A 185,535-nucleotide genomic window follows, 5' to 3' on the forward strand; every position below is an offset into this window, starting at 1 on the left:
CGGTTTCCCGCCCCCTCTCGGAGGGCAGTACACCCGGGATCGCTGGCGGGCTTAACTTCCGGGGTCGAAACGAGACCGGGTGTGGCCCCGCCGCTATGGCCGCCGTACCGATACATACTCACCGCTGGTTGATTTATAAAGTTTGCGGTGTTGAAAAAGATTAATAATGCTTAACTCCAAAAGTTCAGGGGTGGTGATCATGGGATTAATTGAAGATAAGGCTTTAGTTGAGGCGGCTCTTTTTGTCGCGGGAAGGCCGTTGAGCATAAAAGAACTCTCAAAAGCCCTCGGGATAAAATCTCTTGATTACCTCGAAAAGCTGATTGAGTTGATTGCTGCAGAGTATGCTGAGAGAAAAAGTGCAATAGAGGTTGTCAGGGTTCTGGGAGATAAGTATGTCATGCAGGTTAAGCAGGAGTACTCTCAGAGAGTAATTCACCTGATGCCAAAGCCTGACTTAAGAACTGGTGAGCTGAAAACCCTTGCATTAATTGCATATCTCCAGCCAATAGAGCAAAGCAAGATAATAAAACTCAGGGGAAGTCAGGCATATGAACACATTAAGCGTCTCCTTCAAATGGGGTTAATTTATGCTGAACCTTATGAAAGGACTAAGCTTTTAGGAACAACTCAAAAGTTCGCTGAGCTTTACGGATTCCCAGAAAATGACCCATTGCTAATTAAAGAGGCATTCAAAAAGGTTGTTCACGCTGAATATGCTGATTTAATCGAAAAACTTGAGAAAACTGAAAAAGGTGAAAAAGAGACTGAGTAATTTCTTGAAGCTTTAGTTTTCCTATTTCTAAGCAAAAAAGAAAATTCATCGTTATTTTACAAAATTCGGAGCTTCAAAAAGTTTAAATACTCAAGTTGAGAATTACTATCTAGGTGAGTGTATATGGCTGTGCTGACCAAAGAACAGATTGTTGAGCTTATTCGGAAACAGAAAGGACTCAGCTTAGATGAAATCGAGGAAAAGATTGCTGAGATTGCTCAAAGAAATCAGATTTCAGAGCATGCTGCTGCTCTATTATTAGCAGAGCAGCTTGGAGTTAACCTAGAAGAAACAGCGCCTTTAATGTACATCACAGACTTAGTACCAGGCATGAGGGATGTGAACATAGTCGGCAGGATCATGCGCAAGTATGGGATTAGAGAATACACAAAGAGAGATGGAACTAGAGGACAAGTTGCAATCCTCTTAATCTACGACAGCACTGGAAAAGCAAGGGTAGTTCTCTGGGACGGAAAAGTCAGCGAATACTACAACAAGCTCCAGGTTGGGGACATAATCAAGATAATTGACGCAAATGTTAGAGAAAGCTTAGCTGGTCTCCCAGAGCTTCATGTGAACTTCAGGAGCAGAATAATTGTTAATCCAGAAGATCCGAGAGTTGAAGAGATACCCCCGCTTGAGGAAGTTAGAACATACTCCTATTCAAGAAGGAAAATTGCAGAGTTGATGGATGGAGAGAAATTCATCGAACTCAGAGGGACAATTGCAAAGCTTTACAGGGTTATAGTTTACGATGCATGTCCCGAGTGCAGGAGGAAAGTTGACTATGATCCAGGTATGGAAGTGTGGATTTGTCCAGAGCATGGGGAGGTAACACCGCTAAAAATGACAGTAGTTGACTTTGGAATTGATGATTCAACAGGTTATATCAGGGTTACACTGTTCGGCGAAGACGCTGCTGAGCTTTTAGGAGTTGATCCCGAGGAAATAAGCGAAAAGCTGAAAGAGCTGACAGAGATGGGAATGACAATCAAGGAAGCTGGAAGAAAATTAGCAGAGGAAGAGTTCTATCCATTACTTGGAAGGGAAATAGTTGTTAGAGGAAACGTCGTCGAAGACAGATTCTTAGGACTCCTTCTCAAAGCGTCTTCATGGGAGGATGTGGATTATAGAGGGGAGATTGAGAGAGTTAGGAGAGAGCTCAAAGGCATTCTTAAGGGGGTGTTCTGATGGAAGATCTTCAACCACAAATTAGACGTAGAAAACCAGCTGTGGAGAGAAAAATCGGTGAGATAACTGAAGAAGATACAAGGGTTGCATTAATTGGAAAGGTAGTCAAAGTGGATAAGCTTGACTACTTATTCTGGCTTGATGACGGTACTGGTGTTGCTGTAATCGAGACAGAAGAGAACGTCCTTCCAAAAGTTGGACAGACTGTTAGAATAATAGGCAGAATAATCAGGAACGAGGGGATGCACATCTATGCCGAGGTTGTTCAAGACTTCAGTGATGCAGATTTGGAAGCTTTAGAAGAAATCCAAGAGCTTGAGAAAAAAGTTTTGCCAAAAATTGAAAATGTCTTGGTGTGGTGGTCAGAATGAAGAAGCGCTTACCCGCTACTAGGGTTTATATTAAGGACATCCTTGAGGGATTCTATGTCAAAAGCGAGGGTGACTTTGAGCCTAATTACCTGATCACAAAAGATGCGAGAAAAGTTTACAGAGCTAAAATAGTCGCAACTGTTGTGAGAGACCCAGTAATAGCTGAAGATGAGACGTACGGAAAGTTTCAAGTTGACGACGGCACTGGTGTAATTTGGGTTCTTGGATTCAGAGATGACACAAAGTTTGCTAAGCTCGTTAAGAAAGGCGATTTGGTACAGATTATTGGAAAGATTGCAGAGTGGAGAGGGGATAAGCAGATTTTGGTTGAAGGAGTTTCAAAAGTTCATCCAAACATGTGGATTCTCCACCGTTATGAAGCATTGAGAGATAAGGTGGAGCACATAAAGAAGGCCAAAATTGCGTTTGAAATCTACAACACATATGGCATAACGGCAAAGGCAAAGGTAATTGCAAAGAATAAAGGAGTGAGTGAAGAACTTCTTGAGACGATCGATGAGCTCTATGCAATAATGATGGAGCAGAGAGCTGAAGAGGCTTTGGAGGAAGAAATGTTTGAAGAGGAAGAAAAGACAGTTGATGAAACCCTTGAAGAAGCTAAAAAGGCTATACTTGAGATACTGAGATCTAAAGGAGACAAGCCAGTTTCAATAAGATACATCCAGAGAAAGCTTCAAGACAAGTTTGAACCAGAAGTTATTGAAGATGCATTGAGGGAGCTGATGGCTGAGGGAGAAATTTACGAGCCAGAAGTGGGTTACTACAAGATTCTAGCCTGACATTCTATTCTTATTCTTACTTTTCGTTTTTATCTTGCAAGGATAAAGAGATAAAGAAAAGAATAAGAGTCTAATACTGCTCCCTCATTGTTCTTATTACAGGATCATGAATTAATGTCGAGGTTATGCTGTCAACCATTCTGAAGAACTCCTCTTTGCCCTCTTCAAGCTCCATGTTGTCAACCCTGAGTATTTGACACTCGCTTCCAAGTATCCACTTCCCTAGGATTATCTTTTCTTTATCTCCATAGGAGGCATCAATCCTAATCAGCCCGTAGGGGATATCAGCTGTCCACCAGTTTGCCTTGAAGTTTACTTTCCAGCCTAGCTCCTCAATAACTTTGGTGATTATGTCCATTGTTTCTCCTGGGCCATAAGGCGTTTTAAACGTGATTATGAGCCACAGCTCTTCTCTCTCGAGGTTCTCCTTCAGTACTTTCTCAATATTCACATTCTCACCCCCATCGTGATTGAACCTAGGAGGAAGCTAAATACGGCCAAATATATTGCGGCTTTCAATTTTTTCTGGGCTTTTCCAGCCATTTCAGGTGTTGGATTCTTTAAAAGCTCAAAAACCGCCACTAGTATAAGGCCGTCAACAACCACCATCGGTAGATAGCCTATTCCAATCCCAGCTTTCACGGGCAAAAACGATGTTATCACTGTGGCTATTCCAAATAGAGATGCCAAATAAGCGGATTTTTCAACTCCCCACACAATCGGCAGGGTTTTTGCTCCCTTTGCTCTGTCTCCTTCAATGTCTTCAATATCTTTCATGATCTCCCTAGCAAGGTTCACCATGAATGCGCACAGTGCTAAATACCCGGCCAGTCCAATTTTGCCCACTGCAATCGCGCCGTAGAGAGGAGTAGCTCCAGTCAAGCTCGCAACCATTATGTTCCCAATAATAGGCAATGGCTTGAGCTTCCATGCATATATGAAAAGTACAAAATACGCGAGAATTGCTAAAAGAAATGCATAAATGTTGAGATTATATGCCAAGATTAACCCTACAGCGAACAATAGCATAGCATACCAAAAAGCAGTTTTCCTTGACATTGCTCCCCTCGGCAAAGGCCTTGTTGGGCGGTTGATTTTGTCAATCTCATAGTCAAAATAGTCGTTTATTGTGTTCCCAGCACTGCATCCTAAAAATATAACTGCAAAGATTAGCAATGCCGTCTTTAAGTCTGGAAAATGTCCCATTGCTACAACTGAGCCTAATATGCCAACTAATCCAGCGACAAAACAGTTGTGGGGGCGTAATATCTCAATAAAAGCTTTGGGCTCCACTATGCGCACCTAATATAAAGAAAATTGTGGGGTATTAAAACCTTTTCCTAGAGGGCATTTCTGTCCAACAAGCCAAGTTCTTCTCCATCTTCTCTAACCCTAATCCTTCCGAATCTGATTTCTCTAACATTTTTCATTGTCTCTTCATCTAAAGGGGTTAGAATCTCAGCTCTCATGTCTCTGAAGTTTATGAACTTGAGAATACCTAATCCGAGACAGAAGCCGTCTCTGTCAATCAATCCAAGAACGAGGTTGCTGAGCTTTTCAAAATCGAAGTATTGCAGAACATTTTTATCGACCTGTCTTGGGATATTTGCAACGTCAGCCTTTATGACAAAGTACTTCTCCCCGATTTTTCTTCCATGGATAATCAGCCATTTAAATAGAGCCTCTAAAAGGGATTTTTCATTTTCATTGATTTCTTCCCCTTGAAAGAGCTGAGTTCCGCTTATTATAAGCTGAGACAGGTCTATGGTGTATGTTTTTGAATCTTTAAAATATTCTCTCCACTTTTCTTTTCTTATCTCTCTTCTTTCTTCTCGGTTGAATTTCCTTGCCCTATCGCTGACTTTCAATCGGAAAATTTGAATTTTCCCTTCAAACAGCTTCAATATTGGCTCAAGCTCATTCGCTCTCTGAAGCGCAATCAGTATGTCGGGCTTAACTGTTTCAATTTTCATTCTCTTGAGCTCAACTCCAGAACCGCTGATTAATCCCGTAGTGTCTATAATTGTTACATCAGCTTTTTTCTCCGCTTCTTCTGTAAGTATCTTAACCCCCGCGATCATTTCTCCAAAAAACTGATTTGGAGTTATGCTGCCCACAAAGTAGTGTTTGTATGCTCTTATCTCTCCAAAAGACTCAAATAGCACATCTGGAAAGCCCAAACTTATCGTGGCTGGTGGGAGAATGCCCTTTTGTCCAATGTCGCTGTCAATTACCGCAACTTTAAATCCTAACGAGAGGAGCTCATTTGCTAAAAAAGTCGCTAAAGTGGTTTTTCCACTGTCTACTCCTCCTAGAATCATTACTTTAACTGGCTTTTTGTGGTTCTCAAGAATCCTTAAGATGTCTCTTCTATCCTCTGGAACCTCTTGTGTGTATCTTGCTTTGTTCATGGTTTAAATTTCTCCCGCTGGAATAAAAAGTTAACTTTATATTTGCGGCCTAGTAAATGAGGTGAATGTACGAATGTTCAGTTTACAAAAACCAAAAACTTTATTAAACTTTGAAAGTCTATCTTTATAATTGACAAGGAAAAAATTTAGGAGGCTGAGGAATGGAGGAAAAAGTTTCACTCACTACTAGACAGATCGAGCTGTTGAGAAAGCTCTACAAAGAGGGAAAGACAATTGAAGTACATACAGTAGAAAAAACCCAAGACGAGCTTGCAGAGGAGCTTGGGATTACAAGACAAGCACTAAGCAACCATCTTAAAGTTTTGAAGGAGCTCGGCTATATACGAACTGGTAGGGGGTTCATAGACCTTACAGAAAAGGCGCTAGAGCTTTTAGGAGAAAGAAAAGGCGATGTATTTGTCTTCATAAAGATTGAGCCAACGAAAAGGAAGCAGGTTTACGATGCAATAAAGAAGCTTAAAGTTAAGAGGGTTTACAGAGTCACAGGAGACATTGACTTAATTGTTGAGGCGGATAAGACCAGACTCGATGAAATCCTTGAGCAGATTGCTTCACTAGATGGTGTGAAAGAGACAATCACTCACGTCGTTCTTGAAACTCTCTGAGCTTTTTATCTATAATTCTTTTTAATTCCTCTATGTTAGTCCCAAATTTAGCTGACACTGGAACGAAAAGCTCCTTGTAATCTTCCCAGGTTCCGGTTAATCCAAACTTTTCTATTAGCTTGTTAATTGTCAAACTTATATTTCTAATCTTATCAAGCTTGTTGACTGCAACTATTGTGGGAATCTTAAGCTCTTGCAGGAACTGAAAGAACTCTACATCTATTGGAATCTCTCCTCTCTTTTCCCATCTCTCGATGATTTCTAAAGCGCTCTTGCCGTCAATTACCAGTATTGCTAGCTCAATTTCGTCTGCATGTTCTTCAATGAAGTGGACAATTTCTGTTTTTATCTTCTCTTGAACGTGCTTTGGAAGTCCGCTCATAAAGCCGAAGCCAGGCATATCAATTACTCTTTTGTTTCTCCACACGATCTCAACGGGCTTCCTTGTAACCCCAGGTCTCTTTCCTCTTCTCACTTTTTTTCCAGTGAGCTTATAAATCAGCGTGCTTTTGCCAACATTTGAGCGTCCCACAAATATTATCATTTCATCTCACCACGTGAGCTCTGTTTAAGCTTTTTTAAAGTTTGAGACCAAAAATACTTAAGTATAAAGACCTCAAAAATATTTAGGTGGTTGGCATGGCTGAGCAGAATCAAGCAAACCAGCTTGTTAATAAGTTCGTTGTCTCTTTAGTTGATGGAAAAATACTTGGATACGTTACAGACATCAACGTTGAAGTTGAAGGAGATCAGTTTTACTTCATACTCCGAATGAAAGTTCTGGAAAATCTCGGCAAGACTGGGGAATTTCATTCAGGAATGTTTTCAACAGAGAAGAAAATACGAATAAAGCCAAGTGACATAGTCAACGTCGGTACGGATGTTATAATTCTCGGAGATGGTAAGGTTCCTCCTCTCAGGGAAATTGAACGCCTTCACCAGATAGCCACGGAATACAACGCTCTTGTTAGGGAGCTTGAGCAGAAAGAGGCAATAATAAAGCAGCTCAAAGAGGAGAACAAGCAGCTGAGCAAGCAGATTGATGAGCTCATGAGAGAGCTTAGGAGGCTTCAAGTGATAAAGGAGGACTTTGAACACCTAAAGGAGCAGTTAATAAAGCAGGAAGGGCAATTAGAGATGGCAAAAGAGTATATCAGGCTTCTTGAGGGACTTAGGCATGATATTGATCAGATAAAAGCTGACGTGGAGAGATTGGTTAAGGGCTATCTTGAAGATGCAGTTAGGAGAATAGTTAATGAAGAGCTAAATGCAAGAGGACTGAAAAAAACACTGCTTTAGCCAAAAATCTGAGTTCCAAAGACGTGCAAGAGTATTTCAATTGCAATAAAAATCAGTACAAGTGCTATTGCTCCTCTTGGGCTTATCTTTATTGCTTTCGTGTCTTCATCGAAGAATCTCATCAAACCAGCACCAGTTGGTGGTAGAGTTGTTTTCTCCTTTGCCATGTTCTCACCTCTTGTGTGTTGCTAAGTTTTGAGATATAAAAAAGTTTTGATTAAAATTTGGCAAAAAAGAAGTAAAGTTCAAGCGTGGTGTTGATAGACAACATAAGTGTCCCCATCGTCGTAAATTTCTTGTGGCGCAACTCCCCAGAAGTATGTCCATGTGAATCCTGGGTTTGCATCAACATCTGGACCTCCTGCAGCAATGTAGGATGCCCAGACTAATTCTGAACAGTAGTAGCTGTCACCGTAAACTTCCTTGAAGAACCAGAGCCAGTCATATGGCTTTCCTAACTGCTGCATTGCAAAAGCTATTGCTTTCTGTCTGACATCGTCGGTAGTTTTAACTCTTAATATTGCCACTTCATCATACCTCTTAAGGAAATCTGACATTGTAACAATCCTAACAGCACTTGGATCATCCCATGCCTCAATAATCATCCATTCTCCAAGAGATTCATCATAGTAAGCAACTAAACCTGTGTGTGTCCAGTATCCCGGAATATAGAGGTCACTTACTGGATTGTGCCCAATTATGATATCCCCAGGAATAACATCGGTTGGATATGGGTGGCTGTATTCCGTTGTGTCTCCTATGATGCTACCGATCAAGTCTAAAGCCGCCACGCTTGGCATAATCATTCCTAAAACCAAACCAGCCAGAAATAGTGTTGTAATTAATCTACCATTCATTTTAGCCATCACCAAAGGATATGGTTGTTTTACAATATATTAAAATTTTTTGGTAATTTTGGTATTACTGCAACTAATTCAATAGAAGAAACCTTTTTAAATGCACTAACTCAATGGCATTCGGATAAGGGGTTAACCCAATGAATCCCGCTAATGAAGATTTGAGAGGTGGGAGGAAAATGGCTACGTTTAAGCTTGTAATCTCAGACCCAAAGAGCGGAATTGCAAAGCAGGTTGAGATTAGTGGGCCAGAGGCAGAGAAGCTGATCGGCAAAAGGATAGGTGATGAGATTCCAGCAAAGGAGCTTGGGCTTGATTTAAGCGCAATCTTTGGTAAAGAAATTCCAGCAGATGCAAAGCTCCTCATTAGAGGTGGAACTGATAAAGACGGCTTCCCAATGAGACCAGATGTTCATGGGCCAAGAAGAGTTAAGATCCTTCTCTCAAAGGGTCCAGGCTTCAGACCTAGGGAGAAGGGTGAGAGAAGGAAAAAGACCGTTAGGGGCAACACAATCAGCCCAGATATTGTTCAAATTAATGTCAAGCTTATCTATTGATTTTCTCTGCTTTTGCTTTTAATTTCCCTTGGCACTCTTTGTGGTAAGGTTAATAAAGAGAGAGTACCCTTTATTTTTGGAGGCGAGAGCCATGACAAAGAAGAAGTTTAAACAATCTGAGGTTAATATAGGAATGGTTGGTCACGTTGATCACGGTAAAACGACACTAACTAAGGCTTTAACTGGAATTTGGACAGATACGCACAGTGAGGAGTTGAGAAGGGGTATTACAATTAAGATAGGCTTTGCTGATGCTGAAATTAGGAAATGTTCAAGCTGTGGAAAATATTCAACTTCTCCAGTCTGTCCCTACTGTGGAGCCGAGACAGAATTTGAGAGAAGGGTTTCATTCATTGACTCCCCAGGTCACGAGGCATTGATGACCACAATGCTTGCTGGAGCTTCACTAATGGATGGAGCAATTCTCGTAATTGCGGCAAATGAGCCTTGCCCAAGACCACAGACAAGGGAGCATTTGATGGCCCTTCAAATCATTGGCAACAGAAACATAATAATCGCCCAGAACAAGATTGAGCTTGTAACGAAGGAGCAAGCTTTGGAAAACTACAGACAAATCAAGGAGTTCATCAAGGGGACAGTTGCTGAAAATGCTCCAATAATCCCGATCTCAGCTCTGCATGGAGCAAATATTGACGTTCTCATAAAGGCAATCGAAGACTTCATACCAACTCCAGAGAGGGATCCAAACAAGCCGCCAAAGATGCTTATTTTGAGGAGCTTTGATGTCAACAAGCCAGGAACTCCCCCAGAAAAGCTTGTCGGCGGTGTTATTGGAGGCTCAATAGTTCAAGGAAAGCTCAAAGTTGGAGATGAAATCGAGATAAGACCCGGCGTGCCTTATGAAGAGCACGGAAGGATAAAATATGAGCCAATAACAACTGAAATTGTCTCTCTCCAAGCTGGAGGAAGGTTTGTAGAGGAAGCTTATCCTGGTGGGTTGGTGGGAGTAGGAACAAAGCTCGACCCGTTCTTAACTAAGGGCGATCTGATGGCAGGAAACGTCGTTGGAAAGCCTGGGAAGTTGCCACCAGTATGGGAGGAGCTTCGCTTAGAAGTTCACCTCTTAGAGAGAGTCGTTGGTACAGAAGAGGAGCTCAAGGTTGAGCCGATAAAGAAGAGGGAAGTTCTCCTCTTAAACGTTGGAACAGCTAGAACTATGGGTCTCGTTACTGGGCTTGGAAAAGACGAGGTAGAACTTAAACTCCAGATTCCAGTGTGTGCAGAGGTTGGAGAGAGAGTAGCAATAAGCAGACAAGTCGGCTCAAGATGGCGTTTGATAGGTTATGGATTCATTAAGAGCTGACTTTTTCTATTTTAATTTGTGGTGGTCTTGATGAAAAGAGTGTGGCTTGTTCTTCCAGACACAAACTTTCTTCTAATTCCTGGCCAGTTTGGCGTTGATATAATTAGTGAGCTTAATCGAATTCTCGATGTTAAGTTTGAGATTGCCGTTCCGAATATTGTTCTCGATGAGCTCAACGTTATAGAGCGCAAAGCTAAAGGGAGAGACCTTATGGCTGTTAGAATGGCTAAAAAGCTAGTTGAGAGGTTTAAGGTTATTGAAATTGGGAAATTTGGGGAAAAGCCGACTGATATGCAGATTTATGAGTTTGCTGTGAATACACCTAATGTTGTTGTCTGTACAAATGATAAGCTCCTTAAAAAGAAGCTCAGGGAGAAAGGAATCCCCGTTGTCTATCTCAGACAAAAGAAGATTCTTGAGCTTGAAGGTATGTTAGAATAGCGACAACTTTAAAAGCTAACTCTTAAAGCTAAATGCAGAAAAACTTTTAGGTTAGTTGATAAAAGGTTTGAGAGGTGGTAAAGATGAATCCGTTCCATGACCTTGAGCCAGGACCAGAGGTTCCAGAAGTTGTTTACGCATTGATTGAGATTCCAAAGGGAAGCAGAAACAAGTATGAGCTTGACAAGAAAACAGGTTTAATAAAGCTTGACAGAGTTCTTTACAGCCCATTCTACTACCCAGTTGACTACGGAATCATTCCACAGACATGGTATGATGACGATGACCCATTTGATATCATGGTTATTATGAGAGAGCCCACTTATCCTGGAGTTCTCATAGAGGCAAGACCAATCGGATTGTTCAAGATGATTGATAGCGGAGACAAGGATTACAAAGTCCTAGCAGTTCCAGTTGAGGATCCATACTTCAACGACTGGAAGGACATTGATGATGTTCCAAAAGCATTCCTTGATGAGATTGCCCACTTCTTCAGAAGATACAAGGAGCTGCAAGGAAAGGAGATCATCGTTGAAGGATGGGAAAACGCTGAAAGAGCAAAGCAAGAAATCTTAAGAGCTATTGAGCTCTACAAAGAGAAATTCGGAAAGAAGGAGTGATTTCTTTCTTTTTTCAATCTAATTAAAAACTAGGAGGTAGCGGGATGTACAAGCTTTTGACGGTTAAAGATGTTGTGAGGATTCCACCAAGAATGTTTACAATGGATCCAAAAGAAGCTGCAAAAATAGTTCTGAGAGAGACTTATGAGGGAATTTATGATAAGGATGAGGGAGTTATCCTGGCTGTTCTTGATGTTCATGAGATTAGTGAGGGAGTTATCGTCCCTGGTGACGGTGCAACGTATCATGAAGTCGTTTTTGATGTTCTCGTGTGGAAGCCTGAGATGCATGAGGTTGTTGAGGGAGAAGTTGTCGATGTTGCTCCTTACGGTGCTTTCATAAGAATTGGACCAATGGACGGTCTCGTTCACATTTCACAGCTTATGGACGATTATGTAGTCTTTGATGAAAAGAACAAGCAGTTCCTTGGAAAGGAGAAGAAATACCTCCTTAAGCTTGGCGACGAAGTTAGGGCGAGGATAATTGCTATCAGCGTTAAGAGCAGGATAATCAGAGAGAACAAGATTGGTCTAACGATGAGGCAGCCTGGCCTTGGAAAATTTGAGTGGATTGAAAAAGAGAAGAGGAAGAGCAAAGAAGGTGAGGCTGGATGAAGGAAAGAGCGTGCAGACACTGTCACTACATAACAACTGAGGACAGATGTCCAGTTTGTGGAAGCAGGGATTTAAGCGATGAGTGGTTTGACTTAGTTATAATCATGGATGTTGAAAATTCAAAGATAGCACAAAAATTGGGTGTAAAAGTTCCAGGGAAGTACGCAATAAGGGTCAGATAAAGATGAGCAAGGAATTTTACTTCAAACTCCCCCTTTCCCTTAGAAATGAGCTTAAGAAACCACTGGGCGAGTTAGTTAGGGGTGAACTCCCCCATCCCTATATTTTAGTAAAAGAGAAGCTTGAAAAGGCTCCTTATTTAATCACGGTTGGAGACGTCGTTACGGAAAATGTTTTAAAGCTCGGCATAAAGCCCAGTGTGGCAATATATGACCATAAAACGGAGCGGATCGAATACAGCCCTGAAATTGAGCCCAATGCTGTAATACTAACAGCCAGCAATCCACCAGCAACCATAACGAAAGCTTTATTAAATGCAATCCGAAAATCCATCGAGCTTGCCAAGAGAGGGCTGGAAGTTCACATTAAAGTTTATGGTGAGGAAGATTTAGCCGCGATTCCCGCGGTGCTTTATGCTCCCCTCAATGCGTTGGTTGTTTATGGTCAGCCCAAAGAGGGCATAGTGCTTATAAAGGTAACATCGGAATGTAAGCGTAGATGTGCTGAGATATTGCGTAAGATGGAGGTGGTTTACGATGGAGATTAGAGTTACTGAAATTAAGGAGAACAAGCTCCTCGGGAGAAAGGAAATTTACTTCGAGATTATCCATGAAGGGGAACCAACTCCCTCAAGAAAGGACGTAAAGGGTAAGCTCGTTGCAATGCTTGACTTAAACCCAGAGACAACAGTTATTCAATACATTAGGTCTTACTTTGGTAGCAGGGTTTCAAAGGGCTATGCAAAGGCCTATGAAAGCAAGGAGAGAATGCTCTACATTGAGCCCGAATACATTCTGATTAGAGACGGTTTGATTGAGAAGAAGGAGGGAGAATGATGGGGCAGAAGTGGAAGCTTTATGAAGTTAAAGATGGCAAAGTTGTGAGGAAGAACAAGTACTGCCCAAGATGCGGTCCTGGAGTTTTCATGGCAAACCACAAGGATCGCTGGAGTTGCGGAAGATGCGGCTACACTGAGTGGAAGAAGTGATTTCTTTTCTCTAATTCCTTCAATCCCTTGAATCTTTTCTGCAGACATTAAAATTTGGGAGAAAGAAAAAGTCAGCTAAGAGCAGCTTGGACTGCTAAATCTGCTCTAACTATTCCATAACCGTAGTAAATGTCCCATCCTGGGTCCCCAAGGTCATCAGCGGTAACGTGAAGTATTCCTCTAACTGTATCTGTTGTCATATCATCAAACGTTCCAACTGGTAGTACTGTGCCATATTTGTTGTAATATGCGGCTTGAATAAGTGCAACGACACCACTGACATGTGGAGTTGCCATTGAAGTTCCGCTAAGGGTCTCATAGTCATCATTCGGATATGTGCTGAGTATGTCAACGCCTGGAGCGCTGACTTCTGGCTGGAGGTTGCTAAACCAAGCTATTCCGTCAGTGGAGTTTGTGGCACCGACGGCAATAACTTCTGGATAAATTGCTGGATAGCTCGGCTGATCCGCTGCCTCATTACCTGCCGCAGCAACAATAACGACACCATAGTTGTATGCTGTGATAATCATGTCATGAAGTGCTGTATCGTCAACAGAACCGCCGAGGCTCATTGAAATAACCTCAGCAGCATCGTCGTCTGGGTCTCCAACAATTACTCCGTCTCCGTCTGAATCAAGAACACCATCTGGACCGAGTAGTGCTTGTTCAATACCGAGCATTATATCGCTGTAAGTTCCAGAACCTCTATCGTCGAGAACCTTAATTGCATAAATTTCAACATTTGGAGCAACACCAACAACACCAATGTCATTGTTAAGAGCCGCAATTGTTCCAATAACGTGAGTTCCGTGACCATTTCCATCGTACCAGTCTGCTGGGTCTGTTGAGACAACTCCACCGATTGTGCTAACTCCCCATGCAATGTTTGCTGCAAGGTCTGGATGATCCCAATCAACACCCGTATCAAGAACTGCAACTTCAATGACACCATTTGAAGCTCCAGTTGTGATATTCCACACCTCGGGTGCATTGATTCTGTCAATTCCCCATGGGATTACTTGCGGCGGCTGGGTTGGAGTTAGCCAAGGTGGCCTTCCTCTACCTCTACCATTCCCTGGATAGGCATATGCTATCTTATCAAGCTCAACCTTCTTAACGCCCTTTACTGATTTCAGCTTTTCAAGGGCATTTTCTGGGATCTCAATTACAACAGCTGGAATAAGCTTATACCTGATTTTAATTTGCCCGCCAAGTCCCTGCACTGCTTTTTCATCAAAGGAGTTCCTGTCAATCATCACAATCACTCTAACCTTCTCTGGCTGTTGTGCAGTTACTGGTTTAAAGGCTAGTGACGCTACTATCAAAATTGCCAACAAGGCACTAAACAAGGCTTTACAGCGCATTTAATTTCCCTCCTGTATATATTTGGTCTTTGTCAGCTATTCAATATGATTAATAAATTTTTCGGCAAATTTAGTGTATCTATTTACGTTTGTATAGAAAAAGATTGGAAAATTTTTATATGACATATGTAACGAAAAGGCTAAATATCTTTTGATTTCTCTTCACTATGCAATGTATCTCGTATACAAAGATCTTAAACTAAAGCTTCACCCGCAAGTTTATGAGCCCGCTGAAGATACCTTTCTGCTAGCTGAGAATTTGAAGGTTAAAGAGGGTGATATTGCTTTAGACATTGGTACTGGAACTGGGATAATTGCTCTTTTGATGGCAAAGAAGGCAGAATTTGTTCTTGGGGTTGATGTTAATCCAATAGCTGTCGAATTGGCAAAGGAGAATGCGAGAATTAACGGAATAAAAAACGTTGAATTCCGCATAAGCAACTTGTTTGAAAATGTTGAGGGAAAATTTGACATCATAACTTTCAACCCGCCCTATCTCCCGGGAGGAGCTGAAGAGTTGCAAGAACCAATTGATTTGGCCTTAATTGGTGGGACACAAGGGAGGGAAGTACTTGATAAGTTCATCAGTCAAGTTAAGGATTACCTAAAGCCAAATGGAATAGTTCAAATTGTCCAGTCGTCAATAACGGGTATTGATGAGACAATAGAAAAGCTCACAAAATTGGGATTTAGTGTAGAGATTACCGCAAAGGAGAAGTACTTTTTTGAGGAGATTGTTGTTATCACGGCTAAGCTAGGTGGATCCTCTTAACTTCTTGAATAAATTTGACCTTTGGCCCATTCTCAGAATCATAATCTTCTTCGAAAAGCTCAATCTCAAACTCCTTTTCGCGTGTTTTGATGATTAGAGTGGGTTTTATATTGCCAAGCATCATGATTGCCACTAACACTCAGAGCTTTTAAACTTTTTGCTGATTGCCGAAATATTTTTCGACGGTGAAATACTCTGATGGAAAAGTTAAATGACCAAATTTGTGTTGCAAAAATTTTTAAATACATTCCTTTACTCCATCTTAGGTGAGCCTAAAATGGAGAATGTAAAACCCAATATGCCTGAAGAAATTGCGAGACTCTTTAAAAAGCAGCATTACGCTCTTGTTGGCAGACACAGTGGAGTTAAGCTCTGTCATTGGTTAAAGGAGAGTATAAAACATAATAGAGTCTGCTACAAGCAGAAGTTCTACGGCATTCACTCTCACCGCTGCCTTCAGATGACACCAGTTTTAGCATGGTGCACCCACAACTGCATATTCTGTTGGCGCCCAATGGAAGGCTTTTTAGGAACAGAGCTGCCGCAGCCTTGGGATGATCCAGCGTTCATTGTTGAAGAGAGTATAAAAGCGCAGAAGAAATTACTCAGCGGTTATTGGGGAGTAAAGGATCAGATAAACGTCAAAAAGCTTGAAGAAGCCATGGAGCCTAAGCATGCAGCAATAAGCCTCTCAGGTGAGCCGATGCTGTATCCTTACATGGGAGATTTAGTTGAAGAGTTCCACAAGAGAGGCTTTACTACCTTCATAGTTACCAATGGAACAGTTCCTGAAAGGCTCGAGGAACTAATCAAAGATGACAAGCTGCCAACGCAACTCTACGTCTCTTTGACAGCTCCAGATATCGAAACATACAACAGAGTTAACATTCCAATGATTCCAGATGGATGGGAAAGGATAATCAAAACTCTTGAGCTAATGAGAGACTTGCCAACGAGAACTGTAATAAGGCTGACCCTTGTCAAGGACGAAAACATGCACAATCCAAAGGGCTATGCAGAGCTAATAATGAAAGCTAAGCCGATGTTCGTTGAAGCTAAGGCCTATATGTTCGTTGGCTTTTCAAGGAACCGCTTAACGATAAACAACATGCCCAAGCACGAAGAAATTAAGGCATTTGCTGAAGAGCTCGTAAAGTACTTGCCTGGTTATCACATTGAAGATGAGTATCAGCCAAGCAGAGTAGTGCTGATAATGAGGGACGATATAAGCAAAGAAGAACGCTTCATAAAACATTAGCCTTTTGAGTAAACTTTATTTGTTCTTAACCTTATTTTTGGAAAAAGCTTATTTATTTTGGAGGAGCATTACTATGTTAGAGGTGCTAAAAAATGAGACGTGTGATATCATTGGTTCTAATTGTTCTCATGATAATCCCTTATGGAGCAGTCAGTGCAAAACCAATCCTAGATGGTTCTGTAGAATTTCTAGCAAAATCAGAAAATCTGCTGAATACGACTAAAGATGTGAGTCTAGTGTTGATGGCGTTGGTTTCTGCACAGGGAAAGGTTGATTACGATTTGACTGAAAACATCACGCAACTCGTTGATCTTCTGATTTTGCGTCAGAATTCTGATGGCGGCTGGGGCTATTTTGCTGGAAGCACTAGCGATGTTGTCGATGCATCCTATGCGGTTATTGCTTTGAATAAAGCTCTTATCTTTTACACAAAAGGAACTCCCGAATACTCAAAGATTTCCCATTCTTTAGATGAAGGTGTCAAGTTTATCCTAAATTCTTATTCTGGAGATGGTTGGGGTTATGTTAAAGATACAGCGTCAGAATTTTACCCAACTGTTATGGCGATATGGGCGCTGGGTGAGATGGGCTTTGGAGCTAATCACCCTTACATAAGAAGAGCCTTAGAGTACTTGAACTCAGCTGAGGATTATGGAGGATTGAGCAAGTATGAGGCAATGGCTCTGAAAGTTTTGGCATTCAAGAGCACTGGACAAAAAGTTAGTGATGAACTGATAGTCAAAATAAAAGAGACATTGGACTCTGAGAATTTGAGTACAAGGGATAGAGCTTTGTTGACGTATGCACTCGTCACGTATGAAGATGTAAACTTTGATGTCGCAAAGGCTCTTTTAACTTTAGAATCCCTGAAGCAGGGGGAAGAGGCGTTTTATTGGACTGATGAGCCAGGATTGTTCACTCAGAGCCATATTTTTGAGGTATCAGCCTATGCTTCGTTAAGCTTTGCTCTAGTTAGTGATAAGCTGAGCGAAGGGCTTGAAAATCCATTTAAGACCTCATGTGAAGCTCTGAAGAATGCTCAAAATCCTGATGGAGGCTGGAGCTACTTCTATGGGTTCTCTTCAAATGAGAAATCAACGTATTATGCATTAAAGGCACTTAGACTGTGCTACTTTAGAGACCCGAGCATTGAAAAAGGGCTAGAATGGGTAAAGGAAAAATACGAGAGAGACAAGCTTGTAGTAAGGGAAAATCATGAGATGTATCCACCCTACGTTTATGCCCTCTTAACGCTCCTCGAATTCAACATGCTGAATGAGACTGAAAAAGCCGAGAATATCGAGCTTATAAAGAGCGTTAGAATTGGAATTGGGAAATGGGGCAACTTCTTAGGACCACAGCCTTATGATACAGCTCTGGCGATTAAATCCCTTCTTGCTTTGGGAGTTCCATCAAATGATACCGATATTCAGAGAGCTAAGAGCTGGTTGCTTTCAATATCAAAGACTGGATGGGGAACTTACGTCAGCACAGGCTTCTACTCCTATATGCTCCCACCAGAAGTCTCAGTTACCCTCGAAGTCCTTGAGGCTTTAGCTCCAATTTCAACGAAGGAAGAACTTGAGCCGCATCTTAAGTGGCTTATCGAGCAGAGAACTGATGATGGAGGGTGGGCTAACATAAAGGAACACTACCTACTTGGAGTATTTCAGTATAAAGAAGAATCAACTGTTGAGCTTACGATAAGAGCTACAGAGTTGTTGGCGAAGTTTGGATATGACTACAGGGAAGATGTTTTGAACTGGCTCATGGATAAAGAGCATAATGATCTGTGGGGAGATACGATTGTTGATTCTGCTTTAGCTACACTGTTCCTCTCACAGTTCAAGTTCATACCCAAGATCAACCTTTATGATGTAATAAGACTAATTCCGGAGCAGAAGTTCTACGTTGTATACACAGATGACAGAAATTCGACAGCTCAGCAAGTAAAAGCTTCTATTGATAAGCTCTTTGAAACCAACATGACCATTGAAAAGTTCCAAGGATTTGGGGATGCAAACTACATAGTGTTAGCTGACTTTGGGGACTTTGAAATTAAGGACTACAACCCCTACGTTAAGCTTGAGGTAAAGAACGACACGATATACGTTAACGGCAAGGAATATAGCATTAAAAATACAGTCGTTCTGATACCAGGGAAGACTGAGACTGGTTATATACTCTTTGTCTTCTATAGAAAAGGTCTCGACAACGTTGTAATCAAGCTCTTTGACTCTGGCTTGGTGAAGTATCTTAAGGGCGATGCCTTAGTTGTGAGTTATGAAGATAAGAACCGCGATGGAATTGTTGATTTAGATGATTTAACTGCAGAATTTTTGGGGTGATTAAATCGTGAGAGCTTTAATAATAGGGATTGGCCAGTGCGGAACTAAGATTGCAGACTTATTTGCGTTAGTGGACTTTGAAGCATTAGCAATAAACACATCAAAAGGCGACTTGGATTACCTGAAACATATTCCCCAAGAGCGCAGAATTCTTATTGGGGAAAGCCTAACGGGAGGAAAAGGGGTAAACGCAAATCCCGTGTTAGGCAGAGAAGCGATGAGGAGGGATTTACCGTTAGTAATGAGAAAGATAAACTCGATCGTTGGTTATGAAGATGTTGATATCTTTTTCTTAACTTTCGGTTTTGGGGGAGGCACAGGAGCTGGAGGAACACCAGTTTTAGCTGAAGCATTAAAGGAGGAATACCCAGACTCTCTGGTTGTCGCTATAGGTGCTTTACCGTTGAAGGAGGAGGGTATAAGGCCTACTATAAACGCTGCCATCACAATAGATAAGCTCTCAAAATTCGCTGATTCAATAATTGCAATAGACAACAACAAGCTAAAGGAGACTGGAGTTGATATAAGCAAAGCTTATGAGAAGATTAATTACACAATAGTCGAGCGCATTGCTTCGCTTTTAGCCTTGATTGACGTTCCTGGGGAGCAGACGTTAGATGCCAGCGATTTGAAATTTGTTCTAAAAGCTTTTGGCAGCTTTGCCACAGTTGGTTATGCAAAAGCAGAAGCGAGCAGAGTAAAGAACCTTTCCCGGTTAATACTCAAGTCATTTGAAAACGAGGGACTTTACCTAGATGCAAATATAGAGTCTGCCCTGTATGGCTTAGTTGCCATTCACGGTCCTCCAGAGCTATTAAAGGCGAATGAGATATTTGAGGCCCTGGATTATCTCACTCAGAAAATTAAAGGAAAGCAGATATTCAGAGGCTTTTATCCTGATCCGAGGGAGAGGGAAGTTGAAGTTGTCACCCTATTAAGTGGAATTTATGAAAGCAAGAGCATAGAAGACATAATCTTAACAGCCAAACGTTATGCACAGTCGTTTATGAAAGCAAAGGAAGAGGCGGAAATAAAGAAGAGAAAGCTTTTATCTGGTTTGCCCGACTTTGATGACCTTTATCCTGGTGAGACAAATGAGTGATATGATAAAAGATTCCGTTGAGGTTGCACTTGAGCTTGATGAGAAGGAGATCTATTCACACATAGCTCATGAAAGTGCGGAGGATATAATCAGAATAATTTCATCTCTCGATGCGGAGAGAGCTAAGAATAGGGGGGAAGTCATTTATTATCAGGATGACTGGGACGATTTAATTAGGCAGAGGATAGCGAAGGGAAAGAGACATACAGCTTTTGACTTCTACAATCCGGCTCTGCTGAATATTTGGGAGGATAAGGTAAAATACCTGAAAAAAGTCAAAAAGTCTGTAAAAGCAGCAATGCTTGGTGTTGTAGGGTTTTTAGTCGTGACTATTGTTTTGTCTATTCTTTCTGGTGATCCATGGTTTTTAGTTGGGGTCAGCGTGCTTCCAATGTTGATATTTCTCAATTCATACAAGAGGGAAAGACTGGACTTTACATATTATCAGCTCACGCAGTTTTTCATAGATGAACTTAGAGAACTTATTCTTAAGCATGGGTTGGACAGCCCAAGATACAAGTTTAAGATATTCAGCTATGATTATTTTGGAATTCTGACGAAGAAAATAGGTTCGAACATCTTTGCAATCGTCAAAATCGGGGAAAATATGTCCAATGCCGAATGAAAATGGTTAAATATTGGTGTATTATATGTTATAAGTGAGAGTAGGGGAGTGAGATACATGAAAAAGGCGCAGATATCATTAGAGTTTATGCTGATATTTGGCATAATGCTCATACTGTTGGCTTATTCTGTAGAAAATGTTACTTTTAATCAAGGTTCACAATCCTCGGAACTCCTTCGCGTTCAAGTTAGTTTAGAAGCCAAGAGCTTTGCCAATTCTATTTCAAATACAATTTCACAAGTCTATGCTCAAGGTCCAGGTTCTAAGGCGACAACTTATGTTACTTTAAGATATCTCAGTGATGAAAATTACTTGAAAAAATCCTTTAACTTAAGTGGGGATCCTGAGATATTCATAACTTATCTCAATGGAACCTATGTTGGGATTATTGATACAACCGATAACACTCTTGTGACATCAGGTACTGCAAAAAACACTTTTTGGAGCCGATCTTTATATGAAACTAATCTCATGGGGAGTACGAATTTCACACCAATTGGAATCGCTATTTATAATGGGAGTACAGTTAACGGCATTTTGATTGCAAATCCAGATCAGCTCCCTACAAATCTCGTAATTATTGTTGAATGGATTCCTGGAAATGGTAATACTTGGGCACTTAATGTAACGACTGGTGAGCTTAGAATAAACATAGATCCCGGTGGATGAGGATGAAAAGAGGCCAATTAAGTCTTGACCTTTTATTTGCAGTCTTGTTAATAACGGTAACTCTTACAAATATCACTTACCTAGCCACCAGTGAGATTAGTCATGCTGAGAGCTTTGATACCATTACAAAAGTTAAGCTGTTCTCTTCTACATTGGTGGATCATACTGCTAAGGTTTATGCAATTGGAGAAGGGTATAAGATAAGAGAGGTTGCTCCAGATTTAAATGGTGGAACAATTAGGATTATTTTCGATGGCACAACAAATAGGATAATAGTAAATGCGACAGTTAATGGTAGGAGCTTTTGGATTACAAAAAATTCAACTGTGCCATTGTATGACTCTGCTGTAACCTTAAATAGTGGTGAAAAATTTTGGCTTGTAGCTTACTACAATGAAACTGAAGGGATGCTCTATGTTAAGGTCGAAAAATAAAGCCCAAACTGCTCTTGAAATGATGTTCATTGCAGGTATAATCCTCTTAGGCATTGCATTAGTTGTACCTTCCTATTTTGAAGAAAATAAGGTAACTTCTGTAGTTACTTATGTTAGAGCCTCAGCTTCTCGTGCTTGTGATTATCTAAATATGGGTGTGTTTACAGATGATCCAAGGTATTCTGTCTTAAATCCTGCTCTTGAAAGATTAAACGGAGTTAACCCAAATCTAAGAGTGCTCAGACTTGAAACTTCACAACTTAACAACACTATAACAATTACAGTTGTCTTGACAACTCCCTATTCTGCTATAGACAATGAAACTTTAGCTTCTGCAATTGAGAGTTTTATTGTGCATGACTTGAGTACAACGACAAACCTAGCTCTTTCAAATGGAACTCTAGTCTATGGAGACACTATAGTAAATATTGCTGTGAGGGTAGAAAGATGAAGAGAGGTCAAATTTTATCTTTAGATGCTTTACTTTCGCTTGTAATTGTTATCATGGTTATTGGTGTAGTTATAAATGCAAACGATATGATAAAAGCTGAGATTACGAATTTAGTTGAGTGGTATGATAGAGCTAACATAGCTAATAATATGCTTGATATCCTGACGAAAAGTCCGGGATACCCAAAAGATTGGGAAGAAAGTGTGACGACAGTTAAAGTTGTTGGGCTAAGAAGCACCGAATATTCTCATGCCTTGGATTATGATAAGCTTATGAAGTTAAATTCATCAATAAATAATGTTGTCAATATTAAGAATAGTCTTGTAAACTTGAGCGAGTGGAAGGACTTTCAGCTAGAGTTTTACCTAACGACAAAGAATGTTAGTGTGAGTGGAAGTTTTCCGGAAATAATTAATGTAGTTCTGGAGAGTTCTTCTGGCTCTGGAGGCGTCAACTTAAAAATAGAAGGGGAGAATGGTAGAGCCTTTAATGTTAGATGGGTCATCCTTAATAAGGAAGGAGGAGTTTATGAAAATGAGGATATATGTACCCTTGTACAAGGTGCAAAAGTGGATTTAGCAGTTGGAGATATTTTGAGCTTCGAAACAAATGAAACAATCTATGTATCTGCAATAAGACAGGGAGTTCAAGCAAGCTATAATTTACCCCCGGGCACTATAGTGACGATTGAGATATTGAATGTTAATATCGGTCAAGGAAGTAACATTGAAATGAATTATGGCGGGGGGTCATGTCCTTACGAGTTTAAGGTTGTTGGTCAAGGTAATGTCAGAGTTAAATTCCAAGCTGAAAGTTCGGGAGATTTATCAATCTCATCGAAGTTTATATACCCTACCAATTCGTCAGAACCAACTTTTAGCTTTGCTATCATTAATGGAACTGTTATTAACGATACTGACACTATTATTGAATCTAAGAAAGCTTCACCTTGGATTGAATACCAAGAGAGAAGCTTTGTAGTTGCAAAGTTGATTTATAATAAAACCCTAGAAATAATGCAAAACCAAAAGAAGGAGCTAATAGTTGGAAAACTTAAGCAAAGTGTTCCTAGCTATGCTTATCTTGAGATTGAAGTTCCTCAAGAGGCAGGCAATGTGACATTCGTTGTATTAGATGGTGAAATTCCAAAGGGATTATTGATTAAAAAGGATTCCTCTAACTCGAATGTTACAGCGGTTTTGGCTTGGAAAGAGGGAACACAAAACATTGTAAAGTCCTATGAAGGAAACACAACTACTATTATGATACCTTGGGAGGACATATTTGGTGAGTTTAATCCAGAAAATGGTGCAAAACCTGTGGAATTCTGGCTCTATGAAAATAACTTTAGTGGAAATGTGATTTTGAGAGATCTAGGCAATATCGGTTTGCTCTTGGAGCCGAAGTTTGAGCCAGTTCTAATAAAGCTCTGGGTGTGGGATGACAGATGAGGAGGAGAGGATTTGTATTCACTCTAGATGCATTGCTCTCATTGCTTCTGGTTATGATATTTGTGATGAGCATAGTTGCGATAGAGGATAATACTCAAGTATATACCACCTATATGAGAGAACAGAGCAAGTACATAGCTGAAGATACATTAACAACTCTTAGAACTGTCAGTTTAAAGGAACTAGTGCCGCCTCAGAAAATTGAAGAGTGGCTTGCTGATGGAACTTTAAATACCACTCTCGTTTCTCCAGATATGAGTCCTTTGGAAATAGTTGCCACATATTGGGCTACTGAGCCGTTATACCCATCTGCAGATTTACGGCATAAAGCTGAGGTAATCCTTGGGTATATTCTGAACAACACACTGAAGGGCTACAACTATGAACTGCTGATAAACAACTATACAAGTCCCTATTTGAGGAAAATCGAGGCAAATTATTTAAGCACTTCCGATGTCTCTACTGCTACATTAACTTTGAGTGGTTATGCGTATAATCAAACTCCTAGAGGATATATGGCAAGAGCATTTCTAACTAAATTAGGGAGCAAGGAAACGGAATATACCTATGTTGGCATGTACTATGAAGCACCTGGGTGGACAACAACTGATTATTTAACAATTAAACAACCTGTTCCTCATGACAGTATCTTGCCGTCGGATGTTAACATAACTGAGGTGCGTTGGTTGCCTCTTCCCAAATGGGCTGAAGTAACATATCATTACACTACATATTACACTAAAATGCAATTGTATATTGATGGAGAAGGTGTTACCTGTGGTCAGTTCAAAGCAAATCAATGGATTGATGTGAAAAAATGGGAGATACTTGTAGATAATGATCCCAACAATCCAGAGACATGCAATATGCTTGAGATACTTTTGAAACATTCAAACCTAAAACAGCATGTTTTCGAAATTAGGGTATACAATCCGGCTGGTGAATATAATCCTATGTACACTGCAGGTATAGTGAATAACTTTATATCAATCTCATACACAACTTCATCCTTCACGACATTTAGGTATCAGAAGAGATTTTATTTCGACAATGTTACATCATATCACTTACCCCTATATCTCGGTAGGGCAATATTTATACCTGGGAATTTGACTTACATGAAAGTTCAATTGACTTTTAAAAATTTCCCAAGTGGTGTAAAGCCCGTGCTATATGTCGATGGATACTACATCGGAACTGGAAGAGAAATTTCACCGGGAGTATTTGTGTGGGACAATGCCACAATTTCGGCAAATGCAAATTACTCTGCACTTTCACAGACTTATCCCTACATAATAGTTACGGCTGGTAGCTCTCTTAGAAATCTAGATCCTCCATTACAGCTTGATGGTGAGAATTCATATATTGAAATTGATTATATATTTAATCCTGTAATATTGACTCCCTATTCCATTGATCTAACAAAGCAGGTAACCTCTAGTGATATAATGGACTCATCAAATTGTAAATACAATTCAACATATGAGGTCACTCTATGTAGGGATTTAACGTGGGGTTATGTTATCCCTCAGAGGGTATCCCCGGTATGGACGAAGTTTCATTTTATAATCCTCTACAATGTTGATGATCTGAATACTCACATGACAGTAGAGATAAGCAATCCCAATATTACAGTGACTAAAATCTGGGATAGCTCGAATAGTATTTCCTTTATAGGAATAAGTCCTCTGACTAAAGATGTTAATGGGAATCCAATTGATCCCGTTTTTGCCTCAGGAATTAACTATATACATGCCTATACTGATACAGCGTACGAAATTGCGAAGGAGTTGTCCTCCGGTGAGTTTACGTACATAATCCAAGCCTACGCTGGCTATGGAGACGTATTTCCAAAACTCATTAGAAGTGGATGCAATGGGTACAATATAACATACTATTGGGGAGATTCTAAAAATCCAAATGTGGGACATGTTCTTGCAGGAAATGATCCATATTGCAGTGTAACTGTGGCAGACTTAATGACTGGAAGAGATACATATGCTGTCGATGATGCAATAATAAGGTTGTTTAATAACCTTGGAGGAGATGGTACAAGTACAAACCCCCTACTGATTGAACTTCCATCGGATGTTAATATTGAATTTGCCTCAATGGGGGATATTCCTGGGTTGCTTAAACCAATAACAATTACATTGAGAGTATGGAGGGAACAATAATGAAGAGGAGAGGTTTTTTCTTAAATTCTGTAGTTTTATTGCTTTTAATTCCACTCCTTCTGCTTCTGGCTACTTATGAGGATGTTTCTTCCCAGGTGATTCAAGCCCAGACCATAAGAACTCAAGCTGAAAGAACGTATAGAGTCGCCTCTTATTTAGAATTGGATTTTCAAAAAGCTTTAGAGATTTCAGGAAAAAGAGCAATTGTTGCTGTTATTGATTATGTCTCTGGTACTGGTAATTTCATATCTCCTACATATATGGTAAATAATACAATCCGGGATTTAATTCTTGAAGGGACTTCTCCAAGTTTAGCAGGATATGATCCAAACAGAGTCATGAGAGACCAGTCATTAAGAAAATGGCTTATGAACATAACTGAAGAACTTAATAAACAGGGTTTTGAGGTATTCCCTTCTATCAATGATATCCTAAGTAGCATGGAGCTTACAGTAGCTCCTTTGGACTCTTTCAGAATAGTCATAAAAGCGAGAATACCGAATATAACTATTCAAGATGTTTCTGGGAGAATAGTGTATACAGGTTCAATACCGAGCAATGGGGGTTATATATACTCTATAGTCAATTTGCAAAATCTTGAAGATCCTCTGTTTTCAGCAATGACGGGGGGAAGGTATTATAGATCTATCAGAGCCTGTCCGTATTCATTTCCAGAGATTTTAGAAAAGCCAATTAAAGTTTTGGAAGGTAATGGCAGCAGTACAGTTTCCCACGTAATTGGACTTCTCTCGCGAACAGTAGATGCAGAAAAAATATTCTTTGGGGATTACTATCCTGGAGAAGGTGCTAAGGCTTATGTTTTATTGAATGAACCTGACCAAAATGTTACGGTGCCAATTGTTGTTAATACTACGTTAAATGGAGTAAGAACCTCCCCACTAAGTGTTTTCAATGAAAATGATATGGGAGTTTTAGTGTTTGAAAATGTGGGTGATGGAGGGAACACTAATTGGTGTTATCCCTCCTTGGAATATAGAGTTAACCTCACACTCAGTGGAGGAAGTCTCTCTAATTATAACGGCTATCAGATACCAATTGTAATAACTGATACAAGTATTCTTGGCAAGATATATAGCATTGGGAATAACGCCTCGATTAGGATTGTTGAAAAAGGAACATGCAATGAAGTTCCATTCTGGATTGAGTACTGGAGTAGTACAAAAGCCATAGTGTGGATAAAGGCGACGGCTTCAATGGAGTATACAATGTACTTCGGAAGTGATCCAGCTTATGCAACGAGAGGTAATGGGAACAAAGTATTTGAGTGGTTCCACGATACTGAAGAGATTATTCCGGATGGCAACGAGAAGCAATTTGATCTAAGTTCATTAAACATAAATGGCAATATTGCAATAAGATTTAGAGCGAAACCAAGCAAGAGAAGTACCAACCAACAGTGGGACAGCGGGATCTATGTTGAAACGACAGATTCAAATGGCAATCCTCAATGGGTTTATTTCATTGATGATACTGTGGATATTTCAAATTCATTGGAGGTCTGGGATGAGTATTATATTTTGTGGTGGTGGTTCTGGATACGGGTACAGGGAACTTCAACAAATGACGGGGCAAGAGGTGATACGGGGCTCCATACATATGAAGCGGTTATAGAGCCTGATCTTAATGGTGCGTATGTGGATTTTCTGGATTACGGCACTGACTACAGCAACTATCCGAATCCCGCGAGGGAGAATCCAGATGGACTTTTACGGCATTATACTGCCCCGCTAGAGTATCTTTATATGGTAAATTTCAATAACAACAATAACAATGATGCTGTGTTTGAATGGATATTTATTAGGAAATATGTTCAAAATCTCCCAGTGGAGACTTTCCAAAATATAGAAACAAGACCCTCTTCCACAGTGACAACTACACGAGCATGGTCAGGTGCAAGAGCTTATGATATACAATCATTTATAAACTGCATCATGGATCAACGCTACTTTGGTATTTACAATGCTCCCTCTTTCTTTGAGCGCTTAGAGGGTAGTACTATAAACCATGATGAGTATGAGACATTAGCTCATCAAATTCAGGATGAATTGGGAATTAAATATGGAGACCAGTATTATCCAATTGGATTAGTAAGCTTTATGATACCTCATGCGACTTACGATGAAAAGCTATTTAATTTGTTTAATACGCTGGGAATAACTCCAGAAGAAGGTCAAACGAGCTTTGACTATTATTTCCTTCAATATTACTTTGGAGGGGGTTCCAAGGTTTCGGGCTATAGAGTTTATGGGATCTCAGACAGCCCAGACAGGAGTAGTGTTTATTTCTTCCTAGATAATCAGACAGCTGTAGCTATATTTGGAGCACAAGGAGCTCAGGATTTACTCCAGAGGTGAAATCAAATGAATATTGAAGAGGTATTTTATAAAGTGGGTGAGTTTGTAGAATCAGCATGGGAAAAGATAAGAGAATTCATAAATCCAAGACCTCAAGAGAAGCCTCCGGCCTTTAAACTTCTGAGGAAAGTTGTAAAAAGAAAAGTTACAGTTCATGAATTATTAGTTCTAAAGCTTCAGTTAGCTTTTATCTTCTATTTGCTTCTATCCTTACTCCTCGTAGTTTTCTTGCCAAACGAGTTATATTTGGTTGCCTTAACGGTTGTGTATTTCCTCTATTTGAGAACAATATTCCGCAAGTATAGAGAATTCTTCATCGAGTATAAGCCGTATCAAATGTTCTATTACTCAATCAGCGTCATAGGCTTCCTAGCGTTTTTTGGATACTCACTTCTGAAAAGATTTGCTTTAGGTATTCATTATTCATTGGGCTACCTTGTTTTTGTTTTCATTGTAGTTATGATGTTCCGCTTTTACTTTAAGTCAAAATACGGCAGAAACTGGACTTATGGTGTCATAGAGGAGATTAAAGAAAATGTTGTAAAAATAAGTGTTCATGATGACATTAGAGCAAATGTTAAGCCCGGTGAATACTGGGTTGATAAGGTTCCAGATGTGAAAATCGGAAGAGTAGTGAAAGTTTTAGTTGAGGAAAGACCCCTTAGAGGAGCTGTGCCGACGAAAATAATCGAGGTTTATCTAAGCGACCAGCCTTCATCATCAAAGGCCTCAACGGAAGCAAAAGAAGATAGCGAAACTAACAGTAGCTTATAGATCCCAGTCCAAGGCTGTCTTTTGTAGGTCTTTACGGAGAGCCATTCTTTTTCTTTAATTATCATTGGCTCCACAGAGTTAGTTGGAGGTTTTATCAATATCTCTGCATCCTTTTCATATACTGTAAAGCCAAGTTCTTCTAAAATTGGCTTTATCACTTTTATAGCTCTTTTCCTCTCTCCAAATTCCATTCTATAGTAAATTGTGTAGCCCATCTTAGATCCCCATTAGTACTCCTAAAAATAGTAAGAATAACAACTTTAAAAAGTTTTCTATCTTACTGCCAGATTAAATAATTCAAAAAAGTAAAATCTAAAGTCTAATCTATGGCACTATTCATTGGGTTTCCCAAATTGATCCGCTTTATTCCAAGATGGCCTAGACAGAGTCATTTTCTGCCAAAAGAAGTGGGGAACTATAAAAATCTCTATCCTATAACTCACCACAAAGCTTAGCAAAATTCCTGTAGATTTCACTCCCTTTTTCTGTGTGTGCAACCTCTGGATGGAACTGGACTCCATAGATTGGCAGTTTTTTGTGCTTCATTGCCTCAACTTCACAAAACTCACTCCTTGCTAAAAGCTCAAAATCCTTTGGCAGTTCTTTTATCTCGTCCATGTGGCTTTCCCAGACCCTCAAGCGCTTGGGCAAACCTTTGAAGATGTCGTTTTCCTTTAAGATCTCGACCTCAACTAAGCTGTATTCTGCTTTTTCTCCTCTCCCGACTTTTCCGCCAAAATACTTTGCTATTAGCTGGTGGCCCAAACAGATTCCTAGGATTGGGATGTTTAACTCATCATAGTGCTCAAGTATTGCCTCACAGTTGCCTGTCCTGTTAATGTCTGGCCCTCCGCTGAAGATAATCCCTTTTGGATTCATTGCCTTGATTTCCTCAAGAGGAGTCGTATTTGGTATTATCTTTGTCTCAACGCCTAAATACCGTAAAGTTCTCCAAATTCTGTGAACGTATTGCCCGTGATTGTCCATTATGATTATCATCTTTACTCCCTCACTCAAACTCAATTGTCGCTGGAGGCTTATTTGTAATATCATACAGCACTCTTCCGACCTCTGGAATTTCGCTTGTAATCCTAAAAGCTATCCTCTGCAGAACTTCCCAGGGAACGTTCATTGCGTTTGCAGTCATCCCATCTAAGCTCTCAACGATTCTAACAGCTATTGTCTCTTTGTAAGCCCTTATATCACCTTGAACTCCAACAGTCTTCACATTTAAGAGCACGGCAAAAGCCTGCCAAGGTTTTAAGCCAGCCTTTTCAACTTCTTCCTCTACTATGGCATTTGCCTCTCTAACGATTGCAACTTTTTCGGGAGTTACTTCACCTAAAACCCTAACGGCTAATCCTGGCCCTGGGAAAGGCATCCTGTTATAGATTTTCTCTGGCAATCCGAGTTCCTTCGCTAATTCTCTTACCTCATCTTTGTAGAGATCTCTTAAAGGTTCAATCAGCTTTAGATTTAATCTTTCGGGCAAACCACCAACGTTGTGGTGGCTCTTAATTTTCCCTTGACTCTCAATCCAGTCCGGAGCAATTGTTCCTTGAATTAAAAACTCTGCATATATCTCTTTAGCAACTTCTTCAAAGACGTCAATGAAAGTCTTTCCGATTATCTTTCTTTTCTCTTCAGGATCAGTTACACCCTTCAAAGCGTTGAAAAAGCGCTCTTGAGCATCAACGTAGATTAGGTTTAATCCAAACTCATCCCTAAATGTTTTTATCACGAACTCTGGTTCTCCTTTTCTTAAAAATCCAGTATTCACAAAAACAGCATAGAGTCTGTTGCCAATTGCTTTATGCGCTAAAACTGCAGCCGTTGAGCTGTCAACTCCTCCAGATAGAGCTATAATCGCCTTTCCATCTCCAACTTTCTCTCTAATCTCCCCAATCTTTTCTTCAATGAAGCTTTCCCACATTTCTCTCACCTTTTTCTTTTGCGTGGATTTCATAAATTTATAAATTTATGCCCAGATTGGGAAAGATATGAATATCAGTCAACATTTTTATGTTAAAATTTCATCGAGCTTATCCTCCTCAATGGCTTGCTTTATCTCCATTGCAATTCTCCTTCCAGTGCTCATTGGCTTTTTGTACTTTAACCAGGTGTAAGGGGAGCCGCTAATGAAAGGATTCGTTCCGGCGACAATTCTTGCGGAGATTTCAAACACTATAAATTCAAGCTCATCTGTGAGGATTGTCTCTAAGCAAAATGGTCCCCATAGACCACCCAAAAGCTTTTCTGCGGCTTTAACAACTCTTTCACCCATCTCTATAACTTCCATAAGGAGGGACTCCCTCAAAACAATTGGGAAATTCCCCACAACCACATAGGAATTCTCTAAACTGAGTTCAAGCTGATCTTTTGCTGAAATTCTCCCAATTCCGTCAACGTTCGTCTCATACCTTCTATCAATGCTCATGAGTTCAAGTTCATCGTTGAGCTTTGAGTAGAAGTAGTGGGGATAAACTGGGACTCCTATTATATATTCTTGGATTTGTATTCCATTTAGACTTTCTTTGTCATTAATTCCAATCTTTTCTGCCTTTTTCCAAAAGTCTTTGCTATCTTTTGCTAAGAAGTAGCCTTTACCTCCCTTTGCGCCATGGAATTTAACTATCACTGGTTTATCTATGTCGTCTGGATCATAATAAACTCTCGGCAGCTTTAATTTCGCTTTTTCGAGCCATTTCCTCTCTAATTCTCTGTCACTTTCCCACCTAAGGGCTACTTTGTTCCCGTAGTAGGGGACTTTCATGCTCTCAACTTTCTCGATTCCGAGGTGGGCAACAAAAGAGCCGTGTGGAATTACTATTGCATTTCTTTCCAAGAGTTCTTCTTCAGGATACTCACCAACTAAGAACTCATCTGCAACTGGAAAATATTTGGTGTATAGAGGTTTGACTTTTTCCCTTCCAAAGGCTATGGTTTTGAATCCCTCATCCTTTGCGCCCTTTAAAATCTGAAGTGCCGAATGAGAGGCATAAGTGGCTATCTTCCACTCCATTTACTCACCAAGAAAATGTTAAAATTTTATATTTTTAAGCTTTGTTTTAACAAAAATATGTAAAAAATTAGAGAGCTTTCCTCAAGAAGTATTCGTGAATCCTTGTATCATCAGTCAGCTCTGGATGAAATGCTAGCCCAATAAGATTTTCTTGCTCAACACCAACTACCTCGTCTTTGTAAAATGCCAATGGCTTTGCTTTCCCAAAGACTTCGAGAATTCTTGGCGCTCGAATAAAAACCCCTAGGAAAGGTTTTTCATCAAAAGTTAGCTTTAGTGGTGCCTCAAAGGAATCAACTTGTCTTCCATAGGCATTTCTTGAAACTTTCACATCCAAAAGCTCGAGAAATCTTTGACCCTCAACTGCCCCTTCAACTTGCTTTGCTAAGAGTATTAGCCCTGCACAGGTGCCCATAATTGGCAATCCTTCTTCTCCAAGCTCTTTAACTTTATCAAAGAGGTTGTTTTTAATCATTAGCCTTGAAATCGTTGTGCTTTCGCCGCCGGGGATTATTAGGGCGTCAACATCTTTCAGTTGCTCAGCTTTTTTAAGCCAGAAAACTTCTCCGCTAACTTTGAGATTTTCCATGGCTTTCCTAGCAGTTTCAATGTGCTCGCTTACAGCCCCTTGAACTCCTACAACGCCAACTTTCATACACCTCTCTCCTCCAGGCGAACTTCGAGCTGGGCTATATCGAGACCTCTCATAGGTTCTCCTAAGTCCTTGCTTATCTCTGCTATCACATCTGGCTCGTCATAGTGGTTAACCGCCTCAACTATTGCCCTTGCCATCTTCTTTGGATTTGAGCTCTTGAAAATTCCGCTTCCAACGAAAACGCCATCCATGCCCATTTGCATCATTAACGCGGCATCAGCTGGTGTCGCCACACCACCAGCAGCGAAGTTAACTACAGGTAATCTTTGCAATTTCTTAATTTCGAGAAGAATCTTGTAAATGCCATCAACAATCTCTTGATAGGTGTATTCCTCATAAACTGGTTCGTTCTCTAAAATTCTAGGTTCTAAACCGCTTATTTGTTTAACTTCCAAAGCTAACCTCAAGTAAGGCTCTGCGAACTTTTTAGCAACTTGATAAATCTGTTCATCTGTCAGCCTTTTCAAAAGCCTAATGTTCTCATTAACTAAGCGAACGTGTCTTACAGCCTCAACTATGTTTCCTGTTCCAGCTTCACCTTTTGTTCTTATCATTGCGGCACCTTCCCAAATTCTTCTAACTGCTTCTCCTAAGTTCCTTGCACCGCAAACAAAGGGCACTTTGAACTTTCTTTTGTCCACGTGGAAGTAAGCGTCAGCTGGCGTTAAAACTTCACTTTCGTCAATCATGTCAACACCCAAAGCCTCTAAAGCGTAAGCTTCTGCATAATGTCCAATTCTAATTTTTGCCATAACTGGAATTGTCACTGCATCCATTATTTCCTCGATCTTCTTTGGATCGGCCATTCTTGCCACTCCACCGGCCTTTCTTATATCTGCTGGCACTTTTTCCAAAGCCATAACTGCAACAGCCCCAGCTTCTTCGGCAATTTGGGCTTGCTCAGCATTTGTGACATCCATAATAACTCCGCCTTTAACCATCTTCGCAAATCCTCTTTTCAAGCGTTCAGTCCCCTTCTGATCAATTATCTCAAACATGTTCATCACCTAATTCAAGTTAAGCTTTTCAATATATTTCAAGTTAAAACTTGAATATAAAATTTGCGATTAGAAATAGCAGAAAAAGATGTCAATGGAAGACAAAAACTGAAGGACCTCATTTCTTAAGCTTCTCAAGTATCTCTAAGGCCGCCTTCCTTCCGCTCAGGAACATGCCTCCGAATATTGGCCCCATTCTTGGCGCTCCAGCAACAGCATTGGCAGCCATCCCGGTGACGTATAAGCCTGGGTAAACCTCTTTGGTGTGCTCTACCGTGAGCTTCTCTCCCATCTCCGCCCACATCGCACCCTCGCCAGGAACCCTCTCTATTAAACCTCTCTTCTCGAGGAACTGGGCTATCTGCGCTCCGTGACCTGTCGAATCAATCACAAACTTAGCTTCAACCGTAAGCGGGTCAACGTGAAGGCTTGTCATTTTAACGGGCGTCCAGTTTATGACGATTCCAGCTACGCGGTTTTTCTTGACAACTAAATCCTCGACCTCTATCATGTTGAATATCTTTACTCCAGCCTTTACTGTCTTGCTCGCTATCGTTGTTGCCGCTTCAATAGCATCGGCAACATAATAACCTCTCTCAAATTCTTCATACCTTACATCGAACTCGTCAAGGATTTCTTTAGCTTCCTCTTCCACAACTATCTTATTGAAGCCCATTGCTCCGCCCCATATCCCCCCGCCTATGCTCAGCTTCTTCTCGAAGATCGCCACCTTTGCACCGCCCTTGGCAAGATAATAGGCAGCAACCATTCCTGATGGGCCGGCTCCAACTATAGCAACGTCGAGGTTTAAGTGTTCCAAAAGCTCTCTGAAATAGGTTTCGATTATCGCCCTGCTTATCACGATATCCTTCAGCATCACCATCACCCGAAAATTTCATAAAGGTCAGCTAAAACTTAGTATTGAAATTTAAAAACCTTGTTATATGTGGTGACAAAAATGGCCCAGATGGATGAAGCTAAACGTGGGATAATAACAGAGGAAATGAAGTTCATCGCCGAGCGGGAGGGCATAAGTGCCGAAAAGCTCAGGAGAAACGTAGCTAAAGGTTACACTGTTATCTTTAGAAACGTCAATCACGACTGGGTTAAACCTGTTGCCGTTGGCAGAGGTGTGAGAGTCAAAGTCAACGCTAATATTGGAACTTCAAGAGATATAATAGACGTTGAGGGTGAGATAGAGAAAGCCAAGATAGCTGTCCAGTATGGTGCTGATACTATCATGGATCTATCAACTGGCGGAGATCTAGATGAAATTAGAAAGAAAATCATGAGAGCTGTAGATGTGCCAATCGGAACAGTCCCAATTTATCAAGCTGCCGAAGAAATGTTGGCAAAAGGCAAGGCAATCATTGAGATGACCGAGGACGATATGTGGAAGGCAGTAGAAAAGCACTTCAAAGATGGTGTTGATTACGCAACAATCCACGTTGGAGTTACTAAAGAAGTTGTAGAAAAGATGAAAAGAGTTAAGAGAGTTGTTGGAATGGTCTCGAGAGGTGGCACTTTCTTAGCAGCTTGGATTCTCCATTGGGAAAAAGAGAATCCCTTCTATAAGGACTATGATTATCTCTTAGAGCTTGCTAAGGAATATGACGTAGTTTTGAGCTTAGGGGATGGTTTAAGGCCCGGTGGTTTGCCAGATGCTGGTGATGAGCTTCAAATGAGCGAGCTTTTTACCTTAGGGCGCTTGGTAAAAAGAGCTAGAGAATTTGGAGTTCAAACGATGGTTGAAGGACCAGGGCATGTGCCAATAGACCAAATTCCCATGCAGATAAAGATAGCGAAGGTCGCGACGGACAACGCTCCCTTCTACGTCCTTGGGCCTTTAGTTACGGACATATTCCCTGGCTACGATCACATAGCTGGAGCAATTGGGGGAGCGATAGCTGCTCTAAATGGTGCCGATTTCCTCTGTTATGTTACGCCAGCGGAGCACTTAGGATTACCAGATAAGGAGCACGTGCGCTTGGGAGTGATAGCTTCAAAGATAGCGGCTCATGCTGTGAACTTAACTCGCTTTGAAGAAGACTATATGAAAGATTACATTATGAGCTTAGCCAGAGGCTCCCTAAACTGGGCAAAGCAGTTTGAAATGGCGATGGATAAAGAGCGCTTTGTGGAAATTAGGAAGGAGAGGCCAACCTCAACTGAAGCTTGTAGTATGTGCGGTGATTTGTGTGCAATAAAAATTATCAACGATATGCTTAGAGGAAAAGGTGAGGTTTAATGCGTTTAATTTACAGAGGGAAGACTAAGGATGTCTATGAAGACGACGACTTTCTAATCTTTTACTTTAAGGACAGCATCTTGGGCTTTGGGAATAAAGAAGACACAGGAGGAAACGAGGTAATTGGCGAAAGGCAAGGAAAAGGTAGTGCCGTCTTAGAGCAAACTACCTTTTTCTTCCAGCTTTTGAATGAAAAAGGTGTAAAAACGCACTTCGTCGAGAGAATTGATGAGAGAAGAGCGAAGTTTTTAAAAGCTGAAAAAATACCTCTTGAGGTGATCTACCGCTACAAAGCTTATGGAAGCTTCTTGAGGCGCTATGGTGAATTCGTTAAGCCTCTCCAAGAGCTGAACATCGTTGAGTTTACGCTAAAAAGCGACGCTTTAGGCGATCCTCTCATTTGTGAAGAAGCCATAGAAACGCTCGGCATTGCAACTAAGGAAGAGATTGAGATGATGAAAAAAACAACAAGAAAAGTTGCTCAAATTTTGAAAGAATTTTTCAAAAGCAGAGGCCTCGAGATAATTGACTTCAAGCTCGAGTTTGGGCGGAAAAATGGTGAACTTTTGATTATTGACGAAATAAGCGGTGATACTATGAGAGTTATGAGAGATGGGAGAGTTTTGAAGCAGGAAGAGATTTTGGATGTGTTGAAGAGCTAAATGATAAAGTAAAAAAATAGAAAGCTAAATGTTAATCGCTGTCCAGAATCCTTCTCTTACTGCATCTATTATTTTGCGCGGCTCTTTAGCATCACCAATTATAAATATGTCTTCGGCAACCTCCTTAGCTACTTCTAGAAGCTTCTCATCTACATGAGCTTTCCTACCAACTGCTAAGACAATAGTGTCTCCCTTCAAAGTATTTCTTCTGCCGAGAGAATCAACGACATCAACCTCTCCCTTGCGAATCTCGATTACTGGGCTCTTGGTTCTAACTTCCACTTGATACTTGGTGAGGAACTTTATAAGTGCTATCCTATTTATTGCTGGCTCATTTGGAGCAATATCGCATAATGCTTCTACTATTGTGACTTTCTTGCCTTTCTTAGCGAGTTCTATTGCTAACTCACATCCGACCATTCCGCCACCAATGATAATTACGCTCTCCCCGACATCTGCCCTTCCGAGTAGGACATCATCAGCCAATACAGCATTCTCTACTCCTGGGATTTTTGGTATTATGGGTTCTGACCCTGTAGCTAGGACTACGACATCTGGGGAGTATTCTTTAATAACTTCTGGCGTGACTTCTGTGTTTAGTTTAACCTCTATTCCTAATTTCTCGACTTGTTTCTCATACCACTTGATAAGACGTTGTAATCTCTCCCTCTTAAATTCTGGTACACTAGCGAGCCATAATAGTCCACCTAATTTGTCGGATTTTTCGAATATCACAACCTCGTGCCCTCTGAGTTTTGCTGCCCTAGCGAACTCTAATCCTCCAATACCCCCACCAACAATAAGAACTTTCTTCTTCTCTTTTGCCTTTGGAATTTCACTTTCTAGGAGATATCTATATTCAAACCCTTTTAGAGGATTCACTGCACAAACAACGGGTAGGTCATTGAAGATTCTATGAATACATCCCTCATTACATGCAATACATGGTCTTATGTCTTCGATCTTACCACGTTTTACCTTATTTGGCCACTCTGGGTCTGCTAATAATTGTCTACCTACAAATACTAAATCTACTTTACCCTCTCTTATTGCTTTATCAGCAATTTCTGGGTCTGTTATCATTCCACCGCTAATGACAGGGACACTAACAACTTTCTTTATTTCGGCGGCATATTCAAAGAAGTATCCTTGCTTGTCATAATGGACTGGAGGAATTATATGGTCACATGTGTCATAGTTTCCTCCAGTTATATCAAAGGCATCTACTCCAGCTTTTTCAAGCCTCTTAGCAATCTCTTTTGCATACTCTACAGTTATGCCTCCCTCAAGGAACTCGTCAGCACAAAGCCTGAATATTACTGGGAAGTCTTTACCACACTTCTCCTTAATACGCTTAACTATCTCCTCAGCAAAGAGAACTTTATCCTCTCCATACTTGTCGGTTCTCTTATTTGTTAATGGGGATAAAAATTCGTTTATCAGGTATCCATGAGTCCCGTGAACCTCTACCATATCAAAGCCTGCTTTCTTAGCTCTAAGGGCTGCATTGGCAAACTCTTCTACAAGTTGCTCAACTTCCTCAGTGGTGAGCTCTCTCGGAGTTTTTACTGGTGGGACGATCTTTCTGCCTATTGCACTTGGGCCTACGGGTTGGTCTACATGTGCTTGAATTCCACCGTGGTACAATTGTATGGCAATAGCGGCACCGTATTTCTTTACAGCGTCAGTAAGCCTACTAAGCCCGGGAATAAGGTAATCCTTATCTATGGCAATTTGGCCTTCAAACCCTTTGCCGGAGGTGTGGATGTATGATGCTTCAACTATTATAAGTCCTACTCCTCCTCTGGCCCTAGCTTCAAAATGTGAAATTACTTCCTCAGTAACTTCTCCATTTGGACCAGCGTAGCACATTACCATTGGTGGCATAACTATTCTGTTTCTGACTGTTACTCCTCCAATCTTAATAGGTTCAAACAACTTCTCAAAATTCATAGAAATATCACCACTTTATGTTTGTAAAAGTGGCAAATTAAATATTTCCGCAACTTAAAGTTCAAAAATAAAGGTTAAACTCTTCCAGTTATCATACTATCACTCTAAAAGTCGAGCACTCTGTTAATATTAAAGCTAGGATCGCACTTTTGTGAAAGGGCCATGCAAATGATCATTATTTACTAGGATAAAGATACTAAAAACTAGCTCGAGTTTCAGAAGATTTTCAAGCTTAATGAACTTAAAGAGTAAGAAGAGAAGGGCAAACCTCAATGTCTTAAATAGGGAAACTGTTTCTTTTGGCATATTTTTGTTTATTTATGGATAGTTTTTATCTTATTTTTGCTATTAATTTTCAAAATAAAACTTTTAACTCTACTTTTAAAACTTGTTTTTGAAAATTTAAAACCAAGTTTTAGAGGTGTTGGGTTTATGATAATTTCAACAATAGCTTCTCACTCCTCACTCCAAATAATTCAAGGCGCAAAGAAAGAAGGCTTCAAAACCCGTTTATATGCTTCTCCAAAGAGAAAGAACTTCTACTCTTCGCTTCCAATAGTTGATGAGCTTAAAGTCACTGCTGACATGAAAGAGATACTGTCCGATGATGGAATAATAGTCCCTCACGGCTCTTTTGTGGCTTATCTCGGCATTGATGCGATTGAAAAGAGTAAAGCGAAGTTCTTTGGGAATAAGAGGTTTTTAAAATGGGAGACGAAGTTTGAATTAGTTGATAAAGCATTAAAGAAAGCTGGCATCCCACAAGTTGAAAGCTTTGATTTGAGCGAGGTTAAGGAGGACGAGCTTTACTTCGTTAGGATTGAGGGTCCAAAAGGAGGAAGCGGGCACTTCATAGCCTACGGAAGAGAACTCGAAGAAAAGCTTAATGAGATTAAAGAACCCTACCAGATTGAGCGTTTCGTTAATGGGGTTTTTATCTATGTGCACTTCTTCTACTCACCGATTTTAGAGAGGCTTGAGCTCTTCGGCGTTGATGAGCGATTGGTTATAGCGGATGCAAACAAGAGGGGGCCTTTCAAAGCTCTGCCGTATACAATAGTTGGAAACAAACCCATAGCTTTGAGAGAATCCCTCCTCCCCCAGCTCTATGACTACGGCTTAGCTTTCGTTGAAGCGATGAAAAAGCTCGAACCTCCGGGGGTTATAGGGCCTTTTGCCCTGCATTTCGCTTACGACGGTGAGTTTAGATGCATAGGCTTCGCTTCTCGTATAGACGGCGGGAGTAATGTCAAACACTGGTATTCCTCACTTTACTGGAGTGAGGAAATCATGATGGGTCAGAGAATTGCCAAAGAGATTCGCTTAGCGTTAGATGAGAACCGCTTAGATGAGGTGATAACATGAGGTACGTTGGGAGAATGCTGGGCGTTGGGCTAAAGGAGGGTAAGCCTTTCGCTTTCTATCGTGTTAGCTCTCGCTCTTTTCCTAATAGAACGGCAAAACTTAGAGGAGACGAAGTTGTCGTGCTAAATCTAACGGAGACAACTAATCCATATGTGAGCTACACAGCTGTGAAAATTTTCAAGGACTATGCAGTGGTTAGTAATGGCTCTCACACGACATTTATTGCTCATGCTTTGGAGTGGGAAAAGCCAAAGAAAGCTTTAATTCACGTTTTGGACGCTATGGATTATGAGAGAGACGCCCTAAACACGCCAAGAATTGCTGGGATAATCCAAAGAGACAAAGATGAGGCGTTTTTGGGTTTCGTGGGAAAAGATGAGCTTTGGGTCAAAAGAGTTAAGCTCGAGGAAGGAAAAGCATTTTTCACAGCAACTTACAACGTTGAAGGCATTGAAACTCTGAGCTTAGACTTTAAAGATGAAAATGCCTTAGCTGAAAAGGTTTTGGAACTAAAATTTGCTCACCCCGTTTTGGCAATTGGAGTTGTTGATTTTGGGGATAAATTTAAAATAGGAATAAGAGGAGTGAAAAACCTCTAGGGCATCTTCTTTAGTTTTTTCTTTAAATTTGCCATCTCTAAAGTCGCTAAAGCATATTCAAAGCCTTTATTTGATTTTATTCCAGCCCTGTCTAGTCCTTGAATTTCGTCATCAACGGTTATAACACCAAATATTACCGGAGTTTCGTATGTTAAGTTTATATGGGCTACTCCTTTTGCAACTTCATTGGCAACAAGTTCAAAGTGGTATGTTTCGCCCTTAACAACGGCTCCTAACGCTAAAATCGCATCGTAGCTTCCCTTCTTCGCCAATTCTTTTGCGATAAATGGAATTTCAAAAGCTCCGGGAACTTTGAAGATGTCTATGTTCTCAACGCCATGTCGCTTAAAACAGTCTAATGCACCATCTAAAAGTTCCTTAGTGAGCAAATCGTTAAATCTACTTACAAGTATCCCTATTTTCAAGCCTTCACCTTTATATTCCCCTTCGTAAATCATTCTTCCCCCTCCAAAAGAGGTTTTAAATTGTGTCCAAGCTTGAGCATCTTAGCCTCTAAATAAGGTCTGTTAACCTCGTTAACTTCTCCAAAAATCGGAATAACTTCAACAACCTCTATCCCAAACTCCTCCAAAGCTTTAACCTTCCCTGGATTGTTTGTCAAAAGCTTAACTTTTGAGACTCCTAAAGCTTTGAGCAGTTGGTAGGCAACACTGAAATCCCTCTCATCTTCATTAAAGCCTAGCATTTTATTCGCTTCAACAGTGTCAAGGCCTCTATCTTGAAGTTCATAGGCTTTGATCTTGTTTTTTAATCCGATTCCTCTCCCTTCCTGCCTTAAATAAAGTAAAATTCCTCCATCCTGGGCAATCATCTTTAATGCATTAGCTAATTGACTTCCACAGTCGCACTTTAGAGAAGCTAAAGTATCCCCTGTTAAGCACTCGGAGTGTATTCTAACCAAAGGCACATCATAGGGCTCTTTTATTATGGCTATATGCTCTTTAAAGTCAAGCTGGTTCTCAAAGGCGACTATCTTAAAGGCCCCGTATTTACTGGGCAGCTTTGCTTCAGCAAAAACTCTAACGAAGCTCTTCCTCTTCACGACTTCTTTAAGCACTTCTTTAATTGTGATCACTGGTAACTCATGCTTCTCTGCAAAGTTTCTTATAAACTCAAAGTTGTGAGAATTCCCTTCTTCATCTAAGAGCTCAATTATTAGTGCATATCTCTTAAACCCAAGCATTTCCATAAGTTCAAGGGAAGCTTCTGTGTGTCCCTTTCTTTTATTTATGCCAACTCCCCCTAAAAGATGCAGATGACCTGGATAGCGAAAGTACTCAATGCTTAGCCCTTCGGCAATCTTTTTAGCAGTTAAAGCCCTATCTTCCGCGCTAATTCCTGTAAACGTTTCTTTATAATCAACGCTTATTAAAAAGTTCGTCTCGTTGTCTTTTGAGGGAAGCTTAAAGAAGCCTCTCCTTAAAGCTTCTTCTTCATCCATAGCCAGACAGAGCATTCCTTTAGCTTGGAGCATGAAGTTTAATGTTTGGGGAGTTATTATTTCGGCAGGATAAACCAAATCCGCTTCAACTTCTCTATCTTCGTCAATTAGAACTATTGGTTTACCTTCAAGAAGGCTTTTCCTAAGCTTTTCCAAGTCCATATCTATCACCCAAAATACCCTTCAAATATCTCGCAACAACGTCTATCTCGTAGTTTACTTCCTCTCCAACCTTTAGGAACTTCAAGTTGGTGTTTTCCCAAGTGTAGGGGATTACCTGAACCCAGAATTGGCTCTTCTCAACTTTGGCAATCGTTAAGCTTATCCCATTCAGGGCTATGCTTCCCTTTTCCACTATGCCAAACCTTTCCTTGGGCATTTCAAAGGCCAGCCAGTAAGTATTTCCCCTCTTTAGAGTTCTCCTCAGCTTTAGAGTCCCATCGACATGTCCAGTAACCAAATGTCCGTCAATCCTATCGCCAAACTTTAGGGCTCTTTCAAGGTTAACAAGCTTAGCTTTCGCTAAGTTAGTCCTCTCTAGCGTTTCCTCACCAACGTCAAAGATTATTTGATCTCTAATTTCACTCACCGTTAGGCATGCTCCATTAACGGCAACGCTGTCTCCTAAATTCACATCTAGAACCTTCTCCACGTAGAGCTTTCCCCTTGAGTAGCGTGCCTTTGCAACCTTCTCTACTATCCCTGAGAACATGGCCTTGCCTCCACGTAAAAGCTGTCCTCAAAGCTTTCAAACTTAAGAAACTCGACTTTAAAGGCATCACTAACCTTATCAACGTTTAAGCACTCAAATGGAGAAATCCCTTTTCCAAAGAGCTTGTTCCCATAAAATAAATGTAGCTTATCTGCAAAGGGCAAGAACTGGCATGCTATTCTTCCTCCCTCAATTAAAACGCTGTCTATTTCTTTTTCGCCAAGGATTTTTAGTATTTTCTCAGGATTTGCTTCCCTAATGACTTCCGCATTATCCCACTCTTTTTCGCTCTCAGTGAAGACTATAACCCTTCCATCCTTAAAAGCCCTAAAATTTCCATTAGCAGTTAATCCATGCCTATCGAGAATTACTTTCACCTTTTCACTGCACCCTTCTATTCTGCAAGTCAACCTTGGGTTGTCTTTGAGGATTGTATTAGCTCCAACCATTATTGCCATATATTTTCTTCTAAGCTCTTGCACTTTCTTCCTTGCTTTTTCGCCAGTAATCCATTTTGAAGAGAAGTTTCTTGTTGCTATGAAACCATCCAAGGTCAAAGCAAGCTTTATTGCTACAAAAGGCATTTTCGTGGTTATGTACTTAAGAAACACTTCGTTCAGCTTTCTTGCATCATCTTCAAGAACACCAACTTTAACCTCAATGCCTGCTTTTTCGAGCTTTTCAATGCCTTTTCCATTAACTAAGGGGTTAGGATCTTTCATTGCTATTACAACTCTTGAGAAGCCCTCTTCTATTATTCTATCAACACAAGGCGGCTGCTTTCCCCAGTGAGAACAGGGCTCTAAAGTGACATACATTGTTGCTCCTTTGAGAGAATAACCTTTGCTCTTTGCATCTTCTATGGCGTTAATCTCTGCATGTTTCCCTCCAAAGTATTGATGGTAGCCCTTACCGATTATTTTGCCATCTTTGACTATAACAGCGCCAACCATTGGGTTTGGGTTCACTCTTCCCTCGCCTTTTTTGGCTAACTCCAAAGCTAAGCTCATGAAGTATTCATCATTCATAGCTATCGGTAATTCAATAGATGTTCCAAATTTAAAAAATTTTGTTCCAAAAATGGAACACATCTAAAATAAAAATAAGGGCAAAATTTAATCTCTCACAATCTCCAAGCTCACGTCAAAGTTTTTCACACTGTGTGTAAGGGCTCCAAGACTTATAACGTCGATATCGAGCTTTGCGTAATCTTGAATATTCTCCTCTGTTATCCCACCGCTTACTTCGATTTTCACTTTCTCTCTTAAACCTTCACGCTTTAGAGCCTTGAGTGTTTCTTCAACTTGCTCTGGCGTCATGTTGTCGAGCATTATAACATCAGCACCAAGTTTTGCTGCTCTTAAAGCGTCTTCTAAGCTTTCAACTTCGACTTCAACAACCTTATAAATGCTGAAGCTCTTCGCTCTTTTGATAGCTTCGTCGAGAGAGACCAAAGCAAGATGGTTGTCCTTTATGAGAATCGCATCACTTAGGGAAAATCTATGAGGCTCACCGCCTCCTATGAGTATTGCCTTCTTGTCTAGAGGTTTTAGGAGGGTTTTTCTCGTGCCCGCTACTCTAACTCTTGGATTAACGGCTCTAACTTTTTCAGCGAGCTTTCTCGTTTGGGTCGCTATCCCGCTCATTCTTCCTATGATGTTTAAGGCAGTTCTCTCAACGAGCAAGATCTTTCTCGCGTTGCCCTCGAGCTCCATTAAAATTTGCCCTTTCTCCACTTTTTGGCCATCTTTAACTTTCTGCTCAACTTTAACATCAAAGTACTCGAATAAAAGCCTTGCCTCCTCAAGACCAGCTATAACGCCGCTCTGCTTTGCTATAATAACTGCCTTAGCGTTTAAAGTCTCCGGAATTACAGCTTCACTCGTAACGTCTCCAAAAGGCGCATCCTCTTCCAAAAAGCGGAGAAGGTATGAGAGGGAAATCATGAGATCACCTCAGCTGAGCTCAAGCATTCTCTCTATTGCTTTTCTTGCTCTCTCTGCTATGTCCTTAGGAACTTCAATTTCGTATTTTTCATCTCTCAGGGATTCATAGATGTGCTTGAGTGTTATTGCTTTCATTCCAATACAAAAGGCATCTTCATTAGCGGGATAGAACTTCTTGTTTGGATAGAGCTTTTGCAGTCTATACACCATTTCTTTTTCTGTAAACACAACCCATTCATTATGTAGGCAAGCGTTCTTGATCATTCCACCGGTTGACGCGATTAGATCGGCTTTTTCTTGGATCTCTGGGTTACACTCGGGATGAACAATCAGCTTAGCATTTGGATAAAGCTTTCTAGCTCTTTCAACGTCCTCCAGTGTGAACTTCTTGTGAACGTAGCAGTGGCCCCCTTCCGGAATTGGGATTATCTTCTTGTTCGTGCGCTTTGCGACATAATAAGCGAGGTTGTTATCGGGACCGAATATTATCGTATCTGCATCGAGCTTGCTCACTATCTTTGTGGCATTAGCTGAGGTTACCGTTACATCAGCGTAGGCTTTGCACTCTGCAGTTGTGTTCACATAGAGAACAACAGGAGCATCTGGGTACTTCTTTTTGGCCTCAAGAATGTGCTCGACCTTAAGCATGTTTGCCATTGCACATGTGGCCCTTTTAGTAGGGAGAAGAACTTTTTTGTCAGGATTTAATATTTTAGCAGTTTCAGCCATGAAATCAACCCCTGCAAAGAGAATAATGTCTGCATCAACATTTACAGCTTTTCTTGCCAATTCGAGGCTGTCCCCAATGAAGTCGGCTATATCCTGAATCTCAGGTAGCTGATAGTTATGAGCTAGGATTATCGCGTTCTTTTCTTCCTTAAGCTTAATAATTTCTTTCACTAAATCCATATTAACACCTCCAAAAACTTGGTCTTTCAAATTCCTTTCTCATGAACGGAAAATCTATCCTATAATGCGCGCCTCTGCTCTCCTCTCTCCAGAGAGCACTCTCTAAAACGCCCTTTGCGAGGCATTTGATTCTCTTATCTGCTTCAATATTTTCAAGCTTTCTAATTCCCTCTTTGAGTCCTTCTCTACTTCTCACAATTCCCGCATGCTTCCAAAGTATCTCTTTAATCTGCTCTATATCTCCCGCTTCTTGACTAGTATTTGCTGGCTCTATATTTTCTCTAAGCTTTGGTCTCTCCCTAAAAATGGTTCTTGAAACTTCAAGACCACTCACAATGCACTCTAAGAGCGAATTGCTTGCCAATCTGTTTGCACCATGAAAACCATTGTCAGCTGCTTCTCCGATAGCATACAAGCTTTTTATGTTTGTTCTGTAGTAGGCGTCAACACTTAAGCCGCCAATTGAATAGTGAGCTATCGGAGAGACTGGTATCAAGTCTTTTTCGGGATTTATGCCCTCTTGCTTGAGAAATGCATATATCTGAGGAAATCTTAATTTGAAGTCTTCTATATGGGTAGCATCTAAATAAACCTCTTTTCTTTCCTGCATTTGCATATAAATTGCTCTTGCAACGATGTCTCTCGGTTCAAGCTCATTGACAAACCTTTCTCCGTCTGAATTGACCAACTTAGCTCCAGCTCCTCTTACTGCTTCGCTTATGAGCTTTACTCCATTTTTTCCAATGAATCCAGTAGGATGAAACTGAACAAATTCTAAATCCCTTGCTAAAGCCCCCTTCATAACTGCGTCTCCAATTAACGTACCGAGATTAAGCGGGGAACCAGCTGTGTATTTGAACAAGGCAGTGTAGCCACCAGTTGCTAAAACTGTTGCATCGAATCTTAAGAGCTCACCGTCAAGAAACACCCCATAACACTTTCTATTTTCAATGGCTAATGATTCTGCAAGTCCTTTGATAAAGTGAACGCCTAACTCTTTAGCTCTTGTGTAAAGGATCTTTGTCATATGTTTTCCAGTCTCATTTTTAATAGTGAAAACTCTTGGGAAGCTATGTCCTCCTTCAACTTCATTCCTTTCAAATTTCAATCCAAGTGAGAGCAAAAAATCGTAAGCTTCGCTTGACTTTGAAATAACACTCCAAACAATTTCCTCGTCGTTTAAATATCTACCTGCTCTTATTGTATCGAAAACGTGAGCTTTTATAGAATCCCCTTTTAAGACTGGAAATGCCACTCCAGCTTGAGCTAAATAAGAGTTTGTCTTTGTTATGCTTTTTCCAATCATGTAAACATCAAATCCCTTTTTCGCAAGTGATATAGCTGCTGTTAATCCTGCTATTCCATTCCCGACTATTCCTATTTTCACAATTCTCCCCGAACAAATGTTCGGAGTTCCTTCTTAAAGCTTTATTGGTTAAGAATTATAGCTTAAAATTCAAAAGCCCATTCTGGATAAATCCCATTTAAGCAAGCCAAGCATAAATCATCCAGTCCAACTGCTTTTATTAATCCTTCAATGCTCAAATACCTTAAAGAATCTGCTCCAATCTCTTTTCCTATCTCCTCAATGCTCTTCCAAGAGGCAATAAGCTCGTGTCGTGTTGGGATGTCAATCCCCATGTAGCAGGGATACCGTATCGGCGGCGATGCTATTCTAACGTGAACTTCTTTTGCTCCAGCTCTCTTCAGCATCGCAATTATTCTCTTCATTGTGGTACCCCTTACAATTGAGTCATCAATTAAAACTATGCTCTTATCTTTGATGACTTCCTTAACTGGGGAGAGCTTAAGCCTAACTTTAAAATCCCTCTCAAATTGAGTTGGCATTATAAATGTCCTACCGATGTATCTGTTCTTTATTAAGCCTTCTTCATATGGGATTCCACTTTCCATGGAATAGCCTATTGCTGCGGCTCTCCCTGAATCTGGAACTGCTATGACAACATCTGCATTGATATCATCTTCTCTTGCTAATTGCTTTCCCATTTCGACCCTTGCTTTGTAAACAGTTCTCCCCTCAATAACGCTGTCTGGACGAGCAAAATAAATAAACTCAAAAACACAGTGAGCATGTTTCTCTTTAGCTAGGACTTTGCTTTCAGCATCATCTGAGACAACAAAAACCTCTCCTGGTTTTACATCTCTCGTTTTGACATCAAACATCCTTAATGCTGAATCTTCAGAGGCAAAATAATATCCATCGCCAATTCCAAAGGTTAGGGGCCTAAAGCCTAGGGGATCTCTAGCAACTAAAATTTTGCCGTCAAATAGGAAAGCTAATGAGTATGCTCCTTTAACTTCATTAAAAAGCATCTTCATGGCTTCGAATTCATCCTTTGTCTCGGAATAGTTTTTGAGAAAAATCAATCCCAAAAGCTCGCTATCAACACTTGTTTTGAATTTGAATTTTCCTTCATACTTCCTCCTTAATGGCAGATAATTAGTTAAAGTTCCATTATGAACTAAGGCAAGCCTTTTTCCACAGCATTCAACTTCAAGAGGATGAGCTTCGTTCAGACCTCCAAAAGTTGAATATCTCACATGTCCTATTGCAACCTTTGATTTCAGCTTGTTTAAAATATGTCCTTTGAAAACTTCGGTTACCAGCCCTAATCCTTTGTATGTCCTTATTCTACCCCTCCAAACGCTGATTCCTGCACTTTCTTGACCTCTATGCTGCAAAGCGAGAAGGGCATAGTATGCTTTTTGATTTGCATTCTCTGCTTTTGCCGCAAATACTCCGCACTTCTCCTTCATATAACCACCAGCTTAACACATAGTAGTCAAAGAGAGTCCTATTTCCACTGGAACTTTACATTCTCATGCTTAAAAAACTTTGCTCCTTGTTTTACATAAATTTGTTTAAAAAAGGCTTTTAAATTTTAAATTTTAACAAATTTTTGGTGAAGATTATGGAGGTCTATGAAGGAAAAGCTAAGAAAATGATCCCCTTAGATGAGGGGAAATTCTTGATGGAATTTAAAGATGATGCAACAGCTTTTGATGGCAAGAAAAAAGCACAATTCAAAGGGAAAGGCTTTTACAATGCTCAGATTTCAGCAAAATTATTCAAGCTTTTGGAGGAGCACGGTATTAAGACACACTTTATTGGCATTGCTGGGGAGAATAAGTTGATTGTGGAAAGGTTGGAAATGTATCCAATTGAAGTTGTTGTTAGAAACATTGTCGCTGGTAGTTTGAAGAAGAGGCTTCCATTGGGAGAGGGAACAGAGCTAAATGAGCCAATTGTTGAGATTTACTATAAAAGCGATGAGCTTGGTGATCCGATGATAAACTACTATCACGCAAAAATTCTTGGGATAAGTGAGGAGGAAATTAAAGAAATGGAAAAAATTGCATTGAAAGTAAACGAAATCCTAAAAGAGTACTTCAAAGAGAGGGGAATTTTACTTGTTGACTTTAAGCTTGAGTTTGGCAAAAATGTCAGAGGTGAAATAGTTTTAGCCGATGAGATAAGCCCAGACACATGCAGATTTTGGGATGCGGAGACAAAGAAAAGCTTGGATAAGGACGTCTTTAGGTTCGACAAGGGTGACTTGATTTCAGCTTATGAGGAGATTTATAAAAGGATAATGGGTTAATGAAACTTTTAGAGCACGATTTTGTAGTTTTCAACTTTTATCTTAGATTCTTCAATGACTTTTCCAATCTCGTAACTCGGATAGTGCTTGTTGAGAATGTGCAGTGCCTCTTCTTTGTCTTCTTGTGGAACTATCACAACAAAACCTATTCCCATGTTGAAAACCCTAAACATTTCTTCTAGGGGAACACCATCTTCATATATTAATTTAAAAATTCCACTAATTGGCGGCATTTCAAGGGAGAATCCATATTTTGTAAGTCTCTTTAGGTTTAAAAGCCCGCCACCAGTTATGTGAGCTAATCCTCTAACTTCAACGCTCTTCAAAAGCTCTAAAATCGGCTTCACATAAATCCTTGTTGGCTCGAGCAAATGCTCCCAAAGCTTCTTACCTTCAAACTCATATTCGAGCCCATACTTTGGAATTAAAAGCTTTCTCGCTAAGGTTAAGCCATTGGAGTGAATCCCTGAGCTCTCAATGCCAATGACAATATCTCCGGGCTTTATTTCTTTCCCAGTAATAACTTTTCCCTTTTCAACAATCCCAATAGCAGTGCCAGCTAGGTCGAGGCCATTTATTAAATCGGGCATTACTGCAGTCTCTCCACCCACAATTGCAATCCCACTTTGCTTAGCTCCCTCGTAGAGTCCTTTAGCTATTTCTTCGAAAATTTTATCATTGGGCTCTCTCACAGCTAAATAATCCACCAAAGCTACAGGTTCAGCTCCAACACAGATTAAGTCGTTTACATTCATTGCAATCATATCAATTCCAATGGTGTCGTATTTTCCCACTGCATCAGCAACTAAAACTTTAGTTCCAACTCCGTCTGTTGTTATAGCCAAGTAGAAATCTCCAAAATCAATTAGACCTGCATAGTGACCTATATCTGCCGCAACTTGACCCAATTTATTTTTTCTAAACTCAAATGTTGCCTTTGCGAGTGAGATTAAACCTTTTAGAGCTTTTTCTGTTTTCTCAACATCCACGCCAGCTTGAGCATAGGTCATCATAAGCCTCACCAAGGGAGAATAGTGGCATAGGTTTAAAAGTTTTGTCATATCTATGTTTAAAAATGCTTAAATATATGGTTAATTTTAACATTCTAATGTCAATTAATTTGGTGATTGAGAATGATTGAGATAAGAAACGAGTTGGGAACTCCTCTAACAGATTCTGCTGTTAAGATTCTCCTCCTTGGAAGTGGCGAGCTTGGGAAGGAAATAGCTATAGAAGCCCAAAGGCTTGGAGTTGAGGTTATTGCCGTTGACCGCTACGCTAATGCTCCCGCGATGCAAGTTGCCCACAAAAGCTACGTTGGAAATATGAAGGATAAAGACTTCCTGTGGAGTGTTGTTGAGAGGGAAAAGCCTGACGCAATAATTCCAGAGATTGAGGCAATAAATCTTGATGCGCTTTTTGAATTTGAAAAAGAAGGTTATTTTGTTGTTCCAAATGCAAAAGCAACTTGGATCGCTATGCATCGGGAAAGAACGAGGGAAACCTTGGCAAAGGAGGCAAAAGTTCCTACATCACGATACATGTATGCTACAACCTTAGACGAGCTTTATGAAGCTTGTGAAAAGATTGGTTATCCCTGCCACACAAAGCCAATAATGAGCTCAAGCGGAAAGGGTTCCTACTTTGTTAAGGGTCCAGAAGATATTCCAAAGGCTTGGGAAGAAGCAAAGAAGAAAGCTCGCGGCAGTGCTGACAAGATAATAGTTGAGGAACACATAGATTTTGAGGTTGAGATTACTGAATTAGCGGTTAGGCACTTCGACGAGCACGGCAAAATCGTTACAACATTTCCAAAACCTGTAGGTCATTACCAAATCAAAGGTGATTATCATGCAAGCTGGCAGCCTGCTGAGATAAGTGAGAAAGCTGAGAAAGAAGTTTACAGAATAGCAAAAAGAATAACTGACGTTCTCGGAGGTTTGGGCTTATTTGGGGTTGAGATGTTCGTTAAAGGAGATAAAGTTTGGGCTAACGAAGTCTCTCCAAGGCCTCACGACACTGGAATGGTAACTTTAGCCTCTCATCCTACTGGATTCTCAGAGTTTGGTCTTCACGTTAGAGCTGTTCTCGGCTTGCCAATTCCTGCTGTTGAAGAGAACGGCGTTAGAAAGTTTCCAATTTTAACTCCAGCGGCAACTCATGTAATTTTAGCAAACCAAGAGGGCTATGCACCAAAGTTTAGAGGAATATTTAAGGCTTTGAGCATTCCGAACACAACGGTTAGGCTCTTTGGAAAGCCAGAAGCTTACAAAGGGAGGAGATTAGGAGTTGCGTTAGCTTGGGACAAAGATGTCCAAGTTGCTAAGAGAAAAGCGGAACAAGTTGCTCACTTAATAGAGCTTAAAGTGAGAAGTGGAGAATGGCAAAGTCAAGAATTCATAAAAGACAAGCACCTGCTTTAGCTTCTCATTCTTTCTCTGTACTCCTCAAGCTTTCTCTTTAAGCTTTCATCTTTCAAAGCTAAAATCTCAATCGCTAGCAAAGCGGCGTTCTTTCCATTATCTATTCCCACAGTAGCTACTGGAACTCCGGGGGGCATCTGAGCTATGCTTAAGAGAGAGTCCAATCCTCCAAGCTTAGCAGAGACTGGAACGCCTATAACGGGCTTTGTTGTGTGAGAGGCTATAGCTCCGGGTAAAGCGGCGCTTAAGCCAGCTATTGCTATGAAAACGTCGTAGTCTTTTTTTGCTAGCTCTTCAACTTTCTTTGGATTTCTGTGAGCAGAGGCAACTTCAACGTCGTAGCTAATACCAAACTCATCCAGAACTTGGGTTACTTTTTCAGCAATGTGAGAATCGCTTTTGCTTCCCATAACAACGAGCACCTTCATACTATCACCTAAGGCTTTTTAACCTCAGCTATCTTATAAAGTTTTCGACATTTTTATGTTAAAATAAAGCTTAAAAATCAAAAATTTTAACAAATTTTTGGTGAAGAGAATGAAAGTTCTTTTAGTTGGTGCTGGTGGAAGGGAGAATGCCATTGCTGAAGCCCTCGTAAAAAGCGGTGCTAAGCTTTACGTAGTTGCAAAGCACGTTAATCCTGGAATTAAAAGATTAGCTGAAGATTATGGAGTGGCAAAAGAGACAGATGTTGAAAAAGTCTTGGAGTTTGCCAAAAAGTGGGACGTTGATTTGGCTTTCATTGGCCCGGAAGCTCCTTTAGAGGAGGGGATTGTGAATCTTTTAGAAGAGAACGGCATTCCAACAGTTGGACCGTCAAGAGAAGCGGCTCAACTTGAGACGAACAAAGCCTTTGCAAGGCAAATAATGGAGAAGTACAAAATTCCTGGAAGAAAGCTCTTCAAAGTCTTTGATGACGTGAAGGAGATGGAAAGCTGGATTGACGAGTTTGGAAAGCCTGTTGTAGTAAAACCCCTTGGCTTAACTGGAGGTAAAGGAGTTAAAGTAGTCGGCTATCAGCTGAAAGACAACGATGAAGCAAAAGAATATGCAAAAAAGCTAATTGAGAAGGATGGAAAGGTTTTGATTGAAGAGAGAACGGATGGCATTGAATTTACTTTCCAAGTCTTCACAGATGGGAAGAGAGTTATTCCCATGCCATTAGCTCAGGACTATCCGCACGCTTACGATGGCGATGTTGGACCGATAACTGGTGGTATGGGCTCTTATTCGTGTAAAGATCATTTATTGCCGTTTATTACAGAAGAAGACTATGAGAGAGCCTTGAAGACTTTAGAAAAAACTATAGAAGCTATGAGAAAAGAGGGAACTCCCTACAAAGGAATTCTCTATGGGCAGTTCATGCTCGCAAAGGATGAGCCGAAAATAATTGAATTCAACGCTCGCTTTGGAGATCCGGAGGCTATCAACGTTCTACCGATTTTGGAGACACCTCTGCTTGAAATAGCTGAGGGAATAGTTGATGGAACACTCAGTAAAGCCAAATTCCAAGAGAAAGCTACTGTTGTGAAGTACATAGCTCCAAAAGGCTATCCAGAGAATCCAGTAAGAGGGGTTCAAATCCAAGTCGATGAAGCTAAAATTTTGGAAAGCGGAGCGAAAATTTACTACGCTTCAATTGATGAGAACCTAACTCTTCTCGGCTCGAGGGCTTTGGCTATTGTTGGAATTGCTGAAAGCATTGAGGAGGCTGAAAGAATAGCTTCTCAAGGAATAAAGCACATTAAGGGCGAAATCTTCTACCGCAGAGATGTTGGCACCAAAGAGAGCATTGAGAAGAGGATTAAGATGATGAGAGAGCTTAGGGGTGAGTGAGTTGATTACGAGAGAACAGATTTTAGAAGTTTTAGAAAGATACGATAAGGAGAACATCAGAATTGGTGCCATTGGAAGCCATTCCGCTTTAGATATTGCAGATGGTGCTAAGGAAGAAGGATTTAAAACACTCATAGTTTCGCAGAGGGGAAGGGAAAAAACTTATGCAAAGTACTTTAAGCAAAAGACAACTAAGGATGGCTTAACCAAGGGTTTCATTGATGAAGTAATTATTTTGGAGAAGTTTGCCCAGATAATTGAGATTCAGGAAGAGCTCAGAAAAAGGAATGTAATTTTTATTCCGAACCGTTCGTTTGTGGTTTATACGGGCATTGACAAAGTTGAAAACGACTTTTTAGTTCCACTATTTGGAAGCAGAAATTTGTTAAGGAGCGAAGAAAGAAGTGAAGAGAAGAGCTATTATTGGCTTTTGGAAAAAGCTGGCTTGCCTTATCCAGAGAAAATTGAAGACCCAAAAGATATAAACGAGCTCGTTATTGTTAAGCTCCCGCACGCCAAGAAACGCTTGGAGAGAGGATTCTTTACAGCAGCATCTTATAAAGAGTTTAGGGAGAAAGCAGAGCGCTTAATAAAGCTTGGCGTAATAACGGAAGAAGACTTAGCTAAAGCGAGGATAGAACGCTATATTATCGGACCAGTCTTTAACTTTGACTTCTTCTATTCGCCCATAGATGAAGAGATTGAGCTGTTGGGCATTGACTGGCGCTTTGAGACGAGCTTAGATGGTCATGTTAGGTTGCCAGCTCATCAACAATTGACTTTGCCTGAGCATCAATTCGAGCCTGAATATACTGTCTGCGGTCATGCAAGCTCGACTTTGAGGGAGTCTTTGCTTGAGAAGGTCTTTGATATGGCAGAAAAGTACGTTGAGGTGACACAAAAATACTATCCGCCTGGAATAATTGGGCCCTTCACTTTGCAAACAGCTCTTGACAAGGATTTGAACTTCTACATCTACGATGTAGCCCCAAGAACTGGCGGCGGGACAAATATTCACATGGCTATGGGTCATCCGTATGGAAATGCACTGTGGAGAAAGCCGATGAGCACTGGAAGGAGAATTGCGCTTGAGATTAAGAGGGCTATTGAGCTGGATGAGCTTGAGAAAGTTGTTACTTGAAGCCGTGAGGTGATGCTCATGAAATATAAGGCAAAAATTATCGTTCGCTTAAAGGAAGGGCTTAACGACCCGGAGGGGAGGGTAATTGGAAAGGCACTCAAAAACCTCGGTTATAAAGTTGAAGACTTAAAGGTCCCAAAGTACTTTGAGGTGGTTTTTGAGAGTGAAAATCCAGAGAAAGATGTCGAGGAGATGTGCAAACGCTTGCTTGCAAATCCAGTTATCCACACTTACGAGTATCAAATAGAACCCTTGGGTGAGTGAGATGCCAAAGTTCGCTGTCATAGTGTTTCCAGGGACAAACTGTGATTTTGAGACTGTTGAAGCAATTAGAAAAGCTGGGGGAAAAGTGGAGAGAGTTTGGTATAAGGAAAGCTTGAAAGACTTTGATGGTGTTGTTTTGCCTGGCGGTTTTAGCTATGCTGATTATCTAAGGGCTGGAGCGATAAGCGCAAGAGCTGAGATAATGGAGGAAGTCAAAGAGCTTGCTAAAGATGGAAAACCAGTGCTTGGAATATGCAACGGTTTTCAAATTTTAACTGAGAGCGGACTTTTAGCTGGAACCTTGAGACCAAACAAAGTTCCAAGATTCCTATGTAAGTGGGTCTATCTTAGAGTTGTATACACTGAAACGGCTTTTACAGGCTTTTACAAAGAAGGAGAAGTCATTAGAATGCCAATAGCTCATGCGGAGGGTAATTATTACGCCAATGATCTGAGCAAAGTTAGGATAGCCTTTCAATACAGTGATGAGAATGGCGACATTACAGAAGAGGCTAATCCAAACGGTTCTCTGTTAAATATAGCGGGAATAAGCAACGAGAAGGGCAACGTTCTCGGCATGATGCCTCATCCAGAGAGAGCGAGCGACAGATGGCTGGGAAGTGAGGATGGGTTGAGGGTCTTCAAATCTATGGTGGAGTATGCTAAAAGGTGATTATGATGTTTCCTCGCGAGGAAAAATTTATCCGCGAAAAGCTTGGAAGAGAGCCTAATGAATTGGAATGGGCAATGATTGAAGTAATGTGGAGCGAGCATGCCTCATATAAGTCAAGCCGCCAATGGCTTAAGCTTTTACCTACTAAGAACGAGCACGTGATTTTGGGTCCGGGAGAAGACGCTGGTGTTGTAAAGTTTGATGAGAACACCGCTATAGTCGTTGGAATTGAAAGTCACAATCACCCTTCTGCCGTTGAGCCCTATGGTGGAGCAGCAACAGGCGTTGGGGGAATTGTAAGAGATATCCTCTGCATGGGCGCTCGTCCTATAGCTTTACTCGACCCAATTCGCTTTGGACCTTTGGAGAAGGAACGCAATAGATATCTTTTTGAGTATGTTGTCAAGGGAATAGCTGATTATGGAAACAGGATAGGAGTTCCTACTGTTGGCGGCGAAACGGAGTTTGATGAGAGCTTGGACGGCTATACATTAGTGAATGTTGCGTGCATTGGTATAATGCATCCCAATGAGTTAGTCCACAGCTATGTAACTGAGAGAGGTCTGCTTTTAGTTTTAGTTGGGAACAAAACTGGAAGAGATGGCATTCATGGAGTGACTTTTGCAAGTGAAGAGCTCAGCGAAAATGCCGAAGAAGAGGATCGCTCAGCAGTCCAAATTCCAGATCCTTTCACTGAAAAACTTTTAATTGAAGCAACTCTCGAGGCAGTAAAGACTGGTAAAGTTAAGGCCCTCAAAGATTTAGGCGGCGGAGGCTTAACTTGTGCATCCTCAGAAATGGCTGGAAAGAAAGGCTTTGGTGCAGTCATTTATGCAGATAGAGTGCCACAGAGAGAGCCGAACATGAATGCAATGGAAGTAATGATTTCAGAGAGCCAAGAAAGAATGCTCTTCGCTATTAGAGAGGAGGATTTGGAAGAGATAACAAAGATTTTTGAAAAATATGAACTTGAGTGGACAGTTGTTGGAGAGATAATAGACGAGCCTAGGTTTATTGTCTATTGGGGCAAAGAAAAAGTTGCTGATTTGCCGATTGATATACTAACGGAAGTTCCGACTATTACATGGGAAACTAAGCCCTACAACCTTGAAAAAGATGTTAAAACACCTGAAATAAGCGTTGAGGAGGCATTTCTTAGAGTTCTTTCAAGCCCAAACATCATAAGCAAAGAGTGGGTTTATAGACAGTATGACCATGGAGTTCAAGGTAGAACAGTTTTAAAACCGGGCTTAGATGCGGCTGTATTAAAAATAAACGATGAATACGGCTTAGCTTTTGTGAGCGATGGAAATCCAAGCTACTGCTACCTGAACCCTTATCACGGTGCAATGACTTGTGTGGTTGAAGCTATAAGAAACTTGGCTTCCGTTGGTGCTAAACCTTTAGCTTTAGTTGACAACTTAAACTTTGCCTCCCCAGAGAGACCTGAGGTGTATTGGGGCTTCATCGAGACGATTAAAGGTCTCAGAGATGCGGCAAATGCTTTTGGATTAGCTTATGTTAGCGGAAATGTGAGCTTTTACAACGAGGTCAACGGAAAGCCTATAAAGCCCACCCCTGTCGTGGCGGCTTTAGGAAAGGTCAAGCTTGAGCACGTGACGACAATGAACTTTAAAGATGAAGGTAATTTGATTGCCGTGGTTGGAGTAACAAAGAAGGAATTGGGAGGAAGTGAGCTCTACAGGGTTTTAGGCATTGAAGGTGGAATCGCCCCAAAAGTCGACCTTGATAGGGAAAAGAAAAACATTGAGGGAATTCTAAAGGCAATCGAGCTGAAGCTGGTTAACGCTGTCCATGACGTAAGTAGAGGAGGTTTGGCAGTAGCTTTAGCTGAGATGGCAATAGCGAGCGGATTGGGCTTTGAGGTTGATATAAGTAGAGTGCCAGTGGAAATGGCGCTCTCGCCATTAGAAGTGCTGTTTTCAGAAAGTCAAGCTCGCTTTATAATCAGCTTTGAAAAAGAGAATCTTCAAAAGCTCAGGGAAATTTTCAAAGACTTTGCGGTCATTGGAGAAGTGAAGGGAAAAGAACTGATTTTCACAGACAATGAAACAGAAATCATAAGAATAAGTTTAAAAGAGGCAGACAAAATTTACAACTCACTTCCAAAGCTTTTAGGCGAGTGATTTTCTTTTTCACTTTCCAATCGGATAGTTTGGAGCTTCGTTTGTTATGAAGATGTCATGTGGGTGGCTTTCCTTGAGTCCAGCTTGCGTGATGATTACAAATTCTCCTTTTTCTTTCAGCTCCTGAATGTTTTTCGCTCCAACGTAGCCCATTCCAGCTCTTAAGCCACCGATGAGCTGATACAAAACCTCACTAACACTTCCCTTGTAAGGAACAACGCCTTCAACTCCCTCTGGGACGAACTTCCTTGTCTTCATGTGACCTTTCTGGTAGTATCTTTCTGCCCCTCCTTTCATCATTGCTCCCAGAGAACCCATTCCTCTGTACTGCTTGTATTTCCTTCCATTTATGATGACCTCTTTACCCGGCGCTTCTTTTGTCCCTGCTAAGAGGTTACCAAGCATTACAGCATCAGCTCCAGCTGCAATTGCTTTCACTATATCGCCGCTGTACTTTATTCCTCCATCTGCAATGACCCTAATTCCGTATTCTTCTGCTCTGTCTGCAACCATCGCTATTGCCGTTATCTGCGGAACACCAACTCCGGCGACTACTCTTGTTGTGCATATGCTTCCGGGTCCTATTCCAACTTTAACGGCATCTGCAAAGGTTAAATCATCAACTGCCTTTGGATTTGCAATGTTTCCAACTATTAAGTCAGCATCAACTTTGGCTCTTATTTCCTTCATGGATTCAATTGCCTTGAGATTATGGGCATGAGCAGTGTCAATAACTATGACATCGACACCTGCTTTGTCTAGTGCTAAAGCTCTCTTCAAATCAAAAGGTCCAACTGCAGCTGCCACTAATAGATCGCCGTTTTCATCTCTCACAGCATTCTTGAACTTCTTTCTCAGAACAAGGTCGCTCATCGTTATTAAACCAATAAGCCTGCCTTCTTTGTTTATAACTGGTAACCTGTCAATTCTGTTTTCTACCATTATCTTCATAGCTTCTTCAACGCTTATGTCCTCTTCAACTGTTATCACGTCCTCAGTCATTATGTCCCTGACTTTCTGCCCTTCCTTCGTCGCGATATCTTTCTTGGATATTATTCCAACAACCTTTCCGTCTTGAACAACTGGAAGTCCATCAATGTCGTGCTTCTCCATTAAGAACAGTGCATAGTCCAAAGTCTCATCTGGGCTTATGGTTATGACATCTTCAATTATAAAGCGCTCCGCTCTCTTGACCTTTTTTACCATCTCAACTTGCTCTTCTATGCTCATGTTTCTGTGAATTACACCTAAGCCTCCTTCCCTTGCCATTGCTATTGCCATCTCCCATTCTGTAACCGTATCCATCGCTGCGCTCAGAATTGGGATGTTGAGTCTGATGTTTGGCGTAATTTGAGTAGAAACGTCAACGTCTTTGGGCTCAACCTCAGTTGCTTGGGGAATCAACAGAACATCATCAAAGGTGTAGCCCTTAATTGCATTGACAAGTTTTTGTTCAAATTTCCCCATAATTCCTCTTCCTCCATCCCCTTTTTAACATGAACTTGATAAGGGATTTTTAAGGTTTTTGTCTACAAATTAGAGACTTATGAAATTTCTCAGAAAATAAGGAATTCGTGAAAAATGAATCAACTGTTTGAGTTTCAATGCAAAGCAATTTTTAGTGGCAGTTTTTTAACATAATTGATATTTCTCGAAGGTTTTTGCACAGTTTGTCAACTTTACAAAGGTAAAGCTTATAAACCCGAGGCGATGCTTAGGAATGAACATTCCTTCGAGGTGGAGACAATGAACAAGACAAAAATAATACTTGCCCATATAGCACCAATCGCAATCGTCTTAGTCTTGCTGGCACTTGCATGAAGATCTGACAATCACGCTCATTATTCATTCCAAATTTTTGTCTTTTCTCTTTTCTATTCCATCATACATTAAATATCTGACAATGAATTTGCCAAAAGATATAATAAACAACCAGCTTATCCTTTAGCGGTGGTTTCCATGGTAAGGGGGGAGTACGAAACCAATTAGAAAGGAGATTAGAAAAGCCTATTCTGAAGTGGAGATTTTGGAAGAGATTTTAAGAGAAGGAATTTATTGGGCTTTTATGGGCCGTCCGTTTGAGGTGCTGCCGTTTTTGAGGGGCAAACTTTTGAGTGAAGCAGCAAAACTCAATGGTGCAAGTGAAGATGCAAGACTTGAAATTGAGAGACTTTTGAAAGAGCTAGAAGGGCTTTACAAGGAAATCAGCATGTCAGAAAAAGTCAGCGAAGAACAGATAAAGGAAATTCTGGCATACAGAGAGAAACTTGTCAAAGTTGTATATGGTTGAGGTAGGTTTATAACCTTCTCTCTTCTATTATTCTTGGGATGATGATGGAGATTTCGCCCGATGGATGAGGACACTCGCATGGGCTGACCTCTCACTTGAATTCTTATTTTGGCATCCCTTGGATGCTCTTACTTTAAAATCAGCGTTGTTTAGACAGTAATTTAATTGGGAAAGAGAGAATCAAAAAGGACATACAAACCTTGATCAAACTTCGCCTTCGCGAAGTTTGTTAGAGAAAGGTTTATAAACACTCTCCATGAACAGCCTAAGGAACTTCACGATAATGGGATTAAAAACCCCGCTTCTTGGAGGTGTTAGAAATGGAGGCTGTCAAGATACCCATCTGTACATCATGTGGAAAGGAAATAACCCCAAGAGAGCACGCGACACACTTCATCTGCCCCAACTGTGGGGAAGAGATAATCTGGAGATGTGAAAGCTGCCGCGTGTTGGGGGCAACATACAAGTGCCCCAAGTGCGGATGGGTAGGACCATAAAGAGGTGATTTAAAATGAGTGATTTCAACATTGTTGGTGTTATTAAGGTTATGCCCACAAGTCCAGAAGTTGATTTAGACAAGCTTGAGGAAAACATAAAGAAGGCAATTCCAGAGAAGTACGGCTTCGTTAAGATTGAGAGGGAGCCAATAGCTTTCGGTTTGGTTGCCCTCAAGGTTTACGTCCTTGCCAAGGACGAGGAAGGCTACTCCCTTGACGAAGTTGCTGAGGCATTTAGAAAGGTTGAAGACGTTGAGAGCGCTGAGGTAGAAAGCGTTTCAAGAATTTGATTCTCTGTTCTTTATCTTTTATTGTACTGTCGTGTGGTAACCGTAAACTGTTTTAAGTTCGTTTGTTAATTAATTACATTTTCTCTTGAAAACCTCACCCTTTGGGGCGGGGAGGAGGTCAGAGGATAAAGCTAAGGTAAATTTTGAACTGAACGATAAACCAACTGAGATACTCCTAGATCCAAACGAATGGATGATAAATATAAACAAGAAGGAAAAAATTGAGGGAATTGAAGTTGTTGTGAATTAATTAAGTTTGAAACTCTAAAGGGACAAATTCAGCCCTAATTTAGGCTTTTTCAGATTATCAATGAACTCTCTGAGTTCTTCTGGAACCCTATTGTAAACTTCTTCAAATTTGTTCTCCTCGCTGAGCTTGAACTTTGCAAGCTCTCTCAAAGCTTCAAAGAAAGTTTTATACTCCTCATCCTCTTCAAAGGCATTCACGAACACATCCAATGTGTCTTTAAGCTCTTTGTAAAGGCCTTCATCAAAGAGGCTCTTTATAAAATCAGTGACTGTCTCAAAAGTGTATCCGAAAAGCTCCTCATCTTCTTGGGCTTTTAGGAGGGCTTTGCTCAAAGATTTAAATGTACTCTTGTAATCGTCCCTGCTTGAGTAAATCTCTGCTTCAACGAGCCTTGCGTTCACTTCAATCTCTTTATCCCTCGGACTCTTGAGGACCTCTCTTATGAACTCTTCAGCTTTCTCATCTTCTCCCTTCTCATAGTAGAAGTGAGCCAAATCGATTAGGCTTATTAGGTAGTTCTTCTCATCTCCTAGTTCTTCAAACAGTTCTCTCGCTCTATCCATGAGCTCAATTGCCTTATCTAAATCGCCGAGCTCTTCGTAGTTTATTGCTATGTGTGCCAAGGTTAATGCTTCCTCTTTTTTGTCCCTTCTTCCCCTTTCCAGCTCTAATAATTGTTCATAGACTTCTATCGCTTTATCGGGCATGCCGAAGTGCTCATAAGCATCTGCCAGATAATACAGCGCTTCACTGTACTTCTCTTCATCTCCCCTATATTTTTCTGCAATCTTCCTGTAGACTTCAATACCTTTTTCAACCTCATCAAGGTGTGCGTAGATGTGTGCAATCTCATGGGCGAGCTCGTAGGCTGATTCGCCTTCGCATTCTAAAGCTAGTTCTTCAAGTTTTTTGAGCAGTTCTCTAAGCTCGTCTTCTTTTTCAATCCTTTCGAGGTAATCGTCAAGGTACTCGAGGACTGCTTCACAATCCTTCCTTTCTAAAGCTTTTTCAAACTCCTTCACCTTTCTCACCAAAGAAAAGTTTAATTTTCATAGGGTTAAAAACCTATGGTAAAGTAAGGTAAATTTGTTGCTCTCTTTCTTCTCATCTAGGAGAATTAGTATGTTCGATGATGGCTTTTTAAGAAATCGGGAGATAAAGTTGAGCTGAAGTTTATCGAAATGTTAGAGGTAGTAAAGCTTAAAAGAAGGATAATTTCTGAATTATTTGAACTTTATGGGTCAAACTCCTTGAGAGATTACTAAAAGGAAGAGTTTCGAGGTCAATCAATTTGAAATAATCTCTCTTATCACCAAATAATAAATATAGAAAGAAATTGTCGTAATGACAAGATTCTTGAAATCTGAAAATTACAATAAAAATTCATGTAAAATATGTCCTGTCATTTTCCCAATATCTACTGATTTTTATGTTATTTTCTACTGATTAATCTAAAAAGGTATTGTCAACTAATCATTGTAGTAATAAGCAACTGTTTTAACCTTCAAAAGCCTCCGTAGATGTTGGATATTTTATCCAAATAATTGGATGGTGAGGAACATGACTGAGAGCGTTGGGTTTGGCAGCATTGAAGAATATGCAAGATGGAACAGTTTAGATGTCCTTGAGAATGCGAACCGCTATCCAGGTCCTACTGGCTTCTTTGCCTACATAATGGAGGAAGCCCTGAAGGAGCATCTCGCGCTCATACCTAAGGAAGGTCGAGAAGCCCATTTTCACGGAGATATCTACATCCACAAGCTTCCCTACAGCCTCTACATACCGTACTGCACTGGACACAGCACAGCGAGGCTCCTTGAGAAGGGATTGAGAACACCTACAGTAATCTCAAGACCAGCCAAGCACTTTGACACCTACGTTGACCATATAGCCAACTACCTCATAACGATGCAACACTACTTTAGCGGTGCTCAAGCATTATCGAGCGTTGAGTGGTATGCTGGACCATTCATCAGAAAAGATGGACTGGATGACAAAAAGATTCAGCAGCACATTCAAAGACTTGTCTTCAACTTGAACTATCCAAGCAGGATTGGAATGCAGTGCCTCTCAGAGGACACTCTAATACTAACCCCGGAAGGATGGAAAAGATACGACGAGATTAAGGTGGGGGATGTTATATACACCTTTAATTTAGAAACAAGAACGATTGAACCAAAAGTTGTTCGTCACATTTTTGTTTCTCACTATGAGGGAAAGATGTATAGGTTGAAGAACAGAACCCAAGACCAGATCATATCACCCCGCCATAGGGTTGTTAGAAAGGTCTTCAACAGCGATGGCAAATATGTACTGGAGCCAATAGAGGATGTCCTTAAATTAAAGTCTCCTGTACCGATACCAACACCAGCCGCCACAGAATTTGAAGGATATGGCGTGGATATTGAAGATGAATGGATAAAATTATTGGCATGGATACTCTCCGAGGGAAGTATAGAGAGGGGAAAAGAATCACACGTGAGGATAACCATAGTACAATCCGACAAAGCACATCCCATGTATTTTGAGGAAATAATTGAGTTGCTCAATTCGCTTGGCTTAACATACTCCATTCAAGAAAATCCTGGGTGGGGATACGCTAAGTCAATACGTCTCAATGCGGAATCATCAAGGAAAGTCCTTGAAAAACTCAAACTAAGAGACAAGAAGCCCCCTAAGTGGATGTATATGATGAACCGGGAACAGGCAAGGATATTCATTGATACTTACATCAAAGGGGATGGTTTTAGAGAAAAGGGCAAGTCTAGGCTTCGGATAACCACCACGGATGAGGACATTAGGGATGTCATTGTTGGTGTAGGGGTCATTGCTGGGTACAATGTCTCAGTTAGTGAAAGAGAACCGCATCCTCCCTCCAAGAGGAAGCAGTACATTATAACTCTAACCGAAACTAAACATGAGTATATTCAGACTATTGAAGAGATAGAGTATTCAGGAGTTATTTGGTCAGTTAACACAGAAAACGAAACAGTAATAGCTATGAGGAACGGGAGTGTTTTCATAACTGGAAATACCCCGTTTACCAACTTCACTGTAACGCTTGACGCTCCCAGGAGGATGCTCGAAGGCGACTGTGCCATCTACGCCGGGAAAAAAGTTGAGCCCTTGGGGGAGTACGAGAATGAAGCAAAGAGGTTCATAATTGCTCTTACAAATGTCCTTAAAGAGGGAGATGCAATAGGACAGCCATTTACGTTTCCGATTCCAACACTCATGGTTACAGCGGACATGCTCTGGAATGATCCAGAAGTGTTTGAGGCAGTGTTCACAACAGCAGCCAAGAGGGGAAGCTTTTACTGGCTTAATACTAACGTTGTTGATCCCGATGCAAGCTATGCTATGTGCTGTAGAATAGCTATAGACAAGACAGAAATGCAGTTTGCTTTTGGTGTTTCTGAGAAAAGCGTTGAGGAAGAAGCCATAGAGAGACTTGAGCGCCAGCGCTTTGGAGGATTATGGGCTATGCCTGATGTGACTGGTTCTGTGAACGTCACCACCATCAATCTCCCAAGGCTTGCGCTTAAGGCAAAAGGCGATGATGACAGGTTCTGGGAAGAGTACGAGCGTGTTTTAGCTGTCGTCAGGACAACGACGGACTGGTTCAGGAACAGATATATGATGCTGATTAAGAACTACCCCGCTATGTTTGAGATGATACATCGCTATCTTGAGGAGTTCCCATCAAGTCACTTCAATACTATCGGAATCCTCGGCTTGCCAGAGGCAGTTGCTATTTACCTGAATGAGCCTGACCTCTGGATTGAAGGAAGTAGAAAAGACTGGAAGGAGGCAGCAGAGCTTATGAAGAAGATGGTCGAATTTGCAACAGCTAAAGCGAGAGAGTGGATGCGTGAGAGTGGAGTTCCATGGAACGTTGAGGAAATTCCAGGAGAAAGCGCTGCAGCAAAGCTTGCAATAAAAGACTTGAGAGAGTTTCCAGAGCTTAAAGATTATCTCTACGATGCCAGCAATCCAATTTACTCAACGAGCATAGCTCCCTACTATGGTGCACTTGAGCTTGCTGATAGAATCATGGTGGAGGAGAGGGTTCAGAGGAGCTTTACTGGTGGAGTCATGATGCACATCTTCCTTGGAGAAGAGCCGGATCCAGAAGCTTTAGCGAAGCTGACGAAGAGGCTTATGAAAACAAACCTCGTCTATTGGAGCTATACTCCAGCCATTACAGTCTGCAACACCTGCGGTCACTCGACAACGGGCTTGCATAGTCATTGTTTAAAGTGTGGAAGCGAGGACGTCGAGATATGGAGCAGGATTATCGGCTATTACAGGCCTTTAAAGAACTGGAACCCCTTCAGGAAAAAGGAGTTCTGGACGAGGAGACACTATAGAGAATAGTCCTTTTTCTATTTTTTAGTTATCTCAGGGAGGTGATACAATGCTCATAAGTGGCTGGAAATCAATTAGCATGGTTGATGTTCACGGAAAAGTAACCTTTACTCTCTGGCTCTGCGGTTGCAACCTCAAATGTCCTTTTTGCCACAACTGGAAAATTGCCGATAGGTTAGACTGTCAAAAGCTTGACAAGGAAAAACTACTCGAAGATTTGGAAGCATCAAAGTTTTTAATTGACTACTTTCATGTGACTGGAGGAGAACCTCTGCTCCAGTGGCGCTCTCTGCGCGAGCTGTTTTCGGAAGTTAAAGAGCTGAGGATTGATATTAGCTTGAACACGAACTGCACTCTGAAGAAGCCTCTGGAGAGATTAATTTCTGATGACATCATTGATCATATAGCAACTGACTTGAAAGCCCCGCCTCAAGAGCTCTATGGTCTTCCACCTTACGCTTCTGAGAGGCTCTGGAATCTCTTTTTAGAAAACTTGGAGATGATTTCAGATTATGGAATTCCGCTCGAGCTGAGGATTCCGGTTCCGAGAAACATCACTGGGATAGAGAGGTACATCGAACAGGCAATTAAGAGGCTGAGGTACGATGATTTCTATGTCGTCGTGAATCCCCTTTTGGGCTTTCCGATCACAAGTCCGAGAAGCGCTGAATGGAGCAGAGAACACTGCAATCCAAGTAAAGAAGAGATTAAGAGAATTTTAGATTTTATTAAATCCTTTGAAATTACGGTTTTTGTTAAATCTTGCTATAGGTATAAACCGAAAAATTTATAAATAGTCCAAAGGAACCTATAGATGGAAACAACAAATTGTGAATAAAAGTTCTTGTGGGGTAATTTATAAAATTAAAGGAGGTGGGCGGAGATGGCCCAGCTCGCAGGACAACCAATCTTAATTCTCCCCGAAGGAACCCAGAGATACGTTGGTAGAGATGCCCAAAGGTTGAACATTCTTGCTGCAAGAATTGTTGCTGAGACTGTTAGAACAACCTTAGGACCAAAGGGTATGGACAAAATGCTTGTTGACAGCCTTGGTGACATCGTCATTACCAACGATGGTGCCACTATTCTCGATGAGATGGACATCCAGCACCCAGCTGCAAAGATGATGGTCGAGGTCGCAAAGACCCAGGACAAAGAGGCTGGTGACGGTACAACCACAGCCGTCGTTATTGCCGGTGAGCTCCTCAGAAAGGCTGAAGAGTTACTCGACCAGAACATTCACCCAAGCATTATAGTCAAGGGTTACACAATGGCTGCCGAGAAGGCACAAGAAATCCTCGACAGTATTGCAAAAGACGTTGATGTCAATGATGAGGAGACACTCCTCAAGGCAGCTATCACCTCAATCACCGGAAAGGCAGCTGAAGAGGAGAGGGAGTACTTAGCTAAGCTTGCTGTTGATGCAGTCAAGCAGGTTGCAGAGAAGGTTGGTGACAAGTACCACGTTGACATTGACAACATCAAGCTCGAGAAGAAGGAGGGTGGAAGTGTTAAGGACACCAAGCTCGTCAAGGGTGTTGTAATCGACAAAGAGAGAGTCCACCCAGGAATGCCAAAGAGAGTCGAGAATGCAAAGATTGCACTCATTAACGACGCAATCGAGGTCAAAGAGACAGAGACAGATGCTGAGATCAGGATCACAAGCCCAGAGCAGCTCCAGGCATTCCTCGAGCAAGAGGAGAGAATGCTCAAGGAGATGGTTGACAAGATCGTTGCAACAGGAGCAAACGTTGTCTTCTGCCAGAAGGGAATTGACGACTTGGCACAGCACTACTTGGCCAAGGCTGGAATCTTGGCAGTAAGAAGAGTCAAGAAGAGCGACATGGAGAAGCTCGCAAAGGCCACAGGAGCAAAGATCGTCACAAACATCAGAGACCTCACACCAGATGACCTCGGTTATGCAGAAGTTGTTGAGGAGAGAAAAGTCGCTGGCGAGAACATGATCTTCGTTGAGGGCTGCAGGAATCCAAAGGCAGTAACAATCCTCATCAGAGGTGGAACAGAGCACGTCGTTGATGAAGTCGAGAGAGCAATGGAGGATGCAATCAAGGTCGTCAAGGACATCATTGAGGACGGAAAGATCGTCGCTGGTGGTGGAGCAAGCGAGATCGAGCTCGCAGTGAAGCTCGACGAGTACGCTAAGGAAGTCGGTGGAAAGGAGCAGCTCGCTATCGAGGCATTCGCTGAGGCACTCAAGGTCATTCCAAGGACACTCGCAGAGAACGCTGGACTTGACCCAATCGAGACACTCGTTAAGGTCATTGCAGCACACAAGGAGAAGGGACCAACAATCGGTATTGACGTCTTTGCAGGAGAGCCAGCTGACATGTTCGAGAGAGGTGTCATTGAGCCAGTGAGAGTCAAGAAGCAAGCAATCAAGAGCGCAAGCGAAGCAGCAATCATGATCCTCAGAATCGACGACGTCATTGCAGCAAGCAAGCTCGAGAAGGAGAAGGAAGGCAAGGGCGGAGACACTGGAGGAGAAGACACTGAGTTCTGATCTTTCTAATTCTTTTTGAGTTTTTCAATCTTTTCCTCAAGTCTCTTCAGCTTCTCCTTGGCTCTTCTCAGCTGGGCATTGGCTAAGTCAACTATTTTTGCGATATATTCTTCACTCACCCAAAGTACACCATTTTCTCCAAGAGGGACGTCCATTCTCTCTGTTGAGCGTATTTCAACTACAAGCTTCTTGTGGCTGATGCTTTTAATGTTTGAATGCTTGAAGCCGCAGTTTATTGCCAGATTTAAAAGCTCAACAGCATCTTCTAATGTTTTGGCAGAAACGTGAATTATCGGGCTGTGAAGCATGAACCAGAGCATTCCTGAATTGTGCTTTTTGATTGCTGTCAAAACCTCTTTAAGAGAAACTTCTCTGTGCCACTTGCCAAGCCATTCAGCGTTAACCTTATCTCCAAACTCCGGCATCTGCATTACGGTTATCCTTCCGGAGCATGAAGAGGTTGTGAAATAATTTGAAATGGAGTTTATTTTCTCCAAAAGAGGTATTATGTCTTCATCAACTAATCTTTTTTCTAAAGCCTCTTTCAAGCTTTCCATTGCTTTTTTCTTCTGCAACTCAAAGTTTTTTTCATAAAGGAACATGGAGGTAAGTTTGTAAACACCTTTAAAAAGATTGACCTTGATATATGAGCTTTAAAAATTAAAAGAAAAGTGGAGATCACCCTGAAGCGGTTTGGACTGCTAGGTCTGCTCTTACTATGCCATAACCGTAAAGTACTGAGTCTCCCATGTCGTCTGCTGTAGTGTGTAAGATTCCTCTAACTGTATCTGTTGTTGAATCATCCTCTGTTCCAACTGGAAGGACGATTCCGTTGTTATTGTAGTATACTGCTTGGATTAATGCGACTACTCCGCTAACGTGTGGAGCTGCCATTGAGGTACCGCTGAGCGTTGCGTATGTGTCATCTGGGTATGTGCTTAAGACGTCAACTCCTGGGGCTGCTATTTCTGGATTCCTGTTGCTCCAGTCGGGGACTTGATCCTCTATGTCAGTTGCTCCAACTGCTATGACTTCTGGGTAAGCGGCAGGATAGCTTGGGTTGTCTGCTCCTTCATTTCCAGCTGCTGCAACTAAAACCACACCATAGGTGTATGCTGCCTCTATAACGTCCCAAAGGGCATCTGGAGGTGCATCTCCACCAAGGCTCATTGATATTACTTCTGCTGCATCGTCGTCTGGGTCTCCAACAATTATGCCATCATCATCTGAGTCAAGGACACCATCTGGACCAAGTAAGGCCTGCTCAATTCCGAGAATTAAATCACTCCACGAACTTATGATGCCATTTCCTAAAACCTTGATTGCATAGATCTCAACTTCAGGTGCCGCTCCAACGACGCCAATGTCGTTGTTTAAAGCAGCAACTGTCCCTGCAACGTGAGTTCCGTGGCCATTCCTATCCTTGTAGAGCGCAGGATTTGTAGAAACTTTTCCTCTAACAACACTAACTGCCCATGCAATGTTGTCTGCTAAGTCTGGGTGGTCATAGTCAATTCCAGTATCTAGAATTGCGACTTCTATTGTGCCATTTGATTCTCCAGTGGTTATGTTCCAAGCCTCAGAAGCGTTAATTCTGTCGATACCCCATGGGATTGTCTGTGGTGGTTGTGGTGGCTTTGGTTTTCCTACTCCGGATGGCTTGCCTAGGAGGTAAACTTCACTGTCATACTCAACCTTCTTAACTCCTCTAACTGCTCTGAGCTTTTTTACAGCATGTTTTGGAATTTCGACAACAACAGCCGAAATAATTTTGTAGCGTATTTTTACTTGTCCTCCAACATCATCTATGGCTCTCTCATCAAAGCTTGATTTGTCTATTGTTACTATAACTCTCACCTTTTCTACAGGCTCTGCCATTGTTACTCCAACGTACGAAAAAACTACTAAAACAATCAATAATGTGGATATAATCTCTCTCCTATTCATTTAGATCCCTCCATATACTAAAGTTAATATTTAAGTTGATATATATGTAGTTCATCCTCAAACTATATAAAGTTTTACTGCTTTATTATTTTTATTTAGAGCAAAGTAATATTTGATATTATTCAAAGCACAAAGAAAAGTATTGGGAAACGTTCTTTCATTGGTTGAGTTGCATAAAGAGACCTTCCTTCTTAACAAACTCCACAAACCTCTTGTAGGTTGGATGTACACTTAAAGTCTCGCTATCCCCAATAGCTATTAATTTGCGCTTTGCCCTTGTTAGAGAAACATTGAGCCTCCTTAAATCAGTTAAAAACCCGAGCTCACCTTTTTTGTTAGAGCGAACAAACGAAAGAATAATAACTTCTTTCTCTCTTCCTTGATATCCATCAACAGTTTTTACTTCAATTTCATCGTTTTCTAGGAGTGAGCTTATCAAATCTCTTTGGTCATCGTAGGGTGTTATGATGCCAATCCATTCAGGCTTAACTCCCATTCTTAACAGTCTCCTTACTATCTCCCTAACGAGCTTTGCTTCCAGCGGATTCTCCCTTGAAAGCGAGCCTTTTCTTTGTCTTTCCAATTTCTCTGGATGTTTAGATGTGTCAACAAAGACTAAGGGTTCTTTTGGGTTTAGGATTGAATCCCAAGGCTCTCCAAAATGGAAAACTCTAATGCCCAAATCGAGCAAAGTTATGTTTTTAACGTCATCATAAGCTTTAATTTTCCCATTGTAGAACTCCTTGCTTGGGAACTCCATGAGCCTTTCATTCATTCTGTACTGGATTTCAAGCATCTTTGCTTTTGATGGATAGAGTTCAATGAGCTTTTCAAAGAGAGTTTCGCTTAGCTCCTTTGCATCCTCGCTCAAAATCGTTGGGGGTAATTGTTTGTGGTCGCCAGCTAAGATGAACTTATCAGCTTTTGCTATGGGAATTAGAACGCTTGGAATTGTTGCCTGAGAAGCTTCATCCACAACAGCGACGTCAAACTTAACATCTTTTATAAAGTCAAGGGCTGCCGAAGAGTTTGTGCTCAAAACAACATCAGCTTGTTCTATTATCTCTCTTATTATTTCCTCCTCAATCTTTTTAGCCTCATCATACAGCTTCTGGACTTTTTCATTGAAAATCAGCCATTGAGCCATTGACTTTACAACCTTTGCTGGGACTCCTCTTGCTCCGATTCCTCTCTCTGCGAGCCTTAGAATTTGCCTATCTGTAAGACCTCTCCGCCATTGGGGCGTTGGTTTTGTATATTGGTCTCTAAGCATTGCTAATCTTTCAGCCTTGTTTCTAAGCTCTCTTACTCTTCTATACTTTTCGTGGGCTTCAACTTGATAAGCTAATGTTGACTCCTTTAGGTGCTTTGATACCCTAGAAGGATGTCCTAAGCGAACGAGCTTAACCTTCCCCCATAAGCGCTCGACTAGATTATCAACAGCTACGTTGCTCTCCGCAGTTGCCAAAACTTTCTTTCCTTTCTTCACTTCTTGGAGGATAACTTCAGCGATTGTCCTCGTCTTTCCAGTGCCGAAGGGACCATGTATCAGGAAGAAGTCCTCACTTCCTAGAGCTAAGCTTACAGCCTTCTTTTGGCTCTCATTCAGCTGCTTATCAAATGGCTTAAATTCAGACTCAGTACTTTCTTTAGGTTTTTCTAATCCGAGGACAAATCTCAATGCTCGTTTTCCGCTTTCGCTGAGCTTTTCAAGGTTTTCTATCTGCCTCTTAAAGGTTATATCGTTAGCATATAAATCAACTCTAACGTTTCTCAAGGCCCAAGAAGGAACTGTTTCAAGAGCAACAACGAGAAAGCGCTTTCCCTTTTCAGTTACAGTTCCAATTAAATCACTCGCTAAGGGATTTCCCTTGCTTATCACAACCAAATCTCCAACGCTGATTTCAGTCTTTAGTTCCTGCTTTCTGCCGTATTTAACGAGTTTGTATCCGAACTCTTCACCGATGATTTTCCCATTTAAGCCTAGAACAGCTCTTCCTACTTTTTCTCTCTCATAGCCAGTTAGCTTTCTCATCTCTTCTCGCATAGCTTCTATCTCTGCCTCTCGCTCAAGCTCGACGAGCTCTTTGAGATGATTAATATATCGAATTAGGTTCATTCTGCTCACCAATTTTTGAGGTCTTTATCATGTTAATCTGAGGTTATTTAAGTTTAAATAATTCAGTGGTGCATAGAACTCAAAATTCCCTATCCAAAGATAAGCCAAACTTAACTCCGCAGAAAAGTTGTTTTTGGTGGGCCCGCGGGGCTTCGAACCCCGGACCTCCCGCTTATCAGGCGGGCGCTCTAACCAGGCTGAGCCACGGGCCCTCTTCGCTGGTGCCCCGGCCGGGATTTGAACCCGGGTCGCGGGATCGAGAGTCCCGCATGATTGACCGGGCTACACCACCGGGGCGTCGATCAATCCTAAGCTTTACCAAATTTATAAATTTTTCGGTAATACCATTTCGCAGTACCTTTTAAATGCTTTGAAAAAATAAATTAAATTTCAAAGTCTTATCTCAAGGTTATTCAGTTCATCATTCGCGGATTTTGTTATTATTGCTCTTATTTCGTTTCCAATTTTCTCAATTTTAATGATAGTGCTTGCCAGCTCCTCAAGAAGTGGGAGCACGCCAAATTCGATGGCATTTATCAGACTGAGGTTCACGAAATAAAATGCTATCCTCTTTTTATTTCCTATCCATGATAAGAGATTGTTAATGTTTGTGATTAGTTCTCTTTTGCTATCAGCTAACATGAACAGCTTTTCTATACCTAAAACAACATTAATAATCAATTTTTCAGAGTTTTCAAAGATAGGTCTCGCTACCCTTTCATATTCCATCCACTGTATAGCAGATTCCTTGAGGGTTATATGGCCAACAACGTTTCCGACTTCCAGTCTGCCCCCCTCTTTTATCACCAATGCTTCATTAAGCGAACTTGAATCAAGATCTGCTAGCTCTATGTTCACCTTGTATATATACAAGGTGTCTAGGATATCATCAATAACAACTGGATAATCCTTACTTCTGGCCCATTGAACTAAACTATAAAGTCCTTTACATGACATAGAGTCTGATGGATGTTCTATAAGTACAGTCTCCCCGCGTTTTAGTGCGTTCCACAAATCTTCAAAACCTGCCTTATACATACCTAGCCACCTCATATATTTTAGCAACAGTTATACATATTAATTAGAACATTTTTCAACTTTAATACTTTTTGGTATATATTTAGCATATCGTAAAAAACTTACGATATATTCCAAATTTTTTTTAATACTTTTAGTCATCAGTAGTAGGGAAAACACGCATAATAGGGGTGGAGTTAATGCCATATGTTCCAAATGCTAAAATCATTATTCCTAAAAAGAAGCCGAGAAATTTAGACGAGCTTTTGGAATTACTATTTCCTAATCACCCTGAGAGGCAGAGGTTGGCTAGATTTTTATTAGAGAGGATTCACAATGCTGAGATGAAAAGGGATGGACTCCGAGCAGAAGAGTGGCTGGAGCTAATCCTAGAATACCTTGGTAGTGAAGAGCTGATTTGCTATTATCGAACGCTTGTCAAGAAAAAAACATCTAGGACCGAGATCCATAGGAGGGTTGAGGAGAAGGCAAAGGAGTTGGGTGTTCCCTTTGGAACTACAAAGACCAACTATAATATCGTTGTAAAGACACTCCAAAATGCCCGAATGATATACAAATCAAAGAACTATTACAAAACCACAAAAGAATTTAGCGAACTGCTTTGTGAGATAGCTGAAGTTTGGAATGACTGGCTAGCTACTGGCTAGCTCAATGACATTCTCTTTTTTCAAGCCTCGTCTTTTAGGGTGGGGGAGGTCAGTTTGAGGAAAAAGCCAGTTAATAAGAAGCTCCACGATATGGCGTTCGATTATTAATGAGAAATGCGAAATCAGGGATTTGAAATTTGAGAAAGGCTTAGTTGGTGGATATGCAAAAATACATAGACAGAAGGATAGTGAGGGACACCCTATAGAAAGTGACCTACAGCGGAGTTTCACCTTGAAGCAAAGCTCACATCTCTATCACAAACCCTTACAACTCTGGGTAAGTTGCAGGATTTGTTCAGATATGGGCTTTGAATCGAGATGAAGCTTTCGCCTTGATCTCTCCCTATACGGTGCCCCTCACTATATACTCACACTTAACATATATAAACCTTTCTAGTTTTTAATTCTTGTTTTAATTAAAGTTTTAAATTTAAAATAATAAAAGGCAACTTTGGAAAATAATAAATTCTTGGAGATATTAAAGGGGCCAAGTAGAGGAAGGAATATTTATAAAAAAAACATTAAAGTACTCTTTAATAGTCACATCAATTATATACGGTGATATGGATGTTGGACATGATCCTTGATGGTATTGAACTTATAACAATAATAGGTCTTTTTGTTATTCTAGTCTTGGCAGTGAACTTTAGAGGACGATTTATTGAGAAGTATCCTCAATTGAAAAAGTTTTATGACATTATCTTAGCCAGCATAACTCTCGATTTTGTGTCAGAGTTCTTTTATCTTCCGGATTATGTTGCCCTTCCTCTTAGTGAACAGCAGCTTGAAGAAATCCAGCTGATTGGGGATTTAATTTATGCATTGTCTGTTTTACTGTTTATAATTGGATTTGGCTGCCTTTTCTCAACACTCTTGAAGAAATATGAGCTAATTCCCGTTGTCATGGAATTTAAAGAAGAAAAAATGAAGAGTAAAGCTTTGAAGCAAATCTCACCCGGGGTTTATTTGTGCAATAATGAAGGGGAGTGTTATCTCCTGTTTTTAGAGCTTCTTAAAGAAAGGCCCGGATTGATAGTTTCCAGAAAACCTGCAGCTATTATTAAAAAGAAATTTGGACTAAAAGAAACCCCAATATTGTGGCTTAGCAAAATTGAGGGCAACAACACGATTTATCCCACTCGGTTAAATTATTTAATGCATGTTCTAATTGATTTCATGAAAAAGGAAAATATTCCAAAGGTTATCTTGTTAGATGGGATAGAGTATTTGATTTTAGAGAACGGCTTTGATGCAGTGTTTAAGTTTCTAACCAAGCTTAAAGATTATGCGATTATAAATAATGCAGTAATTTTAGTTCCAATCATCAAAGATGTACATGATGAGAGAGAAGTTGCCTTAATTACGAGGGAGTTCTCAAATATTCGTGATATCGGTAGTTAGCAGCATGTGTGGGTCTTGTCTTTGAACAAATTAAAGAAAAAATCTAAAGCGGGATCTCCAGCCCGTCTAATGTACTGCTCATTGATTTTATTACTAAGAGTCGTTTTTCCTTCCCTGTTTTTTTAATTTTAATAATCGTGCTTGTTAACTCTTCGAGAAGAGGGAGTACTCCAGACTCCAGAGACTCTATCACACTGAGATTAATGAAATAAAAGGTAAGCTTGTTTCTATTTCCCATTTGGGATAGAATATTGTTTATGGCATTGAGAATTTCCCTTTTGGTATCGGTTAGTATGAATATTTTCTCTAGTCCAAGGACAATATTGATAATAAATTTATCGGATTTCTCAAAAATCTGTCTTGCTATTTTTTCATAGTTGCTCTGTTGTATAGCAGATTCTTTGATTCCTGTACGACCAACAGCATTTTCAATATCTAACCTGCCCCCCTCTTTTATGACCAATACATCGTTGAGTAAATTCAAATCAAAACCCGCTAATGTTAGGTGGGTCTTGTATACATATAAAGTGTCCAATATGTCATCTACAACAACTTGATAATTCTTATTTTTAGCCCATTGCACTAGATTGTAGAGCTCGAGGTATGGCGTAGCATTTGAGGGATATTTTATCAACACAATTTCTCCATGTTTCAGCGAACTCCATACATCCTCAATATTCATACCATACATATTTATACACCTCAAAACAAGTTATTTTATAGCACGTAGTTATCGATTGTTGGTTTTTAATAATTTTTGGTTATGTATTTGGTATATAGTATAAAACCTACGATATAATGCAATCGTTTTGTTAGTAATCATCGGTTACATGTTGTAAATCAAGTAAACCAATATGTATCAAGAGGTGAAAGCAATGCCATATATTCCACCAGCTAAAATTATTATTCCTAAGAAAAAACCAAAAGATTTGAAAGAGCTTCTGAAGTTGTTGTTTCCCAACAACTTAGAAAGGCAGAAGCTGGCTCTACTTCTGCTGATGCGTATTCATGAGGATGAGAAGAAAAAGGGATTTCGAGCAGAAGAGTGGTTAGGATTTATTTTGGAATATCTCGGCAATAAGGAACTTATCGCTTATTACATTATACTAGTCAGAAAGCGTTTGCCCAGAACGGAGATTCATAAGAGGATTGGAAAGAAAGCGAAAGAATTGGGTGTTCCTTTTGGGACTGCGAAGACTAACTATAATATTGTTATAAAAACGCTCCAAAATGCCCGAATGATATACAAATCAGGAAATTACTATAGAACCACAAAGAAATTTAGTGAGCTGTTGCGTGAAATGGCTGATGTTTGGGATGAGTGGAGGGAAGGATAAGTTGATTATCACAATCGAGTTTTAGGTCAGTTAGCTTTTACGCTATTTTGATGTCTTGATTGTTACTTCTTAAATGAGCAAAAAGTTTATATATTCTCCGCAGTGCTTAATTAAATGTAATTAAATATCATTAAAGCTGGAGGTGGTTTGAATGACGGAGGATGAAAGGAAATACACAACAGTTTCAATTCCAAAGCCCCTCTATGAGAAGATAAAGAAGAGGATTGAGGGAACAGGCTTTACATCAGTCTCTGACTACGTTACTTATGTTCTGAGGGAGGTATTGGCAAGCTTAGAGGAGGAAGAGAAAGAGGAAGTCTTCAGCGAAGAGGAAGAGGAGAAAGTTAAGGAAAGACTTAGGGCTCTTGGATACCTTGACTGACTTCTGTTAATTTTTATTTGGGTGATTAGAATGGTTTCTAAGCCACATGGTGGAAAATTAGTTAGGAGAATAGCTGCTCCAAAGACAAGAGAGAGAATTCTAAGCGAGCAGAAAGAGTACCCAAGGGCTGAAATTGATCATGGAAGGGCAATTGATCTTGAGAACATAGCTCACGGTGTTTACTCGCCCCTCAAGGGATTTTTAACAAGTGATGATTTTCAATCTGTTTTAGACCATATGAGACTGAGTGATGATACCCCATGGACAATTCCAATTGTTCTTGACGTAGAAAAGCCCGAATTTGAAGAGGGAGATGCGATTCTGCTTTACTATGATGATTTGCCTATAGCGAGGATGCATGTTGAGGAAATCTACACTTATGATAAGAAAGAATTCGCTCAGAAGGTTTTCAAGACGACTGATCCTAATCATCCTGGCGTCGCTAAAGTCTATGCAATGGGTGAATATTTGGTCGGTGGTGAGATTGAGCTTTTGAACGAGTTACCTAATCCTTTTGCCAAATACACTCTCAGACCAGTTGAGACGAGAGTTTTATTCAAGGAGAGGGGATGGAAGACGATAGTTGCCTTCCAGACGAGAAACGTTCCTCATATGGGACATGAATACGTTCAAAAAGCTGCATTGACTTTCGTTGATGGTCTCTTCATAAATCCCGTCTTAGGAAAGAAGAAGAGAGGGGATTACAAGGATGAGGTAATCATCAAAGCCTATGAAGTTCTATTCAAGCACTACTATCCAAAGGATGCTGCTACACTCGCAACTGTCAGATATGAAATGCGCTATGCTGGGCCAAGAGAAGCAATACACCATGCAATCATGAGGAAGAACTTTGGTGCAACTCACTTCATAGTTGGAAGAGACCATGCAGGTGTTGGTGACTACTACGGACCTTATGAGGCATGGGACCTGTTCGATGAGTTTCCGGATTTAGGCATAACTCCAATGTTCATCAGAGAAGCTTTTTACTGCAAAAGATGTGGCGGAATGGTCAACGCTAAGATATGCCCCCACAGCGAAGAGTTCCACGTGAGGATAAGTGGAACAAAGCTTAGGAAGATGATAATGAGTGGTGAAAAGCCTCCTGAATATATGATGAGACCAGAAGTTTATGAAGTGATAAGGGGCTTTGAAAATCCATTCGTGGAGTGATCTAAATGTTAATAATCCACCACTGGGACACCGACGGCATAACATCAGCAGCTTTAGTTGCTAAAGCTCTTAGCTTAGAGGAATTTGAAAATTTAACTCTCCCCATTGGAGAATTCAGATTTGATGAAAGAATCAGAAATGCAATTGAGAAAGCTGACAAGATTTACGTGCTCGATCTAAATCTGCCTAGTGAAGTTGAAGGAATCAGCAAGGAGACAATCTTCATCGATCACCACATACAGCCAAGAATTCAAAATCCAAAAGTTAAGCAGATAAACCCAGCTTTGAATGGGGAATATGTTCCCTCAGCCTCTTTCGTTGTTTCCCAATATTTTGGTATCTGGAATGAATGGACTGCTTTGGGAGCTTTGGGCGACATAGGCAAGAAAGCACTTGAAATTCCCAAGGTTAGAGAGCTCTTAACGATAAACACGGAGGAGGCCCTTAGACTGGTTCAGCTCATTGATTCAAACTATGTGGTTATGGATAGGGAGGGTGTGGAAAAAGCCGTGAAGGTTCTCCTAACACATAACCTAAGAGAGCTTTTGGAATATGAGCCTTGGGTTAAGAAAGCTGAGGCGATTGAAAAGACAATAAATGATGCAATTGGTAGTTTAGAGCTTAGAGATGGATTTGCCTTCATAACTTTTGAGAGTCCTTTCAATGTGATCTCCAAAGTCGCAAGGAAAGCGGTCTGGGAGCTTGGATATAAAGGAGCAGTGGTTGTGAACAGAGACTTTCATGGAAAAGCTCAGATATACTTTAGAATTTCACCTGAGCTTGCTGATAAAGTAGACATGGGGAAAATAATTTCACTCCTCAAGGAAAAAGGCTTCAATGCTGGTGGAAAGAGGGAAGTTTTAGGCTGTATATGTGAAAAATCCAAAGCTGATGAAGTTTTAGAGATAATTAACGCTCATCTGAGGTGATCAGAATGAATGAGGAAATTAGAGAATATTTAGAGAACGTTAAGAAGGTCTTTGTGATTGGTCTTGACTCCGCTCCTCCTGAGCTTTTGTTTGATAGGTTTTTGGATGATTTGCCTAACATAAAGTGGCTGGTGGAGAGGTCAATTTACGGTCCGATGCAGAGCACAATTCCAGCCATTACAATCCCAGCTTGGATGGTAATGGCAACTGGGAAAACTCCTGGTGAGCTCGGTTTGTATGGTTTTAGGCATAGGAAAAAGGGAACTTACAATGACATCTGGATTGCCCACAGCTTAATGGTGAAAGAACCAGCTGTCTGGCATTACATAGCTGAAAAAGGTAAAAAATCGGTTTTGGTTGGAGTTCCGCCGAGCTATCCTCCAAAGCCAATCAACGGCTGGCTTGTCTCATGTTTCATTACACCAGATGCTTCCGTTGATTATACGTATCCAAAGGAGCTTAAGGGAGAGATTGAACGCTTAGTTGGGGAATATATATTTGATGTTGTCTTTAGGAAAGAGAACAGGGATGAGGTTAAAGAGCAGCTCTGGGAGATGACAGAAAAGCGGTTTGAAGTGATTAGATACCTCATTCAAGAGAAGGACTGGGACTACTTTGAGTTCGTTGAAATTGGCCTTGATAGAGTCCACCACGCATTCTGGAAGTACTTCGATGAGAACCATCACCTCTATCCTGGCGACGACAACCCCTACAAGAACGTTATTCCCGATTATTATAAGCTCCTTGACAAAGAAATTGGAAAGACTTTGAAGCTTTTGGACTTGGATGAGACGGCTGTAATAATCGTTTCAGACCACGGAATAAAGGCAATGAAGGGAGCTTTTGCAATCAACCAGTGGCTCATTGAAGAGGGACTGCTGAAGATTAAGAATCCAGAGATTTTGAAGGAAGGAAGGCAGGTCAGATTTAACGAGCTCAAAGTTGACTGGAGCAGAACAATAGCTTGGGCCTGGGGCGGCTATTACTCCAGAGTTTTCCTCAACGTGAAGGGAAGAGAGCCTCAAGGAATCATTGAGCCCGAAAAGTATCACCAGGTTAGGGATGAAGTTGCTGAGCTGATAAAGAGCATAAGAGGACCAAACGGAGAAAAGTGGGACACGAAGGTGTTCTATCCTGAAGAAATTTATCCAGTTGCCAAAGGTGATAAGCCAGACATGATGGTTTACTTGGATGATTTGAACTGGCGTGCTGCTGGAACTCTCGGCTATGAGAGTCCCTATCTGTTGGAGAATGATTTAGGGCCGGATGATGCAGTTCATGCCGAGTATGGAGTTTTCTCTCTCTATCTGCCTGGAATGGAAAGCGAAAAGAGAACACAGCTCACAATCTACGACTTTGCCCCAACTGTGCTCAAGCTCTTTGGAATGAAAAAGCCTCTCAGGGGGAGGAGTGTTGTATGAACAAAGAAAACATAGTCTTTATCCCTCATGCACTGGAAAGAATGAAGGAGAGAGGAATTTCAAAAGAGCTTGTGGTTGAGGCTTTGGCCAACCCGGACAAAGTTGGAGAGGGGTATTTTGGGAGGAAGGTCGCTCAGAAGGTTATAGATGGAAAATTGATCAGAGTCATTTACGAAGAGCACGAAGATAGCATCATTGTGATAACAGTCTATATAACTTCGAAAGTTGATAAATACTTGAGGTGATGCAAATGAAAATTTCATATGATCCAAAGTATGATGTTATGTACATCAAGTTTTCAGATACAAAGATAGCGGATACAGTGGAAGTCGATGAGGGGATTATCATAGACTACGGAGAGCATGGAGAAATCGTAGGTATAGAGATAATTAACGCATCGGTGAGAATTAAATCGAAACCCCTGAGCGAGATCACCATAAAAATAGAAGAACAAGCCGCTCCTTAGGTGAAATGTTATGGAGGGCTTTACAATCTGGCTCACCGGTCCGAGCGGTGCTGGAAAAACAGTGTTAGCTCATGCTTTAAAGAAGAAGCTCAAAGAGCTTGGATATAAAGTTGAAATTCTTGATGGAGATGTCATAAGGAAAACTCTCTACCCCGAGCTTGGCTTTTCCAAAGAAGCGAGGGAGATGCACAATAGAATAGTGATCTACATGGCCAAACTCTTGTCAAGGAATGGGGTCATAGCAATAGTTTCTCTAATCTCTCCTTATAGGGCTGTTAGAGAATATGCAAGAAAGGAAATTGGCCGCTTTATTGAGGTTTATGTATATGCACCTTTAGAGGTTAGGATTCAGAGGGATCCAAAGGGGCTGTACAAGAAAGCCATGCGCGGTGAAATAAAGGGATTGACTGGTTACGATGGAGTTTATGAGGAACCGGAGAATCCAGAGGTTAAGGTTGACAGCTCAAAGATGACCCCCGAGGAAGAGGCTGAAGCAGTGCTGAGGAAGGCTAGGGAATTAGGCTATCTGCCTTAAGGTGAGCTCCATGCTCTCTTTTATTTTTCTCGGCTTTCTAGTTGGATTTTTGGTTGGACTAACTGGTATTGGTGGAGGAGCTTTGATGACTCCTTCGCTTATTTTCTTGGGAGTTGAGCCTCTGACAGCTGTTGGGACTGACCTTTTATATGCAACTGTTACGAGAATTTTTGGTGTGTTCTTCCATCATAAGAAGGGAAGCATTAGGTTCGATTTGTCTTTGAGGCTTTTTGCGGGAAGTTTACCCGCAATTTTACTCGGATCTGTTCTGCTTAGGGTTATTGATAAAAGCACGCTTAATAATTATCTTACCTTATTACTAGGTGCAATTCTTGTCCTTAGTTCTTTCCTCAGCTTAATTAAGGGAGAAATTCACGTTCCCATAAGACCTAGGAGAGAGTATTTGTATCTTTTAGGATTCATTGTCGGCTTAACTGTTCAGTTCACTTCAGTTGGTGCTGGAGTCATAGTGAGCTTTGCATTAATGAATTTAGCTAAGCTCAGCCCGAGAGAAGTTGTTGGTGTTACGATATTTTATGGCTTAGGTTTGTCAGCTTTCAGTGCTTTGAACTATGCATTTCTAGGGAGCATAGATTATCGTTTGGCTTTGGTTTTGATTGCTGGCACTTTACCGGGTGTGTATTTGGGGACTCATGTAAATACGAAAGCAGATAGGGATAGGTTGAAGAGGGTTATTAACGTGATAATTTTGGTTATTGGACTCTTGATACTCATTCAGAGGGTGGCTTGAGTTGTTCTCAATTATGAGTTAAGGGGCTTCGCCCCTTAGACCCCGTTTTTATTCTTTTATCTCGGCGCTTCGCGCCGCAACATATATTCCAAAAAATATAAAAAGTGTGATGATTTATATTATTGGGGATATAAAATGCTGAGGGATGAAGAGATATTGGAGGCATTAGTCCCTTATAATTTTTGGGGGAAACCTCAGGAAACTGGTATTGAAAGAGAAGAATATCTGGAAAAGATTGAAACTTTTTGTAGGGCTGGGAATTTTATAATAGCAATTATAGGTCCAAGGAGAGCTGGAAAGACATTTTTGGCGAGACAGTTTTTAAAAAGGAAAATATCACAAGGGTTGAATCCTAAACAAACCCTGTATGTGAACCTCGAAGATCCTAAGTTCCACGCATACCTTAGCTTGGAGCTCCTTGATGAAATTTATAGGGCGTATAAGATCCACATCAATGACGAAGATTTTTCCCTTATAGTTTTAGATGAGGTGCAAAACCTTCCAAATTGGGAACGATGGGTCAGGAGCATAGCTGAAAAGGAGAATGTTAAAGTAATTGTAACTGGCTCAACGTCTTCTTTGCTTAAAACTGAAGTTTCTAGAGTGTTGACAGGGAGGAGCTTAACTTTGGAAGTTTTTCCTTTAACCTTCAGGGAGTTTTTAAGTTTTAGGGGGTTAAATTTGAGAAGCTTTGCAGAAATCGTTGCAAATAAAATAAAAATTGAGCGTCTTTTGGCTGAGTATATGGAATTTGGTGGTTTTCCACAAGTTGTGCTGGTCGAGGATGAATATTTGAAAAGGGAAATTTTGAAAGAACTTTTTGAGGGAATAGTTATCCGGGATGTCGCTTTTCGTTATGGATTTAAAGAGTTAAATACTGTGAAGCTGATTGCGGAATTAGCAGTGAACAGGTTCGCTTCGCTTGTAAGTGGAAGTTCTCTTAGGAATGAAGTTGCTGGGATTGTAAAGAGAAAAGTTTCTCCAAATTTTGTGATAGAAGTTTTAGAAGCACTGGAGGGGAGCTATTTGATCTTTAGAATTCCACCGCTTTCATATAAGGTTAGTGATATTAAACGGCACCCGAGGAAACTCTATGTGGTTGATACTGGTATCATAAATGCTGTAACACTCAGGTTTTCTAAGAATATTGGACGGTTAGCTGAGAATATTGTGGCACTGCATTTAATAAAAAGATTCGGAAAAGAGAATGTGTTTTATTATAAAGGAGATAGAGAAGTCGATTTTTTAATTAAAAAAGGCTTGGAGGTAACAAAAGCAATTCAAGTGAGCTGGGATTTAAGTGAAAGTAGGGATAGGGAAGTTAAAGGTTTGCTAGAGGCTATGGAAGAGTTTTCACTGGAGGAGGGAGTGATAATAACATCAGCCTATGAAGGATTAGAGGAAATTAAAGGAAAACGTATAAGATACATCCCATTGTGGAAGTTCTTGCTGTTGGAATAAAAGGGGCGAAGCCCCTTAGACCTCTTTTTTATTTCTTTATCTCAGCGCTTCGCGCCGCTAAATAGTGCAATTATTCAACATAGTAGCATAAAGAGAAAAATGCTTAAATATCTCATTCTTTACTCCATATCTTGGTGGTAATATGAAGGTTTTGATTATGGCAGGTGGTTACGCTACTCGCCTATGGCCTATCACAAAAGATAACCCAAAAGCTTTACTTCCCGTTGGGGACAAAGTGATTCTTGACTATATCATTGAAAAAACGAAAGAGCTTGATTTGAAGGTCTATGTTTCAACGAACCGATTTTTTGCGAAGTACTTTGAGGAGTGGAGCAAAGATAAAGATGTTGAGCTTTTAATTGAGGACACTCTCCATGAGGAGGAGAAGCTCGGCACGATTGGGGCTTTAAATGAGGCTCTTGAAAGGCTTGGCTTGGATGATTACCTAGTCATCGCTGGGGATAATTTGTTCTCTTTCAGCTTGAGGGATTTTTTGGATAGATTCGATGGAAATACGCTCATCGCTGTTTATGATGTCGGTGATTTTGAGCTCGCAAAGAGGTATGGGGTTGTTCTCCTTGAAGGTAATAAGGTAATTGATTTTGAAGAGAAGCCTGCAAAGCCGAAGTCAACTTGGATAAGTACTGGAGTCTATGTGTTTCCAAGGGAAGTTATGGAGATGATTCCTCAATACTTGGAGGAGGGTAATAGAGACTCGCCGGGATATTTTATTCAGTGGCTTCTCAAGAAAGGAATTGAGATTCATGCGTATAAATTTGATGACTACTGGTACGATATAGGTTCTGCGGACAGCTATTTAGAAGCTTTGAAGACTCTTTTAAAGGAGAGCCAGATTGAGGAGATTCAGATTAGTCCTTATGCGAAGATCATTCCTCCTGTTGTAATAAAAAGGGGTGCGAAGATTCTTGGAAGATCAATTATTGGGCCTTATGCATACATTGGTGAGAACTGTATGATAGAGAACTCTGATATAAGTGATTCGATAATCTTTAAGGACACAATAATAAGGAATTCAACGATTTGGCGTTCGATTATTGATGAGAAGTGTGAGATTAGGAATTTGGAGCTTAAGAAGAGCTTAGTTGGTGGGCATGCGAAGATACAGAGAGGAGATTAAGAATAGTGAGGGATGTCATATAGGAGTTGGTCTCTAGCGGAGTTCCACCTTGAGGCAAAGCTTACATCCATTAATACGAACCTCACAACTCTGGGCAAGTTGTGGGGTTTATATTTCAGATACAAACTTTGAGTCGAGGTGAAGCTTTCGCTTCAGTCCTCTTCCTATATAGCACCCCTCACTATATACTCATACTTAACTTATATAAACCTTTCTATTTTATAGTTTTTTATCTAGAGCAAATTTTAATTTGAAATTAATAAAAGATTAAACCAAAAAATTTTAGTTTTATCAAGGTTAAAGTACCCTGCTCAACAACTTTGGGATTGTTAGAGCACTAATTATTTGGAACGCAATCTTCAGCCTTTGACTTCCTATTTTTACCACTTGAAAGCCTCGTCCTTTAGGGCGGGGAGGAGGTCAGAGGAAGAGAGTTTATCCATAGATGTTTTTCAAATTTTCTACTAGGTGAGGACTTATATCTGCAGAATAGGCGTCTTTTGCATTTCTTTCTAAAACCTTGCCCCCTAGAGTGGAAAAAGATCAAATAGAACTACAACGGTTCTGATTTTCATAAGTTAGCACTCTCCGTTAGTTCTTTCAAGAATTTCAGAACTCCATTCCAAACTTTTTCAAATTCTGGGAGTGGATTTATTTGATGGGCTAAGCTTCTCTCCCAAGCTCTCTCATAATAGATTCTGCGTTCTTTAAAGATTTCCAACTCAAACTGGACATTCTTAAGTCTGAACTTTTCGGGAAGAATGCTAAGAGCAGTCTCTAATTCGATGGTATCCTTTAATTTCCACACATCATACAGATCCCTTGGTCTTGTCCTTTGGAAGAGCGAGCGAACTTTTTCGACAAAGATTTCCTCCAAACTGTAGGATTTCAGCCTCACGAGCGAAAACCTGTCCGCATCGGAATATTCATGAAGCAACTTCTTCTCATGCAACGGGAGTACAATCTTCTCGTACTTTTCTAATGTTATATCCAATCTTTATCTTTGAAGGAGTTCCTGTTTTTCTGACAAGTCTGAACGGAATCTTGATTTCAAATCCCAGCAGTTTTCCCTCAAAGCTTCTGACTTCATACCGGGGCTCAAATTCTAATTCTAAAAACTCCACTGGACCAGTGTTTGCGAACTCCAACATTCTCTCCAGTCTCTCCCTAAGCTTATACGCGTTAACTTCTTCAATTAAAGTGTAGTCCAAATCCTCAGAAAAGCGATAATCTCTAAAATAAGCTTTCTTCAGACACGTTCCGCCTTTGAACGCCAGGTTCTTCCAGAGTCCGCTCCTCCAAATTGTTGAGATTGGTAAACCTAATTCAAAGCTTTTCCTTTTGATTTCATCAATCACCATTCCAACTCCTCCCAGTAGTCTTCAGGAACGTTTACCAGAAGCCCCCATTTGTAGTCAAACTTTCCCCTGGCGGGCATCGTTGGATCAAGGAGTGAAAAACTCTTCCTATCTTTATCTGAAAGTTGAATTTTTTCCTCCAGCCCTAAACCCAGTCGTTCACTAATATAACCCAGCCTCTTTAGGATTGTCTTGTTTTCCATTTTTTGAGCATACTCTAAGAGCTTTTTCTGATTAAAGCTCGCGTTCTTTAATGCCTTCACGACCTCAATTATTCCGCCGCAATATCTGGGCTTGTCTAAGCAATCCACTATGGTTTTCTCTGGGTCTGTGATATTAACTTTCCTTCTTCCAATCTTTACTGTATTCAAGCCAAAGAACTTGCTGGGCTTCACTGTCACTATTTTGAACTTCCTGTTGTTGAATTTAACGATTTTCTCATAACCCCTCTTTCTTGGTGTTTGGACAAAGGTGATGTTGGGGATTTGTTCCGTTAAGCCGTAATAATTTAGAGCACTCCAGTAGGCTATGGCACTTGGCTTTACGAAGAGGGAAGCGAGCACAAATTCGTGAACTGAAGGTGGTTCGTTGGGATCTAGTGTTATGGCGTAAATACCCTTGCCAATCCTTTTTATGAAGCCTGCTTCAGAGAGAACTTTGAGATAATACTTCATTAAGTTCCGGTTAATTTTTAGATGATCAATTGCTTCTTGAATTGTGAATGCTTCTCCGAGCTCTAAGAGCCTTGTCAGGACTTCCATTTTATTCATATTTTCTCACCATCAGGTAAATACTCTTACCTAATTATGAGACTTTTTGAATATAAACATTTCGCAAGGAATAGAAGTTTATGTCCAGGAATTTTATTGTGAATTTTATTGTAGGATGCTCATTGAACTTAGATCCTTATTAATCATCCACAGTTAACGATTTTGATAACTTTGGTGTATATTTTTGAGATTCAATTTTAGTTAAATCCTATGGCATGGTGTTTTTGCTTTAGTTTTCTTTGCTAAATTCAATAAAACGAATTAGGCCTTACATTTTTCTTCCGAAAGCCTCCCCTTTGGTACAGAGAAAAGGTCAGTTTTACTGGAGGAGTTATTCCTTGGATTGTGGATGAAATCATCTCAAGATCTCTTTTAGGGTTGCAACCAACAATTGTTCCTTCGTTGTTGACTCCTATTAATATATTCTAAAGTCTATCCTTTAGGACGAAGAGGAAGCTAGAAATCAAAGCTCTCAAAGCCATCATAATTAAGTCCGATGAGCGAGGCAAGCAAGATTGATATTTAGGCAAAGGGGCTTCATCCCTTAAACCATGTTTTATTCTTTTTATCTCGGCGCTTCGCGCCGCAATATATGTTTTATCCGGACATCATTTCTTTCTTTTGTTTATGCTTGCTAAAACCAAAATATTTAAATATTCGAGTCATATTTATTATAATCATGATTCGAAAATTTGTAAACCGGAGGAGAGAGCTCGAAGTCCTAGAGAGAGCGTGGAGGGGAGGCTTTCGACTTTTTGTGGTTTACGGGAGAAGAAGGGTGGGAAAGACTGCCCTTTTGAGGAAATTCTTGGAGAACAAAAGGGGCATATATTTTCTCTGCTCCCAGAGGGGATATGAGAAAGACCTCGAGAGATTTTCTCACGAGATAAGTTCTTTTATTGGTGCTCCGGTAAGATTCGAAAGCTTTAGGGATGCATTTAAGTTCCTAAGGGGACAGGGGAGGCTTTTGGTGATTCTTGATGAGTTCCCTTACTTAATAGAGGCAGACAAGGGTGTTACATCCGAGTTTCAGGAGGTGGTGGATATAGTGCTTGAGGGTTCAGAGATCACAATTATCCTCTGCGGTTCGAGCGTTGGAATGATGGAGCGTGAGGTTCTCAGCTACAAGAGCCCTCTCTATGGGCGAGCAAGTGGGGTTCTGAAGGTCAAACCATTCCGCTTCTTCGATATGGTCGAATGGTTTGGAAAGGACTTTGAGAGGCTTTTAAGACTCTATGGGGTCACGTGGGGGATTCCTAAATACATGGAATTCTTCAAAACGGGGAGCGATGATGAGATTATCAACAACTTCTTTGACCCGAGTGCATTTCTTTTCAACGAGGCGAGGCTTCTCCTCATGGAGGAACTGAGGAATCCAACCAGATATATGCAGATTATCGAGGCCATAGCCATGGGAAAAACCCGGCTTAACGAGATCGCTCAGTACGTTGGGATGGAGGCCAAAGACCTATCTGCATATCTTAGGGTGCTCTCAAATCTTGGAATTGTGAGGCGGGAGGTTCCAATAACAGAGAGGAAAGCCAAGAGAGGGATTTATGTTATAGAAGATGAGTACTTCCGTTTTTACCACCGCTTCGTCAGTCCGCATTATGAGGAGATAGACTCCCTCAACCCTGAGCCAGCAATTCAGGATTTCCTGAGGAACTTTAACACTTACCTTGGAAAGACCTTCGAAAAAGCAGCCAAAGAGTTTTTAATAGAACTTAATAAGCATGGGAGGTTGCCGTTTAAATTTACGAAGATCGGAAAGTGGTGGCATAAAAATGAGGAAATTGATCTCGTTGCACTGGACAAAAGGGAAAATAAGGCTCTGCTGGTGGAGGTAAAGTGGAAGGAGTTGAGCGAGAAAGAGGCGAGGGGAGTTTTAAAAGATTTAGAGCGTAAAAGTGGGCTTGTTGGGTTAGAAAACTGGCAGAAGTATTACGGGTTGATAGCGAAGGGCATTAAAGGTAAGGAAGCCATCACAGGTGAGGGCTGGCTCCTGTGGGATTTGGAGGACTTCGAGAATTTGAATTTCAAGATAAGAAAACTCTGAACGGGTCCACTTCGAACATGAGGAGAAAGGGGTATAAGCTAATTTAGACAATCTCCAGAAATTTGTTGTCTTTTGGATCTCTGCAAAAAGAGTAATACGCTTCCTTGGATTTACATTTCTCTTTTGAAAGCCTCACCCTTCAGGGAAGGAGGTCAGATATGTCGTACAATACGTTAAGAACTATTTAGGATAACATTTTTAGGAGCAAGTTGCTTATTTAAAACAGCAATTGGTATTACAGCGATAATCCCAAGGTGGTACTTTATGAAAAAACTCGATAAGATATTTGAGCCAAAGATTGCACTGCCCTTGATAACATTAATTGCTGTAGTGTTTAGAGTGATTCCATTGAGATACAAGTATCTTTTTGGTTATGATCCCTACTTTCATTTGGCTTACATTGAGGAGAGCTTGAAAGCCGGAGAGTGGATCAATTTTTTGACGATTGCAGGCGGGCCTTGGGGCTTTTTAATTAAAAACTTTCATCCATTGGGATTATGGATGGTTCCTGCTGATGTTTATAAAATTTTGAAGATTTTCGGAGTCTCCCTCTATGATGCGTTCAGAATAACTCCAGTAATTTTTGGAGTTCTAACGATAGTTTTCTTTTATCTGGCTATGCTCAATTTCTATGGGAAAAGAGAGGCTTTCTTTTCAGCATTGTTTTTGTCTATAATGTTTGGACACGTTTTCAGGTCAATGGCAAACTACTATAGGGGAGATAACTACATGCTCTTCTGGTATTCAGTTGCTTTATTTGGAGTTTCTTTGGCAATAAAGTATGCGAACATAGAAGGGTGGAGATATAAGAGATTTGCTTTTTACTTGATTCCCACTTTTGCTAGTGGCTTGGCTGCAATATTCTGGCAGGCGTATTATCCAATTTTTGTGTTTCTTCTTGGAAACGCTGTTCTTTTGGCTTTTGGGGCTTTTATTCTGGGAAAGGATAAATATTTGCTTGACTCTGCAGTTTTGACCCTTTCAACGGCTTTTGGAGCTCTTCTAGCCAATTATTTGGGTGGATATTTTGGATATGGAATGCTTGGGGGAAATAGATGGCTGGCTAAAAAAACTGCAGAAAACCTTGGAATAGAATTGGGTGCAATTAAAGATGTTTATCTTGCAGTTCATCTTAAATACCTTGTTCCTTTAGCTCTTGCTGGAATTTTTGCATTGTTTTCGCTTTCAAGAATTGTAAAGGAGAAAAAGCAGAGGGCTCTGATAGTGATCATACTTTCGATCATTGGAGTCTTTGTGCTCTTCATGAGGTTTGAGGCGCTTAAAGAGCTCTCCTCCGGATTTGGAATTCTTAGAGAAGCACCTATTCTTGAGACTCAGCATTCAACATTTAGCGACCTTTGGGCAGCTTATAATATTTTGGTGTTTTTGTGTCCGTTGTTTGTCCTCCGCTTTATTCCAAAGAGAGTTAAGCTTTCTGATTTTGTTCTCTTGGGTGTCATTGCTCCAAGCCTCTATATGTTGTATACTTGGACAAGGTTTTTGTTCATAGGCTCCCTTGCTATAGCAGCTATGGCCGGGCTTGGGTTGATTTCTCTTCATGATAATCTTTATCCCATATTAAAGTCAAAATTAGATGATAGGAAGGTATTAGCCCTTTCATTATCTCTGCTTGTTGTGGTACCTATAATAAGTGCTGGTTTGGGATTTGAGAGAGTTTACGCGGAAAAGCCGCTGATAAATGACCACTGGGTTCAGGCTTTAACTTGGCTGAAGGACAACTCTAATGAAAATGATGTTGTTTTAGCCTGGTGGGATTATGGACACTGGGTAACTTATTATGCAAGAAGGTCTCCCATTGCTCAAGGAGGGCCAAGCAAATGGGTTGCTTTGTATTATCTTGGGAAAGTTAATGCAAATCAATTGATGGCTCGTGGAGTTGACTATGTTATTGTATCCTACGACACTGCCATTAAGTTCGGGGCAATTTTGGATACGGCTAATGTTTTAAAAGAAGGTCATTTCCTTATGATTTTACCGTTGGTTTCAAAAGTTGGAGCGTTGATATTCCAGCAAGGGCAGTATACCATAACAGCAAGGCCTGGAAAAGAGTGGAGCATATTAATTAACACTGGAACTGCAGTGTTTTCTCCTAAAGAGGCTTTCTTGGAGTATAGGGGTAGTATTACAAAGCTCAATACCACAGCAAAAAACACTGCTGATGCCTATGTTTATTTGAATTTGAACTATGGCTATGCCGTCTTAATGAGCGAAAAAACATTCAACACTACTTTAGCCAAGCTTATGTTCACAAATGAATATTCAGGAGATTACCAGCTGGTATATTCTGATGGCGGCTATATCAAGGTATTCAAGTTCAAGCATCCTAATGTTGCAGTTGAGCAGACGGAGAATGAGATAATATTCAAGTTTGAAAACGCCATTGGAACTGGTTTAGGTGTTTTTGGATATTTAGAGAATGGAACAAAAGTCTTTGAAAAATGGTATCCAGTAAAAGGTAAGACAGAGTTCATACTGCCGAAGGATCAAGTTAATGGAACTGTGATAAGGTATGCCTACGCTGAAGGAAAGAAAATTGTTGATAGAGGAGTGTTTAGAAAAGAGTGAAGCTTTTAATGTTTTGTTAAAAATATAATACGGTGGGTTAGAGATGAAGGCGTTAATCCTTTCGGGTGGTCATGGGACCAGACTTAGACCTTTAACATATTCCCAGCAGAAACAATTAATTCCAGTTGCAAACAAACCGGTTTTGTTTTATGCAATTGAAGACGTTATTGAGGCAGGAATCCACGACATTGGGATTATTGTTGGGCCAAACGCTGAGCAGGTTAAGAAGACTGTTATGAGTGTTGACTGGGACGCTAACATTGAATTCATTTATCAAGGAGATCCCCTTGGATTAGCTCATGCAATAAAAGTTGCAAGGGATTATCTGGGTGACGATGATTTTGTGATGTATCTTGGCGACAACATTCTCAGGGAAGGTATTGTAAGGCATTTAGAGCACTTTAAGAAAGGAAACTTTGATGCAAGCATTTTGCTCTGTGAGGTTGATAATCCCCAGAGATTTGGAGTGGCTGAGCTGAGTGAAGATGGAAAGACAATAAAACGCTTGATTGAAAAGCCAAAAGTTCCACCAAGTAATTTGGCTTTGGTGGGGATATATTTCTTCAAACCAATTATTCATGAAGCAGTGAAGCATTTAAAGCCATCTTGGCGTGGAGAGCTTGAAATCACTGATGCAATTCAGTGGCTTATTGATCACGGCTATAAAGTTGGCTGGACAAAGGTCACCGGCTGGTGGAAAGATACAGGAAAGCCAGAGGACATCTTAGATGCAAACAGATTGATTTTGGACGACATTGAGAGGGACATAAGAGTAGAAACCAAAGCAAAAATTATTGGAAGAGTAGTCATTGAGGAAGGAACTGAAATTGATGAAAATACTGTCATCAAAGGCCCAGCAATAATTGGAAAGAACTGTAAGATTAGAAATGCCTACATTGGGCCCTACACGAGCATTGGAAATAACTGTGTTATTGAAAATACTGAGATTGAAGATTCAGTAATCTTAGAAGGAAGTGAAATTAGATGTGGTGGTAGAATAGTTGAAAGCTTAATCGGGAGAAATGTGAAGATTTTAGAGCAGAACAATCACCCAATTGGAAGAAGATTAATAATTGGAGACAATTCACAATTGACGCTTTGAGGTGAAAGCATGAAAATATTAGTAACTGGTGGTGCAGGATTCATTGGGAGCAATTTCATACATTACATTTTAGAAAAGCACAAAGACTGGGAAGTGATAAATCTAGATAAGCTTGGCTACGGTTCAAACTTGGCAAATTTGAAAGATATCGAAGACGATGAAAGGTATACATTCATTAAAGGAGATATAAACGATTTTGAGCTTGTTAAAGGGCTTATAAAGAAGGTTGACGCTGTTGTGAACTTCGCAGCCGAATCACATGTCGACAGGAGCATTTCAAACCCATATGCATTTATTGAGAGCAACGTTCTTGGTGTGTACACCATTCTGGAAGCCATAAGGAAAGAAAATCCAGAGATAAAAGCCGTTTTTGTCTCGACAGACGAAGTCTACGGAGATATAGAGGAAGGTTCCTTCACTGAAGAGGATAGATTAATGCCTTCTTCACCATATTCGGCAAGCAAAGCTGCAGGTGATATGTTAGTTTTGGGCTACGCAAGGACTTACAATCTGAATGCTTCAATAACGAGATGCACCAACAACTACGGCCCTTATCAGTTCCCTGAAAAACTCATTCCAAAGACTATAATAAGGGCGAGTATGAATCTCAAGGTTCCCATCTATGGCACAGGCCAAAACGTTAGGGACTGGCTCTACGTTCTGGATCACTGCGAGGCAGTTGAGCTCGTCTTGGAGAAAGGTGAAAAGAGAGAAGTTTACAACATTTCAGCTGGAGAAGAGAAGACCAACCTTGAGGTCGTGAAAACCATCTTAAGGCTTATGGGCAAGGATGAGGATTTAATTGAGTTCGTTGAAGACAGACCCGGCCACGATATACGCTATAGCCTTGATTCAACTAAGATTAGGGAACAGCTTGGCTGGAAACCAAAGCACAAGTTCAGGGAAGGAATCAAAAAGACTGTTGAGTGGTATCTCAGCAATGAGTGGTGGTGGAAGCCTTTAGTTAATGAAAAAGTTCTCCATCCAACGCCGTGGAAGCTGAGGTGGTAATTGAGAAATTTAAATGTAAGATCTTAACTAAGATATGTACGGTGAGAGAAGTGCTCATCATTGTTGAGGCTGTTTATGAAAATGGCGTCTTTAAGCCTCTAAAAAAAGTAAAGCTAAAAGATGGCCAAAAAGTCAAAATTAGAATTGAGTTAGATGTATCTAAGTATTATGGAGCATTCGGAAAAGCTTCTGTAAAAGAATTAAAAGAACTAGAAGATGAGGCCCAAATACAATCTAAGCCTTAAATCTAAGCTCCATGAAATGGTAGACATTGAAAAAGGGGAGGAAAACGAACAGAAAGAAAATAAAAGAGTGCATTGAAGCCGTTAAAGCAGTGGAGAAGTTAAATAAGCTCCTTAATGCGGTAGATTTAGATGAAGTCAAAAAGGAAGCCGAAGGATTTAGGAAAAAGTTCAAGCTCAGAGATTTTTGCTTGTTGACACTTTAGTCTTGATTATCCATTGAAGTTAAGAAGTTGGTGATAAAAATGCCATTCGAGTTCAAAAGGTTGGAAATTCCAGATGTGATTTTAATTAAGCCTAGGGTCTTTGAGGATGAGAGAGGCTTCTTTATGGAGACTTACAAAAAGCCTGACTTTGAAAAAGCTGGAATAAAGGGAGAATTTGTTCAGGATAACCACTCAAAGTCTAAGTATGGTGTTCTTAGAGGTTTGCACTTTCAGAAGGAGCCTTATGCTCAGGCAAAGATTGTTCGCTGTATAAGGGGAGTTATCTATGATGTTGCCGTCGATTTAAGGAAAAATTCACCAACCTTTGGGAAATATGTTGGCGTTATTCTTTCAGAGTTCAATAAATACCAGCTTTACATTCCTAGGGGCTTTGCTCACGGGTTTGTTGTGCTAAGTGATGTTGCCGAAGTGGTTTATAAGGTGGATAACGTTTATGCTCCAGATTATGAAGGGGGCTTAATCTGGAATGATCCCGATGTGAATATTCACTGGCCAGTTGAAAATCCAATAGTTTCCCCGAAAGACCAGAGATGGCCAACTTTGAGGGAGTTAATTGAGAGGGATGAGCTGTTTTAGGTGACTCAAAATATTTATATATTTGTAATACGATAGTGTATTCGGGTGTCGTATATGGAAGTTGTCAGCTTTAGGATTCCTCATGAGCTTAAGAAGAAGATGAAAGATGTTGACATTAATTGGAGTGAGGAAATTAGGAAATTTATTGAAGCCAAAGTTAGGGAATACAGGAAAAAGAAGGCCTTGGAGGAAATTGACATGATGCTTGCAAACTTACCAAAAACCGAAAAGGGAACTGCGAGAAAGTACGTGAGGGAGGACCGTGATAGTAATTGATGCATCCTCTCTCGCTAAATATATCCTAAGAGAAGAGAACTGGAAAAGGGTTAGAGAATACCTACTGGATGATTCATATTCTCTAACATTGGCTTTAGCTGAAGTCTCAAACGCCATCTGGAAGCATCATGTGCTGTACAAGGTAATATCGAACAAAGAAGTTGGAATAATGTTTGAAGCCTTGAAAAAGCTCAAAGAGGATGTTGTAATTTTTGAGCCATTTGAAGATTACCTTGGAGATGCCGTGAAGATAGCAATTGGTGGGAAGATTCCAATTTATGATGCGCTCTATTTAGCTCAGGCAAAGAAATATGGCAGTCTTTTAACAAGTGATGAAAAACAGTGGAAAATTGCAAAAAAGCTTGGAATCAAAGCAGAATATGTAGAATAGCAGTATCTTGTGGTTAAGGGATAATTGGGAAATGGTGGAGAAACTCTCTCATAAACTCATAAAACTTTTTATCTCCTCAGATGTTAATACTTGTGGAGGTGAGAGTATGGGTAAGGTCGTAATTACTCTCAACGTTCCGGATGGTATGGAGGATGTTGTTAAGTCCTTCCTTGAGAGAGAGGCAAGGTTAATTATGAAAAGGCTTTCAAGGGCTGATTTTAGGAGTACATTTGGGATTTTAAAGGGAAAAAGGAAAAGCGTTGATGAAATTGAGGCTGATATTTATGACGAGTGGGAAGTTTAGGTTCTTCATTGACAGCAATGTTATACTGAATTATTTTTATGGAGATGAGAACGCGAGAGAAATAATAGAGATTGCAGAAAATGCTGGTGAGATTTTCATAAATGGAATTGTTTTAACTGAAGTTTCAATAAGATATTTGAAGGATGAAACTGGTGAGAAAAGCTACACTTTGAAGCACAAACCGGAACTCGTTAAAAACGTTGATAAAAGCCCGCTTTATGCAGTTCTCGGCAAGTTTTTGTATCTTCCAGATAATGTGCTTATTGGAGAAGATGCAGTGACATTAATGGATATTTACGGTATTCTGCCCAACGATGCTATAATTTTAGCTACCTGCAAGTTTTATGGGATTAAGTATTTGATATCATTTGACAGTGACTTTAGAGATGCGTGTAGAAGGGAAGGAATTATACTAATTGAAAGCAAAGAAAAGCTGGATGAAATTATCAAATCTGGTGACTCAAAATGAAAGTTGCAGTAATTGGGGCAAACGGCCAGTTGGGAACGGATTTAGTTGAAGTCTTTGGGGAAGAAGCAATTCCTTTGACTCATAAAGATTTAGATGTTACAGACTTTGAGAGCTTAAGGATTTTGAAAGAGCTTAAGCCCGATGTTATAATTAATACCGCTGCGTATGTTAGGGTTGACGATGCCGAACTTTATCCAGAGAAAGCGTTTCAAGTTAATGCAATTGGAGCTTTAAACGTTGCAAAAATTGCTAATGAAATTGATGCTGTTAATGTTTACATCAGCACAGATTACGTTTTTGACGGAACTAAGGGAGAGCCTTATACTGAGGAAGATGTTCCAAATCCGCTGAATGTTTATGGGCTCAGCAAATATGTCGGGGAAATCTTTACGAGGAATTATTCTAAAAAGTACTATATCATCAGGGTTGCCAGTCTTTATGGAAAAGCCGGAGCGAGCGGGAAAGGAGGAAACTTTGTCGAGTGGGTCATCGAGAAGGCGAAGCGCGGAGAAGAGCTTAAAATTGTGGATGATCAATTTATGAGCCCAACTTATACTAAGGATGTTGCCAGAACATTGAAGAAGTTCTTGGAGCTTAAGCCAGAGTTTGGAGTCTATCACATGGCCAATGAAGGCTACTGCTCTTGGTATGAATTTACAAGAGCAATATTTGAGATTTTAGGATGGGAGGTTGAAGTGAAGCCAATAAAATCAAGTGAGCTGAAGAGACTGGCAAAGAGGCCGAGGTTTTCAGCATTGAAGAATGAAAAGCTGGAAAAAATTGGGCTCAAAATGAAACGTTGGGAGGGGGCTTTAGAAGAGTATTTAGAGGAGAAAGGATATCTCTAGATGTCTTTGGACGAAATGATCTGCCCCTTAAACCCCGTTTTTATTTCTTTATCTCGGTGCTTCGCGCTGCACGTATTATATGGATGCTGTGAGATGCGTGAGGTCTTTAACTTTGGAGGAAGAAAGTTTGACATTTTTATTTTGAAAGCCTCACTCTTCAGGAGCAGACCAGAGCGACATCTCCTCAATTGATATTGATTTTCTTGCAAGAGCTGAAAGCTTTGAGGAGAAACTCTTTGAGAGACGGCTGAAGGAGCTTGAGGAAATTATTAACGGCTGAATAAGTTAAATGTGAAGCCTATGAATGGAGCAAGTTAGCTCCCACAATGCTTATTAATATGGTTGCATTATCCTAACATGGTGATATTATTATGAGCATGGAAGTCAAGCGGATTGATAGTCAGGGTAGAATTGTTTTACCAAAAGAGTGGCGGAAAAGGTGGGGTAATGAGGTAATTCTAATTGAATTCGAGGATAGGATAGAGATTTTACCAAGGAGGAGGCCAAAACTTTCAGAGTTCTTCGATATAATCGAAGTGGAAAATATTGGGAAAGATGTTGAAAAAGAACTTTTGAAAGAACTTGCGGGGGGCTATGAATGAGATTCATTGACAGCAATGTTTTTCTTTATGCAATGATAAAGCCAAAAGGGAACACAAGTAAGGACATTCTTAACAAGAAAGAAAAAGCCAAAAAGATCCTTCTAAGGGTCGAAGATGGAGAGGATGTTGTGACAACATTGATACACTTAGGTGAGATTGCAAACATCCTGGAGGCAAAGGTAAATCTCACAACTGCGGTAAGATTTCTAGAAAACCTACTCCTCGCTGAAAATGTTAAAATTCTCCCTGTATCTGTGGAGGAATATTTGAAAGCAGTTCTGTTTTCTAAAGAAAAAGGAATAAGTGTAAATGACGCCCTAGCTTATCTCAAAATGAAAGAACTCAACATTAAAGAAATATACACGTTTGACAGACATTTTCAGAACTTAAACGTTGAGGTGATCCAAGAGTAGAAGAGATTTAAGCGAGCTTGTTGAGAAGGGTATTTTGATGAGAGTTGGAAAAGGCAAAAGAGGAGTAAAATGTGTGATTCAAATGATGCAAAAATGAAGCAAGAATGATGCAAAAGATGCAAAAAAGGTGAACCTTATGAGTGAAGCAAGTCAAGCTCCGCAAAATCTGTCCAGAAAACCAAAAGTGTTATATATAATACTTTCTAATTTTTAGACATGAAAGCCCTATCGAAAATGGAGGTTAGAGTACTTTTGAAACTTAGGGGGGAAAGGAGCGTAAGTGAGCTGGCTGATGAACTGGGATTGTCACTCTCTCGAACCTCGGCACTTGTAGCATCCCTTGAAAGAAAGGGTTTGATAAAGACTGAAAAAAGAGGCAGGCATAGAATAGTATCGTTAAGTGATGCAAAAGCCGCAGAGCTTTTTAAAAGATTAGTTTCCAAGTTCGGTCATATGCATCTTGAGGAAATCCTGAGCGGGAAGAATCTCCCCCTTCTTGCAGTTCTCACAACTGCCCCTTTAAGTGCCCATGAGCTCTGCATAAAGAGCAACCTTTCAAGAAGCACTTTCCACCACGTAATTAACAAGCTCTCTAATTACGGTATCATTGGGAAGAAAGATGAAAAGTATTTTCTAGTGGAGAGATATGGCCTGTTCCATGAGTTTGCGGAGGAATTTTATGAGTTGCAAAATTCTATCAAGGCAAGGGAGTTCTCTGAGGATTCCGCTGTAGTGTGGAGCGGAGTTGGGGAGTTCATTCTATCAACGGAAGAGTACAGGGGGAAAGATGTTGGTAACTTTCATCTAACTGGGGTTGAGAGGTTCAGCGATTTTGGGATGGAGCTTATTGGAACTGGGCGATACCACTACTATTATTCTGATAAGGCAAAGGAGCTTTCCTTGGAAGATGTTATTGTGCATGCGTTGCTAATTGATTTCAGCCCAAGAACAATTTTGTATTCAATCGTCCTCTTGCTAGCGTATAGGGATAAAATAAATCAAAAGAAGCTTTTTAATCTTGGTAGAAAATACGATGTCAGCGTGAGCGAATTGTTGAAATACCTCAAGGGCAAAGAGGTTGAAAGATACCCCCATCCCTCTATGGAGGAAGTGAAAGAAATCTTCAAAATGTACTTTGGTGAAGGGAAGTGGGTGCAGTAACCAGGGAAATGATAATAGCTGAATTTCACCTGCTGGAGGAGAAGGCAAAGCTGCTTAACCTTGAACCAATAAGAGTTTATCTTATCGGCGGTGGAAATCTGGCTCTCAGAGGGCTTAAAAGTGCGACAAAGGATATTGACCTCGTGGTAACAAACAGGGGCTGTTTCATAGATAGCAACAAACGAAACATTTAAATACTTTCCACACATAATCATAATTAGGGAAGTGATGATGAGGCTTTATAGGACTGGTGAAGTTGCGAAGAGGCTTGGAGTTTCAACAATGACAATACGGCGTTGGATTAAAGCGGGGAAAATAAAGGCATACCAAATTGGGAAAGAGTTTAGAATTCCAGAAAGTGAAGTCCTGAGGCTCCTCGAAGGTAAACTCCCCGACAAGGTCGTCATCTACGCTAGAGTCTCAAGCAGAGACCAGAAAGAAGACCTTGAGAGACAAGTAGAATACCTCAAAAACTACTGCTCCACCAAAGGCTACCAAGTGGTGAAAATCCTCACGGACATATCTTCCGGCTTGAATGAAAACAGAAAAGGCTTGAAACAGCTCTTCAAACTCGTGGAGAGTGGAGAGATAACCAAAGTGATAATAACCTATAGGGACAGGCTCACCCGCTTTGGATTCAAATACCTCGAACAATACTTCAACTCTCATGGTGTTGAGATTGAAGTAATCTTTGATGATGAGGAGAAGACACCAGAGAAAGAGCTGGTTGAAGACCTTTTGGCCATTGTTACTTCCTTCGCCGGAAAGCTCTATGGTATGCGTTCTCATAAGAAAAAACGCCTCGTTGAGGCGGTAAAGAATGCCCTTCGAGACGATTAAACTGACCGCCAAGTTCAAACTCAAGGAAATACCTAATGGGTTAGATGGCCTCTTCCTCACTTATCGTGAGATTGTGAATTTTCTAATCTCTTACGCTTTTGAGAACAACGTTACAAGCTTTAAACGGCTTAAAAAAGAGACTTACAAAAGCCTTCGCAGGGAATATTCAGAACTACCAAGCCACTACCTTTACACGGCTTGTCAAATGGCCACGTCAATTTACAAGAGTTATCGGAAGAGAAGGCGGAAGGGAAAAGCCATGGGGGAGCCATTGTTCAAGAAGGATGTGATAATGCTTGATGACCATCTCTTCAAACTCGACCTTGAAAATAGAGTAATCAAAATCTCCACTCCAAAGGGTAGGCTTGTGCTAGAGTTCTATCCTTCAAAGCACCACGAGAAGTTTAGAGATTGGAGGGTTGGGCAGGCTTGGCTAGTCAAAAACTCGAAAGGTGTTTTCATCAACGTAGTCTTTTCCAAAGAGATTGAAATTGGAGAGCCTAAAGCCTTCATTGGTATTGATTTGAACGAAAATAATGTTACGCTCAGCCTTCCAAATGGGGAATTTGTTCAAATAATAACTCACGAGAAGGAAATTAGGACAGGTTATTTTGTAAAGAGAAGGAAGATTCAGAAGAAGTTGAGGGCTGGAAAGAAGAGAAAAGAGCTTTTGGAGAAGTATGGCGAGAGGGAGAGAAACAGGCTGAACGACCTTTACCACAAATTAGCCAACAAAATCGTCGAGTTGGCGGAGAAGTATGGTGGTATTGCTCTGGAAGATTTAACTGAAATCAGGGATTCAATAAGGTATTCGGCTGAAATGAATGGTCGTTTGCACCGCTGGAGTTTTCGCAAACTCCAGTCAATTATCGAATACAAGGCTAAACTAAAAGGAATAAAAGTTGTTTTTGTTAATCCTGCTTACACTTCCTCCCTGTGCCCGGTATGTGGGGGTAAGTTAAGCCCGAATGGGGGCAGGGTTTTGAATTGTTCAAACTGTGGTTTTGAAGCCGACCGTGATGTGGTTGGAAGTTGGAATATTCGTTTGAAAGCCTTGAAGATGTGGGGAGTTTCCGTTCCCCCCGAAAGCCCCACGATGAAGATGGGAGTGGGGAAGGTTAGCCGTAACGACATTTACAAACTTTACGCAAGTTACGGCTAACCAGAACGGCAATCTTCTCTTCTGGAGGCTCTTCTGGAAACTCCTGTACCAGAACTTCCAGTCTACTTGAGGCAGTATCGTTCTCAATGGGACTACGATCTGGGGATGAGTGCTAGGTATATTCATCCCTTACATGGGTTCAACCTTGATGTTTTTGTCAGGAGAGTTCTCAACAAGCTGCACCTATCCGGAGACATGGTTTCAAGGGCTTGAAGTTCCTGAAGGTTTTGAATCTCACGAGTTCTTTGAAGTTTATCTTGTTTCAAAAGAGGATATTTTCCTGTTTAAAAGTGTGACTTCGATGGAAAGGGTGAGGGACATTGAGGATTTGATTGCACTTGTTGAAACCGGGCTGGACTATGAGATAGTCATTCAGGAGATTGAAAACCAGCTTTCCATGGATGAATCACTTAAGCATATAATTCCGTTAATGATACACCGTGTTGACCTTTTAATGCAACAGATTGGAGCTGTAAAAGGACTTATGCATCTCAAAGAATATTTGAGGGAGATATGTGGTGAACTTTATGAGTGAGGCGAGCCAGGCTTTACAGAGGATTGCTAGAGGAACGGGATGGTTTTGCCTGTTATACTGAAAAAAACTTATTAACTGATCACTCCATCAAAATGTTAGGTGAACTGTATGAATGTTAATGACCTGATTAGGGAAGGTGAGAGCGAGACTCTGGAGTTTAAACGAGAACTGAATGATTCTGTGTATAAGACGCTGTCGGCATTTGCTAATACTGCTGGAGGAATTCTGCTCCTCGGTGTTAGCAATGATGGTAAAGTTTTTGGTTTTTCTGGAGACTTGGACAGCTTAGCTAGGTCAATAAGGCACAATCTTGGAATAAATCCCTCCATAAAGGTTGAAGAGATTGATGGAAAGAACGTTGTTACCATTGAAGTTTCTAAATCACCCGTCCCAATTTCATTTAAGGGAAGGTATTATAAAAGGGTTGGAGCTCAGACCGTTGAGATGGGCTGGGAGGATTTGCAGGGATTCTTTCTTCAGAAATCTGGAGTTACGTGGGATTCTCTGCCATCTCCTGCGACGCTGGAAGATTTAGACGAGGAAACTATCAGAAAGTTTGTTCATATGGCTAGAAATAGGTTGCCATACATCAATGAAAACGAGGACGTTGAGTCAATTCTCGATAAGCTGGGGCTTTTGGAAGATGGGAAGATAACCAACGCTGCGCTACTGCTCTTCGGAAAAGAGCCGCAGAGGTATTATATCCAAGCTAAGGTCAGAATAGGGCGCTTTAAGGATCCGGTAACAATTATAGATGATAAGGAGATTGAGGGGAATCTCTTTACCCAGGTTGAAGAAGCAATGAAGATTATAATGGGCCATATTGGAGTCAGGTATGAGTTTGAGGGGGAGCTGAGGAGAAAGGAAATTTGGGATTATCCTTTGGATGCCCTCAGGGAGGCCATAATAAACGCCCTGATTCACAGGGACTACACCGACCCGAGCAACGTGCAGATTAAAATCTTTGATGACTTCATCTGGATCTGGAATCCCGGGGAACTGCCTCCTGGAATTGTTATTGAAGATTTAAAAAAGGAAACACATCCTTCCAAGCTGAGAAACCCCAAAATTGCTCAGGTTTTCTACTATGCCGGACTGATCGAGAGGTGGGGGACGGGGACGTTTAAGATAGTTCGCCTCTGTTTGCAGAACGGCCTGCCTGAGCCTGAGTTTAGTGAAGAGGCTGGAGGTTTCGTTGTCCTTTTGAGGAAGGACATTTATACTGAAGATTACCTGAGAAAGCTGGGTTTGAATGACAGACAAATTAAAGCAGTGCTCTATGTGAAGGAGAAGGGGAGGATTACAAATAAGGAGTACCAGGAGTTGTTTGGAGTATCAGAGGCTACGGCTACTAGGGATTTAAAAGAACTGGTTAAAAGAGGAATATTTGAAAAAATCGGAGTGACTGGAAAGGGTACTTATTACAAATTAAAGTCCTCAAAGCCATCATAATGCCATCACAAAGCCATCATAGTTGAAGGTGAAATCCATGAGCGAAGCAAGCCAGGCACTGCAGAAGATTGCAAGAGGAACGGGGATTGTCTTTGCTGGAACAATTATTTCAATGCTCTTTGGGTTTTTAAGCAGGACAATTATAGCCAGGTATTTTACGACTTCCGAATATGGTGTGTTTAATCTGGCCTTAACTGTTTTGAACATTGCTCTTGTAGTAGTCACATTGGGGTTTCCGAATTCTCTTCCTAGAGAAATCGCCTTTTATAAAGAAAGAGAGCCTTCGAGAGTTAGGGATCTGATTTCAACGGCTTTGATAATTGTGGCATTGAACAGTTTAATTTGGACAATAGTTTTAATTCTTGAAGCAGAGAACATTTCCCAAGTTTTCAATGAAGAAAGATTAGTTTACGCTCTAAAAATAGTGGCTTTTGCACTGCCGTTTTCTGCTTTGACTGGAATGATAATTTCTATTTCGAGAGGATTTCGGAGGGTTAGAGAACAAGTGTATTTCCAAAACATAGTTTATCCTATATTGTGGTTAATACTCGTTTTATCTTTGGTCATCTTTAACCTTCCGTTTGCTTCTATATTTTATGTTTATCTCCTTGCTCAATCTCTGAAATTTTTTGCTTTATTCTTCGAAGTTTACAGAATTAAACTCTTTGAGCTTAAGTTTTCTTTTGATTTAAAGCTTGGAAAAGAATTAATTATCTTTTCTCTCCCGCTCATGTTTGTTGGGATACTGAATTTTTTAATGACATGGACGGATACGCTGATGCTTGGTTATTATAAATCTTCCAAAGTAGTCGGCCTTTACAATGCTGCTTCTCCTTTAGCAAGACTAATACCCATATTCTTAAATTCAGCTGCGTTTCTTTATCCCCCTATTGTATCCCAGCTTTATGCTCAGGGCAAGATAAATGAAATGAAAAGGACTTATCAAATTCTCACTAAGTGGATATTTTTATTAACGCTCCCAATCTTCAGCGTGATGTTTCTCTTCCCCGAGGCTACTATATTATTCATTTTTGGAGAAAAATATGTTTCAGCGGCTCCAGCGCTTCAAATTTTGGCTTTGGGCTTTATGTTCCACACTTTTTTAGGATTGAATGGGTTGAGCTTAGTTATAATAAAGGAAAGTAACTTTATATTGATTTCAAACTTGATCTCCGCTATCCTTAATGTTATTTTGAATGTCGTATTAATTCCAATCCACGGAATAGAAGGTGCTGCTATTGCCACAGCTGTTTCATACTTTGTTGCCAACGTTTTGAATTCTTGGAGACTCTATCAAAAAACAAGGATTCACCCCTTCAGCTGGAACTACGTAAAACCCTTGGTTATCAGCTTTTCTTTCTTACTTTTCCTGCAGAGTTTAAAGTTAAGAATTACAAGTATTTGGTACGCGATGCTAATATTAGCTGTCTTCCTTTTAGTTTGCTTCTTTTTAGTACTTTTGAGTAAGAGCATTGATAAAGAGGATATTGAGCTGTTTTTAGCGATAGAAAAGAAATTGGGGATTGAGATAAGAATAATAAAGAAAATCTTAAGGCGGTTTGTTTAGATTTTGCCTTTTAGTTTTAAGTTTTTAATGGCTTTTTTGAGCTTTTCATCGTCCCATGTACTTTTAGCAAACTTCATGTAATCTTTAATCGTCTTCAACAGACTTCCGGAGATATTATCAAATTTAGAAGCTATATTCATTTTTTCTTGAGGATCTCGTGAAGTATCATACAATTCGATGGACTTTGTTTTGTGATAGTAGTGAAGCTTCCATTTTCCTTTTAGAATTGACACTCTCCATTCATCTAAGCTGATTTTATCAGATATTGAAGTATTAGCTACCTCACTGATAACAACTTTTTCTTTCATTTTAGAATCGATCTTATTTTGATCAAAAAGAGGATTCCCTAACCATTTTGGGCTAATAGGACATCCCAAGGCTTTGGATATAGTGGGTACAATATCTAATTGATCAACAACTTTTCTACATTTCTGCTTTTTCAAGGAAGGGTTACTTATAATCAGTGGAATGTGGAGAAGTTCATTATATAATTTAGGAGTATGTGCTAGGCCGCCATGTTCCATAAATTCGTCTCCATGGTCAGAAACCAAAATTAGCAACGTATCATCTAATAGATCATTTTTTTTGAGGAAAGAAATGAGGTCACCAATATATTCATCAACCCGTTGAATGCCTTCATCATAAAGGTAAATTAAATCCCTCAGAGTATTTTCATCTACGCTATTAGTTTTATCATATATTACGTCAAGAATCAAGGAATTAAGCTTATGGATTTTGCGATGGAAGACTAGGTTTCTTAGTTTGCTTTTATAAAAATACGGGAAGTGCACATCCATATAATGAATCCACAAAAAGAAACGTTTAGTTTTAGCTTTGAGTAGTTGTTTCTTTGCGATTTCATTTAATGTGGAGCCAACTACATACGGAGAAGGCTCCAAAAGGTGTTTTAGAAATTTTAAACCCCGGGAAATTAGAGTACTGGTATGCTCATCTTGGAATCCATCATAGAAATAGTCAAATCCTCTGTTATACCCATAGTAATGACTTAAATAAGGATTTGATGTGATTCCAATAGTATAAATATTATCAATGCAAGATTTTAGTATGGAAGGTAAGTAAGGCCGGTGTTTAGACATTTTCCCGTATCCACCATACATCATAGGGTATGTCGAAGTTAAAATAGCCTGAAAAGAACTCGGAGTTCCGGGACTATTAGCATAAGCATTCCTGAAGAGGATTCCCTGTGATGCTAGTTCATCTATGTTTGGAGTTTCAATATAATAGCCATAAGGCCTTAAATGATCAGCACGTAGACTGTCAATTGTTATTAGGATTACATTTTTGAACATTTAACCACCCCAACTTTGAATATCAGTATCCTGGACTTTATATTAAACTTTCGCTGCTACAAAAATCATCTGATATCCAAAGAAGTTTATATATCGCCTCGTTAACCTTTGCCATAACTTAGAAGTTAATTTTATCTTGTTTATGGCCCATATTGTTAACCTTAAAACTCTAGGGAAATCTGCAATATTAATATTAAAGTCTACCATTTCTATTTTATATCCGGCTTCTTCAAACATTCTTTTAGCAGTATAGTATGTAAAAAATCTTATGTGACCAAAATCCAATGGTCCGACTTCTGAATATTCAAACTTACCTTTTAGCAAATCAAATCGAATTTTCCAATTTGCAACATTGGGAATGGAAGCTATGAGGTATCCATCATGCTTTAAATATCGCTTCAGTTTAATTATCACATCTTTTGGATTGAACAGATGTTCTAACACATCAGCACAAATAATGACATCAAAATATCTTTCCGGATACGGCAAGTCTATCTCTTCAATGTCCCCGATAATAACATCATCCAGAAGTTTCTTAGCTTCTAATCCTGCTTTCTCTGAAATTTCCACCCCATAGACTTTATGCCCCATTTCTTTTAGTTTAGCACCAAAATATCCAGTAGCACAGCCAACATCTAAGATAGTCAGCGGCTTTTTGTTAAGAGCTTCAATAAACTTCAGGATTTTATAATGGCCAGAATATCTACTAAGATTTAGGGAATATATGAGAGCTTTATCCTCATAGTATATTTTAGTTTTCTTCATAGATTTATCCCCCAAAGGATACTACAATGTTCTCTTTTTAGATGTTACCTCTCGTAGTGTGACATAGAGCAAATTTCTCATAGCAAGTATTTTTGTAAAAAACGGGCCAATACCCAAAGCTTTCGCAAAATTTCTCTTTGCATTATCGAGATTTCCAGAGTTAAGTGCAAACATACCCAATGCTAGATAGTCACGGGACAATCCATATTTAATTATGTCATTTTCTGTCAACTTAAGTGACCTTTGCATACCCTTTGACAAATTCTTAAAGAAACTTAGAGCATAAGCTCTAGCTTTGACAGTCATTGTTTCAAAATATTTCACCGTTGTTTGACCCGCATGTCTTCTCCAATAACCCAAAATCTTGTTAATCGGGTGGAATCTACCAACAGTAGCAAGTTCAAGCCATGTTGGGTAATCTACATAGGGTAGGTTAAGTGGTTGCTTAAATCCTCCAATATTCAGCAATGCTTCTTTGCGTACCATAACAGTCACAGCGGGAATAAAATTCCGCAACAATAATTCTCGAAGAATATCACTTTGAGATCCATGAAGGAGCTTATGGGGTATATCCCATGTGGATAAATAATTTCCAGCATTATTAACAATGCCTGCTTTACCCCAGCTTAAAACTACGTTATTATCCCTAAAAGCCTTAATTTGTTGTTTTAATTTATATGCTGGCCAAAAATCGTCTCCTTCTAAAATTGCAATAAGCTCACCATCAGCAAATTTTAATGCTCGGTTGTATGTTTTTTTCAAATTCCATATGCCCCTATTTCTCTGCCTGAGATAATGTATTCGTTCGTTATTGAACTGTTCGACTATTTCGGGAGTTCTATCTGTTGAACCGTCATCTATGATTATCATCTCCCAATGTGGATATGTCTGAGATAGAACACTCTTGATACATTTGGCAATAAATTTCTCATGGTTATATGTGGGAGTTATAATGCTTACTAAAGGCTTAGTCATACATCACACCATTTCCAAACGTTTTGAAATGATAGCATGATAAATCCTCTCTAACTCCTTAGCCTGCTCTTCAATACTTTTGGGAGGTTTTATGTTTGACTTAAACTTCTCTATTAGCTCGGGATTCTCGATAATTTGCGTAATTTTTTCATACAAGTCTTTTGGGTTATTTGGCTCAAATAATAAACCTGTTTTTCCGCCTTCTACAAACTCTGGGATTGCGCCTAAATCAGAGGCTATAACAGGGGTTTTAGTAGCTCGTGCTTCTGCTAAAACTAAGGGGCAGTTCTCGTATGAAATAGACGGGAATACCAAAATATCAACCTCTGAGAATGGTACTTTTGGATCATCATATTTTCCAAGGAAATATATATTACTCTTTCCTCGTATTTTTGAGAATAGCTTTCTAACATAAGAGGACTTTGGATCATAATTTCCGTAGATCCTTAATTCTGCTTTATCTTCGGGTACTTCCAAGAATGCGTCAATTAAGAGATGAACACCTTTAATAGGGATGACACTTCCAGCAAATCCAAAAATAATTTTGTCAGTATCTTTCTTCTTTTTCTTAAATTTCTTGAACTCACCTAGATTGTATCCATTCTCGGAGTATATTACTTTATCTTCTGGGATTTCATATTTAATGAACATTTCCCTTAGAAATCTTGAGGGGGCTATGATTTTATCTACTTTTAAGAGCAGGAATTTTAGATATTCATTTCTTTTTTCAAATTTTTCTGAGGGGTTAAAGGCTCTTAAGATAAGTTCCAGAGGTTTTCTGGTTAAATGTTTAGGAATATAATATTTCCTCAAAGCTTCAGCAAGAACATTAGATTGCTTTTTAATCCAACATTTACGACATTTGCTTGATTCTGGTCCCTTGCAAATTGTGTGGTCCCATTTAAGTAATTGAATCGTTGGACACATAAACCAATAATCATGTAACGTAAGAATAGTTGGAATGTTAAATTCTTTAGCAACGCCTATTAAAGTTGCTGATAATCCAATTAAATGCTCAAAATGAATGATATCTGGAGTTATTTCCTTCAATAACTCTCTAAATTTTTCTTCGATTTCCTTGTTCATATATGTGTTCTCAAAAAATAGCAAATCCCAAAATCGGCTTATTTTATTTGTAGGTCTATTTGGTATGATTAACTCATGTAGATGTAAGTTCTCTCTTTCAAAAGAATGTATAGTGATTGATTTTTCAGTCTTGTCTCGTGTGGGATAAAAAACATGAACTTCATACCTCTTGGCTAACTCTTTCGATAGATAGTAAGTATATATCTCTGTTCCTGCTCTTTGTTTTGGAGGGAAACCATGAACGACCTGTAAAATTTTCATTTAGACCACCAGTTGACTTAAGCCTAACTCTAATAAAGTTTAAGAGGACACTTTCTTAAAAGGTTTAAGGTGACTGTTTGTGTTCCCTCGAGTTTCCATAATCATCCTTAATTGGAACGGCTGGAGGGATACAATAGAGTGCTTGGAATCACTCTACAGGATTACCTACCTTAATTATGACGTTATCGTTATAGATAATGGTTCAAGGGATAATTCTATCCAAAAAATCAGAGAATATTGTGAAGGAAAAATTAAAGTTAATTCAGAGTTTTTTAAGTATAGTCCATACAATAAGCCTATTAGGGTTTTTGAAATTAGTGAAGACGAAGCAAAACAAGGAAAATTTGACCGATCGCTTTATGAAAAGTTTGAAAAAGTGCTATGCAATTCGCTCCAAAATAGCAAATAAACAAGTCACTACTCCTGAACTTCTCCGGCTTTGTGGTGAGCTAACAATAGCACCTCTATCACGTCTCCAGGTTTTATACCCATAACTTCTCTTAGGGGCTTTGGGATGAATATAGAACCCTGTTCACCAACACGGGCTGTAAAAGTGCCTTCCTTTGGTTTTTTGTCACTTTCATATTTCAGTATCCTGATCTCGACGAAATCACCGTGCTCTATACCGTAGAACTTCCTTGTGCCCGCTGGGATTATTATCCTGCCGATTTTGTGGACAATCACGTGAAACTTTGCCAGAACTTCCATAATTATCCCCTCAACAGCTTATTCATTTTGTTTTTAATATGCTTTTGGGTATCCGAAAACTTTAAATATCATTTTATGAAATTTTACATCAGAAAATGATGTGGTGATTGGAATGCTGAACTTCCATGAGGCTGAGGGAATCCTAGAAAAAATGAAGCTCAGACTCCTCATCCAAGAGAAGGCCAAGATTGTTGAGGCTGATGTACTGGATTCAGTAGCTCTTCTAAGAGATGGGCGTCTCTTAGTCCTTCTGCTCTTTGATAAGAGACCGAAGAAAAGTTACCCTGCTAAGTTTTGTAGCTCTGATGTAGAATTCTGGCTTGTTTGGAGGAGTGAGGAGAAGGTATACGTTCAGAAAGTAGGGGATAAGGATGTTATTCCTCTTGAAGTTGGAGAAGTTGATGCGTTCATAGACTTGATGCTTCAATGAGGTTCTTCACTATTTTTACTAAACTTGTTGCGTAAAGAGATCACGCAACTTGCTGGGGGATAATGCTTTTTAGTAAGAGTTCATCATACTATTGGATGATGAACTCGATACTTGACTTCCGAACATTGCTCAAGATGATATATGTAGGCTTTGGAACTAAGGAGTTCACCTCAAGAGAGTTGAGCGACCTCCTCAGGAGGACAATTAAGCCGTGTGCCCAACTCCATCCAAATCTCTCGAGATTTTATTCGAGAGTTGATAAGAAGCTGATCTCCAACGATCTAAGGAGACTCTACGCTATGGGCTTTCTGAAAAAGAGGAGGGTCAAGCGAAAGGTCAAGACTAAAAGCGGGAAAACCTGCTACAGGGGCTATGAGTATAGGTATTCCCTTTCAAGCCAGGCCCTGAAGTACTTGGAGTATTTAGAGAAGGGCGGGCAGGAAGAAGGGTTTGAAGAACTTGCTGATTTAATTGTGAAAATCATAATAGAAAAGAGGGTTCCCGAGGAGGATCGGGATAGTTGGTGGGAGTTTTATCAAACTCAAGTTAAAGAAAAGAAGGGATTCAGGAGGTTTTCAACTTCTCAAAGGGCTTTTTGGGAGAAGGTGGTAGAAAAAATAGTAGTGGCTTTTAGGGATAAGAGAATTAAGTCGCTTGAAGAGAAAGTTAAGTTACTTGAAAGGGAGAATGAAGAGCTCAGGAAGAAATTGAAAGAGAATGAAAAGTACAAGGAGATTGTTAAAAGAGCTAATAAAGTACTTGAAGAACTCACTTCCATGCTCCCAGAATGAGGAATTCAAATTGAGTAGTGTCCTGTGGTGACTCCAATGAGCGAGGCGAGCCAGGCCCTGCAGAAGATTGTTAAAGGGGCTGGAATTGTGTTTGTTGGAACAGTTATTTCGATGATTCTTCATTTTTTAATTCGGATTATCATTGCGAGATATTATTCAACATCTGAATACGGAATATTTTCTTTGACTTTAACTGTCTTAAATGTTTCTTTATTGATATCCACTCTTGGTTTGCAACATGCTCTTCCGAGAGAAATTGCATTTTATAAACAAAAGCGACAACTATCAAGGGTTAAAGAGATAATAACAGCGGCTCTAACTCTTGGAATAATTTGGAGTGTATTAATTACTGTAATTCTAATTTTTAGTTCTGATAGTATTGCTCAAATATTCCATGAAGAAAGACTTAACTTTACATTAAAATTGGGATCTTTTGCTCTTCCCTTTTTTACCTTAACTTGGATAATAGTGTCAATTTCTCGGGGTTTTGAAAAGGTTGATGAACAATTTTATTTTCAGAATATTATTTACCCTTTAATATTCTTGTTTTTGATTATCATTAGCTTGTTCTTTAAATTTTCTTTGGCGGCAATGCTTGTTTCATACGCCATAGCTCATGTCATAACGTCTCTCACTTTGGCGTTTAGAGCATCCAAGCGTAATATTTTGTACTTTAACCTCTCTTATTTAAACAAAGAAACTGGAAAAGCATTATTCAGGTTTTCAATTCCATTAATGCTCACTGGAATCTTAAACTTTGTAATGAACTGGACCGACACTCTAATGCTTGGATATTATAAATCTTCTGAAATTGTAGGGTTATATAATGTGGCTTCTCCTTTAGCAAAACTGATATTAATATTCTTAAATTCTGTAGCTTTTTTATATGCTCCTGTAGCAACCTCCTTATATTCTAAAGGAAAAGAAGAACTAGAACGAACTTATCAACTACTCACTAAGTGGATTTTCATAATAACTTTGCCAATTTTTGTTATAATGTTTTTATTTTCTGAAACAATAGTAGCTTTTTTCTTTGGAACTAAGTACTTACCTGCGTCTTATGCATTGAGAATTCTATCATTAGGTTTCATGTTTCGTGTTGTTTTGGGATCAAATGATGTCAGTTTAATTATAATTCGTGAAGCACGGCTTAACATGATCGGAGACGTACTTGGCACTATTTTAAATATTATTCTAAATGGCATCTTAATTCCAATCTTTGGGATAACGGGAGCTGCGATAGCTACTGCTTTTTCATATTCCATTGCTAGCATATTTCGCTCAATTTGCCTCTATAAAAAGGCTAAGGTTCAGCCTTTCACTTTACCTTATATAAAGTCTCTTATTATTGGTATCATTCTTATCTTGGGTCTATACCTAAACATAACTCCAAAGATATATCCCATTTCATATATGCTTTTGATTTTGGGAATATTCTTATTATTTTATTCTATCTTAATGTCCTTAAGCAAAAGCTTTGATAAGGAAGAAATAAGAATATTTCTGAGATTAGAGTGAATTAAAGTTGATCTCTGATCTATAAATATGTCATGCCAAAGTGTTTTATTTGAAAATTATTCCAATCCCTCCCCACTCTTGGTTCCAATCTTTCACGATTTCCTGATAAGGATATTTATTTTTTATCTCTTTCCAGAACTTTGGAACTCCTCCAACATTTTCTTGTGGTCCTGGAACTATATCATGAAATGCTATTATCCCACCATCAGCAACCAAGGGTGAATACATTTCGAAATCTGCTTTCACACCTTCGTAACTGTGGTCACCGTCTATAAATAGAAAATCTACTTTTCTCCCGTTTAGGATTTCCTCTATAGTCTCTAATGTTTCAGGATCATGAGAATTAGCTCTGATTAGGTGAATGTCTTGAGTTGGCAATGCAAATGCTTTATAAAGAGGAACTTTCCAGTTCGGATAGCCACCTCCAAACCTCCCGCCCGGCAGATCCACGCTTATTAATGTAGCATCTTCAGGGACTACACGGCTAAATAAAAACAACGTCCCACCGTTTGCGGTTCCAATTTCCAAAACGACTTTTGGTTTTCTTTCCGATAATATTTTCAAAAGCTCTATTATTTCTTCCCTTACTTGCATAGGTCTGATCAATCCATGCAACCAATTGAACGAGAAATCAACAAGCTCTTCAACTGATCTAAATTTTATATTCTTAATTTTCCATATGGCATATGGGATTATAAGCCTATGATACTTTTCCTTTAACTTAAATTTTACGAAATCATGGCTTCTCTTTATGAGTATGAAAAAACCCTCGTTTTTAGCAATTTCTATTGCTCGCATTATCATTTTATTCACCTGCTTTATTTTTAGATAGGGCATTATTAAATGTTACTATTACTATACTTTTAGAATGGGCATAACTGAGAAGTATTTGACTCCTACAACAAGAGGACTTGAAGTTCACCTTTGGAAAGATGAGTACCATGTGGATTGAGCACATTTCCCAACCATCAACGGGGGAGCTTTTACTATCCAAAGTTTGGAGAAATCCCAAAGTCTAGCAAGAGTCTTTGAAGCTCCAATAGAAAGATAGAATAATCGGCTTTGAGGTTAATGAAATCAGAAAGGAAGACAACAGATGAATTGTTTCATATGGTAACAAGAGTTTGAATCTGAGAGATTAATCTCCACCCTCCCCCTTCAAGAGCTCGCTAGTGCTTTAAGAGATGCGCCTGAAGAAGCTGTTGAAGTCGTGAAAAACTTAAAGTACAACTCCTGACGCATAGGGTAAAACTTTCCCTCGAAGTATTCGGCCTATGTTGCTCCACAAGGAAGTTTCAGTCTTAGCAGGGGTTACATATAAAGGGAGATGAAATCAGCAAGACATTGAAAGAACCATTGAGGATTTGCACGAGATTGGCATAATAAACAGAGATGATGTGGTGTTGGTTACATCCTACAGGTTCAAGTACACTTACGTGATTTGTGATGTGGGGGTACAAAGAAAATCTTGATAAAATCTTTAATTGCTTGAAAACACTGGGAATAGATAGCATTGGGAAGTTTGGAAGCTGGGAGTATGCGAACATAGATGCCAGGGTAAAATGGTGGGGAGTTTTAAGTCTCCATGTAGTTGGGTAATGTCGGGATATGCTCTTGTAAAAAGCTTTTAAATATTTCTGCTAAATATCAGTGAGGATGTAAAATGAACTCACCGAGAGTTTCTATAATCATTTTGAACTGGAATGGGTGGAAGGATACGATAGAGTGCTTGGAGTCGCTTTACAGGATTACTTATCCCAGCTATGACGTTATTTTGGTGGATAATGCCTCTCAGGATGATTCTATTCATAAGATTAAAGAGTATGCTGAAGGGAAGATCAAGATTAATTCAAAGTTTTTCAAATATAATCCAAACAATAAGCCGATTAAAGTGTTTGAGGTTAGTGAGGATGAAGCTAGGCAAGGGAAGTTTAACAGATCACTTTATGAGAAGTTTGATGTTGACAGGCGCTTGATTTTAGTTAAGAACAAGGAGAATTATGGATTTGCTGGTGGGAATAATGTTGGAATTAAATTTGCTTTAAGTGTTTTGAACCCTGATTATGTTTTATTATTGAATAACGATACTGTTGTGGATCCAAACTTTTTGAGGGAGCTTGTTAAAGTCGCTGAGAGCGGCAGAAAGATTGGTGTTGTGGGACCTGAGATTTACTATTATACTGACCCTTTTAGGTTGTGGAGTCCATATGGGCTAAAAAAAGAAAAAAATAAAATTACATACAAGAATTTATTTGGAGCCGCACTATTAATAAATGTAGTTCCATTGATGTACACTGGATTATTTGATGAAAACTACTTTCTATATCAAGAAGAAATAGATTTGCTTTATCGCATTACAACTATGGGGTTTAAACTAAGTTATTCTCAAAATGCAAAAGTTTTTCACAAAGAGGCAATATCAAAAGAAAGATCCTATCCTCTTTATTATAAAATAAGGAATAATTATTACTTTTTGAAAAAAAACAATATGGGGTATTTAGAGTTAATAAAATTTTTGGGGGATTTCTTGATAATTGTTACAAAATTTAGTTTAAAGGGTAAACTTAAACACACATATATGGCAATTAATGGGTTAATTGATGGTATAAATGGAAAAATGAAATATACTATTTCTCCTTCCATATCTCAAAAAGACCAACAATAGTTCCATACATCAAAGCTATGCTCCAGACCAAATAATAAGGAATACACTTTATACATTTTCTGCATTTAAATATCTGAAAAATTCCGTAAACCATTATCCCAAAAGGAACAAGCAGTAATTTCCAAGCTTTATGTTTGACCATAGCCCTTGCATTTCCTTTTCCATACCAAATTCTTTGCTTTACAAAATCCTTAAATGATGCTCGATGATAATGAAAAGCCACTTCTTTTGAGACTCCAAATTTATGTTCCTTTCCAACCCTACTCCAAAATTCTGTATCTTCAGCAGCATATTTCATAAATGGATCAAAACGATACTTTAAAACAATATTTCGTTTTACAACACACACAATAGTTCCAATGTACCTCCTCTCTCCGGGTTCGTTAAATTTGGTTTTTAAATGCATATCCTCACAATATTCCCATATCGTTTTGTTTTTTCTTGGATTTATTAATTGTGCGTGTATTGCAACCCAATTATTTTTTTCCATTTCTTCGACCATTCTAATTAGCAGGTTTTCTTTTGGAAGTTCTGTATCTGAGTCTATATATGCAATATACTCCCCTTTAGCTTTTTCAGCCCCAAGCTGTCTTGCATATGCCAGACCTTTTCCATTATCTGAATATATTTTATCTGCATATTTTCTTGCTATTTCAATCGTTCTATCTGTGGAATTTCCATCAACGACTATTATTTCTAAAACTCCTTTTTGCTTTTTTACTGACCTTAGAGCCCTTTCTATTTCTTTCTCTCTATTTTTTACACACATAACAACAGAAATTTGTGTTTTTCTGAAATTCATTGCAATCACTCTTATTTTGTTTTATGTAATCTGTTTATTGCTTGTTTTATTTTTAATTCTTCAGGTTTCTTGAGTTTCTTATCATTTTCATCAACTACAAGCCAAGGAACTTTTATTAAAGGTTCTATCCTGACTCCATTATAATGACCATACACTCTAATTGGAATCAAAGGATGCAATTTTTCTCCAAATGCCTCTCCATGATCTGCAGTGACTACTGTTGTCCCAGGAAGTATATCTATAAGGTTTTCTACGTAATCTAAGGCTAAACTTAAGTTTTCTTTGTAACCTTTTATTACGTCCTCGAAAGATACAACTCCTGCTTTCATAAGAGACCATATGGTCACATCCTGCCAGACACTTTTTCCTTCCAACGTAGCTTTTCTTTGATGTTTTATTCCTGTATCTCCTCTAACTTTTAAGGTTATGAAAGGATAATGTGGTTGCATAAAGTGTATTATAAACCTTTTATCAGGATACCTAACCAAAGCGTCCAATGTGTATTCATACATAGTTGATGGTAGGACTGTATTATACTCTTCATTCCATCCATCCTTCCAGACTGAAATTATCTTATAAAAGTTTCCTTTCAATAAAAGATCAACATATGGGTTTGCAGTAATATAAACTATGTCATCAAATTTTCCATTTCCAAAATTTTCAGTAAGAAATTCAGGTGTTCCAGAACCCCGAGATATCCTATATGTTAATTTGCCCTTCATATTCCTTTTTTCGAATTCTTCCTTGAAACTGTCATATCTACATGCGTCTAGGATAATCAGGTTATCCCATTCCTCTTCCACTACGAACACACCTGTATTTCGTGGGTAAATAATTTTTGCTAAATAATATATGAACACATCTTCCCAAAACTGCTTAGTTCTTAAATTTCTCCAATTTTTTCTAAACCTTATAATCTTTGATTTTATGTCCATAATATCACCCACCATAATATATCTCAAATTTGCTTGGAACATTCATATAATAGTTGTCTGAACAATATATCTTTGAACTTTTAATTTTTATATCTATTATGTTTAAATCTTTTCCAGTAAAGAATTTATAGCCTTCAATCCTTCTTGAAGACAGTATTATAATATTATCTTCGGCATTTTCTAAGTTCAACGAACCTATTGGCAAAATATATTGCCATTTCTTTGTTAAGTATTTAATATCCCATAAAGCATCTGGAATTGTGTAAAATTTTGACTGAATATTTGCCGAGGTATAAAAAATTCCAGTAACTTCATTAGGTTCAACATAATCATAAGTCATATTACCGTATGTGCATAATATACTGAGATACGAGAAAACAAATAACGTTACGATAAGTGCTCTTCTAAATTTTGCATTTTTAAGAGCCAATGTTACAAAAATTACTAAGATATATCTAATTACTCCAAAAAGTCTTGCTGCTATTTCTCCGCTATATGCCCCAACTATTGCCGGCACTGCAAGGCTGTATGAGACCAATAGTAACAATAAAAGTAGCACTAATCTATCGACTTTTCTTGTTTTGAAAAATCTTTTTAAAGACTCAGCGAGTACAATTAGCATTCCAATTAAACTAATTCCAATTACTGAGTACACAAAGTACATTTTTAGCCCCAATACTTTTGCATGTGGAGTTACACCACTTTGAGCAACTGCAGTCCATTTTTCTACAGATTCCGTTGCTTTTGGCAGACATATTAAATCGTTTAACCTCTGTTTAAACAGATTAATCGAACACATATGTCCGAATAACCAGTAGAATTGGAAAATTACAAAAAGCAATAAAAGGAGTACACTTATTTCTTGAAATCTTTTGTTCTTGATAATAAACATTGATAGAATTAAGAAATCTATTATTGTGACCATCCAAAAAATACTTGTCAAAAAATGTGTGAAAACTAAGATTCCTGTCAGTAGCATCAGTATAACCCCAAACTTCAAAAAATTTTCATTTTTTTTCAAGTAGCATATTCTAAACAAAATGTAGATACCAATCATCTCTATTAAGAACGCCAATCCACCCGGAACAAACCAATTAAACCCGTAAAAGCTTATAATAAAAAACATAGTCCCTAAAATTGCATGGCTTGTGTTGTTTGTGAGCCCTCTTATTAATAAATATATTAGTGGAACAATAATTAGATAGCGTAAAACTGGAAGCGTGAGTAAAATATAAACTCCAAGCTTAGTAACTATTTCCAATACTGCTCCTAAAAACATAGCTCCAGGCCAAGTTTGGTAGCATAGGCCTGGGTTTTCTGGATTTATATGACCTGTGTGAATAATATAGTCAATATGACCGTAAACACGGTATACATAAGGAAAGATAGGTAGTTTTGCGAATATCTGAGGAATAAAAAAGATCAGTACTAGGTAGCAGATCCCAATGTAAGCGTACTTATAAGTCTTTCTATTTTGCAATCCAAAAATGATAACTATTAGAAAAATAAATATACTCAATAAACCAGAAATTCCATAAGAATCTATACCACCATATTCTCCAATTTTTAAATCTCCAACTAATAGTGTAAAATTAATTAGGATTATCCCGGTAATGAGAAGGACTTTTATAACTACATTTATATCCCAACCAGACATATTAAATAGACTAATATTTTTAATAATTGTTTTCATAAATTTTCCCTCGTTATCTTTTATCCCCCTATTTATGAATTTTATAGGTTTCCTTTAAAGCTTCAATTATCGCTTTAATTTGTTTTAATCCATCTCTGAAATTTAAAATTAGTATTGAGATTATAAATATACTTAATAATAACCCAAAAGTTGCCCATAAATGTGCTATTTTATTCCCTTTAATATTGGTAATATAGTATGTACTAATGATTAATGCTCTTAATCGTGTCGTGTAATCTATCCTATTTCCTGTTGGTGCTCTTAAGTGAACTAATTTGGTATGAGATGTAATATATATTTTGTATTTCTTTGAAACTCTCGCTGACCATTCTAAATCTTCATTTAGTGCATAGCTATGGAGTTTCTCGAGCTCCTCATTAAACTTAAATTCTTCAAATACCTCTCTTCTTCCGGCGAAGTTATTTCCCTGAATCCATTCTACTTCTATTAATCCACCCCTCTTTTCTATCTTTGAGATTTCTGGGAACTCACTCCGATATCCAGAGGGCAAAATTTTCCCCTTAAATGGAGACTCCCACAGGAATATTGATTTAAGGATATTCCTAGAGGTTTTCAGCAGACGCCAGAAATAAACCTTTTTCGCTTTTTTCTCGAAAACATGAGTTTTATCTGGATGCCTTCTTTTTAACTCTTTTAGTATAATTTTAACGAACTCATCATTCTTATTTTCCCAAATGTACTTGACTTCTCCCTTATTAACAAGCCAAGGAGTTATTAAAACAACAAGATCAAAAGTGTATCCGGTTATTATCTTAACTTCAGGATTAGAGCTGAATATTTTCTCAACGTTTTTGACATAGTCTCTTTCTAATATAACATCATCATCCAAAAATATCAGAACATCTCCCTCGCTCAATGAAATCGCCATATTTCTTGACTTTGAGGTACCTCCGTTGATAAAATCGAACTTTAAATTAAATTTAAACTTTTCCTTATCGAGATTTAAAAGAAAGTTCTTTGTTTCCATATCTTCTACATGCCCGATTACTATAACCTCCTCTGGAATCCTAGTTTGGTTATTTATATTCTCCAATAACTGCCTTAGGTACGGCACCCTGTTTCTTGTGGGGATTATCACTGAAATTTTTAGCTTTTTCATACACTTACCTCTCTAATACCTCTTTTATTCTCTTAGCCATTTCAAAAGATGTAAATTTTCTACTAAATCTCTGTCTTGAGACATGCTCTAATTTTCTTATATATTTCGGATTTTCAATTAGATATTCGATATGTTTCCTCAGTTCTTCAGTATCATAGGGCTTTACTAGTACCACATCTTTAAAATTACCTGCAACATAGTCCAAAATTGCTGGAATAGAAGTTACAATTATAGCTTTACCATTTGCCATGGCATCAAGTAAGACTGTCTGTCCAATTGGATACTGAGTATATCTAAGAGGCAAGACTACAAAGGTAGAACTTCTAAGTAGACTGAGATATTCTTCATATGGTATTTCATAATATATTGTTACATTAGGCAAAGAAGGTATCTCCTGCAAGGATTTATCCCTAAATGGATCTTTTCCCATTACTAATACGGTAGGTATCCTTAAATCCTCAATAGCAGATATTAATGTCCCAAAATCTCGTCCATATCTACCAGCTGAAAATATGTATTTCTTTGTGGTGATCTTGCTAAGCCTTTTTGAATCCTCTTGTACTTGTAATCCCAGAGGGACAAACATTACTCTCTTCTCTGATACTCTCATGACCTGAATCAATTTTCTCTTTTGTATACGGGAGAGGCATATTCTCTTGTCAAGATCTAAAACATGAAATAAAATACGTGCAAAGAAATCTCTAATCCTTAGCGTGCCTATATCAATGGTGATAAGCACAGGTTTGAATCTTCTGTGAGCGAGCTTTTTAATGAATGCGAGAAGAGCTACTGTTAAAAATGATGTGGAAAATATAATGTCATAATTATTCACCCGTGGTAATAGCTTTAGAGTATGCTTAACAATAATAATCGCTCGGTAAGCTAGAGATTTGGACGAAAATGTTAACACATCAATATCAACGTCAAATGAATTAGATAGATATTCAGCCAAATACTCCTGAAATCCTGCATTATTTTCTGAACCTTTTTCTTTGCCTATTATAACTAATAATTTTAACAAGATTTCCCCTCCAACAATTCTCTAAGAATATTTGTAATCCTCTTATTCATAATAACTGAATTTAGATACTTCCTCTTCGGGTTTGATAGAACCTCAGCCAATAATCTTTTAATTTCCTTCTTATCGGTAGCAACTTTAACTAAATCATCTTTTTCAAGCTTCTTTGAAAATACAAGTTGATGATCATTTATGTGTTCTTTAAACCTTTTTAATCTAGGAAAAGCTATTACAAGAGAGCCTAAATTTAACGCTTCTATTAAGCTCATAGCACCTTGAGTTATCACTACTTTAGAAGTTCGTATCAACTCTCTTATTTTTTCATCTTCATCTAGGAATGCAAAGTATTTAGCATTTTTTGGCTTATAAGGTGTATGTCCCAGCTGAATTATAACATCATACGGAATATTTCCAGCAATTTCATCGATTGCTTTAACTAGTCTTTCGAATCCTAAATAATGTGTGCCAGTTATTACAAAAATTTGATTTTTCTTTTCTTTTAAATTAACTTTCTTTTTTATTTTTTTAAATAATCCACCAACATACTTAGCTTTTTTACCATAACGCTGAAGCATTTCTGGCCATAAAACAAAAAAGTAATCTGAAATGGGATAAACAAGCTTGCCAGTTATAGTTGGCTCATTAACCCTAGTGTAGCACTCTATGAAGATTGTTTTTATTCCTAAAATTTTTCCTAAATAGAAAAATGGAATTGCTATTTCAGCTCCATTACTAACCATGACATCTGGTTTCTCTCTTGCTATAACTCTTATTATCTCTGGCAGGTGAGATATCACCCTGAAAGGATTTTCCCCAAAATTCGGAAAGAGGTATTTTCTATAAGGTAAAGCTTTTGTCCTCGGATGATTGTAGGTTATGAAAAACACATCATGGCCTCTAAAAGCATCCATCAGGTAAAGCATTTCGGTTAAGTGGCCGCCATGAGAACAAACTAAAGCTATCTTCATCTCACTATCACCTTGTAATTTATCCAATAAACAAAGTTTGCAATCTTTTTTATGATTTTATCAATAGTATTATAGCTCAATTGTTCTTCCGGAATTTTCCAATCTAAGTTTTTTAGCAGTCTTTTTCTATCATGATTTTTCATGTTCATTTTTTCAACTTTAACACTTAATCCATCCTTTATCGCCTTTAGTTTAAATTTTATTCCATTAACTCCATTGAGAACTGAATATCCCCATGTTAGAATCTCAGTGACTAAAAGAGAAGGTAGAAGTAGGAGATACCATTTCCAGTCTAGATATTTTCTTAAGATTATGTACCTTCCTTTTTCTAGATAATATATCTTTTGTGACAAAACTTTAAGATCGTGGTTGTGATATATGACAGATGTTGGTACATACAATATTTTGAATCCATTAGCATGTGCTCTCCATGAAAATTCAGTATCATCATTATAAAGAAATATATTTTCGTCAAATCTTCCTAGTTTTAAGAAGTCTTCTTTTCTAATAGCAAAGCAACCACCAGAAAACCCAGATACATATTCATATTTGGGATAGTCACTAGGATTTTTATTAAAGCCTCTAGGGAACGTTAATCCTGTAAAATGTGCAATTAATCCACAACCACTTATTTTAAGTCCATCATAAGTTAAAATTTTGGGTGTAGTTATTAAGTTACTTGATTTTTGTAGTGGTGTTATTAATTCCTTAAGCCAGTTGTTTTCAACTTTTGTATCTGGATTTAGGATAACAAGGTACTCTCCTTTTGCATATTTAGCCCCCAAATTGATTCCTCCCCCATAACCAAGATTTTTTGCACTCTTGATTATCTTAATTTGAGGATAATTTTGCTTTAGAAATTCAATTGTTCCATCTACTGATCCATTGTCTACAATAATAACTTCTAATGGATTATTTTGAAGTACACTATCCAAGCAGTCTTTCAGCCATTTTTTGCTATTATATGTAACAATTATAATTGTTGCTTTTTTTGTTATTTCTTGTTTAGTGTAATCCATTACCTCCACCTTTATATTTCTTCAACTAAACGCTCTAATGGAATGTTCTTGAATTTTTTTAAGATACTCTCTATTTTTCCTAGGAATGACGTCCCAGTACCATTATAAGCCTCAAATTTTATCCAAGGTGGTACATTTAGCTTAGGTAAATTATCATAAAACTCCCACGGGTGCACATATGCCACGAATGGCCGTCCCTCTTTTTGCACTTTCCTAATTGCTCTTTCGATAAACCAAAGTGGGTATGTCCTTAAGTAGAATCCTCCACCAACGGGTAAGTTCATGGAGTATTTTCCAAATCTAAATATCCTAACTGCAGTAAGGGGTATCTCCAGAATTTCTCCATTCGGGTCATTTTTTGTTATGTCATCACTAGAAGGAAAATAAGGACCTAAGGGTGCATTTGGTAGGCCGTATAAATTGGTTTTAACTGGAAATATGCTGGAATCATATACGAACGAGTATTTTTCTAATATCTCAAATACCCACTTATTTTTGTTTGTTATTGAAGCATGAGGAGCTCTAAATCCCTTAGGTTTCTCCTTCGTAATCCTGTATATTGCGTTGTTAGTTCGTTTTATCTCGTCCTCGACTTCTTGTCGAGTAAGCCGGTATAATGGCTCATGGGAATAGGCATGGGAGCCTATTTCGTGTCCTTTTTCATAGATCTTTTCAACGATTTCTGGATATTTCTCAGCAACATCCCCAAGAATAAAAAATGTTGTTGTTACATTATATTTTTCAAATAGGGATAAAACAATGTCTACTGTTTTATGGATGAATACTTTTTTGTTTTCTGGCAAGTATTTTTTAAGGAATTCATTGCACCACCAATGCTCTACATCTATTGTTAATGCGTTGTATATCATATTCACAGCCTCCTAATCACAAACTTCCACATATCTTTATCGAAAAGAAATCTTAGAGTTGCTAAGATGAATCCAAAAGTGGGTCCTGGATCCTCTAAAGATAGTATGTCGTAGTTGGTATTAAATTTTAAAAATTCTTTCAGGTTTTTTAGCTTATTAGGTGAACTCCAAAACCACAATATATCTCCCGGCAACAACCACCTACACTGGACTCCTTCCTTGTAGTCTAATATAGGTTCAACTTTTTTATCAGTAAACAACCTATATAGTAAATATGGAAAGTCTACACCGGCTAATATAGACAGTTGTAAGGATCCCCAAAATCTTGGATTCACTTCCATAATCTTTGGTGTATTATCTCGCGAGTCAACTCTAAACTCCACCATAGCGATTCCATACCATTCCAGTTCCCTAAGCAACGTAAATGCAATTTCAATTGCCTTCTCTGCAAGTTCTCCTTTTATTGTTTCTCTTAGGGTGCTTGGTCCACCTGAAACAGGGTACGACCTAATTCTTCGTTGAACAGTTACTGCAATGGGTTCATGATTAAAGTCAAACAAGGTATATACTCCTATCTCGTCTCCTTTGGGGATATACTCCTGCAATAGAATTAAATTGCCAAATTTATTACTCAGTTCCTTATATTTCTTGAATAACTCGTCCCTAGAATTTGCTATTCTAATTCCCCTTGATCCAAAGCTAAATCTTGCTTTTAGGATTATTGGGTAGGCTATTTCTTCAGCTATTACATTAAGCTCCTCAGAGTCTCGAACAAAATATGTATTTGGCACAGGTATCTTAAGTTTTTGAGCGAATTTAATAACTTCTCCCTTATCATAGGCCTTTATGAATTTCTCGTAATCAGGATAGGGAATAATTGTGTATTCCCCTAATTCATCCTTGTTTTTCATAATTGGCAAAAGAGTGGCATCAGCAACTGGGATTAACATCTCATAACCATCTTTTGACACGATAGTCTTGAGAAATTTGATAAAATCCTCTTGATTTTTTCTTGGAGAGGGGTATACAACTCTTTCTTTTACATATTTAGAAAAAAACCCAGTTGCAAATCTAGTTTCTTCACCAGCAGTTATTTTTAATCCCTTTTTACCAAGTGATCGGATAACGGCCAGAGAGCTTCTCATTTGGGCATCTGTTATTAGAACTCTGCTGGACATATTCTTCAATCACTCCCTCACCATTCTACTCAACACATTCAACGTCAGCCCGGCAACGAACAGCTGAATTCCAATTATAGCAAAAATCCCAGCTCCAATGGCTTGGGTTAGATAAATTTCCCCACCTTGGGTGTAATACGGTTTCAAAGCCCAATACGCTAATATCCCGGAAGCAATAAACGATAAAAGGCTCAAAACTCCAAACAGTAAAAGAGGCCTCTTATACCCAATCAATCCAACAATCTTTGCCAAAACTCCAACTCCATGAGCTATTGGATGCTTCTTATGCTTATTCGGCACGTCATACCTAACATTTATTGGAACCTCCCTAATCCTCAGGCCCTTCTCAGATAGCCGAGCAATCATCTCGCTCTCGACATTATATCCAGCAGAGCTTAAATCCAAGCTTTCCAAAGCTCTCCTATTTAAAGCCCTAAATCCACTCTGAGAATCTGTAATCTTAACGTTAGATGCAACGTTTGTTGTCATGTTTAAAACCCAGAGTCCAAGCCTTCTGTACAATGGAATATTTTTGTAAGCACTATTCAAGTATCTCGAACCAATAACTAAATCAGCCTCATCTTCTAAAATTGGCTTCAACAAAAGAGGTATCTCCTCTGGATTGTGCTGACCGTCGGCATCGATGCAAACGACAACATCGTAGTCCTTGCTTAATGCATACTTAAAAGCAGTTTTCAGAGCTTTTCCTTTCCCTTTATTTCTTTTGTGCCTAACAACAATAGCCCCGGCATTTTGGGCAATCTCAGAGGTTCTGTCTTTACTTCCATCGTCAACAACGAGAACATCCCCATACTTTTTAGAAAGCGAGACCACTGAGCCTATTGTTATCTCTTCATTGTACGCTGGAATGGCTATCAGGATATTAGAACCCATGAAAATCACCTTTTACAATCGCTATTAGTTTAAGTTTATTACTCTATGATTTCCTAATTCTATTTACCATAGAATAGATTATAATCACAATGTTAATTATTAATGACCTAAATGTTGTTTATAGACTTTCTCCTTTTTAAGATTTTCTCAATACGCAAATAGTAATATTCCAATAACGCCATCATTTAGTTTATAAAGCAAGAGGTATCAAACACACAAACAATTGCATCAAATCCAGAGCAGCACTACAAAATTCTCTCCCTTTTTACTTCCCTCTTAGCTAAGAGCGAAAAGGCAATGAGTGAGATGCTTGCCAAAACAACCACCTGGCCCGTGTAGTCATTCCTAAAGTAACCTCTAAAGAGGTACAGAAAAGCCAAGGTTAGGCCAACTGTCCCCAAAGAATAAACCAGCTCTTTTCTCCCAAACTCGCTGTAAAATCTAAGCACTAAAGCTACCACAACCAGGAGCATGAACGCGTATTCATAGAGGTAGCTTAAAGCCAAAGCTAGTGAGAATAAAACTCCCCTCTCATTGAAATCAATAAATCCATCCCTCAAAATTGAGTCCAGAACTAAGAGGTGGGGAATTGCAATTGCAAAGACTGCCAAAATGCCGTTGTCAGAGAAGAGGGTATTAACGTTAAAGATGTATCCAATCGCCAAAGCGTAAGCGAAGAACCCAAATAGTGCCAAATCTTTATTGTAACGCTTTAGGATGTAAATTACTGGGAGTAAAGCGGGCAGATAAAAGCCTGCCAGTGCACCGCCAACTATTGCCGCTGTTAGGGCTATCATCTCATTGCCTCCACGACCTCTCTAATTAAATCAGCCGGCCCAACCTCTATAACCGGAACCAAAACGTTCATCTTCCTAATGAGCTCTTCCCTCTCAACATAGTGCTTGTATATTGTGGGAATGTTTTCTCGGTTTAAGTCCTTTAAATCCAAAAATAGGATTGGATTAATGGAGATAACTATGCTTGGACTCTTGTTTTTCTTCAAGTTTTCAATCACAACGGCCAGTTCCTTTGGTCTTAGGGCAATGTCAGTAACTATTATTGCAAAACTCCCAAAGGGAATTGAAGAAGATGCCTCAATTATTCCGCTGTAGTAGCTTTTCCTGCCCTTCAAGAACGGCATAACCTTTCTCAAAAACTCACTTCTTCCCCTTGAAGAGAACTTTGGAACTTTAAGAGAGGGGATGCCTTTAAGTGGAGAAATCTTTAGTGCATTGAGCAGATTGTTCACCTGTTCCTTCGTTCCAGTTGCTCTTACAAACTTCAAAACTCTCACGTCATCAAACAAAACTAGCCCAACCCTGCAGTTTTTGGAAAGCAGATAATAGCCAATCTGGGAGATTAGAAGGCTCAAATAGTCAACTTTGGACTTCTTAAGCTCTCTCCTCATTTCTTTGCTCCCATCGACTAAAAGGTAAATGTCCCCCTTAAACTCCCTCAAAAATTCCCTAACGATGAGTTCTCCCAATCTGGCAGTTGCCTTCCAGTCTATATGCCTTGTATCATCTCCAGGCTGGAATTCTCTAAGTCCGTGAATCTCAACACTTTCCATTCCCGTGTGAAGTTGAGTCAAAGCCTTTTCAGCTAATCTAACATTTCTGTCAACTTTGCTTGCCTCTTTTATGCTCTCAACCGAAGGGTAAACATCAACTGTAAACTCCCCCTCAGCCCTGAACTCTTCATAATATAAATCCCTCAAATCTTTAACCTTTAAAAGGGATCCTTTGATTTTGAAGCTTCCCTTCTTCCTGGGTCTTAAAAAATACTCCACCCTTTTCTCTTCGTTGGGATTCAAAAACACTTCAACACTTTCGCTTTCAAAGTCTGGATTATCTTCAATAACCTTAACTTTCAGTGGGATTTTTGAATTGTTCTTAACGATGAGGAGGGCCTTTAAAGGCTTTCCCTCAACCGTTCTGCTCTCGCTTAAAACCCTCCTCCCATAAACTCTAGGACTAAAGGACAACCTCAGATTTGCAATGTACAGGATTATCCCTAATCCAAGAAGAGCTGGAACTACATTCACGAACAAAAACCCCTGAATGAAAAGCAGAGAAGCCAAGATAAAAAGCAGATCTTCCCTTTCCATCAATTCACCCCTTAGGCACTTCAACTTCCTCAAGAACTTCCCTTATAACATGCTCTGGTTTAACTCCATCAAGCTTGTACTCTGCTTTAACCTTAATGCGGTGCATGAGAACTGGAACTGCCATCTCCTTCACATCGTCCGGGATTACATACCTCCTTCCCCTTAAGAACGCCAAAGCCTTTGATGCGTAGAGCAAATGCTCAGCTACTCTCGGTGATGCTCCATAGACCAGCTTTTCGCTGACTCTGGTTTTTGCAACTATCTCATATATGTAGTGGAGTATTTCATCGCTCACGTGAACCTTTTTCGCTTCATCCATCATCTTTAATAGAACCTGCGACGTGAAAATCATTCTAGCTTCGCTGAAGTCGCCCAAATGCTTCCTCTTCAGCATTAAAATTTCTTCCTCTCTGCTTGGATATTCCACGTTAATTTTGAGCATAAATCTATCAAGCTGAGCCTCTGGCAGCTCGTAAACTCCCTCGTGCTCAATTGGGTTTTTTGTGGCTATGACCAGGAAAGGCTGGGGCAATTTAAATGAAACACCTTCAATCGTAACCTGACCTTCCTGCATTGCCTCTAGCAGGGCTGATTGCGTTTTGGGCTGTGCCCTGTTTATCTCATCAGCCAGAACAACGTTGGCAAATATAGGGCCCTTGCGTATTTTAAACTCTCCGCTCTTCTGGTCAAAGAAAATTCCGCCAATTATATCAGCTGGCATTAAGTCTGGAGTTAGCTGAATTCTTGAAAACTTCAGTCCAAGTGTATTTGCGAAGTTTTTCGCTATGGTTGTTTTAGCAATTCCGGGGACTCCCTCAAGCAATACATGACCGTTTGAAAGCAGAGCAACTGCTAAAAGCTCAATTACCTCTCTCTTCCCAACCACAGCTTTGCTCATTTCATTTTCAAGCTTTTCTAAGAACTCTCTTCCGTCCATACCTACCACCTAACTTTGAGCCCCTTTCAATTTCTTCAATCATCTTCTTTAACTTTTCTAAATCCAAGTTGTGCTCATTTGCAACCTCAGCTAATATATCCTCAAGAGTTTCCCCTTTTCTCCAAAATCTTCCAACAAAATGCCCGATCTTTCCTAATCCTCTTGAAATTAAGCCGCTCTCCACCACAAAGGCCAAAATCGTAAATAGCAAAAACACTTCAAAGGCCATCTCCCTAGTTAAATTCCTGTGTATGTAGATTACCCCTGTTATGTATGGGTTGAAGTCCGGATGATGAGCTTCATCAAAGTAGAAAATCTCCCCGCCGATGTAATCTAAAAGGTTGTCAATGAACTTAGAGTTGTCGTCGTACATTTCATTTATCAAAATGTCAGGATCAGAGAGGACTATTATTCTGCCGTTGGAATACTTGAACTCAGCCAGAATCGGATACATCCCCTGATGATAGTTAATCATTGCAACTCTGCTTGCGTAGATCTCCCCCTCCTTTATGATTAGTGCAGATGGAACATTCAACACTAGCTTATTAACTCCATCTCCAAGTATGGGATCCTCTATTCTTGTAACAACAATCAGCTTATCGCTGCGTTCATAAAACAGATCATTCAGGGGGTATTTTGATATTCTAACCGGTATGTTAAGCCTGGTCAGAATCTCATTTCCAGTGCCAAAATCATCTGCAATAAAGACTGTGTTCCCATTTTCCAAGAACTTCTTTATCTCAGCTATCTCATAATCAGAAAAAGTGACGTTGGGGCCGATTATGAGCAAAACCCCACTTTTGTTTGAGAGGCCAATTGTGTTGTACGGGAGGAAAATCGGGGATAATCCTTCATAAGTAGTTGGAACTGAACCTAGAGGTCTTATTTCTCCCCCTCTCTCATAAATTCTCTGAACAAACTTTGAACAGCCGTTCCAATCGCTGTTGAACATGCTATAGTCTGCCGAACTCTTGAGAACAGGAACACTAACCGGTAATATTAGGAACATTATCCCAAGGAATGCCATTGCGCCATATTTCACATATCTATGCATAACCCAGGACCTCCAAAATTCTCTCCATTCTGGCAAAGAACTCCTTTCTCTCAACTTCACTAAGTTCAACTCCACCGTAAACTGCCTTCTCGTGGAGCTCAGTTACAACTTTTAAATCTCCATAAAATTCTGCATCCTTCAAAGCCTTAAGAACTTCCCTAGGCGTTAAGCTCTTCCTTAAATTAAATGCTGATGCCAACTCCTCAAACAACATCTTATAGGCTTCTTTAACATCTTTTGGGAGCTCAGGTTTTTGCTTAATGATCTCTATAAATTCTTCCTCGCTTATTCCCTGGGCTTCTTCAATTTCCCTCTCTCCCAACATCTTAGGCAGCTTAAGTTTTTCCCTTTTCCAGTAAAGCAGAGAGCCTAAAAGGACCGCTATAAGGAAAATAACCATGAGATTTGACCTCATTTTTGCAGGCTTCTCAACAACTAGAATTGTAACTATGTTTGACTTTGCCTCCTGATGGAGCTCATCTCCAGCATAGAAAGCGTATATGCTGTACGTGCCGAGTGAGCTAAAGTTTAGATTAAGCTCAAAGGTCTCATTCGCCTCAACGACTTTATACAACCTCCTGTTCATGTAAATCTCAATTGGTGAGGCATGTTTTAGTCCAGTTATTACTCCCTTAACCTTAACGTTTTCACCCAAAAATACCTTATTCTTCTCCGGGTCAAGAACTATGTTTACAGGATACTTTGAAAAGACAATCTCAACAGTTTTGTTTGTCCCTTCATGAATCTCATCGCCATAAAAAACCACATTGACTTTTTCTTTCTTTGCAGAATCAGAGTAGAACTCCCTAAAGAACTCTCCTCGTTCATTTGTTGTTGCTTCACTTGAATTGACGTAAACCTTAACATTTTGGAGAGGCTTCTTGTAGTAATCAACCAGTGTTCCTCTAACTGTAAGCTTTCTTCCTATAAGCTCTTCAAACGTTGAATCCATTATAAACCGAGTTGGTATCTTTCTGACCCTCACAATGACTACGTTTGACATTCTTCTCGTGCCGTTAATCTCTTGAGTTGCATAAACTTTGTATTCTTTAAGCTCATTAAAGGAGTAGCTCATAGAAAAGCTCCCATCCTTCGCAGTCTTCACTTGATACATCTTTGTTATGATTCTACTTTCATTCTCAAAGTACTCAATGGATATCCAAACTGTACCAGGATTGCTTGTATGTCCGTAAATCAAAACTTTATCAAAGAGGATTGGATTTCTATTGGAAACATCGATCCAGAGATGCCTCTGAACTGCAGCATTTAGGCTCATCTCCTTTGAAATTTCCTCAACTGTGGAAAGATAACTGCTGATTTTCTTTTCCATTTCTTCCATCCACTTCCTTATTGGGGTTGTGTTGAATTTAAGGATATGAGTCCCGTTTTTGAGCTCTATGTTATCTATGGCATCTAAATCCGAATACATTTCCTTTAGCGTCTTGTTCATAGCTATAATTTTCAGATTAGCCTCCCTAAAGAGTTCTTCATCAGGGGAGTTTTCCAAATCTCTGATAACATTCTGCAGCTCGTAATTTGTCTGCCCTAAAAAGAGGAGCTTTTTTGAGAACTGATAGAAGGGCTCAACAACGTACCTAGCTTTAGTCTCAATCCCCCGAGATTGGTAGTAGATTGCCTCATCTCTAGTGAGCTCAAGCCTATCAAAGGTTATCTTTGAGAGATTCAAATAGTAATCATTATCCTCGACCATGTATTTTAAGGTGTATGCAAACTCCTGAATAAACAGATCGAAATAGAAATACATAAACTGATCATTCTCCTCAACTTCACTCACCTTTACGTGCTTAACTTGAGCATGCACCGATGAGAATGTGAGCATTATAATCAGCAGAGCAATCAGCTTTGAACGTTTTTTCATGATCCTCAAACTATTATCCACAAGGAAAATCCTTATAAAATTAACCATTGTTAAACTTTAATCATGTCGAAGATAAAATTCGTTACGGGAGGATTGTTGATAATTTTAGGCTCCGTCTTAACATATTATGGTGGAATTGTGTCCAACCCGAGGTATATAAATTTTGGAATAGCGGGAATATTTTTAGGACTTGTCGTCATTTCCTTGGTTCCCTCGAAGTTTGTAAGATACGAAACATTTGAGGCTATGGTAAAGCCCTACTTAGACTTTTCAAAAAATTTTATATCCAATCTTGCCCTTGAAGGAAAAGCAGTTTATATTCCTCCTTATGAAAATCTTCCAAAGGGCGGAACGTTTATTTCTCTGAAAGAGGATTTTGATTTGGATTTAGGGAGGCTGGATGAAGAGACTGTTTTCTTAACAAACGTGAGCAGAGAAAAGGAAATGGGACTTCTAATCACCCCCCCGCTGGGGTATGATTTAGCGAAGAAGTTTGAGGAATACAGCGAAATTGATTTGCAGAACACAGAAATTAACCTTGCAATAACCTCAGCTTCATCAGTTCTCAAAACTCTCGATTTAGTCGGAGGAATTGATTTTGAAGAAAATAATGAGGAGATAGTTCTCTACATTGAGAACATAAAGCCAGAATTTTGTAGGGAAGTTAAGAATGAGACTTGCGAAAAATTAGCCTGTCCGATATGTTCCTCAATCCTCTTCGCAATTGCCAAATCCCAAAATGAGCTTATAAAAATTGAAAGCATTAAAAAGTACAAGGACTACACTGAAGTGAGAGTTAGACGGCTTGGAGGAGTGGAGAAATGGATGTAGATTCTGCTATAATTCTCTTCCTAGCAATTTGGGCGATTTTAGATGCTTTACTGGTTCATTCTCTGGATGTATTCCTCACAATACTTTTAATTGGAACTCTAATAGCTCTTGAGCTAGGGGAATTCTTCATGAGAAAAGAGAGCAAAGATGCTTTAAAGTCAGTTGCATATCTTTTACTGATGATTTTCGCCGTAATAGTGATAAAAAAGGTTGCAGAAGTGCTTCAGAGCTGAGGTGAGAGCATGAAGAAGTACTGGGATTTAATAACGATAATAGCTTTATCACTCCTCCTTGATTTCTTAATCTTTTACTATCCCGAGAGCCTAGCCAGAAAAGCTCTTGGCTTAGCTTTTGTCCTCTTCTTTCCGGGATATGTTTTCATAACCGCTCTCTTTCCCAAGAAAAAGGAGCTTGACAACCTTGAAAGGCTAGCTTTGAGCTTTGGGCTGAGCATAGCAATAGTTCCCTTAATAGGTTTGGGATTAAATTACACACCATGGGGGATTCGTTTGATCCCAATTTTAGTGAGCTTAACAGTCTTCAACGCGATCGTTGGAATTATTGCCATTTACAGAAGGGCAAAAGCTAGGGAACCCTGGATCCCGTGGATTGACATTGAAAAGCTCAAAGAAGAACTTGAATGGGATAAGGCGAGCAAGTTGGATAAAGCACTAACAGTAATTTTAATCATTGCAATCTTCTCCTCAATTGCAACTTTAGCTTATGTCATAACTCATCCCAAGCCAGGAGAAAAGTTCACCGAATTTTACATCTTGGGACCAAATGGAAAAGCAGCCGATTATCCAACTGAATTAAAGGTTGGCGAGGAAGGAAGGGTAATTTTGGGAATAGCTAACCACGAGTACAGAAACGTCACATACTATGTTGAAGTCTGGCTTGTGAACCTAACTTACGACTTTGAGACAAACACAACTCACATTTACAACATGTACCTGATGGATCGCTTTAACGTTACTCTGCCGCATAAGCCAATAGATATAGAAGGCAACTGGACGCCTCAGTGGGAAACGAACTATACGTTCAGCATTGATAAGCCTGGAAAATGGCAGCTCTGGTTCTTACTTTTCAAAGATGGGGAGCCTCCACTTCCAGAACCAATAAACGGAGATTATGCACAAACTAACGCAACCCAGAGAATCTTGGATGCTATTGATGGGAAGATATTAAGCTTAAAGCTTAATATTGAAGTTAGGAAGATCTAAATCAGCCTTCTTGTCTCAAAGTGAAAATAACTTAACCTCGGTGCTATAACATGCGAGGCAAAGAGGAGATTATTTGCTTATTTGAGTACTTAGGGGCCCACCTTTTGCGCCACTCTTTTGGCAGAACGATTCTCCCCTGACTATCAATCTTCATCTTATATATCTAAACTAAAAGTTTAAGAGGTTGTGAGTTTAAGAGTGGAATGGTGAGCTGTATGGCTGTTAAGAGTGCGGATCGGAAAGTATTCGAGTCAATTGTGGACGGTCTTGCTAAAGCCATAAAAGAGAAACCAGAGGATGTCATCTGGTTTTTCCAAGTTAGAGAGTTAATGAATGAGATGGATAAGCCAATGAGCGATGAAAGAGCTTGGAAGATTATTATAAAGGACAAAAAGTCCGCTAAAATAAGTACTGAGGAACTTCTTGAAACTGCAAGAAGAGAGTTGAGAAAATTTAGGAGGATTGAGGCTAAGCTTAAGAAGCTTGGAGTGGTTTAAATTGCCTAAGCTCAAGGTTGTTTTGGATACGTCTATTTTAATCAGTGCTTTAAAATCGAGAGATATTAAGCGGAGTCCTTCTTGGAAGATTTTACAACTTCTTAGTGATGACAAGCTGATCAATTATGGTTCTAAGGAAACCATTGAAGAGATGAAAGAAACTCTTGCAATTGTTGGTCTGCTTGTTGGAAAACCTGAAAAAGCCAAAGCTATTTATCATTTGGTTTTGAATCATACTAAGCGAGTTTCTCCAAGAGTTCAATTTGAAGAAGATAGAGAACTTGTTAAGCTGGTTGGTCATGCTGATGATCTGACCTCCTCCCCGCCCTGAAGGGCGAGGCTTTCAAAATTCTCTTCCTAGGGAAGTTGCATTTTATAGGAAGAAAGAGCCGTTGCTAACTGTTCTTGTTTTTGTGAAGGTTTATAGAAAATTGTGGATTTTTGTGGATCGAAAACTATAAAAACTATAGTTTTGTATAATTGTTATGGTGACGGTTATGGAGGAAAAGACTACCATTCAAGTGTCAAAGAAGTTGAGGGATAAACTCAAAGAGCTCGGTAAAAAAGGTGAAACATATGAGGAAATCATCTGGAGGCTCGTCGAGCACTATGAAAAGGGCAAAAAATGAAACCGTTGTTAGAGCATACTCAATTCCACTCCAAGCTGACGAGACTATTCTAGAGTTTATTGAGGAATATCATAGGATGGCAAAGGTAGTTCTTCAAGAAATTCTCAATGCTGGGAAGTTCACGAAGGTTGAGAGGAAAGAATTGCGTGATAACCTCCTCAAGGATTGGAGTTATGCTGCTCACTATGTTGATTCGGCAATAAACCAAATGCTTGGGCTTGTAAAATCCTACAGGCGGAAACTCAAGAAGGGCAAGAAAGTCCGAAAGCCAAGGCTACGTAAAAAATTCGTTTACGTGAAGTCAACACTCTTTACTCTCAAAGGCTCCACGCTGAAGATAACAATAATCCCAAGAAAACACTATCTGGAAATAAACCTCACAAATTATCTCTTCATCCTGCCATTTTTGAAAGAAATTTGGGCGGGAAGACTAAAACTCGGCGGGTTATTCTTGTTTCCTAACAAACTCGTCCTCAACTTTGTAAAAACCGTAGAATACCTCGAGCCAAGGGACTGGATGAGTGTGGACATAAACTTGACAAACGTTACTGTTCTTGCCGGATTGACAGTTTACAGATTCGACACTCGTGAATTATACCACATTCATCGAGTTTACGAGGAGAAGAGGCAGAAGATTCAGAAAATTTCAGCATGGAACAAAAGGTTGAGCGAAGAACTGCTGAAAAAGTACTCAAGCCGGGAAAGGAACAGGGCAAAAGACTTCTTGCACAAGTTGGCGAATAAAATCGTTGAAATTGCTAGGGAGAAACAGGTGGGTATAATCCTTGAGGACTTGAATGGCATAAAGGAGAGGGTTTTGAAGGGTTCAAAGAGTTCGAACAGGAAGCTTTCCAAGTGGAATGCTCGTGAGCTGCAAAGGCTAATCGAGTACAAAGCCAAATGGCTTGGTGTTCCTGTTGTTTACGTTAATCCGAAAAATTCTTCAAAAACGTGCCCCGTATGCGGGGGTTGGTTAATACCCCAAGAGGGGCGGTTAATGAAGTGTTCTTGTGGTTTTGTTGAGGATAGGGATTTTATTGCTGTGTTGAACCTTCGGATGTGGGGCTCAGGGGTTACCCCGAAAGGGTTAGAGGTTTCGAGGGCTTCAACGCCCAATGAAGGGCCAATGAAGACCAACCCCTACGGGATAATGGCAATAGAAAAACAAAGAATTGGGATAAAATTCTATGAAATTACACTAACTTCCCCGTAGGGGGAACCCCTCTTTGTCTCAAAGTGGAAATAATCCATCTCAGAGCTATAACATGCGGGCAAAGAGAGACTAACTTTATAAATCAGGCTACCCTCAAATAAAGAATGATAATATATACATCTCAAGAGGTTGAAACAATGAATTCACTAAAAACTGTAATATCTGAACACAGTCTCTTCAGGGATACGTTTATCATGATGATTGCTATGATGCTTTCAAATTTCTTTAACTACCTATATCAGCTCTCTATGGGGAGGTTATTGACTCCAGTAGAGTATGGAGAGCTTTTTAGTTTGTTGTCCCTATTCTATATATTCTCAGTATTCTTTACAACGGTGAACACTTCCATAACAAAGTTTACATCAATTTACAAGATAAACAACGAGTATGGGAAAATTAAGACAATTTTGGTGAAGGCTAGCAAAAGTCTAGCACTGATTGGTGGGCTAATTTTCTTGGGCGTAGTGATTTTAAGCCCATATATCTCTAAGTTCCTCAACATCGATAATTCTTTATTAGTGATTATACTCTTCGCATCAATACCCTTCGGATTTGTTCTCCCCGTGTATCAGGGGATTTTGAGGGGACTACAAAGATTTGGAGCTTTAGGAATAAGCACTTCTTCATGGTCGTTCTTTAAACTCTTCTTTGGTGTTGTTCTTGTTTTGCTTGGCTTTGGGGTCGTTGGTGGCATTTCTGGGATGTTTTTGGCTCATGTATTTGCCCTTTTTATAACATTGGTCTTTCTCAGGGATTTGCTTAAAGTTAAAGGAGATGATGGGATAAATCTTAGAGATATAGTGAACTACAGTAGTTTAGCTTTTTTGGCAATATTCGCTTATACAACAATGTGGAACATTGATGTTATTTTGGTTAAGCATTATCTCTCTCCTTTAGAAGCTGGGCAGTATTCTGCTATCTCTGTGTTGGGGAAAATCGTTTTGTTTGCTCCCGGAGCAGTTGGCATGGTAATATTCCCAAAAGCTGCTGAGATGCATGAGAAAGGGGAAGAGCATTTTCACGTATTGCTGAAGGGATTAGTTTTGACGCTTTTGATTTCTGGTGGGATAGTTTTAGCTTATGCTTTGTTTCCGGAGTTTATTATCACGTTCATTTACGGAGAGAAGTATCTCAGCGTTGCGCCGTATTTGTGGAGGTATGGCTTGGCGATGATGTTCTTTTCATTGGCAAGTGTAATGGTTAATTATTCTTTATCCATAAACAAAACAAATATTTCTTTCTATCTATTAGGACTGCTCGCAACTGAGATAGTTCTGTTGTCTCTTGGCAGTAAGAACATTCCTACAATAATAAATATGTTAACTGGAGTAAGCATTTTAATGGTAATTGTGCTGTTTATATATATTGGGAGGCAAAAGTAATGCCTACAATATCAGTGCTAATGCCTGCATACAATGAGGAGAAAAACTTGGAAAAAGCAGTTAGAGAAACGATGAAAGAGTTAAAGGGATTGGACTATGAAATAATCATAATCAACGATGGCTCTAGGGATAATACACTGCAGGTAGCAAAAGAACTCTGTGAATCATTTAGAGATGTCAGGTTAGTAAGCTATTCTAAGAACAGGGGGAAGGGGTATGCCCTGAAAAAGGGCTTTGAGAAGAGTAGGGGTGAGATAATCGTATTCTTCGATGCGGATTTAGATATTCCTCCTTTTCAAATAAGAAGGTTCTTGAAAACCCTTCAAAATGGATATGACGTTGTCATAGGCTCGAAATACCTTCCGGGAGCAAGAGTTAGGTATTCTGAAAGAAGGAGGCTGTTCAGCATTTGGTATAGAACACTGGTTAAAATGTTGCTCAAGTTAGATGTCAGTGATACTCAAGTTGGACTTAAAGTGTTTAGGAGGGAGGTTTTAGAGAAAGCATTTTCCAAGATTTTGGTCAAAAAATATGCTTTTGATGTGGAACTTTTGACCGTGATAAATATGTATGGGTACAAGATTTATGAACTGCCAATTAAAATTGAACATAAAAGTTTTGATTCCTCTATAGATTATAAAGCAATAGCAAGAATGTTCATAGATACTATGGCAATATTTTACAGGAAAAACATTTTGCATTACTATAACGGTGATAGTAAATGAGAGTGCTATGGCTTAACTGGAAAGATATAAAGCATCCAGAGGCTGGAGGAGCTGAGGTTTATACTCACGAAATCGCGAAAAGGCTAATTGAGAAAGGCTATGAAATTACTCTCTTTACCTCACACTTTGAAGGAGCAGAAAGAAGAGACGAGATCGACGGGATTGAAATAATCAGGAGGGGAAAGATAGTTGGTGTCTTTGACACCGTTTATTCACATGCAAAGAGATTTTACAAGGAGAATAAAAACGATTTTGATATAGTAATTGACGAAATAAATACTCGACCATTCTTAACCCCAAAATACGTTGATAAGCCAATAATTGCGTTAATACACCAATTAGCAGTTGAGTTTTGGGATTATAAAACTCCATTTCCGATTAATCTTATTGGAAAACACTTTTTGGAGCCCTATTGGCTAAAGCATTATGTGAATATAAAAACGATAACCGTCTCTGAATCTACAAAGGAGGATTTGGAAAGGTTGGGGTTTAAAGATGTTGAAATAGTTTACAATGGATTGGATGGAAATATTTTAGATAAAGTTCCTGAAAAGGAAGAAGAATTTACGGTCATATTTGTTGGTAGATTAACTCCAACCAAAAAGCCTGAAGACGCTATAATGGCGTTTAAAATGTTTGATAGGGGCAAACTCTGGGTCGTTGGGAGAGGAGAGCTTATAGAAAAGCTTAAAAATCAGTACAATTACGATAATATTGAGTTTAAAGGCTTCGTGCCCGAAAAAGAAAAGATTGAGCTCATGAAAAGAGCTCATGTGTTATTAGTCCCCGGAATAAGAGAAGGCTGGGGAAGAGTTGTAATTGAAGCCAATGCCCTAGGAACTCCCGTGATTGGATATAATGTTCCTGGGCTGAGGGATTCAATAAAGCACAACTATAACGGTTTGCTATGTGAGCCCACTCCTAAGGCTATGAGCGAAGCGCTTGAAGAATTGTATGAGGATGACGCCCTTAGGAAAAGATTAAGCGAAAACGCTTTGGAATGGGCTAGAAGGTTTAATTGGGATGAGAGCGCGGAGAAATTCAATATAGTGATTTGGAAAGTTGTTAGGAGGTGATTTTGTTGTATTTACATGAGAAAATTCCCATGAGATTAAGAAGAAATTCTCCACAATGGGTTAAAGAGGGGTATGTGCGTTGGATACTTTTAATGAAGAAGATAAAAGTTAATATGTATTTTTGGATAGATGAGGATGACATAGAAGAATGGTTCAATACCAAAAATGTGTTTTTTATATTATCTATAGGACGTTCTGGAACACAATTTCTCTCAGATTTACTAAACAAAGCACCTGGAGCATTAGTTGTACATGAACCATTTATTGAAGCAATACCTCATCAAGAAGCTTTTCATAATCCAAGAGAAGCTGAGAAGTATATCCAAACTTTTCGGAAAAAAGAAATTTACTTAAGAGTCCATAAATTTGATATAGAAACCTATGGAGAAGTTAATAGCTTTCTTAGAAGGCACTGTAATGCATTAAAAAAAGCATTCCCTAAAGCTAAATTACTACATTTAGTCAGAGATGGTCGGGATGTTGTTCGTTCAATGTACTCTCGTGAAACTATGAAACCAGGGGCTTATGATACTAAGAGGATTTATCCTAAGGAAGATGATCCTTGGAGAGATGAATGGCCTAGAATGTCAAGGTTTGAGAAACTCTGTTGGTATTGGATGATTGAAAACAAATATTTAAGAGAGTGCATCGGAAAAACTATCCAATTCGAAAAAGTTATTTCAGACTATAACTATTTTAAAAAGAATGTTTTAAAACCGCTTAATTTAGAGATTCCAAGAGAAATCTGGGAAGAAACAATAAATAAACCTAAGAATATAACTGTAAGGTATAAGCTACCCCATTGGAGAGAGTGGGATCAAAAAAAGCGAGAAGCTTTTGAGAGAATATGTGGAGAAGAAATGAAAAAGTGTGGATACAAATTAGACTGGTGAGACCTTATGAACAAGTTGCCCTTAGTTTCGGTGATAATACCCACTTACAGACGAAAAGAAAAACTAAGGAGGTTATTGGATTCCTTGCTAGAAAGTGATTACCCAAAAAACAAAATGGAGATTATAGTTGTAGTTGACGCAGATGGTGAAGATTATAATGATTTAGTACAAGAGTTTCCCAGAGTCAAATTCATTTTTAACGAGAAAGAAAAACTTGTTGCTGAAAGTAGGAACATCGGTATTAGACATTCCACTGGAGATTATATTTTTGTGATTGACGATGATAATGTCATTGATAAAAAATGTATCTGGGAACTTGTGAAATTTATGGAAGATAAACCAACAGTTGGAATTGCTGGCCCAATTATGTATTATTATAGAGATCCTCACAGGGTATGGTGTGCAGGTGTAAAAAGAAACTACTATACTTCACTAACTAAGTTCGTTGGAAAGAATGAAATCGATATCGGGCAATTTTCAGAACCAATACCTTCCGAGGATTTTCCAAACGCATTTATGATAAAACGCAAGGTTATCCATAGCGTAGGGTATTTTGATAGTAGAAATTTTCCAATACACTACGAGGAAGCGGATTTTTGCAAAAGAGCTTCTCTTAAGGGGTACGAGATTTATACAATTCCTTCTGCAAAGGTCTGGCATGACATTCCCATCAACAGAAAAGGACGTCTGGATAATGAAATGCGGGTGTATTATGCTGCGAGGAATAGAATTATCTTTCACAAGAAATACTCAAAATGGTGGCAATTTTTGATATTCATTTTGATTTTCAACTGGGCAATCACATTATATTATTTGTTTGTAATTATGGCGAGTTCAGAAAAACCTATTATTGGACGGGTGAGGCTCGCAGTTAGATACCTACAAGGGATTAAGGAGGGGATATTGTGGAAGGAGGCATAGCTAAATTTGACTTTGATATAGATTACTTTAAAGGTGGCAAGGGGAGCAGTTACAAAAATTATCACAAAGTAGGAAGGAGGGTTTATGAGTTAACTCTAGCCGAATTGAAAAGATTCATTAAAAGTGAAAACATTAATCCTCGAGAATTTAGTATTCTTGTAGTGGGATGTGCATATGGATACGAGTGCAAGGCCAGTAGTGATCTTGGGTTCAAGAGGGTAGTTGGTGTAGACATATCAGAACATGCTGTCTCTGAAGCCAAAAAGACATTCCCAGAGATTGAGTTTTATGTAAGAGACGCATGTAATTTAGAGTTTGAAGATAAAGAATTTGACATAATACTCGCCAATAATATTTTAGAACATTTACCAGATCCAAGAGTAGCATTAAAGGAGTTTCATAGAGTCGCTAAAAGGTATGTAATAGTGAGGCTAGATAATGTTTTTGCAATAGAACTGTTTAATTCACTTCCCATAGGGCTGAGGAAAATCATTGGCAAATTAACCGGATTGCCAATAGAATTAGATACGGATCTCACACATATTTCTCAATTGCCGAGATATAAATGGATACAATTATTCAGAAGTTATCAGTTTAATGTAAAACAGATATTCTCAATATCGAAATTTCCAGTGATTTTTGCAGGATTTCACCACTATATCCTGGAGGTCAAGTAAAATGAAAGTAGTGTTGATTACAAGACATTTTCTGCCAGTAAAAGGTGGGATTGAAAATCATTGTTACAATCTTGCTAGAGAGCTTTCAAAGAGAGGCATAAGTGTAGAGATACATACTTCCCGCGACACGCTTACAAAAAGAAACATGCTTCCGGAATTCGAGAAGATGGGAGATATTCCTGTTTATAGGCATTCTCACTTATGGAAGTTAGTTCCATTAGATAATATAGATATCATTCACCTTCATAATTTTGATTTGTCAAATATTCTACTTCTGGCAAGACTTTTTTTAAAAGCTCACATAAAGAAACAAAAAATACCCAAAGTAATTTTAACTCCACATGGAGGGTATACCCCTAGGTGGGAAGAGTATTCTCCAACTAAAAAAAGTATAAAAAAGTTCCTCCACAAGACTCTTGGAAAGTTCTTTTTAGATCATATTGTTGATAGAGTTATTGCAGTTAGCATATGGGAACGGAAGCAACTAATTAAAGAGGGTATAGACGAAGATAAAATAACATTTATTCCAAATGGAGTTGAGGACTTGGCCTATACGCTACCCCCCCAGAAAGCCAAGATACCACACTTAACACATAGACCTTATGTATTATTTTTAGGGCGGATATCCCATATAAAAAATATACACCTTGCAATTAAATGCATCAGCAAGATACATGGAGTTGACTTCCTAATTGCGGGACCAGTTCATGAAGTGAAATATTATAATTATTTAAAAGAGCTAATTACCGATTTGAATATGGAGGATAGGATACACTTTATAGGTTCTGTCGAAGGTAAGAACAAGTACGCTCTAATTGACTCATCAATTGCGCTAATAATTGTTTCTTTTTTTGAGTCTGAATCAATTGTAACAAAAGAAGCCATGGCACGGGGCAAGCCAGTGATAGTTAGCAACAGAACTGCATTGCCATATCTTGTCACTTACCATAAAAGTGGACTCGTGATTAACAACGAGAGTGAATGTATAGAGGCGATAAAAACATTATATTACAACAGGAAGTTAGCAAAAAAAATAGGTAAAATTAATAAAAAGATTAGCAAAGGGTGGCAATGGGAGATTATTGCCGAAAGAATCCTAAAAATATACAACGACAAGAGATAAAATGGGGGTGATAAATATTATTAACAGGCTATCCACAAAGAACCCCATTAAGGCAGTTGATATTGACATTATTTTGATATTTGCTATTTTCTCAGCATATTTCGCTTCATTTTATATAACCAATGGCATAACAATGGGAAAAGACGGGGGAGCATTTTTGATAACAGATAAAGCCACAATCCTCTCAAAGTTTGTTTACACATGGGAAACTAATGTACACGGATTCTCCGCGTATTTTAATTTAATATCTGCTCCTTTTTACCTGTTTTTATCAGTGTTTGATAAATGGGGACTACACTTGAAGGCATTCGTATATTGGTGGATGATATTCTTTATGGCATTTGTTGGTGCATTTTTGCTTGTGTTAAGGATACTTGAATTATTTCAAGTAAGCTCCAAAAATGAGAAGATTGTAGCATTTCTATCCGCATTCATATACTTAATATCTCCAATTCCGGTCACATATCGGTGGGGTGACACGAACAACCAAGTTTTTAGCTATGCCATCTTCCCGTTAGCATTGTATATATTCGTTGATATGCTCTTTGAAAACAACGTAAGAAAAGCCCTAAGGAAGATATTAGCTTATAGTGTGATTATATCAATATTATCATTTGGATTTGTGAATATAACACTACTAGCAAATTTGGTCATAATGTTAAGTTTTATTCTTATATTAAATTATAGTAAGGTTAACAAAAGAAGTTTATTAATTAACGGGATAGTTTTTACACTACTAATGTCCTGGTTCATTTCAGGTATCATATCTACTTCTGCCCAAACTGTTTCGCTAGTTACAGGAAAAATTCAAAATACAGGAAAAATAGCATGGATATCAGCATATAAAAAGACAATAACTCTGTATTCTCCTCTCTTGTTTTATCCCACCAAGCTCTGGAATGGATTGTATGCCTATAATAATTATTATATCCAACCCCCAGTGTTTATTGTGTGGGCGCTGTTTGTAACTACTGTTCTTATAGTAAATTTGATCTCCTTAAAGGAATACAAAAGTAGAAGAAAATATACACTATTTTCTCTAATGTTCTTAACACTTGCTATATTCTTAACACTAATGCCTCTAGGAGTTTTTTCCCCAATTTATAACTTTTTAATATTTAAACTCTCTCCGTTCTGGGCATTTAGAAATACTTTTGATAAATTTAATTATCTCCTTCAGATTGCACTACTTCTCATTACAACAAATTTTATTTCATATATTTTCTCTAACGAGAATAGTCTAAAATTAAACAAACCACGTCACTTGAAATTTGCATTGCTCACAATATATATAACAAGCTTATTAATAGTTGGCAAGCCTCTTTTTTTAGGTATGACTGCATATGATTACGGAGGACACCCAGCAAAAGCAGTTATTCCTTTAGAATTCCTAGAGCTAAAACAGACTCTCGAACAACAATCTTTTGAGAGATCCAGCTGGATACTATACATCCCATTCTCAAGAGGGACTTGGATAAAGTCTACTTGGTACTATGGGCTAGACTACACAATATATCTACCTGGTAAAAATACCGGATGTGCCGCTAAAAAGTCTAATATTACAGATAAGCTCTTTGAACTATTGTCCTCCCCAGATTTTACCAAAAATGAAACAAAACAAATTGAGCTCCTCAACGCATTAATAATCGGAAATTATAAATATATTATAATTAGGAACGACATTAATTTATCTGCACAGGAAAGGATATCCGCTTCAGAAAGAGGAATATCAAATCAGCTATCTAATTTTTACTATTTCTCAAAAAAATATCGCCTCATGAAGACTAAAGCATTCGGAAATATGTATGTGGTGTATACTAATCCTTATGTTTTCGGTGAAATTTTTATAGCTAACAATATAGGTAGTTACCAATTTAATAAAACTGAGTATTCTATGATTAACCCCACTCTTTATACTGTAACCCTCAATTTAACAAAACCCTCAATGATTCTATTTGCCGAATCCTACGACCCGCTGTGGGAAGCTAGGGTTTACAAAGATGGTAAATTAGTGGAAAAAGTTTCTCCAGTTCCTGTCTATGGAGTAATCAACGGCTTCTGGGTCAACCAAACCGGAAATCTTGAAATAGTCTTAAGATACACTCCTCAAGACTGGTTCGAGAGGGGATTAATAATCTCCTTAACAACCTTCATCTTAAGCCTCTCCTACATCTTCTACGACTGGAGGAGAGAGAAGGGCGATAGGTGGGCTAAGAAATTGGAAGAGAAGTTCAGAAGGATAATTAGTAGAGTCAAGATAAAGGGGCATTAACCTCCTAACTAGGAAAAAAGCTTCCTTCAATTTTTTATTCTTTTTGTAATAGTTCTTTTATGGCTTTTTCAATTTTCCAGACCTCAATTAAACCTTCTTTGCCAATCTTTTCAAAGTGCTTATCGTTAGTTATGATAACAGCCCTGGTTTTGAGGCAGGTAGCGGCGTGAACAGCATCAGCAACTTGGTTTAGAGGGAAGTACTTCAAACACTTAAGAACTTCCTCCCTTGAGGGATTCACGATTTTAGTCCTTTTTCTTAGAAACTCGAAGAAATCCATTGCATTAAGTGCTTCGGCATACTTCTTATACTCAGCAAGGAGGACATCATTCCCAACAAGCTCATAATCCGAAGTAAGCAGATAAAGGAGCAGATCCGTTGTTTTTGTCCAGCCCTTTTTTACTGCAGCAATGAAAACGTTAGTATCAATCAGAAATCTTGTATTTTTCTTTGGCAACTCTATTCCCCTCTTCCTCTGTTTCCTTTTCTAGCTTGTCAATATCTACCTTCTTTGCCTTTGCTATGAGCTCTTGGAGCATCTGCTTCACATTAAAACGCTTTAATATTATTGTTTCATTGTCAATTTCTGTTACCAAGAACTCTTCCCCCTTCTTAATCTTCAGCTTTCTCCTAATATCTTTTGGGAGCAAAATCCTACCCTTTTCATCAACCCTAGTAATTCCCACTTTTCCCACCAATCCAACTTTTTGACAAACAGTATTTAAAGATTTCTCAAGTGATTACTGTTATAATAAGATCTATAAAATGTAACAAATTATTACTAATCAATAGTCTAGTGAATCTTTTCATCTTAGAATTTTTACATCTTATGACAAGGTGAAGCTTCTACGTTTGAGGTTAAGAAGGTTAATTCGAGAACTTAAGGAAGTTATTTATGTAACAACCATTAACTTTTTTAAGGATTGTTACATAAATAACAACCATGAAAAAGCTAATCAAATACATACTTTCCGAATTTGGTGGAAAAGTCGCGAGGAAGGAAGAAATAGAAGAGGTATGTGAAAGGTTTAAGGCAGATGTTGACAGAACAATAAACTTCATGATATCCTACGGATATCTCGTGAGGATTTTAAGAGGTCTCTACTATGTCAAAACTCTCGAAGAGTTCAAGCTCAAAAAGAGCATTGATACACTTAGGTTAATTTCTCTCGGCATGGATAAGCTAGGAATAGACTGGTATTTTGGTTTGTACACTGCTCTGAGGCTTAATGGAGTTACTCATGAATATTTCCCAACAATTTTCGTTTTGAGTGATGCTATCTACAGACCAAGACCAATAAACATTAATGGAGAAAATGTCAAATTCATTAAGCTCAAAAAGAGCCTTTTTGGATTTGGGGTAATTGAAAAAAATGGAATAAAATTTTCTGACCTTGAGAAAACGATACTCGACATAATCTACATCTCCAGATACAGGTCTGTTCCAGAGGAGAGAATTATTTCAGTGGTTGATGAATATAGGACTAAGATTAAAAAAAGAAAAATTGCGGAATATTTAAAGTTCTACCCAAAGAGTGTTAGAGAGGTTGCTAAAAATGCCGGAGTTGTCTGAGTTTGTCGAATTTGTGGTGGAGAAGTCCAATATTAGGAACTCTTCACTTGTAAAAAGGGACATTTTGATCCATAGAATCCTGAAGGATATCTTTTCTTCTTCTCTTAGGGATAGCTATTTGTTCAAAGGAGGAAGTTGTCTGGTTAAATGCTACTTAGGCTATTACCGTTTTAGCGTTGATCTTGACTTTACATGGAGAGATCAAAGCACATGGAAAAATCTTGGAAAAAAGAGGTTGAGAAAGGAGTTACTTAAGGAGACTGGGAAATTTGGCTCTGTTCTTGAATTAACTGCAAAAGAACTTGGTGTGGATTTCAAAAACGATGTTAAAAACAAAAATTACGTTGAATTTGGTGCTGGAAGCAGGATGGTAACATTTAAATTATGGGATGGGAATGAGCTCATAAAAGTTCAAGTTAATTTCGTTGAAAAGCTCTTTTTTGAGCCTAAACCTGTTATGGCAAGAACACTTATTGACAATGCTGAAATTACAGATGAGGAAATAGCTTATTTCAAAGACTTTCTAAAGTTCTATACTCCAGTAAAAGTTCTAGCTTACAGCAAAGAAGAGATTCTCTGTGAAAAAGTTAGGGCAATTCTTACAAGACGCACACAGAAACTTCGTGACTTTTATGATATTTTTATGCTTGAAAAGGAGGGATTAAGAGCAGAGGCGTTTAAGGACGAAATCATTAAGAAAACAAAAGAAGTGATGCGGTATAAAAAGTACAGGGAGAATCTTAACAGAAACGTAAAATATTTAAGCATTGAAGAAATCCTTGAAAATCCTTTTGAAAGAGAGATGTTCATTGTTAAACCACCATCAGAATTCTATCGGTTTCTTAATAGGTTTTCAGAGTTGCTAAAAGATATAGGGGAATGTATTTTACGACTGGAGGAGAGAGAAGGGCGATAGGTGGGCCAAGAGATTGGAAAGAAAAGCTAAAGAGTTCCTAGCCGTCTTAAAGCGTTAGCCCACTGGGGTTTAGTTTGATAGAGAGAAATGTTTTTATTTCCTCCAATCCATTTAATCTCAGTGATTACTATGCAAGAAATAGAAAAAGTTGTTTGGGGATTTCCTCTGTTCAAAACTTATGAGGAAAAGGAGAGGTTTTTCAAAGTGTTAGGTTTGCTGGTCTCTCATCAAATAACGTTTGAAAAAGCTGCCGAGCTTCTCAAGCTCGATAGGGAAAAGCTCGCATTTCTTTTAGACCTTCTCGAAATTGACTATTCATTCTTGGATGAAGAAGAAGCTAATTTAGAAAAAGAAGCCGTCAAAAAGCTCCTGGAGGAGCTAAAAAGTGAGAATAGTCTTTAACACCTCCCCATTAATCTTCCTAGAAAAGCTAAGATATCTCGACAAAGTCTTTGATATCTTTAGTGAGGTTATAATCCCAAAGGCAGTCTATGATGAAATTAGAGCAAAAAATGACGAATCCTCGAAGAAGATTGCTGAACTGATTAGCATGGGAAAAATTAAAGTTCTCCAAGTAACTGCAGAGGGGATTGTAGGTCTGCATAAAGGAGAAACCGAAGCAATAATCTTGGCGAAGAGGAATAAGTGTTGGGTTGCTTTGGATGATTTAAAAGCTAGGAAAGTTGCGAGAAGCGAAGGAGTTAAGGTAATCGGAACATTAGGCATTCTAAAGCTTTTAAAAGAATTAAACTTAGCCAAATTTGAGCCTGAAGACCTTTTTAAAGAGCTAACTCAAGTAGGTTTCAGAATTAAAAAAGAGCTGTTCTTTGAGATTTTCAAAGACTAACCTATCTCCTTATCCGTTTATTATTTTTGAATGCTAAACAACCTTCGTCTTGAGCATCTTCTACATCTTCTACGACTGGAGGAGAGAAAAAGGTGATAGGTGGGCCAGGAGATTGGTAAAGAAAAGCTAAGAAATTCCTGGATAAATTAAAGCAAAGAATCCGCTTCAAGAACTTAAGGAAGTTATTTATGTAATCAATATAAATTCCGATCTGATGTTCAAGCTTTAGGCTGAAACTATCGCCCTTTCAGGACTTCTCCTAAACTCTCTATTGGGGAGTAAAAGCCATTTTTAACCATCTCTCTTAGAATTCTATCCGCCTCTTCCAGTGTTAGAATGCCAGTTTTGACGCTCAATGCTAGAACACCAATTGTGCCAGAAACTTTAACTCCTAAAAGATACGCAGTCTTTCTGGCATCTAAATCATCACTAAGAAATATTCCCTTTCTATTTTTTGCCACTGCGATGCAGGAGGCTTCTCCTTTCCCTAAGCTCACACGAAGTTTTTCGTAAAGTCTAATTTCCTCATTTTCGAGTTCTACAACTTTAAAAGGAAGTTCAACCTTTGGCAAAATTCCTCTTTTGAGTCCGAGGTTGAATTCTTCCAGAACCTCCTTCGTTATTATAGAATCCCCTAGAACATCTTTTAATAATTCGAGCTTTCCAACCTTAGCAAAGTTTGATAGCACTGTATTATCAATCACAAACACTCCAGTGCCTCCACCTCTGCTATGGCATCTTCCTTGCTCAGCTTCCTAATGGGGATTCCCCTTTTATGGAATTCTTTAATTAACTCTTCTCTGGTAATCCCAAAAAGTTCTGCCGCTTTTCCCAAGCTGATTTTTCTGTCGAGGTAAGCACTAACTATGATTTCCCAAAATAACTCTTTATCTTTTTTTAGGAGCTTTATTATCCGATCTGGATTAAGTGCAGCAATCTTTTCGAACTCGCTTATCATCCAAAGCTCTTCCATTCTCTCACCGTTTGGATTTAATGAGTTTTAAGTATATTAACTTTTTTTCTTTTGAAAGCCTTGCCCTTCAGCGGAATATTTTTATACATGAGGCTTAAATGTTATAATGAGGGTGCACTCCCAGTAGGGAGTGTGCCCGTTATCTGATCTTATATTCTTGTACTTTCTATATTGTTTTATGAAGGGTTTGTTCTCCGGATAATTCAACTATTGCCGTTTATTATCTGAAAGCTTCGTCCTTCAGGGCGGGGAGGAGGTCAGCTCATCTACGACTGGAGGAGAGAGAAGGGCGATAAATGGGCCAGGAGATTAGAAGAGAAGTTCAAAAGAATAGTTAGCAGAGTCAAGATAAAGGGGCATTAACCCCTCAGATAGAAAATAGGAGAGTTTAAATTGTTGCAGTTAACGGAGGAAGCCCTTCATTTGTGCTCAAGAATTTCATGCTATCTTCTCTTCTTTTTCCTCTCTGCAAAACCTGGATAAAAACTGATACGACTATTTCTTTTTCTGTGATTCTAATCTCAGCATGAAGTTGTTGAATTCCTCTAGAAAGCAGGTAGGGGCTAATTTTAAACTTTTTAGAAGCATCTAGTATTTCAAATCCAATAACTGCTAATTCATCATTAATCTTGCCTAAATCTAAAATTATATCCCCTAACTGAACCGAGCTTTGGTATTTTCCTTCAGGGATTCTTACAAAGAGAGAATCCCCCAATGGATCATAATCGATTATCTTTACTTTATTTTTCATTTGTTTTCATCCTCCGTCTTTTTTCCTGCAAATATGCGGTTATCAGGGTTAAATACAGCTTGCTTTTAGCCTGCCTAGCCTTAATTACAATCACCAAATCCTTGTCATCAGATAGTGGATAGTAGAGGAGGAATTTCTCGCCAACTTCATCCTGCTGAATTATTCCCACAATCTTCTTTGGATTGTTAAACACTTCTCGTATCCACTCATGAGGTATGTTTCTCCCAGCCAGACGGTTTTGAAAATGAACAGTCTCTATGAACTCAATGTTCTTTGAGCGAATGAGCTTCATGAGCTGATAGCAGTCCATGTATCATCATTTAATTGTATGAGAGATGCCTTAAAAAAGATTATGGATAACGAAACTTCGCCTCATTGTTCTCTTCAAGTTGCTTCATTATGTTAAAATATTATTCTTCATTGGAAAAGAGAGAAGGGCGATAGGTGAGTTAAGCATTTGGGGAAGAAATTTAGAAAAATCGGAGAGGGAGCTAAGAATATTAATTAAATCATTTTAACCAAAACGGTTATATTTTAGTTAACTCCAATTAACTAGTGATAATAAACCAAATCTCGGCCTTTAGAGTGGGGAGGAGATAGATTTCCAGATAAAAATATTGCAGTCGAGTCGGTTATGGAAACAAAGGAATGAAGAGGTTAAGAAAAGGTTCCCAAGGAGTGGTTTATGCTGATAATCTGAGCTCTCTACGGAAGAGGTGACTCACAATGAAAAAGCTAATCGCTCTAATGTTCATCGCCATGCTCTTCACTTTCGCTTTAGCTCAAGAGGAGTGGCAGGGTAACGGGGTTAATATAGCGCACAACGGCACAGTTCTAAAAGCAACCTCCATGAGGGAGGGATTTAACACTCTAATCTCTCCACAAATCCCAATAAATACGACTCTAAAATACTCCTTCTCGATAAAAGGGGAAAATACCAACGGGGTTTTAGCGGAGATTGCTTATTTTAATGAAAATAAAACTTTCATATTTGCCAAGAACGTTACATTTATAGGAAAAGGCTCTTTTAAGTGGAAAAACATAGAGATAACAGCCACACCCTTTAAAGAAGCTAAATTCTCTTCTCTAGTGATTATAATAAACGGCACTGGGACGGTTTATTTAGACAACCTCACCATTAACGAGGTTAAAGCAATTGAAAAACCAAAGGTAGAGAGCACGACCCAAACTAAAACTGAGACACCAAAAAAGACCGAAACTATAACAACTTCTCAAGAAATCAAAAAAGAAACTTTGACAAATGAAACAGAAAACCTCCAAAAGCTTTTAATTGACGATGAAGACATTAAAATCGAAATCTTTCTGAACAAAACCTATCGCCCGGGAGACACAATTAGAGCAGACTTTTACATAACCAATAAAAAAGGAGTAATAAACGAAATAGATATAAAGCTTGAAGTTTACTACTTTGGAATTAAGGTTTTCTCCTATGAACATCCTTCATGGCGTGAATATAGCGAAGGAAAGACAATTCATATCTTCCAGGAGTCTAAGCTCCCGATAATAACTCCCCCTGGAAAGTACACCTTAAAGTTCTACATAACACCAGTGGGCAGAGAAACGAAGGAAATAAGCACATCAATAATCGTAAAGCCCAATGCAATGTGGTTTTTGTTCGTTATAACTGTGATAGCCCTCTTTTCGGGAATAGTGCTTCTAGTTAAAAAATACTGGAAGTGGATAGCTAAAACATACAAAGAATTTTCAATTGGACAAAAATTTGTGTTCTTCGCCATAATAGGGTTAATAATAGCGGCAGTTATCTTAGCGCTCGGAGCTGAAAACTACGCTAATGATGTTGCTATCGTGGTTTATTACCTCCTCGTTATTGGTGTTCTAAATGAATGGATTGAATATCTAGAGCCCAAATGGGATAGGAAAGATGTAAGGGGAGTAGTTAGTATTTACCTGCTCGCCTTCTTAATGTACTTGTCAAAAGACACCTTTACAGTTTATCCAGCAATAGCAATCTTTGTCCTCGGAACAATTATTGGAATATTAAAACTAAAACCAAAGGGCAAAAAATGAGAAAACATTGAGGAAATTGAGATAATAGGAGAAACAGGAGAAGGATTTATAATCTATGAAACAAAAGGTGAAAGGAATGGGGGATTTGTGGGTCTAATGATGGGAAAAACTAATAAGATTGTACACTAAGAGAAAGTTTTAAATCTCCTGAGAGTTCAATGACTACTGGTGGTGAGAGTGGAAGAGATTGAATATGTATATGGAAAAAATGGAAAGATTAAAGCTGTTATAGTCCCTATAGATCTCTGGGAGAAGATCAAAGCAAAGTTTTTTGATCCTTCTGAGTTTAGAGGAATATATAAAGATTTAAAGGTCGACTTCGAGAAGGAGCTCAGGGAGCTGAGGGAAGAATGGGAAAGGGATATTTAATCGATACAAACATTCTGATATACTACTTGGCTGATGCTATCCCAGAGGAAGAAATTAACAAAGTGGAGGAAATTCTTAAAACCCGGGGAAACAAATAAAACAGGGGTAAAACCAAATGGAAGATAAGAATAAATTAATCTTGCTCTGGTTCATCCTGATCTTTGTCCCTCTATTCGCCTTAAGACTCTTCCAAGATGAGATGCTGTATCTAAACATGTCCAGAAAAGTCCTCCAATTTGAATTTCTGCCTCGCTCTTCACTTGTATTTATCTTAACTTCCCCATTTATGGCATTTAACAATGTTAATTTGAGAGTTTTCCTCCCAAGGATTACAACATCATTAATAACTCTCTTGGACTTGATTCTAATTTACAACATAGCCAAAAGGTATTATGGAAAAAAAGCCGGGTTCTTAAGCTCTCTAATGTTCTTATTCTCATTTGTTGCTTTAAGGTATGGTGCAAGATACACTTTAGAGCCTTGGGGAACTTTTTTTGCATTGTTGGCAGTCTATTATCTTGATACAAAGCCCATGTACTCAGCGGTTTCAATGGGTTTAGCATTTTGGGCTAGGGAGCAGTGGGTAGTTGTGTATCCCTTTTATCTCATCTTTGCAAAAATCAAAAAAGATCATAGAACTTTCATTAGAATATTGCTCGTGTCTTCAGTAGTTGTAGCTTTGAATTTCCTATTTATTTTCTATGTGAGTGAATTCTATGGAGGTATTCATAAAGCTAGCGTTGTTTCGTATCCGTCGAAAACTCTTTCATCATACATCTCGTTTATTCCGTCCTTACTGAGGGACTGGGTAGAGTTTGTGATAGCTTTTCCATTAGCTACAATTGGTTTTATTTATGCCCTAATAAAAGACAGAAAAAACTCCACGCTTTGGGTTATTATTCCATCAGTTTTGGTTTTAAATGGATTGCCAGGATTTATCCTAAACGGCCCCTTTGAGCGCTATACATTTGGGCCTTTGGCTTTGATGAGCATCCTCTCTGGCTATGGAATAATCCAGCTTTATGAAGACCTAAAGCCCAAAATTAAGCTTTTGAACATTTTAACAATAGAAAAATGGGTCGCTTTATTTTTAATTGCCCAATTTATCTTTTTTAACGTCGCTGTTCTAAAGCTCAGCGATATAAGGGCAAAAGGAATCCAAGACTACGGCTATTGGCACGATAGGGAAGTTTTCAAAATTTTGGAAGAAAATGCTAATCCAAATGAATTTTTCGTAGGAACCCCCCATCCAGCTTTCCTTGGTTTTAAAAATTGGAAGTGGGCGGATAGAAATATACAAAAAGCCATAGAGCTCAATCCAGACTGGTTGATAACATTCGAAAGCTGGGTGAATTTTAGAGAAAACCCACACGAGATTGATGAGCTGGAGATCTATTCCATAGGGCCCTACTTAGTAATTCACGCCAAGGAAAAAGGCGCCATAAAAAAGTACGTCGTTTCAAGTGATTTGAAGCTCTGGAAATTTAGGAAATGAAGCGTTTAATTGTTTTTCTCCCAGTTATCCCCATTTTTCTTCTCGTCTTTTCATCCCTTAGCAAAAATAAAATCTTTTCTGCTAAGTCTTTTTCGTCCAATTTAGCTGGGAGTCCGCTCTTTTTTTCTTCAACAATTACTGGAAATTCTCCCACTCTACTGACTATGACTGGAGTTCCTAAGGCTAAAGCCTCCAAAATAACAATTCCAAAAGCTTCACTTTTGGAGGAAGGCAGGACTAAGATCTTAGCCGTTCTATAGCTCTCTATTAACTCTTTTTTGCTCACATGTCCAAGGAATTCGACGTTTTTCTCGAGATTTAGGTCTTTGGCCAATCTTTTATAATAATCTTCTAGATCCCCACTACCAATTACAATAAGTTTAACGTCAGGAATTTCTCTTTTAACTAAAACTAACGCCTTTAACAATAATTCTAGATTCTTCCACCTGTGGAATTTTCCCAATTGTCCTACGAAAAGAATAACATTTCCTTTTCCTTTGAAATCTGGCTCAGCGAGGAGAAAATCTTCACCAACTTTTGGATATTTTACTTTCGAATAAAATCCTTTTTTCCACAGAATCCCTTGAACGTAGCGAGAAACTGAAATGATTTTGGTGTTTTCCAGCGTTATCCTTTCAATTGTTCTTTCATAAAGCTCAGCGAGAAGGTCAACCCAAGAGCCCTTCTTTAGCTCTCCAGTATGATAAACAATTATTATAGGCTTTTTCAAGAGCCTGGCAACTAAGGAAGCTACATCTGCAAAAAATGGAACTGGGGTGTGGGCAATTATAAGATCAAAATTTTTTCTTTTCATCATTGCTAAAAGCTCAAAAGGCAGGAAAAATCTAATTGGTGTGTTTGAAAGAATGAAGTTTGGCTTTTTTCTTAAGATTTTAATCTTGCCAATTTTCTCATCTCTGCTTTCTCTCTTTGTTGAGCATATAACAACTACTTCATTCTCTTTACTCAGCTCTTTTGCCATTTCATAGGCATATCTCTCTAACCCACCTCCTTCTGGATAAAAGTAAGGGGAAACCATTAAAATCCTCACTCAAAGCCCTCCTTCAGCATTAGAGAGCTTATGAAGAATGAGAAAAATATCAGCTGAATGCTTAACGCTATCAGCGTCAATACTATTATAGCCGATCTTATTTCAAACAGCTCCCCATATCCTGCTGCCCTCCACTTCAAGAATATCCTAACACCCAAGACTAAACCCACTATAAACAAAATTCCACCGAGCATAAGCCCCTCCTCTAAAATTGAGTACCTCATGAAAAATTTCGTTATTCTGTCTGGTCTATCCAGCCCTTCCTTAACGGCATAAACTTTCCCTGAAATCCCGAAGTTTATTACTTGAAAGCCCACTATAGTCAAGAGACTCCCCAGAATCATAGTGTGCATTCTTAGAGGATTCGTGTTGTAGGCATAAGCCAAGAGACCAAAGCCAATAATTATTAAAAATAAACCAGGGAGCAGGAACAGGTATGAGGGTGAATAGAGGAGCATTAGCCTTAAATGCCTCCACCCATCTCTGAACGAGTGAAGCTTTGATTCACCAATTCTCGGATAATAAGTTATGGGCACTTCCTTAATTCTCAAACCTGCTTTCGCTGCTTCTATTACCATTTCGCTTGCAAACTCCATTCCACGACATTTCAGGGGGAGCTTTTGTAGTGCTTCCCTTGTTATTGCTCTGAAACCGCAGTGAGCGTCTGAAATCCCTATTCTGAAAAAGAGGTTTAATGTTTTTGTCAAAAGAGGATTCCCAATATAGCGATGTAACCAGGGCATTGCTCCAGGCTTAATGTCCCCTTTCAACCTTGTCCCAATGACAAAATCTGCTTCTCCTCTTATTAATGGCTCCAAAAACTTTGGAATCTCATCTGGACCATAACTCCCATCTGGATCCATCATTACAATATACTTTCCTTTTGCAATATTAAATCCCTCAAGATATGCATCACCGTAGCCTTTCCTTTCCTGTTTGATAACCTTTGCGCCTAAGCTCCTTGCGATTTCGGGTGTTTTGTCGCTGCTCTTATCTACTACTATAATCTCATAGGAGAGCCTCAGTTGATCCAACGTTTCCTTAATCTGCGGTATAATCTTGGCTATTGCCTCTTCCTCATTCATAGTAGGCAAAATCACTGAAACTTCAACACCCATTTAGGACCCTCTCATAGAACTTTTCTGTTAGTTCAGCTATGTTCTCCCAATCGTATCGTTTAGCGTTTTTCACGCAATTTCTTTTAAATTTTTTTCCGCTAAAGAGCGAAATTTCTATGTATTCTGCTAAAGAGCTTGGGGTAGGCGATGAAATAAACCCGTTATATCCGTGAATTATTAAGTCCTTAGATGCATTCATGGGATAATTGAGAGTTATTACGGGAAGTCCAGAGGCGTTCGCCTCTAAAACGACTATCCCAAAGCCTTCACGTTTGGAAGGGAGGACAAAAACTTTTGAAGATTTTAGATAAGATATGACTTCTTCGTAGTCTCTAAGAAAGCCGAGGAATTTCACATTTTGAGATAGCTTCAGCACTGATGCCAAACTTATCAGTCTCTCTTTTTCTGGGCCTTCACCAATAATTAAAACTTTCAAATCAGGAACGTTATTTTTTACTATTTCCACAGCTCTTAGAAGCAAATCAACGTTTTTCTCTTTTATTAACCTTCCAACGAAGATTACGTCATATTCTTCATCTTTTCCACTTACTTTTTGTATTCTCTTGAAATCAATCCCATTCGGAATAAATTCACTCGTCACGCCAAGAGAATGCAGTCTCTTCTGAGTTAACCTAGAGACGGAAACATTGTTTTTTGTCAATTTACTTATTACTTCTTCTATTTGGAGCCCAAATATTCCTAAGTCTCCTAAGTATTCCTTCCAGTATTCTCTCCAAACTTCATGCCACGTTATTACTAAGGGGGTATTCTTTATGATCGAATGAAACTTGGCCGAAAAACAAGAGAGGTAAGGAAATTGTTGGCAGTCTATAATATCGTATTCACCTTTAAATTTCAGCAAAAGCTTTGATGCAAAGTAAAGTGCCTCCTTTATTGATCTTTTTCCACCCTTATAGAGGTTCTTACCTTTCCCTACTCCATGGAACTTTATATCCCCTAAGTTTCCTTCTCCCCATTGGAGGCCAAACCAGTGAACCTCATGTTTTTTAGCTAGTCTACTCCCTATTTCATAAATCCTTTTTTCAACTCCTCCTTTGATCCAGGGATAAACAGCATCATAAATATAGGCAATTTTCATTTCTCACCACTCGAAACTTTGAATATCTTGAGTATGCCTCCATCAGAGTAGACGGGAGTTGACTCATTTGTAAACATGAGCTTAGCTAATGTTGTGTTAAATGCTTTTTCGTTCATTAGAACGGCATACCCATAGTTCAAATTTATATAGACTATTGCATTTGTCTGCATTACTGATTCTTTGAGCTTAACCTTTGTTATCTCTTTGCCTCTCTCAATCCACACCTCATTCGGCGTAAAGACTAATCTTGGTGTCGTAACTTTTACTTCCCACCTTTCTCCAGGTTTAGCCAAAATGTTATACTCAGCCCTAGAGAATAAGAGTGCCCCAACGGAGCTTTTTAAGGGTAGGAGAATTATGAAATAATCCTCGCTCTTCACATTTGCAGTTTCTAATATTGCCCCAAACTTATTAATGAGATCTAAATTGACAATGACATATTTGACATTCCTTTTTTGTAGTTCTTCCTCAGGTAATAGTCCCAAATAGTACTTCGCCACATACCAAGCGTTCCCCTGCCCGTAAACGCTATCAGAAATTGTTGGTCTCTCTGCATAGTATTGAACAAAGCCTCCATAGTCCCACCAAGTTAAAACAACGTCATTTTCGTTTGAATTGTCTTTTAAATAGAGAAGAGCGTTCTCCCAGTATTTATTCATAAAGGGTTTGGTATTTCTAACTGAGTTAAACGACAAGTATCCCATAGATGAAAAAATCAAGAGAATTAGAAAGAAGGATATGACCTGCTTTTTTGAAGTTTTTTCTTCGATAAGGTTAATTAATTCTGCCAATCCTAATCCTCCCATAAAAGCCAAAGCTAAGGATGACAAAAACATAAATCTCACTGCATTTGAGAGCAGGTATAGACTTGGTACTATCCAACCTAAGCTTATAAGAGCAAAATTGTCCTTTTTTTGAAGTTTCAATGCATAAAGTGGAGATATTATTAATGCCAAACTAAAGGCACTCCACAGATCAGAGAACCCAGGTCTTTGAAGCTCCATGATGGTTCCATAAAGTCCCTCTTTACTTAAATATCCAAAACCCTTCAGAAACACATTAAGCTCTTTTCCAAAAAATTTTGTCCCTACTATAATACCAAATAAGCCCAAAAATGAGAGGATAATAACTTTTTGCTTGGAATCTAATTCTAGCTTAAGGAGGAGGAAAAGTGCTAGGACTGCCAAGATTGATGGGAAGAGGAAATACTTTAAAAAGATAATTGGAAAATTAGTATAAAATGCACTCCAATGAGGGCCTGAGATTAGTTTGGCTATTATTGAACCAATTAGAATGGAACCCAGGAGAAGTAAAGATACTATAAGATCCTGTTTTTTCTCAGTTAAGAAGCCTTTAATCGCAAGCATGATTGATATTCCTAATGTAAATATGAACAACGTTTGGTAGCCCCACCAGAAAAATGCCGATAGTCCTAAAATTAATCCGAGTGCAAGGAAATATCCATAAAATTTAACTGTCTTTTCTTTGCTTTTGAATGCAAGAGAAAGCAAAAAGAGAGCGATAGAAAATAGGAACAGGATATAGTTATCGCCCCTGTAGTAGTTTGCCATTGACCTATGGACGTGTCCATACATCAGCGAAAGAAACATTGCAGAAAAAAACGCTTCTTTTCTTCCATATATATTTAGCATAGCTAGATAAAAGAATAGTATTGTTGAAATTCCAAAAATTATTGGGATTATTCTAAAGGTATCATATAAGGAGACCCCAAAAATGCTCAGAAATTTATACAGACAAATAGGAATATAGTAGAGTCCTAAAGGTTCCGTTATCTTTGCGCCATATGGAGCATTTGATAGAGGGTAAACTAAATCATGGACATTGTTTCTAATTATCTCTCTCACAACGGATACGTGTACGTATGGATCAAATCCGAAGAGATATTTGTATTTAAAGAGAGGGTATATCCTAAAGACCAGTGCAATTAAAAGTATGATGATTATAGCGCGCTTAGAGGAGCTTACCTTCTCTCCCAAAAGTTTACACCCCCAACTATTATACACATGACATTTGGTTATAAACTTGACTACTATACTTCTACTCACATTTATTACAAAAACCTTTATATCAAAAATTATAACTAATAATTGTAAAAATCTTGAGAGGTGCAATGGTATGAAGAAGTTTTTGTTTTAGCGGCACTATTAATTGGCATTGTTTTAGGAGCAACAGGACTACAACACGATCGACATTGGAGAGCTAAGCGGGAACATTATAATAACGAAGTTCGAAGTGACAAAAGTATCTCGGGAGGCAATGAAATTTCAACCGGAGAATTTGACATCAGAATAAGCAAAGATGGAAGTAGATTCTATGATGATGTTAAGCTCTTTGAATTTTCCAATTTAAAACCCGGTGACTCTAGAGAATTCAACTTCTATATAAAGAACAGTGGAGATATAAGTGTCTCAACATTAATGCTTTCCTTCAACGTTGAAGATTTGGAAAATGGAAAACCGACAGCTGCTGAATCCCTTGTTGACAACACCACAGATATTGGTGAGCTGAGCAAGAACATAGTTATAACAAAACTCTCCGTAACAAAAGAAGGCCAAACCTACACATTGGATCAATACATTGGGAAACTACTGAAAGAAATTAACGGTACTTCCATTTCTTTACTCAAAGAATCCTTAACTCCAGGAGAGCAGCTTAAAGTTACCATTGGCTTTAAGCTCAAAGAAGATGCCGGAAATGAGTGTCAAACAGATACAGCAAGAATAACCTTAAAACATCTACGCCGAGCAGTGAGTTTTTAAACTCTCTCCTCCTTTCTCTTTTGGTGTTCATGATGATTGGGATAATATTTGACATGGATGGGGTAATTTATAGGGGAAACACTCTCATCGAAGGAGCAAGAGAAGTTATTGAGTATTTAAAATCAAAGAACGTTCCCTTTGTATTCCTCACTAACAATTCCACTAGAAATGCGGAGATGTATAGAGAAAAGCTTCTTAAATTGGGAATTGATGTTGAAGAAGAGCAAATAATTACTTCTGGCTATGCAACTGCCCGCTATCTGCAGAAGCACTTTAAAAAAGGCAAAGTTTTTGTAATTGGAGGAAAAGGTCTCGTTGAAGAAATAAAGAACATTGGCTGGGAAATAATAAGCGTTGAAGATGCCAAAGAGAGATGGAGAGAAATAGACTATGTTGTTGTGGGACTTGACACAAAGCTGACTTATGAGAAGTTAAAGTATGGAACTTTGGCAATCAGAAATGGTGCAAAGTTCATTGGAACAAATCCAGACACGACTTATCCAAGCGAAGAAGGCCTCTTGCCTGGGGCTGGTTCAATTCTAGCAGCGCTAAGAGCATCAACGGGTGTTGAGCCTTTAGTAATTGGAAAGCCAAATGAGCCTGTTTTTGAAGTGGTTAAAGAAAAACTCACCGCAGATGAAATCTGGGTTGTTGGGGATAGATTAGACACGGATATAGCATTTGCAAAGAAAATAGGGGCAAAAGCAATAATGGTTTTAACTGGAGTGAGCACTCTAGGAGATATTGAAAAGAGTGAAATAGAGCCTGATTTGGTTTTGCCGAGCATAAAAGAGCTTTTGGAATATCTGAAAGTCCACATTGGTGATTAAGTATTTAACCTTGGCCTTCGAATACATAGTGAGGGAATTCATCATGGAGAGATTTGAAGTTGATAAGGAAGTTGAGGAGAAAGTTAATCAAATTCTACAAAAAGTTACTAAACTTTCCTTTGAAGACATACTCAGCTATGCACTGAAAAGTGAAGAGGAAGCAATACAGCTTTATAAATTCCTATCCCAAAAGCTTGAAGAGCCACATGCGAAGATGAAGTTTGAGCAGTTCATTAAGATGGAAAAGGAGCACAAAGAGAGAATTCTGGGAATTTTCAACGAGTTATTCCCAAACAAAAAACCCAGCAAAAGTCCATCTGCAACATGGGTTGAGATTTCAACTGAGATTAAGCCAGATATAAAAACTGTCAAAGACTATCTAGAAGTTTTGAAAGTTGCAATTCAAGCTGAAAAGCTTGCAGAGAACATATACAAATTCATCGCCAAGAATCTTTCTGATGAAGAGTACAAGAACATTTTCCTTGCCCTAGCTGAAGAAGAAAAAGAGCATTATGACTTCCTAAAGGATCAGTATAGATTCTATAAACGTGCTAAGGCCGAAGAAAGCATGCATGAAATGATGGATAAGCTGCTCAGAAAGGAGTAGATACAGATGAAAATCCAAGAGCTCCTTGAAAAAATCATTTGGCAAGAGAATGAGCTCTACAACTTATACAAGCTCGGCGAGACTTTTGCAGTTTATGAAAATCCTCAATTAGCTGAGCATTTTAGCTGGTTAGCAAGCGAAGAACTTAGACACAGAAACACTATACAAACCTTTCTTGAAGAAAAAACACTAGAGGATACTAAAGTTATTGACTATCTAGATGCACTGAGCATTGAGCCTTACTTCACTGATGAAAGGGTCAAGCCAAAGGATTTAGAAGACTTAATCCTTGAAGGGCTCATTAGAGAAAAGCACAGCTATGAGCTTTATCAAAAGCTCAGTGAAATTCTAGAAGGGTCTCTCTCCCAAATCTTTAGAATGATGAGTCATGAAGAGCTCAAACATGCTTACAGATTAAAGATAATGTATGAAGCTGTTCACAAGTGATGGATAAATTATCCGACATATGCCTTTTTCTATCCCTTCCTTTTACGACAGAGTATCATTATAATATTTGTCATCTTGGCAAGCCAAATATGGGCAAGGTATATTTACCCCGACTCCCTAATCCATAGCACTGATATTTCTACTAACATGTGCCATAATGATCAATAATGTGGCAGGGGTGTTTATATGGCAGTTGAAAAAGTAATGAAAAGAGATGGAAGAATTGTTCCTTTTGATGAAGGACGTATAAGATGGGCTATACAAAGGGCAATGTGGGAAGTTGGAATAAGGGATGAGAAGCTTTTGGACAAAGTTGTCAAAGATGTCATCAGCAGAATAAACGAGCTCTATGATGGGCAGATACCGCACATTGAGAATATTCAGGATATTGTAGAGCTTGAGCTGATGCGCAATGGTCTCTTTGATGTTGCTAAGGCTTACATCATTTATAGAAAGAAAAAGGCAGAGATTAGAGAAGAAAAGAAGAAGATACTCAACAAAGATAAGCTGGATGATATTGATAAGCGCTTTTCTATCAACGCTCTCCGTGTTTTAGCCAGCAGATATTTGATGAAGAACGAAGAGGGGAAGATAATTGAAAGCCCTCGTGAGCTGTTTGAGAGAGTTGCAATTCTCGCTGTAATCCCAGATTTGCTTTATGATGAAAGAGTTTTCTCTAAAGAAGGAGGCTTTGTTCAGGATTTGAAGAGGATTGACTACTACAGGAAACGCCTTGATGAATTTGATAAAAAGCTGAGCATTGGAAAATTTAAACTCAATAAGTACCATTTTGAGAGACTTTTAGCCCTCTATCAGGAGCTTGCAGAAAAGGGACAGATGAAAGTCAGCATTGATGAGATTATTAAGATGCTTGAAAACGGCGCTTTTGATAAGTATGAAGACGAAATTGAGGAATACTTCCGCTTGATGACAAACCAAGTATTCATGCCAAATACTCCAGCTTTAATTAATGCTGGCAGACCTTTAGGAATGCTCTCCGCTTGTTTTGTTGTTCCAATTGAGGATGACATGGAAAGCATAATGAAAGCAGCGCATGATGTAGCTATGATACAGAAAATGGGTGGCGGAACAGGGCTTAATTTCTCAAAACTCCGTCCAGAGGGAGATTTAGTTGGGACGACAACTGGTGCCGCATGCTTCACTGGGGACACCAGAGTGCTAACTGAAAGGGGGTTCATACCTATTGAAGAACTCGTGAAGACTAACCAATCACCGAGGATAATCTCTCATGAGGGGCCCAAGGAAATCGTAGAGAAATACGACAATGGTGAGATGGAAGTCTTTAGGGTAGTTACGCAGGATGGCTACGAAGTTAAGGTTACTAAGGAGCATAAGTTCTTGGTTTTCGATGAGAACGGTGATCCTATTCTCAAGCCTCTTATGGAGCTCAAAGAGGGGGACTACATCTACGTTCTTACCCCAGATGACTTTGATGCTCCGTATTTGGAGCTTAACACGAATGTGGAGCTAAAGGGCAAAGGTTACGAGGTCACCTTGCCGAAGCTTCTTGATGAGAGACTTGCATATCTACTTGGTATAATATATGCGGACGGCCATATAAGACACCAGTATGAGAATGGCAGAAGGAAAAACTCCAAGATTGAAATATACCTCAACATCGATGAGAAGGGCGTTAAGGAGAAAGTGAAGAAGTACTTCATTGAGCTCTTTGGCATAGAGCCTAAGGAGTTCGTTAGGGAGGAACAACATAAGGTTACACTTGTCATTCCTTCTACAAAAATCGTGAAGTTCCTCGAACTGAATGGTCTCAGCAAGGATAAGTCTGAGAGCATAGCTGTTCCTGAGTTAATCTTCCGCAGCAGGCCGAGTGTTATGGCAGCATTCTTAGCGGGATTTTTCGATGGGGATGGGTCTATTGATCAGCACTATAGAATTGCCCTGAAGTCTATTTCGGAGCGTTTCATCAAGGAAGCCCAGCTCCTCTTTATGGCCCTTGGAATAATCACGAGTATCCAAGAATACGAGCCTAAGGAAGGTAATCACAGAAAAGTTTACACTCTTAGAGTGCAGACGAGAGATATGAAGATTAAGGCTTTTGAAAGGCTTGTCGAGTCAGTTAAACTTGCAACGATTAGAGAAAAAGCTTTAATGGACTTGGAAGAGAACGGAAAGAACAAGAAATATTCTTTCCCCTTCAACGCAATCTACAAAATCAAGAGGCCTGAAGTTCGTGCGAAGATTCAGAGAGATTACAAGCTTCTTTCTTATAATTCAAAGGTTACACACAGGGCGTTCATAAGAAGGATTCTTGAGCTCAAAAATGAACTTGGTCTTGATGAAGAGGAAGTTAAGTACTTCAGCATGTTATCAAAGCTCTATCCAGTAAAAATATCAAAGATAGAGCCTCTCGGAGTTCAGAAGGTCTACGATATTCAGGTTGAAGGTGTTCATCTCCTCACAGGAAACGGTATCTACACCTCTAATAGTGGCCCTGTTAGCTTCATGCACCTCATAGATGCCGTTAGCGACGTAATAAAGCAAGGTGGAGTGAGAAGAGGGGCAAACATGGGAATTCTTGAGGTATGGCATCCGGACATTGAGAAATTCATCCATGCAAAAGAGAAAAATATTGGAACCAATGTCTTGAGCAACTTCAACATTAGTGTAGGCATTTGGGAGGACTTCTGGGAGGCTTTGAAAGAAGGCAGGAAATATCCGCTAATCAACCCAAGAACTGGGAAGAAAGTTAGAGAAGTTGATCCCAAAGCCCTCTTTGAAGAGTTGGCTTACATGGCATGGGCAAAGGCTGATCCCGGTGTCGTGTTCTTTGACATAATCAACAAGAGAAACGTTCTAGAGAAAGCAAAAGGTGGAAAGATAAGAGCGACCAACCCATGTGTTGTTGGTGATACAAGGATTTTAACACCCGAGGGATATCTCAAGATTGAAGAACTCTTTAAGATTGTAAAAGAGAAGAACGAAGAAAAAGTTGTTGCAGTTGAAGGAATAGCTGAAGAAGGAGAGGAATTTGCATATCCAATAACAATCTTACTTCCAAATGAAGAAGAAAAGAACCTTATTTATGAAACTGTTCATGGAAGACAGCTTGCTATAGCAGATCCCATTGAGGTCAAAGCCTATGTCTGGAAAGTTGGAAGGAAGAAGGTAGCGAGAATAAAGACGAAAGAAGGCTATGAACTAACAGCAACTCTTGACCACAAGGTGATGACAAAGGATGGCTGGAAAGCAGTTGAGGATCTCAAAGAGGGCGATTTAATAGCTTTGCCAAGATTTGAGGTTGAGGATGATTTTGGAAGCGAGAGCATTGGTGAGGATTTAGCTTTCGCCTTGGGATGGTTCATTGGGGATGGATACATTAACACAAACGACAAGAGGGTCTGGTTCTACTTCAACGCTGAAAAGGAAGAAGTCCTTGCTCAAAAAATCGCCGAAATCCTTAAGAAGCACTTCGGCTCAAAGGCTGAACCGCACAGATATGGAAGCGAAATCAAGCTTGGAGTGAGAGGCGAAGCGTACAAATTCTTTGAGAAAATTGTTAAAACCAACGAAAAGAGAGTTCCAGAAATTGTCTACCGCCTAAAACCAAATGAAATAAGAGCATTTTTAAGAGGTTTGTTTACAGCAGACGGATATGTTGACAATGACAGTGCAATAAGGCTAACTTCAAGAGATAGAGAGCTTTTGAGGGACGTTCAAGACCTCTTATTGCTCTTCGGAATATTATCAAAAATCTATGAAAGACCCTACAAAGGCACATTTGAATATACAACCAAAGATGGAGAAGAGAAAGTCTATGAAGCCCAGGGCTATTATGAACTTGTTATAGCAAACTACAGCAGAAAGCTCTTTGCAGAAAAAATTGGCTTTGAAGGGGAAAAGCAGGAGAAGATAAGCCTTAAAAAAGTGAAGATTGATGAACCTTATGCAAGAGTTGAGAGCGTTGAAATCCTTGGAGAGGAAATTGTTTATGACCTAACTGTCCCAGAGATTCATACCTATATTTCAAACGGTTTCATTAGTCACAATTGTGGAGAAGAACCTCTCTACGAGTACGAATCTTGTAATCTCGCCTCTATAAACCTTGCAAAGTTCGTAAAATACGACGACGAAGGAAAGCCATACTTTGACTGGGATGAATATGCTTATGTCATTCAAAAAGTTGCCAAATACTTGGACAACTCAATTGACGTCAACAAGTTCCCGCTTCCAGAAATCGACTACAATACTAAGCTCACTAGAAGGATAGGCGTTGGAATGATGGGATTAGCAGATGCTCTCTTCAAGCTCGGCATTCCATATAACAGCAAAGAAGGATTTGACTTTATGAGGAAAGTCACTGAGTATCTAACATTTTACGCCTACAAATACTCAGTTGAAGCAGCAAAGAAGAGAGGAACATTCCCACTCTATGATAAGAGTGACTATCCAGAAGGAAAGCTCCCAGTTGAAGGATTCTACCACAGGGAAATCTGGAATTTGCCTTGGGATGAGCTTGCTGAGGAGATTAAGAAACATGGAGTTAGAAATGCAATGGTCACAACATGCCCGCCAACAGGAAGCGTTAGTATGATTGCGGACACATCAAGCGGAATCGAACCAATATTTGCCTTAGTTTATAAGAAGAGTGTGACTGTTGGCGAATTCTACTACATTGACCCAGTGTTTGAAGCTGAACTCAAGAAGAGAGGCCTTTACAGTGATGAATTGCTGGCAAAGATAAGCAATAACTACGGCTCAGTTCAGGGACTTGAGGAGATTCCAGAGGATATGCAGCGTGTATTTGTTACAGCAATGGATATTCACTGGCTTGACCACATTTTGGCCCAGGCTGAGATTCAGCTCTGGCTAACAGATTCGGCAAGCAAAACCATAAACATGCGAAACGATGCGACGGTTGAAGATGTCAAAGCTGCTTATCTCTTAGCATATAAGCTGGGCTGTAAAGGCATAACTGTTTACAGGGATGGTTCGTTGAGTGTTCAAGTCTACAGCGTCGAAGGTGAGAAGCGCAGGAGAGTTCCAGCAAAGCCAAGCGAATATGCAAAGAAAGTCTTAAAGGAAATTGTCGAGAAAGAACCATGGCTTAGAAGATTCATTGATGTTGAAGCAATAATAAATGGGACCAATGGGAAGAAAGAGAGCCTCAGCTTCAGCTTGAAAGTTAGTTCCGCACAAAAACATAAAGAGTCCAACAAAAGTGTTGGAGGTCAGAAAGGCGTTTGTCCCGTCTGCGGAGCTCCAACTGTTTTTGAAAGCGGTTGTGAAGTTTGTAAGAACTGCGGCTGGAGCAAGTGCGTTATCTCCTGAATTTCCTCTTTAATCTTTATTTTCAACCTGTTAAAAAATTTTATTGCTAAATTGATGGAAAAAATATTTATTCAAGTTATGTTCATATATTATGGGTGGGTAAAGTGCCTGTTAAATATGAGCTTAAAGATTTGTTAGACATAGTCGATTGGAATGAAAATCTTTCAATAATAGAGCGGGATTCGCGATCTCTAGGCTATGCTTTGGGGCTCAGCATGCTTAAAATACTCATTGAGCGGGAGGAATTTGTATGGCTTGTTCTTTTTGAGCCACTCTCAGTTCTTCGTACAAACCTTAAGATGGTTGGGTTGCATCTTGAAGAGCTCCTCCAGAGAGAGAACTTCTACATATTCGATATCTACGGCAGTGTTACCAAAATTAAACGAAATCTTCCCCACATTTATCAAGTAAAGGGTGATATCACCGGAATAAGTTTTGTTGCAAAATACATGGAGATTGCATCTTCTGCACTCTCAGAAACTTTGAGGAATTTAGGAGTTGAGGAAATCGAACGAGTATGGACACTTGGGTTCTTGGACTCAAGCGTTGGTAGGCTCTTTGACAATCCTGTTGAAATCTACAAGAGAATGTGGCTTCTCAAATATTCTCCGAGGATAAGACTGCCTATAAAGGATATACGTAGTATAATCATTTACAACTCATCAGAATTTCCCAAGCTGGAGAGTTTTATCTACGATGTATCTGATTATGTTTTGGAGAGCTTCGTTGTGGGTGAGAATGAGTTAAAGCATTTAATAGTGGTCTCAAAGTCTAAGAGGCCGGAGCTTGAAAATTTGGTACTTGAGTATCTCTTTGATGGAGGGGAGGGCGTTGATTAATCTTGGCATTCCTCAGCTCGATAAAATTATCGGTGGCATTGAGGATGGCTCTTTGATTGCATTGATTGAAAGAGATCCCCGCTCATTGGGGAGTTTAATCTCTCTTCTAGTTGCAAAGAAAAAGCTTGAAGAAGGTCATTTGGTTGTTCTCTTCAATAAATCTCTTCCTCTTCCAGTCCTATTGAACAGATTGGAAAGTGTTGGAATTAATGTGGATAGATACTTAGGAAATGGTCAGCTTGCAATACTTGATGTTTTTGACAGCTATTATGAGGTCAGGTATGACATTCCGAATGTGTTTTACATCAAGGGTGGAGTTCAAGAAGGTTCATATCTTCAAAAGTCCGTGAAAGAAGTACTGAGCATCAAAAGGGAGTGGGTGAGGAGAGGCTTGATTGATGAAAACAAAGAACTCTGGGGAATTAACTACAAGCTTTCGGACTATCTTGACATATTCAGTGAACATGGATTGATAAAAATCATTGAAACTACCTCTGAAATTAGATTTGTCCATGAGGCTTATACAAAGTATCCAAAAGGAACAAACATCTGGGTATTTTCAGGAAATAATCAAACAATAATTAATTTGCTTTACAGAAGAGCGGACTATGTAATTGAAACTAGGAGTATTCTCACTGAGGAAGGCGTAAAAAGAGAATTATACCTAATTAAGATGCCAAAAATGGGAAGAATTAGGAGATTCACATATCAGATTAAGGGAAATGAGTTCAGGATAGTTTAAGCTATTTTTGACAAGAACTTGTAAACGCTGAATTTTTAAATTATTACCCCTATTCTACATTTATCAAGGAGGTGACAATATGGACAAGGTTTACCTCACATGGTGGCAGGTTGATAGAGCAATATTCTCATTGGCTGATAAACTGAGAGAGTACAAGCCCGATGTCATTGTTGGAATAGCGAGGGGCGGCCTAATTCCAGCAGTAAGATTAAGTCATATTTTAGGGGATATAGACCTCAAAGTAATAGATGTGAAGTTCTACACTGATATCAACGAGCATACAGAAATGCCAAAGATAGTAATCCCAATATACGGGGATTTAAAAGACAGAAAAGTTGTTATCGTTGACGATGTCAGCGACACAGGGAAGACACTGAAAGTCGTTATAGAGGAAGTTAAGAGACTTGGTGCAAAGGAGATAAAAGTTGCTTGTTTAGCTATGAAGCCCTGGACTTCAGTCGTGCCAGACTTCTATGTGTTTAGAACTGACAAGTGGATAGTGTTCCCCTGGGAGGAATTTCCGGTGGTGGTTAGGGGATGAGGGCTTTTATTGCTATTGATATCAATGATGAAGTTAGAAAAAAACTGACTGAAGCACAGGAAAAAATTGCAAGAACTAAAGCTGCTAAAATTAAGTTTGTTGAATCTGAAAATCTTCACATCACTCTAAAATTTTTGGGTGAGATAACTGAGGAACAAGCTGAGGAAATAAAGGAAATTCTCCAAAAGATAGCGAGTAAGTATAAAAAACATGATGTTAAAGTCAAAGGTATTGGTGTGTTTCCAAATCCAAACTATATCAGAGTAATTTGGGCTGGTGTTGAAGGGGATGAAATTATAAAGAGCATAGCTAGTGACATTGAGCGTGAACTAGGAAAACTTGGCTTTAAAAAGGATAAGGACTTTGTTGCTCATGTAACAATTGGAAGAGTGAAATTCGTTAAGGATAAGCTTGAGCTTGCAATGGCTCTTAAAGAGCTGGCAAATGAAGATTTTGGAGTTTTTAGAGTGGAAGCAATTGAGTTAAAGAAAAGTACATTGACTCCTAAGGGTCCAATTTACGAAACACTGGCAAGGTTTGAACTTAAGGATTAGGTTTTTATTCTTCTTTTCTAACTTTATCTTGGTGATTTCATGGAACTTTCAGAACTTTTAAACCAAGTTCTTAAAGAAATCAAGCCAAGTGAAGAGGAGAGAGAGCTTGTTGAGAAGGTAAAAGGAGAAGTTGAGAGTATTGCAAAAGAAACAATTGCTGCCTTTGGTTATGATGTTGAGCCCTACTTCGTTGGCTCTTTAGCTAAAGATACCTATCTAGCTGGAGATCACGATATTGACCTCTTTTTAGCATTTCCTCTTGAAATTCCATTGGAAGGGCTGAGAAAGGAAGGTTTGGAGCTTGCAAAGGCTATTGGGGAAAAGCTTGGGAAATATGAGGTTGCCTATGCCGAGCATCCTTATGTCAGAGCTTTTTATAGAGGATTTAAAGTCGATTTGGTGCCGTGTTACAATGTGAGAGACTGGAGAGAAGTGAGAACGGCTGTTGACAGGTCAATTCTTCACATGAAATGGGTCTTGAAGCATTTAAATAGCAAAAATGACGAAGTTAGGCTTTTGAAGAAGTTCTTCAAGGGGATTAATGTTTATGGCAGCGAGATTTATGTCAAAGGGTTTTCGGGCTATCTCACCGAACTCTTGATAATAAAATACGGCTCATTTCTCAAAGTCCTTGAGAATCACGACTTCATGCTTAGGCAGAAGATCATTGATTTGGAAGGCTGGCTGAAGAAAGAGCCGGAAGTAGCGATGAAAACTGTAAAGAGAGAGGCTGATGCTGACGTTCCGCTGATAGTTATTGACCCTGTTGACCCAAGGAGAAATGTTGCTTCAGCTTTAAGCTGGGAAAAATTTGGGATCTTCTACTTTAAAGCTAAGCAGTTCCTAGAAAAGCCTGCAAGAGAGTTTTTCTTCCTGGAGCAGAAGAAAATTGGGGATTACAAAAAGCTCCTGAGAGAAAAAGGGACAAAGCTTGTAACCCTGCTCTTTGAGAAGCCAGACTTAATAGATGATCTCCTTTTACCTCAGCTGGAAAAGAGTGCGAAAGGATTTATGAAAGCCCTAGAGCTTCAAGGCTTTAGGGTGTTTGAGGCTCACTGGGGATACAAAGACAAAGCGTTCATAATGCTCGAAGTTGACAGAGTTGAAAGGTCAAGAATTGAGATTAAACCTGGTCCAGAGTTCTTTACGGAGAGAGGTCTGAGGTTTTACTCAAAGAATCAGAAAGTCTGGATTCGCGGAAAGCGTTTGTATTCAGAGAAGGTGGTGAAAGAAAGCATCGTTGATGTCATTAGAGGGCTTTTAGAGAAGAATCAAGTTTCTTTAGGAAAACAAGTTAAGGAGCACATAATGCAAGCTGACATCCTGATCAACTTCGTTCCCCCAGAGCTTAGCGATGAGGCGTATCTGTTCCTAAGCAGAGAAAAATGGAATTTAAAAGACTAAACACTCCTATGCTCACACCATTCCTTGTTTTCCCATTCTCCGTGCCTCTCACCGGAAATGTGTCCTGTATCAGCTACTGCTTGCTTTAAATCATAGAGGCTTTCTATAGCACTCCTAATATCCTGCGGCAGGTCTTCCTTTCCAACGTATAAAGCCGCTCTTGTGACCACGTTGTACTTGCTGTTTGGGACTTCACTTTCAAGCGAGGCAAACCATGCATTTTCACTTGTCTCCCACCCTTCCATTCCTTGCATTCTGAACAAATCATAATCATAATAGAGCTGTGGGAAGGCTAAGAGCTTCATGTATTCGAGCAGTAAAAAGTTCGCTCTTTCGCTGTTCTCTTCCATGTAGATTTCTATCAGCTCAATTAGAGCTTTGCTTATAGCTGCGACGTTTCCAAATGTTACCCTTGTGTCTATGTGCTCCCAAAACCTTGGGCATGAGTGGTTTGCTAGGAGCATTATGTAGTAAATTCTGCCAAGCTTTAGACTCAGAGCGGGATCAACATCTTTTATTGGCTCAGTTATGTAATCAACGCTTGTATCTAATTCAAAATATTCGTAGTGCTCCCTGAAGAATATCCTAGCATATCTGACTAGGAACTCCTTTATGCTGTCATCGTCGGCATTGGAATATTTTTTGATTAAGTCCATAACTCCAAAGCGAACAGCCCGATTAAGCTCGCGGAAGAGCTTAGTGAAGGCAAACTTCCAGAGCTGAGAAACCTTTTTTCCTTTATACCAGCGGTGTATTACTTTATTATCTTCCCTTCTCACCCCAGTCCATCTCATATCACTAGTCCTTCCATCTATGCTCAAATCGTAGTAGTCGCTCCAGCTCGAGTAGTCTTTAACGTTTATTCTAAATTGCTCGCTGCATTCTCCTTCTAAACACTTATGCTCTCCACTCAGCTTCTTCCTCACGAATTCAACGGCATTTACTGCCTCGACTCCCTTTTCTTCCAGCCCTTTGACCCATTTCAAAAACTTATCAAGTTGCTGCGGATTGCTGAGTAAAGCCTCCAAGTCGCTTGAAAGGAACACTAAGTAGGGAATTTCCTCTTTCTCTTTGAAGACATCCACTCTTCCTTCAGCAACTGCTCTTATGAGCCCCTCAGCGTCCAAGGTATTGAACGCAAAAGCATCGCTCAGCTGGTGGTCTCTACCAAATAGGAACGCTGTTTTGCTATCACACTTGTAGGTGTTGCATGAAAACTTAGCCTGGGGTATGTTTAAGCCTATGAACTGTCTCTCATCAAGCAGAAAAACAACTCTCTTATCAGTCGCTTCAGTGATAATCCCAGCAGTCTTCTTTGTTATTACATTCTCGGGGAGCCAGAAGCCGACAACGCTTTTATCCTTTATAAATGGATCATAAAAGTCAAAAGAAACTTTAGCTAAAATCTCTTGCTCAAAAATGCTCAAATGTGGCATTATTGGGTGAAAAGGAACTGTTGGAACAGCTTCAACGTAGTTTTGAAATGTTTCCACGATCTCTCCATAAATTTTGGGTTTGTATCTGAGAACCATATACAATGTGAAAGGCTCAAAATCAACACTTACGCTTCCTTTTTTGAGCAGCATTAGTGTATCATCAACGTATTCGTAAGCCTTGATAACTGCTCTCGTCCAGTTTCTGCCTTTGACCTCTATATCTCTGATTCTCAGCGAGACTGGACTTAATCTTTCAGAGTATTTTATCGGATCCCACCCAGAGCCGTCGTGAATATAAATTATATCCCCCGGCTGATATGCATGAAAATGATACCCAAATTTTTGGAACATGGTATCACCTTGAGTGAATTGGTTTAGCTGGTATAAATTACTTGTGCCCATGTCTTTAACTCGATAACTTAATAAGGGTACCCTAATGGCATTAGGTTGGTGGAGTTGATGAATGACCTTGAGCTTAAGAATTATATCACAATGCTGAGAGCTAGAATGAGCTTCGCTGAGAAGCTTTATGGAATTAGGATGAACTATTTGCCTCTCGTCGTTGAAGATGAGATAATAATCCTTGACAAGAACGACGGTAAAATCAAAAGGCTGAGAGATAAAAAGCCTCTCAGTGAGAGCGAGCTTAAGGCCTTTTTACCCAAAATTAGGGAGAATATTGAGAAAGGCATTGTAGATTTGTATCTGACGATGAACTTCCAGTGCATTCACGGTCCCGGGGAGTAGCCTCCATAAACCACTGGCAGAAGCTTTACATAATCGTTTTCTTTCAGCTTGTAGTTTTTTTCAACTTTGCGCTCGTTTACGAGTATGTGGTGTTCCTCTGCACTTATCTTCAGCTTTCTAAGCAGATCCTCAACAGTTGAGCCTTCTTCAATTTCAATATCAAATTCTGGAGAGAATTTTAATGCGAGCTCTCCATACATTCTAATCCTTACCTTCATTTCTCAACCCCAGTAAAAAGCGTTCGAGCTTTTCATAAACCTCTTTTGGGGCTTCTCTGATTGGGGACAGCTTTAGCTTTGGTTTTTCAAGTCCAACTACGAGTTTTTCAAAGAATTCAAGGGCATTCCTCATAGCTTCCTCTTGAGTCATGCCAGGAGGGATGTCATTGTCAAAGTAGTACCAAGTATCAGCTTTCTTATCATATAATGCCAAGCTGGGCAGATATTCTCCACATTCTCCTCCGATTGTTAGTTCAATGAGTATTTCATCGTTTTCGAGATAGCCTCTTTTTTCAAGTTCTTCTCTCCACATTTATCTCACCGATGGAAAGATAGATGGGAGGAATAAAAAGCCTTTTCTAAACCAAAAGTTAAACCCCCAAGCGCTTCTTGATTCGCTTAACTTCTCTTTTTGCTTCCTCTAAGCCAAGCTCTTCGAGGACTTCTTCCTCAGGAATGCCGTTTTCATCATAGCCAATCTCTCCATAGTACTGCCTGAGCTTTTCTCTAATTTCCTCTCTCGTGGGAGCTTTTCCTTTCACTGGTCCGCTTGGCAGAGGCTCATAGAATCTTGGTGGATTGTCGTCATCCCTTCTTGGATCCCAGTAAACATCTGGCCCTCCGAGTAAGAGGAGAATTCTCTGGAGGTGAATTATTCTCAGCCCAGTTTCATTGAACCACTTATCTGGGGTTAAATCAAAGCCTGTGACTGCATTCCCAAACTCTATTATTTTTTCAAAGCCAGGCTTTGTAACAAACGAGCATATCACAGCTGAGTCATAGAAAGCGTTAACCAGTTCACCTTCATAGCTTCTCGCTGGAAGACCAGCGGTTGCTGTGTGATCTCCTCCCTGCACAGATGCGGCATAGCTTATATCTTTGGTATAGTCGAGGTTGCTTCTAATTCCATGTGCACCTATGCCAATACCCTTCACATGAACTGCATACCTAATAGCATCAACTCCTTTCATTGCGCTTATCTTTAATGCTGCTCTATAAGTTCCTTCAGCCAAAATTTCTCCTATTCCTTCCTTGTTTACAATCATTTCGAGAAGTTTTGCAAACGCTTTCTCATCTCCCCACTTAAGCTCAAAGCCTAAGTCATCTTTCGTTAGTATTCCCCTTTGATAAAGCTCAGCGGCAAAGCCTAGAGTATTTCCGGCATTTATCCCATCTAGCCCATATTCGTCAACCAAATAAGAGAGGTATACAATCTTTTCTGGCTCAAAGATTCCTAAGTTGGTTCCCATGTAAGCCATGAGTTCATAATCGGGAGCATCTGTAATTGCACCCTTATAGGGGCCGTACCTTAAATACGAAATTTTCATGCAGTTTACTGGACAGCCATAATCTGCCCAGTACTTCTTTATCCATGCTTTAAGTTCAAAGTTCACGACGCTGATTTCTTCGTTGTCATGATACTCTTCCTGCCAGTTTCTGACTGGTTGGCTTGAGCGGTCTTTTCCAACGCTGTAACCGCCAGCCCCAGTTCCCCACTGTCTAAATGTTGTAAGCGTCAAAAGCTCTCTTTGAAATTCCCTCAGCATAGTTTTGAACTTCTCCTTATCATAAACGGGAGGTAAAGCCTTGCTTCCCTTGACAACAATGGCTTTCAGCATTTTGCTCCCCATTACAGCCCCAAAACCGCCGTAACCAGCGGCATGCATCAGCTTAGTCATTATCGCCGCAAAGCGGACTTTATTCTCTCCCCCTTTACCAATGTACATAATCGCAGGCTCTTTTGGAATTCCCCTAAGCTTTTCCTTCTTTTTCAGTTCTTCATGAACGTCCTTTGTCAGAGTCTTAACGACCTCGACACCGTTCATTCCCCAGTATTTGCTCGCATCTCTAATTTCAATTGTGTCATCATTGACGAATAGATAAACCGGTTCTCTAGCTTTTCCCCTAATTATTATCCCATCGTATCCAGAAGCTTTGAGCTCGATTCCTACCTCGCTGCTTAAAACGCTCCCAACAACACCGTTGCTCTCTGGGGACTTAGATACGACGGCAGTTTTCATTCCTGGGTAATAGCCTGTTAGAGGTCCTGTTAAAATTAGCAGAAGGTTTTCTTTACCGAGAGGATCAACATTTTCCCATCTTTCACCAAGCTCCTTCCAGAGGATGTAAGTGCCTAATCCCCTCCCACCATAGAACTTCTTTAATATTTCTTCATCAATTTCGACAACCTTTATTTTTTCCTTGCTTAAGTCAACATCAATAAGCTTTCCAGTGTAGCCATACATTTTCTCACCTCACAAATTCCTCTCCATACATTTTTCTCGCCAAATTCATGCTCTTCTCCACTGGCTCCTTTGCAAAAGTTCTGTATATTGAGCGGTAGTTGCCCTTAACGAGAATTAGAGCATCATGGCCAGCCTCATGGCAGACTTCAACACACTTTGGATTCCCACCACATAAATCGCAGATGACAACACTGCCTTTCCCAGTTGGGATTCTGGGAACTCTCCCGGGGCAGGCTAAAATACAGGCTCCACACTCTGTGCACTTCTCCTCATCAACTAGGACAGCTCCGGTTTTTTCATCAACACTTAGTGCACCAAAATTGCAGGCATTCACACAAGGATAATCTGGACACTGGACACAAGTATGGGGAACATTTACACCAGGCAACAGCTCGTAAATCCTTATGCGAGAGGCCTCTGGCCATATTATTCCCTCATGTTCTAAAGAACAAGCGACTTCACATAATCTGCAACCACTGCACTTATCTGGAGTTACAAGAATCCAAATCCTTTCCTCACTTTTTGTTTCCTCTCCCATGGTATACACCTAAAAAGATTTTTATGCTTATGAGGTATATATCCTTTATGCAAATCAAAGCGTTTAAATTGGAATCTGAAAATACCTTTATAACCCAGAGAGCGAGGTCATTTCGATGAAAAAAGCTGAAGCAGTACTTTTAGGCATCACAGCAATATGGGGATTCACTTTTCCAGCAATGAAAGTTAGTCTTGATTATATTTCCCCGATTCTTTTCTTAGCGTATCGCTTTGGTATCGCCTCACTCCTGATGCTTTTAATTTTTAGAAACAAAGTTCTGCGAAACGACACACTTAAAGAGGGCTTTATTTTGGGCATAACTCTGTTTTTTGGACACGGATTCCAAATAACTGGTTTAAAATATACGACAGCCTCAAATTCTGCCTTTATAACATCTCTCTATGTGGTATTTACTCCTTTCATAGCTTATTTCATTCTTAAAGATAAACTTGAGCTTAGGGATTTTGTTTCATTAATTATCGCAGTTATAGGGCTCTATTTAATATCTGGAGCAAGTCTAAAGTTCAACAAAGGCGATCTGCTTACTGTTCTATGTGCACTCTCTTTTGCTTTTCAGATAGTTTTAGTTCAAAAATTTGGAGAGAAGGATTACCTTAGCCTCGCATTTTGGCAGATATTCTGGAATTTTGTGTTCTCTTTTACGTATGCTGGAATTGTAGAAGGCTTCAAATTCCCAACCAATTATCTTCCTTGGGTAGGCATTCTTTACACATCGCTTTTTGCCACGGTCATAGCGTTTACGCTTCAAATTAAGTATCAGAAGGAGACGAAAGCTCATAAGGCGGCCTTGATTTATTCAGCGGAGCCGATATTTGGGCACATTGCGGCTTTTATAACAATTAGAGAAGTGCTAAGCTTGAAGGGTTACGCTGGTGCAGGACTAATTTTGGCTGCTATATGGAATGAAATAAGAAATGAGAGGGCTTAAACTGGAGTGGGAGTTCCACTTATATCTGGGGACGCAGAAGATGCCTTCTTTGGATCTTTGATTCCAATCCGCATTACCTCTTTCACTCTTTCAATGTCAACAATAGTGTTTATGCACCCTGCCTTAAGGAGTGGAACTGCTTGGAGAGGTATTTTTAGTATAGAAAGCTTTTCTGCAGCTTCAGCTAGTTCAGGCCAGCAGGCAATTCCAATTGCTGCTTTTATCTCGCCCTTCGGAACCTTCTCCTTGAGAATCTTTTTGACTAAACTTCCTCCTGGAACTATGTAGAACTGCTTGTATCCGAGCTTTTCTCCATACTTAATTATCTCCCCGATTGAGCACTTTCCGCACTTTGTGCATTTCCATCCATATTCGCCGAATTCTGCTGGACATTCTTTGACATTCCTTAGACATTGTGGTATGAAAACCGCTCTTTTCTCAACTGGAACTTTTGCAAAATTCTCTTTATATGCCTTATTCTTAAGCTCAACGTAGATTTGATCTGTAAGTTCTTCGTCTTCGCTAATTAATGAAAGTGCTATTCTCACGGCATTTCTTGTACTCAAATCAGCACCTAATGCAAAGAGTTTGGCTATTGTGTTTTCTAAGCTCATGGTTTTCACCACTGTGAAAAGCCTTAAATTTCTATGTGCATATAAACCTTTAGCCCTCCCCACTCACACCTCCGGGACAAGTGACCGGAGGTCGGTCGGGGAGGGTACACTACTTTAAGAGCCTCTTTAAGAGTGCCCATTCTTTTTTGCTCCATGCTGAGGGATTTGTTACAAGGAGGAGAGAGCCGTTATATAGGATTATAAAGTCCCTCAACGAGCTCAGGAACTTGACTATAGACTCAAAGCTGTTGTACATTATGAGATACTCAAGACAATCAATTACTATAACCCCCTGCTTGTTCACTGCAGCAGTAGCGCGTAGATACCTATTTGCCAGCTCTGCAATCTTTGCTAAATTAGTTGGGGAGATAGTTTTCACGTCCTTTCCAGTTATGTGGGTTATGAAGTATGCTTCCCACTTCTCTGGGACGTCTGAGATGTCTCTTAGGAATGCAAGAACTTCAAAATCCCTAAGAGATTCCTTTATTCGTTTGTATGTGTCTTCATCAACGATTAAAACTCCTGTCTCAATTTCAATTTTTTGACTTTCTTCTTTTTTAAGCAATTCTTGAAATCTTTCAGTCCTGACGAATTGGATTATTGAATAAGAGGCCATAAAAGTGAAAAGTGCACCTAAAACGAATCCAATAGGAGCAAACCACTCTACTGGTCTCAAGAGTGGGTAATCCATGTCGTGAATACCATACAACATTAAAGAAATCGCCAATAGTGTTGCCTTTTTGCAGTAAATCCTTGAGATAGATACTGTGAGAACACCTGCAAGAAAAATGTAAAAGCCAGAAAGTCCATATGGGATTCCTATGGACATCAGCCATTCTGAGGTATTTCTAAGATTTGTTATACCGATTAAATACAAAGTCATTACCAATGGTACTGATGCGACATAAGAGAACTCCGTGGGTATTGGACAAAATGCCTCTTCTTCAATCACTCTTAAAATTCCATAAAACAGGAGAGATGCAAAGAGAGCTTCAAAAATGGAGTTCAGTTCATGAATGCTAACAATGTCAAAAACAATTGAAACTGTAGCTGAAAGCCATGCTAATGCTAAAATGAGGGTGGATTTTCTGTTTCCACTATGGAAAATGTAAAGTAAATATCCAGCCGCTATCAGCTTTATAGATAAGCTTAATCCTCTACCAATATCAAGAAATAACTTGTCCATACTATCACATCATTTACATAGTTACGACTTTAGAGTATTAAACAATTTCGGCTCATCAGGGCTAGACCTCATCATCTTCTTCAGCTTTTCCGGAGTCCAATCATCGCCCAAAATAGAGCTCCTCATTTATCCTCGGTATCATTGCCATCAAAACTGCCAGTTTGTTCAGCTCTTTTCTTAGTAGCTTTCCTCTTGTTAAAAAACCTATCGCCCCTATGGTCTTCTTTAACTCTCTATCACCGCTGAGTTCGCTCATTGGGAGTGCAACTTCAACTCCTTCTCTCAAAACTCGCTCAACAGCATAGGGAGGATATTCAAAGCCCGGTCCATGACCTAGGGTTATCTTCCCTTCTCTATCAACAATTGCACAGAACTGGATGTCCATATATCCTGTTATGCTGTAGGGAACTTTATAAAGACCAGCCTCTATTCCAACGCCTAAGTCTGCATTACCTTTCTTTAAAGCCTTCTTTGCTCTATTAATTGCTCCTTCAATTGTCTTTTCCAATCCTATTGGTTGGTCTCCAACTTCACTATCAACTTCAACTGCTATAACTTCAACATCTCCATAAAACTCTCTCATAATTTCCTCAACAGCCTTGACCTTTGTTGGGTTTGTTGAACCAACTGCCACTCTCATGAGTCTCACCTTAGCAAGATAGTGTATATTACTCCCAGAATAAACAAAACGGCTCCAGGAACTAAAAGCTTTCTGTAAACTCTTTCTAATTCTGCTTTATAATATTCAGCTGAGAAAACTAGACAAAGATGCACTGGACTAAATAGCATCCCCATGTAACCGCTGAGATATGCGAGAGCGATTTTATCAAAGCTTGTGAAGAAAGGAAGTAAAAGCGGAAATGCCATTCCAACGTATGCAAAGCTTATCCCCGTCATTAATCCCACAATGAATGGTGTTAGAGTTATCACAAAGGTTACTGGAAGGTTTAATTGAATTATTGCTTTTGGTAGTGCACTAACGGCTCCCGTTGTTTGGAGAATGTACTTGAAGTACATAACAGCAAGGAGCAAAAATATTATTTTCGGCTGAGTTCCATGCTTAAGAATCTGCTTTTTATCGAGCTTCTTGAAATGGGGGAGTAGTGTAGATAAAAATCCTACAAGTGCTCCATAGACCATGTCATATCCCAAAACAATTGAAATCAAAATTATCACCAATATTGGATAAGTTGCTTTCAAAAGGAGTTTTGCACCTTCTTTTCTGTTTCCAATTTCAGATGTTTCATCGCTTATAGGCTTCAGTAATAGGATGTATCCAATGATTATCATCAAAATAGTCAGCGGGAACATCTTGGTGCTGAACTCTCTAACAGCTATTCCTAAAATGGCTGAGGCAATTATGATAGCTTGGTACATTGGCCAAGAAAACTCCCAGACATGCCTAAACCAGTAGTTTACAACAGTTTTTTCTTCAGGCTTTAAGTTGAGTTTATTGGCAACTTCCTCAATCATCGGGGCTGAAACTAAAGCACCGGCTGGCATTGGCATTAAGCCTATCAGAGCTGGGAGCATTGCAAGTGAATATTTAGCTTTGGGAAACAGCTCTTTGATAGCTTTTTCCATGTTTTTGAGATACCCGATTTGGGAGAAAATATTTGTCATTGCCATTATGAATACGATAATCAAAATCAGCCTTACTGTGCTCCAGGCAGTTGAAGAGTAGTAAAAAGCTTTAATCAGTTCCAATGGCGTCAAACCAAAAAGAATTCCCAGTAAAACTGAGCCGGCAAAGATTGAAATTCCCACATGGACTTTTAGGCGAATAAGGATTATTACAAAGGCGAATGTTACGAGCAGTTTAAGCACTTCAATCATGCATTCCCACCGGTGTATTAATGTTTAGATGCAAATCTAAATTGTTCCTTATAAGCTTATCTGAGCCAAATTTTTAACAACAAAAAGTTAATAAATATCTAAATCAAATTTTAAGATGGAGGTGGTGAGAAATGGTGCATCAGTATATTAAGGAGAGAACTAAAGAGTTTACAAAAGAAGAGAAGGAAAGGCGGTACAAGTATCTAGGAAAAGAAGTCATTGACTATGGTGATCCAGGGTTGGACAGCATACCAGAGTTCTATGGTATAGCCAATGCAATCTGGAGGGACTGGAAGGAAGGAGAGATAAGTACAAAAACTGCTTTGGGAAGGCTAGCCTTGCTTAAACTCCTCACCTACAAGACCAAAAATAAGAAAATCCAAGACATACCAGATGAAGAGCTTGAGGAAGTTAGAAAGTTCATTGACTATGTGATTCAGGTTATTAAGAATGAGAGCAAGAGAAAGGGAGAGCCAGAAGAAGAGAGGCAGATTGAGGAGAAAACTTAATTTTTAGGCTTCTCTCTATTTTGTTATCTTATGGCGAAAGCTATTTAACTCTGTTCTATTAGATTATTATCTGTAGGTTATGATTATGATCTACCTTGGTGTTTGAGATGGAATACGTAATTGAGACGAGAGACCTAACAAAATTCTTTGGTAAAAGGAACATAATATACCACCTCAACCTCAAAGTACCAAAAGGAGTGGTTTACGGCTTTTTGGGACCTAATGGAGCTGGTAAGACTACCACAATAAAAATGTTAACAGCTGCTTTGAGACCTACATATGGTGAGATAAAGATTTTTGGCTTAGAACTGCCACAAAAGAGAGTTGAAATTATGAAGAATGTTGGCTACATGCCAGAAGTTCCAATAGCTTATGAGGACATGACAATTTTTGACTTTTTAATTTACATGGGAAGACTCTCTGGTTTGAAAAAAGAAGAAGCAAGAGAGCATGCAAAGGAGCTTATGAGATATGTAGGGGTGGGAAGGTTAGCGTTAAACAAGATAAAAGAACTTTCTTCAGGACAAAAACAGAGGGTTTCTTTTGCCGCTGCTTTAATTGGGGACCCAGAGCTTTTGATCCTCGATGAGCCAACAGCTAACTTGGATCCCCTCGGTAGAATAGAGTTTATAGGGAGGATTATAGAGTTATCGAAGGAAGGAAAGACGATTTTTGTTAGCTCGCATATCGTGAGTGAAGTTGAGAAGATGTGCAACTATGTAGGATTAATAAATCAAGGAAGGCTAATAGCTCAAGGAAGAATAAGCGAGCTCACAAAGATAGAAGAGACGGAATATGACATATTAACCTCTGATAATAAGATAGCTATTGAGTTTCTCAAAGAAAAGCCCTATGTAAGAGAAGTTTGGGAGGAAGATGGGATTATACGGGTTGATATTGACCCTCGATTTTTAGACGAGTTTTTCTTGCAGTTTCCAAAGTATCTCAGCTTAAACGGGATCAGACTTAAGATGTTTAAACCTCACACAAGTCCTTTGGAGAGAATTTTGATGGAGAAGTTCAACATAGGTGAGGAGAGTTGATTGGCGTACTTTATGAGAATGAGGTTTATAGACTCCTAAAGTCTAGAAGGTTGAAGGTTATGATTGTTTTAATGCTTCTCCCAGTTGTTGTTTATTTCTTTACCCATGAGGAGATAACAGAGTATTCTGCAAAAGCTTTGAAAATATCCTTTCAAATAAATGTTTCGGAGTTTTTGATAAACTTTTGGGGAAGTGTCATAGGTCAGCTAATCGTCATAATACTCATGAGTGAACTGCTGGCGAGTGAGATAGATAAGGGCACTATGAGACTTCTCCTTGTAAAACCAATAAAAAAGAGCGAGATTGTTTTTGGAAAATTCTTCGCTGGGATGACTGGAATAATACTGATTTTTGGCATCCCATACTTTGTCATGCAGATATACATGGTACTCCTGTATAAATCTGGCTTTGATGGATTTAGAGCTACTTTTGGTGATTTCCTTTTTGCCTTGGGGGTTACTCTTCTAATTCTAGGTAGCTTGGGAGCATTCTCAATGTTTCTCTCGGTAATTCTCTCTCGTCCATTGTATGCTTCCCTAGCAAGTTTCGGTATCATATTTACTGCCCAATTCATTCTCCCACAACTGCCATTCTTTGATGATCCAGAGCGCTTTAACCTGAGCTATCAAATAGGGGTTCTTCTTAAGAAGGGCTTCACTCTTCACGCTGGTTTAGATGCCTATAAAGGTGATCCCAATATGAGTGCTCTATTTTTCCTGAGTATTATCTTACTGAGCTTGGCTTTTACATTATTAGGCATTTACAGAAAGGAGTATGAGGGATGAGGTATGAAGAGAGCCCTTGTGTTGCTTATGCTACTTCTTTTTGCTGGAAATGCCTTGGCTTTATCTGTGAATTTGGGCATTGATGAAGTTTTAATAATTGACAATAATTCAGTAGTTACCTTCGAGGTTTCTCAGAAAAATCCGGATTTAATTCTTTTAACTGTTGAAACTCCCAACGGGAGCTTCTCAAAAATTATGAGCTTTGGTGAGACTCTCAAAGTTAACAGTGTTAATTATACTATTGGGAGGCTTGATCTAGAAAAGCTCATCCTAACCCTTCATTTGAGCGGAAATTATTCAAGGATTAAAGTCATGAAGAAGAAGGATTTCAGTGTTGAGCTTGTTGAGAGCTTTGATACTTATATAAAGCTTAAGATAACAAACACAGGCTATTACGCGATAAATGACACTCTAGTTATAAACTCCCAAGATATTATTCTCGCTGAAATCCCGCTGTTTCTTGAGCCGGGTGAATTTAAGATTCTTAAAGTTAAAGCAAATTCCAATGTTCTCACCTTAATGCTTAAGGAAAGCAAGATTTCAAAGACGACTATAATTCCTTCGTTTAATCCGCTTGTGACAATAGAAAAAATATGGAAAGATGAAAAGCTTCACGTTCTCATAAAAAATCATGGAGATGCGGTAAATGCTACTTTAAAACTTATTTACAATGGATTAACCATTGAAAAGAAAGAAATCCAGCTCAGTGACGGAGAAGAAAAAGATGTGATTTTTGAAAGTAATATCAATCAAGGGACAATTGTTGTTGACTATGGTGTTTTAAGGCAGGAAAGCTTCTATTTTGAAAGTCCTCAAGTTTCATTAATTAAAGCAGAGAAAATTGGAGACACACTTAAAGTTTGGCTCAAAAATGAAGGAAAAATAATCTTTGTTGGGAAAGTGAGCATCTATCAGAACTCAGTTATAGTGGGGAAGCCATATTATAAAGACATCAAGATCGAGCCAAATAAAGAAGTGATTGTGGAATTCAAAGTTCCGGAAAATATTCAGTTTTTAACAATAGCTGTAAGCTCAAGAACTTATTCATTGACTTTTCCAATTTCTCTTCAAGAGGGGGTTGGGGTAAAAGCCCTTAATCCATATGCAAAGGGTTATCTGGGTGGAAAAGCCGTTTATATCTTGAGTTTGAGCGGGAATGGGAAAGTTGAGTTTGGAGTTGAAGGCTTACCTGACTCAATAAAATATGCCTTCTACTATAATGATGCTCAAATTAAAGAGCTAAATGTTGTTCAGCCTGTCCAAATAAATCTTATTCTTCAAATACCAAAGATTCCTCAAGGGTTTACTCTCAATGAGCTAATAAGGTTTAATGTAACTGTCAACAATGCTAAAATCCCTTTAGAGCTTGAAGTTAGTGGAGAAGGCATTCTCCCGGTTTATGGGGATAATTGGCTGGCTAAGATAAACTACACAAGTGAATATCATCATGTTGGAGTTCCCTACAAGGTAATTGGGAACGACATAACTCCTCCCTATCTATTTGAACCTTGGAATGGGAAGAAGATAGCAGTGCTGTATGGGAGATACGTACGGCAAGGAAGGGACTTAAGGATACACCTTTTAGATTTTTCCGGGAGGATAATTGCATCCTCAACTCAGGAAAAGGGGAGGAGTGATTGTTTGATCTTTAATCAGAGCGGATTCATGATAATGGTCGAAGGAGATGGATATTTTAATTCAGTACTGCTCGTCGCAGATTATCTGGAGCAACCAAGGAACCTGACATTTGAGCTTAGAAAGAGAGATTTTGGAATCGGACTTAGGACATTCATTCTAAATGCAACCCCTTTGAGAGGCAAAAAGCTTGAGCTGAGCGTTAACTCGACCAAAAGTGTTGAGCTTAGGGTCTATTATTTCACTTTAAATCGGGAAAAGGAAGATTTTGACCCTCTCTCAACAGATTTCAAAGGAGTTTTCAGGGGAAGTGGAAAAGAGATTAGAGGAGAAATTGGAGTTAGAAGTTATGAAGATTTCATAGCAGTTGCCATAGTAGGAGAGGGGAATGTTAGCTTAAAATTCAATGTTAAAGGTTCAGAAATAGGAGTTAAGGAGCTGAGTTCAAAGGAAGCCTATTTGATAATCCTTGTTCTTCTAGGATTTCTGGTTATGATGATTTACTTAGAAAAGAAGATTGGGTGAGCATTGTTGTATCCTGAAATTTTTTCGCGGATGTCATACAGCACTCACCCCCCTGAACAACCACCACAACTTCAACCCAACAGGAGCCCCCCTCAAATAAACCCTACCAGGAAAATCATAACCCAAACCCC

Annotated in this window: 198 protein-coding genes, 2 tRNA genes, 1 rRNA gene and 1 pseudogene; 123 read left to right on the forward strand and 79 right to left on the reverse strand. The window is 39.3% G+C overall.

All coding sequences use genetic code 11. From position 1 onward, the window contains the following. Positions 1-107 (reverse strand): 5S ribosomal RNA (rrf, locus tag E3E24_RS06515); the annotation flags it as partial. A 92-nt stretch (positions 108-199) separates the two neighbouring features. Here rrf and scpB point away from each other — a divergent pair. The 4 genes from scpB (at position 200) to E3E24_RS06535 (ending at position 3,137) form a co-directional block, all read left to right on the forward strand. Beyond that, complete coding sequence (scpB, locus tag E3E24_RS06520) at positions 200-775, forward strand: SMC-Scp complex subunit ScpB (protein ID WP_167887036.1); 576 nt, start codon at positions 200-202, stop codon at positions 773-775. A gap of 123 nt (positions 776-898) precedes the next feature. Then, entirely contained in the window at positions 899-1,966 is a 1,068-nt protein-coding gene (locus E3E24_RS06525) for an OB-fold nucleic acid binding domain-containing protein (protein ID WP_167887035.1), read from the forward strand. Then, positions 1,966-2,337, forward strand: a complete 372-nt coding sequence (locus tag E3E24_RS06530) for a replication protein RepA (protein ID WP_167887034.1) — start codon at positions 1,966-1,968, stop codon at positions 2,335-2,337. The genes E3E24_RS06525 and E3E24_RS06530 overlap by 1 nt, the downstream gene beginning before the upstream one ends. Further along, positions 2,334-3,137, forward strand: a complete 804-nt coding sequence (locus tag E3E24_RS06535) for an OB-fold nucleic acid binding domain-containing protein (RefSeq protein WP_167915745.1) — start codon at positions 2,334-2,336, stop codon at positions 3,135-3,137. Before E3E24_RS06530 ends, E3E24_RS06535 begins: the two co-directional genes overlap by 4 nt. 70 nt (positions 3,138-3,207) lie before the next feature. Here the strand turns inward: E3E24_RS06535 and E3E24_RS06540 are convergent, their stop codons facing one another. The 3 genes from E3E24_RS06540 to E3E24_RS06550 are packed head-to-tail and all read right to left on the reverse strand — an operon-like array spanning position 3,208 to position 5,548. Next, positions 3,208-3,588 (reverse strand): ribonucleoside-triphosphate reductase, encoded by a 381-nt coding sequence (locus E3E24_RS06540; RefSeq protein WP_167915746.1) that lies wholly within the window; start codon positions 3,586-3,588, stop codon positions 3,208-3,210. Next, positions 3,585-4,430: a geranylgeranylglycerol-phosphate geranylgeranyltransferase gene (locus E3E24_RS06545; protein ID WP_167915817.1), complete on the reverse strand. Its 846-nt coding sequence runs from the start codon at positions 4,428-4,430 to the stop codon at positions 3,585-3,587. The genes E3E24_RS06540 and E3E24_RS06545 overlap by 4 nt, the downstream gene beginning before the upstream one ends. Positions 4,431-4,477: 47 nt before the next feature. After that, positions 4,478-5,548, reverse strand: a complete 1,071-nt coding sequence (locus E3E24_RS06550) for a Clp1/GlmU family protein (RefSeq protein WP_167915747.1) — start codon at positions 5,546-5,548, stop codon at positions 4,478-4,480. 161 nt (positions 5,549-5,709) lie between these two features. Between E3E24_RS06550 and E3E24_RS06555 the strand changes: the two genes are divergently transcribed. Then, complete coding sequence (locus E3E24_RS06555) at positions 5,710-6,174, forward strand: Lrp/AsnC family transcriptional regulator (protein ID WP_167887030.1); 465 nt, start codon at positions 5,710-5,712, stop codon at positions 6,172-6,174. Here E3E24_RS06555 and engB read toward each other — a convergent pair. Beyond that, on the reverse strand, positions 6,146-6,718 hold the full coding sequence (gene engB / locus E3E24_RS06560; RefSeq protein ID WP_167887029.1) for a GTP-binding protein EngB: 573 nt from the start codon (positions 6,716-6,718) through the stop codon (positions 6,146-6,148). The genes E3E24_RS06555 and engB overlap by 29 nt on opposite strands. A gap of 95 nt (positions 6,719-6,813) precedes the next feature. Between engB and E3E24_RS06565 the strand changes: the two genes are divergently transcribed. Next, positions 6,814-7,473 carry a hypothetical protein gene (locus E3E24_RS06565; RefSeq protein WP_167887028.1) on the forward strand — a complete coding sequence of 220 codons (660 nt, stop codon included), beginning with the start codon at positions 6,814-6,816 and terminating at the stop codon, positions 7,471-7,473. Here the strand turns inward: E3E24_RS06565 and E3E24_RS06570 are convergent. Together E3E24_RS06570 and E3E24_RS06575 are read right to left on the reverse strand one after the other, a co-directional pair. Continuing rightward, positions 7,470-7,640, reverse strand: coding sequence for a preprotein translocase subunit Sec61beta (locus E3E24_RS06570; protein WP_167887027.1), 171 nt, complete (start codon positions 7,638-7,640; stop codon positions 7,470-7,472). The two genes, E3E24_RS06565 and E3E24_RS06570, sit on opposite strands and share 4 nt — an antisense overlap. A gap of 78 nt (positions 7,641-7,718) precedes the next feature. Further along, on the reverse strand, positions 7,719-8,339 hold the full coding sequence (locus E3E24_RS06575; RefSeq protein ID WP_167887026.1) for a YiiX/YebB-like N1pC/P60 family cysteine hydrolase: 621 nt from the start codon (positions 8,337-8,339) through the stop codon (positions 7,719-7,721). Positions 8,340-8,509: 170 nt separating this feature from the next. On the opposite strand from E3E24_RS06575, the gene E3E24_RS06580 reads away from it, so the two are divergent. The 9 genes from E3E24_RS06580 (at position 8,510) to E3E24_RS06620 (ending at position 13,054) form a co-directional block, all read left to right on the forward strand. Further along, complete coding sequence (locus E3E24_RS06580) at positions 8,510-8,887, forward strand: 30S ribosomal protein S6e (RefSeq protein ID WP_167887025.1); 378 nt, start codon at positions 8,510-8,512, stop codon at positions 8,885-8,887. Between the two features lie 91 nt (positions 8,888-8,978). Further along, complete coding sequence (eif2g, locus tag E3E24_RS06585; RefSeq protein WP_167887024.1) at positions 8,979-10,211, forward strand: translation initiation factor IF-2 subunit gamma; 1,233 nt, start codon at positions 8,979-8,981, stop codon at positions 10,209-10,211. A gap of 30 nt (positions 10,212-10,241) precedes the next feature. Beyond that, positions 10,242-10,652 (forward strand): PIN domain-containing protein, encoded by a 411-nt coding sequence (locus E3E24_RS06590; RefSeq protein WP_167887023.1) that lies wholly within the window; start codon positions 10,242-10,244, stop codon positions 10,650-10,652. Between the two features lie 83 nt (positions 10,653-10,735). Then, positions 10,736-11,272: an inorganic diphosphatase gene (locus E3E24_RS06595; RefSeq protein ID WP_167887022.1), complete on the forward strand. Its 537-nt coding sequence runs from the start codon at positions 10,736-10,738 to the stop codon at positions 11,270-11,272. Positions 11,273-11,316: 44 nt separating this feature from the next. Next, complete coding sequence (locus E3E24_RS06600; RefSeq protein WP_167887021.1) at positions 11,317-11,886, forward strand: DNA-directed RNA polymerase; 570 nt, start codon at positions 11,317-11,319, stop codon at positions 11,884-11,886. Next, positions 11,883-12,068, forward strand: coding sequence for a transcription elongation factor subunit Spt4 (gene spt4 / locus E3E24_RS06605; RefSeq protein WP_013468283.1), 186 nt, complete (start codon positions 11,883-11,885; stop codon positions 12,066-12,068). The genes E3E24_RS06600 and spt4 overlap by 4 nt, the downstream gene beginning before the upstream one ends. A 2-nt stretch (positions 12,069-12,070) precedes the next feature. Then, positions 12,071-12,613 carry a GTP-dependent dephospho-CoA kinase gene (locus E3E24_RS06610; RefSeq protein WP_167887020.1) on the forward strand — a complete coding sequence of 181 codons (543 nt, stop codon included), beginning with the start codon at positions 12,071-12,073 and terminating at the stop codon, positions 12,611-12,613. Then, entirely contained in the window at positions 12,603-12,902 is a 300-nt protein-coding gene (locus E3E24_RS06615; RefSeq protein ID WP_167887019.1) for a 30S ribosomal protein S24e, read from the forward strand. The genes E3E24_RS06610 and E3E24_RS06615 overlap by 11 nt, the downstream gene beginning before the upstream one ends. Further along, a complete protein-coding gene (locus E3E24_RS06620) occupies positions 12,902-13,054 on the forward strand; it encodes a 30S ribosomal protein S27ae (protein WP_167887044.1) in 153 nt (50 codons plus the stop codon). The genes E3E24_RS06615 and E3E24_RS06620 overlap by 1 nt, the downstream gene beginning before the upstream one ends. A 71-nt stretch (positions 13,055-13,125) precedes the next feature. Here E3E24_RS06620 and E3E24_RS06625 read toward each other — a convergent pair whose 3' ends face one another. Continuing rightward, the gene (locus tag E3E24_RS06625) at positions 13,126-14,418 is read right to left on the reverse strand and encodes a S8 family peptidase (RefSeq protein WP_167887018.1); all 1,293 of its coding nucleotides are present in this window, start codon (positions 14,416-14,418) and stop codon (positions 13,126-13,128) included. A gap of 172 nt (positions 14,419-14,590) precedes the next feature. Here E3E24_RS06625 and E3E24_RS06630 point away from each other — a divergent pair, with 172 nt between their 5' ends. Further along, a complete protein-coding gene (locus tag E3E24_RS06630) occupies positions 14,591-15,190 on the forward strand; it encodes a HemK2/MTQ2 family protein methyltransferase (protein WP_167887017.1) in 600 nt (199 codons plus the stop codon). On the opposite strand, the gene E3E24_RS06635 is transcribed toward E3E24_RS06630, so the two are convergent. Further along, positions 15,168-15,314, reverse strand: a complete 147-nt coding sequence (locus tag E3E24_RS06635; RefSeq protein ID WP_167886957.1) for a hypothetical protein — start codon at positions 15,312-15,314, stop codon at positions 15,168-15,170. The two genes, E3E24_RS06630 and E3E24_RS06635, sit on opposite strands and share 23 nt — an antisense overlap. 153 nt (positions 15,315-15,467) lie before the next feature. On the opposite strand from E3E24_RS06635, the gene twy1 reads away from it, so the two are divergent. The 11 genes from twy1 (at position 15,468) to E3E24_RS06690 (ending at position 28,854) form a co-directional block, all read left to right on the forward strand. Beyond that, on the forward strand, positions 15,468-16,448 hold the full coding sequence (twy1, locus tag E3E24_RS06640) for a 4-demethylwyosine synthase TYW1 (RefSeq protein WP_167887016.1): 981 nt from the start codon (positions 15,468-15,470) through the stop codon (positions 16,446-16,448). A gap of 92 nt (positions 16,449-16,540) precedes the next feature. Further along, the gene (locus tag E3E24_RS06645) at positions 16,541-18,796 is read left to right on the forward strand and encodes a prenyltransferase/squalene oxidase repeat-containing protein (protein WP_167887015.1); all 2,256 of its coding nucleotides are present in this window, start codon (positions 16,541-16,543) and stop codon (positions 18,794-18,796) included. Between the two features lie 7 nt (positions 18,797-18,803). Further along, positions 18,804-19,898, forward strand: coding sequence for a cell division protein FtsZ (locus E3E24_RS06650; protein WP_167887014.1), 1,095 nt, complete (start codon positions 18,804-18,806; stop codon positions 19,896-19,898). Continuing rightward, the gene (locus E3E24_RS06655) at positions 19,891-20,523 is read left to right on the forward strand and encodes a hypothetical protein (protein ID WP_167887013.1); all 633 of its coding nucleotides are present in this window, start codon (positions 19,891-19,893) and stop codon (positions 20,521-20,523) included. Before E3E24_RS06650 ends, E3E24_RS06655 begins: the two co-directional genes overlap by 8 nt. A 57-nt stretch (positions 20,524-20,580) precedes the next feature. Then, complete coding sequence (locus tag E3E24_RS06660) at positions 20,581-21,192, forward strand: class III signal peptide-containing protein (protein ID WP_167887012.1); 612 nt, start codon at positions 20,581-20,583, stop codon at positions 21,190-21,192. Positions 21,193-21,194: 2 nt separating this feature from the next. Further along, positions 21,195-21,626, forward strand: coding sequence for a hypothetical protein (locus E3E24_RS06665; protein ID WP_167887011.1), 432 nt, complete (start codon positions 21,195-21,197; stop codon positions 21,624-21,626). Further along, positions 21,607-22,077 (forward strand): hypothetical protein, encoded by a 471-nt coding sequence (locus E3E24_RS06670; protein ID WP_167887010.1) that lies wholly within the window; start codon positions 21,607-21,609, stop codon positions 22,075-22,077. Before E3E24_RS06665 ends, E3E24_RS06670 begins: the two co-directional genes overlap by 20 nt. Beyond that, positions 22,074-23,528, forward strand: a complete 1,455-nt coding sequence (locus E3E24_RS06675; protein WP_167887009.1) for a hypothetical protein — start codon at positions 22,074-22,076, stop codon at positions 23,526-23,528. The genes E3E24_RS06670 and E3E24_RS06675 overlap by 4 nt, the downstream gene beginning before the upstream one ends. Beyond that, positions 23,525-25,705, forward strand: coding sequence for a hydrolase (locus E3E24_RS06680; protein WP_167915748.1), 2,181 nt, complete (start codon positions 23,525-23,527; stop codon positions 25,703-25,705). Before E3E24_RS06675 ends, E3E24_RS06680 begins: the two co-directional genes overlap by 4 nt. Then, complete coding sequence (locus E3E24_RS06685; protein WP_240912210.1) at positions 25,705-28,080, forward strand: DUF2341 domain-containing protein; 2,376 nt, start codon at positions 25,705-25,707, stop codon at positions 28,078-28,080. The genes E3E24_RS06680 and E3E24_RS06685 overlap by 1 nt, the downstream gene beginning before the upstream one ends. Positions 28,081-28,086: 6 nt before the next feature. Next, entirely contained in the window at positions 28,087-28,854 is a 768-nt protein-coding gene (locus E3E24_RS06690; protein ID WP_167887006.1) for a DUF2101 family protein, read from the forward strand. Here E3E24_RS06690 and E3E24_RS06695 read toward each other — a convergent pair. The 7 genes from E3E24_RS06695 to E3E24_RS06725 form a co-directional block, all read right to left on the reverse strand. Next, positions 28,776-29,069 carry a hypothetical protein gene (locus E3E24_RS06695; RefSeq protein ID WP_167887005.1) on the reverse strand — a complete coding sequence of 98 codons (294 nt, stop codon included), beginning with the start codon at positions 29,067-29,069 and terminating at the stop codon, positions 28,776-28,778. The genes E3E24_RS06690 and E3E24_RS06695 overlap by 79 nt on opposite strands. Before the next feature lie 217 nt (positions 29,070-29,286). After that, positions 29,287-29,853, reverse strand: a complete 567-nt coding sequence (locus E3E24_RS06700) for a GMP synthase subunit A (RefSeq protein WP_167887004.1) — start codon at positions 29,851-29,853, stop codon at positions 29,287-29,289. 10 nt (positions 29,854-29,863) lie between these two features. Beyond that, on the reverse strand, positions 29,864-30,820 hold the full coding sequence (gene guaA, locus E3E24_RS06705; RefSeq protein WP_304940802.1) for a glutamine-hydrolyzing GMP synthase: 957 nt from the start codon (positions 30,818-30,820) through the stop codon (positions 29,864-29,866). A 54-nt stretch (positions 30,821-30,874) separates the two neighbouring features. Further along, on the reverse strand, positions 30,875-31,876 hold the full coding sequence (locus tag E3E24_RS06710; protein ID WP_167887003.1) for a formate--phosphoribosylaminoimidazolecarboxamide ligase: 1,002 nt from the start codon (positions 31,874-31,876) through the stop codon (positions 30,875-30,877). 67 nt (positions 31,877-31,943) lie between these two features. Continuing rightward, positions 31,944-32,531, reverse strand: a complete 588-nt coding sequence (pdxT, locus tag E3E24_RS06715) for a pyridoxal 5'-phosphate synthase glutaminase subunit PdxT (RefSeq protein ID WP_167887002.1) — start codon at positions 32,529-32,531, stop codon at positions 31,944-31,946. Further along, the gene (gene pdxS / locus E3E24_RS06720) at positions 32,528-33,535 is read right to left on the reverse strand and encodes a pyridoxal 5'-phosphate synthase lyase subunit PdxS (RefSeq protein WP_167887001.1); all 1,008 of its coding nucleotides are present in this window, start codon (positions 33,533-33,535) and stop codon (positions 32,528-32,530) included. Before pdxS ends, pdxT begins: the two co-directional genes overlap by 4 nt. 112 nt (positions 33,536-33,647) lie before the next feature. Further along, the gene (locus tag E3E24_RS06725; RefSeq protein WP_167887042.1) at positions 33,648-34,406 is read right to left on the reverse strand and encodes a sulfide-dependent adenosine diphosphate thiazole synthase; all 759 of its coding nucleotides are present in this window, start codon (positions 34,404-34,406) and stop codon (positions 33,648-33,650) included. Positions 34,407-34,487: 81 nt separating this feature from the next. On the opposite strand from E3E24_RS06725, the gene thiC reads away from it, so the two are divergent. Both thiC and E3E24_RS06735 read left to right on the forward strand, forming a co-directional pair. Then, positions 34,488-35,777: a phosphomethylpyrimidine synthase ThiC gene (gene thiC, locus E3E24_RS06730; RefSeq protein WP_167887000.1), complete on the forward strand. Its 1,290-nt coding sequence runs from the start codon at positions 34,488-34,490 to the stop codon at positions 35,775-35,777. Then, on the forward strand, positions 35,777-36,439 hold the full coding sequence (locus E3E24_RS06735) for a phosphoribosylaminoimidazolesuccinocarboxamide synthase (protein WP_167886999.1): 663 nt from the start codon (positions 35,777-35,779) through the stop codon (positions 36,437-36,439). The genes thiC and E3E24_RS06735 overlap by 1 nt, the downstream gene beginning before the upstream one ends. Before the next feature lie 24 nt (positions 36,440-36,463). On the opposite strand, the gene E3E24_RS06740 is transcribed toward E3E24_RS06735, so the two are convergent. After that, positions 36,464-38,392, reverse strand: a complete 1,929-nt coding sequence (locus E3E24_RS06740) for an NAD(P)/FAD-dependent oxidoreductase (protein ID WP_167886998.1) — start codon at positions 38,390-38,392, stop codon at positions 36,464-36,466. A gap of 432 nt (positions 38,393-38,824) precedes the next feature. On the opposite strand from E3E24_RS06740, the gene E3E24_RS06745 reads away from it, so the two are divergent. Together E3E24_RS06745 and E3E24_RS06750 are read left to right on the forward strand one after the other, a co-directional pair. Next, positions 38,825-39,757 (forward strand): formate--phosphoribosylaminoimidazolecarboxamide ligase, encoded by a 933-nt coding sequence (locus tag E3E24_RS06745; protein ID WP_167886997.1) that lies wholly within the window; start codon positions 38,825-38,827, stop codon positions 39,755-39,757. Beyond that, on the forward strand, positions 39,754-40,356 hold the full coding sequence (locus tag E3E24_RS06750; RefSeq protein ID WP_167886996.1) for an IMP cyclohydrolase: 603 nt from the start codon (positions 39,754-39,756) through the stop codon (positions 40,354-40,356). The genes E3E24_RS06745 and E3E24_RS06750 overlap by 4 nt, the downstream gene beginning before the upstream one ends. Here the strand turns inward: E3E24_RS06750 and ribH are convergent. The 8 genes from ribH to purF all read right to left on the reverse strand — a co-directional run bounded on the left by ribH (position 40,353) and on the right by purF (position 48,163). After that, positions 40,353-40,814 carry a 6,7-dimethyl-8-ribityllumazine synthase gene (gene ribH / locus E3E24_RS06755; RefSeq protein WP_167886995.1) on the reverse strand — a complete coding sequence of 154 codons (462 nt, stop codon included), beginning with the start codon at positions 40,812-40,814 and terminating at the stop codon, positions 40,353-40,355. The genes E3E24_RS06750 and ribH overlap by 4 nt on opposite strands. After that, complete coding sequence (locus E3E24_RS06760; RefSeq protein WP_167886994.1) at positions 40,811-41,980, reverse strand: bifunctional 3,4-dihydroxy-2-butanone-4-phosphate synthase/GTP cyclohydrolase II; 1,170 nt, start codon at positions 41,978-41,980, stop codon at positions 40,811-40,813. The genes ribH and E3E24_RS06760 overlap by 4 nt, the downstream gene beginning before the upstream one ends. Then, the gene (locus E3E24_RS06765; RefSeq protein WP_167886993.1) at positions 41,961-42,530 is read right to left on the reverse strand and encodes a riboflavin synthase; all 570 of its coding nucleotides are present in this window, start codon (positions 42,528-42,530) and stop codon (positions 41,961-41,963) included. The genes E3E24_RS06760 and E3E24_RS06765 overlap by 20 nt, the downstream gene beginning before the upstream one ends. Beyond that, positions 42,515-43,558, reverse strand: coding sequence for a bifunctional diaminohydroxyphosphoribosylaminopyrimidine deaminase/5-amino-6-(5-phosphoribosylamino)uracil reductase RibD (ribD, locus tag E3E24_RS06770; protein WP_167886992.1), 1,044 nt, complete (start codon positions 43,556-43,558; stop codon positions 42,515-42,517). The genes E3E24_RS06765 and ribD overlap by 16 nt, the downstream gene beginning before the upstream one ends. An 87-nt stretch (positions 43,559-43,645) precedes the next feature. Then, the gene (nadC, locus tag E3E24_RS06775; RefSeq protein WP_167886991.1) at positions 43,646-44,476 is read right to left on the reverse strand and encodes a carboxylating nicotinate-nucleotide diphosphorylase; all 831 of its coding nucleotides are present in this window, start codon (positions 44,474-44,476) and stop codon (positions 43,646-43,648) included. 9 nt (positions 44,477-44,485) lie between these two features. Further along, positions 44,486-45,385, reverse strand: a complete 900-nt coding sequence (gene nadA, locus E3E24_RS06780) for a quinolinate synthase NadA (protein ID WP_167886990.1) — start codon at positions 45,383-45,385, stop codon at positions 44,486-44,488. A 1-nt stretch (position 45,386) separates the two neighbouring features. Further along, positions 45,387-46,775 (reverse strand): L-aspartate oxidase, encoded by a 1,389-nt coding sequence (locus tag E3E24_RS06785; RefSeq protein WP_167887041.1) that lies wholly within the window; start codon positions 46,773-46,775, stop codon positions 45,387-45,389. A 59-nt stretch (positions 46,776-46,834) separates the two neighbouring features. Next, positions 46,835-48,163, reverse strand: coding sequence for an amidophosphoribosyltransferase (gene purF / locus E3E24_RS06790; protein ID WP_167886989.1), 1,329 nt, complete (start codon positions 48,161-48,163; stop codon positions 46,835-46,837). Positions 48,164-48,318: 155 nt separating this feature from the next. Here purF and purC point away from each other — a divergent pair, with 155 nt between their 5' ends. Beyond that, positions 48,319-49,008: a phosphoribosylaminoimidazolesuccinocarboxamide synthase gene (purC, locus tag E3E24_RS06795; RefSeq protein ID WP_167887040.1), complete on the forward strand. Its 690-nt coding sequence runs from the start codon at positions 48,319-48,321 to the stop codon at positions 49,006-49,008. Positions 49,009-49,016: 8 nt separating this feature from the next. Here purC and purM read toward each other — a convergent pair whose 3' ends face one another. Then, on the reverse strand, positions 49,017-50,021 hold the full coding sequence (gene purM / locus E3E24_RS06800; protein WP_167887039.1) for a phosphoribosylformylglycinamidine cyclo-ligase: 1,005 nt from the start codon (positions 50,019-50,021) through the stop codon (positions 49,017-49,019). A 120-nt stretch (positions 50,022-50,141) separates the two neighbouring features. Between purM and purT the strand changes: the two genes are divergently transcribed. Continuing rightward, positions 50,142-51,431, forward strand: coding sequence for a phosphoribosylglycinamide formyltransferase 2 (purT, locus tag E3E24_RS06805; RefSeq protein ID WP_167886988.1), 1,290 nt, complete (start codon positions 50,142-50,144; stop codon positions 51,429-51,431). Here purT and purE read toward each other — a convergent pair. Then, positions 51,428-51,859 carry a 5-(carboxyamino)imidazole ribonucleotide mutase gene (purE, locus tag E3E24_RS06810; RefSeq protein WP_167886987.1) on the reverse strand — a complete coding sequence of 144 codons (432 nt, stop codon included), beginning with the start codon at positions 51,857-51,859 and terminating at the stop codon, positions 51,428-51,430. The genes purT and purE overlap by 4 nt on opposite strands. Positions 51,860-51,968: 109 nt before the next feature. On the opposite strand from purE, the gene purD reads away from it, so the two are divergent. The 5 genes from purD to purL are packed head-to-tail and all read left to right on the forward strand — an operon-like array spanning position 51,969 to position 57,492. Then, positions 51,969-53,267 carry a phosphoribosylamine--glycine ligase gene (purD, locus tag E3E24_RS06815; protein WP_167915818.1) on the forward strand — a complete coding sequence of 433 codons (1,299 nt, stop codon included), beginning with the start codon at positions 51,969-51,971 and terminating at the stop codon, positions 53,265-53,267. Position 53,268: 1 nt separating this feature from the next. Next, the gene (locus E3E24_RS06820) at positions 53,269-54,408 is read left to right on the forward strand and encodes a formate--phosphoribosylaminoimidazolecarboxamide ligase family protein (RefSeq protein WP_167915749.1); all 1,140 of its coding nucleotides are present in this window, start codon (positions 53,269-53,271) and stop codon (positions 54,406-54,408) included. 18 nt (positions 54,409-54,426) lie between these two features. After that, positions 54,427-54,672: a phosphoribosylformylglycinamidine synthase subunit PurS gene (gene purS / locus E3E24_RS06825; protein WP_167886985.1), complete on the forward strand. Its 246-nt coding sequence runs from the start codon at positions 54,427-54,429 to the stop codon at positions 54,670-54,672. A 1-nt stretch (position 54,673) separates the two neighbouring features. Next, complete coding sequence (gene purQ, locus E3E24_RS06830) at positions 54,674-55,345, forward strand: phosphoribosylformylglycinamidine synthase I (RefSeq protein WP_167886984.1); 672 nt, start codon at positions 54,674-54,676, stop codon at positions 55,343-55,345. Between the two features lie 5 nt (positions 55,346-55,350). Further along, positions 55,351-57,492 carry a phosphoribosylformylglycinamidine synthase subunit PurL gene (purL, locus tag E3E24_RS06835; RefSeq protein ID WP_167915750.1) on the forward strand — a complete coding sequence of 714 codons (2,142 nt, stop codon included), beginning with the start codon at positions 55,351-55,353 and terminating at the stop codon, positions 57,490-57,492. Between the two features lie 9 nt (positions 57,493-57,501). Here purL and guaB read toward each other — a convergent pair whose 3' ends face one another. Then, on the reverse strand, positions 57,502-58,959 hold the full coding sequence (gene guaB / locus E3E24_RS06840; RefSeq protein WP_167915751.1) for an IMP dehydrogenase: 1,458 nt from the start codon (positions 58,957-58,959) through the stop codon (positions 57,502-57,504). Between the two features lie 559 nt (positions 58,960-59,518). Here guaB and E3E24_RS06845 point away from each other — a divergent pair. The 4 genes from E3E24_RS06845 (at position 59,519) to E3E24_RS06860 (ending at position 60,819) form a co-directional block, all read left to right on the forward strand. Continuing rightward, entirely contained in the window at positions 59,519-59,782 is a 264-nt protein-coding gene (locus E3E24_RS06845; protein ID WP_167915752.1) for a hypothetical protein, read from the forward strand. Between the two features lie 320 nt (positions 59,783-60,102). Then, the gene (locus E3E24_RS06850) at positions 60,103-60,279 is read left to right on the forward strand and encodes a zinc finger domain-containing protein (protein WP_167886980.1); all 177 of its coding nucleotides are present in this window, start codon (positions 60,103-60,105) and stop codon (positions 60,277-60,279) included. A gap of 14 nt (positions 60,280-60,293) precedes the next feature. Beyond that, positions 60,294-60,569 carry an elongation factor 1-beta gene (locus E3E24_RS06855; protein ID WP_042682533.1) on the forward strand — a complete coding sequence of 92 codons (276 nt, stop codon included), beginning with the start codon at positions 60,294-60,296 and terminating at the stop codon, positions 60,567-60,569. An 85-nt stretch (positions 60,570-60,654) separates the two neighbouring features. After that, on the forward strand, positions 60,655-60,819 hold the full coding sequence (locus E3E24_RS06860; protein ID WP_167886979.1) for a hypothetical protein: 165 nt from the start codon (positions 60,655-60,657) through the stop codon (positions 60,817-60,819). Positions 60,820-60,833: 14 nt separating this feature from the next. Here E3E24_RS06860 and E3E24_RS06865 read toward each other — a convergent pair whose 3' ends face one another. Further along, positions 60,834-61,850: a tetratricopeptide repeat protein gene (locus tag E3E24_RS06865; protein ID WP_167886978.1), complete on the reverse strand. Its 1,017-nt coding sequence runs from the start codon at positions 61,848-61,850 to the stop codon at positions 60,834-60,836. 529 nt (positions 61,851-62,379) lie between these two features. Here E3E24_RS06865 and E3E24_RS06870 point away from each other — a divergent pair. The 3 genes from E3E24_RS06870 (at position 62,380) to thsB (ending at position 67,708) form a co-directional block, all read left to right on the forward strand. Beyond that, positions 62,380-65,196, forward strand: a complete 2,817-nt coding sequence (locus E3E24_RS06870; RefSeq protein ID WP_167886977.1) for an anaerobic ribonucleoside triphosphate reductase — start codon at positions 62,380-62,382, stop codon at positions 65,194-65,196. A 40-nt stretch (positions 65,197-65,236) separates the two neighbouring features. Beyond that, entirely contained in the window at positions 65,237-65,980 is a 744-nt protein-coding gene (locus tag E3E24_RS06875) for an anaerobic ribonucleoside-triphosphate reductase activating protein (protein ID WP_167886976.1), read from the forward strand. 90 nt (positions 65,981-66,070) lie between these two features. After that, on the forward strand, positions 66,071-67,708 hold the full coding sequence (gene thsB, locus E3E24_RS06880) for a thermosome subunit beta (protein WP_167915753.1): 1,638 nt from the start codon (positions 66,071-66,073) through the stop codon (positions 67,706-67,708). Positions 67,709-67,713: 5 nt separating this feature from the next. On the opposite strand, the gene E3E24_RS06885 is transcribed toward thsB, so the two are convergent. The 6 genes from E3E24_RS06885 to E3E24_RS06910 form a co-directional block, all read right to left on the reverse strand. Next, a complete protein-coding gene (locus tag E3E24_RS06885) occupies positions 67,714-68,310 on the reverse strand; it encodes a hypothetical protein (protein WP_167915754.1) in 597 nt (198 codons plus the stop codon). Between the two features lie 76 nt (positions 68,311-68,386). After that, entirely contained in the window at positions 68,387-69,655 is a 1,269-nt protein-coding gene (locus E3E24_RS06890) for a S8 family peptidase (RefSeq protein ID WP_167886973.1), read from the reverse strand. A 157-nt stretch (positions 69,656-69,812) separates the two neighbouring features. After that, positions 69,813-71,774 carry an IGHMBP2 family helicase gene (locus E3E24_RS06895; protein WP_167915755.1) on the reverse strand — a complete coding sequence of 654 codons (1,962 nt, stop codon included), beginning with the start codon at positions 71,772-71,774 and terminating at the stop codon, positions 69,813-69,815. 134 nt (positions 71,775-71,908) lie between these two features. Continuing rightward, a tRNA-Ile gene (locus E3E24_RS06900) sits at positions 71,909-71,986 on the reverse strand. 7 nt (positions 71,987-71,993) lie between these two features. Next, a tRNA-Glu gene (locus E3E24_RS06905) sits at positions 71,994-72,071 on the reverse strand. Positions 72,072-72,164: 93 nt separating this feature from the next. Further along, complete coding sequence (locus E3E24_RS06910) at positions 72,165-72,812, reverse strand: DUF257 family protein (protein WP_167915756.1); 648 nt, start codon at positions 72,810-72,812, stop codon at positions 72,165-72,167. A 179-nt stretch (positions 72,813-72,991) separates the two neighbouring features. Here E3E24_RS06910 and E3E24_RS06915 point away from each other — a divergent pair, with 179 nt between their 5' ends. The 3 genes and pseudogenes from E3E24_RS06915 (at position 72,992) to E3E24_RS06925 (ending at position 74,860) form a co-directional block, all read left to right on the forward strand. Continuing rightward, the gene (locus tag E3E24_RS06915; protein ID WP_167886970.1) at positions 72,992-73,459 is read left to right on the forward strand and encodes a hypothetical protein; all 468 of its coding nucleotides are present in this window, start codon (positions 72,992-72,994) and stop codon (positions 73,457-73,459) included. Between the two features lie 70 nt (positions 73,460-73,529). Further along, positions 73,530-73,637, forward strand: a pseudogene (locus tag E3E24_RS12865) (NDP-sugar synthase); the annotation flags it as partial. A gap of 389 nt (positions 73,638-74,026) precedes the next feature. Further along, positions 74,027-74,860 (forward strand): DUF835 domain-containing protein, encoded by an 834-nt coding sequence (locus E3E24_RS06925; RefSeq protein WP_167915757.1) that lies wholly within the window; start codon positions 74,027-74,029, stop codon positions 74,858-74,860. 43 nt (positions 74,861-74,903) lie between these two features. Here E3E24_RS06925 and E3E24_RS06930 read toward each other — a convergent pair whose 3' ends face one another. After that, entirely contained in the window at positions 74,904-75,551 is a 648-nt protein-coding gene (locus E3E24_RS06930; RefSeq protein ID WP_167886968.1) for a DUF257 family protein, read from the reverse strand. A 184-nt stretch (positions 75,552-75,735) separates the two neighbouring features. Between E3E24_RS06930 and E3E24_RS06935 the strand changes: the two genes are divergently transcribed. The 11 genes from E3E24_RS06935 (at position 75,736) to E3E24_RS06985 (ending at position 84,450) form a co-directional block, all read left to right on the forward strand. After that, positions 75,736-76,197, forward strand: coding sequence for a hypothetical protein (locus tag E3E24_RS06935; protein WP_167886967.1), 462 nt, complete (start codon positions 75,736-75,738; stop codon positions 76,195-76,197). A 151-nt stretch (positions 76,198-76,348) separates the two neighbouring features. Next, positions 76,349-76,579 carry a ribbon-helix-helix domain-containing protein gene (locus tag E3E24_RS06940; RefSeq protein WP_042682552.1) on the forward strand — a complete coding sequence of 77 codons (231 nt, stop codon included), beginning with the start codon at positions 76,349-76,351 and terminating at the stop codon, positions 76,577-76,579. Between the two features lie 30 nt (positions 76,580-76,609). Beyond that, positions 76,610-77,749, forward strand: a complete 1,140-nt coding sequence (sat, locus tag E3E24_RS06945) for a sulfate adenylyltransferase (protein ID WP_167915758.1) — start codon at positions 76,610-76,612, stop codon at positions 77,747-77,749. Positions 77,750-77,754: 5 nt separating this feature from the next. Continuing rightward, the gene (locus E3E24_RS06950) at positions 77,755-78,678 is read left to right on the forward strand and encodes a DHH family phosphoesterase (protein WP_167886965.1); all 924 of its coding nucleotides are present in this window, start codon (positions 77,755-77,757) and stop codon (positions 78,676-78,678) included. 5 nt (positions 78,679-78,683) lie between these two features. Next, positions 78,684-80,099 (forward strand): alkaline phosphatase family protein, encoded by a 1,416-nt coding sequence (locus E3E24_RS06955; RefSeq protein ID WP_167886964.1) that lies wholly within the window; start codon positions 78,684-78,686, stop codon positions 80,097-80,099. After that, positions 80,096-80,344 carry a DUF4258 domain-containing protein gene (locus E3E24_RS06960; RefSeq protein ID WP_167886963.1) on the forward strand — a complete coding sequence of 83 codons (249 nt, stop codon included), beginning with the start codon at positions 80,096-80,098 and terminating at the stop codon, positions 80,342-80,344. Before E3E24_RS06955 ends, E3E24_RS06960 begins: the two co-directional genes overlap by 4 nt. A gap of 5 nt (positions 80,345-80,349) precedes the next feature. Next, the gene (locus E3E24_RS06965; protein WP_167886962.1) at positions 80,350-80,565 is read left to right on the forward strand and encodes a DUF2283 domain-containing protein; all 216 of its coding nucleotides are present in this window, start codon (positions 80,350-80,352) and stop codon (positions 80,563-80,565) included. Positions 80,566-80,575: 10 nt separating this feature from the next. Next, positions 80,576-81,100 carry an adenylyl-sulfate kinase gene (gene cysC / locus E3E24_RS06970; protein ID WP_167886961.1) on the forward strand — a complete coding sequence of 175 codons (525 nt, stop codon included), beginning with the start codon at positions 80,576-80,578 and terminating at the stop codon, positions 81,098-81,100. Positions 81,101-81,110: 10 nt separating this feature from the next. Continuing rightward, positions 81,111-81,851: a sulfite exporter TauE/SafE family protein gene (locus E3E24_RS06975; protein ID WP_167886960.1), complete on the forward strand. Its 741-nt coding sequence runs from the start codon at positions 81,111-81,113 to the stop codon at positions 81,849-81,851. 135 nt (positions 81,852-81,986) lie between these two features. Next, a complete protein-coding gene (locus E3E24_RS06980) occupies positions 81,987-83,312 on the forward strand; it encodes an ATP-binding protein (protein WP_167886959.1) in 1,326 nt (441 codons plus the stop codon). A 142-nt stretch (positions 83,313-83,454) separates the two neighbouring features. After that, positions 83,455-84,450 carry a sugar phosphate nucleotidyltransferase gene (locus E3E24_RS06985; protein ID WP_167886958.1) on the forward strand — a complete coding sequence of 332 codons (996 nt, stop codon included), beginning with the start codon at positions 83,455-83,457 and terminating at the stop codon, positions 84,448-84,450. 571 nt (positions 84,451-85,021) lie between these two features. Here E3E24_RS06985 and E3E24_RS12965 read toward each other — a convergent pair. From E3E24_RS12965 to E3E24_RS06995, 3 genes are read right to left on the reverse strand one after another with little or no spacing between them, the layout of a single operon-like run. Next, complete coding sequence (locus E3E24_RS12965; RefSeq protein ID WP_255454059.1) at positions 85,022-85,402, reverse strand: nucleotidyl transferase AbiEii/AbiGii toxin family protein; 381 nt, start codon at positions 85,400-85,402, stop codon at positions 85,022-85,024. Next, on the reverse strand, positions 85,395-85,811 hold the full coding sequence (locus tag E3E24_RS12970) for a nucleotidyl transferase AbiEii/AbiGii toxin family protein (RefSeq protein WP_255454060.1): 417 nt from the start codon (positions 85,809-85,811) through the stop codon (positions 85,395-85,397). Before E3E24_RS12970 ends, E3E24_RS12965 begins: the two co-directional genes overlap by 8 nt. Further along, the gene (locus E3E24_RS06995; protein WP_167887330.1) at positions 85,805-86,578 is read right to left on the reverse strand and encodes a type IV toxin-antitoxin system AbiEi family antitoxin; all 774 of its coding nucleotides are present in this window, start codon (positions 86,576-86,578) and stop codon (positions 85,805-85,807) included. The genes E3E24_RS12970 and E3E24_RS06995 overlap by 7 nt, the downstream gene beginning before the upstream one ends. A 679-nt stretch (positions 86,579-87,257) precedes the next feature. On the opposite strand from E3E24_RS06995, the gene E3E24_RS07000 reads away from it, so the two are divergent. The 21 genes from E3E24_RS07000 (at position 87,258) to E3E24_RS07100 (ending at position 104,398) form a co-directional block, all read left to right on the forward strand. Further along, on the forward strand, positions 87,258-88,634 hold the full coding sequence (locus E3E24_RS07000; RefSeq protein WP_167887329.1) for an ATP-binding protein: 1,377 nt from the start codon (positions 87,258-87,260) through the stop codon (positions 88,632-88,634). A 264-nt stretch (positions 88,635-88,898) separates the two neighbouring features. After that, the gene (locus E3E24_RS07005) at positions 88,899-91,220 is read left to right on the forward strand and encodes an STT3 domain-containing protein (RefSeq protein WP_167915759.1); all 2,322 of its coding nucleotides are present in this window, start codon (positions 88,899-88,901) and stop codon (positions 91,218-91,220) included. A gap of 43 nt (positions 91,221-91,263) precedes the next feature. Next, positions 91,264-92,322, forward strand: a complete 1,059-nt coding sequence (locus E3E24_RS07010; protein ID WP_167887327.1) for a glucose-1-phosphate thymidylyltransferase — start codon at positions 91,264-91,266, stop codon at positions 92,320-92,322. A 9-nt stretch (positions 92,323-92,331) separates the two neighbouring features. Further along, complete coding sequence (gene rfbB / locus E3E24_RS07015; RefSeq protein ID WP_167915760.1) at positions 92,332-93,333, forward strand: dTDP-glucose 4,6-dehydratase; 1,002 nt, start codon at positions 92,332-92,334, stop codon at positions 93,331-93,333. A 50-nt stretch (positions 93,334-93,383) separates the two neighbouring features. Beyond that, positions 93,384-93,578 carry an antitoxin family protein gene (locus tag E3E24_RS12870; protein WP_167915761.1) on the forward strand — a complete coding sequence of 65 codons (195 nt, stop codon included), beginning with the start codon at positions 93,384-93,386 and terminating at the stop codon, positions 93,576-93,578. Positions 93,579-93,604: 26 nt separating this feature from the next. Then, positions 93,605-93,781 (forward strand): hypothetical protein, encoded by a 177-nt coding sequence (locus E3E24_RS07025; protein WP_167915762.1) that lies wholly within the window; start codon positions 93,605-93,607, stop codon positions 93,779-93,781. Between the two features lie 39 nt (positions 93,782-93,820). Continuing rightward, the gene (gene rfbC / locus E3E24_RS07030; protein WP_167915763.1) at positions 93,821-94,378 is read left to right on the forward strand and encodes a dTDP-4-dehydrorhamnose 3,5-epimerase; all 558 of its coding nucleotides are present in this window, start codon (positions 93,821-93,823) and stop codon (positions 94,376-94,378) included. Between the two features lie 54 nt (positions 94,379-94,432). Further along, the gene (locus E3E24_RS07035) at positions 94,433-94,654 is read left to right on the forward strand and encodes a hypothetical protein (RefSeq protein ID WP_056934772.1); all 222 of its coding nucleotides are present in this window, start codon (positions 94,433-94,435) and stop codon (positions 94,652-94,654) included. Beyond that, complete coding sequence (locus E3E24_RS07040) at positions 94,641-95,045, forward strand: type II toxin-antitoxin system VapC family toxin (RefSeq protein ID WP_167915764.1); 405 nt, start codon at positions 94,641-94,643, stop codon at positions 95,043-95,045. Before E3E24_RS07035 ends, E3E24_RS07040 begins: the two co-directional genes overlap by 14 nt. Before the next feature lie 106 nt (positions 95,046-95,151). Then, positions 95,152-95,349 (forward strand): hypothetical protein, encoded by a 198-nt coding sequence (locus tag E3E24_RS07045; protein ID WP_167887321.1) that lies wholly within the window; start codon positions 95,152-95,154, stop codon positions 95,347-95,349. Beyond that, positions 95,330-95,818 carry a type II toxin-antitoxin system VapC family toxin gene (locus E3E24_RS07050; RefSeq protein ID WP_240912231.1) on the forward strand — a complete coding sequence of 163 codons (489 nt, stop codon included), beginning with the start codon at positions 95,330-95,332 and terminating at the stop codon, positions 95,816-95,818. Before E3E24_RS07045 ends, E3E24_RS07050 begins: the two co-directional genes overlap by 20 nt. After that, positions 95,815-96,666 carry a dTDP-4-dehydrorhamnose reductase gene (gene rfbD, locus E3E24_RS07055; RefSeq protein WP_167915765.1) on the forward strand — a complete coding sequence of 284 codons (852 nt, stop codon included), beginning with the start codon at positions 95,815-95,817 and terminating at the stop codon, positions 96,664-96,666. Before E3E24_RS07050 ends, rfbD begins: the two co-directional genes overlap by 4 nt. A 371-nt stretch (positions 96,667-97,037) precedes the next feature. Next, positions 97,038-97,268, forward strand: coding sequence for an AbrB/MazE/SpoVT family DNA-binding domain-containing protein (locus tag E3E24_RS07060; RefSeq protein ID WP_167915766.1), 231 nt, complete (start codon positions 97,038-97,040; stop codon positions 97,266-97,268). Further along, the gene (locus tag E3E24_RS07065; RefSeq protein ID WP_167915767.1) at positions 97,265-97,681 is read left to right on the forward strand and encodes a type II toxin-antitoxin system VapC family toxin; all 417 of its coding nucleotides are present in this window, start codon (positions 97,265-97,267) and stop codon (positions 97,679-97,681) included. The genes E3E24_RS07060 and E3E24_RS07065 overlap by 4 nt, the downstream gene beginning before the upstream one ends. Positions 97,682-97,897: 216 nt before the next feature. Then, positions 97,898-98,842: a MarR family transcriptional regulator gene (locus E3E24_RS07070; protein WP_167915768.1), complete on the forward strand. Its 945-nt coding sequence runs from the start codon at positions 97,898-97,900 to the stop codon at positions 98,840-98,842. 8 nt (positions 98,843-98,850) lie between these two features. Beyond that, positions 98,851-99,036 carry a hypothetical protein gene (locus E3E24_RS07075; protein WP_167915744.1) on the forward strand — a complete coding sequence of 62 codons (186 nt, stop codon included), beginning with the start codon at positions 98,851-98,853 and terminating at the stop codon, positions 99,034-99,036. A gap of 34 nt (positions 99,037-99,070) precedes the next feature. Then, complete coding sequence (locus tag E3E24_RS07080; RefSeq protein WP_167915769.1) at positions 99,071-99,682, forward strand: IS607 family transposase; 612 nt, start codon at positions 99,071-99,073, stop codon at positions 99,680-99,682. Further along, positions 99,663-100,844: an RNA-guided endonuclease TnpB family protein gene (locus E3E24_RS07085; RefSeq protein ID WP_167915770.1), complete on the forward strand. Its 1,182-nt coding sequence runs from the start codon at positions 99,663-99,665 to the stop codon at positions 100,842-100,844. The genes E3E24_RS07080 and E3E24_RS07085 overlap by 20 nt, the downstream gene beginning before the upstream one ends. A 154-nt stretch (positions 100,845-100,998) precedes the next feature. Further along, complete coding sequence (locus tag E3E24_RS07090) at positions 100,999-101,379, forward strand: hypothetical protein (protein ID WP_167915771.1); 381 nt, start codon at positions 100,999-101,001, stop codon at positions 101,377-101,379. A gap of 108 nt (positions 101,380-101,487) precedes the next feature. Next, positions 101,488-102,831 carry a helix-turn-helix domain-containing protein gene (locus tag E3E24_RS07095; protein ID WP_167915772.1) on the forward strand — a complete coding sequence of 448 codons (1,344 nt, stop codon included), beginning with the start codon at positions 101,488-101,490 and terminating at the stop codon, positions 102,829-102,831. A gap of 37 nt (positions 102,832-102,868) precedes the next feature. Then, on the forward strand, positions 102,869-104,398 hold the full coding sequence (locus E3E24_RS07100; protein WP_167915773.1) for a flippase: 1,530 nt from the start codon (positions 102,869-102,871) through the stop codon (positions 104,396-104,398). Here E3E24_RS07100 and E3E24_RS07105 read toward each other — a convergent pair. The 4 genes from E3E24_RS07105 to E3E24_RS07120 are packed head-to-tail and all read right to left on the reverse strand — an operon-like array spanning position 104,395 to position 108,795. Continuing rightward, a complete protein-coding gene (locus E3E24_RS07105) occupies positions 104,395-105,708 on the reverse strand; it encodes a sulfatase (RefSeq protein WP_167915774.1) in 1,314 nt (437 codons plus the stop codon). The two genes, E3E24_RS07100 and E3E24_RS07105, sit on opposite strands and share 4 nt — an antisense overlap. 42 nt (positions 105,709-105,750) lie before the next feature. Continuing rightward, positions 105,751-106,473 carry a class I SAM-dependent methyltransferase gene (locus tag E3E24_RS07110; RefSeq protein WP_167915775.1) on the reverse strand — a complete coding sequence of 241 codons (723 nt, stop codon included), beginning with the start codon at positions 106,471-106,473 and terminating at the stop codon, positions 105,751-105,753. A gap of 21 nt (positions 106,474-106,494) precedes the next feature. Further along, positions 106,495-107,448, reverse strand: a complete 954-nt coding sequence (locus E3E24_RS07115; protein ID WP_167915776.1) for a glycosyltransferase — start codon at positions 107,446-107,448, stop codon at positions 106,495-106,497. A gap of 3 nt (positions 107,449-107,451) precedes the next feature. Beyond that, on the reverse strand, positions 107,452-108,795 hold the full coding sequence (locus E3E24_RS07120) for a glycosyltransferase family 4 protein (protein WP_167915777.1): 1,344 nt from the start codon (positions 108,793-108,795) through the stop codon (positions 107,452-107,454). Positions 108,796-108,874: 79 nt separating this feature from the next. On the opposite strand from E3E24_RS07120, the gene E3E24_RS07125 reads away from it, so the two are divergent. Then, a complete protein-coding gene (locus E3E24_RS07125) occupies positions 108,875-109,204 on the forward strand; it encodes a glycosyltransferase family 2 protein (protein ID WP_370520470.1) in 330 nt (109 codons plus the stop codon). 8 nt (positions 109,205-109,212) lie between these two features. On the opposite strand, the gene E3E24_RS07130 is transcribed toward E3E24_RS07125, so the two are convergent. Beyond that, positions 109,213-109,503 (reverse strand): AbrB/MazE/SpoVT family DNA-binding domain-containing protein, encoded by a 291-nt coding sequence (locus E3E24_RS07130; protein WP_167915778.1) that lies wholly within the window; start codon positions 109,501-109,503, stop codon positions 109,213-109,215. Positions 109,504-109,615: 112 nt separating this feature from the next. Between E3E24_RS07130 and E3E24_RS07135 the strand changes: the two genes are divergently transcribed. The 3 genes from E3E24_RS07135 (at position 109,616) to E3E24_RS07145 (ending at position 112,242) form a co-directional block, all read left to right on the forward strand. Beyond that, positions 109,616-109,933 (forward strand): hypothetical protein, encoded by a 318-nt coding sequence (locus E3E24_RS07135; RefSeq protein ID WP_167915779.1) that lies wholly within the window; start codon positions 109,616-109,618, stop codon positions 109,931-109,933. A gap of 95 nt (positions 109,934-110,028) precedes the next feature. Continuing rightward, positions 110,029-110,724: a hypothetical protein gene (locus E3E24_RS07140; protein WP_167915780.1), complete on the forward strand. Its 696-nt coding sequence runs from the start codon at positions 110,029-110,031 to the stop codon at positions 110,722-110,724. A 36-nt stretch (positions 110,725-110,760) separates the two neighbouring features. Further along, a complete protein-coding gene (locus E3E24_RS07145) occupies positions 110,761-112,242 on the forward strand; it encodes a flippase (protein WP_167915781.1) in 1,482 nt (493 codons plus the stop codon). 45 nt (positions 112,243-112,287) lie between these two features. Here E3E24_RS07145 and E3E24_RS07150 read toward each other — a convergent pair whose 3' ends face one another. Next, positions 112,288-113,046 (reverse strand): class I SAM-dependent methyltransferase, encoded by a 759-nt coding sequence (locus E3E24_RS07150; RefSeq protein WP_167915782.1) that lies wholly within the window; start codon positions 113,044-113,046, stop codon positions 112,288-112,290. Positions 113,047-113,905: 859 nt separating this feature from the next. Here E3E24_RS07150 and E3E24_RS07155 point away from each other — a divergent pair. Continuing rightward, positions 113,906-114,907: a glycosyltransferase family 2 protein gene (locus E3E24_RS07155; protein ID WP_167915783.1), complete on the forward strand. Its 1,002-nt coding sequence runs from the start codon at positions 113,906-113,908 to the stop codon at positions 114,905-114,907. Here the strand turns inward: E3E24_RS07155 and E3E24_RS07160 are convergent. From E3E24_RS07160 to E3E24_RS07230, 15 genes are all read right to left on the reverse strand, one after another. Then, positions 114,870-115,709: a glycosyltransferase family 2 protein gene (locus tag E3E24_RS07160; RefSeq protein ID WP_240912553.1), complete on the reverse strand. Its 840-nt coding sequence runs from the start codon at positions 115,707-115,709 to the stop codon at positions 114,870-114,872. The genes E3E24_RS07155 and E3E24_RS07160 overlap by 38 nt on opposite strands. 11 nt (positions 115,710-115,720) lie before the next feature. After that, entirely contained in the window at positions 115,721-116,644 is a 924-nt protein-coding gene (locus E3E24_RS07165) for a hypothetical protein (protein WP_167915785.1), read from the reverse strand. Between the two features lie 4 nt (positions 116,645-116,648). Then, complete coding sequence (locus E3E24_RS07170) at positions 116,649-118,337, reverse strand: hypothetical protein (protein ID WP_167915786.1); 1,689 nt, start codon at positions 118,335-118,337, stop codon at positions 116,649-116,651. Between the two features lie 28 nt (positions 118,338-118,365). After that, positions 118,366-119,457 (reverse strand): glycosyltransferase family A protein, encoded by a 1,092-nt coding sequence (locus tag E3E24_RS07175; protein WP_167915787.1) that lies wholly within the window; start codon positions 119,455-119,457, stop codon positions 118,366-118,368. A 4-nt stretch (positions 119,458-119,461) separates the two neighbouring features. Beyond that, positions 119,462-120,478: a glycosyltransferase family 4 protein gene (locus E3E24_RS07180; RefSeq protein ID WP_167915788.1), complete on the reverse strand. Its 1,017-nt coding sequence runs from the start codon at positions 120,476-120,478 to the stop codon at positions 119,462-119,464. Next, complete coding sequence (pssD, locus tag E3E24_RS07185; RefSeq protein ID WP_167915789.1) at positions 120,472-121,443, reverse strand: PssD/Cps14F family polysaccharide biosynthesis glycosyltransferase; 972 nt, start codon at positions 121,441-121,443, stop codon at positions 120,472-120,474. Before pssD ends, E3E24_RS07180 begins: the two co-directional genes overlap by 7 nt. Further along, positions 121,440-122,462, reverse strand: coding sequence for a glycosyltransferase family 2 protein (locus E3E24_RS07190; RefSeq protein WP_167915790.1), 1,023 nt, complete (start codon positions 122,460-122,462; stop codon positions 121,440-121,442). The genes pssD and E3E24_RS07190 overlap by 4 nt, the downstream gene beginning before the upstream one ends. A gap of 11 nt (positions 122,463-122,473) precedes the next feature. Continuing rightward, positions 122,474-123,331 (reverse strand): polysaccharide deacetylase family protein, encoded by an 858-nt coding sequence (locus E3E24_RS07195; protein ID WP_206205319.1) that lies wholly within the window; start codon positions 123,329-123,331, stop codon positions 122,474-122,476. A 2-nt stretch (positions 123,332-123,333) separates the two neighbouring features. After that, positions 123,334-124,476 (reverse strand): ATP-grasp domain-containing protein, encoded by a 1,143-nt coding sequence (locus tag E3E24_RS07200; protein ID WP_167915791.1) that lies wholly within the window; start codon positions 124,474-124,476, stop codon positions 123,334-123,336. A gap of 42 nt (positions 124,477-124,518) precedes the next feature. Then, a complete protein-coding gene (locus tag E3E24_RS07205) occupies positions 124,519-125,403 on the reverse strand; it encodes a glycosyltransferase family 2 protein (RefSeq protein ID WP_167915792.1) in 885 nt (294 codons plus the stop codon). 245 nt (positions 125,404-125,648) lie between these two features. Next, a complete protein-coding gene (locus E3E24_RS07210) occupies positions 125,649-126,200 on the reverse strand; it encodes a hypothetical protein (protein ID WP_167885060.1) in 552 nt (183 codons plus the stop codon). Next, positions 126,197-127,510: a DUF58 domain-containing protein gene (locus E3E24_RS07215; RefSeq protein WP_167885061.1), complete on the reverse strand. Its 1,314-nt coding sequence runs from the start codon at positions 127,508-127,510 to the stop codon at positions 126,197-126,199. The genes E3E24_RS07210 and E3E24_RS07215 overlap by 4 nt, the downstream gene beginning before the upstream one ends. Positions 127,511-127,514: 4 nt before the next feature. After that, entirely contained in the window at positions 127,515-128,447 is a 933-nt protein-coding gene (locus E3E24_RS07220; RefSeq protein ID WP_167915793.1) for a MoxR family ATPase, read from the reverse strand. After that, the gene (locus tag E3E24_RS07225) at positions 128,416-129,501 is read right to left on the reverse strand and encodes a DUF4350 domain-containing protein (RefSeq protein WP_167885063.1); all 1,086 of its coding nucleotides are present in this window, start codon (positions 129,499-129,501) and stop codon (positions 128,416-128,418) included. Before E3E24_RS07225 ends, E3E24_RS07220 begins: the two co-directional genes overlap by 32 nt. Beyond that, positions 129,494-131,389 (reverse strand): Ig-like domain-containing protein, encoded by a 1,896-nt coding sequence (locus E3E24_RS07230; RefSeq protein WP_167885064.1) that lies wholly within the window; start codon positions 131,387-131,389, stop codon positions 129,494-129,496. Before E3E24_RS07230 ends, E3E24_RS07225 begins: the two co-directional genes overlap by 8 nt. A 54-nt stretch (positions 131,390-131,443) precedes the next feature. Between E3E24_RS07230 and E3E24_RS07235 the strand changes: the two genes are divergently transcribed. The 15 genes from E3E24_RS07235 to E3E24_RS07305 all read left to right on the forward strand — a co-directional run bounded on the left by E3E24_RS07235 (position 131,444) and on the right by E3E24_RS07305 (position 144,842). Next, positions 131,444-132,211, forward strand: coding sequence for a hypothetical protein (locus E3E24_RS07235; RefSeq protein ID WP_167885065.1), 768 nt, complete (start codon positions 131,444-131,446; stop codon positions 132,209-132,211). Then, positions 132,202-132,444 (forward strand): hypothetical protein, encoded by a 243-nt coding sequence (locus E3E24_RS07240; protein ID WP_167885066.1) that lies wholly within the window; start codon positions 132,202-132,204, stop codon positions 132,442-132,444. The genes E3E24_RS07235 and E3E24_RS07240 overlap by 10 nt, the downstream gene beginning before the upstream one ends. 9 nt (positions 132,445-132,453) lie before the next feature. After that, on the forward strand, positions 132,454-133,434 hold the full coding sequence (locus E3E24_RS07245; protein WP_167915794.1) for a DUF1616 domain-containing protein: 981 nt from the start codon (positions 132,454-132,456) through the stop codon (positions 133,432-133,434). A 215-nt stretch (positions 133,435-133,649) separates the two neighbouring features. After that, entirely contained in the window at positions 133,650-133,931 is a 282-nt protein-coding gene (locus E3E24_RS07250) for a hypothetical protein (protein ID WP_167885068.1), read from the forward strand. Position 133,932: 1 nt separating this feature from the next. After that, positions 133,933-134,262 carry a putative toxin-antitoxin system toxin component, PIN family gene (locus E3E24_RS07255; RefSeq protein WP_167885069.1) on the forward strand — a complete coding sequence of 110 codons (330 nt, stop codon included), beginning with the start codon at positions 133,933-133,935 and terminating at the stop codon, positions 134,260-134,262. 154 nt (positions 134,263-134,416) lie between these two features. Beyond that, entirely contained in the window at positions 134,417-134,560 is a 144-nt protein-coding gene (locus E3E24_RS07260) for a hypothetical protein (protein WP_167885023.1), read from the forward strand. Beyond that, positions 134,541-135,773, forward strand: coding sequence for an RNA-guided endonuclease TnpB family protein (locus tag E3E24_RS07265; RefSeq protein WP_167885527.1), 1,233 nt, complete (start codon positions 134,541-134,543; stop codon positions 135,771-135,773). The genes E3E24_RS07260 and E3E24_RS07265 overlap by 20 nt, the downstream gene beginning before the upstream one ends. Before the next feature lie 104 nt (positions 135,774-135,877). Beyond that, positions 135,878-137,155: an oligosaccharide flippase family protein gene (locus tag E3E24_RS07270; RefSeq protein WP_240912550.1), complete on the forward strand. Its 1,278-nt coding sequence runs from the start codon at positions 135,878-135,880 to the stop codon at positions 137,153-137,155. After that, positions 137,155-137,880, forward strand: a complete 726-nt coding sequence (locus E3E24_RS07275) for a glycosyltransferase family 2 protein (RefSeq protein ID WP_167915795.1) — start codon at positions 137,155-137,157, stop codon at positions 137,878-137,880. Before E3E24_RS07270 ends, E3E24_RS07275 begins: the two co-directional genes overlap by 1 nt. After that, on the forward strand, positions 137,877-138,956 hold the full coding sequence (locus E3E24_RS07280) for a glycosyltransferase family 4 protein (protein ID WP_167915796.1): 1,080 nt from the start codon (positions 137,877-137,879) through the stop codon (positions 138,954-138,956). The genes E3E24_RS07275 and E3E24_RS07280 overlap by 4 nt, the downstream gene beginning before the upstream one ends. Positions 138,957-138,961: 5 nt before the next feature. Beyond that, positions 138,962-139,849, forward strand: a complete 888-nt coding sequence (locus tag E3E24_RS07285) for a sulfotransferase (RefSeq protein ID WP_167915797.1) — start codon at positions 138,962-138,964, stop codon at positions 139,847-139,849. Positions 139,850-139,855: 6 nt separating this feature from the next. Next, positions 139,856-140,770: a glycosyltransferase family 2 protein gene (locus tag E3E24_RS07290; protein ID WP_167915798.1), complete on the forward strand. Its 915-nt coding sequence runs from the start codon at positions 139,856-139,858 to the stop codon at positions 140,768-140,770. After that, the gene (locus E3E24_RS07295; RefSeq protein ID WP_167915799.1) at positions 140,755-141,447 is read left to right on the forward strand and encodes a class I SAM-dependent methyltransferase; all 693 of its coding nucleotides are present in this window, start codon (positions 140,755-140,757) and stop codon (positions 141,445-141,447) included. The genes E3E24_RS07290 and E3E24_RS07295 overlap by 16 nt, the downstream gene beginning before the upstream one ends. Position 141,448: 1 nt before the next feature. After that, positions 141,449-142,570, forward strand: coding sequence for a glycosyltransferase family 4 protein (locus E3E24_RS07300; protein WP_167915800.1), 1,122 nt, complete (start codon positions 141,449-141,451; stop codon positions 142,568-142,570). Between the two features lies 1 nt (position 142,571). After that, on the forward strand, positions 142,572-144,842 hold the full coding sequence (locus tag E3E24_RS07305; RefSeq protein WP_167915801.1) for a hypothetical protein: 2,271 nt from the start codon (positions 142,572-142,574) through the stop codon (positions 144,840-144,842). A gap of 34 nt (positions 144,843-144,876) precedes the next feature. Here E3E24_RS07305 and E3E24_RS07310 read toward each other — a convergent pair whose 3' ends face one another. Both E3E24_RS07310 and E3E24_RS07315 read right to left on the reverse strand, forming a co-directional pair. Further along, positions 144,877-145,299 (reverse strand): PIN domain-containing protein, encoded by a 423-nt coding sequence (locus E3E24_RS07310; RefSeq protein WP_167885079.1) that lies wholly within the window; start codon positions 145,297-145,299, stop codon positions 144,877-144,879. After that, positions 145,268-145,537 carry an AbrB/MazE/SpoVT family DNA-binding domain-containing protein gene (locus tag E3E24_RS07315; protein WP_370520471.1) on the reverse strand — a complete coding sequence of 90 codons (270 nt, stop codon included), beginning with the start codon at positions 145,535-145,537 and terminating at the stop codon, positions 145,268-145,270. The genes E3E24_RS07310 and E3E24_RS07315 overlap by 32 nt, the downstream gene beginning before the upstream one ends. Before the next feature lie 248 nt (positions 145,538-145,785). Here E3E24_RS07315 and E3E24_RS07320 point away from each other — a divergent pair, with 248 nt between their 5' ends. The 4 genes from E3E24_RS07320 to E3E24_RS07335 all read left to right on the forward strand — a co-directional run bounded on the left by E3E24_RS07320 (position 145,786) and on the right by E3E24_RS07335 (position 148,178). Continuing rightward, positions 145,786-146,415 carry a hypothetical protein gene (locus tag E3E24_RS07320; RefSeq protein ID WP_167915802.1) on the forward strand — a complete coding sequence of 210 codons (630 nt, stop codon included), beginning with the start codon at positions 145,786-145,788 and terminating at the stop codon, positions 146,413-146,415. Next, entirely contained in the window at positions 146,378-147,331 is a 954-nt protein-coding gene (locus E3E24_RS07325; protein ID WP_167915803.1) for a nucleotidyl transferase AbiEii/AbiGii toxin family protein, read from the forward strand. Before E3E24_RS07320 ends, E3E24_RS07325 begins: the two co-directional genes overlap by 38 nt. A 129-nt stretch (positions 147,332-147,460) precedes the next feature. Then, positions 147,461-147,733, forward strand: coding sequence for a hypothetical protein (locus E3E24_RS07330; RefSeq protein WP_004070062.1), 273 nt, complete (start codon positions 147,461-147,463; stop codon positions 147,731-147,733). Further along, positions 147,717-148,178 (forward strand): DUF3368 domain-containing protein, encoded by a 462-nt coding sequence (locus E3E24_RS07335; protein ID WP_167915804.1) that lies wholly within the window; start codon positions 147,717-147,719, stop codon positions 148,176-148,178. The genes E3E24_RS07330 and E3E24_RS07335 overlap by 17 nt, the downstream gene beginning before the upstream one ends. 236 nt (positions 148,179-148,414) lie before the next feature. Here E3E24_RS07335 and E3E24_RS07340 read toward each other — a convergent pair whose 3' ends face one another. The 4 genes from E3E24_RS07340 to E3E24_RS07355 form a co-directional block, all read right to left on the reverse strand. Beyond that, the gene (locus tag E3E24_RS07340; protein WP_167915805.1) at positions 148,415-148,888 is read right to left on the reverse strand and encodes a DUF3368 domain-containing protein; all 474 of its coding nucleotides are present in this window, start codon (positions 148,886-148,888) and stop codon (positions 148,415-148,417) included. Next, positions 148,879-149,151: a UPF0175 family protein gene (locus E3E24_RS07345; protein WP_167915806.1), complete on the reverse strand. Its 273-nt coding sequence runs from the start codon at positions 149,149-149,151 to the stop codon at positions 148,879-148,881. Before E3E24_RS07345 ends, E3E24_RS07340 begins: the two co-directional genes overlap by 10 nt. 388 nt (positions 149,152-149,539) lie before the next feature. Beyond that, positions 149,540-149,902 carry a DUF2283 domain-containing protein gene (locus E3E24_RS07350; RefSeq protein ID WP_167915807.1) on the reverse strand — a complete coding sequence of 121 codons (363 nt, stop codon included), beginning with the start codon at positions 149,900-149,902 and terminating at the stop codon, positions 149,540-149,542. Next, entirely contained in the window at positions 149,892-150,212 is a 321-nt protein-coding gene (locus E3E24_RS07355; protein ID WP_167915808.1) for a DUF4258 domain-containing protein, read from the reverse strand. The genes E3E24_RS07350 and E3E24_RS07355 overlap by 11 nt, the downstream gene beginning before the upstream one ends. A gap of 416 nt (positions 150,213-150,628) precedes the next feature. On the opposite strand from E3E24_RS07355, the gene E3E24_RS07360 reads away from it, so the two are divergent. The 3 genes from E3E24_RS07360 to E3E24_RS07370 all read left to right on the forward strand — a co-directional run bounded on the left by E3E24_RS07360 (position 150,629) and on the right by E3E24_RS07370 (position 153,815). After that, a complete protein-coding gene (locus tag E3E24_RS07360) occupies positions 150,629-151,951 on the forward strand; it encodes a hypothetical protein (RefSeq protein ID WP_240912551.1) in 1,323 nt (440 codons plus the stop codon). Positions 151,952-152,128: 177 nt separating this feature from the next. After that, on the forward strand, positions 152,129-152,320 hold the full coding sequence (locus tag E3E24_RS07365; RefSeq protein ID WP_167915809.1) for a hypothetical protein: 192 nt from the start codon (positions 152,129-152,131) through the stop codon (positions 152,318-152,320). 115 nt (positions 152,321-152,435) lie between these two features. Then, entirely contained in the window at positions 152,436-153,815 is a 1,380-nt protein-coding gene (locus E3E24_RS07370) for a glycosyltransferase family 39 protein (protein ID WP_167915810.1), read from the forward strand. Here the strand turns inward: E3E24_RS07370 and E3E24_RS07375 are convergent. Genes E3E24_RS07375 through E3E24_RS07390 form a run of 4 tightly spaced genes read right to left on the reverse strand, consistent with a single transcriptional unit; the run spans position 153,805 to position 159,080 of the window. Next, positions 153,805-154,866 carry a glycosyltransferase family 4 protein gene (locus E3E24_RS07375; protein WP_167915811.1) on the reverse strand — a complete coding sequence of 354 codons (1,062 nt, stop codon included), beginning with the start codon at positions 154,864-154,866 and terminating at the stop codon, positions 153,805-153,807. The genes E3E24_RS07370 and E3E24_RS07375 overlap by 11 nt on opposite strands. Then, positions 154,863-155,984 (reverse strand): glycosyltransferase family 2 protein, encoded by a 1,122-nt coding sequence (locus E3E24_RS07380; protein ID WP_167885086.1) that lies wholly within the window; start codon positions 155,982-155,984, stop codon positions 154,863-154,865. The genes E3E24_RS07375 and E3E24_RS07380 overlap by 4 nt, the downstream gene beginning before the upstream one ends. Next, entirely contained in the window at positions 155,974-157,083 is a 1,110-nt protein-coding gene (locus E3E24_RS07385) for a glycosyltransferase family 4 protein (protein ID WP_167885087.1), read from the reverse strand. The genes E3E24_RS07380 and E3E24_RS07385 overlap by 11 nt, the downstream gene beginning before the upstream one ends. Further along, complete coding sequence (locus E3E24_RS07390; RefSeq protein WP_167915812.1) at positions 157,080-159,080, reverse strand: STT3 domain-containing protein; 2,001 nt, start codon at positions 159,078-159,080, stop codon at positions 157,080-157,082. The genes E3E24_RS07385 and E3E24_RS07390 overlap by 4 nt, the downstream gene beginning before the upstream one ends. A 129-nt stretch (positions 159,081-159,209) precedes the next feature. Here E3E24_RS07390 and E3E24_RS07395 point away from each other — a divergent pair, with 129 nt between their 5' ends. The 10 genes from E3E24_RS07395 to cca all read left to right on the forward strand — a co-directional run bounded on the left by E3E24_RS07395 (position 159,210) and on the right by cca (position 171,137). Next, complete coding sequence (locus E3E24_RS07395) at positions 159,210-159,863, forward strand: TasA family protein (protein WP_167915813.1); 654 nt, start codon at positions 159,210-159,212, stop codon at positions 159,861-159,863. Between the two features lie 32 nt (positions 159,864-159,895). Then, positions 159,896-160,693, forward strand: coding sequence for an HAD-IIA family hydrolase (locus E3E24_RS07400; RefSeq protein WP_167915814.1), 798 nt, complete (start codon positions 159,896-159,898; stop codon positions 160,691-160,693). Further along, positions 160,686-161,300, forward strand: a complete 615-nt coding sequence (locus E3E24_RS07405; RefSeq protein ID WP_167915815.1) for a ferritin family protein — start codon at positions 160,686-160,688, stop codon at positions 161,298-161,300. Before E3E24_RS07400 ends, E3E24_RS07405 begins: the two co-directional genes overlap by 8 nt. Before the next feature lie 6 nt (positions 161,301-161,306). Next, positions 161,307-161,747: a ferritin family protein gene (locus E3E24_RS07410; protein ID WP_167885090.1), complete on the forward strand. Its 441-nt coding sequence runs from the start codon at positions 161,307-161,309 to the stop codon at positions 161,745-161,747. A gap of 186 nt (positions 161,748-161,933) precedes the next feature. Beyond that, positions 161,934-167,057, forward strand: a complete 5,124-nt coding sequence (locus E3E24_RS07415; protein WP_167915816.1) for an adenosylcobalamin-dependent ribonucleoside-diphosphate reductase — start codon at positions 161,934-161,936, stop codon at positions 167,055-167,057. A gap of 104 nt (positions 167,058-167,161) precedes the next feature. Then, on the forward strand, positions 167,162-167,896 hold the full coding sequence (locus E3E24_RS07420; RefSeq protein ID WP_167885092.1) for a hypothetical protein: 735 nt from the start codon (positions 167,162-167,164) through the stop codon (positions 167,894-167,896). Further along, positions 167,874-168,638 (forward strand): hypothetical protein, encoded by a 765-nt coding sequence (locus E3E24_RS07425; protein WP_167885093.1) that lies wholly within the window; start codon positions 167,874-167,876, stop codon positions 168,636-168,638. Before E3E24_RS07420 ends, E3E24_RS07425 begins: the two co-directional genes overlap by 23 nt. A gap of 79 nt (positions 168,639-168,717) precedes the next feature. Continuing rightward, positions 168,718-169,179, forward strand: coding sequence for a phosphoribosyltransferase (locus tag E3E24_RS07430; protein WP_167885094.1), 462 nt, complete (start codon positions 168,718-168,720; stop codon positions 169,177-169,179). Next, positions 169,176-169,733: an RNA 2',3'-cyclic phosphodiesterase gene (gene thpR / locus E3E24_RS07435; RefSeq protein WP_167885095.1), complete on the forward strand. Its 558-nt coding sequence runs from the start codon at positions 169,176-169,178 to the stop codon at positions 169,731-169,733. Before E3E24_RS07430 ends, thpR begins: the two co-directional genes overlap by 4 nt. A gap of 39 nt (positions 169,734-169,772) precedes the next feature. After that, entirely contained in the window at positions 169,773-171,137 is a 1,365-nt protein-coding gene (gene cca, locus E3E24_RS07440) for a CCA tRNA nucleotidyltransferase (protein WP_167885096.1), read from the forward strand. Here the strand turns inward: cca and E3E24_RS07445 are convergent. Beyond that, positions 171,134-172,924 (reverse strand): glycoside hydrolase, encoded by a 1,791-nt coding sequence (locus tag E3E24_RS07445; protein ID WP_167885097.1) that lies wholly within the window; start codon positions 172,922-172,924, stop codon positions 171,134-171,136. The two genes, cca and E3E24_RS07445, sit on opposite strands and share 4 nt — an antisense overlap. Before the next feature lie 108 nt (positions 172,925-173,032). Here E3E24_RS07445 and E3E24_RS07450 point away from each other — a divergent pair, with 108 nt between their 5' ends. Continuing rightward, positions 173,033-173,320: a hypothetical protein gene (locus tag E3E24_RS07450; protein ID WP_167885098.1), complete on the forward strand. Its 288-nt coding sequence runs from the start codon at positions 173,033-173,035 to the stop codon at positions 173,318-173,320. Here E3E24_RS07450 and E3E24_RS07455 read toward each other — a convergent pair. From E3E24_RS07455 to E3E24_RS07470, 4 genes are read right to left on the reverse strand one after another with little or no spacing between them, the layout of a single operon-like run. After that, the gene (locus tag E3E24_RS07455) at positions 173,302-173,538 is read right to left on the reverse strand and encodes a MoaD/ThiS family protein (protein WP_167885099.1); all 237 of its coding nucleotides are present in this window, start codon (positions 173,536-173,538) and stop codon (positions 173,302-173,304) included. The genes E3E24_RS07450 and E3E24_RS07455 overlap by 19 nt on opposite strands. Next, positions 173,522-173,851 (reverse strand): hypothetical protein, encoded by a 330-nt coding sequence (locus E3E24_RS07460; protein ID WP_167885100.1) that lies wholly within the window; start codon positions 173,849-173,851, stop codon positions 173,522-173,524. The genes E3E24_RS07455 and E3E24_RS07460 overlap by 17 nt, the downstream gene beginning before the upstream one ends. A gap of 58 nt (positions 173,852-173,909) precedes the next feature. Beyond that, on the reverse strand, positions 173,910-175,784 hold the full coding sequence (locus E3E24_RS07465) for an aldehyde ferredoxin oxidoreductase family protein (RefSeq protein WP_167885101.1): 1,875 nt from the start codon (positions 175,782-175,784) through the stop codon (positions 173,910-173,912). A gap of 4 nt (positions 175,785-175,788) precedes the next feature. After that, positions 175,789-176,322, reverse strand: coding sequence for a 4Fe-4S dicluster domain-containing protein (locus E3E24_RS07470; RefSeq protein WP_167885102.1), 534 nt, complete (start codon positions 176,320-176,322; stop codon positions 175,789-175,791). A gap of 115 nt (positions 176,323-176,437) precedes the next feature. On the opposite strand from E3E24_RS07470, the gene E3E24_RS07475 reads away from it, so the two are divergent. Then, complete coding sequence (locus E3E24_RS07475) at positions 176,438-177,271, forward strand: DMT family transporter (RefSeq protein ID WP_167885103.1); 834 nt, start codon at positions 176,438-176,440, stop codon at positions 177,269-177,271. Here E3E24_RS07475 and E3E24_RS07480 read toward each other — a convergent pair. From E3E24_RS07480 to E3E24_RS07495, 4 genes are all read right to left on the reverse strand, one after another. Continuing rightward, positions 177,268-177,885: a DUF116 domain-containing protein gene (locus E3E24_RS07480; RefSeq protein ID WP_167885104.1), complete on the reverse strand. Its 618-nt coding sequence runs from the start codon at positions 177,883-177,885 to the stop codon at positions 177,268-177,270. The genes E3E24_RS07475 and E3E24_RS07480 overlap by 4 nt on opposite strands. A gap of 109 nt (positions 177,886-177,994) precedes the next feature. Further along, positions 177,995-179,071, reverse strand: a complete 1,077-nt coding sequence (locus tag E3E24_RS07485) for a DUF835 domain-containing protein (RefSeq protein ID WP_167885105.1) — start codon at positions 179,069-179,071, stop codon at positions 177,995-177,997. A 100-nt stretch (positions 179,072-179,171) separates the two neighbouring features. Further along, positions 179,172-179,711, reverse strand: coding sequence for an inosine/xanthosine triphosphatase (gene yjjX / locus E3E24_RS07490; protein ID WP_167885106.1), 540 nt, complete (start codon positions 179,709-179,711; stop codon positions 179,172-179,174). 5 nt (positions 179,712-179,716) lie between these two features. Beyond that, positions 179,717-180,907, reverse strand: coding sequence for a TIGR00529 family membrane protein (locus E3E24_RS07495; protein ID WP_167885107.1), 1,191 nt, complete (start codon positions 180,905-180,907; stop codon positions 179,717-179,719). A 131-nt stretch (positions 180,908-181,038) separates the two neighbouring features. Here E3E24_RS07495 and E3E24_RS07500 point away from each other — a divergent pair, with 131 nt between their 5' ends. From E3E24_RS07500 to E3E24_RS07515, 4 genes are all read left to right on the forward strand, one after another. Then, positions 181,039-181,416, forward strand: a complete 378-nt coding sequence (locus E3E24_RS07500; RefSeq protein WP_167885108.1) for a hypothetical protein — start codon at positions 181,039-181,041, stop codon at positions 181,414-181,416. A gap of 107 nt (positions 181,417-181,523) precedes the next feature. Further along, positions 181,524-182,459: an ABC transporter ATP-binding protein gene (locus tag E3E24_RS07505; RefSeq protein WP_167885109.1), complete on the forward strand. Its 936-nt coding sequence runs from the start codon at positions 181,524-181,526 to the stop codon at positions 182,457-182,459. Beyond that, on the forward strand, positions 182,456-183,244 hold the full coding sequence (locus tag E3E24_RS07510) for an ABC transporter permease (RefSeq protein WP_167885110.1): 789 nt from the start codon (positions 182,456-182,458) through the stop codon (positions 183,242-183,244). Before E3E24_RS07505 ends, E3E24_RS07510 begins: the two co-directional genes overlap by 4 nt. Before the next feature lie 3 nt (positions 183,245-183,247). Further along, complete coding sequence (locus E3E24_RS07515; RefSeq protein ID WP_167885111.1) at positions 183,248-185,404, forward strand: hypothetical protein; 2,157 nt, start codon at positions 183,248-183,250, stop codon at positions 185,402-185,404. Positions 185,405-185,535: the final 131 nt, after the last annotated feature.

The sequence above is a fragment of the Thermococcus sp. LS2 genome (assembly GCF_012027375.1).
In the GTDB taxonomy this organism is placed as follows: domain Archaea; phylum Methanobacteriota_B; class Thermococci; order Thermococcales; family Thermococcaceae; genus Thermococcus_B.

Bases quoted from the DNA above. Each gene is read 5' to 3' on its own strand.
- E3E24_RS06950 (WP_167886965.1), top strand. From the start codon at position 77,755: ATGTTAATAATCCACCACTGGGACACCGACGGCATAACATCAGCAGCT.
- thiC (WP_167887000.1), top strand. From the start codon at position 34,488: ATGGCCCAGATGGATGAAGCTAAACGTGGGATAATAACAGAGGAAATG.
- E3E24_RS06575 (WP_167887026.1), bottom strand. From the start codon at position 8,339: ATGGCTAAAATGAATGGTAGATTAATTACAACACTATTTCTGGCTGGT.
- scpB (WP_167887036.1), top strand. From the start codon at position 200: ATGGGATTAATTGAAGATAAGGCTTTAGTTGAGGCGGCTCTTTTTGTC.
- E3E24_RS12970 (WP_255454060.1), bottom strand. From the start codon at position 85,811: ATGGTGATTGATGAAATCAAAAGGAAAAGCTTTGAATTAGGTTTACCA.
- E3E24_RS07000 (WP_167887329.1), top strand. From the start codon at position 87,258: ATGATTCGAAAATTTGTAAACCGGAGGAGAGAGCTCGAAGTCCTAGAG.
- E3E24_RS06670 (WP_167887010.1), top strand. From the start codon at position 21,607: ATGTTAAGGTCGAAAAATAAAGCCCAAACTGCTCTTGAAATGATGTTC.
- E3E24_RS07235 (WP_167885065.1), top strand. From the start codon at position 131,444: ATGTCGAAGATAAAATTCGTTACGGGAGGATTGTTGATAATTTTAGGC.
- E3E24_RS07455 (WP_167885099.1), bottom strand. From the start codon at position 173,538: ATGAAGGTAAGGATTAGAATGTATGGAGAGCTCGCATTAAAATTCTCT.
- E3E24_RS07470 (WP_167885102.1), bottom strand. From the start codon at position 176,322: ATGGGAGAGGAAACAAAAAGTGAGGAAAGGATTTGGATTCTTGTAACT.
- purC (WP_167887040.1), top strand. From the start codon at position 48,319: ATGGAGGTCTATGAAGGAAAAGCTAAGAAAATGATCCCCTTAGATGAG.
- E3E24_RS07095 (WP_167915772.1), top strand. From the start codon at position 101,488: ATGAATGTTAATGACCTGATTAGGGAAGGTGAGAGCGAGACTCTGGAG.
- E3E24_RS07140 (WP_167915780.1), top strand. From the start codon at position 110,029: ATGATGAACTCGATACTTGACTTCCGAACATTGCTCAAGATGATATAT.
- E3E24_RS07300 (WP_167915800.1), top strand. From the start codon at position 141,449: ATGAAAGTAGTGTTGATTACAAGACATTTTCTGCCAGTAAAAGGTGGG.
- E3E24_RS07500 (WP_167885108.1), top strand. From the start codon at position 181,039: ATGGTGCATCAGTATATTAAGGAGAGAACTAAAGAGTTTACAAAAGAA.
- E3E24_RS07320 (WP_167915802.1), top strand. From the start codon at position 145,786: ATGAAAAAGCTAATCAAATACATACTTTCCGAATTTGGTGGAAAAGTC.
- purT (WP_167886988.1), top strand. From the start codon at position 50,142: ATGATTGAGATAAGAAACGAGTTGGGAACTCCTCTAACAGATTCTGCT.
- E3E24_RS07175 (WP_167915787.1), bottom strand. From the start codon at position 119,457: ATGAAAAAGCTAAAAATTTCAGTGATAATCCCCACAAGAAACAGGGTG.
- E3E24_RS07065 (WP_167915767.1), top strand. From the start codon at position 97,265: ATGAGATTCATTGACAGCAATGTTTTTCTTTATGCAATGATAAAGCCA.
- E3E24_RS06735 (WP_167886999.1), top strand. From the start codon at position 35,777: ATGCGTTTAATTTACAGAGGGAAGACTAAGGATGTCTATGAAGACGAC.
- E3E24_RS07010 (WP_167887327.1), top strand. From the start codon at position 91,264: ATGAAGGCGTTAATCCTTTCGGGTGGTCATGGGACCAGACTTAGACCT.
- E3E24_RS06610 (WP_167887020.1), top strand. From the start codon at position 12,071: ATGAGCAAGGAATTTTACTTCAAACTCCCCCTTTCCCTTAGAAATGAG.
- E3E24_RS06685 (WP_240912210.1), top strand. From the start codon at position 25,705: ATGAAGAGGAGAGGTTTTTTCTTAAATTCTGTAGTTTTATTGCTTTTA.
- E3E24_RS07070 (WP_167915768.1), top strand. From the start codon at position 97,898: ATGAAAGCCCTATCGAAAATGGAGGTTAGAGTACTTTTGAAACTTAGG.
- E3E24_RS07195 (WP_206205319.1), bottom strand. From the start codon at position 123,331: ATGATATACAACGCATTAACAATAGATGTAGAGCATTGGTGGTGCAAT.
- E3E24_RS07360 (WP_240912551.1), top strand. From the start codon at position 150,629: ATGAAAAAGCTAATCGCTCTAATGTTCATCGCCATGCTCTTCACTTTC.
- E3E24_RS06535 (WP_167915745.1), top strand. From the start codon at position 2,334: ATGAAGAAGCGCTTACCCGCTACTAGGGTTTATATTAAGGACATCCTT.
- E3E24_RS07105 (WP_167915774.1), bottom strand. From the start codon at position 105,708: ATGTTCAAAAATGTAATCCTAATAACAATTGACAGTCTACGTGCTGAT.
- E3E24_RS06910 (WP_167915756.1), bottom strand. From the start codon at position 72,812: ATGTATAAGGCAGGTTTTGAAGATTTGTGGAACGCACTAAAACGCGGG.
- E3E24_RS06690 (WP_167887006.1), top strand. From the start codon at position 28,087: ATGAATATTGAAGAGGTATTTTATAAAGTGGGTGAGTTTGTAGAATCA.
- pdxS (WP_167887001.1), bottom strand. From the start codon at position 33,535: ATGAACATGTTTGAGATAATTGATCAGAAGGGGACTGAACGCTTGAAA.
- E3E24_RS07495 (WP_167885107.1), bottom strand. From the start codon at position 180,907: ATGATTGAAGTGCTTAAACTGCTCGTAACATTCGCCTTTGTAATAATC.
- E3E24_RS06635 (WP_167886957.1), bottom strand. From the start codon at position 15,314: ATGATGCTTGGCAATATAAAACCCACTCTAATCATCAAAACACGCGAA.
- E3E24_RS06655 (WP_167887013.1), top strand. From the start codon at position 19,891: ATGAGTGATATGATAAAAGATTCCGTTGAGGTTGCACTTGAGCTTGAT.
- E3E24_RS06665 (WP_167887011.1), top strand. From the start codon at position 21,195: ATGAAAAGAGGCCAATTAAGTCTTGACCTTTTATTTGCAGTCTTGTTA.
- E3E24_RS06600 (WP_167887021.1), top strand. From the start codon at position 11,317: ATGTACAAGCTTTTGACGGTTAAAGATGTTGTGAGGATTCCACCAAGA.
- E3E24_RS07240 (WP_167885066.1), top strand. From the start codon at position 132,202: ATGGATGTAGATTCTGCTATAATTCTCTTCCTAGCAATTTGGGCGATT.
- E3E24_RS07120 (WP_167915777.1), bottom strand. From the start codon at position 108,795: ATGAAAATTTTACAGGTCGTTCATGGTTTCCCTCCAAAACAAAGAGCA.
- E3E24_RS06750 (WP_167886996.1), top strand. From the start codon at position 39,754: ATGAGGTACGTTGGGAGAATGCTGGGCGTTGGGCTAAAGGAGGGTAAG.
- E3E24_RS06680 (WP_167915748.1), top strand. From the start codon at position 23,525: ATGAGGAGGAGAGGATTTGTATTCACTCTAGATGCATTGCTCTCATTG.
- E3E24_RS06615 (WP_167887019.1), top strand. From the start codon at position 12,603: ATGGAGATTAGAGTTACTGAAATTAAGGAGAACAAGCTCCTCGGGAGA.
- E3E24_RS07445 (WP_167885097.1), bottom strand. From the start codon at position 172,924: ATGTTCCAAAAATTTGGGTATCATTTTCATGCATATCAGCCGGGGGAT.
- E3E24_RS07115 (WP_167915776.1), bottom strand. From the start codon at position 107,448: ATGACTAAGCCTTTAGTAAGCATTATAACTCCCACATATAACCATGAG.
- guaB (WP_167915751.1), bottom strand. From the start codon at position 58,959: ATGGGGAAATTTGAACAAAAACTTGTCAATGCAATTAAGGGCTACACC.
- cca (WP_167885096.1), top strand. From the start codon at position 169,773: ATGGAACTTTCAGAACTTTTAAACCAAGTTCTTAAAGAAATCAAGCCA.
- eif2g (WP_167887024.1), top strand. From the start codon at position 8,979: ATGACAAAGAAGAAGTTTAAACAATCTGAGGTTAATATAGGAATGGTT.
- E3E24_RS07410 (WP_167885090.1), top strand. From the start codon at position 161,307: ATGAAAATCCAAGAGCTCCTTGAAAAAATCATTTGGCAAGAGAATGAG.
- E3E24_RS07400 (WP_167915814.1), top strand. From the start codon at position 159,896: ATGATTGGGATAATATTTGACATGGATGGGGTAATTTATAGGGGAAAC.
- E3E24_RS07330 (WP_004070062.1), top strand. From the start codon at position 147,461: ATGCAAGAAATAGAAAAAGTTGTTTGGGGATTTCCTCTGTTCAAAACT.
- E3E24_RS07290 (WP_167915798.1), top strand. From the start codon at position 139,856: ATGAACAAGTTGCCCTTAGTTTCGGTGATAATACCCACTTACAGACGA.
- E3E24_RS06995 (WP_167887330.1), bottom strand. From the start codon at position 86,578: ATGAATAAAATGGAAGTCCTGACAAGGCTCTTAGAGCTCGGAGAAGCA.
- E3E24_RS07355 (WP_167915808.1), bottom strand. From the start codon at position 150,212: ATGGACTGCTATCAGCTCATGAAGCTCATTCGCTCAAAGAACATTGAG.
- E3E24_RS07045 (WP_167887321.1), top strand. From the start codon at position 95,152: ATGGGTAAGGTCGTAATTACTCTCAACGTTCCGGATGGTATGGAGGAT.
- purQ (WP_167886984.1), top strand. From the start codon at position 54,674: ATGCCAAAGTTCGCTGTCATAGTGTTTCCAGGGACAAACTGTGATTTT.
- E3E24_RS07135 (WP_167915779.1), top strand. From the start codon at position 109,616: ATGCTGAACTTCCATGAGGCTGAGGGAATCCTAGAAAAAATGAAGCTC.
- E3E24_RS06885 (WP_167915754.1), bottom strand. From the start codon at position 68,310: ATGTTCCTTTATGAAAAAAACTTTGAGTTGCAGAAGAAAAAAGCAATG.
- pssD (WP_167915789.1), bottom strand. From the start codon at position 121,443: ATGAAGATAGCTTTAGTTTGTTCTCATGGCGGCCACTTAACCGAAATG.
- E3E24_RS07190 (WP_167915790.1), bottom strand. From the start codon at position 122,462: ATGGATTACACTAAACAAGAAATAACAAAAAAAGCAACAATTATAATT.
- E3E24_RS06850 (WP_167886980.1), top strand. From the start codon at position 60,103: ATGGAGGCTGTCAAGATACCCATCTGTACATCATGTGGAAAGGAAATA.
- E3E24_RS07210 (WP_167885060.1), bottom strand. From the start codon at position 126,200: ATGATAGCCCTAACAGCGGCAATAGTTGGCGGTGCACTGGCAGGCTTT.
- E3E24_RS06955 (WP_167886964.1), top strand. From the start codon at position 78,684: ATGAATGAGGAAATTAGAGAATATTTAGAGAACGTTAAGAAGGTCTTT.
- E3E24_RS07060 (WP_167915766.1), top strand. From the start codon at position 97,038: ATGAGCATGGAAGTCAAGCGGATTGATAGTCAGGGTAGAATTGTTTTA.
- E3E24_RS06570 (WP_167887027.1), bottom strand. From the start codon at position 7,640: ATGGCAAAGGAGAAAACAACTCTACCACCAACTGGTGCTGGTTTGATG.
- E3E24_RS06565 (WP_167887028.1), top strand. From the start codon at position 6,814: ATGGCTGAGCAGAATCAAGCAAACCAGCTTGTTAATAAGTTCGTTGTC.
- E3E24_RS06960 (WP_167886963.1), top strand. From the start codon at position 80,096: ATGAACAAAGAAAACATAGTCTTTATCCCTCATGCACTGGAAAGAATG.
- E3E24_RS07245 (WP_167915794.1), top strand. From the start codon at position 132,454: ATGAAGAAGTACTGGGATTTAATAACGATAATAGCTTTATCACTCCTC.
- yjjX (WP_167885106.1), bottom strand. From the start codon at position 179,711: ATGAGAGTGGCAGTTGGTTCAACAAACCCAACAAAGGTCAAGGCTGTT.
- E3E24_RS06675 (WP_167887009.1), top strand. From the start codon at position 22,074: ATGAAGAGAGGTCAAATTTTATCTTTAGATGCTTTACTTTCGCTTGTA.
- E3E24_RS06985 (WP_167886958.1), top strand. From the start codon at position 83,455: ATGAAGGTTTTGATTATGGCAGGTGGTTACGCTACTCGCCTATGGCCT.
- E3E24_RS07205 (WP_167915792.1), bottom strand. From the start codon at position 125,403: ATGGGTTCTAATATCCTGATAGCCATTCCAGCGTACAATGAAGAGATA.
- E3E24_RS06875 (WP_167886976.1), top strand. From the start codon at position 65,237: ATGCTCATAAGTGGCTGGAAATCAATTAGCATGGTTGATGTTCACGGA.
- E3E24_RS06765 (WP_167886993.1), bottom strand. From the start codon at position 42,530: ATGTTCTCAGGGATAGTAGAGAAGGTTGCAAAGGCACGCTACTCAAGG.
- engB (WP_167887029.1), bottom strand. From the start codon at position 6,718: ATGATAATATTTGTGGGACGCTCAAATGTTGGCAAAAGCACGCTGATT.
- E3E24_RS07130 (WP_167915778.1), bottom strand. From the start codon at position 109,503: ATGGAAGTTCTGGCAAAGTTTCACGTGATTGTCCACAAAATCGGCAGG.
- E3E24_RS06940 (WP_042682552.1), top strand. From the start codon at position 76,349: ATGACGGAGGATGAAAGGAAATACACAACAGTTTCAATTCCAAAGCCC.
- cysC (WP_167886961.1), top strand. From the start codon at position 80,576: ATGGAGGGCTTTACAATCTGGCTCACCGGTCCGAGCGGTGCTGGAAAA.
- E3E24_RS06855 (WP_042682533.1), top strand. From the start codon at position 60,294: ATGAGTGATTTCAACATTGTTGGTGTTATTAAGGTTATGCCCACAAGT.
- E3E24_RS06745 (WP_167886997.1), top strand. From the start codon at position 38,825: ATGATAATTTCAACAATAGCTTCTCACTCCTCACTCCAAATAATTCAA.
- E3E24_RS07265 (WP_167885527.1), top strand. From the start codon at position 134,541: ATGAAAAGGGCAAAAAATGAAACCGTTGTTAGAGCATACTCAATTCCA.
- E3E24_RS06870 (WP_167886977.1), top strand. From the start codon at position 62,380: ATGACTGAGAGCGTTGGGTTTGGCAGCATTGAAGAATATGCAAGATGG.
- E3E24_RS06630 (WP_167887017.1), top strand. From the start codon at position 14,591: ATGTATCTCGTATACAAAGATCTTAAACTAAAGCTTCACCCGCAAGTT.
- E3E24_RS07415 (WP_167915816.1), top strand. From the start codon at position 161,934: ATGGCAGTTGAAAAAGTAATGAAAAGAGATGGAAGAATTGTTCCTTTT.
- E3E24_RS06890 (WP_167886973.1), bottom strand. From the start codon at position 69,655: ATGAATAGGAGAGAGATTATATCCACATTATTGATTGTTTTAGTAGTT.
- E3E24_RS07480 (WP_167885104.1), bottom strand. From the start codon at position 177,885: ATGAGCTTAGAAAACACAATAGCCAAACTCTTTGCATTAGGTGCTGAT.
- E3E24_RS07345 (WP_167915806.1), bottom strand. From the start codon at position 149,151: ATGGAAGAGCTTTGGATGATAAGCGAGTTCGAAAAGATTGCTGCACTT.
- E3E24_RS07485 (WP_167885105.1), bottom strand. From the start codon at position 179,071: ATGGACAAGTTATTTCTTGATATTGGTAGAGGATTAAGCTTATCTATA.
- ribD (WP_167886992.1), bottom strand. From the start codon at position 43,558: ATGAATGATGAATACTTCATGAGCTTAGCTTTGGAGTTAGCCAAAAAA.
- E3E24_RS07145 (WP_167915781.1), top strand. From the start codon at position 110,761: ATGAGCGAGGCGAGCCAGGCCCTGCAGAAGATTGTTAAAGGGGCTGGA.
- E3E24_RS06590 (WP_167887023.1), top strand. From the start codon at position 10,242: ATGAAAAGAGTGTGGCTTGTTCTTCCAGACACAAACTTTCTTCTAATT.
- E3E24_RS06620 (WP_167887044.1), top strand. From the start codon at position 12,902: ATGGGGCAGAAGTGGAAGCTTTATGAAGTTAAAGATGGCAAAGTTGTG.
- E3E24_RS07370 (WP_167915810.1), top strand. From the start codon at position 152,436: ATGGAAGATAAGAATAAATTAATCTTGCTCTGGTTCATCCTGATCTTT.
- thsB (WP_167915753.1), top strand. From the start codon at position 66,071: ATGGCCCAGCTCGCAGGACAACCAATCTTAATTCTCCCCGAAGGAACC.
- E3E24_RS06645 (WP_167887015.1), top strand. From the start codon at position 16,541: ATGAGACGTGTGATATCATTGGTTCTAATTGTTCTCATGATAATCCCT.
- E3E24_RS06555 (WP_167887030.1), top strand. From the start codon at position 5,710: ATGGAGGAAAAAGTTTCACTCACTACTAGACAGATCGAGCTGTTGAGA.
- E3E24_RS07110 (WP_167915775.1), bottom strand. From the start codon at position 106,473: ATGAAGAAAACTAAAATATACTATGAGGATAAAGCTCTCATATATTCC.
- purM (WP_167887039.1), bottom strand. From the start codon at position 50,021: ATGATGACCTATGCTCAAGCTGGCGTGGATGTTGAGAAAACAGAAAAA.
- ribH (WP_167886995.1), bottom strand. From the start codon at position 40,814: ATGATTTACGAAGGGGAATATAAAGGTGAAGGCTTGAAAATAGGGATA.
- E3E24_RS06525 (WP_167887035.1), top strand. From the start codon at position 899: ATGGCTGTGCTGACCAAAGAACAGATTGTTGAGCTTATTCGGAAACAG.
- E3E24_RS07155 (WP_167915783.1), top strand. From the start codon at position 113,906: ATGAACTCACCGAGAGTTTCTATAATCATTTTGAACTGGAATGGGTGG.
- E3E24_RS06700 (WP_167887004.1), bottom strand. From the start codon at position 29,853: ATGATAATCATAATGGACAATCACGGGCAATACGTTCACAGAATTTGG.
- E3E24_RS06530 (WP_167887034.1), top strand. From the start codon at position 1,966: ATGGAAGATCTTCAACCACAAATTAGACGTAGAAAACCAGCTGTGGAG.
- nadA (WP_167886990.1), bottom strand. From the start codon at position 45,385: ATGGATTTAGTGAAAGAAATTATTAAGCTTAAGGAAGAAAAGAACGCG.
- E3E24_RS07425 (WP_167885093.1), top strand. From the start codon at position 167,874: ATGGAGGGGAGGGCGTTGATTAATCTTGGCATTCCTCAGCTCGATAAA.
- E3E24_RS06695 (WP_167887005.1), bottom strand. From the start codon at position 29,069: ATGGGCTACACAATTTACTATAGAATGGAATTTGGAGAGAGGAAAAGA.
- E3E24_RS06915 (WP_167886970.1), top strand. From the start codon at position 72,992: ATGCCATATGTTCCAAATGCTAAAATCATTATTCCTAAAAAGAAGCCG.
- E3E24_RS07280 (WP_167915796.1), top strand. From the start codon at position 137,877: ATGAGAGTGCTATGGCTTAACTGGAAAGATATAAAGCATCCAGAGGCT.
- E3E24_RS07505 (WP_167885109.1), top strand. From the start codon at position 181,524: ATGGAATACGTAATTGAGACGAGAGACCTAACAAAATTCTTTGGTAAA.
- E3E24_RS07460 (WP_167885100.1), bottom strand. From the start codon at position 173,851: ATGTGGAGAGAAGAACTTGAAAAAAGAGGCTATCTCGAAAACGATGAA.
- nadC (WP_167886991.1), bottom strand. From the start codon at position 44,476: ATGATTTCCCTCTCATACCTTCTCCGCTTTTTGGAAGAGGATGCGCCT.
- E3E24_RS07250 (WP_167885068.1), top strand. From the start codon at position 133,650: ATGGCTGTTAAGAGTGCGGATCGGAAAGTATTCGAGTCAATTGTGGAC.
- E3E24_RS07475 (WP_167885103.1), top strand. From the start codon at position 176,438: ATGAAAAAAGCTGAAGCAGTACTTTTAGGCATCACAGCAATATGGGGA.
- E3E24_RS06975 (WP_167886960.1), top strand. From the start codon at position 81,111: ATGCTCTCTTTTATTTTTCTCGGCTTTCTAGTTGGATTTTTGGTTGGA.
- spt4 (WP_013468283.1), top strand. From the start codon at position 11,883: ATGAAGGAAAGAGCGTGCAGACACTGTCACTACATAACAACTGAGGAC.
- E3E24_RS06595 (WP_167887022.1), top strand. From the start codon at position 10,736: ATGAATCCGTTCCATGACCTTGAGCCAGGACCAGAGGTTCCAGAAGTT.
- E3E24_RS07005 (WP_167915759.1), top strand. From the start codon at position 88,899: ATGAAAAAACTCGATAAGATATTTGAGCCAAAGATTGCACTGCCCTTG.
- purF (WP_167886989.1), bottom strand. From the start codon at position 48,163: ATGAAGGAGAAGTGCGGAGTATTTGCGGCAAAAGCAGAGAATGCAAAT.
- E3E24_RS06580 (WP_167887025.1), top strand. From the start codon at position 8,510: ATGGCTACGTTTAAGCTTGTAATCTCAGACCCAAAGAGCGGAATTGCA.
- thpR (WP_167885095.1), top strand. From the start codon at position 169,176: ATGAGGGCTTTTATTGCTATTGATATCAATGATGAAGTTAGAAAAAAA.
- E3E24_RS07150 (WP_167915782.1), bottom strand. From the start codon at position 113,046: ATGATAATGCGAGCAATAGAAATTGCTAAAAACGAGGGTTTTTTCATA.
- E3E24_RS07160 (WP_240912553.1), bottom strand. From the start codon at position 115,709: ATGAATTTCAGAAAAACACAAATTTCTGTTGTTATGTGTGTAAAAAAT.
- E3E24_RS07035 (WP_056934772.1), top strand. From the start codon at position 94,433: ATGGAAGTTGTCAGCTTTAGGATTCCTCATGAGCTTAAGAAGAAGATG.
- purD (WP_167915818.1), top strand. From the start codon at position 51,969: ATGAAAGTTCTTTTAGTTGGTGCTGGTGGAAGGGAGAATGCCATTGCT.
- E3E24_RS06760 (WP_167886994.1), bottom strand. From the start codon at position 41,980: ATGGACTTGGAAAAGCTTAGGAAAAGCCTTCTTGAAGGTAAACCAATA.
- E3E24_RS07215 (WP_167885061.1), bottom strand. From the start codon at position 127,510: ATGGAAAGGGAAGATCTGCTTTTTATCTTGGCTTCTCTGCTTTTCATT.
- E3E24_RS06935 (WP_167886967.1), top strand. From the start codon at position 75,736: ATGCCATATATTCCACCAGCTAAAATTATTATTCCTAAGAAAAAACCA.
- E3E24_RS06980 (WP_167886959.1), top strand. From the start codon at position 81,987: ATGCTGAGGGATGAAGAGATATTGGAGGCATTAGTCCCTTATAATTTT.
- E3E24_RS06710 (WP_167887003.1), bottom strand. From the start codon at position 31,876: ATGGAGTGGAAGATAGCCACTTATGCCTCTCATTCGGCACTTCAGATT.
- E3E24_RS06930 (WP_167886968.1), bottom strand. From the start codon at position 75,551: ATGTATGGTATGAATATTGAGGATGTATGGAGTTCGCTGAAACATGGA.
- E3E24_RS07450 (WP_167885098.1), top strand. From the start codon at position 173,033: ATGAATGACCTTGAGCTTAAGAATTATATCACAATGCTGAGAGCTAGA.
- E3E24_RS07080 (WP_167915769.1), top strand. From the start codon at position 99,071: ATGATGAGGCTTTATAGGACTGGTGAAGTTGCGAAGAGGCTTGGAGTT.
- purS (WP_167886985.1), top strand. From the start codon at position 54,427: ATGAAATATAAGGCAAAAATTATCGTTCGCTTAAAGGAAGGGCTTAAC.
- E3E24_RS07305 (WP_167915801.1), top strand. From the start codon at position 142,572: ATGGGGGTGATAAATATTATTAACAGGCTATCCACAAAGAACCCCATT.
- E3E24_RS07200 (WP_167915791.1), bottom strand. From the start codon at position 124,476: ATGAGAAGCTCTCTGGCCGTTATCCGATCACTTGGTAAAAAGGGATTA.
- E3E24_RS07260 (WP_167885023.1), top strand. From the start codon at position 134,417: ATGGTGACGGTTATGGAGGAAAAGACTACCATTCAAGTGTCAAAGAAG.
- E3E24_RS06895 (WP_167915755.1), bottom strand. From the start codon at position 71,774: ATGAACCTAATTCGATATATTAATCATCTCAAAGAGCTCGTCGAGCTT.
- E3E24_RS07270 (WP_240912550.1), top strand. From the start codon at position 135,878: ATGATAATATATACATCTCAAGAGGTTGAAACAATGAATTCACTAAAA.
- E3E24_RS06925 (WP_167915757.1), top strand. From the start codon at position 74,027: ATGTTGGACATGATCCTTGATGGTATTGAACTTATAACAATAATAGGT.
- E3E24_RS06550 (WP_167915747.1), bottom strand. From the start codon at position 5,548: ATGAACAAAGCAAGATACACACAAGAGGTTCCAGAGGATAGAAGAGAC.
- E3E24_RS07075 (WP_167915744.1), top strand. From the start codon at position 98,851: ATGATAATAGCTGAATTTCACCTGCTGGAGGAGAAGGCAAAGCTGCTT.
- E3E24_RS07430 (WP_167885094.1), top strand. From the start codon at position 168,718: ATGGACAAGGTTTACCTCACATGGTGGCAGGTTGATAGAGCAATATTC.
- sat (WP_167915758.1), top strand. From the start codon at position 76,610: ATGGTTTCTAAGCCACATGGTGGAAAATTAGTTAGGAGAATAGCTGCT.
- rfbC (WP_167915763.1), top strand. From the start codon at position 93,821: ATGCCATTCGAGTTCAAAAGGTTGGAAATTCCAGATGTGATTTTAATT.
- E3E24_RS07350 (WP_167915807.1), bottom strand. From the start codon at position 149,902: ATGAAAAATAAAGTAAAGATAATCGATTATGATCCATTGGGGGATTCT.
- E3E24_RS06965 (WP_167886962.1), top strand. From the start codon at position 80,350: ATGAAAATTTCATATGATCCAAAGTATGATGTTATGTACATCAAGTTT.
- twy1 (WP_167887016.1), top strand. From the start codon at position 15,468: ATGGAGAATGTAAAACCCAATATGCCTGAAGAAATTGCGAGACTCTTT.
- E3E24_RS07220 (WP_167915793.1), bottom strand. From the start codon at position 128,447: ATGGACGGAAGAGAGTTCTTAGAAAAGCTTGAAAATGAAATGAGCAAA.
- pdxT (WP_167887002.1), bottom strand. From the start codon at position 32,531: ATGAAAGTTGGCGTTGTAGGAGTTCAAGGGGCTGTAAGCGAGCACATT.
- E3E24_RS06660 (WP_167887012.1), top strand. From the start codon at position 20,581: ATGAAAAAGGCGCAGATATCATTAGAGTTTATGCTGATATTTGGCATA.
- E3E24_RS07170 (WP_167915786.1), bottom strand. From the start codon at position 118,337: ATGAAAACAATTATTAAAAATATTAGTCTATTTAATATGTCTGGTTGG.
- E3E24_RS07275 (WP_167915795.1), top strand. From the start codon at position 137,155: ATGCCTACAATATCAGTGCTAATGCCTGCATACAATGAGGAGAAAAAC.
- E3E24_RS07050 (WP_240912231.1), top strand. From the start codon at position 95,330: ATGACGAGTGGGAAGTTTAGGTTCTTCATTGACAGCAATGTTATACTG.
- E3E24_RS07165 (WP_167915785.1), bottom strand. From the start codon at position 116,644: ATGGACATAAAATCAAAGATTATAAGGTTTAGAAAAAATTGGAGAAAT.
- E3E24_RS07380 (WP_167885086.1), bottom strand. From the start codon at position 155,984: ATGGGTGTTGAAGTTTCAGTGATTTTGCCTACTATGAATGAGGAAGAG.
- rfbB (WP_167915760.1), top strand. From the start codon at position 92,332: ATGAAAATATTAGTAACTGGTGGTGCAGGATTCATTGGGAGCAATTTC.
- guaA (WP_304940802.1), bottom strand. From the start codon at position 30,820: ATGAAATCCACGCAAAAGAAAAAGGTGAGAGAAATGTGGGAAAGCTTC.
- rfbD (WP_167915765.1), top strand. From the start codon at position 95,815: ATGAAAGTTGCAGTAATTGGGGCAAACGGCCAGTTGGGAACGGATTTA.
- E3E24_RS06740 (WP_167886998.1), bottom strand. From the start codon at position 38,392: ATGAATTTTGAGAAGTTGTTTGAACCTATTAAGATTGGAGGAGTAACA.
- E3E24_RS07100 (WP_167915773.1), top strand. From the start codon at position 102,869: ATGAGCGAAGCAAGCCAGGCACTGCAGAAGATTGCAAGAGGAACGGGG.
- E3E24_RS07385 (WP_167885087.1), bottom strand. From the start codon at position 157,083: ATGAAAATTGCCTATATTTATGATGCTGTTTATCCCTGGATCAAAGGA.
- E3E24_RS07515 (WP_167885111.1), top strand. From the start codon at position 183,248: ATGAAGAGAGCCCTTGTGTTGCTTATGCTACTTCTTTTTGCTGGAAAT.
- E3E24_RS06625 (WP_167887018.1), bottom strand. From the start codon at position 14,418: ATGCGCTGTAAAGCCTTGTTTAGTGCCTTGTTGGCAATTTTGATAGTA.
- E3E24_RS06725 (WP_167887042.1), bottom strand. From the start codon at position 34,406: ATGCTGAAGGATATCGTGATAAGCAGGGCGATAATCGAAACCTATTTC.
- E3E24_RS07085 (WP_167915770.1), top strand. From the start codon at position 99,663: ATGCCCTTCGAGACGATTAAACTGACCGCCAAGTTCAAACTCAAGGAA.
- E3E24_RS07225 (WP_167885063.1), bottom strand. From the start codon at position 129,501: ATGCATAGATATGTGAAATATGGCGCAATGGCATTCCTTGGGATAATG.
- purE (WP_167886987.1), bottom strand. From the start codon at position 51,859: ATGAAGGTGCTCGTTGTTATGGGAAGCAAAAGCGATTCTCACATTGCT.
- E3E24_RS07465 (WP_167885101.1), bottom strand. From the start codon at position 175,784: ATGTATGGCTACACTGGAAAGCTTATTGATGTTGACTTAAGCAAGGAA.
- purL (WP_167915750.1), top strand. From the start codon at position 55,351: ATGTTTCCTCGCGAGGAAAAATTTATCCGCGAAAAGCTTGGAAGAGAG.